Consider the following 230,686-nt stretch of genomic DNA (forward strand, 5'->3'; position numbering starts at 1 on the left):
CCGGAGACAGCCTGCGGCTCGGGCTCACGCGCCAGGAACTGGACCAGATGGCGGCGTTCGAGCCGCCCGCGTCCCCGGCGGAACTGGCTACGGCGGCCAGAACGAGGGCAGCGTTGAACGCCGTGGCATTCCCTGCCCTCCTGTCCGACGGCATCCTGCGCCGCGGCCTGGCCTCCGGCGCCCTGTCCGCGCAGTGGGCGCAGCTCTTCCGCGTGGTGCAGCGGACCCGCGAGGCGGGCATACCCGACGCCGTCGTGGCCGAAGCCGCAACGCGGATACTGGCCGACGGGGGCGGGCCGGCCGAACTCCTCCAGGAATTGGGGCTAACCGGCCGCGACACCCGCAAGGCCCCCGGCAAACCTGCAAAATAATCTGTGACCGATGAGTCCGACAGCCGTATATCTTTTTGTCATGAAAAACATCATTCGCACGCTCATCCTCATGCTGCCCCTGGCCATCGGCGCCTGCGCCACGGTGGACACCGCCGTCCGGCATATCCAGGGAGAATACCATGGTGCCCAAGGGCAATACTACCTGAACAAGGGAGATTACGCCGCCGGCCGGGCGGCCTTCGCCCCCAGGGTGGCCGAAAATCCCGACGACCCTGAGCTGAACTACTTCATGGCCCGCTTCGAACTGGGCGGGGACAAACCCGAAGCGGCGCTGCCCTTCATCCAGAAGGCCGTGAAGCTGACCCCTGACAACGCCGATTACCGCTTCTGGGAGGGCGTGACCTGGTGGGCGCTGATGAAGCCGGACAAGGAAAGGTCCGCCTACGAAAAGGCCCTGTCCATCGACCCGGACCACCTCTCGGCGAACCTCTACCTGGCCCACAACATGCTCGACCGGGGCAAGAACGCCGAAGCCCTGAAGCTCTACGACAAGGTCCTCGCCCTGAACCCGGACGAACCCCAGGCCATGTTCAACAAGGCCGTGGTTCTGGAGCGCCTGAAACGGCCCAAGGAAATGAAGCCGGCCATGCACCGCTACCTGGAAAGCTACCCGGACGCCCCCCTGGCGCGGCAGGGCGTGCGCATGCTGAACAAGGCCGGTGACTTCACGTGGCGCAACCATGTCATCGGGCTGCGCACCATCCCCCTGAAGGCCGTGGAGTTCAGACCGGGCACGTCGACGCTGACCGAAAACGGCGAAGCATCACTCAACAGCATCGGCAAGATGCTGAACGACAAGGCGGACCTGAACGTCCACGTCGTGGCCTACGTCAAGGGCGACACGGCCCTGGCCAGGGAACGGGCTCTGGCCGTCAGGGAATACGTTCACCGCAAGTACCCGAAAGTCGCCCCGGCCCGCCTCGCGCCGAGCTGGTTCGACAAACCCGAGAGCATCAAAACGGACGGCGGGACGCACAGCCTGGCCCAGTCCGTCAACATCTTCACCAAGGTTCAATGACCCCAGGAGGTTTCATCATGAAAAGCATTCTTCGTTTTCTTCTCGCCGGTCTCATCCTTGTGGCCCTCTCTGCCCTTCCGGTCCTGGCGCAGGAAGCCACGGAAGCAGACCCTGAACCGGTCTCCACCTTCAGCAACCCGACGCAATCGAGCATAGCCGAAGGGTTAGCGACTGCCGCTGCAGAGGATTCGGAAGCCGTGGCCGATGAAAAGGCCGCTCTCGAAGCAGCCGAAGCCGAGCTTGACGCTGCGGTCCAGGCTGAAGAACCTGCAGAGACGATCGCTGATTTGGAAGAAGAAGTCGAAATCGCCGAACAAAACTATGCTGCGGCCCTCGCAGAAGCCTTCGGCGTGACCAGCGCCGAAGTTGAGACAATGCGCAACGATCTCGGCATGGGCTGGGGGGACATTGCGCACGAGCTTGGCGTCCATCCCAGCACCATCGGCAAGAGCGTGGCCGGCCAAAACCGCGCCATGTCCAGCTATGGAAACGCCCTTGGCGTAACAGAGCGCAACACCGCCACGGGCAAATCCAGCGACGTCTCTTCCGCTTCATCGAATAAGGGCGGCAAGGCCGGAGAAAGCGGCAGGGGCGGAAGCAACGCCGGCGGCAATGGCAAGGGTGGCGGGAACGGAAAGGGCGGTGGCAATGGCGGCGGTAATGGTGGAGGCAACGGCGGCGGAAACGGCGGCGGAAACGGCGGCGGAAACGGCGGCGGAAACGGCGGCGGAAAGAAGTAGCCTTACCTGAGCAGAAAACCTTCATTGAGGATCGGACAACATCCGGTCCTCTTTTTTTCGCCGTAGCCCGACCGCAGCATCACGTATGTTCGGGTTAACAGTCGGAGCGGCCTGGACCGCCCCGCCGTTCAGAAAAGGCTAAATGCTGATCTTCGCGCCCAGAAGCGCCGCGAACTTGGCGATCCAGTCCGGGTGAGCGGGCCAGGCCGGGGCGGTGACGAGGTTGCCGTCCACGTGGGCCTTGTCCAGGGCGATGTCGGCGTACCGGCCGCCGGCGCAGGTCACGTCCGGGCCGCAGGCCGGGTAGGCCGAGCAGCTCTTGCCCTGCAGCACGCCGGCCGTGACCAGGACCAGGGGGCCGTGACAGATGGCGGCGATGGGCTTGCCGGCCGCGTTGAACTCGCGCACGATCTCAAGGACCCGCGGGTTGAGCCGGATGTATTCCGGGGCGCGCCCGCCGGGCACGACCAGGCCGACGTATTCGGCAGTGTCCACGGCGGCGAAATCCTTGTTCAGCGTGAAGTTGTGGCCGCGCTTCTCGCTGTAGGTCTGATCTCCCTCGAAATCGTGGATGGAGGTGCGCACGAACTCCCCGGCCTTCTTGTCCGGGCAGACGGCTTCCACCGCGTAGCCGAGCATGGTCAGGGCCTGGAACGGCACCATGACCTCGTAGTCCTCAACATAGTCGCCGACCAGCATGAGTATCTTCTTGGACATGACGAAATCTCCTTGAGTTGAGAGTGAAGATGCCGACGCAGAAAACCCGTTCCGGGACGCGTCAGGCCTTGGGACCGTTTTCCTCCGGACCCTTCACCGGTTCGATGTCGACGGGGTCCGGCGTGTGTATGGCGGATCTGAAATTCCTGATGGCCCGCCCCATGTCGGACCCGATGCGGGGCAGGTTCTTGCCCCCGAACACAACCAAGGCGATGACCAGAACGATCAGAAGTTCCTGAACACCTATCCCGAACATGAAGGCCTCCCGGGCGAAACATTGTGATTGGACCCGAACCCCGTTGCGCCGGCATGGAATGGTTGCCGTGACGCGCTGCGGGCCGGTGCTTCCGAACTAGTCGAGGCGCCTGAAAACAGCAAGCGGCCTCCCGCCGTCCGCGACGGGAATCTCGCCGCCCGCAAGGGCGACGAGGACGGCGCTTTTGAGCAGGGCGTAGGCCGAATCCGGGTCCGCAGCGTCGGCCATCGCCCCCTGCACGCTGTCCAGAAAGGAGATTTCCCCGTCGGCATTGCGGTCCGTCACGGCCAGGACCGGCCTCCCCCCCGCCCCGTACACCACGACCTCCAGGGAAACGCCGTATCCCGCGCCCTCCCGTATGGTCACGCCGGTCGGTCCGAGCCACGTCCGCAGTCGCGCCTGGTAGGCGCAGACCCCGTCCGGGCAGACCGGAAGCCCGTCGTCGGCCAGGTTCGAAACCTGCGTGAAAGGCCTGACGAGACCGAACAGGCCCCGTGCGCCGTTGAAGATGAGGACCGGATCCCCGACCCGGCAGAGATTGAAGAGCTTCTCCATGTCCGGGTTGTCCAAGGCGATGCAGCCTTCGGTCCAGTCACGCTCCCGAAACTCACCGAATTGCCTGTAAACCCCTCCGCCGTGGATGGCGATGGCGCAGCCGAGGCCCGTGTCGCAGGGGGTCTGCCGGGAAGCGAGGGCCGCCTTGCGGACCCGCGTGTACCCCGCCGTGGAAACCAGGCCCGAGGCCAGCCCCCGCTGGGCGTCGGCCAGGTTCGGGTAGGACAGGCCGAGGGTGCGGTGGAAGCGCGTCCGACTCTTGTGGTACGTGATGAAGTAGAGCCCCTCCGGGGTGGCCATGTCATGGGCCCGGACCTTGTCCGAAAACGGGTCCACGCCGAAGCTGACCGGAAAGCGGGCCGCCCGCCTCCCCCCCACGTAAAGCGTCAACTCTTTCGTGGCCTTGTCCACGACAACGACGCGCCGCGACGACGATTCTGCCGCCTGCAGTCCGGAAGCGGAAAAAACAAGCAGAAAGAGGAATAGCAATTGACTTCTAAAATTATGGAGGCGTAACATACAGTCCTAAAATGATCCCGACAACACGCAACGCATGGGAGGATGCACGATGTTGACGAAAAAAACGGTTCTCTCGTTGTCCATGACACTGTTTCTCGCCGCGCTTCTGCTCGGGACCACGGGCTGCGCCAGCCTGAGCAAGGAGGACAGGGCCCTGCTGGAGAGCACGCGCCAGTCGGCCGAGGAGGCCAAGGCCGCGGCGGCCAGGGCCGAAGCCGCAAGCCAGAGGCTCGAAGCCCAGGGCGTTCGCCTCGAACAGGCCGCCGCCAGCGCGGAGCAGTCCGCCACCAAGGCCGAGATGGCGGCAGAACGCGCCGAGGCCGCAGCCCTCAAGGCCGAACGCATCTTCGACAAGTCCCTGAAGAAGTAGCTCACTCCTTCCTGGGGCGCGCCACGGCCATAGGCACTCCCGACTTTTCAGCCAAGGCCCTGTCCAGGGCCGCGCGGTCGAGTTCGAGGGGTCCTATGGCCGTCTCGTAATAGAGCACCTCGTCCATGACCTTGGCCAGCTGGTTGCCGAGCCTGCCGTCGAAGTCGTCGAAGACCTGGACCCACAATTTCCCGTCGGCCCACCCGAACTTGACGGGCTCGTAGACGACCAGCACTCTGGCGCCCACGGGCACCAGCGGGTACAGCGCGCCTACGTCCTCGGGGTACATGCGGATGCAGCCGTGGCTGACCCGCCGCCCCACCCCCCACGGCTTGTTGGTGCCGTGGATGGCGTAGAGGTTGCGCGACAGCCGGAAGGCGAAATCCCCCAGGGGGTTGTCAGGCCCCGGCGGAACCTGGGCCGGCAGGTCCGGCTCCTCCCTGCGGATGGACTCCGGCACGACCCAGGTCGGGTTGGCGGTCTTGCTCTTGACCGCGTACTCTCCCAATTCCGTCAGGTACCCTTCCCGGCCGATGCCGATGGGGGCGGTGAAGAAGAAGTCGTGGCCCCCGTTCGAAAAGAAATAGTACAGGCGCATCTCCGCCAGGTTGACGACGATGCCCGTGTCCGGGCGCTCCCGCGGCGGCACGAAGGTCAGGGGCAGGCGCACCAGGCTGCCCTCGCGCGGCACCCACGGGTCGATGCCGGGGTTGGCGGCCACGATCTGGTTGTACCCGAGGCCGAACTCCCGGGCGATGTCCAGGAGCGTGTCATGCTCCCGCGCCTGGACCATGCGCGTCACGCCGTACACGCCCGTGCCGGGCTCCATCATGAAGCTGCGCAGAGCCCACGAGGGGCAGGCCGCAAGCAGGACCCAGACGAGGGCCGATGCGGCGATGAACAGGCAACGCTTTCTTTTCATGTTCCCTCAATCCCCACGAGTACGGCAGCCGAAACCGGGATTCGCGCCGGATATGCCGCGAGCCCGGCGGGCCTGGGGGCGTCCCGGCTGCGGTCCCGGAATTTCCGCTTCGAGCCGACGACGACTCTCTTCCGCCATGTTTTCAATTCCACCCTACCAGACTCGGCCGCCGCTGTCCCGGTCCCGGACCGCCGCCGTTCGCGGCGCCCCTCACCCCCCGAGAATCCGCGACAGCCCCTGCGCCGCGGACTTGTGCACCAGGGCGACGACCTCGTCGCCCGCCGCGAGCACGGTCTCGCCGTGGGGGATGACCAGCTGCCCGCCGCGCAGCACGGCGACCAGGATGCACTCGGCCGGAAAGGCCAGTTCCACGATCCTCTTCCCCGCGGCCGGAGCCTGCGTATGCACGGTCTGTTCGACGATGGAGCAGTCGCCCCTGGAGAGCTTGAGCAGGGTCGTCATGCCGCCCAGGGACATCTCCTCGGCGATGAGCTGGGCCATGAGCCCCGCCTGGTTGACGGCCGCGTCCACGCCCATGGCCGGCGTGAACATCCAGCCGCTCGCCGGGTCCTTGACCCTGGCGATGGTGCGCGGCACGCCGAACTCGAAACGCGCGAGGCTCGTGGCCACGAGGTTCGTGGCGTCCGTGCCGGTCACCGCCGCCAGTACGTCGGCGTCCCGCACGCCCGTGGCCTCGAGCACGGCCGGGTCGGCGCCGCTGCCGGCCACGACGCACCCGGCCGGCAGCGCCTCGTGCAGGGTCCGGAGTTCCCCGGCATGCCTCTCGATGACCCAGACCTGATGCCCCCCGGCCAGCAGCAGCATCGCCAGATGCGTCCCGACCTTTCCCCCGCCCACGATGATCACCTTCTTCATGGTTCACCTCACGTCAGGGCCAGAATGGAGCGCAGCCGCTCAGAGGATTCGCGCAGCACGGCGAGGTAGACGGTGTCGTCGCGCTCGAAAGTCGTCTCGGACGAAGGCAGCAGGACCCTTCCCCGCCTGCCCACGGCCACGACATGCACCTCGCCGAAGACCGTCAGGTACCCCGTCTTCCGTCCTTCGAGGGGGGGCGGGACGGGGAAGCGCACGATCTCGGCCTGGCCGTCGCCAAGGCTCGCCAGGACTTCGGACTCCGCATAGAGGAGCAGGTCGGCGATGCGGTCGGCGGCCCAGTCGAAGGGCGCGACGACCTGCACGCCGAGCCGGCGGTAGAGCTCCGCGTTCTGCGGGTCGTGGAGACCGGCGACCACCCTGGGGACGCGGAAGACAAGGCGGGCCAGCCGCGCGACGACCACGTTCGTCTCGTCGCTGCCTGTCACGGCCGCCAGCCCGTCGGCCTGTTCGATGCCGGCGCGGACCAGAGTGTCCCGGTCGAAGCACCCGCCCGCGACCAGCCTGTCCCGCAGCGACGGTTCGAGCCGCTCCGCCCCGGAGCCGTCGTCCACGAAGGCGAAGTCGTGGCCCCCGCGGCGCAGGGCCAGGGCCAGCCCCGTACCCATCCTTCCGCAACCGACGATGACGTATCTCATGTTACGACTCCCGTAGGCGTGGTTTTCTCCATCCGGCGCAGCACCCATTTCCGAGCCTCGTCGGCCAGCAGGAGGAGCGGCGTCCAGGCGAAGAGGAACGCCCAGTTGAAGAGCGCAAAAGGCCCGGTCCCGACCAGCCTCTGGGCCGGCGGCCAATGGACGATGGCCGCGACGACGACCAGTTCGCTGGCTACGCCGAGCCACAGGAGACGGTTGCCGAAGACCGGGACCCGCAGCGACGACGCCCGCTCCGTGCGCTGGGCGAAGAGGTTGCCGATCTGGGTGGTCACGACGCAGGCCAAGGCCATGGCCGTGGCGGACTCGTACAGCGGGCCCGAGGACGGCAGGTCGAGCCATTGCCCCCAATGCCCATTGGTCCAGTACAGAAAATAGAAGGCGATCATGACCGCCAGGCTCTGCAGCGGCCCCAGGAACAGGTAGGACCGCGCCAGGAGGCCGGGGGTGATGACGTGCTCACCGGGGCTTCTGGGCGGCCGGTCCATGAGGCCGGGCTCGGCCTTTTCCGCGCCCAGGCCCAGGGCCGGCAGCAGGTCCGTGCCCAGGTCCACGGCCAGGATGTGCATGACGTTCAGGGCCAGGGGGATGCGCCCGCCGCTCAGGGCGTAGAGGATGAAGGGCACCGCCTCGGGCGTGTTGCTCGTGAAGATGTACGTCGAGAACTTCTTGATGTTGGCGAAGACGGCGCGGCCCTCCTCGATGGCGCCGACGATGGTCGCGAAATTGTCGTCCGTGAGGATGACATCCGCCGCCTCCTTGGCCACGTCCGTGCCCGAGAGGCCCATGGCGATGCCGATGTCGGCCTTCTTGATGGCCGGGGCGTCGTTGACGCCGTCGCCGGTCACGGCCACCACGTGTCCCGCCCGCTGCAGGGCCGCGACGATGCGCAGCTTGTGCTCCGGGGCGGCGCGGGCGAAGATGACCTCCCCGCTCAGGGCCTCGTCCAGGGCCACCTCGTCCATGGCGTCGAGGTCCGCGCCGCTGACGATGCGCGCCCGCCCGTCACGCCCGTCACGCCCGTCACGGATGATACCAATGCGGCGCGCCACGCTCTCGGCCGTCAGGCCGTAGTCCCCGGTGATCATGACGATGCGGATGCCCGCCCGCCGGCACACGGCCACGGCCTCCTCCACCTCGGGCCTGGGCGGGTCCATCATGGCCACGAGGCCCAAAAAGGTCATGTCCGCCTCGATGTCTTCCGCCGGCAGGCGGCCAAGGCCGGCGCCGACAAGCCCTTCGCCGCGCACGACCCGCCTGGCCACGGCCAGGACCCGCAGGCCCGAGCGGGCGAAGCCGTCGCCCGCGGCCATGATGCGGACGCGGGTTGGCTCGTCCAGGGGCCCCTCTGTCCCACCCGCGAGCATCCGGGTGCAGAGTTCCAGCACCTCCCGCGGCGCGCCCTTGGCATGGACCAGGGTCTCGCCGTCGCCGCTATGCACGGTGCTCATGCGACGGCGCCTGGAGTCGAAGGGCAGCTCGCGCAATCTGGGCGTGGCCCGCTCCTCGGCGGCCAGGTCGACGCCCGCCTTCAGGGCCGCCACCCGCAGGGCCGCCTCCGTCGGATCCCCGATGACCGTCCAGCGTTGGCTGTCCTCGCCGGGCGGCTGCAGCCGGGCGTTGGTGCACAGCCCGGCGGAAAGCAGCAGCGCGTGCAGCCCGCCGCCGCGGGGGGCTGCCACCGCTTCGTCGCCGCACCGAATGCCGCCGTCCGGGGCGTACCCCGTCCCCGTGACGCGCAGGACATCACCCTCGGGGACGCCGGGCAGCCAGATCTCGCGCACCGTCATCTCGTTCTGGGTCAGGGTCCCGGTCTTGTCGGTGCAGATGACCGAGGCGCAGCCCAGGGTCTCCACGGCCGAGAGACGCTTGACCAGGGCGTTGCGGCCGGCCATGCGCTGCACGCCCATGGCCAGGGACAGGGTCACGGTCGGCAGCAGCCCCTCGGGCACGAAGGCGACGATCATGCCCATGCCGAAAACGAGCCCTTCGGCCCAGCCCATGCCGGCCAGCAGGACGGACAGGAGGAAGAACACGCACCCCGAACACACGGCGATGACCGTCACGACCCGCGTGACCCGGCGCATCTCCTTCTGCAGGGGGCAGAGCTCCTCCGCGATGCCCTGGGTGAACCCGGCGATCTTCCCGAACTCGGTGTCCATGCCCGTGGCGAAGACCACGCCCCGGCCCGTGCCCGAGACCACGCTCGTCCCGGCGAAGGCGACGCTTGGGATCTCCAGCCGCGACATTCCCCGGCCGGCGACCTCCACGTGCGTCTTGAGGACGCTCCGGGACTCGCCCGTCAGGGTCGACTGGTCCAGGCGCAGGTCGGCGGACTCCACGAGGCGCGCGTCGGCGCAAACCCGGCAGCCCTCGGCAAGCAGCAGGAGGTCCCCCGGCACAAGGGAGACGGCGTCGACCAGCAGGACCTCGCCGCCACGCACCACGCTCGCCTTCTCGTCCAGCATCCGGCGCATGGCCTCGGTGGCCTTCTCGGCCTTGTACTCCTCCCAGAAGCTGAACGCACCGTTGATGACGTTCACGGCCCAGATGGAGACGGCGAGCTGCGGCATGCGGGCGAAGATGGCCACGAAGCCTGCAATCCAGAGAAGCATGGCCATGAGGTGCGTGAAGTTGGCCAGAAACTTGAGCGGCAGAGACGCGTTGCGGGCCACGGCGATGGTGTTGGGGCCGAAGCGGGCCAGGCGCGCTGCGGCCTCCCGCGTGCTCAGACCGTCGGGACCGCTGCCCAGGGCTCGGCAGACCTCAACGGCCGGCAACGTTTCGAGGGACACCGTCCGATCGGGAACATCGTGCTGACCCATGAAGACCCGCCCATGCCCGCGGGAGGGGGACACGTTCTCTTCCACCCGCACCGGAGGCCTGGGTCCGACATCACCCGCAACCCCGACGATCCGAAACGTGCCTTCTCATACCAGAAAACCGCTCCGAACGTCCAACGAAACGCCCTCGATCCTGCGACATATCAAAACGCGTACAGCGCACCATCCATACCTACGGAGCAGCCTTTACACCCTGCTGTACATTTACTAGCTTTGGTCAATGAGCACTAGGACGGCACAGCCCGGCACGTTCCGGTTCGACACGGGTTCGGATAACGCATGACAAGCTTGCGATCGACAATTCAGGCGGCGGTGTTCTGGATCATGCTGCTGGCCCTCTCCCTCGGCTGGAACTGGCAGCACATCGAGCAGTCGATGACGGGGCTGGCAGAATCCGAGGCCAATGCCGCCTTCCAGAAGGACCTGACCTACAGGCTGTGGGGCGCCATGCAGGGGGGCGTCTATGTCCCGCCTTCGGAGAAGACCCCGCCCAACCCCCACCTGGCGCATGTCCCGGACCGCGATGTCGAGACGACCGCAGGCAAAGGCCTGACCCTGGTCAACCCGGCCTACATGACGCGTCAGGTGCACGAACTGGGAAAGGAAAAATACGGCCTGCGCGGACACATCACCAGCCTCAAGCCCCTGCGCGCCGAGAACGCCCCCGACGAGTGGGAAACCACCGCCCTGCGCGCGTTTGCCGCCGGGAGCGTCAAGGAGACCGCCCGGCAGACTCTCGACGGACAGCCCTTCTTCAGGCTGATGCGCCCTCTCTTCGCCGACCCGCCCTGCCTCAAATGCCACAGCGCCCAGGGCTACGCGCAGGGGGACATCATCGGCGGCATCAGCGTCTCGGTCCCCATGCAGACCTATCTCGGACTCGCAGGGCAGCAGCGGCTGCGCCTGGTCGTCGCACATCTCGTCATCGGCCTGCTCGGACTGGCCGGCCTGGGCGCGAGCCACGTCCATTTCCGCAATTACAAACGGTCGCTGCGGGAGAGCGAGGACAGGTTCGAACAGCTGGCCGAACACAGCCGCTCCGTGACCTGGGAAGTGGACGCCGACGGCCTCTTCACCCATGTCGGCAAGACGGCGTCTTCCGTCCTGGGCTACGCCCCGGAAGAACTCGTCGGGCGCATGCGATTCTTCGACCTCCACCCCGAAGAGGGACGGGAGGCGTTCAAGGCTTCGGCCTTCGACGTCTTCAGGCGCAAGGGGGTCTTCACGAACTTCGAAAACCCGGCGCGCACCAAAGACGGACACGACATCTGGCTGTCCACCAACGGATTCCCCCGGCTCGACGCCGCAGGCAACCTTCTCGGCTACCGCGGCAACGACACCGACATCACCGCCGAAAAACAGGCCCGGACCCAGCTCGCCCAGCGCGAAGCCATGCTCGCCTCGATGCTTGAAAACCTGCCCGTGGACTTCTGGGCCCGCGACCTGGATGGCCGCGGCATCATCCAGAGCAGGCTGAGCAAGGAGCACTGGGGGGATTTCTGCGGCCCGGACGTTGCCGCCCAGCCCATGCACCCGGACAACGCCGGGAAATGGAAGGCCAAGCACGCCCGGCTCTCCGCGGGGGAGACCTTCGAGCAGGAAGAGGAGCTGACCCTGGCCGACGGACGGCGCCGCATCTTCCACTCCATGGGCGCGCCCATCGTCATGCACGGCGAAGTGGCGGGCGTCCTGGGCCTCAATCTGGACATCACGGAGCGCAAGATCATCGAGGCCCAGCTGGGCCGCGAACGCCTCCTCAACGACGCGATCTTCGACAGCATTCCGGGCCTGCTCTACCTCTATGACCAGGACGGGCGGCTGGTACGCTGGAACCGGAAGCACTCCGAGCTGACGGGCTACACGGACCAGGAACTCGCCGCCATGCACGTCATGGACTGGTACCGCGACGACCCCGAGACGCAGGACAGGATCGCCAAAGCCATCGAGCGCGTGCTCGAGGACGGCATCGGCGCCGAGGAAGGCGAGCTTCAGACCAAGGACGGACGCCGGATTCCCTTCTTCTTCACCGCCGTGCGCCTGGAGCTCGAAGGCCGGATCTACTTCACCGGCATCGGCATCGACATGACCGACCGCAAGCGATCCGAGGAGGCCCTGCGCCTGAGCGAGGAGCGTCTGGCCCTGGCCCTGGACGCCGCCAGCGACGGCCTGTGGGACTGGAACCTCGAAACGGGCGAGACGTATTTCAGCCCGCGCTACCTGAACATGCTCGGGTATGCGCCGGGCGATCTCGACCTGAACATCGGCAGTTGGGAACAGCTCCTCCACCCCGACGACCGCGAGGAGGCCAAGCGGATCGAGCTGGACCATGTCGACCGCGGCGAGCCCTTTTCCATTGAATTCCGCCTCCGCAACAAGGCTGGGGGCTGGCAGTGGGTCATGAGCCGCGGCAAGGTCGTGCAGTGGGATGCCGACGGACGCCCGCGGCGCATGGTCGGCACCCATGTGGACATCGACCAGCGCAAGCGCATGGAGAAAGAACTGGTCAAGGCCAAGGAGGCCGCCGAAGCCTCGAACACGGTCAAATCGGAGTTTCTGGCCAACATGAGCCACGAGATCCGCACCCCCTTGAACGGCATCATGGGCATGCTGCAGCTCCTGGAGTCCGGGGCGGGGAACGAGGAGCAGCGCAGGACCTGCGCCCTGGCCCTGCAGGCCACCAGCCGGCTGACGCGCCTGCTGTCCGACATCCTCGACCTGTCGCGGGTGGAGGCGGGCAAGATGCAGATGCGCGTCGAACCCTTCAATCTCCGGGAGGCCCTCGAACACAGCGTCGACCTCTTCAAGCCCATCGCCCTGCAGTCGGGCCTGGAGTTCAGCCACCACCTCGACCCGGCCCTCCCGGAATACGTGGCCGGTGACGCCGTCCGCGTCCAGCAGGTGCTCATGAACCTGATCGGCAACGCCTTCAAGTTCACGACCAAGGGACATGTCACCGTTGAGGCCTCTCCCCTGCCGTCGAAAGACGGCGGCAGCGTCCGGGTCTTCTTCGCGGTTTCGGACTCCGGGCGCGGTATCGACGACGAATCTCTCCGCACCCTTTTCCAGCCCTTCAGCCAGGTCACCAAAGGGTTCACCAGAGACCACCAGGGGGCCGGCCTCGGGCTGGCCATCACCAGGCGGCTGGTGGCGCTCATGGGCGGCGCCATGGCCGTGGAGAGCGAGCCGGGCGTCGGCTCGGTCTTCTCCTTCAGCCTGCCCTTCGCAACCGCCGACGCCCCCCCGGCCGCACCGGAACCGGTCGAGGACAGACGAACGAAGACGCATCCCGCGCGCATCCTCCTGGCCGAGGACGACGAGGTGACGATCTTCGCCACGCGCGCCCTCCTCGCCAAGGCCGGGTACGAGGTCAGCATCGCCCGCACCGGGCAGGAGGCGGTCGCCCTTCTCCGGGAGCAGGACTTCGGGCTCGTGCTCATGGACGTCCAGATGCCCGGCATGGACGGCGTCGAGGCGACGCGGGTCATCCGCAGCGATCCCGGCCTCGGGGCCAAGCGGGACATTCCCATCATCGCCCTGACGGCCTTTGCCATGGACGGGGAGAAGACGGCCTTCCTTGCGGCCGGTATGGACGCGTATGTTTCCAAGCCCGTCGGGATGAAGGAGCTGCTCCGGGCCATCGACGCGGTCCTTTCGGGTCAGGCCGTCCGTTCATGACGGGATCGCCCTCGAACGCAGGCCCCGCGATGAGCGTGATACCCCGAAACCTTCGCGAAGGCTGATCGCCCTCCCCAAACCGCGTTTTCGTCCTTGACCCCCACCGTCCTGCCGCGCCATGTTGATCGTTTCAACGCGGCGCGACAACGGGTCGGCCCCCCGCTCACCCGCCGAAACAGGCCGGAAGCGCCTTTCCCCGCCATGCGTGACGTCGGCCGGGCAACCCTGACCACTCATCCACGGAGTCCACTGCACCATGCTGCCTCTCGTCATCCTCCTCGTCATCGTCCTCACCGCCCTGGTGCTGTTCATCGGCGGCTGGCTGCCCGTGGACGTGGTCGGCCTCATGGTCCTGGCCGCCCTGGCCCTGACCGGCCTCGTCTCCCCGGAGGAGGCCATGGCCGGCTTCAGCAGCCCCGCCGTCATCACCGTCTGGGCCATGTTCATCCTCTCGGCCGGGCTGACCCGCACCGGCGTGGCCTACCGCATCGGCCAGCCCCTCCAGCACTTCGCCCGCGGAGGCGAGGCCGTATTGGTCATCGCCCTCATGACCGCGGCCAGCATCCTCTCGGCCCTCATCAACACCACCACCGTGGCCGCCATCCTCATGCCCGCAACCATGGACCTGGCCCGGCGCAGCGGCCGCCCGCCCGCGCGCCTGCTCATGCCCATGGCCCTGGGGTGCCTGCTCGGCGGGCCGTTCACAGGCATCTCCACGCCGCCGAACATCCTGGCCACCGACGCCCTGCGCGCGGCGGGACACACGCCATTCGCCCTCTTCGATTTCACGCCCATCACCGCCGCCCTGGTCGTGGCCGGCATCGCCTTCACCGTCGTGGTGGGCCTGCGTCTGCTTCCCAAGAGGTCCGGCTCCAGCCGGGACAAGGGCGCCATCGAGTCGTCCTATCAGATCGGAGCGCACGTCTTCTCCATCGAGCTGCCTCCGGCCTCGCCCCTGGTGGGCCGCAGCCTGGCCGAGAGCCGCCTGGGCTCGGCCCTGTACCTGACGGTGGTGGGCCTGCACCGCGCCGGGGAACTGATCCTCGCCCCGCGGGCGCAGGAAACCCTGCAGGCCGGGGACCTGGTCATCGTCCACGGCCAGACGGACCAGGTCAGCCGTTTCCACGGCAGCCGGCACCTGCAGGTCGAGCCGGACGGGCCGCAGACCCGGGAAGTCGCGGGCAGGCTGGAAGTCGCCTCGGGACGCGTCGGCAAGGGGTCGCCCCTCATCGGCCGGACCCTGGCCGAAAGCGGGCTGCGCCGCGACCACCGCGTGCACGTCCTGGCCCTGGGCGCGCCGACCGGGGAATGCCTGGGGGAATTTCGCCGCCATCATTTCCAGGAAGGGGACCGGCTCGTGCTGCAGGGCGAGCATGCGGCCCTGGAGCGCCTCGCCGGTCAGGGCCTCGTCGAGGGCCTGACGCCCGTGACGGAAGCCCCGTCCGGGACGCCCGCGTGCGAGGAACTCAGCCTCTGCTCCGTGAGGGTGCCCGAAGGGTCGGCCCTGGCAGGCCGCAACCTGGTGGAGAGCCGTCTGGGCAACGCCTTCGGGCTGACCGTGGTGGGCCTGGTGCGCGGCGGCGACGTGACGTGCCTGCCGGCCCCGTCGGAAACGGTGCAGGCCGGCGACCTGCTGGTGGTCCAGGGGCTGAAGCGGGACATCGACGTGTTCGAGGGGCTGCAGGACCTGGAGATTTCCGAGCAGTCGTCGCGGCTGGCCGCCGAGCTGGAATCGCAGCAGATCGGCATGGCCGAGGTGCTGCTCTCGCCCCGGACGACCCTGGCCGGGAAGACCCTGAACGACCTGCTCTTCCGGGACCACTACGGCCTGAGCGTCCTGGCCGTCCTGCGCAAGGGACGTCCCGCCCGCGCGGGCTTGCAGGACATGCCCCTGCAATTCGGCGACGCCCTGCTGGTCTACGGCCCGCGCCAGAGCCTTGAGGCCGTGGCCCGCGACGACGACTTCCTGGTCCTGGACCAGGCCGCTGCCCAGGCCCCGCGCCTGAACAAGGCGCCCCTGGCCGCGGCCGTCATGATCGCCGTGCTGGGCAGCGCCATCCTGGGCCTGGTGCCCATCGCCATCGCCGCCCTGACCGGCGTGGCGGTCATGGTCGTCACCGGCTGCCTGAAAATGGAGGAGGCCTACCAGGCCATCGAATGGAAGGTGGTTTTCCTCATCGCCAGCATGCTCCCCCTGGGGGTGGCCATCGAGAACACCGGGGCGGCGCAGATGGGGGCCGAGGCCCTCATCGCCCTGGTCGGGGACATGGGCCCGCGCTGGGTCGTGGCCGCGCTCTTCGGGGTGACGGTGCTGGGCACCCAGGTCATCCCCACGGCGGCGCTGGTGGTGCTCATGGCCCCGGTGGCCCTGGGCGCTGCGGCACGGCTTGGCATCTCGCCGCAGCTTCTGATGATGACCGTGGCCATCGCCGCCTCGTCGAGCTTCGCCAGCCCCCTGTCCCACCCGGCCCACCTGCTGGTCATGGGTCCCGGCGGATACAGGTTCACCGACTACGTCAAGGTCGGGGTGCCGCTGACCGTCATCTCGCTCATCGTGTCGGTCTGGCTGCTGCCCCTGTTCTGGCCGGCCTGAAGCCTGGAAGCCCGTGCGGGTCAACCATGCCCTCATGGCCATGCCCGGGACCGTGCTGACAGACGCCGAAGCTGGCAAGTCCGTCGAAGAACGCGTACATTGGGACATAATCTCTGAGATTCCCGAAACAGGGTAGCCAGAGCCGAGATTCACGCGAAACCGACAGAAGCACCAAGGACCCGCACATGCTGAATTCCCACGAATTTCTGAAGAAAGTTCTGGACTCGGTCTCGGAACACATTGTCATCACGGACTGTTCGGGAGAGATTCTCCTGACCAACAAGGGATGGGACCTTTTCGGCCGTGAAAACCAATGCCGGATCGAAGGCGCATGGGCCGGGGTCAACTATCTCGAAATCTGCGAAAAGGCGGCCCGGATGGGGGACGAGTTCGGGAGCGCCGCTTCCGAGGGCATCCGTCAGGTGATCGCCGGGAACGCGTGCTGCCAACTCGAATACCCGTGCCACAGTCCCGAGGAGAAACGCTGGTTCGTGATGAGCGCCAACTCGTTTCAGCACGAAGGCCAAACATATCTCGTCATCGAGCACCGCAACATCACCCAGCGGAAACTGGCCGAGGAACGGGCCATGGAATTGGCCCGGCTGGACGGCCTGACCGGTCTTTTCAACCGGCGCGCCTTCGACGAGTTCCTGCAGAACGAATGGCGGCGCTGCGCGCGCCTGAATCTGCCCATCACGGCGGCCATGATGGACATCGACCACTTCAAGATCCTCAACGACACGTACGGCCACCAGTACGGGGACGACTGCCTGGCCCGACTCGGCGCCGTCCTCAGGAAATACGCCCGGCGTCCCGGCGACATGTGCGCGAGATACGGCGGAGAGGAGTTCGTCATGGTCTTCGGCAACAGCAATGTGGATCAGACGCTGCCCCTCATGCACGCGCTCATGGATGAGATCCGGGCGCTCGGCATCGCAAACGAAAATGCGCCGACGCGGCAACACGTCACCTTGAGCATGGGGCTCGCCACCATGCGCCCGTCAGGGACCCTGCACCAGCAGGATTTGCTGAAACGGGCCGATGAATTGCTGTACCGGGCAAAGAACAGCGGCCGGGACACCATCGCCGCCGACACGCCATGAAGCGGCTTCGGAACCGGGCGGCCATCTGGCGGGTTGACTTCCGCAACGCCCTGTGTTCAACATTCGCGTTCCGGAGAAAAGACCCTCCGGGAAGATCGTCCGGAAACAGCCCGCGAATGACGGAAGCAGCTCTCTTTCGCACCAGCCTTCCGGACAGGCAGTCCCTGTCGACCCAAGGCTTTGGCCATCCTCGGCCAGAGCCTTTTTTGGTGCCGCCCTGCATTGACATCACGGGGGCGGGTTACTAGATTTCCTGCTTTGCTTGTCATCTGACGAAGAGCGCCGCGTTCGCTCACGGAGCCCCATGCATCCCAAAGACCTCATCGCCCGCATCGAATCCACGGCGCCCCCGCATCTGGCCGCGTCCTGGGACAAGAGCGGGGTGCAGATCGCATCTGCCGCGGCCGAGGTCCGAACCATGTGCGTGGCCCTGGACCCCACGGTGGACACCCTGCGCCGGGCGGTGGACCTGCAGGCCGACTTCCTGCTCTGCCACCATCCCCTGGCCCTCTCGCCCCGGCTGCCGAGCCGCCTGGACGAGTACCACGAGGTCCTGCGGCTGACGCTTGGCTCCTGCATGTGGCTCTACAGCGCGCACACGTCCCTGGACGCCAACCCGGACGGCCCCGTCAACTGGCTCGGACGGGCCCTCGGGCTGCGGGACATGCGCGTCCTGGAGGTCACGCGCCGCGAGACGCCGACGCTCTTCCGCGTGCCGGCCCATCTGGACGCCGAAGCCCTGCAGGGCTTCGAGGACGCCTGCACGCATCGCGATGCGCAAGCTTCGGAATGCGCGCTGTGGCCCGAGGACGCCGCAAGCTTCCGCGCCAGGGTCGCCGGTCTGGGCCCATGCCAGGAGATCTCCCTGACCTCCCCGGCCCGCGAGTTCGGGTTCGGCTGCATCGGCACCCTGCCCCAGGCCCTGACCTGGCTCGATTTTTCGGCCCGCCTGCGCGAGGTGCTGCGGGCCTCGCCGCGCAGCGTCGGCTTCGCCCCGGACTCCGTGACCACCGTGGCCTACTGCCCCGGTTCCGGCGCGGACCTGGCCCCGGCGGCCTTTGCCCGCGGCGCCGACGTCTACCTCACGGGCGACGTGAAGTACCACCAGGCCCAGGCCGTCCAAGACCTGGGTCTGACCCTCGACGTCGGCCATTTTTGCCTTGAGGAAGCCATGATGCGCATCTGGAGCGAAAGCCTGGCCCACGAACTCGACGCCACGGGCGTGCGGGTCGTCTTTCTCCCCGGTCGCGACCCCTTTGCCTGAAGTCTCCCCGGGGACAGCCCGGATTCACGATACGTTTTTTGAGGAGGAGTAACCTTGAGCATTTATATCCAACAGATCGAACAGCTCGTCGTGCTGCAGAAGGTCGACTCGGAGATGATCACCCTGGAGCGCATTCTCGAAGAGGCGCCCAAGCAGCTGCAGAGCCTGCAGGAAAAGAGGCAGTACCTGGAGCAGCAGCAGGCCGTGATCCAGGAGAAGATCGACGTCCTCATGGAGCAGAAGGGCCGCATCGAGGGCGAGATCGAGAACGACGCCCAGAAGGTCAAGAAGAGCAAGAACAAGCTCATGATGGTCGAGAACACCAAGGAATATCACGCCATGATGCGCGAGATGGACACCATGGAGAAGATGAACCGCATGCGCGAGGAGGAGCGTTCCAACCTCCTGGCCGACCTTTCGGACCTCGAAGGCCGCAAGGACGCCCTGCAGAAGGACATCGACGCCCTGTCCGAGACCATCTCCTCCCAGCAGGCCAACCTGGACCAGGAGCTGGCCGAGAAGCGCACCCGCCTGGCCGAACTGGACAAGGACAAGAAGAAGGCCTCCGAGGCCGTGCCCGCGCCCATCCTGACCCGCTACAACTTCATCCGCGACCGCATCCCCAACCCCGTCATCGTTCCCGTCAGCGAGGGCGTGTGCAAGGGCTGCCATGTCGTCATCCCGCCCCAGACCTTCATCGACCTGCAGAAGGGCGAGCAGATCCTGAGCTGCCCCAACTGCCTGCGCATCATCTTCTGGGAGCGCCACTTCTCGGGCAACGAGTGATTTTTACGGAGCCGGACAGGCTGTCGCTGCCGGCCGCAAGGCCGGGGGAGGAAAGTCCGGACACCACAGGGCAGGATGCTGGATAACGTCCAGCGGGGGTGACCCCGGGACAGTGCCACAGAAACAGACCGCCCCGGCCTCACGGCCGGGGTAAGGGTGAAAAGGCGGGGTAAGAGCCCACCAGTTGTCGCGGTGACGCGGCAAGCTAGGTAAACCCCATCCGGTGCAAGACCAAATAGGAAGGTGACCGGCCCGGTCGATATCCTTCGGGTAGGTTGCTGGAGACGGCGGGCAACCGCCGCCCTAGAGGAATGACAGCCGCCCGGCAACGGGAACAGAATCCGGCTTATCGTCCGGCTCCGTAATTTCGATCATGACGAATCCACTCTGGACCATCATCCTGGCCGCGGGCCAGGGCTCGCGCCTGGCCCGCGAAACGGGCGGCGCGCGCAAGCAGTTCCTGCCCCACGAGGGTCGCCCCCTCTACTGGCGCAGCGTCACGACCATGGCCGCCGTCCCCGGACTGGCGGGCGTGGTCGTCGTCTTTCCCGCGCCCGAACTGGACGGGCGCGCCCGCGAGCTGGAGTTCCTCAAGGAAACCGGTCCCGTCGGCGTCCCCGTCCTGGCCGTGGCCGGAGGCGAGCGGCGCCAGGACTCCGTGCGCCTGGGCCTGGCCGCCCTGCCCAAAGACTGCGGACGGGTCCTGGTCCACGACAGCGCCCGGCCGTTCTTCAGCCCTACCCTCGTGCAGGCTCTTCTCGCAGGACTGACCGACGGCATCGACGGCGTCATCCCCGGCCTGCCCGTCACGGACACCGTCAAGCACGTCGAGGCCGGCACGGTCGTCTCCACCCTGCGCCGCGACAGCCTGCGCGCCGTGCAGACCCCGCAGCTCTTCCCCGCCGCCCTGCTGCGCCGGGTCCATGAGCAGGCCCTGGCCGAAAGCTGGGAGGTCACGGACGACGCCAGCATGGTCGAACTGGCCGGCGGCACGGTCCGCGTCGTCCCGGGCGAGACCGCCAACCTCAAGATCACCAACCCGGAGGACCTGCGCGTGCTCGCTTCCCCCGCCCCGGCCCCCGTGCCCTGCACCGGCTTCGGCTACGACGTCCACGCCTACGGCGGCACCCGGCCCATGGTCCTGGGCGGCATGCCCATCGCCGGCGCGCCCCTGGTCAAGGCCCACTCCGACGGCGACGTGCTCCTCCACGCCCTGTGCGACGCCATCCTCGGGTGCCTGGGCCTGGGCGACATCGGCGAACATTTTCCGGACAACGACGAGAAGTTCGACAACATCTCCTCGGCCGTCCTCCTCTCGGAGGTCATGGACAAAGCCCGCCGCATGGGCCTGACCGTGACCCACGTGGACCTGACCGTCATCGCCCAGACCCCGCGTCTGTCCCCCCACAAAGAGGGCATCCGCGCCAACGTGGCCCGGCTCATGGAACTCGCCGACCACCAGGTCAACGTCAAGGCCACCACCGAGGAGCACCTGGGCTTCACGGGCCGCAAGGAAGGCATCAAGGCCGTAGCCGTGGTCACGGCCGCAAGGACCCCGGCATGACCAATTTCAAGACCGGCGGCCCCTGGGTCACCCGCTTCGCGCCCAGCCCCACGGGCGTGCCGCACCTGGGCAACGCGCGCACCGCGGTGCTCAACTTCCTCCTGGCCCGCCAGAGCGGCGGGACCTTCCTCCTGCGCCTGGAGGACACGGACCGCGAGCGCTCCACCTTCGCCCACGAGGCGGCCATCCTGTGGTCCCTGGCTTGGCTGGGCCTGACGCCCGACAGCCCCGTGCGGCACCAGAGCCTGCGCCTGGACCACTACCACCAGGCAGTGGCCAGGCTGGCCGACGACGGCCGGGCCTACCCCTGCTTCTGCTCCGAGGCCGACCTCGAACACGAACGCGCTGAAGCCGCGGCCAAGGGTCTCCCGCCGCGCTACAGCGGACGCTGCGCCGCCCTGTCGCATGCCGAAGGCGCCGACCGCGTCGCGAGCGGCGAATCCCACGTCATGCGCTTCCGCCTCCCGGACCAGGCCGACGTCGCCTTCACGGACCTCATCAAGGGCGACATGCGCGTCCCGTCCGGAGCCTTCGGCGATTTCGTGCTCCTGCGCCAGGACGGCTGGCCCAGCTACAACCTGGCCGTGGTCGTCGACGACATCGACATGGGCGTGACCCTGGTCCTGCGCGGCGAGGACCACCTGACCAACACCGCCCGCCAGATTCTCCTCTACCAGGCCCTGGGCGGCACGCCGCCGAGCTTCGCCCACCACGGCCTGCTGGTGGACACCGAAGGCAAGAAGCTCTCCAAGCGCAGCGGCGCCCTGGGCATCCCCGACTGCGTCCGCGCCGGCCTCGAACCCATGGCCGTGGTCCACTACCTCGCCTCCCTGTCCGGGGCCCTGCCGACCAAAAAGCTTTTCGAGTCCCTGGACGACATGGCCCGGGCCTTCAACCCCTTCGCCCTGGGCCGCGGCAACGCCGTCATGAACCTCGACGAACTGCGGGCCTTGAGCGCCCGCTATTTCCGCGCAGCCGACCCCGAAAGCCACGTCCGAGCCCTGGACGAGGCCATGCCCGCGGGCGACCTGTGGCACGCATTGCCCGACGGGCTGCGCCGCGACCTCGTCCTCGGACTGCGCGACAACGCCGCCACCCTTGATGACCTGCGCGCCCTGCTGCCCCACTTCACCGCCGACGAAATCCGCTACGGCGCTTCGGCCTTCTCGGAACTGACCGCCGGCACGGCCGTCCTCGACGCGCTCCTCGACGCCCTGCCGGCATCGGACCCGCAGACGCGCCTGACCGCAAGCGAAGCCTCGGAACTTCTGAGACAAACCGCCGCCCGAGCCGACGTCAAGGGCCGCGCCCTCTACCACCCCATCCGCCTGGCCCTGACCGGCTCCGACTCCGGCCCGGAACTCTCGGCCCTGCTGACCCTCCTGACCGTTGACAGAATCCGGGAACGCGTCCATGCGGCCCTGAACATGTTTCGCCCAAGAACCAACAAGGAATGAGCATGCAGATCTACAACAGCCTCACCAGGAAAAAGGAAGAATTCGTCCCCCTCAAGCCCGGCCGCGTCTCCATGTACGTCTGCGGCATCACGGCCTACGACTTCTGCCACATCGGCCACGCCCGCTCGGCCGTGGTCTTCGACGTCCTGGTCCGCTACCTGCGCTACATCGGCCTCGACGTGACCTTCGTGCGCAACTTCACCGACATCGACGACAAGATCATCACTCGCGCCAACCGCGAAGGCTCCGACTTCGAGACCATCGCCCGCACCTACATCGACGCCTTCTACGAGGACATGGACCGCCTCGGCATCCTGCGCGCCGACATCGAACCCAAGGCCACCGAACACATCGCCGAGATGATCGCCCTGTGCGAAAACCTCATCGCCAAGGGGCACGCCTACTCCACCGCCGACGGCGACGTCTATTTCCGCGTCCGCTCCTACCAGAGCTACGGCAAGCTCTCGGGCCGCAACATCGAGGACCTCCAGTCCGGCGCGCGCATCGAGCCCGGCGAACAGAAGGAGGACCCTCTCGACTTCGCCCTGTGGAAGGGCGCCAAGCCCGGCGAACCCTCCTGGCCGAGCCCCTGGGGTCCCGGCCGCCCCGGCTGGCACATCGAATGCTCGGCCATGAGCGAACGCTACCTGCCCCTACCCTTCGACATCCACGGCGGCGGCCAGGACCTGGCCTTCCCCCACCACGAGAACGAGCGCGCCCAGACCGAGGCCGCCACGGACAAGCAATTCGTGCGCTACTGGGTGCACAACGGGTTCGTGCAGATCAACTCGGAAAAGATGTCGAAATCCCTGAACAATTTCGTGACCATCCGCGACATCCTGGCCAACTACCTGCCCGAGGTGCTGCGCTTCTTCCTCATCACCAAGCACTACCGCAGCCCCCTGGACTACACCGCCGACGCCCTCGAAGAGTCCGAACGCGCCCTCAAGCGCATCTACCTGACCAAGGCCGCCGCCGAGGCCCACGTGGCCGGGACCAAGTGGACCGCCACCCCCCTGCCGGCCGAGATCGTCGTCGAATCCACGGCCCTCGAAGCCAAGTGGGACGACTCCATGGCCGACGACATGAACACCGCCGCCGCCCTGGGGCACGTCTTCGTGCTCATGAAGACCGTCAACCGCATCCTCGAGGACAAGGCTCTCAAGAAGTCCGAGCAGGGACGCGACCTCGTGCGCCACGCCCTCAAGCTCTTCGAGCGCTGGGGCGAAGTCCTCGGCCTCTTCCTCACGCCAAGCGCCGACTTCCTGGCACAGCTCAAGGCCAGCCGCGTCCGGCGCAGGCAGATCGACACCGCCCTCATCGAAGCGCGCCTCGCCGAACGTCAGGAAGCGCGCGCCGCCAAGGATTTCGCCCGCTCCGACGCCATCCGCGACGAACTCCTCGGCCTCGGCGTGACCATCCAGGACACGGCCCAGGGGGCGCAGTGGGATGTCGAGTAGGAGATGAGGGATGCGGGGCTCTGCCCCGCGCCCCGCAAGGGGCTCGCCCCTTGACCCGTTTATGGGGGGATGATGGGAAGGCCGTGTGAGCGGCCTTTCTTTTTTTGCTCAATTCGCGTTTACTGGAAAAGCTGCTTCAGCCCTTCAAGGCCCTTGTTCAGGCCCGAACCCACGCCCTTGAGAGCGTCACCCACGGCCCTGCTGCCGGACAGGCCGAGGCCTCGCAGGACGGCGTTCGTGTCCGGCGTGATCGTGGGCTCCCGGACGGGGCCGCTGACGCGGACAGGAAAGCTGCGCAAACCGAGCGCACCCTCGTCAAAGGCGCCTTCGCTGCCGTCGAGGTGCAGCGTGAGGCGATAATCCATGTCCATCCGCACCAAGTCCGTCTGCCCGCCGCCGGTGACGCGGAAGCGCGGCGCCAGCAGCAACACGTCGCGGCTCGTCTCCACACCCCGCGTGATGCTCCCGCTGCCGGAAAGCACGGAAAACACCGTCCGCTCAGGCTCCGCGGGCCCTGCCGGCTGGCCTTTCAAGGCACGGATGCCGTCACGCACCCTTTTGGGGATATTCACGCCGTTCAACGACCCGTTCACAACCCTGAAATCGAATCTTCCACCCAGGTTTCGCAGCAACACCTGCTCGGCACTTCCTTTCGTCTCTATGGATGCCGTGCCGCTCGCCGTACCGCTGACGAACTCCCGGCCATGCAGCGCGACGAGCAAAGGTCCGATTTGCAGACCGGACAGGGCATGGTTCCAGGAGTATGCCGGTGTGTCCGCTCTGACATCCAGTGCGCCCGACGCCTTCAGACTCCCGCCGTATGCGCGTGTTTCCACCTCATCCAGAACCAGCAGCCCTCCGGCTGCATGTCCGCGTACCCTGGCGTCGGTGCAGCGGACATTGGCCGCGGTCAGGTCGCCGACGGCCAGAGTGGCGTTGCCGTTCAGGGCACGCAGTTCCCTCAGGGGCAAGCTGATGGCGGCCTTTCCCGACGACGGACCGTCGCTGTCGGCCGAGCGGATGCGATAACGGTCGAAATTCACGGTATCCACGCTCAAGTCGAGGGAAACGAACGGGTCCTTCCGCCCCTGCACGGAAATGCCTCCCCGCATGGTCGAATCGTCCACGGACAGACGCAGATCCGCGACATCGATCCGCTCGTCCGCGGCGGTCCATTCGCATGAGAATTCCACCCGTTCCAGGGCGTTGGGATCAGGAAAAGACGGGAACGGGAGATGCAGACGCGCAAAGGCGTCCTTGGGACTGAACGGGGCCACATCCAGGCTACCCGCGCTCCCGGTGCCCGGCATCTCCCGGGTGGCGAAACGCACGTCCAGGCCCAGCCCCTGCATCCGGCCGTTGTCCAGACGCCCGTCCGTGGAAAAATGGTCGGCTGTCAGCGTTATCGTCTCCGGACTCTGCGGGAGGCCTGCCCCGCTGAGACGAGCGGTCAGATTCAGCTTCTCCACCTCCAGACGGTCCAGTTCAAGGACGGCCTTGGCTGAAAAAACCAGTTCGCCGCTCATATCCCCGATGATCGCGGCGGCCCTGGTGTCCACGTCGAAGGGCTCCCCGAAGGCGAAGTCCGACACGTCCAGATGAACGCCGCTCACGTCGAAATGATTGTCCTTGAGCCGGTCATCCCACACCACGCGCGTGTCGGAAATCCGCAGACCGTCCACAATGAGAGAAGCCAGGGCCGGCACCCGCTTGTCACGCTTCAGGACAGGCTCTTCGCGCCCCGACCCCGCGGGCTCTTCCGGCGTGGCCAGATCCATCCAGTTCCCGCGACCATCCGCGTCGCGGGCAAGAAACACGGAGAGGCCCTCGACATCCAGGGCCACGACCTCAAGACGCGACAGAAGAAGAGGGAGCAGGCGAGCCTTGAGACGCGCGTTCCGCAACGTCAGGAACGGACCATCGAAACCCTGGCCGTTTTGGAGTTGCACTGAATCTATCGATACCGCCAGATACGGAAAAAAGCCCAGTTCGAGGTCGCCGTCGATAACCAGTTCGCGGCCGGTGTTCTCGCGCACGGCGGAGATGATCTGCGGCTTGAAGTCGTTGGGTTCGATCACGAAGAAAAGAACGCCCGCCAGACCGGCAACGCCAAGAACAAGAACGAGCGAAGCACGCATGATCCATTTCCAAGCCATATTCCCACCTGTCCGGGTATGATCGTTTCGCTGCAAATCTTTGCGTTTCAGTCGCTATGAAGCCCCGAACAATGAAACATGTCGGGACACGCTCAGAATGTGAGGGCCAATGTGACGCAGGACTTCCGAGCACTTTTGAAGCGCTTCACGGCAGCATAACGGGAAAACATGTCGGAATAAAGGAAAGATGCCTTGAGAAATGGATCAGCCGGACCGGTGACGGTATGCAAGGCCCCGGAAAACGGAAAAGCCGGCAGGGCCGGCTTTTCCGAGGAGATGCGGGATGCGGGATCAGCCCCAGGTGGAAGACGGGATGCGCGCTCCGGTGGAGGTGATCAGCAGACAGTCGTGACCGGGCAGGGACTCCGTGAGGCGCAGGGCCTCGCGGGGGTGCATGAGGCTCAGGGCCGTGGCCAGGCCGTCTGCTTCCTTGACCGTCGGGGCCTTCACGCTGACGCTGCGCACGTACTGCGGCGAAGCTCCGCTCGACGGGTCGACCAGGTGATGCGATTTCCTCGACGGGTCGAAGAAGACCTCGTAGCCGCCGGACGTGGCCACGGCTCCGGCCTTCATGTCGATGACCGCAGGGTAGTCGCCTTGCTTGTCCGGATCCTCGATGGCCACGCGCCAGGGGCGGGCCAGGCCGTCGGACGCGCCGCCCACCCGGATGTCGCCGCCCGCGTCGATCAGGAAGTTGACCACGCCGGCCATGGTCAGGGCTTCGGCCGCACTGTCGGCGATGTAGCCCTTGGCCACGCCGTCGAGAGTCGCGGACATGCCGGTGGCCTCAAAGCGCAGGTTCGTACCGCTGCTGCGCAGCCGCGAACCGTCCACCAGAGCCAGTGCCTCCTTCATGTCCTTGGCGTCAGGCTTGCCGTGGCTGCGTTCCAGCAGGTTGACCACGGGGGCGATGGTCGCGTCGAACCTCCCGGAGGAACGCCGGTGCAGATCGCCGCTGAAGGCGACGACGTCCAGAAGTTCCCGGGGAGCGCCGTTCAAACGCCCATCGCGGTTCAGGGCGGACAGCGCCGTGGACGAATCGAAACGGCTGAAAATGCCTATCTGGCGCTCGATCTCGGCGAAGGCGCGGCCGATGGCCTCCTCGCCGAGCCCCTGCGACGGGGCGAGCACCGTCATGCTCACGAAGGTTCCCATGAGCATCCGCTGTTCGGACGTTTTGATCACCCCTGACGCGGCGAATGCCGGAAGAACCCGGATGGCGGGAGCCAGTGCCGCGCCGGCCGCGAGAACGCCCAGGGTTTTCAGGAAAGCCCGGCGGTCGTGTATCTGAGTCGCATGCTTCATGTTCGTTGCTCCGATTCTGTGGCGTGGTTAGGCTTGCAGGTCCGCGACGTGGGACTCTTCGGGGTACCTGGCCGGCTCCGTCTCGGGGGCGGCTGAGATCATGTCGGGGTTCAGGCAGCGCAGGATGTCGCGCGGGCACTTCTCGACGCAGACCTCCTCGCAGGAGGGGCCGTACGCCAGACACGCCTTGTGGTCGATGTGGATGCGCTCGTCGACCATGGTGATGCACTGGGCCGGACACTTCTTGATGCACGCTCCGCAACTGATGCAGCCTGCCTCGCAGACGTCCTTCACGGCCTTGCCCTTGTCCTGGGACGAGCAGAAGACCATGACGCGGGAGCGCCTCGGGATGAGTTCCAGAATGGAGTTGGGACACGTGCGCACGCAGGTGCCGCAGCTGGTGCATTTCTCGGGAGAGATGTGGACCAGGTCGCCCTCGATCCACATGGCGTCGAAGGGGCAGGCGCGGACGCAGTCCCCGAAGCCGAGGCAGGAATACTTGCAGGCGTCGGGGCCGTCCTGGACCATCTTGGCCGCGGCGCAGCTCATGATCCCGAAGTACTCGAACTTCTTGGCCACCTTGCCCTCGACCTTCACGCAGCGCCGAAAGGCGACCATGGGGTCCGAGTCGCCGGCGGCCTTGCCGGTGAGTTCGGCCACGCGGGCTGCCACATCGGGGCCTCCTGCGCAGCATTTGTTCGGCGGCATGTCGGGGTCGTTGATGACCGCGGCCGCATACGCCTCACAGCCCGCAAAGCCGCAACCGCCGCAGTTGGCGCCGGGAAGCGCCTCCGTGACGACCTCGATGCGCGGATCCTCCTCGACATAAAGGACTTTGGACGCGATGGCCAAGACTCCGGCGGAAACAAAGCCCAGACTGAACAGGGTAACAACTGACGCTGTGATCATATTCTTCTCCGCTGTTAGGCAATCATGCCTTTGAATGCCATGAACGCCAAAGACATAAGCCCGGCCATGACCAATCCGATCGGAACGCCGCGCATGGAACGCGGGATTCGTGTGACCTCGAAGCGTTCCCGGATTCCGGCCATGAGGATGAGGGCCAGAAGAAAACCGGCTGCAGCGGCCACCGAGTACAGGAGAGACGTCACAAGGTCGTACTCCTTGCGCTGAACAAGAATGGCCACGCCGAGCACCGCGCAGTTCGTGGTGATGAGCGGCAGGAATATGCCCAGGGACTTGTAGAGCGGCGGAACCATTTTCTTCAGGAACATTTCAACGAACTGAACCAGGGCCGCGATGACCAGAATGAAGACGATGGTCTGCAGGTACCCGAGATGAAAGGGTATCAACACATGGGCCTGAATGAGATAGGTGAACAGGGTCGCCATGATGGTCACGAAAATGACCGCAGCGCCCATGCCGAAGGCCACGCCCTTCTCCTTCGAGCACCCGAGGTACGGACAGTTGCCGAGATACTGGGCCAGAACGATGTTGTTGACGAAAATGGCCGAGATGAAAAGCAGAAAGGTTTCCATGCAGTATCTCTCCCTTAGCCTTTAGCGGTTTCGAGCCGTTCCAGCTTCTTCTGGGCGGCAAGCTTGTCCATGGCCTTGCAGGCTCCGCAACCGGAACACCCGGCGTCGAAGTTCGGATCGAGTTCCACGCCCTTGCGCTTGGCCTGCCAGATATTCAGGTAGTTCATGCCCGCCAGGATCAAACCCAGGCACACGAATGCCCCGGGAGCCTGGACCATAAACGTGAAAGGCTCGTAACCCGAACCGAAGAGGGAAACTCCGAACAGCGTACCGGCGCCGAAGCTTTCGCGAATTGCGCCCAGGAAGGTCAGCGAAAAGGTAAAGCCTATGCCCATTCCAAGGCCGTCAGCCAGAGAGGCCATGGGGCCGTTCTTGGCGGCGAAGGCTTCGGCGCGGCCGAGGATGATGCAGTTGACGACGATCAGCGGGACGAAGATGCCCAGCTGCTCATACAGCGGATACGCGAAGGCCTGCATGAGCATCTCCACGGCCACGACAAGGGAGGCGGCGATGGCGATGAAGCAGGCGATGCGGACTTTCTTCGGGATGATGTTTCGCACCAGGGAAATGATCACGTTGGAGAGCGCGAGCACGAAGATGACAGCCGCGCCCATGCCGAGACCGTTATTCGCGGTGTTCGTGACCGCCAGGGTAGGACAAAGACCAAGCACCAGGCGGAACGGCGGAAGCTCCTTCCAGAGTCCCTTGGTGAATTCTTGCATCAAACTGGCCATGTGAAATGCTCCTTGCGAAAGAGTGACCGTCTTACTGCCACGTGGTTTTGATCGTGTCCTTGAGGGCCGTGTACCAACCGGCGGCCTGCTTGACCGCGTCGGCGGAGCCGATGGACGAGAGGGTCGCACCCGAAATCGCGTCGATGTCGCCGCCGTCCTTCTTCAGAACGGCCTTGGCCGGATCCTTGCCCTTGAACTGCTTCGTGAAGGCAGGATCCTGGATGCGCGATCCCAGACCCGGGGTCTCCTTGTGCGTGGTCACGCTGATGCCGAGCAGATTGTCCTTGTCGACATTGAAGCCCACCAGCACGTTCACGTCGCCGCCGTAGCCCTTGCCGGAGGCTTCCATGGCCACGGCCTGCAGCTTGCCGTCCTTGATGGCCGGAAAGACGATGATCGTTTCGCCCTCGCTGCCGGGCTTCGGGAGCGTCTTGCGGTCCGCGATGGGATCGTTGGTGCTGTCCAGGAAGAGCTGCTTCAGGGCCGGACCCTGAACGTTCATGAGCACCTGCTCCTCGATGATGGGGTTGGTCCAGACCTTGAGCCCGGACAAGACAAAACCCGAAAGGCCGGTGATGGCGGAAAGCACAACCACCATGCGTATAATTTCCATCATACCGTGCTACCTCCCGCCGAAGGGCTTGGGTTGGATGAGGTCGAAGAGCGGCGTGCAGAGGTTGGCCAGCAGCACAGCGAAGCACGCGCCGTCAGGGTAGATGCCGTAGGTGCGGATAATGATGACCATGGCACCGCCGAAGAACCCGAAAAGCAGCATGGGCAGACGCCACGCAGGGGAGGAAGAGGGATAGGGCATGAGGAAGAAGGCCGCCAAGAGCGTACTGCCCGACAGGAGATGAAAGACCGGTGACGCGTAGGCCTGCGGGTCGATCAGATTGTAGACGAGCCCGGTGACCAGCACGCCGGCCAGGAAAGACACGGGGATGAACCACCGCACGATCCCCCTGGCCATGAGGTAGAGGCCCGCCACGAGGACCAGCCCTGCCTGGGAAGCGCCGAGGTCGCCGAGGTACTCTCCGAGGAGCAGGCTGACCGGGGTCACGTCCGCGATGGCGTCGAGGCCGAAGTACTTGAGCTCGCTCAGGGGCTCGATGAGGTCCCAGTTGAGCAGCATGCCGTTCAGGTCCATGAAGTCCGGCCAGGAGATGGCCAGAATGCCCCAGCCCACCGCCGGTGCGCAAAGGGGACTGCCGCCGTACCCGCCGAAGACCATGCGGCCCAGTATGACCATGGCGGCGCTGCCTACGACCACCATCCAGGCGGGCGCCGTGGCGGGCAGCAGAAAGGCGAAGAGGAGGCCGTCCACCAGGGCGCTGAAATCATCGGCGGAAGGCTCCTGTCCCATGAGTTTCTGGACGAGTGCTTCCGTAATCACGGCCGTCAGCGCCGCCCAGGCCATGACGGATACGGCCGCGAAGCCGTATTTGTACCCGGCCATGACCGCCACCGGCAGCAGGGCCAGCAGCGTCTGGATCATGTTCGACTGAAGGGTTTTCCCGCAGTGCCAAAGCGGAGCCGAGGTCACGGTAAAGATGTTCTTGGTAATATCCTGGCTTGCCATGTGCTTTTATCCTTCCTTGTTCATGACTGGTCGAAACGATGCGGGAGGCATCAGTCCTGCAATCTGCATGTGGACACCATGTCGTCCTGGGCGGCCAGTTGCCCCTTGGCCAGCAGCAGGTACTGCATGACCGGACGCTGGGCAGGGCAGACGAAGGTGCACATGCCGCATTCCAGGCAGGCGCCCACATGTTGGGACCGCGCGTTCTCGAACATGTTGAACTCCGCGTAGCGGGAGAGCATGCCCGGCTGGATCCGGGCCGGGCAGACCAGGACGCATTCGCCGCAGTTGATGCAAGGGTTGGGCTGAACCGCCGGGTAGAGGTCCACCGGCACGAGGGTGATGGCGGTGCATTCCTCGGGAACCCCGACGCCCAGGTCGAAGATGGTCTCACCGCGCATGGGGCCGCCGAGCGCGATCTTCCATTCCGTACCATACGACAGGCCGACAGCGTCGAGAACCTCCTGGACCCGCATGCCGGTGGGCACGCGGAAGACCTTGTCGCCGACGGTGACGACTGCTTCCGTCAGAGGGAGTTTGGTTTCGGCCACGCGCCCGAAGCGGTACAGGTCGGAAATGGAGATGATGTCGACATTGTCGGGCCGCTCCGCTCCGGTGGCCGCCAGCATGACCAGCGGGTCGATGGTCGCCGGGTAGGCGTCGCTGGCGGTGACCGTCGTGCAGCCGTGCAGGGACAGCTGCTTGCCGGCGGCGACCACGAGCTTCACCGTCCCGGGCTTGATGGCCCTTTCCAGCAGCTGCAGTCCGGCCTTGAGCGTGTCCTGGGCGTCCTTGATGAGCTGCTCGCTGACAAGCACGCCCGGCTCTGGGTTGAGGCCGTTGATGATCAGAGTGCGGGCCGCGTGCAGGCGATCCGTGCGGACGCCGAGTTCCATGAGCTTGCGGCAGAGGTCCTCGCCGGCGAGGGAATCGAGCTCGGCGCAGGGCTCGGGCCGGGCCGGAACCGGCGCCTCCTCCCCTTCCTTGGAGGCGGGGATGGGCCCGATGAGAATGGCGTCGGGCAGGATGTCCTCGACCATGCCGTCGATGCTGGCGTGCTCGAAGCCGACCCCGTAGGCGCTCTTGGTCGGGTTTTCGGCGATGACCTGGCCGCGCCCGACAATCTGCTTCTTCTTGACCACGGGCTTGAGCTTGCCCGGGATGGGGATGCGGACCGAGGTCGGCGTCGGGACGCCCTGGAGACTGTCCTTGATTTCCACCGAGGTGTTCAGGCGTGGTTTCGTCATGTTGGTCTTACCTCGTGTGACAGCGTTTGCAGGATTTTTCGCCGAAGGGTCCTTTCCCGGCCTCTTCGTGACATGCCATGCACTGATCGTGGAACGCATCCATGCGTGGCGGCAACGGGATGGCTTCCGACTCGTAATGACAGGAGTTGCACGAAGGCTGCGGGGTGCCGGTCTTGCCGGGTAGCAGTTCGTGGCACTCGCTGCATCCTTCCAGCTTCTTTTCGTACATGTCGGCGTGACAGCTTTCGCACTTGGTGTGCACGGCGTCGCGCAGGGCGAGGGTGTTGCCGTCGGCCTTGTCGCCGTGACACTGGTTGCATGCGCCGGGTTCGGCCTCGATGCTCGTGTCGTGGTGGCAATCGGTGCATGCGGTCGTGTACTGGTTCACGTGATCGTCGTGGCTCCACTGCAGCTTGCCCATCTCGGCATGGTGGCAGCGGGTACAGGTCTCGGCCGGCAGCTGCGTCTGGTGGTCCGAGGTGAACTTGGCGTCGAACTCGGCCGCATGGCAGGAACCGCAGGGCAGCGGCGTCAGGCTCGGAGTCTCGCTCTCATGATGGCATTTCGCGCAGTTTGCACCACTGCCCTCTACGTATTTCACGTGACGTGAGTGAGTGAAAACTACATCGCCGCCCTTATTGTCCAACCGAAGACGAACAGGCAGCTCTTCCGAAGGGGCTGGCGCGAACTGGCCACCCAGGGCCAGGATTGCCAACATACCACAGACAATGGTGATGGGTACGTAACGTTTTTTCAAGGCAGTGTCCTTGTGCTCCGGTTTGACGCAACTAAAGACCGGATGCTTCCCACAAGCATCCATCTCAGGCAAAATAAAAACAGCTGGACGATTATTACCTATTGAAAAATAGGCCTGTGTGTTGCCCTATTCAATTATCGATTTTTTGTAAACATAAATCTCGAAACATTCTATAACTCAACCGTTTTAATCAGATTTTATCGGCCGCAGGCGTCATACGCGAATACCGCTCCCGGCTGTCGGGTTTGCCGTCCGGCCCGTCGGGGCGCCATCTCGCCGTTCCCGCAACACCTTGGACCCACGACGAAAAAAGGGTCCGGAAGACTGCACCCCCGGACCCTATCTCGCGCCACGTCCTCGACGGTCATTTTGTCCCGTTGAGGTCCTCGCCGATCTCCTGCAGCAGAGTGCGGATGACGGCGAGCCTTTCCCGCTGCCTGCCGTCAAGACGGCGGTCGAGATCTTCGGCCGCGTGGGCCATGGCCTTGACCTGGTTTTCCATGGCCATGGCCGACGTACGACGCGGCAGAGTCGCCAGTTCGGTGACCTTGCCGTCCAGGACGGCATGGCGCGCATCCAGTTCCAGCACCGCGCTGTTGAGCCGTTTCAGGTCCTCGATCTCGCGTCCGAGGCCCTCCACGTTGCGGTGCAGGGCGTAGAAAAAGACGAAGAGGAGCAGAATGGTCCCGACGGCCAGGCCGACGGCCACGCGGTCCTTCCCGAATGCTTCCCTGGTTTTCATGACTCCCTCCCGATACTGTCTCGTCTGCCGCACCCGCTAGCGCAAAAGCGCCCCCGGCTCAACCTCAGTTGATGAGGGCCTGCAGCGGCGCGGGAATGGACCCGCCGCGGCCGACGAACCCGCCCGAGACGGCGTTGCTGCGCACGGGCATGATCTCGGCCTCGCCCAGCAGGCCGCCGAAATGCACCTTGTCGCCGGCCTTCTTCCCGGGCACGGGGATGAGCCGGGCTGCCGTGGTCTTCTTGTTGATCATGCCGATGGCCATCTCGTCGGCGATGATGGCCGAAATGGTCTCGGCCGTGGTGTCGCCGGGCAGGGCGACCATGTCCAGGCCCACGGAGCAGACCGCGGTCATGGCCTCCAGCTTCTCCAGGCAGAGCTGTCCGCCGGCTGCCGCGGCAGCGATGTTCAGGTCCTCGCTGACGGGGATGAACGCGCCGCTCAGGCCGCCCACGCGGGAACTGGCGAAGGCGCCGCCCTTCTTGACCGCGTCGTTGAGCATGGCCAGGGCCGCCGTGGAGCCGGGCACGCCGATGGCGCCCAGCCCCAGGGACTGGAAGATCTCGCCGACGCTGTCGCCGACGTTGGGCGTCGGGGCCAGGGACAGGTCCACGATGCCGAACTCCACGGCCAGGATGCGGGCCACCTCGCGGCCGATGATCTCGCCCACCCGCGTGACCTTGTAGGCCGTGCGCTTGATGACGTCGGCCAGTTCGCCGAGGTGGGCGCCGGGGTTGTCCTGCAGGGCGCGGTCGATGGCCTTCCTGACCACGCCGGGGCCGCTGACGCCGACGTTGATGACCGAACCGGCCTCGCCCACGCCCAGGTAGGCGCCGGCCATGAAGGGCACGTCCTCGGGGATGTTGGCGAAGACCACGAGCTTTGCGCAGCCCAGGCCGTCGCGGTCCTTGGTGCGCTCGGCCGTAGCCTTGATGGTGCGGCCCATGAGCCCCACAGCGTCCATGTTGATGCCGGCGCGGGTCGAGGCCACGTTGATGGAGGAACACATGCGCTCCGTCACGTCCAGGGCCTCGGGGATGGCCTCGATGAGGGCCAGGTCGCCCTTGGCCATGCCCTTCTCGACCAGGGCGCCGAAGCCGCCGATGAAGTCGACCTTCACGTCCCGGGCGGCCTGGTCCAATGTCTTGGCCACCTCGACCATGCCGCGGCTGTCGAAGGGCGCGGCGGCCACGGCGATGGGGCTGACGGAGATGCGCTTGTTGACCACGGGGATGCCGTAGCGGTCGCCGACTTCGTCGCAGACGGCGACAAGATCCTTGGCCAGGGTGGTGATGCGTTTGTATATGGCGTCTGTGAAACGCGGCAGATCGTGGGACGCGCATTCCAGCAGGCTGATGCCAAGCGTCACGGTGCGCACGTCCAGATTCTCGTTCTTGATCATGGACAGGGTGGAGAGGACCTCGCGGTCGTTAAGCATGTCCGGCCTCCTAGACTCGGTGAATCGTTTCGAAAATTTCGCGGTGCTGGACCGACACGTCCAGACCGAAACCGGCGCAGACCTGCTGCATGACCTGGCGCAGTTGCCGGTGCTCGACGCCCCCGGGCATGTCGACCTCGAAGATCATGATCATCTCGTCCACGCCGTCCTCCTGGGTGATGATGGCCCGGAAGTTGACCACGTTGCAGGCCAGGGAGGCGATGGCCGTGGTCACGGCCGAGATGGTGCCTGGCTTGTCCACGCCGCGGGTGGTGATGACGAAGGGCTGGCTCTGGGCCGGGACAGGCGCGGCGGCCTGGGTCATGGGGCGCAGATGGGCGCTCAGCCCCATGTCGCCCAGGGCCTCGTTCAGGGCCGCGCCGATCTTGTCCAGGGGATGCCCTTCGGGGTTGAGCACGATGAATATGGATGCGAACTCCGTCTGCAGGATGGTCTGGCTGACGTCCTCGATGTTGCAGCCGTGCGCAAACAGAATGGTCGATATTTTTGCCAGGATGCCCGGCTTGTCCTTGCCGATGACCGACAATACGAATTTGTTCATGGAACCTCCGATCCTCAGGAAAGTTCCGATCTATGGCCCGCGGCGCGGGCATGCGTCAAGCCTTATCCCCGCCCCGCTCTGGCCAACCGCGGCGACTTGGGCTAGGGCACTGCCACCGAACACAACAATCTTCTGCGAGGTACACATGGCGCACATAGGAACCCCCCTCTCCCTCACGGCCACCAAGGTGCTCCTGCTCGGCTCCGGCGAACTGGGCAAGGAAGTGGTCATCGAACTGCAGCGCCTCGGCGTCGAGGTCATCGCCGTGGACAGGTACGAAAACGCCCCGGCCATGCAGGTCGCCCATCGCTCCCACACGGTGTCCATGCTCGACGGCCAGGCCCTGCGCCGCATCATCGAAAGCGAACGGCCGGACTACATCGTCCCCGAGATCGAGGCCATCGCCACGGACACCCTGCTGGAACTGGAGGCCGAAGGGTTCACGGTCATCCCAACGGCCCGCGCCGCCAAGCTGACCATGAACCGCGAGGGCATCCGACGCCTGGCGGCCGAGGAACTGGGTCTGGCCACCTCGCCCTACCGCTTCGCCGAAACCTACGAGGAATACCTGGCGGCCGTGGAGGCCGTAGGCACGCCGTGCGTGGTCAAGCCCATCATGAGCTCCTCGGGCAAGGGGCAGTCCGTGGTCAAGACTCCGGCCGACGCCGAGAAGTCGTGGAAATACGCCCAGGAAGGCGGCCGCACGGGCAAGGGCAAGGTCATCGTCGAGGGCTTCGTGGACTTCGACTACGAGATCACCCTGCTGACCGTACGCCACGTCGGCGGCACAACCTTCTGCGAGCCCATCGGGCACTACCAGAAGGACGGAGACTACCAGCAGTCCTGGCAGCCCCAGCCCATGAGCCCCGCCGCCCTGGCCGAGGCCCGGCGCATGGCCGAGGCCGTGACGGGCGCCCTGGGCGGCCGCGGCATCTTCGGCGTGGAGCTGTTCATCAAGGGGGACACGGTCTATTTCAGCGAGGTCTCCCCGCGCCCCCACGACACGGGCCTGGTGACCCTCATCTCCCAGGACCTCTCGGAGTTCGCCCTGCACGCCCGGGCCATCCTCGGCCTGCCCGTGCCCGTCATCCGCCAGCACGGCCCCTCGGCCTCCAGCGTCATTTTGGTCGAGGGAACATCGAGCCAGGTCCGCTTCGGCAACCTCGAAGCCGCCCTGACCGAACCGGACACGGACCTGCGCCTCTTCGGCAAGCCCGAGGTCAGCGGCAAACGCCGCATGGGCGTGGTCGTGGCCAGGGCCGAGAGCATCGACAGGGCCGTGGACAAGGCGAAGAAGGCGGCCTCTCTCGTGACTGTCGAACTCTGAGACGCTTCGCGCGGTGGCGGGCTCGGGCCCGTCGCCGCGCCCCTTGTCAACCGCGTCCGCTTGGACTAGAAACCTGCCGTCCAGGCGATATCCGCCTGCCCTCCGGCATGCGTGCGTCACATATCCACCCTGCCCGAACAACCGATCCCCCCGCCTTTCTCTTAAGGAGACAACATGTTGAAAAAATTTGCCTTTGTTTTGTGTTTCATGCTTGCCTGCTCCACCGCCGTCGCCGGGGAAAAGGAGCACCGGGCCCTGGCCGAGGAACTGATCAAGATCACCGAAGGCGATATGGTCATGGAAAAGATGAAAGCCCAGGTGACCATGATCTTCCAGCAGATCACGTCGCAGATGAACATTCAGGAAGCCGACAAGCCGAAACTCGAGAAGTACTCCAAGCGCTTCGACGCCATCCTCAAGGAGGACATGGCCTGGGATAAGGTCAAGACGCAGTACCTGGACCTGTACACGTCCGTCTTCACCGAAGAGGAGACCAAGGGCCTGGTGGATTTCTACAAGTCCGACCTCGGCAAGAAGGTCACGGAGAAGATGCCCGAACTCATGCAGCAGAGTATGACCGTGGCCCGCACCTACATGCAGGGCGTGGTGCCCAAGCTCGAAACCCTGACCGAGGAAATGCGCAAGGAATTCGAACCCCAGGGCGCCCAGGCTCCTGCTCAGGAAGCCCCTGCCGCCAAGTCTGCGCCGGCCGAATCGAAGGAAGGCAAGAAAGAATAAGTCCGGACGTGTGAAAAGAAGAAAGGCTCCATCGGCTTCTGCCGGCGGAGCCTTTTATATTGATGTCAGGCCAGCAGGGCGCGGATTTCCCGCCGGGCGGCCTCCAGATACTTCGGGTACTTCGCCTTGACGGGCTCGGACAGCTCCATGGACCAGTCGCTGATGGTCAGGGGTTCGATGCCGATGACCAACAGCTGCGGCTTGTTGCCGAGCAGCTCCGCCATCCTGAGGGAATCGAGAAGGTCGATGTCGTGCAGGGAGAGGCGCTGTTCGTAGTTCTCCCGCAGGTTGGCCTCGGTGAAGCGGTAGATGGTGCCGGGTTCTCCACCGCCCTTGACGCAGTCGAGCACGAGCACTCGCTCATACTCCTGAAAAACATAAAAAATGTCCTGGGTAAAGGTCGCCCCATCCAGGAAATCGACCTGATCCGGGTTCCATTCATCCTCCTGCGACAGATCCTGAACCGCATGCACGCCCGCCCCCTCGTCGGTCAGCAGCAGATTCCCCACTCCAAGCACCAGTAGTCGTTTCATGCCATACTCCCCGGATCCTGCGCCCTGGCCGCCAGAGACGCGTCAGTGGTTGCGCTTGATTCAAAAAAAAGGGCCGGTCACCCGGCCCTTTCTGGTTCATAAGAAGCTCGTTAGTCAATGTTGATAACGTGTTCTTCACCGGTCTCAGCGTGCAGCACGTGCACGGCACAGCCCAGTCACGGGTCAAAGGCGCGAACGAGGCGCCCGACGTTGACAGGGTTCTTGATGTCCGGAACCGGGACGCCGATGAGGGCTTCCTCGACGGGGCCGCGCTGACCCATGTCGTCGCGCGGGTTGCAGTTCCAGAGGGTGGCGGACACGATCTGGTAGTTGTCGATCTTCTTGTCCTTGATCTTCAGGTAGTGCAGCAGCGAACCGCGAGGAGCCTCGGTGAAGCCGGTGCCTTCGCCTGCGTCCGGAATCTCGGGCTTGGCGTAGGTTTCTTCGCCGGCCTTGATGTCCTTGAGCCATTTCTCAACGGCAACGGCAACCAGCCAGGTCTCCTCGGCGCGGGCCACGTGGCGGCCCATGATGGAGAAGGCCTTGTCGCCCAGGTCGCGGAATTTCTTGGCCTCGATGCCGTAGAGGTCCTTGAGGAGCTTCTGGCCGATGGGGCTGAGCTCGGGGTTTTCCACCCACATGCGCGCCAGGGGGCCCACTTCGCAGGGCTTGTCCTTGTAGCGGGGGGCCTTGACGAAGCTGTAGGCGCCCTTCTTGTCCGGGTTGGGGACGGTCTCGCCGACGCTGTAGTGCAGGCCGCCGGGAGCGGAATAGTCGAAGAAGGAATGACCGACGTATTCCTTGATCAGTTTGGGATCGAACTCCTCGTCCTTGCCGTCGATGAAGACGCCGGGCTTGAGCATGAAGGTCTTGTGCTCGTCGTCCTGCGGGAAGACGCCGAAGGCGATGACGTTCTTGTAGCCGACGCCGGTCGCGAAGAGGTCGGTGTACACGGAGCCCAGGGTGTAGACCAGGGGCAGGTACTCCTCGACCACGAACTTCTGCACTTCCTTGAAGCGGGCGGCGTACTCGGCCAGCTTCTCGACAGTGGGAATCTCGGTCGCGCCGCCGCCGACCATGCCCTGAACGTGTGGCATGCGGCCGCCGAACATGGCCACCATTTCGTGGCAGATGCGGCGGATTTCAAGAGCCTTCAGGTACTGGTTCAGGCCATAGGTGTTGGTGGCTTCGGCCTTGGCCGGGTCCGTGATGCGGTCCGTCAGCAGGTCCGCATTGGCATACCGGGGGACGAAGGGAGAAACATCCGGGCCCTTGACGTAGTCCAGGGCGGCCAGATGATAGAAGTGCAGAATGTGGGACTGCAGGTAGTTGGATCCGAAGATCAGATTGCGCGTGATGCGTCCGTTGACGGGCACCTTCACGCCGAAGGCCTCGTCCTGGGCCATGACCGAAGCGGTGCAGTGGGCCGTCGGGCAGACGCCGCAGATGCGCTGCACGATCTGGGAGGAGTCCCGGGGATCGCGCCCCTTGAGGATCTGCTCGAACCCGCGGAACATGCCGCCGAAGCATTTGGCGTCGACGACCTTGCCGTCCTTGACTTCGACCTCGATCTTGAGGTGACCCTCGACCCTGGTCAACGGGTCGATGGCAATCTTGATTTTCCCGTCAGCGGCGGGATTAGCTGCTTGTGACACGTGCGTCCTCCTTGATTATTCCGCTACATAGAAAGGAGACTTCCCATCCGGGAAATCCGGTTCCACACAGCCGATGCACACGGCATTCTCGACACACCAGTTGATGCCGTTGTTCCAGCGACGCTTGGCGCAGTCGGCATAGGTGGACGGGCCCTTGCAGCCGAGCTCGGCCTTGCAGCCGGGCTTGGTGAACGTCGGGGCGAAGTCCGAGGCATCGTACTTGTCGAGATACGGGCAGGTTTCATGGATGTTGTCGCCGAAGAACAGCATGGGGCGACCGTTGTCATCCAGCTCGGGCAGCGGATGTTCCTTCGGGTTGAGGACATGACTCCAGGCGGCGACCAGGGTGCCGACCATCCAGTCCGGATGGGGCGGGCATCCGGGCACGTTGACCAGCAGTTTGTCGATCTTTTCGGCGGCAAAGAAATCCTTCAGGCTCTTGGCTTCGGTGACATTGCCCGCAGCCGCGGGGATGCCGCCGTACGCGGAGCAGGTGCCGATGCCGACGGTGGCCAGGGACTTGGGCGCAAGGTCCCTGATCAGTTCGGCCATGGTCACTTCGTGGTGATGGCCCTTGGCGTCAAGGGTTTCACCGACGATGCAGTAACGGCCTTCCTTGGCAGTGGGGATGGCACCTTCGACCAGCAGGAAGAAGTTGCCCTTGAACTTTTCGGCGATGGCGTACATGTGCTCAAGGGCCATCTCGCCTTCGCTGGCCATGACGGTGGGATGGAACTCAAGGCTGATGACATCCAGCAGGATCTCCTTGATCCGGGGATGAACGGCGTTGAGCAGGGACACGGAACACCCGGTGCACCCCTGACCCTGTACCCAGATGACCGGGGCTTTCTTCGCCCCTTCGGTCATGGCATGCAGGATGCCCGGATGATAGATCTGGGAAATGCCCAGTCCGGCGACACCTGCGGAGCACAGTTTGACGAACTCACGTCTGCTTAAACTCATACCCTCCTCCTTCAAAAAGGTAATAGCGTGCAGAGACTTCGGCCTTTTTTTCACGAACACTTCAGTATCTTCTAAATATTCAATATGTCAACGCGCTTTGGATCGAAATTCACGATTGCTGCAATCCGCACACCACCAGAGGAAATATTGCGAAAAATAAGATAATATTATCTAAATTTGAACACGAATAATGCTACTTTATAGTTAAACATGCTACACATCGCAAAAACAAACTGGTCAATCAACCATGAAAAGCAGCACTCACGTCTCCACGCCGCCAGGCAAAAGGGGCAGGTGCCCATCCGCACTTGCGTGAGACTTGACGGGATTCCCGCGCAAAAACGCGGTTACGCGCGACCGGACGTGGGGCCGACTCGCTACTTTCTGCGGGGGAAGTGGGCTGTCGTCGAATTGTGCTGCCACAGGAACTGGTGAATATGGTAACCGTCGGAAAAGAACGTCACCGACCCGAGAATCGGCGACGGGGATTCGGACGTGTCGCCGTAGACATAAATGAAGCGGTTGAAACGGTAGAGCTTGCGGTGCAACCCCATCCCCTCGGCGTGCAGGACGAGGTGGCCGCTGCGGGCCCGGTCGTCCTCGATCCAGACCCGGCTGGAGTCGGGAAGGGTGTAGTCGCCGACGTAGTTCTCCTCCACGAACTCTTCCGTGGCCACGCCATGCATGAATCTGGCCTCGGCGCCGTGCTTGAGGGTGTCCTGTCCCGACTCGTTGGCCAGGACCGTCGCATCGGGCCGCTGCGCCACCTGCCCGATGGGCACCGCGGCCTGCTGCGCCGCCTCGGGACTGCTGGGCTCGGACGGAAGGGTTTCCGGCATGGCCGCCGGATCGGGTCTCCTGTCCGTGGCCCCGGGCGCGGCGGCCTTTGCGGCCGCAGGCTGCCGGACCTGCTTGGTCCGGGGAGCAGGCGGCCGGACCGGGGGGTTGGGCGCGTCCATGATCCGGGATTCAACGGGAGGCGCAGGTACATCCCGAGGCGCCGGGGACGGCTCCGAAACCGGTTTTACCGCCGGAGCCACGATATCGAGTTGGAGAGTTCTGCCCTCCTCGCGCACGGCCGTCCGGAGGTCCAGCCGCAGCAGGAGAACCGAGTGCAGGGCAATGGAAAGCAGCGCGCTCAGGACAAAAAACGAGACGCTCCAGCCAGATCGCCCGATCCCGCCCCCCCTCTCCCCCGTTTCAGAACCGCGGGGACAGGCATTCTTGCAGGCAAGAAGGGAAAGCGACAACTCGGGTGCGTTCATGTTGTTCTTTGGCCTGTACGGTGGTAACAAAAAAACCGATCACATCCACCACCAGGGGAAAGCAGTGCGGATTCTTCTCATATCGCTCATCGCGATCCTCTTCCACGCTTCCGCGGCCATTTCAAATACCACCATAAGCATCATCCACAGTTATCACAAGGAGTACGCGTGGGAACAAAGCCTCACGGAGGGACTCCTGCAATCCCTGCCCCGGGACGCGTCCGTCCGCCACTTCTACCTCGACACCAAGCGCACGCCCAAGGAAGAACACCCTGTGCGTGCGGACAATGTGTGGGAGGAAGTCCGCGGCACGGCGTGGAGCCTCGTCATCCTTTGTGACGACAACGCCGCTAAGTACCTAGGACCCCGCCTGAAAAACGGCCCCACGCCCGTCGTGTACCTCGGGATAAACCGCAACCCGCGCGATTACGGTCTCTTTCCCGCCCCGAACATGACGGGGGTCCTCGAACGCCCCCTGCTGAAGCGCTCCCTGCACTCCATGTGCAAACTCGTGAACACCGAGGACACCAAGGTCCTCATCCTCTTCGACTCCGATGCGACATCCGACGCGGTGGTTCACGAGGCCTTCGGAGGCAGATCGCAACTCGATCTCGGCAAGGTGCGGGTCGAACTGAAGCAGTTCTCCCTCGTCGACAAATGGCGGGAAGCCCTCCTGAACGCCAAGGCCGAAGGGTTCGACACGGTCTACATCGGACTTTACCACACCCTGCGCGACAGCGCCGGCAGGCATGTTCCCGAGGACGAGGTCCTGGCCTGGGCCAACGCCAACACCCCCGTTCCGATCTTCGCCTTCTGGGATTTCGCCGTGGGCAGGGGAAAAACCATCGGCGGGCATGTGTTGAGCGCATTCGACCAGGGCGTGGCCGCAGGGGAAATAGCCCGCCGGATACTTTCCGGAACCCCGCCGGGCGTCATTCCACCCCAAACCGCCCAGGCCGGAACATACACGTTCAGCGCATATGAGTTGGACCGTTTCGGGATCGTGTTGCCGGCCGGGATACGCGCACAGGCGGTCATTGTCCCGTGAGCGGGGCCGGCGATCCTCAAAACCGTCCTTGACCGGCCGGGACGCTCTCACTACTGAACGTTCCATGAGCACAGCAGACCAGAAAAAACAGATCATCCTGGAGTACGAGAAGCGGTTCGCCAACAATCTGGCCGCTCGCGTGCTCGACAAGCCCAAGCCGCCCTTGTGGATGATCTTCGTTCCGGTATTCTTCGTCTTCTTCGCGCAAAAAATGAAACAATATTCGAGCGGGTTGGGAGAATTCGTCCAGAACTACACCAAACCTCGCCGCCTCGCACTTGACGCGGTCATGGACGAACAGGAGACTGGCTCGCCCGTCGACACGGCCCGCCTGCTCGAAAGCGCGGGCGCGATCCCGGAGCAATCCCGATCCCTGTTCCAGGACTGGATGCTCGTCCTCACTGATCATTACCGCACGCTCCTCAAAGCCCATGGCGGCACGCCCGAAGCCCTGATCCGGTCGGGGTATCGCAGCAAGACGGACTACCTGCTGCAGTGCAACGTCCTCAACAAGGCCGAAAACGCCTTCGCCGAGTCCCTCATGTCCAGGATCGAAGGCGACGACCAAGACATCCGCAATGTCGTGGAGAAAATGAAGATCGCCGTCACCGACCTTCGCCGCCAGGAAGCCGACGCGATCTTCCGCTAGGCGGGAAAGCCATGCCGGTTGACCCCGCGCAAACCCTCCGGGAACCGAAGGCGGCACCCCGCTCCGGCATGACCGGGAACAGGCGGGTCTGGTGCAGCGCAGCGGTTCCTCAGCGCCTCGCCGGCCCGGAGACGACATCATGCTCTGGATACTGCTCTCCCTCGGGACCGCCCTCTTTTCCGCCTCCGAGGCAGCGCTGACCCGCCACGGGTTCGAGCACGCCTCGCCCTCCTCGGCCGTCGCCGCGCCGCTCATGACCAGCCTGCCTCTGTTCGCCCTGACGCTCCCCTTTCTGGACGCGCCGCGGCTCGAACCCGGCTTCTGGACCGTACTGGCGGCCCTCGTGCCGATCAACGCGCTGGGATTCTACCTGCAAAGCTGGTCCTTCAAGAGCTCGCCCCTGTCCCTGACCGTGCCATTCATGGCCTTCACGCCGGCATTCGTCCTCGCGACCGGCTTCGTCGCGTTGGGTGAAACCCCATCCATGCTTGGCTGCCTCGGCGTTCTGGTCACCGTGGCCGGGGGCTACCTCCTGTACGCGGAGAAGGACGCAGGGATCTGGGCCCCCTTCAAGGCCGTCCTTCAGGAACGCGGGTCCATGCTCATGCTGGCCGCGGCGCTGGTCTGGAGCGTGGCCTCGGTCATGGGCAAACAGCTCATCCTGCTCTCCAGCCCCCTGTACGCGGGATGCATCTTCAGCCTGGCCCACAACCTGGCGCTGCTCGTCTTCCTGGCGATCATCGGACAGCTCAGGCTACGGGAACTGTGGCCCAGGGCGGGACACGCCCTGAGCCTCGGCCTGTGCCTGTACCTGCACATCATCTGCCATTTCGCCGCCGTCTCCATGACCACGGTGGCGTACATGCTGTCCATCAAGCGCCTGAACGGGCTCTTCGCCCTCGGTTTCGAACGCTTCGTCTTTCACCAGCCCCTGCTGCGCCACCGCCTGCACGGCACGGCCTGGATGACCGCCGGGGCCGTGATCATCGCCCTGGCGGGAAGCTGATCCGCGCTGCCTCCGAGGAGGCCCGGCCCCGGCAGGCTCAGAGCATTTCCTCCATCTGCGCGAAGAAGTCGCCTCGTTCGAAAACCGAGCCGTATTCAGTTTCGAGCCTGTCCAGATTACCCAGAAACGCGTCCCAGCCCTCGATCTCACCGAGCTTTTTCCTGTCGGCGAAGATCTTGAAAGTCGTTCCCCGCGGACACTTGGTCATATTGATCTCGAAGCTGCGGCCGGACGCATAGACCGTCCAGTGCGCGGACCAGCTCGTGCGATCCCCTTCGGTTTTCTTGTACTTTTCGAAATAGGCCTCGAATACATCCATGATGCGCTTGTCGTCCATGCTGTCCTCCCCGCTGCCGGGTATTTCCGAATTGTCGCCCCGATGGGCATTCGTACCGAACTCCGCACCCCTTGCCTTTGACCACTCCCCGCAATATTGGTAGGACCAATTTCACGGGAGCACAACCTTGAGTACACCGCAACAGCAAAAAAGAATCTACGAAGAAATTACCCTGCGTCTGCAGGAGCTTGTCGAAGCGGACGACCTGAAACCAGGCGACCGCCTGCCGCCGGAACGCAGTCTGGCTGCGCTTTTCGGCGTCTCGCGCAACTCCATGCGCGAGGCCATCAAGAGTCTGGAGCAAGCGGGGCTGCTCGAAAGCAGGCCGGGAGCCGGGACGTTCATCTCGGCGGCCAGCCAGACGGAACTGGCCAGGCAACTCGGGGAGGCCTTCGCCCGGGAGCGGCACAGACTCGAGGACATTTTCGAGCTTCGCCTGCTGCTGGAGCCGCAAATCGCGCGCCTTGCGGCCCAGCGAGTATCGCCGGGCATCCTCGAACGGCTGGACGGCCTCATGCAGGCCTACGAGGACGCCATGATGCGCGGGGAGGCTGTCCTGGAGATAGATCAGAACCTCCACGACACCATCGCGGCCGCCACGGGCAACCACGCCATCGTCAGGCTCATGGAGCAGATGCACGACATGCTTTCCGAGAGCCGCGACGAAGCGTTGCAGTCGCCGGAGCGCAGCCGCAAGGCCCTTGAGGACCACAGGAAAATCCTGTCGGCGCTGCGCCTTCGCGATGCGGGCGGCGCCTGCGCCGCCATGACGGAACATCTCGAACACACCAAGGAAATCGTATTCACTTCAAAGAAAGGAGCATGAACTCATGAAGGAAATTCGCAAAACCGCCCGCGACCTGATGACGGGCTACTGCCGCGTCTGCCCTGTCTGCAACGGGAAGGCCTGCGCCGGAGAGGTGCCGGGCATGGGCGGCCTGGGCACGGGGTCGGCCTTCATGGCCAATGTGCAGGCCCTCGCGGACTGCACGTTCAACATGCGCCTCGTGCACGACATCACCGAGCCGGACACCAGCACGTCCCTGCTGGGCCTTGAGCTGTCCATGCCAGTGATGGCGGCGCCCATCGGCGGCGTGTCCTTCAACATGGGCGGGAAAAGGTCCGAAGAGGAGTACATCACCGCCATCATCGACGGCTGCAGGCAGGCCGGTATCGTCGGATGCACCGGCGATGGTGTCCCACCCTTCATCCATGAAGCCGGTTTCGCGGCCATCGCGGCCGCGGGCGGACACGGCATTCCCTTCATCAAGCCCTGGGAGGACGCGGAACTCTACGACAAACTCGCCAAGGCCAGGGACACGGGCGCGTCCGTCGTCGGCATGGACATCGACGCCGCCGGCCTCATCACCCTGCGCAAGATGGGACGGCCGGTTTCGCCCAAGCCGGTGGACACCCTGCGCGAGATCATCGCCAGGGCCGGACTCAAGTTCATCGTCAAGGGCGTTATGACTGTGGAGGATGCCCGCCTGGCCGCGGAGGCGGGAGCGGACGCCATCGTCGTCTCCAACCATGGCGGTCGCGTGCTCGACCACACGCCGGGAACGGCGAAGGTGCTGCCCGGCATCGCGAAGGAAATGAAGGGAAAGATCGCCATCATCGCGGACGGAGGAATCCGCAGCGGCGGGGACGTGCTGAAGATGCTGGCCCTCGGGGCCGACGCGGTCATGCTCGGCAGGCCCTTCAGCATCGCGGCCATGGGCGGCCTGACCGAGGGCGTTGCGGCCTACGCCCAGACTCTGCGCACGGAGCTCATGCAGGCCATGGTCATGACCGGCACCAGAGCCGTAAAGCAGTTGCCCGCAAACATCCTCTGGAACGGCCCGCGGGCGTAAGGCGCAAAAAAAGGGCCGGATGGCCGGCCCTTTACCCTCTGTACTTCAGTCCGGTCTCGTACACCGGCAACCCCCGCTCGGGAACCTGCTTGGTCCAGCAGACCGCCACGGGATAGCGGTCGAATTCACCCAGGGTGGATTCCTTGGGGCTGTAGCCCTCCAGGGAGAGCTCAAGCTTGGCCCCCGGCTCGATGGGCGTCCGGGTCTTGAGGCAAAGCCCGCCGTCGCCGTAGTTGATCATGCGGGCGTAATACGTCTTGTGCTGCCCCTCGTAGGTGTAGCGGACGGGCACAAGGCAGTCCTTGCGAATGTGGATACGCTTGTTGGCAATCATGAAGACCTCCTTCTCGTGTCCCGGAACCCAATCCCCGGGAGCCTGACATGTTCCGATGAACTTCTATTAGGCACTAACCCAAACCCGTCCAAGAGGCAAATCGCCAAAATCGAGGTTCAGGAGAAAAAAGTGCTTGCCATTTGAAAGCCCCCTCTATATTAACCGACTTCGCTTTCGGGGAGACCCGAAACCGCGAATACGGCGAGGTAGCTCAGACGGTTAGAGCATGCGGCTCATATCCGCAGTGTCGGGGGTTCAATTCCCTCCCTCGCTACCATTAAAACTAAAGGACTTAAGCAGGTTAGCTTAAGTCCTTTTTTGCTTTCCCGCCAATTGGTCAACCATTGGTCAACCTCTTTTAACCCCGCATAATCCGCCAATCACATCCATTTGGCGCTAAAACTTCTCGGCTTCACTCCAATTCCTCAAAAGCCAAGAGTATCCATCCCCCCTTTCCTAATTAGACAACGGAACGAAGGAAGGTTCGCGGCCATCCTTGAAGACCCTCCCCACAAGTTTAGCCCAGGAGTGACTGCCCCCGCCAGACGCGATAAGTACACATCTCCGCGAAAGGGAAAGTTAGTCCAGATTGCTTGTGGCCACCATTTCCATATAATTGGCTCAGAGTGCTCCGCCCAGTCAAACGGCATCAAAAATGCGTCCGCCGCCTGGCAAGCCAAACGGCATCGATTTATGACCCACCATCGGCGTGCAATTCTGCCCCCCCCAAGAGTGCCTCTAAGCATCCGGCCAAGTCTAGGCGAAATCCGTATCAGCGCCACTGACCAGACGTCCTTTGCCTCAGTCTCCAGCTTTCGTTGTCCTGTCTCAAAGATCTCAAAGTGATGAGTAACGCGGTCGAGGAGCGTCGCCGTCATTTTGGCACCCTCGAAGACCTGCGACCATTCGCCAAATCTCAGGTTGTTGGCGATCATCGCCGACGTCTGCTCACAGAGCTTTGACAACCGATGGAAGAACAGTTGCCCTCAGCGGGGTCAGGAGAACGGCAGATAGCCAAATTCGTCAAAGAAGATCAGGTCGAGGCGGGCGAAGATTTCGACCATGCGTCCGACCTTGCCCGCTGTCTTTTCCTGTTCGAACTCGATGCCACGACCTAGTCATCGGAAAGCCCCGAGGGTCCTACACGGCCTTCGCAGCGCCACATGTGACCAGAATGGCTCACCCCGTGAGGCAAGCCGGTACTGTGTTACACATAATAAGGCAGCCTCACGAACAGCGCCCAAAATGCCAAGCTGATGACTTGCTCAAGGACTACCCCACGATCAACAGAGACGAATATGCGTGAGCCGATGTCGCCTGATTGAGTAAACAGGTAAGAATCGGGAAAGCAATGTCTAACCTATTAGCCCCCCTTGACAGCATCTACGGTTAAACGCCCAAAACGGGTAACACGAATCCATAACATGGTAACAACAACATTCGTTTTGTTTTTTGCTTTTTATGTTTTGTTTCCTAATTGCCCAAAACCCTCCTTCTCCCCCTCAAAACCATCGAATTAGCCTCGCCTCCCCCCTTTTTCCGAGGAATGTTTGATTTTTCGTGCCAGATATGCTACATAGATTTCAGAATGGGAAATCTAACCTTTGTTTACTAAGCCTAGCATCCATTCTTGTTAATAACAAATATCAAAAACACCAAGCCTCTTATGTGAGCATGATAACAATGAATAATAATGATAATCGGAACTATATTGAAGAAGATATCTGCGATGAACTTGTAAAATCTTGGGGCAGTCCCCTAGTCCTTCGTGGAAATGTAGGTCAGTTTTCTGGAGGGCTGTTACACCCAAGAACACTTGCAAATTTGGATTCTTTAGGAAAAGGGCCTGAACATCGGATTAAATATGGCAGAAAAGTAGCATATAAAACTGACGTACTGGCTAAATGGATTAAAGAAAAAATTGTAACTTTTTAAACTCATTATATTAAGATAAATAATAATGAAAATTGATAATAACACGATAAATACAGAAGTAAATGATTTTGAAGATTTTAAGAAAGAAATTTTGTCACTCCAGACAAACACTTTGACATCTTACAATTTGAAAGAATTTTTTAGCATGCCGATCCCCGAAGCCGAATACATCCTGCAACCCATACTGTGCGAACGAAGAAATACACTCATCTACGCGCCACGAGGAGCAGGAAAAACATGGTTTTGCCTAGCCATCGCATGGGCAGCCGCAAGCGGGACATCTCCCTTCGAAAGATGGCCCGCCAAGAAAGCGTGCAAAGTTTTATACATAGATGGCGAGATGGCTGCCGACGATATGCAGCACCGACTCAAGCTGATCACAGCAGGCAAAGCCTCAGATGAAGCGGCAGAGAACTTCCGTTTAATAACACCCGATCTCTGCCCCGGACCGATGCCAAATATAGCGACAACTATAGGACAAGATGCTCTTGCGCCCTTCATTAAAGATAGCGAGGTAATATTTATCGATAATGTTTCCTCTTTGACACTACTCGCCAACGAAAACGACACTGAAAGTTGGGGCAAAGTCCGGGAGTGGATTTTTTACCTGCGCAAGCTCGGGAAGACCGTTGTACTTGTACACCATGCTGGAAAAAACGGACAGCAAAGAGGCACGAGCAGCAGAGAGGATAACCTTGAAATCACGCTCTCGCTGAAACATCCAAAAGGATACCGGATACACCAGGGAGCCCGCTTCGAAGTGCACTTTGAAAAAGCTAGGGGCTTGTTCGGCGACGACGCAAAACCATTTGCGCTCGAAATGGTAAAAAAAGAAACCGAAATCGTCTGGAAATACCGTCCACTCTCACAGGACAAGAAGATCGCGAAGGTTGATCCTAAACACGAAACAATTCTTAGCCTTTCCGGCCAGGGAAAATCGCTCAACGCCATAGCAGAAGCAACCGGCACTCCGCGATCAACGGTCCAGAGGATAATCAAACAAGCAAAGGCAACTGACAACTAACCGTCCAGCAGGGATGTATACATGTTTACAAGGTATACATGTTTACATCCCATTTACTAAGAAAGGATAAAGATACTCGATATGAAAACAGAACCTATGTCGTTTAGGGTAGCCGACGAGACGAGGGACAGATGGGAAGCGTTCAAGACAAATACGGGCAAGACAGCCGAAGAAGCTTTGTCCATGCTGTTGGACACACACAACCAGTCTCAAAGCCAGAACATTACGCTCAAATCCCCGATGCTTTCTAGCGCCAAAAACAACATTCCGGCGGTGACCAAAAACTTACAAACCGCGCTCGATTTAATTGCAACGACGATTTTTCAGGCTGAACAAGGGGCCGCAGAGATTCATCAGCAGGCGCAAATATCGGTCGAAGCTGCTCAAACGAAGATCAACACCCTTGGGAACGACAACATTAACTTGAAAGCGGAAATCAAGGTTACTCATGAAAAAATCTCTGTGCTCGAACGCGATAACCGTGAATTATCCCTCAAGGTCGGCGAGCTTCGGGATCAGGCAGAGACTATTGCCACGCTGAAAACCGCGTGGGCAGCACGTGAAGCAGAAATATTGGAACAGGTTGCAGCCTGGAAATCCGAAGTAGCTTCGGCAAGGGAGGTCGAGAGGCGTTATCAGGAAGTCGACCGTGAACTAGAAGCCACCAAGGTCGCTCTGACTCGAAAGGAGGCCGAACTCACAACTTTGGCCAGCACGCTTGCCAAAACCGAAGAGATGCTCTCCGCAGAAGCATCTTCCCGCGCACGCGTTGAGACAAAAGCAGCCGAGCTAACTGCTGAAGTCCGAGTACTTAACAATCAAATCGTAACCGACGAACGCCGCCTGGCAGAATATCAGGACCTTATATTAAATTTGAAGCAATCCCTAGAAACTGAGAGATCTGCCCGCGTCGTGGCCGAAAAACTTCATGCTTTTGCACAAGCACGGCTTCAAGCCACCACCGACCCCGAAAATAAAACCCATGACATCAAGACAGGAAAAAACAATTCCCTTGACACACCACAGCCTGACCTTAAAATTACTGACACTGCACCTCATACTTCTAAACCAAGTAAGAAATCACATCGAAGACATACTAGCGAATAGCTTACCTATCGGCCAAACCAAGGCGCACCTTATTGTGATATAAAAAACAATTACGTTATATCATTTCTAACAGAATATATACAAAGAGTATTATAACTGCTGGCTTCATAGTCTGCCCATGTCCCACTGTCCCACCCCCTATATATAGGGTGTGGGACAGTGGGACATGGGCAGACAGCCATTCCAAACTCGTATATATAACCACGAAAATTACTCATAAACCTAGATCAAGAAAAGAAATATATCACTGAGGAAATCAGAAGAGGCAATTAAATCATCAATAAATCTAGACCTAAATCAGTAACTCGAAATCAAAAGACAACTTCAAGAGCTAAAACAAGAACCATAAAACAGATACTGTTCCGTATCCTTCGGTATGCTTATAAACTAAATCAAAAGCATCGTGAGCCAAAGGCCTGGTGATGAACTAAAAACGGTCAATCATCACTGCCAACGCCAAGCATCACCTACACCTGGACCAACATTTCACCGACATTTGTTGCGTGGATGAATTTGGCTGGATTGTCTTGTTTATCGGCAAGAACGGCGAAGTGCTCGATACCGCACTTAATCTTTGCTCCTTCCTTGTGGCGCAGATCATCCCACCAGAGGCTCCCCTTTGTCTCGACGACAAAGTAGAGTTTTTCCTTACCATCATCCTCTACGAGAACAGCCCAATCAGGATTGTAGGTGCCGAGTGGCGTTGGGACCTTGAACCAGCCAGGAAGTTTGGCGTAGACTTTTACCGCTTCGTTTCTCTCCAATTCTTGGGCAAAGCCCTTCTCGACGCCACCGGAATCGAACACAACGTGATCGTAAACCGACCTTTGAGATTCAATGGTGTTCTTAAGATAGCCGGTCAGCTCCTCTTTCTCGAAAAGCTCCTGTGCGTAGAAGTACTCGTCTCCGATGCGGTGGTACTTGATTCCATCAACCAGAGCCATGCGTTTTGTTCTGCTTATCGCCTCAGTCGCCAGTTGGATGAACTCTTGAGGATTGCGCTTGAAATCGTTCAGGCGGCGGCTCTCGGTAAGAATTCTAACGATACTTTTACGGGTGAGCTGCGTCTTGTCCTGAAGATCGGTCAGGATATCTGGCAGCTCAATGTCCGTCTCGTTGACTGTCGTAAATCCTGAAGCACTTGTTTCCTCTGCCACGACTCCAGACTTACCGATGGCAAGATTAGCGCTCCTGAACCGTGCTCTCGTTTTGCTGATTGCCGGGCCGGTTTCGATCGCTTTGGCGCAATCCTGGATCAGCTTCTCATTGTCGAAATCAACTCGGTACGTAGTCTTGTGCTTGATCCTGTCCCATAGTTCCTTGAATTCAGGGCTCAGGAAGCGTTCCTTGTTGGGCTTGATTGTAATGCGCTCATCAGCGTTTTTGACTTCCAGGCGACCAGCGAGTTTGCGGAGGATCGCCTTGATTTCCGTCTTCTGCTCTTCAAACTCTTTGGGCAACTCAAGAGTGTTTTCCTTCAACGCCGTTCTGAGGGCGTCCTGAACTTTGCCTTTCTTATCCAGCAAGTCATTTGCCTTCAGGAAATCCCAAATCCTCTCCGACTGCTCAACGCCAAGGGGCTTGGTTTCGCCACTCTCATCTGTCACAGCGATCGTGGCGAACTGGTGCTTCTCAACGATACCGAACCGGATGCCGGTATCGGCTTCGATTTCCTTCTGAAGCGTTTCAGCAAACTGCTCGTAGCTTTCATTAGCGATGACAGTCAGCGTATTTATATCGAATCCACGGAGGCGTTGCCCATCCTGATTGACGCAGAGCCTCAATCCTCGCCCGATGGATTGCCGCCTAGCTAGCTCGGTTCCGATGTCACGAAGAACGCAAATCTGGAACACGTTGGGATTGTCCCAGCCTTCGCGCAGGGCAGAGTGGGAAAAGATGAACTTCAGCTTGGATTCAAAACTGAGAAGCTTTTCCTTCTCGCGCATGATGAGGCTGTATGCGCGTTCAGCGTTGTCTCTGTTTGTCTGGTTGTTATCTTCTGTCTCGGTCCAGGAGCCTTTCCTGTCGATGGAGAAGTATCCATTATGGACCTCGTTGACCTCCACGTCCAGGTCAAGGCCATCGAAGAGGGGCTGGTAGTCATGGTCCTTGGCTAGTTTGCGGTATTCCTCCTCAAACATTGTGGCGTATTTACCCTTCACCCAATTCCCGTCTTCATCGAACTGGCGGTAGTACTCCACGCTGTCTATGAAGAAGAGGCTGAGCACCTTGACGCCAAGCCCTAACGTGGCAAAACGCTTCTCCTTGTCCAGGTGCTCTTTGATGGTGCGGCGGATCATGAGCCGCTTCAAGTCATCCTGGTTCACTCCGCCATGTTCATCGCCTGGGGTCAGGACCTTCTCCCCGTTGGGATACTTCAATTCGATGGACTGGTTATTCTTGCCACAGGTGATGGTGCCAATACGGAAATTCTCATAAATGGCTCGTCCGGTTTCCTGCTCCAGGTCATCCCCATCCTGAACGGTACAAATGCCCGGCTTGACGTTTCCACCTTGCTGGATGTGCGCCTCAATCTTGGCGGATATGGTGCCGTTTCGATTCTCGGTGGATAATAGCTTTACATAGGGCTTGTTGTATCCGCCTTCGACCTCTAGAGCTGCCACTTCGATTTGTTTGACCAACTCCTTGTCATAGGCATCCACCGCGTCCAAGCGATAGACCATGTGGTGCTTGTCTACATGGGTAGCAGAATAGCGGAGCGTGCAAAGAGGATTCATCGCTTCGATGGCTTTCCTGCCTTGTCCAGTTAAGCCTCCGTCAACACTCTGTGGCTCGTCTATGATGATAATAGGGCTGGTCGCACGAACCAAGTCGATAGGCTTTTCGCCGCCGGTCTTCTCGCTCTCCTTGTAGAGATTGTTCACATCTTTCTTGTTGATGGCCCCGACTGTGACCACCATGACCTGAACGTTAGGACTGGTGGCGTAATTTCGCACTTGCCCCATCTTGGACGAGTCGTATTGGAAGTATTCGTATCCCTTGGCTTCAGGGTAGAGGCCTTCGAAATGGTCGCGTGTGATCTGAAGGGTTTTGTAGACACCTTCTTTGATAGCAACGGATGGTACGACAATGACGAACTTGGTGAACCCGTACCTTTTGTTTAGCTCGAAGATGGTCCGCAGGTAGACGTACGTTTTGCCTGTTCCTGTCTCCATCTCAACGGTGAAGTCACCGCTGGTCAGCGCATCAGATGGGCGTAATCCGTTTTTTAGCTGAATCTCTTTTAGATTTTCCTGAAGCTCATCGTCTAGAAGCTGCAAACGGTTGCCAATTCCCAAGTCGGACTCGACCAATCCAAGCTTGAGCTGCCCATATCTGTTTGTCGTTGGAGTTGTCACAGTGAATTCTGTGCGACAGATTTCCTGCCCCCGAAAAAGACTAGCAACTGATTCAATGGCTGAAAGCTGATAGTCCAAGCTGTCTTCAAAGTGGAGCTTCATGATCATTGCTCCCCTTAAAGGCTACGGACGTGCTTGATGCCACTCTGTTCCAGAATGGCGGTAATATTGGTCTTGGCGATATCATTTTCAAACGCGCTGTCTCGGAAAACAACCTGCGTTTCGCTGACTGGATCAAGCTCCTTGTGCCAGTCTATGATACCTTGGGCCAAGTCCTCGATCTGGTCGCGTTCAATCTTTTTGTCGAGACACGCGAACAGAGCACCGAACCCGATGCTGTAGACGGTCTTTCCTGAGACTTTCTTTTCCTGAATGGGAACAGTCAGCTCAACCCCACGTTTGAGGAGGAGTTCATAGAGCACGTCCTGTTCGCTTCTGCCTGGGACAAGGTGCTCGGTATGGCCTATGAGGGTTTGCTCAAGGTCATTTTTGTCTGGGTTCCAGGCAACAATATTACTGCTGTCGAGCTTGAAGACTTTGAATCCAGTATCTGCATCCTTATTTTCTAGCGCATCTGAAATCGAGGAAATGACTCTACGGATCCTCTCCTTAGAAATATCTGCAATCGTGCGAAATCCCGCTTCGTAGGCTTTCTTTGTTTCCTCCCTGGGCTGCTCTTTATCTTTTACAAGATCATATGTTTTTTCAGGCAATTGAACGAGAATGAACTGAAATTGTTCGTCATAATCAACTAGACATTGATAAACAGCGTGTGCAGTCGTCCCTGAGCCAGCAAAAAAATCTAGAATGATGTCACCAGGCTCCATACTTTGCTGAATGATTTCTTGGATCATACCAACAGGCTTTGGGGTTAATTGCTTTGCATCCAACTCTGGAAACAGTTTGCCTAAATTTTTTGTAGCATTATCGGTAGAAAACCTATTCCCCATCCAGATTGACTTTGGAGTACTTCTTCTTTCCCCCTCATCGCCATCAAGGAAGACCTTATATGACACTCTCCATGTGTCACTTCTTGTTTTTCTTGCACAGATGATATCAAGATTTTCAGCAACTTTTTCTTTTTTCCATCTCCAACGACCATCAACATCGTTGCTTTTCACAGGATAGATTTCATTACAATACTGAAGTGAACTTTCCAAGCTTACTTGACCTGTTTTCGGGTCTGAGTAAATTGGGTAATACAAATTTGGTCTTTCCTCCCTTGTATCAGCCCCACCTCTTTTTCTCAGGTCTCGCCATTGGTATTTATTACCGTCACCGTCGTCTTCTCCATACTCTTCAAGTTTATCCTTAGACAATGGCAGGCCGCGCGGATTATATCCATCCATCTTATAAATCAAAACAGACTCATGACAGGTGGCTATCCCTTCACGATCATTTCTTCCTTTCAAATTATTGACCACTGCCACTTCAGATATTCTATTGCTTTGCCCAAAAATCTCATCACAAAGGCATCTCAGGTTTGTCACCTCATTATCGTCAATAGAAATAAAAATGATACCGTCAGGACGAAGCAATCCTTTGGCAACCTTAAGTCGCGGATACATCATATTAAGCCAATTTGTATGAAACCGTCCTGAGCTTTCAGAATTGGTCGAGAATTTGTACCCCTCGTCATTGAGTTGACCAGTATAATTTAAATATGTATTGATAGTTTCTTTAAAACAGTCAGGGTACAAAAAGTCTTTCCCTTTATTATACGGAGGATCTATGTATATTGTTTTAATCTTGCCAGAATAACTCCGCTGAAGTATTTTCAATACCTCTAGGTTATCTCCCTCAATAAACATGTTCTGTGTTGTATCCCATTCCACACTTTCCTCAGGACATGGGCGAAGGGTGCCTGTTGATGGAGCTAGAGCAATCTGGCGAGCTTTTTTCTTCCCAAACCAGTTGAGCCCATATTTTTCTTCACCTTCAGCTACTTCATCTCCCAGAAGCTGCCTCAGCACTTCAAAGTCAATCCCATCTTCCGTAAAGGCTTCAGGGAAAATGTTCTTCAGGGATTTCATATTCTCATCAACTACGTTTAGGCTCATGCCATCTTGCTCAGAAAGTTTTTCCATGGGATAATCCTTAAATCACAGCTTTGATCGCGTCCATGCGATCCTTGATCTGTTTGCTTTTAGTATTCAACTGCACCTGGTCGCCCAAGTTCTTTTCTTTTTTGAGCTTGTTCCGAAGTTCCGTCAATTTCCGCTCCAAACGAGCCAATTCCTTCAGGGCTTCACCACGATCCACGCTTTCTCCCTCAGAAGGAGCCAATGAATACGAGCCGGTATGGACCGCACAATTATAGGCAGTAATGCGCTCAGCAATATCCTGGTAGAACTGGAAGAAATTTTGGAAGGAAAGATTCTTTATTTGGAGGTCGTCTAAGAAGCTGTTTTGCCAAACCTCAGGCGACTCAAGCGGAATCCATCCAGTGTCGAGACAATCCTCAATCACCATCTTATTGCTATCCGCGCGGCTTATCCTCTTCAAGCCCGCATTGAGAGCGATGCTGGAGCCGCAGGAGAAGACAATGACCACAGGATAAGGGATCGCCTTCTGGATGACTTCAGCGATTCGTAAATGACGTTTGTCGGACGAGAGCGTAACTTGGATCAGAGCGACTTCCAAATACTCATGGGGGTCATCCTCAAAACTCTGGATATTAATCGTGGAAGGTTTGAGGGTGTACTTCCATTCGATGGACTCTATGTCTTCCTTGAACGCTTTCTTGTCCGTGGCGGTGAGCTGCCCGTTGTCGTAGAAGTGTTTTTTAAACAGCCTTTTTCCGAGATAGCAGGATTCTGGAACGTCAAGATTGCTGTAGAAATCTTCTATGGTCGCCGGGAAGTCCATCACGCCCTCACAATCAGGTAACTGACCACTTCAAAGTCATCCATCCCCTTGAAGGCATCCTTGGTCAGATTGGTGCCGCCACGAGAGAATAGGCTTTCGACCCCTTTCTCCTCGGACTTGCCGACTATGCCATTTACCGCTTGTTCAAGAAGGTTGCGATAATGACTCATATCGCTGCCAGCCTTGGTCAGGGAGTCCATTCGAGCTATGGCGTCTTGATCAGGCTCAGTGCGCCCCATGGATTGCTTCTTTAGAATATCCAGCACCTTCTTGGCCTGAGTGTGCCCGAATCGAACCTCACCGTTATCGGTGACAAAAGCGAGATAATGAGGAGCTAGGGCGTACTCCTTCTCGTCCATATTCTTGCCTATGTTCTTCAGACAAAAGACCACTCCCGGCTCCAGCCCGTCTTCTTGTTGAAGATCAGCATCCAGGCGCGTCACCGCATACAGTCCAGTAGGTGCTTTCCCTAACAATTCCGTGTGACTTTTCATATACGCAGAGAGGTCCATCTTGAAGTCATTCAGGGTCATGTCAGTGATGGATACGCCGCCGGAAATATCCTCCAGGTCAACCACCGTCTCCTGAAGCTGCTGGAGCTGCTTGCGCCGGTATTCCAGGTCGTTCATACGGGTCACGTTGTCCTGTTCAATGACGTTCTCCTCACCTGTCGCTGAAATGTCGAGAAGAACCATTCGTCCACTGACCCGCGCTTCCAGATTGATATATTCGTCCAGCTCCATGTTGGGCCAATAATTGACGAGCTGAATTTTCTTATTCTTGGAGCCAAGCCGATCTATGCGTCCGAACCTCTGAATAATCCTCACCGGGTTCCAGTGGATGTCATAGTTCACCAGCCAATCGCAGTCCTGAAGGTTCTGTCCTTCTGAGATGCAATCGGTGGCAATCAGCAGATCGATTTCGTCCGTAGCGTCGGCATCGATTTTGTCGCGTTCTTTCGAAACGGGAGAAAAAGCTGAAAGAAGGGCATCGAATTCGCACCGCATAGTTTTCAGGTTGCACTTGTTCGAACCGCCCCCAGTGATGAGGGCTGTATTCAGCTTCAAGCGCTTCTCTGCCCAAGGAGCGATGTGCTCATAGAGATAATTGGCAGTGTCTGCAAACGCGGTGAAGATGATGACCTTCCTGTTTCCCGGATTGATCGGCTTATCCTGTTTGAACTTGATAAGCTCCCTGAGGTTCTTCAGTTTGGCATCTCTCTCCGCAGTGACTTTGCGGGATTCATCAAGAAGGTAGCTCAACTTCGCCCTGTCTTCTTCCAAATCCTGCTTCCAACGAATCTGATCCATGTCCTTGATGAGGACCTTGACCTTTCTACCAATCAAAAAATCTTCGAACTCTGGGGAGTCCACCTCAATGTCCTCAATGCCGACCTCTTCGATCTCCTCGTCATTATGGTTTTCAAGCTTCTGGAGAAGCATCTTTACTTCATTCAAGAGCTTTTCCAATGTCATGCTAAATGAATTGATGGAGCTTTCCATCCGCTTGAGGAGGTTGACGCGCATGAGGTGGATCAAGCTTTGTTCGCGGTCCACCTGACGGAATACTGATTTTCCGTCTTTTACGAGAATGTCGTACTTGCGGTCATATTCACTGCGCTTCTCCATGCGGACATACTTCAGGGGAGAATACGCGCTGAGGTTCAGCTTTCGAATGGTCCGATTGATCTCTTTGAGAGGAGGAAACTCTCCATCAAGGTCAATATCCTCCTTGATGTTCATGGGCTTGAGGCGCTCAGGAAACTCTCCGACCTCGGCGACGTTGTAGTACTTCTGTATGTGCTTGCGAGACCGCGCAATGGTCAGCATGTCGAGGAGTTTGAAATAATCGAAGTTGAGCGCATCAAGCAGTCCCTCAGTGGTCCGATCCTTCTCATCCAGCTTGAGCCACTGGTTGAACCGTGTCTGGGCCTTACGAAGCGTCTCCTCAATGCTTGCTATACCATGTTCTTTGTAAGCAAGGTCCAACCCCTCAGTAATAAACGCCACCTGATTCTTGAGGTCGTTCATCCTGTTGTTTACCGGAGTAGCGGAAAGCATGAGCACTTTCGTCTTCACACCTGAACGGATGATCTCATCCATAAGGCGGGAATATCTGGTCAGCCCCTTGTCGGACTTGGTGACGTTCCTGAAGTTATGGGATTCGTCGATGACTACGAGGTCATAGTTACCCCAATTCAACGTTGCCAGGTTGATCTCCCCAGATTTACCCGTAAGCCGGGTGAGGTCTGTGTGGTTCAGGACATCATAGTTGAAGCGATCCTTAGCGAGAAGGTTCCGCTTGTCGTTGATCGTGTAAATGGACCAGTTCTCACGGAGCTTTTTCGGGCAGAGAACGAGCACCCGGTCATTTCTCAACTCATAGTATTTTATGACAGCCAGAGCCTCGAAAGTCTTACCTAATCCCACACTGTCGGCTATGATACAACCGTTGTACTTTTCAAGCTTATCAATTGCGCCGAGAACCCCGTCACGCTGGAATTTATACAGCTTGTTCCAGACAACGGTATCCTTGAAGCCCGTCTTGATTTTGATAATGTTCTCTTCGTCAATGTCTTCAAGTAGGTCCTGGAATGTGTGAAATAACGTGAGGAAATAAATGAATTCTGGAGCGTTATCTTGAGAGAGGGTTTCAAGCTGTTTGAGCAACAAATCCTTAGCATCGAAAGTCACACTTTTATTTTTCCAAAGACTGTCAAACCATTCGAGAAGAGCCTTCGTGCTTTCGTTGTCAGAAAGAGCCATATTCATGTGGTGCCTGTCAGACTCCACATAGCCAAGGCCCTCATTTGTAAAAGAAGAGCTTCCCTGAATAGCGATAGCCCTTTCGGCTCCACTAGCATGAAACATATTCTGGCTGATGGTACGAGCATTCTTTGCAGCCCTTACCTGTACTTTATTTTTCAACCATCCAGCACACTGAGCTGCAATCAGTTTTTGAAGAAGTTGGTTTTTCAAGCGTGTCTCATATGGCACCCCTGAAAGCGAAGAAAGGCAACCCTCGGAATTTATGGAGTCATCAGAAAGAATGATCCGTATCGAGGATTGTTGCTCAAGCTCTTTCCGCAAGCTCTGAAATGCATACAAAGAAAAAGAATCAGTTGATACAGCCAACTCTCCATCTTTATAAAGGCCTTCTCGGAGCCGATCCCCGACCTTTCCGTGTTTTTTATTATCTATCAACATAGTCAAAAAAATATCAAAAATCTCGTACCATGCATAACAAATGACCCTTCGATGAAAACGGAACAAGGTGAACGTGTGATTGCGCGTAACAAACTCGGCATATTTAGGGAGCCTTCCAGAAATGCAAAGAACCAAGCATCAAGCTTAACCGCATGTCAAGACAAAGAAATGTAAGACAAAATTGAATCGCTCTGGGTTGGGTCTAAGCGATTTCCTCCACGCCTCCGCCACAGACCTGTAAAGCCTCTTCGATGCGGATTTTCGGCAGTTCCAGCATTGTTTAACGTGGAGACCTTAGACTAGGCTAGGACGATCAACCGCACACTCGTCGTGCCTAGCGGCATTTCCACATAGGTCACCAAAAATATAATCATGGTGACCTTTGGCCCGGAACGGCCAGAAGCTCACTCGTCGTACCTAGCGGCATTTCCACATAGGTCACCAAAAATATAATCATGGTGACCTTTGGCCCGGAACGGCCAGAAGCTCACTCGTCGTACCTAGCGGCATTTCCACATAGGTCACCAAAAATATAATCATGGTGACCTTTGGCCCGGAACGGCCAGAGGCTCACTCGTCGTGCCCAACGGCATTTCCACATAGGTCACCAAAAATATAATCATGGTGACCTTTGGCCCGGAACGGCCAGAGGCACACCCGGCGTGCCCAACGGCATTTCCACATAGGTCACCAAAAATATAATCATGGTGACCTTTGGCCCGGAACGGCCAGAAGCTCACTCGTCGTGCCTAGCGGCATTTCCACATAGGTCACCAAAAATATAATCATGGTGACCTTTGGCCCGGAACGGCCAGAAGCTCACTCGTCGTACCTAGCGGCATTTCCACATAGGTCACCAAAAATATAATCATGGTGACCTTTGGCCCGGAACGGCCAGAGGCACACCCGGCGTGCCCAACGGCATATCCATATAGGTCACCAAAAATATAATCATGGTGACCTTTGGCCCGGAACGGCCAGAGGCTCACTCGTCGTGCCCAACGGCATTTCCACATAGGTCACCAAAAATATAATCATGGTGACCTTTGGCCCGGAACGGCCAGAAGCTCACTCGCCGTGCCCAACGGCATTTCCACATAGGTCACCAAAAATATAATCATGGTGACCTTTGGCCCGGAACGGCCAGAGGCTTACTCGTCGTGCCTAGCGGCATTTCCACATAGGTCACCAAAAATATAATCATGGTGACCTTTGGCCCGGAACGGCCAGAAGCTCACTCGTCGTACCTAGTGTTGCGTCCGCGAAATGCGTAAATAATCATGAATTCAAAAAGTATCTGAAATGCCGAGACAAAATTATTAAATCTGTATCAACTTAAAACGCGGTCGCAACACTAGCGGCATTTCCACATAGGTCACCAAAAATATAATCATGGTGACCTTTGGCCCGGAACGGCACAGCACACCCGGCGTGCCCAACGGCATATCCATATAGGTCACCAAAAATATAATCATGGTGACCTTTGGCCCGGAACGATCGGCCACAAAGAGGAGAAAACAGTTTGTGATAGAAAAACGTGAGCGAAAAACAAACAAAGAAAATAAATAGTAATAAAATTGAAAAAAAACAAATCCCACGATTAAGATATAAATGAGGTAATCAAATGAACGAAAATAAATTTGCACTACGAATCAAGAGCGAGACTTATTCAAAAATAAAGATGTTATCTAAACAAAAATATACGAGTATCAACTACATTATAAATACCGCTATCGAAGAGTATTGTGATCGTAACGACGAAAAGATGATATCAAACGACGAAAGAAGCACAGCTAAGTGTCAACGGGTTATTCACCAAACATTTAAAAACGATATCAACAAAAAAATGGAAAAAAGAAAGAATTAGTCATCTGCTGTGAGTGCGGGAAACACTTCAACTTATTTATAAGAAAATACAATAACTTCAAACTTTTATATATAAATGAGAAATAAACAATATCGTTTCCAAAACATACAGGAGAAAAAGTAATATCATATATAATAGCAGGCACTAAATGAGCACTAAAGAACAAGAACAAATTTTCATATTAGAACAATATCTTTCAAAAGCAAGCTTCCTACCAGAATCGAAAACTAAAAGGCTTTTGATCGACTACGAATACATTGGTAATGAACTTGGATTTGAATTTGATGTAATAAAAAATAGAAAAATTAAATTATTAATTGACGAAGCGTCGAAAATAATACCTTTAAAGCCGATCCAAAACATTAACATTCAAAACATTACGGTAAATCAATTCTACAATATATGCGAAGACATAGTTCGCAAAGAGAAATTGAATGAAAAATTAATATTAACTGTATACAAAAAATTAATACGTTTTTTTAATTTTGACAGCTCAACTGACGCTTCTTTAATTTTTTCAAAAGATGATGAAAAATACATTGTCGATGTCATCAATGCCTTATCTTCAAATACACAAAAAACAAAAATTAAATATATATCAGCCGCGAAAAAATTAAAAACTTACTATGACGGAGCTATATACTCATTAAGAAATCTACCTTCAGACTTTTCTGAAGCCATAAAAATTGTGCATGAGCAAAGCGGCCTATCAGTCTCGCAAGCTGAATATAAAGCAGGAATAAAAAGAAATAGCGCAAGACACATTATAACTGGTAAACATACGCCTTCATCAAAACAAATCAGCAACATTATAAAACTTGAAGAGGCATACTGTATTCCAAAATATAGCCTTGTATGCAAACTAAAAGTTAACAATAATTGGCGTAAAATCGACCAAACACTGATACCAGAAGAATTTAGGACAAAAACAAATTTGTGGAGCAAACTACTATCAAATCTAACAATAGACTTCAATACAACGACAGATGAAAAAAGATTCGAAATCTGTGAATGGATTTACAACAACATCGTTGTTTCGAACACCGAATACTCAAAGAGGCTAAGAGCAAAGCTAAAGCAAAAATACAAATTTGACGAACTAGAAAACACCCCCGCCCTAAAACAAGAGTTGGATAAACTCGTTAGCCACAAAGAATCTACCCTGCCAGACTTTACACTAAAAAAATTTGGCACATGGGTAACGGCCACATCAGAAAAAAATATTGACTGCATACTATATTTCTTAGGGTATTTAAAAAACGTAAGCAACTTGACATGCAACCTCACAACACAAGACTATTCTATATTATTAATTTTATCTGACACACTTGTATATAACTATATAAAATGGCAGATTGATCGCCGCGGCATGTTTAGTTTTGGAGATTACTCCATATTAGATTTAATAATATCACTATGCAATCAAGATACTGGCTACCTTTACCAACAAAAAAATATCAAAATTACATCTCAAAAAATATTAGACATACTACAACTTGACTACTCTAATAATTCAGAAAATGAAATAATGAATGCATGGAAAAGCTTATGTTCCAATCAAAAAAACTTTTGTATTAAATTTAGAAATGAAATTGACAAGCTTTACAAAAAAAATCAAGTCGATAGCGAAGGACACTTAGTTTTATCACGAGATAGTTTCGAACCAATTAACTCAATATTAGACATGGAAAAACCATGGACAGAGTATTATAAACTACTCAAAGTTGCCAGAGAAAATTACTCTTTATCTAAAACGCAGCCAAAGCTCAACTTTTCTTTTTTAAGCTCTTATTTAACAGCAATCTTTATTACACAAACAGGCTTGCGCTCTAAAAATATCAGGTTACTAAAATTTACAGACGGACTCGATAAGACAAAATCTCAATTATTTTTTTTAGACAATAAGTACTACATCGATATCCCATGGCCCGAAGTTAAAAACAAAAGAAAAGTATTGAGAGAAATAATCGACACTCACAATCTCTACGAAGACATCAATATTTACCTTTTTTTAAAAAAACAAATATTCGGCTCAAACTCAAATAATAACTTTATTGTCACAATAAAAAACAATATCTTTTCAGAAGATAGCTTTCATAATAACTTTGTTGAGTTCACTAAAGTGTACTTGGCTTACAACAAATACAAAAATCAACATATGATTGAAAACTTACATCCACACTCACCTCACGCAATAAGACACATAATTGCCACACATGTTCTTAAACAAACAAAATCGTTTGCGGAAGCGGCCTTGGCCATTCACGATTCCGAAACTACGACCCGAAAGCACTATGCGCGTTTTTTGCCTAAAGATGAATGCCAATCGTTCAAAACACTCAGCCAAAATGTTTTTGCATGAAAATTATTTTAAAATAAAAAATGAGTTATAAGGAGTGAACAATGGCGACACTAAATAAATGGCGAGCACTTAATATTAACGGGAAACTTTTTTTAACCGCCATCTATGTAAAGGGACATCCAAATATTTTAACTGGCCCAATCTTAACGAGCCAAGTTGTATTAGGCGACCTTGTTCAAGGTGGAACAGTCCAAACGATATCAGGCACAACTTACAAACTCGAAGAACCCCTCCCTCAAGACGAGGATTGCGAATTTGCCAGGGGCTTGCTCGTAGAGCGGGTTAGCCGCAATTTCAACAAGCAGGGAAAAGTGCTTACACTCGACGAGCTTGAAGCTCTGTTTAAAATTATCGACAAAATCCTTGCAAGCACATGAAAAATCAGAAGTGCCTGAAGAAGTGGCCCTGGAAATTTGTACAAGCCTTTAGGTTGGAACTCCGCTAGTCCCGACCCCGTCAAACGCAAATGATTAGGGAGCAGAGAATGACGAAGAAGACGAGACGGAAGCAGTCAGCACAGTTCAAGACCAAGGTGGTCTTGACCGCGATGGCTGGCAACAAGACCCTTGCCGAGCTGGCGCAGCGGCTTGAGGTGCAATGACACTTCCGAAGAACTCTTGGTCTCGGTAGCCGAACGCCTGGCTTTTGAGCGCCTTGATCTTGCTGTTGGCTCCTTCCATGGACCCGGCGGATATGGGTGTTCAGGCAGACCGAACGCATGGCACAAGAAGCTCGTGGACATGGCGGGGCATCCTCTTGGTTTTCATTAGCGTGAAAACTTGATGAAACCCATGTATTTTCGTTTTGTCAAAAGTGCGCTCTTGCTGGATAAACCAAAATTTTACACAATAACGTTCGTTATTCGATTATTACAGACATGTAATAATCTCTATTATTTAATTTTAACCCGGCCTTAGCATGATCAAACGCCCAAAAAGATTCGATATTTGACTCTTTTGCCTCATTAATTAATTCACCATAAACACTACTAATACAGTAATGAAAAAAATTATAAACTTTATGAATCGACTCTTGCAAAAAACTTATCGTATCTCTTTTCATAGAAAAAAATCCTTCTATACCTAAAGCCCTTGTATAGCATCCATCTTTAAAATCATAAATTAATATATCTGCATATGCAAATTTTTGACTATTTAATGGCGTTTTTCCAGAGCCTATAAAAACGCGCTGCCTCACTGGGTAAAAAAGCTGATTATGCGTTAGATCATGCCTAAGCAGAAACAACTCATTTAACTCATCTAAGTACTGCTTAAATGTAGTGTCTTCTTTAAATTTTTTAACTCTTACTAAATCAGAAAACAATACCTTTGGTTTTTTTACTTTCCTATGCAACCTATAATCATCGATGTAATGCAAAATTTTACTTAACCCATCAAGACTGGTCGCCAATGCCTTAACACAATCAGTCACACACCACCCGACCTTATCCCCTAGCAGTCCTGTATATATTATTTCTTTATCATTGATTTCATCTTTTTTTTCTTTTATAATTTGATGAAATAGATATACAATTTCTTTAACACAACTCTCTGCATGATAGATCTCTGATCGCACAAGTTCAAACAAATATCTAACATGTTGCTGAACACAGTATAAATCTTTAACCTTATCATAGCGTTGAAGAATTTTTTCATATCTATCTTTATTGAGACGCAATCCTAAATTTTCTGTTTCAACTATACTTTGAATAATATCCAACGAAATAAGATCATCTATTATTACATCAGAACTCCTTTGAATCAACAGATACTCTATGTTACTACATACTTGAATACAACCATCTAATTTTTTATACAAATTCGAGTTATTTATTACAACGCTATAATCATTCAATTCATCATCAAACTCTAGCAATAATTTATCATTATATTTTGAAAGCAATTTATTTATATAAAATTTCCCTTTGTTTGTAGTCTTAGAACTATTCCCCAGACTATCCGAGACAGATATAGATCTACTACTTATTTCGAAAATTAATCCTTTTTTGGTTATGTATTTTCTCATATTACAAATTCGTCTAACAGATTTTTGGAGTTGCCCGTACTAAACCGGACACTCTGCGGTTGCTGAAAGGCGGATGAATTCTCTTGGCGAAAGCATCCGCAACCCCATGTGAGGGGCAAACTCGTTGTAATCTTCGAACCATGTAGCCAGCATCTTCATCACGCTGACAGCGTCCGGGCATTCGCTGACGCGGATGTAATCCTTTTTGAAAGTTTTGACGAAACTCTCGGCCATGCCATTGCTTTCAGGGCTCCTGACAGGCGTGAAGCGTCTTACCAGTCCAAGCCAAGAAGCAAATCCACCGTTTACCGTGCGGTGTAGCAGGAACCGTTGTCCGAAAGCCACTCCACGGGATGGAGCGTTTCCGCTTGGTCAAATCGACGATCTACGCTTTCCAGCATCAGGTCCCGAACCATCGATCCGGAGATGCCTCCTGTCGTGGTTACATGACCAATGATTTCCCGGTCGCATGAATCCAGCGGGAAGGTCACGCGGACAACCTCGATGTTGTCGCAAGGAATCTCGAATCCGTCAGACCAACGGCAGCACTGAGCCACATTGACGACTTCTACGGTTGGATAGTCGTTAGCACTCTGTCTGGACATACCTCTTGCACCACCTCTTACGGTTGGCAGGGTATCCGGTCAAATTGGGGGCTACTCCACCTTTCTCTTGAGGCAGTGGCAAGCATGGCAATAATTGTTTGGAATACAATCAGAAGCTGCACAAGCTTTATTGCCTTGATTTCTAAGACAAAAAGAGGCAACCTAGCTGCCTATCAGCCATCCTCAAATATGTTTCCCCATGGAGGGAGTCTCAATCCGCATCTGAAACAAAAGTCTAGCCCAAAACGGCTATAATAAACGATGCGGAACATTTACAAAGCTCTGATTAAAAATCGTCAGCATAAACCCATGTTTCAGACATGACCCAAAATTAAAATCTTTATCTTAACTCGTTAACCTGATCAACTATATGGAAACACAAGCATTTTTTGAAAAAATTCAAGATAGAATAATTGAAGAAATTCTTAACGCGAAATCATCTATACATATTGCAGTAGCGTGGTTTACAGACAATGATATATTTGATGCTATATACAAAAAAGCAAAAGAAGGAGTCCGTGTCGAATTAATGATTGCAAATGATTCTATTAATCGTAACAGTGGAATACAATATCATTTAATTTCTGATATTGGCGGCCTATTCTTGATGGTTGGTGATATTAAAAAAAACGAATCTTTGATGCATAACAAGTTTTGCGTCATCGATAATAAGAATATCATAACCGGATCATATAATTGGAGCAAAAAAGCACAAAAAAATAGCGAAAATATCACTATAGTCAGTGACGCTGATGAATTAGCATCTCAATTCATAAAAGAATTTAATAAATTAGTTGAAAAATATTCGATTCATTCTGTTGGCGATGTAGACATTTTAACCATTATTAAACGTTTAAATATATTAAAAGAAATGATAGAGATAAAAGATAAAGATGATATTGATTCGCAAATATCAAAATTTATAAATATAATAAATAAGCTTCAATACAACAACAATCTTTATGAAATAGTAAACTTTATAAAAAATGGAAATTACGATATTGCTTTAAATAAAATAGATACATTTATAGATTTATACACTAGCATAACAATTTATAATGATCCAGAAATATCAGAATTAAATCTAGAATTAAAATCTTTAGAAATTCAAGTAGGCGTTCTTGAAGAAGAAAAGGTGGAAATTGAAAAATTACTTCATACTTACAATCATCGTCATAATATTGAAGTTGGAGAAATAATTAGGCAAATATTATTGTTGCGGCGTGAATTGCTTAAAAAACAAGCGTTTAATGATAAAGAAAAAGAACAGAAATACGAAGAAGCAAAGCAAGACTATGAAAATTTTGAACAAGACTACAATGATTCAAAAGAAATGAATATTTGCGACGTCACAGAGGCTGAAAAATTAGAAATCAAAGCAATTTTTCGTGCGTGCTGCAAAATTTGTCATCCAGACGTGGTTTCAGAAGAATTTAAACAGGACGCGAATGCAATTTTCATCAAACTAAAAAATTCATACGATAAAAATGACATATCTTCGCTAAAAAGTCTTTATGAAAATTTGAAAAGCGGAAAATTCACGCTAAGCAGTTCACAAAAAATTAAAATCAATCAACTTCTAAATAGGGTTGTAATATTGCGAGGAAAGGTTAAAGAATTATCTGTAATTATATATAATTTGATGTCAAGCGAAGCATACAGAACTATTATTTCTATTGAAAATTGGGATGACCATTTTAAAGATTTAAAAATTCAATTATTCGAAGAATTAAATCGTTTAAAAAACTATAAAATTGAAAAATGATATGCAAATAGTTTCACTTAATTACAACAATTTAGTACAATCGCTTTCAAAGCGATTTGATATTACATATAAATTATTATACGAAAATATTGAAGACTGGCATGATCGAGCCATTACATTAAAAAAAAATAAAGAGTGGGTTTCTTTTTTTCACTTATGCACTATGTGGGTAAAATATTATCCGAAAGACCCTGAGGCATGGAATTATCTTGGAAACGCACAATTAAAATTCAACAATACAGAAGATGCAATAAAATCATACAACAATTCAGTGAACCTGGATAGTAATTATTATAAGGCGTGGCATAATTTAGGTCTTGCATTCACGAAAATCAACGACAAAAATGCTGCAATTGACGCATACAAAAAAGCGCTATCTGTCAATCCGACTTTGCTACGAACAAATTTTTTTTTGGGGAATTTGTATTTTGACATAGAAGACTACATAAACGCGATCTATTATTACAATATTACACTACAAATTAAACCAAATCACCTTACTGCTTTAAGAAATTTAGGAAAATTGTTTTACAAAACACAACATTATGACGAATGTCGGTCTACCTTTTTAAAGTTTTTAAGTATAAAAGATGATTACTCTGAAGCAAAGATTTTTATTGCATTTTCATATTTCTTAGAAAATAATTATACTGAAGCTGTTAAATATTTACTGTCTGTAAACAATTCAAATCATAAAGATTTTATTTACTGGAATACTCTTGGAAATTCATATTTTGTTTTAAAAAAATACGATGAAGCGATTGAAGCTTATTCGCACGCTGTTAATATAAATAATGCAGATTTTTATACCTGGTACCGACTTGGAATATCGCTTTTAAATATTAATTACTACGACGACGCAATTGAAGCTTATAAGATAGCTTTGAATATTAATCCTGACAATATCAATACATTGAAGAGGCTTGGAGATTTATACTACGATCTGAAAAAGTACGAAGACGCTGCTGATAGTTATCGCAATATTGTTCGGATCAATCCTAAAGATTATAAATCGTGGCATGATCTAGGAACCGCATACGACCGTCTTAATCTTTTGGAAGATGGAATTGAAGCATACAACCAAGCTTTGACAATCAATCCTGTATATTTTGATAGTCTACATGAATTAGGAGAATCTTTTCGGATTCTTAAGCGCTATGATGAGGCAATTGAAGCCTACAAGATGGCTTTGAGCATCACTCCTGAACATATTAAAATATTGAAGAGCCTTGGGGATTTATACTACGACCTGGAAAAATACGAAGACGCTGTCGATATTTATCGCAATATTGTCCGTATCACTCCTAGAGATTACAAAGCGTGGCATGATTTAGGAACTGCATACGATCGCCTTAATTTGCTGGAAGATGGAATTGAAGCATACAACCAAGCTTTGGCAATCAATCCTGAATATTTTGATAGTCTATATGAATTAGGAGAATCTTTCCGGATACTTAAGCGCTACGACGAGGCAATTGAAATCTATAAGATGGCTTTGAGCATTACTCCAGAACATACAAAAATATTGAATATCCTTGGAGATTTATACATAGATCTGGAAAAGTTCGAAGATGCGATAGATATTTATCGAAATATTGTTCAACTAGATCATAGCGATCATATAGCTTGGTACATTCTAGGAGTTTTATCTGATCATTTTAATCTTTTTGAAGATGGCATTGAAGCATATAGACAAGCTTTAAAAATCAACCCTGAAGATTTCGATAGTCTATATGAATTAGGAGAATCTTTTCGCAGTCTTGAGCGATACGACGAGGCAATCGATGCTTTCAAAATGGCTTTGCGTATCAAACCTGAGGATATAAAAACATTAAAAATTCTTGGTAAATTATACTATGAAGAAAAAAATTACGAAGCCGCAGTCGATATTTATAATTGTATTGTCCTGATTACTCCTGATGACTTTAAATCATGGCATAATCTTGGAAACTCATATTACAGCCTCAATCATTTCGAAGATGGAATTGAAGCATATCGACAAGCATTAAGCATCAACCCTGACGACTCAACTGTATTGCGCTTTCTAGGTCATTGTTACTATAATTTAAATAGATTTAATGAATCAGTTTTTTCGTATAAAAATGCCTTAAAAGTAAGTGAAGATTTTTATTGTTGGCGATTTTTAGGTCACTCATATACTAATCTTGAACAATATCAGGAAGCAGTATATGCTTTTAGTCAAGCCATTAAAATGAAGCCTGATGATATCACTTGGCATGACTTAGGCACGGCTTACGATCGTCTTGGCCAATTAAATGAAGGCATTGAGGCTTATAAAACATCCTTAGAGTACAACCCACACAATTTAAATAGCTTGAGTGAATTAGGTCATTCATTGCTAATACTTGAACGCTATCACGAGGCAATTGAGATTTATAAAAAAGCTCTATTAATAGATCCACTGAATTCTGACTTTATGGAAAAGATCGGGGAAGCGTATTATAATATTGAGACATACGGATAATCGCCCAATGTATTGGCGTGTAAAATATTTGTGTAAACGGTCAGTTGTCGATAATCGACCACACAAGGAGACGAAATGATCGCAAGCAAGCCACTTCCAGTCGACCTGATCGACGCCCTCCTGGCGGATTACAAGAAGCCCGAAGACCTCATCGGCGAGGCAGGCCTTCTCAAGCAACTGACCAAGACCCTCGTCGAGCGAGCCCTCAATGCCGAAATGACCGACCATCTCGGCCTTTCAAAAGCATGCACCCGTCGCAAACCCAACCGGCAATACCCGGAACGGCAAGAGTCGCAAAACCCTCAAGCGATTTCGGCGAACTCCCCATCGAAGTTCCCCGTGACCGTATGGGCACCTTCGAGCCCCAGCTTATTGGCAAGCATCAGACCCGTTGGACGGGCTTCCGACCTGCCGGGAAACTTCGGTCTCTTTTATTTGATGGCACTTACTTGGGGAGGTTTACAGCTGCACTTTTGAAGCGCGTCAAGATGCTCGACGAGGTGGACGAACAGGTCGGCACGACCATCTTTCATTATTTGGGTGACGTCGCCCCCCCCAGGTCTCGATTTCCCCTGCATGGTCAATATGCGGCGTCACGAAGCAGGTTTGCCACCGCTTCTGCCCGCTACTTCAGCTATAAGTGGCTTCTTATTCACGGCAAGCGAACAGAACAATCTAAGGACAAGCGTATCATCATCCGGGAGGAATCGATTGCCTGGCTTGGTGACGCACATCTACAAAAGCAGGTTTCTGAGTTGTTCGGTGAAGGGAAAAGAATTCCCCAAGAGTCCCTTGGATCAAGACAAATTGGGGCCGAATGGGCACCAAGCGACTAGTTCTGAAAGTATACGATCACTTTGGGTCTCGATGTCCCGATACGATTGCTATGACCTTTTCGATGGAACTTGTTGCTTCCGCGCACATCGCGACATCTCGAAAAGTTGCGGTGCGCCTAAGTCGATCGCCAAATCATAGACGGTGTCAACAGAAATCGAATACCGCGTCGCGACCTGGAAATCTGCGTTAACAGCACCTCAGTCCCGTTCATGCACACCACAGAGACTTAAATCTTCACGGACGTCCATACCACGAGCACATAGAGAACAAAAATCTTGTAATCGAAGCCCGTAAGGGTGGACGTGACTCAAACTTACGACCCTTTTCGCTACAGACAAATGATACTTCTTTAGAATCTAAAATATCACACATAGATTTGTATAGTCTCGTGTGGCTTGTTGTAATTTAAAAAAAATATTTTTAACAACGACTTACGGCAAGCTCTGGCTAAGGAGTTTTCATTTTATGGAGTGGTATTGGTTCGCTTCTTTGGACGATATGCAACAATGTTTACGGTGCCCTTGCCTTTGAACTTCGTCATTTCGAAGATATCTATTTTCGAAATTAGCTCTGTAATTTTTGTGAATCCGTAAGTTCGAGGGTCGAAATCGGGCTTAAGTCTTTTCAATAAAGCTCCCACCGGGGCAACATTTGCCCAATCTTCGCCGTCATCGTCTTTGTACTGGAGCCAGCCGGTTAAAAACGCATCAATGATGTCTTGGGGAATTTCTTCTACATTTGCGGCAGGTTCTGTGGCAGCCTGATCTTTATCTAAACCAGATATTATTGATTCACCAAGATTTTCAGAAAAAACAAAATCATCACAAGAGTTTCTAAACGAAACAGGTGTTTGTCTTTCTCCGACACCAAAAACGTAAACTTCTGATTCACGCAACCGTGACGCTAATTTTGTGAAATCGCTGTCTGACGAAATAAGAGCAAAAGCGTCGTATTTATCGGTGTACAACAAATCCATTGCGTCAATGATTAACGACGAATCTGTCGAGTTCTTGCCTATTGTGTATGCGAATTGCTGTATTGGCTGAATGGCTAGTTCGTTTAGCACTGTTTTCCAATTTTTAAGATATTCGCTAGACCAGTCTCCGTAAGCTCTTTTTGTGATGATGTGACCATGCTTAGATATTTCGTCAAGAATAAACTTGATCTTGGAGTGCTGCGTATTGTCCGCATCAATGAGAACAGCAATTTTTTTCTGATCATCTAAATCTTTCATATACAACTCTTTGACTAAAAATACTGTATTAATATTTTATTTTACTTATCCTTAATAATTTTTGTGTTTGTTTCAGAATCTGTAAGCAATTGCAATGTTATATTATGATTATGAATTATATTTGTTTCGTCAAATTTTTTAAAAAAAATAATTCTTATAAAAAATCCTAATAGCTCTGTAAGAATTATAATTGTTACACCTAATGCGATAAAAATCAAAATAGCTTCATTTATTGATTCAAATTTAGGCGTCATTGCTTCTTTAGCAACATCAACTACAGACATCGTTTCAAATTTTTTAATATCATTTTCAGTTTCTCCGTAAACATACCAACCGAAAAATGCTGCCAGTAATACTATTGCCATGACTTTTGCTACTAAATCTTTTTTCACAATTTTTCCTTTCATGTAACGATTTCTAATAATCAAACAATTGCCTAAGCGATCACGGGTGAATTCACTATTACCACGGGAGTCAACATGGCCGGCTTTTCGTTAACTCAAGTGTCGCCAACTTCTTATTGTCTTCGAGCAAAAAATATTCCGAACTTTCGCTACAATAAAAGTTTCGTGCACAGCAAGTCCTTATTTTGTCATACATTATCCAACCAAGGGCAGTCAAAGCCCAAGTCCACGAGGCCAACAAAAAAAAAGACACCCGCTACCGGATGGCTCCTTCTTGATTCGTCAGACACGGCGCGCAAACCCACAACCGAAACCACGAAAAGAAACAAGGGTCAGCCTTTCGACTAAAACCCTTCTGCCCTAATATTGGGGCCACCGGAATTCAAACGCACGATCTCCAGCGCTGGAGGTTCCGTAAATGAATTGACAAATCGTCCAGATGTTATGCAAGGTCACAATTATTTTCCTCATCAATTTAATTCATTTTTTTTAGTATGTTGAAAATGAGGACAAAAATGGCAAAATGCATTAGATGTGGAAGAAGTGCTGGTTTCTTTTCAAAATATTGCGACGAATGTATTGATAAAATGCAAGAAGAAAAAAGAAATTCCGAATTGCGTGAAGGCATTGCAAATAAAAGAAAAAAATCAGACTATCATTTTGTCGATACGAGAAAAGAATACAATGAAAAAATTTCTGAAATAAAAAAAAGAATTGTTAACGATATATACGAAAAAATCGACAAGAATGGAAATGTTATATTTTACAAAAATTATTTCGTCAATATTGATTTTAGTATCGAAGAAGTTTGCACTGGAGAAAAATTCGATTGTAATTTTTTGGTAAATATGGGATTAGATGGATGGGAAATATCTGCGACATTTCCAAAAACAAAAGGATACGTATTTAAAAACAAATCATTCGGCTCTACTGTAGGTGAAACATGGGGCGCTGGATTGGGCGGTATTGTTGAAGGAATGTATGTGGTTCTGAAAAAAAATATCAAATCACGGAGTGAAATAGACGATAATTTTTTAGAAAAATATGTCGATGATAATTTAGATACATTAACTTCAAGCGAAGAAAAAATAGAATTACAAAGGTTGTGGTCTTTTAATTCAAATAAATACGCAGAATAGATTATGGTAAAATTTAATATGAGGGTATCTGGAAGACAAGGATCACCGAGCCAAAGCCAAGCCGTTTACAACAACCGCAGCGTGTCCGGTTTAATAGGGCAACTCGAGTTTGATAGTGACGAAATGAGACAATCACACCTTCGCGGACAGGAATACGTCCACAAACGATAGCTCCTGTGCGTGACTGGGTTCAATCTCGGTCTGCTGATGCGGAAGCTGATAGGTTTCGGGACCCCAAAGGGGTATTTTTACCTCGATTCAGTGAAGATTTGTATTGTTGCTTTGGGACGAATGGTCTTCTCGATGATTTTTGTCGAGATGAAGAGCGATAGCGGCGAAGAATTCGTCGGAGCGCAGATTACCGTGGAACGGTGTTGATCATAAATAAATCAACGGACTGTTAAGGCTTTAGAAGTGGCTCAGTTCGTTTGAACACGTTTGCTCGTTTCTTAAGTGGAATCTCCGCTCTTCTTACACTGCCATTCTCACTGGCGACATTCGTTCGGTGTAAGCCTCGTCAGGCGTTTTCTTGCCCAACCGTGAATGCGGCCGCTTTTGATTGTACCAATCCATGTATTCCATAATCGACTTCCGGGCATCGCTCACCGTATCGTAGGCGTGCAGATATGCCCGTTCGTACTTCACCGACTTCCAAAGCCGCTCAACGAAAACGTTGTCACGCCAGGCTCCTCGGCCATCCATACTCAGCTTGCAGCCCCTGTCCTTGACAGCCGTTACAAACTCGATCGCCGTAAACTGACTGCCCTGATCCGTGTTCACGATTTCCGGAGTACCATGGCGGCGAAAGGCTTCCTGAAGCACATCGACCGCATGGCAAGCCTCCAGGGTGATCGCTATCTTTGACGCCAGGACCTTTCGGCTGGCCCAATCCACGACTGCGGTCAGATACACGAAACCCTTGGCCATCGGGATGTAGGTCGTATCCAGAGCCCAAACCTGATTGCTTCTTTCAATGAGCAGTCCTCGTAGCAGATAGGGATATACCTTGTGCCCAGGATGCTTCTTGCTGGTGCCGGGCTTCCGGTACAGCGCAGCAATCCCCATGCGTGCCATCAACGAGCCGACATGCTTACGCCCAACAGCGATGCCTGAGCGATTCAGTTGATCTCGAAGCATTCGGGCACCCATGAACGGATGCTCAAGATGCAGCTCGTCAATGCGGTGCATGAGCGCCAAGTCGACGGCGCTAACCGGCCGAGGCTGATAGTACACGGTACCGCGACTTATCCCGACCAGTTCGGCCTGCCGCTTGATTGAAACCTCGTGCTCGCGGTCGATCATCGCTTTGCGCTCAGCAATCCCACCTTGCTGAGTGCGCTTTCTAAAAAATCATTCTCCAGCGTCAGTTGGCCGATCTTGGCATGCAAGGCCTTCAAATCCACCGCCGGTTCACTATCGGCCGGTTTACCGAAGACGGCGGCGGCCCGTTCGCTGAGTTGCCGCTTCCATTCGGTAATCTGGTTCGGGTGCACCTCAAAACGCTGCGCCAACTCGGCAAGAGTCTTGTCCCCGGCCATCGCCGCTAACGCTACCTTGGCCTTGAATTCTGCTGAATGCTTCCGTCTCGTCCGCTTAGTCATTCTCTGCTCCCTGATCAATTTCGTTTGAAGGTGTCCGGGCTAGCAGAGATGCCACCTAAAGGCTTGTACAAATTTCTGGGGCCACTTCTCTTTTAAAACCCCAGACTCTTACTCTCTAATGGCGGGGTCGATGGGACTCGAACCCACGGTCTCCGGTGTGACAAGACGATGAATGCTGCTTTATCCCGTTTTATTTCAGCTATTTACGCAGCATCTCTATAGCGCAAACCTTGGTGTCTTATTTGATGGAATGGGCCCGCTCCGGAGTCAAAAAAAAGAGCTCTGCTTCAAGAAATGACGAATGCACACTTCTCAACCGTATTGAGCAAAATCCCACAACCTGAGGGGTTAAACTTGAAGAAAACAAGTTGCTAAGTGAAAAATGACACATTGAAGATGAAGGCGGGGGCGCAGAAGCATTCAGTTTATCATCATATTTATCGACAATATTTTAATTACTATCCTATCATTTTACGCAAAGGTTAAGATACAATGCAGCAACCCATAATCGCAAAAGGCGTAAATGCATCAGTAGAGTTACACATTAACTTTATACGTATCTTACGAACCGAGTTCTTCAAGAATATACTGCGGACATCTCAACGAACACTCAATTATGAGGACATACATTTAACAGAAATTGCCAACGTAAATTTTAAAAGCGCAAATGCTATTAGAAACGGCTACATTCACTTCATCCGCCACGGGACAAGTGATCGGCAAATTTCGGTGATGGAAGCCGCCAACTGCTCCACCGCCGTGGTATTTATGTGTACGAGACAGAATAGTTTTTTGGCGATTAAGAGTGAAATAGAGAGTCGCCTCAAAGAAATGCCAGATCGATCTTCATCCTCTTCGACTGATTCAGAATTATCGATTTGTTCAGCTTTGACTAAGGCATTCCCTCACAATCTCTCCATCTATGCAGAATACACTAAAACGAAAAACTGGAAGGCGATTTGCGATCTAAACGGCGTACCTTTTGCAAATTTTGGAACGAGAAAAGAACTTATATTTCTATCAGATTATTTAGAGGCAGATGAAGCAGTTATAGCCATTACTTCCGGCCTGATGAAGCAAACTAGGAATTCTAATTTTTCCGATGCTGGTCTGAATACATGGCTTGTAGTTTTGACAACAGATCGATTCATGTTTCTTGACGCTGCACTCCTGAGCAAATCTATTGATATACAGTCTATCAGGCATGAGTGGGTACAGGCGGTTTCATTTTCCCAAGGGCTGCTTCTCGGAAATATTTCAATCGACCTTGGGAGCCGAGTTGTGGAAATCGCCAACTGTCCCAAGTCAACAGTTGCGTCTATCGGGGTACTGGCAAATAAGTGGCAAAAGGAACTTAAGGAACGCGCTGAAAAGTCTTCTAAACTTAAAACGTCAAATCAGATTTCACCACTTGAAAGCATAGAGCGACTAGCGAAGCTGCACTCTGAGGGCATGATTACCAAAGATGAGTTCCAAGCCGCAAAAGCAAAACTGCTATCATCACTTTGACGATGGTTTTGCTACTGGAACTGCATGCTGGATTCTGTAAAGGCTTAAATAGCCAACGACTGCCCGCAAATTAGACATGTGAATAATTTAAAAAAACACATAGCAACCCAAACAACTCGACTTAACTTTGTGTATTTATGAGAGATTGCATTGCTTCTACGGAGCAATGCTTAATAGCGTAATCCCGGTTAGTCTGGCATCTCTCGCAATTCTGAATCCTTTCATTAGGATCATAGGTATTCTTTTGACCACAAAAACAAGTCCATTGGTTTCCAATTATGGACGCAAAGGTAACTGCTTTACCATGAGTTTGTTTGCGGAGCATGTTAAAAAGTGGTCCATTCACAGGTGATTCGCCAGCAGCATTTGGAGCAATAATTTCCTGCGCCACAGCAGTCTGAACGCTCGACTTATTGGTCGAACCGAATGCCTGAGCTACCGGGCCACAAGCTACGCGGGTGTTTTCTTCAATCGCAAACAGCACGTCGATAGCTTCTCCAGATGCGATTGTCATCAGGCCCCATAAATTGAATATTAAACCGGACCCGGCCATCAGCCAAGCGTAATCACCGCCACGACCAAACCCGATGATAACCACAATGATCCCACAAGCCACCGTAAGCCATCCCACTATACGCAACATATAGGCTACTGTGCTCAACACAGGAAATCGCTTGTTCATGCTCTATGCCCCCCCCTATGCTCCGTCAAAACGGAGAATCGTCCTTTTCTGTGATCTGCCTCCTCCGTCGCGTGGACTCGTTTGCCACCGTCCAGCCATCGGTATCGGCCAACGCCCACTGATCGAAATCCTCAGGCAAGTGACCTTTTTGTGCAACTTCATGTGCCACAGTCCAGCCCCTGCTATCGGCTAGTGACCACTGATCGAAGTTCTCCGGCAAATTGCCATGCTCAGCCGCCTCATGGGCCACCGTCCAACCATCGTTATCGGCCAGCGACCACCGATCGAAGTTCGTAAGCGCTCAGACATCCGCATCTTTCACGGGTGTATCTGATATGCGATAGGGACAGGGAGGAGTTCTATTTCTTGCGCGGCTTGGGCTTGGGGAGGCTTGGGAGAAGGGATCTGTCCACGTGCTGCGGCATGAGCGCCTTTATGACTGCCGTGGACTGCGCTGCGGGAAAGCGTTCGAAGAGGAATTTCAGGTAAGCTTGGGGCTCGATCTCGTTGGCCTTGGCGGTTTCCACCAGGGAAAAGAGCATGGCGCTGGCGTCTGCACCCTTGGGGACGCCGGCAAAGAGCCAGTTCTTCCGGCCCAGGGCCACGGGGCGGATGGCGTTCTCGGCCGCGTTGTTGTCGGGCGTGAGCAATCCGCAGTCCACGTAGCGCACGGCCCGGCTCCACTGGTTGCGGGCGTAGGTCATGGCCTGCCCGAGCAGGCTCTTGGGCGGGACGTGGTCGATACGCTCATCAAGGATGGCCCGTATCGCGTCGAGGATGGGAACGGCCTGCTCCCTGCGGTTGGCGACCTTTTCCTCCGGCTCCAGCTCTTTGATATTGTGCTCGACCTTGTAGAGCAGGCCGATGAGATCCAGGATTTCCTTGGCTGTCCCGTGCATGATCTTCTTCGAGGTCGCCTTCTGGACGTCGACGAACTTACGACGGATGTGGGCCATGCAGCCGACGTGGATGATGTCGTCCGACTCGCCGAGAGCCTGGTATCCGGAGTAGCCGTCGGTCTGGATGTAGCCCTTGTAATCGCCCAGATATTCCTTGGGGACGGAGCCCGACCTGGTCGGGTCGTAGCGATAGACCACGGTCGGCCGCTTGGGGTTTCCGCCACGGAAGAGCCACAGGTATGACGTGGACGTATCGGATCGTCCCGGTTCCTTGAGGACTTGCAGGGTGGTTTCGTCCATGTTGATGACCGGCCCGGAGCGGATCTCCGCCCGGAACAGTGCTCCGAATGGCTCCAGCGCCTTGGCCACGGCCATGGCCCATCCGGACATGGAATGGCGCGGGATGTCCACGCCCAGGCGGGCAAACTGCTTGGTCTGGCGGTAGAACGGCATGGCATCGACGAACTTGGCGGTAATGACCTGCGCCAGGAGGTTCGGCGTAGCGATGCCCTTGGGGATAATCTGCGGCGGCATGGGCGCGATACGCACCACCGGCATGCCCTCCTCGCCGTCACAGGCCGGGCAGGCATACTTGGGCCTGATATGGCGCTCCACCTGCATGACGGCCGGGACGTAGTCGAGCTTCTCGGAGACCTCTTCGCCGATGCGCTTCAGGCAGGCCCCGCAGGCGCAGACTTTCTGGTCCTCGGGCAAATCGTGAGTGATCTCGATGCGCGGCAGACTGTCCGGCAGGGGCTTACGTCCCCGCTTGGCCCTGGTGTGGGCCGGGACTTCGACGACGGGCACTTCCGCGGGCTTGGGCTTCACCTCGGCGATCCTGGCCAAAGGCAGAGGCAGGATGCCCTGGAAGAGGTCCTTGGATTTTTCGGACTTGGGAGCATACAGCGCGGCCTGCAACAGGGCCACGCGGTCCTGAAGATGGCGGTTTTGCTGGTAGTAATCCCAGACCAAATGCTTGAGTTGCCCGACGTCATCGGGAAGATTTTCGATGTCTCCCATGTAAGCGCACTTAGCAATAATATATTGAAATAGCAAGGATTTTATTGCTACAGAACCGATTTGTAATGCAGCCTTTGATGCGCTCCTTGCGGCGTGAGGGTGAGTCCATCAAGGAGCCAGCCGAGCTGTTGAGGGGTGATGTTCATGACCTCAGACACTCGCTCGGGCCAACAGAATCGATGCTTCTCCAGACGCTTGTGCCAGAGGCAGAAGCCGTTGCGATCCCAGTGCAGCACCTTGATGGCGTCGCGCCTGCGGTTGCAGAAGACGAAGAGGTGCCCAGAGAAAGGGTCCAGATCAAGGATGCCCTGGACCGTCATGCTCAGCCTGTCGATACCGGCCCGCATGTCCGTGGTGCCGGGAGCAAGATAGACCTTGGCCGCAGGCATCCTCAGCATCGGGGTTCCAGGACGGACAGAAGTCTGGTCAGCATAGCTTCGTCGAAGTCGGCAGGAATATCCAGGGCGTAACAGTTGCCGACAAGCAGTCCGATGGACGGAGCCTTCAGGGCCAGGGTGAACGGGAGAGGGACGATTGCGGGCGGCAAGGCAGGCACATCCACTGATGCCGAACGCGATTTGCGCAGCCAGTACCGGAATGAGCTGAAATTCAGGCCGTGCGCCGTGCAATACGCAGTCTTGCCCATGCCGCTTTGCCGCCACTGTTCAACATGAGCGAGCCATCGGGCAGCACGGTTCTGGCGGATGCGAGATTTCATGAGGACCTCCTTGGATTGAAGGTCCTTTATCTCATGGCTTGAAATTATTGGAAGATGGGCTCTAATGAGCGCTTACCGAAGTTCTCCGGCAAGTGACCTTTTTGGGCAACTTCATGTGCCACAGTCCAGCCCCTGCTATCGGCTAGTGACCACTGATCGAAGTTCTCCGGCAAATTGCCATGCTCAGCCGCCTCATGGGCCACCGTCCAACCATCATTATCGGCCAGCGACCACCGATCGAAGTTCTCCGGCAAGTGACCTTCTTTGGCAGCCACATGGGCCACCGTCCACCGCTTGCTATAATCTCTGCACTTCACTAAGTAGTCCGGGTCAAAAGGAGAAATATCCATACAACTATCCGATACTACTTCGGTCCAAACAAGTCCCCACTGGTCAAAGCTTGGTGGCAAAGCTCCTCTTTTCACCACTTCATGGGCCACGGTCCAGCCATCGTTATCGGCCAAGGACCATTGATCGAAATCCACAGGCAAGTGCCCATTCTTGGCCGCTTCATGAGCCACAGTCCAACCATTGCCAAAGACTCGACTCCAACCATCGAGATTTTTGAATAAGTGACCGTATTCTGCCGTCAGTTCAGCCAACGAATTGTTATTGGTTGCCATCTTCCAATCTTTAAATCCGGCTGGGAGAATGCCATTCCTGGCCGCCACATGGGCCACAGTCCATCCATTGTCATCGGCTAAACCCAACCGGTAATCCTCTAATAGGAGCCTTTGCGTGGCCATCTTGTGAACGACCGTCCAAGTTTCCAACGCAACAAGCTCTCGATAGTCGAAGCCTGATGGTAAATAACCAATCCGAGTTGCCAAGTAGATTACAGTCCTGCCTGCATTATCAGTCAAGGACCACTGATTGAAGTTCCCCGACAAGTGCCCATTTAAGGCCGCTTCATGGGCCACCGTCCAACCATCGTTATCAGCCAGGGCCCATTGATCAAAATCATCAGGCAAGACCCCATTCTTAGCCGCTTCATGGGCCACCCTCCAACCATCGTTATCGGCCAGCGACCATTGATCGAAATCATCAGGCAAGACCCCATTCTTGGCCGCTTCATGGGCCACAGTCCAGCCATGGTCATCGGCCAGGGACCATTGATCGAAATCCTCTGGTAAGTGACCGCATCCAGCAGCTACATGAGCAACTGTCCAATCATTTTCGGTGAATACAATTAAGCTCCAACTTTCAAAACATCCCGGAAGGAGGTCATGCAATAACACTTCATTCCACGAGTCGCGCCTGGCATCGACCCCGGCCACAGTCCAGCCCGACTTGTCGACAAGATCCCACCGATCAAACTTCTCCGGCAACTTGCCATGTTCAGCAGCTTCATGGGCCACCGTCCAACCATCGTTATCGGCCAGGGACCATTGATCGAAATCCTCTGGCAAGTGACCTTTTTTGGCAGCCTCATGGGCTACTGTCCAACCTCTGCTATCGACCAGCGCCCACTGATCAAAGTTCTCCGGAAACTTGCCTTGTTCAGCAGCCTCATGGGCCACCGTCCAACCTCTGCTATCGGCCAGGGACCATTGAACGAAATCCTCTGGCAAGTGACCTTTTTTGGCAGCCTCATGGGCTACTGTCCAACCTCTGCTATCGACCAGCGCCCACTGATCAAAGTTCTCCGGAAACTTGCCTTGTTCAGCAACCTCATGGGCCACCGTCCAACCTCTGCTATCGGCCAGGGACCATTGATCGAAATCCTCTGGCAAGTGACCTTTTTTGGCAGCCTCATGGGCTACTGTCCAACCTCTGCTATCGACCAGCGCCCACTGATCAAAGTTCTCCGGAAACTTGCCTTGTTCAGCAGCCTCATGGGCCACCGTCCAACCTCTGCAATCGGCCAGGGACCATTGATCGAAATCCTCTGGCAAGTGACCTTTTTTGGCAGCCTCATGGGCTACTGTCCAACCTCTGCTATCGACCAGCGCCCACTGATCGAAATCTACAGGTAAGCTCTTTTGCCTGGCCGCCTCATGGGCCACCGTCCAGCCATCGTTATCGGCCAGCGACCATTGATCGAAATCCACAGGTAAGTGCTTATACATTGCCGCAGCATGAGCTACAGCCCAGCCATCACTAGTTGCAATATCCCATTTCTTAAATCGTTCTGGCAGACAGCCACATTCTGCTGCATGATGCGCGATACTAAGACCAGAGTTGCATATTGACGCCCAACTTTCAAAATTCTCAGGTAACCCGCCTGATGCAATAGATGAAAGAAAATCTGGAAAATTAAGAGCCATAGACAACACCAAAATATTAAAAATTAGCGATACATATCAATTAATCTTATATTAGTCGATCCTCAAAATATAACAATAAATTGAAATTTAATCGAAAATAACGCTTTTTGTATAACCAGTAATGCAGTGAAAAATGCATTTTTCTGGTCGAAATCACTCCGAGGTCATCAACGATGCAGCCTCAAAAATCGGACCGCCAGCGCAGCTTCCTTTGCCCGGATCTGCTTGATCAACTCGCCCCTCGAAACCACCTTCTCGGATTGGCCAAGGTCATTCCGTGGCAGGAGTTTGAGGACAACTTCCGGCCACTTTATGCTGCTTCCGGTCGCCCCGGAAAACCTGTCCGGTTGATGGTCAGTCTCCTCATTCTCAAGCAGCTTGAAAACTTTAGTAATGAGCGCGTTGTCGCGGCATGGGTCCAGAACCCGTATTTCCAAACCTTCTGCGGTCAGCAGCGATTCACCTGGAAGTTGCCCTGCGACCCTTCAGAGCTGACCTATTTCCGCCGCCGCGTCGGAGAAGACGGAGTTCGCAAGATCTTCGAGGTTTCCGTGGCCCTTCATGGCGACAAGGCCAAAGAAACCGAAGTCGTCGTGGACTCGACCGTGTAGGAAAAGAACATCACCTTTCCCACGATGCCAAGCTCCTGACCAAAATCGTGATGCGGTGCCACACCATGGTCAGGCTGGAAGACGTTAAACTCCGGCGCAGCTACCAGCGCGAAATCAAATCGCTCCTGCGGACCATCCGCTTCAAATCCAAAGGTCGCAGACAGGGCGAATCTCTGCGAGCTGCCAGGCGTTTGCGGACCATCACCGGCATCCTGGTCCGCGAACTGAAACACAAGCTTTCCCCGGAAGCGTTGAGCATTCATCAGTAGGCCTTGGATCTTTACGATCGTGTGCAGCGCCAACAGCGATCCGACACAGGCAAGATCTACAGCCTCCACGAATCCGGAGTGTCCTGCATCAGCAAAGGTAAGGCCCACAAGAAATACGAGTTCGGTGCCAAAGCATCCGTGACGTGACCAAGACCAGTAGCATCATCGTCGGTGCCCTGTCCTTCCAGGACAATCCTTTCGACGGCCACACGCTGCCTACGGTTCTGTCTCAAGTCGAAAGCCTCGTGGGTCAACGACCGACCATGGCGATCTGCGACCGAGGATACCGTGGCAAGCGCAGGCTCGGCATGATCATCATCGAAATCCCTGAGTCAGGCACATGGACAAAAACAGCTTCTGACAAACGTCAAGCCAGAGAACAGTTCCGTCGGCGTGCGGCCATTGAGCCATTCATCGGCCACCTCAAAAACGACCACAGGATGCTGCACAATTACCTCAAAGGGCAGATCGGCGACACGGTGAACCTGTTCATGGCCTGTGCTGCGTTCAATTTCCGGAAGTTCATCCGGATTCTGTGTTTTTTGTGCCTCAAATTCCTTGGGCACATACTTCGACCCAATGCTCAGCCCGGCAGGCTTGTGCCTGACGTGGGGTTTTAACAGTTTTTCAGGATCGACGAATTCAATAAATTATCTATTAGAATTTTCATCCCTAACAGACCATCCATATTTGTCTTTAATTTTCCAATTGTTAAAAGACGCAGGAAGCGATCCTCGACGTGCAGCCTCATGCGCCACTGTCCACCCGTCACTCCTAGCAATATCCCATTGGTCGAACTCCACCGGAAGACATTTATGCTTTGCCGCTTCATGCGCTACTGTCCAACCCTTATCGTTGGCTAATTTCCATTGGCAAAATGTTGGGGGTAAGTAGCCTTGCTTGGCTGCCTCATGAGCAACAGTCCAGCCAACTTTATCTGAAAGTGCATATTGTTCAAAACAATCCGGAAGCTTCCCATTCGCTGCAACTTCATGTGCCACGGTCCAACCGCGGGAATCAGCGAGACTCCAACGATTGAAATCACGGGGCAAGTGGTCATATTGGGCCGCTTCATGAGCCACAGTCCAACCATCTCTATCAGCAATCTCCCATTGATCGAAACCTGCCGGCAAACAACCTCGGCGAGCCGCAGCATGCGCTATCGTCCAACCCTTATCGTTGGCTAATTTCCATTGTGTAAAATTTGGCGGTAAGTTGCCGTGCTTTGCTGCTTCATGACCAACTGTCCAGCCGCAACCTATACTTCTGTCCACTTGACCCCAATCACACCAGCGAAACCAATCCGAGTTATTAGAATACTTCTGATGACGTTGATTTGCTCTTTCACTCATGAGAATACTGTTACTAGCAAGATCCCATTGCTCAAAATCTGCTGGCAAGTAAGCTTTTTGTGCCGCTACATGCGCCACAGTCCAGCCATATTTGTCGGCAAGGTTATATTGTGTAAAATGGCTCGGGAGGTAGCCATTCATGACCGCCTCATGCGCTACAGTCCAACCATCGATATCAGCAAGATCGTATTTATCGAAACAATCCGGCAGGTTGCAATTCATGGCGGACTCATGTGCCACGGTCCAGCCATCGACAAATGTTAAATCCCAATGATCGAAGTTTACAGGCAAATGACCATGCTTTGCCGCCACATGTGCCACGCTGAGTCCATGGTTATCCACGAGTTCCCACTGATCAAAATCTTGTGGCAGGTTACCATGTTTTGCTGCTTCATGTGCTTCAGTCCAACCTTCAAGTTCAGGAAGATCCCATTGATTAAATCCTGGCGGCAAGAATCCGATACGGGTCGCTATAAATGCAACAGTCCGGCCATGTCTGTCAGTTAGATCCCAGTTGTTGAAACCCTGTGGTATGTGACCATATTGCGCAGCTTCATGAGCAACCGTCCACTCAAAATAATCAAAATCCCACTGGTCAAAATTATCAGGGAGAAGCCCTTTTTTTGCAGCCTCGAATACTATTGTATAACTGCCACACCATGCGTCCCCCCATTGAGGGAAGCTCGCTGGAAGGTGCCCATATTGTGCAGCAATCTCAATAACTGTGTTCCCTTGATTATCTTTAATACCCCATTTATCAAAATCATTAGGCAAAAAACCATGCAATGCTGCTTCATGAGCCACAGACCAACCACGATTATCAGTTAATAACCACCCATCAAATTTTTCAGGCAAGCTGCTACGGCTTGCTGCGACATGAGCTACAGTCCATCCTTGCTTGTTCGACATGTCCCACTGACTGAATTCAGTCGGCATCAATCCGGTATTAGCAGCTTCGAATGCCACAATCCAGTCATCCTTATCCGCTAATTGCCAGTTATCAAATCCGTGAGGAAGAAGCCCTCGGCTGGCTGCTTCGTGGGCCACGGTCCAGCCACTTGGCAAAGCCAAATTCCAATGGTCAAAATTGGAGGGGAGATGTCCGCCAGCCGCTGCCTCGTGTGCGACTGTCCAACCGTCACTGGTCGCTATATCCCATCGGTTGAAATACTCAGGCAAATGTCCATACCATGCAGCACAATGAGCTACTGTCCAGCCATGACAGTCTGACAGTTCCCATTGATCAAAATTAACAGATAAATGGCCATTTTTGGCAGCAATATGGGCTACGGTCTGTCCGGTTTCATCCGCCAACCACCAGCGATTGAAATCGGCTAGCAGAGTCCCTTCCTTAGCCCTCTGAAACGATTTCGTGATGTCCATCGTATCCATCCCAACTTGGGTTTTCCCTTCTTTTCTTGGCATTTCAATGGCATCCATTTCTGAAATTTCCAGCGAGCGAACAGATACGGCGAAGATTGGAGGTGGACAGCCGATGCCCACAATTAATTTCAGCCAAACATATTAAATATACCGCTAATTCGCACCACCAGCAACCACTTCTGTAATTTTCCGTCCTCGCAAATTAGCGACTGCATCTCTTTTATGATCTGGCATCAAATGTGCGTATCGCAATGTCATCTCGATTGTCTTGTGCCCCATTAGCTCCTTAAGCGTAAGAAGTGGGACTCCCTGCATGGCAAGCCGACTTCCGAAAGTATGCCTACAACTATGGAAAGTTAACCTCTGACGTTCATCTTTATACCCATCGTTGTATCCTAATGCTTTAACTATTTTCATAAATACATCCGGTATATCCTTCATTTCTCCGCCATGAATTGGACCCGGAAAAACTAGACCAGGAATCGATTTATCGCTCTTCTTAACATAAGGAGTAGCGTCAGCATTTTGTTTCCTCCGCCTGAGCATATTTTCGAGTTCACCACTTGCAATATATGCCTCTCGCGTCTCACCATTTTTTCCATCAACATGTATTATACCATTTTCGAAATCTACACATTCCCATAATAGTCTTGCAATCTCACTAAAGCGCATCCCTGTAAGAAATGACAAGAGTGTCATATCATACACATCAGGATGCCTATATTCTAACATTGAGAGCAAAATATCGACCTGATCATCACTAAAAAATCGGCGACGAGCATTATCGACTTTTGGAAACTTAACATGGCGAGTTGGATTTTCTCCTGAATACATCCCCCGTTTGATACAAAAATTATATAATACTCGGACGCATTGCAAAACATGCGTAATCGTTGCCGGTTCGTGACTTTTTTCCAAGCACTTGATTTTTAGCATTTCTATGTCTGCCACACTGACATCAGAAAGACGCTTATCCCCCAAGTAAGGCAGGACATGTAGAACCATTCTGGTTTGATCGTGTACCCAATCCTTTTTGTCCACCTTGGCGCTAGCAAGATAAACATCAAACGCGTCACTCATCGTCAAATTTCTGCTTTTGGCTTCAGCCAACTCAGCCTCTAAGGTCTGCTGTGCCTGCTGTGCCATTTCTCGCATTTCCTTTAACGTGCGGGGCTTTCGCCCGAGCCGTTGGTTTTCTTGAAGCTGAGAAAGAACCGCATAAGCTCGCTTTTCGTTTATCTTATGCAACACTTCTTTAACGCCCCCGTTGCCGTCGGGGACTATTTCTGACCACCGCTTGTCGGACCAACCGATTGTCTCTTGCCTCATCTTGCCTTCTAGCTTGTAAAAAATAGCGATATACTTCGCTGCCTCAACCCCGTCTTTGCGGGTAGGGTGAAGCCGGAACCGCACACCGGGATACTTCTTGGACTTAACCCATTCAGTCATAGCCCCCCCATTTAGGAAAACTGGTCAACTATTGGTCAACCTTTTTCGATGAAAACAAGGTATTTTCCGTGATACGCAGTGAAAGTTAATTACTCATAACATTCTGAAATGTCAATGATAACTGACTTGTTATGATCTTGCGTGAAAGATATATGGAGGGAGTTCAATTCCCTCCCTCGCTACCAAAATCACTAAAGGATTTAAGCAAGTTAGCTTAGATCCTTTTTTCTTTTTATCTCATTTATCCCCCACCTGTCCCCCAGCCCGCCTTAGCTCTGCACTCCCCCCAAAAAACGACCACCGAGAGCGCCTCAAATTACCGGCACGAAGAACCCCAAAATCCAACGTAAGTTCGCTACGAAAAGATTTGCCGCAGGCATCTGCAACAATTTGGCAGATGCTGGCGCCTCCATTCGACGATCAGCCCCTGACACGCCGCCCCCCCCCTTCCACCAACTCGGCAAGCATAACCTCGCCCTTCCGCGCAGAGGTGCGGGGCAGCAAACCATGAACTAGCTGAATTTCCACCGAGCTTGCCTCTACGTCAATCCTCTTCTCCTTGATCAATTCAGCTTGGTGCCGGGACTCTCAGAGTCCTGCCCATAAGACTTGAAACAATTATCCTGCCTTACCCTTCAAAGCGACATCCCGAAAAAAACTCATTTTGAATCTTTTCCAGAAACTCGTCTGAATTTCCAAAACATCACACCTGGCCAAAACAAATATCTAAATTCCGGATATTTAGATATTTTTGGTCTGAAGAAACTTTCCAATAATTTTCCAGACTCTCCTTACGCAAAAACTGCTCAGTATAATCCACGAAGGCAACGCAAACACGTCACCATGGAGGAAAACATGAACGGATTCGAGGAGTTGTACAACACACTTCCGCCAATCTTTGCAACGTAATGGATGAATTAGCGGGTTGAACATGAAAGCGCCGTCGATACCCAGCCTGTTTGACCAACGCACTTACACATGGCTGTATATTAAGGCCCAGTTCAACAGCATATTCAACTTGAATCTCAAACTCTTTGAGCTAAATTTTTTCAAAAGGAACAGATCGGCCTGCTGATGTTAAGGCTCTAAGCCCCCGGAAACCTGAGAAATTCAGTTTTCTATGCGTAGTTTTCGGAATTTTTTTGAACAAACTATTTGAACAAGTGTGCCGGCTACAGTCGGGATAAAGCCTTAATCAATTCTATATTCTCCGCGTTAGCACCATGATGATCGTCAATTTTCAATCAGACAATGACACGAGCAGGGGCGGCGCACGTTGGCAAGGAAGATGGCGGCAGCGCAACGAGTAACCTCATGGGGCGCGTGGGGAGGTTTACAGTAGTCTTTGATCGGGGTTAGTTAAGTTTCTGCCAAAGCGAAGACGGGGACGCGAGCCAGCTGTTCCCTCGTCGGCAGGACGCGAGATTCAAGCAGAAAAGAGTCGAAGGCAGCCCCCCCTGCCCCCAGGACCCTTCGTCCGGTCGCGCCGGGTTTCATGCGCGTCTCGGGATTGCCCTGTTTTTCGCATGCCGGGGAATCGTGTAAGAAATTTCGTCCACAACCATCCTTCATGGTCTTTCAGGACCTAAACGGTGCGCATGTCACTCTCGCCATCAAGCTTTGAAGACCCCTTGGACCTGTTGATGGGCGCTCCCATCGGCATCTTCACATCCTCGCCCGAAGGCCGCTACCTGTCCGTGAATCCGGCCATGGCCCGGATTTTCGGCTACGAATCGCCCCAGGCATTGATAGATGCTTCCTCGGAGACTGAATCGGACATGCCTGTCGACACTGGCGGGGGAGGCACTTTCCCTGGGCTTCTGGACATCCAGGACGAAATTTTCGACCGGGAAACCCGTCACCTCCGCCGGGACGGCTCCGAGGTCTGGGTGTCCACCAGTGCGCGGGCCGTGCGCGACGGCTCCGGAAAAACGTCGCATTTTTTGGGGTTCGTCACCGAGATCACGCCCCGCAAGCAGGTCGAGGCGGCCCTGGCCCATGAACGGAACCTGTACCGCGATCTCGTCGCCTCGCAGCCCGCCGGAGTGTACCGGTTGCGCGTCCTGGCCCTAAAGCCCTGGGGCCCGGAAAAGTGGGTCGAAAAGTTGGAAACCAACTACACTCTTGAAATGGTCAGCGACCGGTTCTGCGAGATCCTGGGCGCGACCCGTGCAGAGTGTGAAGCCAGCGCGACCATCGCCCTCGATCGCATGCATCCCGAGGACAGGGCGGATTTCGTGGCCAGGAACGTGCTCGCCGTGGACTCACTGTCGCGCTTCACCTGGGAGGGGCGGATCGTCCATGCCGACGGCGACCGCTGGGTCCACTTCGAATCCGTGCCCAGAGCCCTGGACAACGGGGATGTGCTGTGGACCGGCATTCTGCTCGACATCTCGGGGTTCAAGCAGGCCGAGCGGGCATCGGGCCAGAGAGCCCGGGAGTTGGCCGCCCTGCACGAACTGAGCATGGTCGTCGGCTCCTCGCTGTCCCTGGACCAGATCGTGGCGGCCTCGGTGCGCGTGGTCCGGGAGACCACGGGCTCCGACATGGTCTATCTGTTCCTCAGGCAGGGAGAGCGTCTTGTGCTTCAGGCCGTGTGTCCGCAGGATTCGGAAATGCTGCTGCATGACGTTCATGAGCACCGGGTCGGGGAGTGTTTGTGCGGGCTGGCGGTGCTGGACGGCGAGCCGCTGTACTCCAGCGACATTCTCAGCGATGCCCGCTGCACCAGGCAGGAATGCAAGGAGGCCGGCATCCTGTCCTTCGCGGCGCTGCCGCTTCGCGACGGCAGGGACGTCATCGGCGGCATGGGGCTGGCTTCCCGAACAGCCAGGGATTTCCGCCCCCAATCCGAATTTCTGGAGACCCAGGCCCATCAGGTGTCCATCGCCCTGGTCAACGCCCGCCTCTATGAACAGGCCAACCAGGAACTGGACAGCCGCATCCAGGCCGAAAAGACATTGCGGGAGCGCGAGGAATTCATCCGCACCGTGCTGGACAACCTGCCCGTGGGCGTGGCCGTGAACACGGTCGCGCCGGACGTCAGGTTCGAGTACATGAACGAGCTCTTCCCCAGGTTTTACGGAACCACCAGGGAAGCCATGACAGCCCCCGAAGGGTTCTGGGAGGCCGCGTATCCCGAACCGGAATTCCGGGGCAAGATCCACGGAATGGTCATGGCCGACTGCGCCAGCGGGAGTTCCGAACGCATGTGCTGGGCCGACGTGCCCATCACCCGACAGGACGGGACCCGCTTCGTCACCGCCCGCAACATCCCGCTGCCGGGCACGAACCTGATGATTTCGACGGTCTGGGACGTGACCGAACGCAAAATGGCCGAGGAGGAATTGCGCAAAAGCAACGAACTGCTCTCGCTCTTCATCCGCAACTCCCCCATCTACGCCTTCATCAAGGAGGTGACCCCGGAAGAAAGCCGGGTTCTGGCAGCCAGCGAGAACTATCAGGACATGGTCGGCATTCCCGGGTCGCGCATGGTCGGAAAGACCATGGCGGACCTCTTCCCGGCCGATTTCGCGGCCAAGATCAGCGCCGACGACTGGGACGTGGTCTCCCGTGGCGAGATCCTGCGCGTGGACGAGGACCTGCGCGGCCGCCACTACACAACCATCAAGTTTCCCGTCCAGCTTGGCGAGAAAAAACTCCTGGCCGGGTACACCATCGACATCACCGAGCGCAAACAGGCGGAGCAGGCCATGGCCAGGGCCAAGGAGGCGGCCGAATCAGCCAGCCAGGCCAAGAATGAATTCCTGGCCAACATGAGCCACGAGCTGCGCACCCCATTAAACGGCGTCATGGCCATGATGCAACTCCTGGAGATGACGTCTTTGGATGGCGAGCAGACGGAGTACGTGCACCTGGCCAGAAAATCGTCCGAGCGGCTGACCCGGCTGCTGAGTGATCTGCTGGACATTTCGCGCATCGAGGCCGGCAAGGTCGAGATTCGTGAGGAGACGTTCGCGGTCCAGGAACTGCTCCAGTCCGTATCCGAACTCTTCAGCACCAGCGCGCAGAGCAAGGGCGTGTCCCTGGAGCTGTCGACGGATTCCTCCGTGCCGCCCCGGCTCAAGGGCGACGAGGCCCGGCTCAGGCAGGTGCTCTTCAACCTGGTGGGGAACGCCCTGAAATTCACGGACCAGGGCTTCGTGCGCGTGGAGCTGACGGCCCTTCCTCCTCGGGGGCGGGAGCATTGCCGCATCCTGTTTTCCGTCGTGGACACTGGCATCGGCATCCCCTCGGATAAACATCAGGATCTGTTCACTCCCTTCTTCCAGGTGGAAGGCGCCTACAATCGCAGGTACCAGGGCGCAGGGCTGGGCCTGGCCATAGTCAGGCGGCTGGTCGAGCTCATGGGCGGGCACATCATTCTGGACAGCGTGTTCGGAGAGGGGACGGCGGCCCACGTTGTGTTGCCGCTGGGCCTGCCCGAGAGCGGGGTGGACATCCGGACGAGCGCCGAGGATTCAGAATTTATCCCCGCCATGCGCGTGTTGCTGGCCGAGGACGAGCCGATCAACGCCCTGGCCGCGAGCAGGATGATCGAGCGGGACGGCCATGAGGTGATGGTGGCCGAGAACGGGCGCCAGGTCCTTGCTCTGCTCGAAGAACGCGAGTTCGACTACATCCTGATGGACATCCAGATGCCGGTCATGGACGGCGAGGAGACGGCGAGGGCGATCCGGTCCTCCGGCAAGGCCTATGCGGGCATCCCCATCATCGCCCTGACCGCCTACTCCATGAGCGGCGACCGCGAGAAATTCCTGGCGGCCGGGATGAACGACTACCTGTCCAAACCGTTCAGGATCGAGGAGTTGCGCAGGACCGTCAGACGTTGCGCAGGCATCGTGGGCCGAGGGACCGGCTAAGTCACCGCTCGGGCAGAGGGGGGAAGCGAATTTCTGGTTTCATCTGAAGTTATCGGTAGCTTTCAGAAGACCATGCCCGACCGTGATGCGACACGGTCGGCAAGGCATGGGCTCAGGACGTCAGGCGCACCTCGTACACCCTGTCCCACAGCTTTCCCGTGACGAAGACCCTGCCCGAAGCCCTGTCCACGGCGATGCCGTTCAGCACCGCCTCGGGCGAGACGCGCTTGTGGACCTCGAACATGCCGGAGAAGTTGAGCCAGGACACGACGCGGCCTGACGCGGGGTCGATCCGGGCGATGAGGTCCGTGGTGAAGACGTTGGCCCACAGCAGGCCGTCCACGTACTCGAGCTCGTTCAGCATGGACACGGCGCCGGCCGCGTCCCTGACTTCGGTGCGGCCGACTTCCAGCCCGGTCGTGGGGTCCAGGCGGCGCAGAGCGCTGCTGCCGTCGCTCAGCAGGAGGTGCCTGCCGTCATGCGTCAGGCCCCAACCCTCCCCGGCGTAGGAAAAGGAGCCGGCGTCCCCGAACGTGCGCAGGTCGTGCACGAACGCGATCCCCGACGTCCAGGTCAGCTGGATCAGACGCTCGCCCCACAGGGCCAGGCCCTCGCCGAAGTGCTCCGCCGGGAGGTCCTTGCGGCGCACGACCCTGCCGGTTTCGAGCTCGACCTGCCGCAGGGAGGACGTGCCCCAGCCCCCGGTGCTCTCGTACAGGAAGCCTTCGTGGTACAGCAGGCCCTGCGTGAAGGCCTTGGGGTCGTGGGGGAAGGAGTTGACGATTTCGAAGCCCTGCGCCGGGGCGCCGAAGGCTCCCGCCGGCAGCCCCGGCAGGGCTGAAACCGCCACGGCAGCCGCCAGGCCCAGGAAGCGCCGGCGGCTCAGTCCCCCTCCGCCCCGCCGCGGCGCGGGCCTAATGCATGCCACGCTTTACGAACTCCACACGATCGAGGAACCGGCGGGAGATGAAGTCCGCATCGTCGTTGTGCACAACCACATGCGGAGTGATGACGGACAGCACGTCCTGGGCCACATCCCTGGAAATGGCCGCGGCGCTCATTTTTCCCATGCCCTGAGTGCCCCCCTGGGCCGCTCTGCGGGCCTTACAACTAGTCGGCGAGGAACAATCAGGGCGACCAAACATAAATTCTCCAATAATGACGTCGTATTTCAACTCGTTATACACAATCATCCCTCATCACCATCAAAATTCGCGACTTCGGTTTTCCGGTCTTATTCTCGTCGCTCTGACGTGTGCGTGGCAGGTCAGTTTGACTTGGCCGATTTGCCGAGACATGTCCTTACGACACGACAGTCCCCTATTACCCTCATGCCTGCGGCAAGCTCCTCTTGAAAGTCAACACCGACGGCATTTTTGACACCTGGCACCCCATGCCCGCGCGAAACGGTCAAGAGCGCAAAATCCGATAAAAGACCTGCGATTGAGAACCCTGAAAACTATTACAGAAAAAAGATTATTGAAAAACAACCGGATTTGTGAAATAAACAAAAAAAATTATTGAAGAAATAAACTTGAGACTCGTAATCCGGCAGGTACTTGTGCATCATGGACACTCATCATAAACCCACTTCACGCAAAAACACCAAAATTTCATTCCGTACCGATGAAATCACTTTCGCAAAACTCAAAGCAGCTTGCCTGATTGAAAACAAGACAATTTCTTCTCTGATCGAAGACGTCCTCACCGAACACATTCTCTGTCAGGAAGCGCCCATGACATCTCCTGACGAGAAACGGCTCAGCCATAGAAAGCAGTGTTCCATTTCCGCAGTCATTTTTTTCAAAAACAATGGATCTGCTTTTTTCCATAATGGAACGATCGTGAACATGTCGTCATCGGCAATACAGGTACTTTTGAAAAGCGCACACCCCGAACATGAATTTGACGGCGGATTTGAAATTCTGTTTTCGCTTCCTAATCACGACCATCCGATGCTGCTCCCGTGCCGCTTTGTCAGGGCAAGCCACCTTCATGGGGAAACCCTGGTTGTCGCCCATTACGAATGCACGACCCCTGTCGAGAAAAATATTGTCAGACATTTTTTAACCACCGGCAATCTGGCGCATGATTATACCTCAAAAAAGAAGCTCCGGTAACTTCTGCTTTCTGACTGCATAAAGGACATATACGATGGAAACGAAAAGTCTATTGAAAAGAAGGGTATTGCGGGATGACGTTGCCGAATACCTCATGGAATCGATTTTACGCGGAGACCTCAACCCTGGTGACAAGATAATCGAGTCCAAACTCGCTCGTGAACTTTCCATCAGCCAGGGCGCAGTCCGCGAGGCCATCCGGGACCTTATCGCGCAGGGCGTGCTGGAAACCGAACCTTACAAGGGAACCCGTATCAGGACGCTCAGCAAGGAACAGCTCAACGACTACTACGACGTGCGCACCGAAATCGAGGCCCTCGCCGTACGCTGGAGCGTGATCAAGCACCGCTCAAGATATCTGGACCTAGACTATCTCAAGAGTTGCGTCGACAACATGGCCGCCTGCGTCGACATGAATGACACGAAGAACATGCGCAAGAACGACATGGCTTTTCATCTCGCCATCGTCCAGGGCGCACACAGCGAGTCTCTGGCCAAGGCGTGGCACTCCCTCGGCAACTACTACTGGACCTATATCGCGGTCTATTACGATCATGCCGCGTCCCTGCTCAATGCGCAGGTCGACAAGCACCGCATGATGTATGAGGCCATCGCTGGCGCCGACATCAACGCTTATGCCCAGTGCGTACGCGGCCATTACTTCGACGCCAACACTCTCTTCCCGGAGAAAGTTTCAGTCTGAACAATCTACAGTTCAACAGGCCGACCACGTCTTCACGTGGTCGCATTGAGGCATGAACCGCAACAGCGTCAACGGTTCATGCCTTTTTCTTTTCGTTCCTCGGCAGTGCCAACGCTCTGCGGTAGAGTTTGACGACAAAAAAAGGCCGCCCGGTGGCAGGCGGCCTTGGTGTAGCAGTGACGTATCGAGCGGTTACAGAATTCGAGGCTGAATGAAGATCAGGAGTTCGGCCTTATTTTTTGTATCATACGTATTCTTGAACAGCCAACCCAGTCCGGGAACATCTCCCAAGCCGGGGATCTGATTCACACCGTCTGATTCCGTGGTCTTGAGCACGCCGCCGATGACGATAGTCTCGCGGTCGTTGACCATCATCTTCGTCTTGGTCGACTTGGTGTCGATGTCGCGGCCGTCGCTCTTGGGGCTGTCGTCACTGATGTCCAGATCGAGGATGAGCTTGTTGTCGGGCGTGATCTGCGGCAGAACCGAGATTTTAAGCACCGCTTCCTCATATTCTGTAGTTGTACCGCCACTCTCGGATTCCGTAGCGGTGGCCAGCTTCGTACCTTGTTGAATCTCTGCACGGTTGTTGTTTAGTGTCAGTATGCGCGGCGAAGAAATCGTCTTGACCAAATTCTTTGTTTCGCCGAGTTGTAAAGAGGCATCAAGAGTCATGAGATCCTCTCCAAAAAGCTTCCCTATACTACCACCCAGCGTAATTCCGTTGACGGTGTTGATCGCATTGAGCGCTGTAATTTCGCCACTACCGCTCCATTGGTTGCTTGTACCAAAGTCCGTATCGTAAGTTGACCCCCACTTGACGCCCAAACTGCGCTGGAATTCGTCGGTGGCATACACAAGGCGGGCTTCGATCATGACCTGGCGCTCAGCCCGATCCAACTTCTTGATAAAGCTGTCGATCCTGTCCAGAGTCTCCTCGGTGTCGGTCACGATCAGGATGTTGGTGCGCGGGTCGGAGGAAGCGGTGCCGCGGTTCGGCGTCAGCAGGGATTTGACCTTGCCCTCGAATTCGGCGGCGGTGTTGTAATTGATCTGGATGTACTCGGTCTTCAGCGGCGCCAGGTTACGCATGCTCTCCTGGGCCTGGATGGCCGCCTCGCGGGCCTTCTGCAACTGGGCGCGCTCGGCCTCGAGCTTCGTGGCCGAGGCGATGCGCATGATGTTGCCCTTGATGACCATGCCCAGATTCTTCTGCAGGAGCACGAGGTCAAGAGCCTGATCCCAGGGGATGTCCACGAGCTTCAGGGAGATGTTCCCGGAGATGTCGTCGTCAAGGATGAGGTTGTAGCCGCTGATCTCGGAGATGAGACGCAGGACCTGTTCGACGGAAGCGTTCTGCAGGTCGATGGAAATTTTTTCGCCCGTGTAGTTTTCCTTCATGCCCGGGAAGAGCGTGTTCAGTTCCTGAATCTCGCTCTCCTTGTACACCGGTTCATCGGCGGCAGCCTTGTCGGCGGCTGCCATGGAGGCGGATTGGGACGACTTGCCCGTCTTGACCAAAACATGCGTCTCGTCGCCTTTGCGCAGGACGGAAAGGGCCGGGTTCTCCGCACCGGCAAAGACGAGGTAGGCGTTGCCGTCCTGGTCGTTGTAGGCGGTTACGGTCTCGATCTTGGTGCCTAGCTTGCTCACGTCGTATTTCTTGAGCAGGGACGGCTGGAATTGCGCCTTGCGGAAGGTCAGCCTGAACGCGTCGGCCTGCTCGGGAACGACCTCGAAGGGGAGGCTCGAATAGGTCACGACCTGCAGCGAGTCGCTTTTAGGCTTGAAATTGAGCGAGCTGATGACGTTCTTCGGCAGTTCCGGTGCCGGGATGTCGTCGGAGACGAGCATCAACCGTCCAAGGCTGTCGGACTGGCGGGAGAGAAGGAACTTGCTCTTGGAGTTCAGGAAGACGTTCAGAGCCTTGACCTGTCCGCCTTCCATCTCCTTTTCGAGCCGGCTGACCAGAGCCGTCTCGTTGAGGGGGAGAACGAAATCCGTGACACCGGGTGTGAAGAGGATCTTTACGTTCCTGTCTCCGTCGAAGTCGGCGTAGAGCTGCGTTCCCGCGTCCAGGGGGACGTCGATCATGGTCTTGCCGAGGGATTCCGACAGCACGGCTTCACGTCCGGCTGTGATCTGCGGGGCGTCCACAGAACCGGCGTCAGTGGTGGCAGGCTTGGAGTGTGTTGCGCATGAAGTCAGCACAACGATACAACTTAAAAGTAAGAATCCAGATATCGCTCTGAAAATCTTCATAGCACTCTACTCCTTCTCTTGCCGCAATCTTAAATTAATTGTTCTCTTTTTCGCTTCACCGAATACGTCGATGACATCCTCTTCAACTACGAGCAATTCGTTTCCGATGGACGTCACGACACCGTCATAGAGCCCGATGGTCATCCCGGGGCGGATCAGATAGCTCTTGCCATCGGGAAGTTCGACCATGGCCAGGGAAACCCCGGCGCCCTTGTTCAGGATGCCGATTAGCTTCAGACTGTGAACGTCGACCGTCTCCAGGGGAGTTGTCGCCTTTTTTTCGAGTTTTGCCTTCTTGGCCGCCTGCATCGCTTCGTATTCGCGAATCTTGATGAATGAGACGAAAGGATCGATTTTCCCGGCCCCGCTGTAAGGTGGATACGGGAACGTGATCCAGTCGGGGAACTCCCCTTCGGGCTGACCGGGTTGGGGTGCCTGGGCGCTGGCCGAGACACAGAGGAAGAGGACCAGGGTGGGAAGTAGAAGAAGTGCTTTCATGGCTGCGTCACTTTTTTGCTTGTTTTGCGGCTTCACGCGCCTTGATTTCCGCCTCGGTCAGGGCCCTGTAGACCTGCAACGTCAGGCTGGTGTTCAGGTATTTCTCCGTCGGGGAAAAGTCGGAGACCGGGCTGAAGGTGACGTTCTGGATGCTGACGAGGCGATCCAGCCTGGACAGCCGGTCGAAATAGGTCACCAGACGATGGAAGGTGCCGCTGATCTGCAGCTGGATGCTTCTGGTGGCGTAGAACTCATGAATCTGCTCGGCTCCGGGCTGGAACAGGATGAATTCCACGTTTTCATCACGCCCGAGCTGCTCGAAGGAGGACAGGAGCATTTCCAGCGCCCTGGCGTCTTCGGGCAGCAGCGTCTTGGCGTAGTACAGCTCCTTCTTCCGCAATTCCAGGCTGCGACGCAATTCGGGCAGGTTCGCGACCTGGGCCCTGAACATGGCGATGTCCTTGTCCAGTTTCTCGATTTCCTGCTTGGCCTTGGCGATCTGGATGAGCTTGTCGTCCAGGATGAAGTACCAGTACCCGCCGTAGACGGCCAGCGTCAGGACCAGAAATATCAGGAACTTCTGCAGGGCGGACAACGCACCTAATTTTTTGGAAACTGCGGATTTATCCATTTGTCGTTCCATTCGTATTTGTGTTTTCGAAATACTCCTGGGCCATCACGGAGCACTCGAAGGCCACCAGCCCGAGCCCGTCCACGGCCCGGCGGGATGTCCTGCGAGTATCCACCACCTTGATATATTTCGACAACCTGAGCCGTTCCACGTAGCTGGCGAAAACCTGGTTGTCCAGGGCGACTCCGCTCAGCGCGATATTGCCGTTGGCGTTGATCGTGAACGTCTCGAACCACATCTTGTCCTTGGGCATGTTCACGACGACCTCGTCGATGTATTTGACGGGCAGCCCCTGGCGCAGACGGATGTCCTTGATGACCTTGATGCGGGTCTCTATATCCTTGAGCTCCTGGATGACGCTGTTGACGATGGCGACCTCTTTTTCAAGAAGCGCCCGTGTCTGCTGCTTTGCGGCGACAGATGATTGCAGCGTGCTCAGTTCCGAGGAAAAATAATAATCGACTCCGTAGACTGACCCAAGCATCAACATAATGGCCAAGACGAAAAAGACTGCGCCTTTTTCGACATTTGTCGACTTCGATCGTTTTTGCTGAGGGAGTAAATTGATTTTTATCATAATAGGTTTCCAGGATTAAATTGCTCGCAGGGCAAGACCGAAAGGGACAACCATCTGTGGCCCTATCTCGTCAAGGTACTCTTTCTGGAACGTATTGTTGTCTACATGAATTTTGCGGAACGGATTATGATAGTGCACTTCAAGATTCAATTCTTTCTGAAAAACGTCGCGAAGGCCTCCAAGCAATGCCCCTCCTCCGGACAAGTAAAGAGACTCAGCAGGAGTTACGTTACTCGATGAAGAATGATAAAAACCGATGAGGCGCCTCAGTTCATCACACCAGTTCTTGAAGATCTTGTTCACGGCATCGGAGATGGACCGAAGATCCTTATCCCCGAGATCTTCCTTTCCGCTGAGTTTGATGCGTTCCGCGTCCAGGCGCTTGATGTTCAGGATGGATGCGAGAGACTCCGTGACCGCCCTGCCGCCAAAGGAAACCTCGCGCAAAAAGGATGGCTGACCGTTGTGATAGATGCAAAATACGCTCTGCGCGCCGCCGATATCGAGGAGATAGACGGGCTTCTCCTGAAACTCCGGGTAATTGTGCTCGAAACTGTTGCACAGGGCGAAGGAGTCCACGTCGATCACCGAAAGGGAAAGCCCTGATTGCGAGATGACGTCGCTCAGGTTCTGAACCACCTTCTTCTTGCTCGCAACGAGCAGAACGTCGTAGCTCTTATCTTTCTGGCCCGGGCCGAGGACCTGATAATCCAGGAAGACGTCATTGATGTCGAAAGGAATGTACTGACGGGCGTCCTTCATGACCGTATCGCCGATGGCCTTCGCAGATTCGGCCTCGAAAACGACCCGCTTCACGATGACCGCATGACCCGCCATGGACGATACGACCACCTGCTCCTTGAGCTGAAGCTCTGACCAAAGCCCGTTGATCTTCTTCGCCGTGGCCGAACTGCTATCCAGATCACCCGGCTGCCAAGGACAGCGGGCCATGCTTTCCAGGACCATGTCGCCTTTACCCGGCCGAATCTTCACCATCTTCAGCCATTCACTTCCAAGATCCAATCCGACGCCGGCGTTTTTCTTTGAAAAAAAACCTAGATTTTTCACAGCGTTACGTCCTCGGTGATTATTTTCGCGACCCAAGACCCTGCATTTATTCGTTGATACTTTTCTAACTAACACAAAACGCGTCGTCAAAGCAAGAAATAATGAGTAGAAAAACAATGCGCAGCCTAAAGAACTTTTCGCATGCTGATGCAGACGCTTTTGCCTAAATCCTGACTCTTTTTGTCAGTACACGTACTGACTCTACCCAAATAAGCACACAACGCCATCATCGTTACGTCATGCTGACATCGATTCACACCTCTTTTACGCTCCGTGTCCCTCCGAAAAAAGATCACGCAATGAATCCATGGCCGATAATCAGCCTCGCTCATCCCCGTGCGCTACTGTAGTGTCGTCAAGACAGCGTTCCCCGTAGCCGCTCCGCGGCGACGAAAAAAAACCCGCTCCGGTAAGGAGCGGGCTTGCGGTAATATAACGGCTCTGTCCGAAGAATCATGCGGCTGGAATGATCCGTACGTATCGGATGCATCGCGCAGCATCGATCTGCAGCAGATTGCCGTGCGGCCAGGCGCGTGACGTTCTAGACCCGTTCCAGATTGGCCAGCAGGATCTGTCCGAATTCCACGCATCCGACCTGACGTGCGTCCGTCATCTGCGAGGCTAGGTCCACGGTCACGCGGCCTTCAGCGATGGCCAACTCCACGGCCTTGCGGATTCGGCCTGCAGCTTCGTGCCAGCCGACGTGATCGAGCATGAGCGCGCCCGACAGGATGAGGCTTCCCGGGTTCGCGAGGTCCTTGCCCTCGATGGTCGGGGCCGTGCCGTGGGTGGGCTCGAAGAACGCCAGATCGGAACTCATGTTCACCCCGGGCGCCAGGCCCAGGCCGCCGACCTGAGCGGCCAGGGCGTCGGAGAGGTAGTCGCCGTTCAAGTTCGGCGTGGCGATGACATCGTAATTCTCGGGGCGGATGAGCACCTCCTGGAACATGGCGTCGGCGATCCTGTCCTTGAGCACCAGGGCACCGGGAGGGCAGCAGTCCTGGCCTTCCTGGATGACGCGGCCGGCGAACTCCTCGGCGGCCAGTTCATAGCCCCAGTTGCGGAAGGCGCCCTCTGTGAACTTCATGATGTTGCCCTTGTGGGCCATGGTCACGCTGCGGCGCTTCTGATCCAGGGCGAACTGGATGGCCCGCCGGATGAGGCGCTTGGAGCCCTTGGCCGTCATGGGCTTGATGCCGATGCCGCTCTCGGCGTCGACGTTCGCGCCCATCTCGTCCCGGAGGAAGGCGATGAGCCGCCGGGCCTCGGCGCTGCCCGCCTGCCACTCGATACCGGCGTAGACATCCTCGGTGTTCTCGCGGAACACGACCATGTCCACCCGCTCGGGGTGCTTGACCGGGCTTTCGATGCCCTTGAAATACTGGATGGGACGGATGCAGGCGAAGAGGTCGAGAGTCTGCCTGAGCGTCACGTTCAGGCTGCGAAACCCCTTGCCGACCGGGGTCTCCAGGGGCCCTTTCATGGCCAGGTCGGCACCCTTGAGAGCCTCGAGCGTCGACTCGGGCAGGTAGGAACCCGTTTCGGCAAAGGCCTTCTTGCCCGCCAGCAGCTCCACCCACTCAAAGCCCCGTCCGTCGCCGTAGGCAACCTCCACCGCCCTGTCCAGAACCGGGCGACCGGCGGCCCACACTTCCTTTCCTATCCCGTCGCCCTCGATGAAATATACCCTGCGCTTCATATCTTCTCCTCTCACGAATGAATAAAACCCCTCGCGGGGTTTTTTCGGATAGTAAAAGATTATTGATCGCGCAACTGACAAAAAGGGGCCTCAGCTGAAGCAGACCTCCACCATCAGCGGCCCGTACTGCGTCTCGAACGGGATGGCCAGGACGGCGCTCGTGGAAACGTGGCGGATGATGTGGCCGGAACCGGTGATGACGGAAGGGATGGCGCCTTCGAAAATCATGCCCATGCCCACAAGGCCCTTGCGGGCCTGTCCGGAGATCATGTTGGTCAGTTCCCCGACGGCGTCGGTCACCGCATCGTTGATCTCGGTCTGCTCCTCATAGATCATCGCGCTGACGATCCCCAGTGCAGTTGCGGCCGTGAACGTCAGCGACATCGTCCCCCTGCTTTTGCCCTTGGGGTTGGAGAAGCCGATGACGCCCGTAATGTCGCCCTTGGCGCTTGCATCCTGCTTGACGAAGGGAGTGCCGGCCTTGGCCTCGGTCATGGCCATGGTCTGCAGCACCGATGTCGTTGCGTCCACGAACTGCGCGATGATGCCTTTTATCGTATCATTCATATTGATGCACCTTTCTCATTTTCCTGAATTGATGGAAAAGCTGCGATCCGTCACTGCGATTTGACCATGAGGTGAAAGAGCGCCTGTACATATCTCCCCGAAACCACGTCCGCCAGCGCGAAGTGCGGCAGGGCCCCCCGTGCCATGGTGCCGGCGAAAGCGAGCCACAATTCGAGAGAAAGGGCTTCCAGGGCGGGTGCGAGGACCGTTTCCCAGAGTCTGCCGGCCTTCTCCTCGTTCATGCTGAAGGAGCGGCATTGCAGGGGGCGGGAGGAAAAGAGGATGCACGACCCGTTCTCCAGCAGCGGACACCTGGCGTCTGCGTCGGACAGGCAGAACTCCTCGGCGCTGACCTGGCTCGCCGCCAGGCGTTCCCGCCGAGCCGTCTCCACGGCCCGGGCGATGACCTCCAATCGCTTTTCGCTGCTCAGCACCACGTTCATCCTCTGCGTGACGTACACGGCCTCGACCATGCTCAGCCGAATGGGCGTGCTGCAACATCTGGCGTGGTCCCGGCCGCACATTTCCAGAGGCCTGCCCGCCTCGTCGTCGACCCGGGACTGCAGCGCCTCGTAGTCGCGGAAGAACGGGCTGAGGTCCACGGCCTTGTGCATTTCCAGCGACGGCTCCCGCACGGTCAGCTTGGGGCTTTGCCGCCCGTATTTGCGGATGGTCCACCACTGCGAGAAGTTCGCCGGCTTGGAGCGCAGGGAGCGCAGCTTGAACCAGGCCAGCCGGTGCCCCAGGCCCCTGCGCAACAGGTAGGCGTTGAGCACGGTTCCGGTGCGCCCGATGCCGTGCCGGCAGTGGATGAGCACCTTCTTGCCCAGATAGATAGCCTCGTCGAGCCAGGCCAGGGCCTTTTCCAGCTCCGCCAATTCCGGGGCCTCCTCGTCGGCCAGAGGCATGTGGTAGACCTCGAACCCTGCCGCGCACTCGATGTCGTGCAGGTCGCAGAACTCGCCGCAGAGGTTGAGAATGGCCCCGACCCCGGCCTCGCGCAGGTAGTCGAGCTGCTCGTAGCTCATGGGCGCGGCACCCACGGCCAACTGGTCCGTGACCCAGGTCGCCCTGTAGGCCTCACTCATGGGCTGCCTCCGGGAAAAAGTTCTGCATGAAGGAAGCCGCTTCCCGCTTGGCCTGCGGCACATCCGCGAGCCGGATGTCCATGAGCCGCGTCACGGCGAGGACGAGGCCCAATGCGCGCAGGGCCGTCGCCGTCTCCTCCATGCCCAGCCGGGCCAGGGAAGCGTCGAGCATGTCCCCCCGGATGACCGTCTCGTAGCCGAACCGTTCCAGGACATCGCGCACGAAGATCAGCCGGTATGCGCGCTGGTTCAGGGCCGCCCCGCCGCCCTTGAACCGGAACTTGACGTAATTCGCACCGGGCGTGCCGCCGCACAGCGAGTCGACGATGGAAAAGTGGTACCCGAAACGGATGTTCAGGTGCATGTATTCCCCGGCGATGATGGCGTAGCTGGCGAGAATTCTGGAATCCATGCGGAAGATGCCCGAACTGACCCGGTCGAGCTCCTCCCAGTCCACGTGCAGCTGGCTGCTGTCCCAGGTCACCCGCCCGTCGGCCAGCCCGGCCCACATGGCGCGCAAGGGGGCGCTGTCCACAAGTTCGACGCCTACCGGCCCCTTGCTCCCGGCCTGCGGCGAAAGCCCCCCTCCCAGGTCCAGGACGTACATGACCAGGGGCAGCTCCGTGACCAGCCTGCGCGACCGGCCCAAACCCCGGCCTCCCCGGCCGACCAGGGAGAACATCTCGGCCACGCTCTTCTCGTGGCAGAAACGCACCACGTCGTGCAGGGACCGGCACCCCTCGGGCGTGAAATTGTCCGCCTCGGGGTCGATCAGGCCGAGATGCACGGTCACGGCGGCCAGGTCTTCGTTCCCGGCACGGATCCTGGCGTGCATTCTCTCGACGTCGGGACTCAAGGCCATGACGCCCGGCAGACAGTCGGCAAAGATCTTTCCCGCGCCGCCGTCCACGGTCACCACCTCCCCCTCGCCCAGCACGCCGGGTCCGCACCCCACCACGACGGGCACGCCCCGCTCCCGCGCCACGGAAGCCAGGTGGCTGGCCCGGCTTCCGCTGCCGGCCACGATGCCGGCGATGCGGTCCAGGAACTGCGAAAGGGCCGGCCGCAGCGACGCCGTCACGACCACGGAACCCTGCGGGATGGACCGGAAATCCGCGCCGGAGGCCACATGGAAGACGGGCCCGCAAGCCGCTCCCGGGGAGGCGCAGTCCAGGTCCGAAACGAGCAGCCGGGCGGCCTTGGCCTCTTCGGAGGAAAATGCCTCGCGGTCCTCGTCCTGCTGGAGGCGCCTCGACTGCAGGATGATCAGCCCGTCAGGCCCCAGGGCCCACTCCACGTCCTGGGGCTCGCCGAAAACGTTCTCCAGACGCATGCACCACCCACCAAGCTCCCGCAGCACGCTGTCGTCGACCATCGGCGCGCTCTCGCAGGCGCAGCCCATGAGGATGTCGGGCTCGGGGTCCCGCGTCAGGTAATGCTTGCCGGGCGTGGCGGAACCGTCGACCAGATTGGCGGCCAGGCCGCCGACGACATAAACGCCCACGGCTTTCCCGCCCACCGCGGCGCAGGCCGGGTCGCGGGTGTAGACCACGCCCGCGGCCCGGGCGCGGACCATGGGCAGGACGAGCACCGCCATGGCCGTGTCGAAATCCGTCAGCCCGTGCCGGATGCGGTAGGCCACGGCGCGAGGGCAGTATTTCCCGGCCAGGACCCGCTTGTACGCGCCCAGGACATCGCCGGGGGCCACGTCCAGTTCGCTGGCATACTGCCCGGCGAAGGATATCTCCCCGTCCTCGGCCACGGCGCTCGACCTCACGGCCAGCCGCACGCCCTCCAGACCGCTGCGCCTGAGCGCGTCCGTCATCTCCGCGGCGACATCCGCAGGAACTTCGGCGGCGAGAATCAGCTCCTGCAGTTCCCCGGTCGCGCGCACGATGGCGTCATGGTTGGAGAGGGACACGTCCCGAAAACGGAGTTCGACCTCCTCTACCAGGGCATTGTCCCGCAGGTACCTGGCAAAGGCCGACGCCGTGACCACGAACCCCGGAGGGGTCGGAACGCCATGGCGGCGCGCGAAGGACAGGTTGGCCGCCTTGCCTCCGGTCTGGCCGGGATTTTCCCAGGCCTGGTCGAGGCCCAGGACATAGGGGGGATCGGCGGCGGGGGACGGTTGCGTCACCAGTCTCGATATCTCCGCGGAAATCCGTTCCAGGTTCCCGGGGAGGATTTCGTAGGCCTGCGGGTTCATGAGGCCGAGGCAATCCGCCATCTCGCTCACGCGCCGGGTCAGCTGCGCGAGCAGGAACCTGATCCGGGCCATGTCGGCCGGGTCGTGACCGTAGAGATGGGCGTCAAGGTCGGCGATGAGGTCCAGCGCCTTGGAGTCGCTGCGCAGCAACTCCTTGAAGTGCCCGTACTTCTCCCGGATATGGCGGTTGGGCGCCAGCAGGCGGGTGAACCAGTGGCGCAGCAGACGTGACGCGATCATGCAGCCTCTCCCGCCTCAGCCCTGGGACCCGCTTTTCAGGACTTCCGCGACCTTGGATTCCAGTTCTTCCTTGTCGATGGGCTTGACGCAGTATTCGCTGGCCCCGAGCTTGAGGGATTCGCGCGCCGTTTCCAGAGTGGGGTACCCCGTCAGCATGATGACCCGGATGCCGGGGTCGTGCCTCTTCAACTCGGCCAGGACCTCCACGCCCGTCATCTTCTTCAGCTTGATGTCGAGGATGGCCAGGGCGGTCCCGCCCTTGGCCACGTGCCGGATGGCCTCTTCCTCTTCGGTGAAGGCCGTGACCTGATGGCCCTGGCGTTCCAGGATCCTCTTCACCAGCACTCCCGCATCGGAAACGTCATCCAGGACTATGATCGAAGCCATGCATTTCTCCTTGCTCACGCTCGGTCCGCTGAAACGCGGGGCCGCGCGTGTTCGATCGGTTCAGACGTGAAGACCGGCCCCTCAGGGAAAGGTGCAGTGGTCCAGGGGGATGTCCACCGTGAAAATCGTCCCCGGTCCGCTGGTCGCCCCCGCGGGCAGCGGCGGCAGGTCGAAGTCCTCCGGCAGGGGGCTGTCCACCCGGATGTCCCCCATGTGGTCCTTGACGATGCCGAAGGACACGGAAAGCCCGAGTCCCGTCCCCTTGCCCACGGACTTGGTGGTGAAGAAGGGGTCGAATATCTTCTTGGCCGTCGTCTCGTCGATGCCCGAACCGCTGTCGGCCACCTCCAGCGTGACGATGCCCTTGGGCGTCTTGAGCTTGGTTCTGACCACGATGACGCCGCCCGACTCGGGCATGGCGTCCTTGGCGTTGGTAAGCAGGTTGATCCAGATCTGCTTGAGCTTCTCCGGATCGCCGTAAATGATGGGAAAGCTGTCGTCGAGACGGGTCACGATGTCCACATGATCCAGGGCGAAGGAATGCCGGACCAGGGAAATGGCCTCCATGACGGAGTTGTTGAAGCACATCTCGCGCTTCTCGGATTCGCCCTGGCGGGAAAAGCCCAGGAGGTCGGCCACGATCTTGCGGCAGACCTTGGTCTGCTTCTCGATGATGGCCAGGTCCTGGCTGAGCTGGCTGTCGGCCGGCGCGTCCTCCTTGAGAAGCTGGGCGTAGCCGAGGATGATCCCCAGCGGCGTGTTGATCTCGTGGGCCACTCCCCCGGCCAGCTTGCCGATGGATTCCATCTTCTGGGCCTGGATCAGCTGCTGCTCGTACTCCTTGATGTCCGTGACGTCCCTGTCCATGCGCAACAGGCCCACGATACGGCCGGACTCGTCCTGGACCGGAATCTGGACCACATGGAACCACTTGACCCCGCCCGGCGCCTCCACCTTCTCCTGCCGGTCCACGCGGCCGCCCGTGAGCAGCACCTCGCGGCCTTCGAGGTTGCGGCGCTCTGCCTCGTCTTCGGGGAAGAGGTGGAAGTCGTTCAGACCCTGGATTTCCTCCACGTTCCTGCCCACGCTCTGGGCGAAGGCCCGGTTGCAGGTCTGGTAGATCATGCGCGTGTCAACCAGGGAGATGAGGTCCGGGTTCATGTCCAGCACCGTGGACAGGAGCCGCTGCTGGTTGGTCAGGGTCTGCTCGGCCTGGCGCAGCCCGCGGATGTGGTCGCGCAGGGTGAAGGCCATGAAGTCGAGGGACTCGGCCAGGTCCTGGATCTCGTCGCCGACGCTCTGCAGGAAGACCGGGCAGTCCCGGCAGCTGGCCGGTTTGGGTCCGAGCTTGCAGGCGTGACCGGCGCACTTGGTGTCGGGCACCAGCCAGCACCTGCGCACCCGGTCGTGGTGGGCCGGGCAGCTCTTTTCGTTGCAGTGCATGATCTCCCAGCAGAAATGCTCGCCGGGCAGAACGGAAAGACTGTCGAGGCTCCCGCCCACAAGCTCCTCGGCGTGGGCGCGCAACCGCGCCAGCCGCCGCGTCACCGTTCGGGCGAAAAGGCTGCCGAGGGCCATGGCGGCCAGGAGGACGCCGCCGAACATGGTGGCCAGCGCGGAGATGAACTGCTTGGTGGTGGCGCTCAGGCGCGACTTGGACAGCCCGAGGCGGACGGTGCCGATGCGCTCGCCCGAAACGAGGATGGGCGCGGCAAAATCGTAGATGAAGATCTCGCCGGTATCGATGAGCTGCACCCTCACCTTTTCGTCCGTCGCCACGACATTCGCCGCGATGAGCTCCACAGGGAAGCCCTTGATGAAGGAATGCGTGACGACCCGGTCGTCCGCGTTCATGACGAAGGCGTAGACCATGTCCCCGGTCTCCCCGACCATGTTGCGCAGGGTCAGGTAGTCCTGCGCCAGAAGGGGGTTCACGGCCCTGGCCGCCAGGCTCTCGGCCAGGGCGGCGCCGCGCAGCTTGTTCTCCGCCACCAGGGCCGAGGACGTCATGCTCGCCACGACCGGCAGCAGGAAAACGGCCATGCCGAGGACGATTGCGATGATGCCCAGGTTCAGCTTGGTCTCGAATTTCAGGCGGGAGATGCGCCCCTTCATCGTATATCCTCGCCGAGATTCAGGCGCGTGATCAGTTCGCGAATGGGCCCGTAGTCATCGTCCCTGGCCGGGATGATGTCGACCATGCCGGCAGCCGAGAGAATCTTCGCGTGATCGTGGTCTCTGATCTGCAACCCCAGAAGAGCCTTGGATATCTTGTCCCTGGCGGCCGGATCGAACCCCTTGCGCGCGGAATAGACCCACCCCGGATAGGGACGGCTTTCGGCCAGGACGCGAATCTGATCCAGGTCGATCTTGTCCCGCACCACGTCCAGGGTGCCCTTGCGGATCGTGCCGACATCATAGGCCCCGGCGTACACGGCCAGCACGACCGCTTCCTGGCGCCCGCCGGAACCCGTGGCGAAGGCGACCTCCTGGAAATCCTCGCGGGTGATGCCGTGGTCGTAGAAAAGTCCCATGGGGTAGAGATAGCCGCCGGCGGAATTAGGGTCCACGGCGATGAGCCTCTTGCCCCTGCAGTCCTCCAGGCGGTTGATGGCCGGGTTGTCCGCCCGCACGATGACCTGGCCCTGAAAGTCCGCGCCGGTGTCGGCTTCGACGATGCGGGCGAAGGCCTCCGAGCCCAGGCGGGCCAGGGAGATGTAGACGAAGGGGTTGGTGAAGGAGATGTCGATCTCGCCCCGCTCGACCATCTTGATATGCTCGGCGAAGGTGTTGGGGAATATCTGGCGCAGGGAAAGCCCGGTCTTGTGGCGCAGATATTCCAGCAGCCTGCGGTGGCGCTCGAAGGAGACGGAATGGGAGTACTGGGGCAGGTAGGCGTACGTGATGGCTTCCGTCGTCCCGGGGGGGGCGACGCTCTCCACTCTCGACATGTCCACCCTGACCACGGGCTCGTCCTCCGAACACGCGGGCAGGCAGGCAAGGAGAAGAAAAAGGAGAAAACGCACGATCATGGACACTCCTGCACAGGTAACCAAGGCTGCGACCGCAACCTTACTTCAAAGGCGCACGGCGAACAACCACAAGGTTTGCGCTCCACGCCCCACAGCAAATTCGGCGGATTCTCCGCAGTGCCTGCGCAGAGGCAATCGCGTCGAATACGAAACTTGTGCTGTTCATCAGCCCTGGGAGCTTGATGCATGCACACCGAAATTGTATCGTTATCCGGCAAACCTGAACCTGAACCCCGGAAACAGCCATGCATGCGCATTCGGTCAGAAGACTCGCACAGATCGATTTCAACATCCCAGGCATCAAGAACGTCGGGATGGAACTCATGAAGCTCCTGAACGCCGTGGACCCCGACATGGACGCCATCGCCCGCACCATCGAACTCGACCCCGCCCTCTACGGCTCCGTTCTGGCCTGCGCGAACTCCCCCCTCTTCTGCGGCATCTCGGAGATCATCGACCTGCGCGTGGCCATCAACCGGCTGGGCCTGAAGGAAATCCGGCGCATCGTCTTCCACGTGGTTCTGGAGTCCGCCTTCCGCTCAGACAACGCCGACATCAACAAGCTCCTGAGAAACATCTGGGCCCAGAATCTGGCCGTTTCCCTGACCATGCAGCGGCTCATCCCGGAATGCCCGCAGGTCGCGGCCCTGCCCATCGATATGGTGACGCTCATCTACCCCCTGGGGCTCATGCACGTCATCGGCATCCCCGTGCTCATCATCAACAGGTACACGACCTTCGCCAGATTCATCCGCGAAGACATGACCCGCCCCCTCCCCGAGATATATGAGCGGGAGAGGGAGCTGTTCGACGGCTTCGACCACTTCGAGCTCGGCGCGGAACTGGTCAAGCGCTGGGCATTCCCGGACTTCGTCCCGGAGGTGATCGCCACCTACAACCTGCCCGACCCGGCCCTGGACAAGGATGCGCGCATCCTGCACTCCCTGCTGCGGCATGCCCGCCACCTGGCGCAGGAATGGGGATATGCGGCCCTGCCCAGCGCCCCGGAGGGGTACTGGCTCCAAGGCAACGTCTTCGACCTCGGCCACGTAGACCTGCAGAAGCTCGCCGAGGACGTCAAAGACCAGATGGGCAGGATCGTGCAGATGTTTTCCTGATCGCGGATTGTAGATGCAAAAGGCCGCCGCGTCCGATGAGGATGCGACGGCCTTCGTTTTTCCCAGCGCTGGGAGGAAGTCTAGAACCGGTAGGTCAGGCTCAGGCCGGCCATGTGGGCATGGGCGTCCTCACGGGTCAGGTCCACGATGCCATCTTCCGGTCGGGCCTCGTAATCGCGGTCCTTCATCCACAGGTAGCCGTAGGACACGTCCACGGTCCAGGCGTCCTGAAAGGTCCAGCCCGCGCCCAGGGTCACGATCTGGCGGTCGGTGCAGGGCACGGCGAAGTCCTCGTAATCGTCGTTGACCGGGGACTGGTCATAGACGTAGCCGGCGCGCAGGTCCAGGTCGTCCGTCAGGGCGTACTCGGCGCCGAACTGGAAACGCCAGGTGTTGCTCCAGTTCTTGGTGGCCCGGGCCTCGTCCAGGAAGCCGAACAGCGGGTCGTCGTACTCGATGACCAGGGTCTTGTAGGCGCTCCACTTGGTCCAGACGGCGTCGAACTCCAGGCTCAGCCTGTCCACGGGCTTGACCATCACGCCCAGGGTCACGGACTCGGGAATGGGCTCCGTGCCGGACACGCCCGTGTCCTTGAGGCCGACGGCCGACGGCGGGACGAGACCCTTGCGGGTGAAATCCACGTCCCCGTCCACGCTCAGCTGGATCTCGCTGCGCCAGAGCACGCCGAGAGCCAGCCAGTCAAAAGGACGGTAGCGTGCCGAGAGGTTCATGCCGTAGCCCCAGCCGTCGGCGGAGATCTCCTGCAGGATGTCCGTGTCCCGCGTTGCGGGGTTGCGGACGCGGGTGGGGTCGATGGTCGTGTTGTAGCCGAAGTCCAGGTAGGTCATGTCCACGCCCACGGCCAGGGAGAAGGCTTCGGAGAACTTCATGGCCAGGTTGGGGGTGAAGCTCACGGACTTGATGGCCGCGTAGGAGCAACTGTAGCGTCCGGCCCATGTGTCGGCGTCGTCGTAGTCCGTGCCCAGGCCCACGCGCGAGAACATGCCCATGCCGAACCAGTAGTTGTCCGAGAGCTGCCTGGTGTAATACATGGTCGGCAGGGGCCAGACGTGGTCCGCGAAGTCCATGCTTTCAAGGCCTTCCTGATGGACGTCCATGGTCGCCGATGGGGCCACGGCCGTGAAGCCGAGCTGGAACTGGTCACCCGGCAGGTCCGTGATGGCCGCCGGGTTGTAGGCCACGGCCGACGGGTCGGCGTCCCTGGCCACCATCGCCCCGCCCAGGGCGTTGCCCCTGGCGCTCCATTCATAGATTCCGTATCCCGCCGCCCATGCCTGCAAAGGCATGAGCGCCAACGCCAAGCCCACGATCCATCTGCGCATCTCTTCTCTCCCTCTTGTGATTTTCCCGGCCGAAGTTGACAGGGCCCGGGGACTGTAGCAGGCAAAGATAAAACGTCAATGAACCGTATCGCAAAAATTATTCATATTTCATGAATACCCCCCAATCCCGTACATTCCCGGTGAATCCATGAACCGCTCCGACCTCGTCGCGTTCTATGCACCCCGTCTCGAAAGCATGCCGGAACCGGCCCTGGTCATGGACCAGGGCGGCGACGTGCTCTACGCCAACCGCGCCCTGCGGGAAATGGGCAACACTCCGGCCGGCGCACTCGCGCCCGGGGACCTAGCGGAAGAGCTCAGGGCCCTGGTCCGCGACTGGGGGCTTCAAACGCCCGGCGACGGTCTGCCGCCTGTGCGGGAATTCCGGCTGCGCATGGTCCTCCCCGACGGGGCGGGCACGCGGCACGTGAACTGGAAGTGCGCGGCCGTGCCCGCGGCCGACGGCATTGCCGCGGTGGCATGGGGTACCTTCAAATCCACGGGCCCGGGCCGGGAGATGGGCTTCACCGTCCTGCCCAGCGGCATCATCCAGGCAGCAAGCCCCGCCCTGTGCGCCGTCTGCGGCTATTCGCGGGACGAACTGATGGGCCGCCCGGCGCGGCAGTTCTACTACACCGCCGCCTCCCGCCGCCGCATCGTCAACCAGCTGAACGAACGCAGCGAGGTGGAGAACGGCGCCGTGACCCTGCGCCGCAAGGACGGCTCGCCCCTGACCCTGTGGTACAGCGCCGAAGCCATCCGGGACGAGGAAGGACGCATCCGGGCCTACAGCGGCTATTTCCAGGAGCGGCCCTTCCCCTTCTCGTCCAAGCTGGCCAGCGAGTTCACGCGCATCGTCGACGCCCTGCCCGACCTGGCCTGGGTCTGCGGCCGGGACCTGCGCATCGTGGCCGCCAACCAGGCATATCTGCAGGCCTACGGCCGAGCCCGCCACGACGTCATCGACCGGACGGAATACGACTTCCTGGAGCCGCGCCAGGCCCGCTTCCCCATTGAGGCGGCCATCAAGGTCTTCGAGGAGAAGCAGGAGCTCCTCCACCCGGCCGTGCCCCACCTTACGGACCCGAAGGTCTGGTACAGGGTCATCCGCCGGCCCATCTTCGACGACGACCGCCAGGAGGTCATCGGGCTGCTGGGCATCGCCCAGGACATCTCGGCCAAGGTGCTGCAAGAGAACGCCTTCATGGAGCAGCTGCGCGGCGGCGAGGGGGACGTGGTCGTGGTCACCGACGACCAGGGGCGCATCCTGCGCCGCTCGTCCCAGACCCTGAACCCCTCGATCTTCGGGCGGCCCGAGACCTTCGACGCCTACACCCTGGACATGCGGCCCGTGCTGGACCTCCTGCACGCCGAGGACCTGCCCAAGGTCCGCCAGGCCATGCACACCGCCCTGCGTAAACATCGCGAACAGCATCTGGAATGCCGCATCCGCAACCAGGCCGGCGAGTACTCGACGGTTCTGGCCCGCCTCGTCTACAACGACGCATGTTACGGCGAGCCGCGCATGTACGCCGTGGTCCGGGACATCTCCGGCCAGATGGGCCTGCGCACGGCCCCGATGGTCATCGAGCGCCTGCGGCAGGCCTCGGGCGCGCGCACGGACCGGGAACTGGCGTCCTTCCTGAACGTCTCGGCCGCTGCCATCTCCAACGCCCGCAAGAGCGGACGCATCCCGCCGGACTGGCTCATCGACACCGGGCTGCGCACGGGCCGGTCCATCGACTGGCTTGTCTGCGGGACGCCGGCCCGTCCCTGCTGAAGCCGAAAATCCCGCGGCCCTGACCGCACCGGAGCTGTTGTGCTCGGAGAGGGAGATGGATAGTATTGCGCCCTCAACTCTGAACCAGGGAGCGCAACCCCATGAAGCGACTGACGATATTCTGTTTCCTGCTGATTGCCGCAGCCGGCTGCGCGACGCGGCAGGCCCCTTCCACCGCCGCCCAGGACGAATGGCTGGCCCTGAACAGGACCTACATCGAACTCCACGCCCGGGGCGACTTCGATCAGGCTTTGGCCGTAGCCCAGCGCGAGATCGATCTGGCTCAGGGCTTCACGCCCCGCGACAACGCCGACATGGCCACGTCCCTCAACAACCTGGGCGTGGCCTACGCCGCCCTGGGCCGCTACGAAGAAGCCGAGTCCCCGCTGCGCCGGTCTCTGGCCATGCGCGAGAAGGTCCTCGGCCCCGAGCACCCCGAAGTGGCCACCACCCTGGGCAACCTCGGCGAGCTCCTGGTGGCCAGGGACCGGGCCGCCGAGGCCGAAGAGGTCTTCATCCGGGCCCTGAACATCCGCGAGAAGCGGTTCGGCTCCGAGGACAAGGACCTGGCCGAACTCCTGAACAATCTCGGCGAACTCTATTTCCGCAAGAACCTCCTGGGCGAAGCCGAAACCATGCTCCGCAGAGCCCTGACCATCAGGGAGCGCCTCCTCGGGCCCGACGACCCGCAGGTTGCGCGAACCCTCGACAACCTGGCCGGCGTCGAGCTGGCCCGCAGGCGGACCGACCAGGCAAGGCTTCTTCTGGAGCGCTCCCTGGCCATCAAGGAAAGGGCGCTGGGGCCCGGACACCCCTGGCTGGTCAACACCCTGACCAGCCTCGCGGAGGTGCTCGTAGCCCAGAGCGACGCGGCGGGCGCCGAAGCACCGGCACGGCGGGCGGTCGACATCGCCGCCAAGGCATACGGCCCGGACAACGTGCGCACGGCCGTGCCGCTGACCACCCTCGGCAACGTCCTGCGCGCCCAGGACCGCCTGAACGAGGCGCAGGAGGTCTACGAACGCGCCCTGAGCCTTCGTGAAGCCTCCCTGCCGCATGATCACATCGACATCGCCATATCCCTTGGCAACCTGGCCTCCCTGGAGTATGCGCGGGGACGCTTCGCAGAGGCCGACGCCCTGTACGACCGGGCCCTGGGCATCAGCGAAGCGAGCCTCGGCCCGCAGCACCCCGACGTGGCCCAGCTCCTTTTCAACCTCGGCGTGGTCAACCGCCGCCTCGGCAACCTGCAGCGCGCCGAGGGAGCCCTCCTGCGCGCCCTGGAAGTGCGGCAGGCCCTCTTCGGCCCCGAGGACCTTTCCGTGGCCCTGACCCTGGAAAGCCTGGCCATGACCATGACCGACGCGGGCCGGGAGGACGAGGCGGCCAAGTACTCCCAGCGGGCCCAGGCCATACGCTCCAGGTTGCCCTGAGCTTCCGCAGAACGAGCCGAACCCGCGGGCCTGCGCCCGTCATCCGGTGTTAGACGTCACGCTTTTTTTTCGTTAGGTTTTTGCGTCGGACAAGCGACAGCGGGCAGCCCCGCTGAGCGCGATAACGCTACACTTCAAAGAGAGGGGCAGGTCAAACCTCAATGTTCGCGATCATAGGCCTTGTGGTTGTCATGGGATGCGTTGCGGGCGGCTACATCATGGCCCACGGAAATTTCAGCGTTCTGTGGCAGCCCGCGGAATTCGTCATCATTCTCGGTGCTGCCATCGGCACCTTCCTCATCGCGTCGCCCATAAAGGTCATCAAGCTCACGATGAAGGGCTTCGCCAGCGCCTTCAAGGCCAAATCCCCGGGCAAGGACGAATACCTCCAGCTGCTGCGCGCCCTCTACGACCTGCTGACCCTGGCCAAGCACGAGGGCATCATCGCCCTTGAAAGCCACGCCAACAAGCCCAAGGAAAGCAGCATCTTCACGCCCTACCCCTTTGTCGTCAAAAACCACCACGTCCTCGACTTCATCTGCGACAACGTGAAGACCTACGCCATGGCCGGCATGGAGCCCCATGAATTCGAGTCCATCATGGACATCGACATGGATACGCACCACGAGGAGGAGCTGATCGCCGCCGGTTCCATCAGCAAGCTCGCCGACTCCATGCCCGCCCTGGGCATCGTGGCCTGCGTCCTGGGCGTTGTCATCACCATGGGCGCTTTGAACGAACCGCCGGAGGTCCTGGGTGCGCACATCGGCGCGGCCCTCGTCGGCACGTTCTTCGGCATCCTCATGGCCTACGGCTTCGTCGCACCCTTCGCCACCAACGTCGAACACCAGGTCCGCGACCAGCACACGCTCCTCAACGTGGCCAAGACCGCCATCATGTCCTTCGCCCTCGGGTGGGCGCCGGCCCTGGCCCTGGAGGCCGCCCGCCGGGCCGTGCCCAGTTCGGCCCGCCCCACTTTTGAAGAGCTCGAAAGCGCAGTGCGCAAGAAGTAGCCATGGCCGAGAAAAAAGCGGTCATCATCAAGAAGGTCAAGAAAGGCGGACACGGCGGACACCACGGGGGCGCCTGGAAGATCGCCTACGCCGACCTGGTCACGGCCCTGATGGCCTTCTTCCTGCTCATGTGGCTTTTGAACAACGTCAGTGAGGAGAAGAAGGAACAGCTGTCCATCTATTTCAAGGAGTTCTCCGTCTTCGACGGCCCGCCGCCGTCCATGACCATGGGCGCCGGCGGCAAGAGTTCGAGCGACACCGAACGCCTGGTCCCCATCATGATGGAAGGGACCGTGGGCATGTACAGCGAGGGCAAGTCCCAGGAGGAGATCCTCAAGGAGGCCATGGCCAAGGCCATCGAGAAGAAACTGAAGGACTACAAGGACGAGCTCATCGTCGACACCTTCGACAACGGCGTGCGCATCCAGATGCTCTACGGCGAGGGCAACCCCTTCTTCGAGTCGGCCAGTTCCCAGCTGACGGACGACGCGCGCAAGGTGCTCAAGGTCATCGCCGAGACCGTGCGCGACATGCCAAACCAGGTCGCTGTCGAAGGACATACCGACGCCGTGCCCCTGGGCGGCCCGAATTCGCGCTACACCAACTGGGAGCTTTCCACGGACCGCGCGTCCTCCGCCAGACTCATTCTGCAGGAGTTCGGCATAGAGCCCAAGCGCATGGTCCGCGTGGCCGGCTATGCGGCCACGCAGCCGCTGATCCTTGATAACCCCGAGGACCCTCGCAACCGGCGCGTCAGCATCCTTCTCTTCAACGATCCGACGCAGACCCCCGCCGACGTGCAGAACTCCAGCGACCGGGCGCCCGACCCCATGAGGCGGAACCCTCTGCCCCAGGCGCCTGCCAACGAAGGCAGGCAGCTCTTCAAGGTGTCGCCGCTGCAGGACAACACCACGGAAGGTCTGGTTCAGCCCAGGAAATGACCGCAGACCCCGCACCCCGACAAAACTGAAAGCCCCCGGCAGCGATATCGCTGCCGGGGGCTTCTCATTTCAATGGACTGGAATCCGATCAGGCCGCGCCGAGCCCGAAAACTCCGCGGCGCGGAGAGGCGGGACGGGGCTGCGGAGCTGTCCGGCCGGACGCCTCGGGACGATCCGCCGACTGGCGGCGGCCCGAAGCTGCCGGGCGATCGGCCCTGGCTCCGGCGTCGCGCCCGGCAGGTGCCGGCCGGGAGGATCTGCCGGCAGGCGCACCCTGCCGCGCAGATGGAGACGGGTTGCGACGCGGAGCGCGCGGCGGCCTGGGCTCCTCGAAGGAGGAGTCGCTGCCCGCGGCGGAACGGTCGTAGGCGAATCCGTCCAGCTGCACCCGCGGCAACCGTTCGCCCAGGATGCGCTCGATGGCCCGAATCTGGACCTCGTCCTCGGGCGCGACCAGCGTCATGGCCTGGCCGCTTCTGTCGGCGCGGCCGGTCCGCCCGATGCGGTGGGTATAGTTCTCGGCCGTGTCGGGCACGTCGAAGTTGACCACGTGCGTCACGCGGGTGCAGTCGATGCCGCGGGCCGCGATGTCCGTGGCGACCATGATGCGGTAGCGGCCGGCGCGGAAGCCGTCCAGGGCCTCCTGGCGACGGTTCTGGGACAGGTTGCCCTGCAGCGAGGTGGCCGCCATGCCCTTCTGGTCCAGCTTGCGTGCCAGGCTCTTGGCGCGGTGCTTGGTCCGGGTGAAGACGAGCACGCAGTCGTAGTTCTCCGCACCGAGATAGGCTTCGAGCAGGGCCATCTTCTGGGCGGGCTGGACGGGGTAGACGCTGTGGCGGATCTTTTCCGGCGGGGCCGTGTTGGCCACCTGCACCACGGCGGGCTGCACCAGGATCTGGTCGGCGATCTTGCGGATCTCAGGGGGCATGGTGGCGGAAAACAGCAGATTCTGGCGCTTGGCCGGCAGCTTGGCCATGATGCGGCGCAGATCGGGCAGGAAACCCATGTCGAACATGCGGTCGGCTTCGTCCAACACCAGAGCGTCCACGTGGGACAGGTCGATGAGGCCGCGGTTCAGCAGGTCGAGCAGGCGCCCCGGGCAGGCCACCAGGATGCTGGACTGGGAGGCGGCCTTGATCTGGGGCGTCTCGCCCACCCCGCCGAAGACCGCGGCGCTGCGGATGCCCGTCTGCTTGCCGAGGACGATGAACGTCTCGTGAATCTGCAGAGCCAGTTCGCGGGTCGGGGCCAGGACGAGAACGCGCACCGGCCCGCGCTGCGGAACCGAAGCCTCGATCATGCGCTGCAGCAGAGGCAGGGCGAAGGCCGCCGTCTTGCCGGTGCCGGTCTGGGCCAGGCCGAGGACATCCTTGCCGTCGAGGACCGGGGGGATGGCCTGAACCTGAATGGGGGTGGGGGAAACGTAGCCGCAGTCACGAATGCCGACGTGCAGACGCCGGTCGAGGGAAAAAGAGGAAAAATCCACAAAAAATCCTGTGGTTGGAGGAAAATCGACGACTGGCGTGATGAGCAATCGAAGGCCGGGCGTACCGGATGGACGGAATAATCTCCAAGACGAGACGATGACGGGCCGCAGGCGGAAATGATCCGCAGGGCTTCAAGGCGCAAGTCTGCACACGCGAGAGATGTGACCCATAAGCGCACCGGAGGCGAATTGCAAAGAAAATCGCGGCCGGAGAAGAAAAAAAGGCTGCACCGTAACCGATGCAGCCTGATCATTCGTGGTGGGCCAACAAGGAATCGAACCTTGAACCTGCTGATTAAGAGTCAGATGCTCTACCAATTGAGCTATTGGCCCGCGCAAACGGAAGGCCTAAGTAGACAGGAGGGGCAGGATTGTCAAACGAAAAAACGCATCCACCCCAATAAATTTCCTCCGGCCCGCATCCGGCCGGGCGCCGTCGAGTCTGGGCGATTCGACTTCGGCGCTGCGGGTCGATTCCCGGCTACGCGCGCCCCAGCTTGGCCAGCAGGGTGGTCAGCGGAATGTTCTGCTGCAGCGGGTTGCCGGCGATGGCCGTAATGTTGGCGGAGACGGCCGGGTCGTCCTTGCCGAAATCCGGATTGACGCTCAAAATTTCGAGGATGTAGTCGCTCGCCCGCTTGGACGTGTGCTTCTGCTTGATCATTTTCCGGTCCCCGTACGCCGTGTGATGGCAGATGGCGGCGTTGTACAGGGCCGTCGACCAGAACTCGACGTCCATCTTGGCGCCGCGCTTCTCCTCGCGCACGGCCAGGAGAGAATAGATGCCGCACGCACCGTCCGGGTCCCCCAGCTTGTTCATCCGGAAGTAGGCGACTTCGCTCAGGAGCGTCTTGTCCACGTTTCCGTTGCGCAGCAGCAGCGTGGAATACTCCTTGGACATGTCGACGGACTCGTTGTCCACGCATTTGTTCGCGATCTCAAAAATGACGCCCGACGTGCGGTCCTCGGAAGTGATCCTGCGCGCCGCGCTGATGGACTTGGAGAAGTACTCCCTCGCCTCCTCCTCATTGTTCTGCGCAAGGCACAGTTCCCCGATCTTGATGAAATTCGTGTAGTCGAGGGTGTTGATCTGCGCGAACTTCTTGAGCCAGAAAATCTCGCCCCGGGTCCTTTTGGTCGCCGCGCAAAGCTTGGCCAGGCTGGCGTAGGCCTGGAAGCTCAACTGCTCGTCCCTGAAGCCGAGCATGTAGTAGCGCCCGGCATTCCTGTATTCGCCCAGCGCCAGTTGGACGTCACCGCAGTACAGCAGGGATTGGTGGGTATGCTCGTATTCGGCCTCGATTTTCCGGCAGATGGCCTGCGCCCTGGCAAGTTCACCCTTCTCCAGGCACTCGCGGCCGACCTCGACCAGCCGCTCCAGAACCGTCGGCTCGGCGAACACGGAGACGATTCTGGTCTTGAGATCCTTGGGCATGAACGGCTTGACCAGCACGGCCCTGGCCCCGCGGGCGTAGAGCAGGCTGATGAGCCCCTGGTACGCCTTGTCGACGATGGCCACGACCTTGAGGCGCTCACGGTACTGGTCGTAGAGGGTGTCGAGCAGGTGGAAATAGGACGGGCTGTTTTCGTTGTTGAAGTCCATGATCAGCAGCAGTTCCCTGGCCTCCGCCAGGAAGCTCAGGAAATTCTTCTGGACTTTGGGCTCCCTGAAATCATCCGAGGCAACCTGGACCAGGGGAGTCAATCCGAGTTCCGTCGTGATGCCGGTAATGGACTTGCGGATACCCATCTCGCGGCAGAGGATGCATATCCTGCCGTTGTTTCCAAAGAATGTCGCCAGTGTGAAATGGTGCTCCGATGCCATGCAGCCCTCAGAATCGTTTTTTCCTGTGAAACATATTTTCCCCCTCAAGCCAAGCGCAACGAGATCATCCACAACTTCAGACAGATGTCGACGCGATGAGCACGAAACACGCCGCAGGCCGGGCCACCGGCCCGATCGCCCCGCAGATACCGGCCGTGGCCGGCTGCCACGGTGGACACCCGGGCGGTTACCGTCTAGACAATGATCCTGAACGACGTCATGCTTTCGGCCCATGCTTCATGGACATGGGCCATCATCAACCCGATTCGCCCCATACGGAACATACCCAAGAACATTTTCAGGATACCCACATGTCATTCGACCATCTCGGCTTGCGCCCCGAACTGCTCAAGGCCGTCGCCAAAAAGGGCTACGAGGCCCCCACAGAAATCCAGGCCAGGGCCATTCCCGTCATCCTCGGCGGCCGCGACATCCTGGCCCGGGCCCAGACCGGCACCGGCAAGACCGACGCCTTCGCCCTGCCCATCGTCGAAGTGCTGAGCGGCAGCCACGGCAACGGCCACCACCCCCGCGCCCTGGTCCTCACTCCCACCCGCGAACTGGCCCTGCAGGTCGGCGAGAGCATCAAGGCCTACGCCCGGAAGGTCGGCCTGCGCTGCACCGTGGCCTTCGGCGGCGTGCGCATCGAACCGCAGATCGAACGCCTGCAGCGCGGCATCGACATCCTCGTGGCCACGCCGGGCCGCCTGCTGGATCTGGCGGAACAGGGCTTCCTCAACCTGGCGCTCATCGAGTTCCTGGTCTTCGACGAAGCCGACCGCATGCTCGACCTGGGCTTTTCCCGCGAGATCGGCCAGATTCTCGAACTCCTGCCCGAAGACCGCCGGACCATGCTCTTCTCGGCCACCTACTCGCCGCAGATCAGGGCCCTGGCCGCGCGCATGCTGAAGAACCCGGAGAACGTGGAGATCACCCCCGAGGTCATCACGGCCGAGGCCGTGACCCAGAAAATCCATTTCGTGGAGCGCGACAACAAGCTCCCTCTCCTCCTTCACCTCATCGACAGGCAGAAGGAGAACCGCATCCTGGTCTTCGCCCGCACCCGCACCTGGGCCAACCGCCTGACCGACAAGATCGCGGCCCACGGCGTGAACGTCGCGGCCCTGCACGGCAGCAAGAGCCAGTCCCTGCGCAAGCGCACCCTGGAGGAGTTCAAGGCCGGCGAGATCCACGTCCTCGTGGCCACTGACGTGGCGTCCCGCGGCCTGGACATTTCGAACCTCCCGCTGGTGGTCAACTACGACATGCCCGGTTTCCCCGAGGAGTACATCCACCGCATCGGCCGCACGGGCCGGGCCGGGCACAGCGGCGTGGCCGTGTCCCTGGTCTGCCCCGAGGAGCACGACCTACTGGCGGCCATCGAGAAGGCCCTGGGCCGCAAGATCCCGGTGGAGGCGGTCAAGGGGTACACCCAGGACAGCGACATTCCCGACGGCGTGCTCTACCGCCCCGGCAACCCGGTCAGCGAGAAGAAGGCCACCAAGGCCATCAAGGCCCTGGTGGCCGACAGGAAGGGCGCGAAGCTGCCGGTCCGCGGCAAAGGGCCCAAGCCCGCAGGGGACGGCTCCACCCGCAAGAGGTCCGATTCCGGCAAGTCCGGGAAACCCGGCGACACCGCCGGGGGCAAGGTCCGCAGCCCCAAGGCCGGACGCAGCGACGAACGCGGCGGCAAGCCCAGGGCCGGCGGCACAGGCGGTAAACCCGCCCGTCCCGCTTCCCGTCCGGCAAAACCGGCTAAACCAGGCCGCGGCAGGGCGGGGCGCTGACCTGTCCCCCGACACCGCCGCACGCGCTCCGCTGCCGGCCCCCCGCCACGGCCGGCAGCACCCCCGCAACCAGGAGGAACCGACATGAGTCGCCCCAGAATCTTCGTCACCCGCCGCATACCCGAGGCCGGACTGACCCGGCTCCGCGCCAGCTTCGACGTCGTCGTCAACCTCGATGACCGGCCCCTGACCACGGAGGAGCTGCACCGCGGCATCGCCGACGCCGACGCCGTCATCGGCCTCCTGACCGACAGGATCGACGCCGCCTTCTTCGACGCCGCGCCGAACCTCAAGGGCTACGCCAACTACGCCGTGGGCTACGACAACATCGACGTGGCCGAGGCCACGCGCCGCGGCATCCCCGTGTCCAACACCCCCGACGTGCTGACCATGGCCACGGCCGAGCTGGCCTGGGCCCTGCTCTTCGCCGTGGCCCGCCGCGTGGTCGAGACCGACGCCGTCATGCGCTCGGGCGCCTGGACCGGCTGGGGCCCGCTGCAGTTCATCGGCGCCGACGTCAGCGGCCGGACCCTGGGCATCGTAGGCGCGGGGCGCATCGGCACGGCCATGGCCCGCATGTCCGCGGGCTTTGGCATGCGCGTCCTCTACACCAGCTCGTCGAGCCGCAACGAGGAGTTGGAGCGCGACCTCGGCGCCCGCCGGGTGGACTTCGACGAACTCCTGCGCGAGTCAGACTTCATCTCCATCCACACTCCCCTGCGCCCGTCCACGCGGCACCTCTTCAACGCCGACGCCTTCCGCCGGATGAAGAACACGGCCATCCTCATCAACACCGGCCGCGGTCCCGTGATCAAGGAGGACGACCTCGTGGCCGCCCTGCGCTCCGGGGAAATCGGCGGCGCGGGCCTCGACGTCTACGAGATGGAGCCTCGCATGGCCGAGGGGCTCAAGGACTGCCCCAACACCGTTCTGCTGCCCCACATCGGCTCGGCCACGCACTCGACCCGCGACAACATGGCCCTGCTGGCGGCCGAGAACATCGAGGCCATGCTCGCCGGGACGAAGCCGCCGACCATCCTGAACCCCGAAGTCCTGAAGTGACGCAGGCCAAGGAGAATACCGCCATGAACGATCCCCTTCTCCACGCCGAGCGGATCTTCCGCGCCGGCCTCGACCGCGTAGACCCCCTGAAGATGATGCAGCGCGTCCTGTCCCTGGATGGGGACACCCTGCGCGTCACCACGGAATCGCAGTCCTTCGAGTACGACCTCGCCCGCTACCGGCGCATCCTCGTTCTCGGCGCGGGCAAGGCCTCGGCGCGCATGGCTCTGGGGCTCGAAAAGCTTCTGGGCGAGCGCATCGCCGACGGCATAGTGGCCGTGAAGGAAGGCCACCTCGAACTCCTGGACCGCATCCGGCTCGTGGAGGCCTCCCATCCCGTGCCCGACGAGCGCAGCGCCGCCGCGGCCGAGGCCGTCCTGGATCTGGCTCGCACGGCCGAACCCGGCGACCTCGTCTTCGTCCTCGTCTCGGGCGGGGGCTCGGCCATTCTCGCCGCCCCCTGGAGCGAAAACGGCCGCAGCCTGACCCTGGAGGACAAGCAGGCCGTGACCAAGTCCCTGCTGGCCTGCGGCGCGACCATCCAGGAGATCAACTGCGTGCGCAAGAAGCTCTCGAACATCAAGGGCGGACGCCTGGCCCGGGCCCTGGCGCGGGCCGAGTTCCTGAGCCTTATCCTGTCCGACGTCATCGGCGACGACCTGGACGCCATCGCCAGCGGCCTGACCGTGCCCGACGGGACCACCTGCGTCGAGGCAAACGGCATCATCGAACGCTACGGCCTGGCCGGCAAACTCCCGCCCGCAGCCGAATCCCTGCTGCGCGACGTCGCACTGGGCGTTATCGCGGACACGCCCAAGGCCGACGACCCGGCCTTCGCCAATTCGCGCACGGTGCTCATCGGCACCAACCATCAGGCCCTGCTGGCCGCCCGCGACAAGGCCCGGGAACTGGGCTACAACACCCTGCTCCTGACCTCGCACCTGACCGGCGAAGCCCGCGAGATGGCTCACCTCTTCCTCGGCATCGCCAAGGACATCACGGCCCACGGCCTGCCCGTGGAGCGCCCAGCCTGCGTCATCGCCGGCGGCGAGACCACCGTCACCCTGCGCGGCGGCGGCAAGGGCGGCCGCAACCAGGAGATGGCCCTGGCCTACCTGGCGGCCTACGCCCGCTCGCCCAAGGACGCAGGGGCGGCTGTCTTCCTGGCCGCCTCCACCGACGGCAGCGACGGCCCCACCGACGCCACCGGCGCCTTCGCCTCCCCGGCCATCCTGGAACACGGCCGCGATCTGGGCCTGGAACCGGCCCGCTTCCTGGCCGAAAACGACGCCTACCACTACTTCGAACAGCTGGGGCAGCTGCTGAAGACCGGGCCGACGAATACGAATGTGTGTGATATCAAGGTGCTGCTGGTGCCTTAGGGGAATGGACGAGATGGACTTCATGGACCAGATGGACTGACACGGACAAAAGGCACAACGCCCTCATGGTCCGTGTTCGTCCATAAAGTCCATCTCGTCCATTCAGTCCACCCAGCCCCCTCCCCCATCGGGTAGGAGGCGGGGTCACCCCCGCCGTCCTCCCACACCACCGTACGTACGGTTCCGTATACGGCGGTTCATGCAACACATTGAAGTTTCCGGTAATGATCCAGCAGCGACACGAGTCCTAGTTTGTCGAAGTACTTCTTGGGATAGGCCTCGTTCATGTGCGAGGCCCCCGAGTTCCACCATGGTCCGCGACCGTTCATGGCGGATTTCAGTGCGCGGTCCTTGTTCATGCCCCTTTGCATCAGATTTCTGGCCCGGGTGTAGACCCGCTTCCACTGACGCCAAAGAATCAAACGCAGACGACGCCGTACCCACCCGTCAAGTTCCTCGAACACGTTCTTCACTTCAGCCAGCTTGAAGTAGTTCACCCAACCCCGCAGTTTCAGCGAGAGGATGTCGATCACCGCTTGCAGGGATCGACCGCGTCCCTTGCGGCATTCTTCGCGTACCGAGGCTTTCAACCGGGCAACGACCGCAGGGGCCACTTTCAGCCGAGGCTGTTTGTGAAACGTCATGCTATAACCCAGGAACTTGCGGTTCCAGGGGCGGTCCACCGCGCTCTTGGCGGCGTTCACCTGGAGCTTCAGCCGGGTTTGCAGATACCGGCTGACCGAGGCCATGACGCGCTCCCCCGAGCGGTGAGTGCGCACATAGATGTTGCAGTCATCCGCGTACCGGCAGAACGCATGACCTCGGTGTTCGAGTTCCTTGTCCAGATCGTCCAGCAGGATGTTCGACAACAGCGGAGAGAGCGGCCCTCCTTGCGGAGTACCCTCTGACCGCTGACTGCACAGTCCGCCCTTCATCAGCCCCGCTTGCAGGAATCGGCGGATGAGGCCGAGCACCCGCTTGTCCCCGATCTTGCGCCCCACGCGTGCCATCAGCACGTCATGGTTCACGCGGTCGAAGAACTTCTCCAGATCCATATCCACCACGAATCGTTTGCCGGCGGCGACATGCTCCCGTGCCTTCTGCACGGCCTGATGCGCGCTTCTACCGGGACGGAACCCGTAGCTTGAATCGGAGAAGCCGGGATTGAAGATCGGCGTGAGCACCTGATGCAGCGCCTGCTGGATCAGACGGTCCATGGCTGTGGGGATACCCAGTTCCCGAGTTCCGCCGCCGGGCTTGGGGATCTCCACCCCCAGAACCGGTTGCGGTTCGTAGCTCCCGTCCAGAAGTGACTTCTCGATATGAGGACCGTAGTACCCCCAAACGTCCTCGACACGCATGCCGTCGACGCCGGGGACACCCTTGTTGCTGCGCACACGCTTTGCCGCGGCGCGCATGTTCTCGCGCTCGACCACCGCTTCCATCACGTCCATAGCCTTCGGCCAGGAGTGCCCCGTCCTTCCCGTGACCACATCCGCACCACAGGCCTGCTCTCGGGGATTCCGTCCCCTACCCTCGGTCATGGCGGCAGAATGTCTCTGCCCTTCTGCGTTACTGCTGGTCATCGAAATTCCGGCTCCTGTCCCATGTTACATGTTCGGTCCTTCAGTCCGGTCGAGGGACCTACTATGACCTCTGCTGACTTCTGGGCGCTCATCCCCGCGCCTCTCGACGCGGGTAGCACATGGCAAACGCCCAGATCTCCCCGGGTAATGCACACCCACCTTCCCCCTTATGCCCGCCGCATGTACGTCCGCGCCTTCCGTACAGGTATCGGACTTTGAAGATAATGGCCTTCTTATCCAGCGCGGCCGCCTCATATGCGGTTTCTGTTCGTCGAGCCAGGATTTTGCCTGCGGCTTCCTTCAGATTCCACCTCGCGGTGGACACCCTTGCCGTCCGGCTAACGCTTCCCCCTGTCGGGTGCGTAGAGGACTTTCACCTCCAAGTGGGTGCGCCCTGCCGGGCGCACCACAAAAAAAGGCAGGCCCCCTCGGACCTGCCCTTCTTCTTTCCAGCGCTCTCCCGCCGTCATCCGCCCAGATAGGCGTGGATGACGCGCTCGTCGTTCAGGAGTTCCTCGCCCGTGCCCTGCAGCACGATGCTGCCGGTTTCGAGCACGTAGGCGTAGTGCGCCACCTTCAGAGCGGCGAAGGCGTTCTGTTCAACCAGAAGGACCGTCTTGCCCTGGGCGTTGATGACCTTGATGATCTCGAAGACGTCCTTGACCAGGAGCGGCGCCAGGCCCAGGGACGGCTCGTCGAGCATGACCACGTCGGGCGAGCTCATGAGCGCCCGGGCCACGGCCAGCATCTGCTGTTCACCGCCCGAGAGGGTGCCGCCCTTCTGGTTCTGGCGCTCGCGCATGCGCGGGAAGAGGTCGAAGACCCACTCCTTGTCCTTCTCAATACCATCCTTATCGCTGCGGCTGTAGGCGCCCAGGTACAGGTTCTCGGTCACCGAGAGGTGCGGGAAGATGCGCCGCCCTTCCGGGGACATGACGATGCCGCTCTTGACGATCTCCACCGGGTCGAGCGTCGTGATGTCTCGGTCGTTGTAGGTGATTCTGCCCTTCTTGTTCTTGATGAGGCCCGAGATGGCCCGCAGGGTGCTGCTCTTGCCCGCGCCGTTGGCGCCGATGAGGGTCACGACCTTGCCCTTGGGCGCCTCCAGGGAGATGCCCTTCAGGGCGTGGATGCCCCCGTAATATACATGCAGGTCGCTGATCTTAAGCATATTTCACGTACTCCTCACCCAGATAGGCCTCGATGACCTTGGGGTTGGACTGGATGGCTTCGGGCCCGCCCTCGGCGATGGTCACGCCGTAGTCGAGGACCCACATGTGCTCGCACACGCCCATGACCACCTTCATGTCGTGCTCGATGAGCAGAATCGTCAGGTTGAAGCGGGTGCGGATGGTGCGGATGAAATCCATCAGTTCCAGGGACTCCTGGGGGTTCATGCCCGCGGCGGGCTCGTCCAGCAGCAGGAAGCGCGGCTTCGTGGCCAGGGCGCGGGCGATCTCCAGGCGGCGCTGGGCGCCGTAGGGCAGGCTGTTGGCCTTCTCCTGGGCGATGCCGGCCAGGCCCACGACGTCGAGCAGTTCCATGGACCGGTCGCGGATCTCGCGCTCCTCGCGCAGGGACATGGGCGTCATGAGCACCGACTGGATCCACCCCGTGCGCTGGCGCACGAAGCTGCCGATCATGACGTTCTCGATGGCCGTTTCGTTGCCGAAGAGACGGATGTTCTGGAAGGTGCGCGCGATGCCCGCGCGGCAGACCTGATGCGGCGACATGCCGGTCAGTTCGCGGCCCTCGAAGAAGACCTGCCCTTCGGTGGGCTTGTAGAAGCCCGTGACCATGTTGAAGCAGGTTGTCTTGCCCGCGCCGTTGGGGCCGATGAGGCCCGTGATGCTGCCCTGGGGGATGCTCGCGCTGAATTCCGAGACGGCGACCAGGCCGCCGAAACGCATGGTCAGCCCTTTGGTTTCGAGAATCATGCTCATGCCTTGCCTCCCTTCATGAACCGGGCCACGGTGCCCCAGTGGATTTCACGCATGCCCATGATCCCTTCGCGGCGGAAGAGGATGACGAGGATGAGCACCAGGGAGAAGACGACCATGCGCATGCCGGGAATGCCGGGCAGGGTCCAGTCGCCGATGGTCACGGGGTTCTCCACGAAGCGCAGCCACTCCAGCATGACGGTGATGCCCGTGCCGGCCAGGATGGAACCGGTGATGGAACCCAGGCCACCGGTGACGACGATCATGAGCACGTTGAAGGTCAGGGTGAAGAGGAACATCTTGGGATCGATGGTGGTCAGGAGGCTGGCCAGCAATGCCCCGCCCACCCCGGCGAAGAACGCGCCGATGGTGAAGGACAGGAGCTTGATGCGGAAGACGTCGATGCCCATGGCCTTGGCCGCGGTCTCGTCGTCGCGGATGGCCTTGAAGACGTTGCCCGTGTTGCTGTTCAGGATGCGGATCACGAAGTAGAGTGTCAGCAGGCACCATCCGTAGTTCCACCAAAGGTTGGCGTGGTCAGGGATGCCCTTGAAACCCAGCGCGCCGTTGGTCACGCGGGGGATGTTGTTGGCGATGACGCGCACGATCTCGGCGAAGCCCAGGGTGGCTATGCCCAGGTAGTCGTCGCCCAGGCGCAGGAGCGGCGCGCCGATGACCAGCCCGAAGAGGGCCGCCACGGCCCCGCCGGCGATCACCGCGACCAGGAACGGCGCGTGGGAGTTCTGCACCCAGGGCAGGGCCTCCTGCAGGATGAAGAGCGTCTCCTTCTGCTCCGGCGTCATGATGAGGATGGAACAGACATAGGCGCCGATGGCCATGAAGCCGGCGTGCCCGAGGCTGAACATGCCCGTGAAGCCGTAGATGAGGTTCAGGGACAGGGCCAGGATGATGTTCACGGCGATGAGGTTCAGGATCTGGATCTTGTAGCCGTCGAGGCTGCCTTCGGCCCACCACAGGAAAAGTCCCAGACAGCCGACCAGGACGAGGTTGAGCAGTATTGTCGTAGAGCGGTTCATCAGACCTTGTCCTCCGTCTTGACGCCCAGCAGGCCGGTCGGTTTGACCAGCAGGATGGCGATCAGCAGGACAAAGGCGAAGGCGTCGCGGTATCCTGCCAGATCAGGGAAAAATGCCACGGTCATGATTTCGATGAAACCCAGGGCCAGGCCGCCGATTACGGCACCCTGGATGGAGCCGATGCCCCCGAAAACGGCCGCGATGAAGGCCTTGAAGCCGGGGATGGCGCCCATGATGGGCTGCAGCTGCGGGTACCGCAGGGCCCACATGATGCCGCTGGCCGCGGCCAGGGCCGAGCCGATGCCGAACGTCAGGGCGATGACCTTGTTCACGGACACGCCCATGAGGTAGCTCGTCTCGATGTCCTTGCTGATGGCGCGCATGCCCAGACCCGCCTTGGTGTGGTACACGATGTAGACCAGGGCCAGCATGAGGAAGAGCGAGAGCAGCGGCACGAAGAGGGTCAGGGGCAGGACGCGCACGTCGCCCCAGATCATGGGGTTCTCCAGCCAGGCCGGACGGTAGACCTGCCGGGGGATGGCCTGGAAAAAGACGATGGCCACGTTCTGCAGAAAAAAGGAGACGCCGATGGCGCTGATCAGGGCCGAGATGCGGGGCGCGTCGCGCAGCGGACGGTAGGCGATGCGGTCCACCAGGATGCCGATCCCCGCGACCAGGATGATGGATGCGACCATGGCCACAGGCCAGGGCAGATGGAAAAGCGTGATGCCCCAGAACACGAGATAGGCACCGAGCATGAAGATCTCGCTGTGGGCGAAGTTGATCAGCCGCAGGATGCCGTAGACCATGGTGTAGCCGATGGCGATGAGCGCATACAGACTGCCGAGGGTCAGGCTGTTCAGGAAATGCTGGATGAATGTTGCCAGGTTCATGGAAGGTCCTTTTCTGATGGGCGGCAGGGGCCCAGGCCCCTGCCGCCGCCGCGCCCGGGGCGCGAAATCAGAGGATTAGAGTTCGGGAGTGATGCTGCCGACGTAGGTCTTCTTGCCATCCTTGATCATGACCAGACCGACGGGCTTTTCGGCGTCGTGGGTCTCGTTGATGGTGGTGGTGCCCGTCACGCCGACGAAGCCCTTGGTGGCGGCCAGGGCGTCGCGGATGGCCTGGGGCTCGGCGGAGCCGGCGCGCTTGATGGCGTCCATGATGATCATGTAGGCGTCATAGCCCAGGGCGGCGTTGACGTTGGGGTCCTTGCCGGGGTTGGCGGCGGCCCAGTCGGCCGTGAACTTCTTGGCCACGGGGTTCATGTCGGGCATGGACGGATCGTAGGGGAAGGTCGTGTGCATGAAACCTTCCACGGCGTCGCCGCCGATGGCGGTGATTTCGGGGTTGTCCATGGCGTCGCCGCCCATGATCTTGAACTTGGAGCCCAGTTCCTTGGCCTGCTTCATGATGATGGCGCCTTCGGCGAAGTAGGAGGGGATGAACAGGACGTCAGGTTCCTTGGACATGATTTCCTGCAACTGGGCGGTGAAATCCTGGTCGCCGGACTGGTAGTTCAGGGTGGCCACGATCTCGCCGCCCATCTTGTTGAAAGACTTCTTGAAGAAGTTGGCCAGACCCACGGAGTAGTCGTTGGCCACGTCGATCAGCAGGGCGGCCTTCTTGGCGCCCAGGTCCTTGAAGGCGTAGGTGGCTGCGCCGGCGCCCTGGAAGGGGTCGATGAAGCACACGCGGAAGATGTACTTCTTGCCCTGGGTGACCAGCGGGTTGGTGCAGCTGGTGCCGACCTGGGGGATGCCGGCCTTTTCAGACACTTCACCGCCGGCCATGGCCAGAGAGGAGCCGTAGGTACCGATGATGGCCTGGACTTTTTCCTTTTCGATCAGGCGCTTGACCGCGTTGGCGGACTCGACCTTGTCGGACTTGTTGTCAACGACGAACAGTTCGACCTTCTTGCCCATGACCTCGCCCATTTCCTTGTGGGCCATCTGCACGCCTTCCAGTTCCAGCTGGCCGCCGAAGGCGTTCTGGCCGGTCAGGGGAAGAAACACGCCGATGCGGACGGTGTCGTCGGCAGCCACGGACATGCCGGCGAAGCCGCAGACCATGGCCAGAACCAGAGACAGGACTACAAGTCTTTTCATCTCAAACTCCTCCAGTGAATGTTGAAATCCGACATGCCTCGCAGGGCGGTACCGGCGCCTCTGCGGCGACGGACACAGCGAGTCTGCCATGGGAACGGAAGCACAACGCCCCGGCCCCTTTTCTCCCCATCCGGACGAACCCCGCGGGGTTCCTGCACAGCAATAATCCTTTTCCTACCAGGACACCACTGCGGAAATCTTCTTGGCCAGCTCCACGAGGTAGCCGGCGAAACGCTTCTCGAACTCCTCCATGGAATATCGGTCCGTGGAGGAGTCGAAGCTGACCCCGCCCACCACCTTGCCCGTGCGCAGGCTGTACAGGGGGGCGCCGATGGCGATGAGCCCGGGCACGAACTCCTCCCGGTTGCGCGTGTAGCCGCGTTCGGCGGATTCGCGCAGGTCGGCCAGCAGGGCCTCGCGCGACGTCACCGTCTTGTCGGTCTTGGGCGTGAACTCCAGCCGGCCCGCGAGGGCGGCGAGTTCATCCTGGTCCATGAAGGCCATGGCCGCCTTGCCCGCAGCCAGATAGTAGGGCTCCGAGCCGTAGCTGAAGGAGCGGAAGGCCTTGGTGTCCTGGGACTCGCGGCGGTAGATGAGGTAGATGGCGTCGCCGGACAGGATGCCCACGTCGATGTGCACGCCGTGTCGCTCGTGGGCGGCGTCGACCTGGGTCTTGACGGCGCGCTCCAGCTCGCTCTTTTCGAGCATGGCGTGGGCCAGGGCCAGCATGCGAACGCCCAGGCGGTAGAGGCCCGTGCGGTCGTCGCGCTTCAGGAAGCCGAGCTCGCAGAACGTGTTGACGTATCTGTAGATGGAAGTCTTGTTGATGCCGGTGCGGCGGGAAATCTGGGACAGGGTGTAACCGACGTCGTCATCGCCGAAAATATCGAGGATCCAGAGGCCCTTGGCCAATGTTTCGGAACTGTTGTCCTTGCCTGCCATGGATTTCCCGTTTGACGCCGCAAATTCGCTGAAAGAAGGACCCAGCTGGATAACGGACGACTCGTTCCGCTGAGCGAACTCATAATTTGTATCGCGAAACGGGTAGTAAAAAAAAAGGTCGATTGTCAATATGAACTCACGACCGTTGATGGGGCTGGATATCCGACGGCTTCTCAAGGCGGCAAGACGGCATGGAATGAAAGCACGGTTTTTGCGACGCTACGTTCGCATCGCGCTGACCGCACCCGCCTCAACCCGCGCCCTCTCGGCCAGGGCGCGGGCCGAATCGGTATCCGCCCTTTCCCTGCGTGATCTTGCCTCGGCCAGGTCCGCCTCGGTTCTGGCCCTGTTGGCCTCGATCAGGCCTACGCGGGCGTCGCGGCCGAAGTGCAGGACACCCTGAAACAGCGTGATGGCCGCCGCGCTTCCGCCGGCGACCACCGCGGCGGTGATCAGAATGCCAACCTGGGTCGGCTGGATCGACCCGTCGGACGCGGGAAACAGACGGGACAGCACATCGAAGTCGACGTGCCGGCACGTGTACCAAGCGACCAGAAAGGCGACGGGACTCTTGAGGCCCTCTATCCGCTCGGAAGCCTTGCGAAACCAGTGGTATTCGAACACGAGCGCCAGGGCGCGCTCCAGGAGCAAGGCCAGGGCGACGAGCAGCGCCAGTGCGCCGCTGACGTCAAGCAGTCGCGCATAGGCCGCGTCGGGTGCGGACAGCATGTACACCTCCGTTCGCTTCACGTATCCGGCTTAACCCGGTCCTGTCCGGCACGAACATGCCGGACGTCAAGACGCCTCACATGACCACGCCGTAGAGTTCCGTGAACGCCTCCCGTGCATAGCAGCGTGTTGAAAAATACCATCCGACGCCAGAGCCCAAAATTGACATGCCCGTCATCCTGGCCGTAATCGGTTTTGAGAATGCCATGTAATCATCAGAATAATTTCTCTAAGAGGTTTGGTCATGTCAGAACTCATATGTTATTGTTTTAGCTACACAACAGATGATATCGAACAGAATGTTCTTCAAAACGGGAAATCTACCATTCTTGAACGCATTATGAATAAAAAAAAGAATGGTGGGTGCCATTGTGCTGAAAAGAACCCGAAAGGCCACTGATGTCTTTCAGACGTTCGCCAGTTGGTGGACAAAATTTTAAACAAGACAAGCATTATACCAAGTTTTAACAAATAATTTTTTGATACATGAGACTGTTTATGTATTGAAAAATCCTCGAAAATATAGGAGGTTGCCATGAACAAGGAGCTGCTATGGGACTTGGCAACCAAGGTGATGATCAGAGTCAGGTGTTTGTCATGTGTGCGGATTTACCGCGCTCGCCTGGACACGTTTTTTATGACCGCTTGCAGTCGGTCTTGATCAAGGGCGGCTTTGACCGCTTTGTCGAGAAGCTTTGTGAACCGTATTATGCGTCCGGTCCTGGCAGGAAATCCATTCCTCCAGGTCGATATTTCAGGATGCACTTGGTTGGCTATTTCGAAGGTATTGAGAGCGAGCGCGGGCTTGAGTGGCGATGTTCCGACTCTTTGTCGCTGCGAAAGTTTTTGCGACTCTCCCTGACCCAGAGGGTACCGGATCACTCCAGCCTGAGCAGAATCCGGCAGCGTCTGCCCCTGGAAGTCCATCAGGAAGTATTCGGATGGGTGTTGCAGGCACTGACCAAGTCCGGCTTGGTAGTCGGCGAACGCCTCGGCATCGACGCCTCGACCATGGAAGCCAACGCGGCCATGCGTTCGATCGTGCGCCGGGATACGGGCGAAACGTACCAGCAAATGCTTGAGCGCATTGCCAAGGACAGCGGAATCAAGACGCCGACCCGTGAAGAGTTGGCCCGCATGGATCGCAAGCGCAAGGGAAAGAAGCTTTCGAACAAGGACTGGAAATCGGAGAGCGATGAGGACGCGCGGATCACCAAAATGAAGGACGGGCGCACCCACCTCGCCTACAAGCCTGAGCACGCCGTGGACTTGGACACAGGAGCGATTGTCTCCGCCGACATCCACAAGGCCGACCAGGGGGACACGACAACGATCGGCAAGACGCTGGAATCAGCCCGGAAGAATCTCTCCGACGTTGGCTGCACGCCGATAACCACGGCCCCCACAGAGGTCATTGCAGACAAGGGCTACCATTCTCGGGAAGTAGTGAAAGAACTGGATGGCGGAGTCTGGAAGACAAGGATCGCCGAGCCGAAGGCGAACGGGCTGTTCAACTGGAGAGGTGACCATGAGGCGCGACGTGCCATTTACAACAACCGCGCTCGGCTGAAGTCATCCAAAGGGCACGAGTTGGCAAAGCGAAGAACGGAGTTGGTCGAGCGAAGTTTCCAGCATGTGCTCGATCGTGGAGGAATGCGGCGAACGCATCTTCGCGGGCAGGAAAACGTCCACAAACGATACCTGCTGTGCGTGGCCGGATTCAATCTCGGCCTGCTGATGCGCAAGTTGATAGGTTTCGGGACCCCGAAGGGGTATTTTTACCTCGATTCTGCGCAAATTTTCATTTTTGCTTGGGGACGGATGGTCGTTTCCATGATTTTTGTCGAACTGAAGAGCGAAACCGGCGAAAAATTCGTCGGAGCACAGATTTCCGTCGAACGGTGTTGATCATTAATAAAGCAACGGGCTGATAGGCGTCGGAAGCGTAGCCGAAGCCGTGGTCGCCCCATCTCTCGCCCCAGGTGTTGCGGACGACGAAACCCTCGCGGTCGTAGCCGACGAGGGCCACAGCATGCCCGCCGCGCGCCGTGTCGGCCCGATAGGCTTCGAGCCTCCCCTTGTTCTCCGTGGCCCGGTACCACGTTTCGTCAACGTTCAGACGGGTCAGGATGGGCCCGTTGAAGGCGATCCACTCCCTCCACATGCGCGGGTCCGTACCCAGGGAAAAATAGCAGGATATCTTGAAACGTGCGGCCAGGGCGTAGAAGGAGTTGGGACGGCCCTGAAAGAGGGACGCCTCGCCGAACGGCAGAACGGACTCGGGCACCGCGCCGAACTTGCGGACGATGTCCAGGGCCGTCTTGATGCTGGTCCCGGCGATCTCGATGAACGTGGTCGGGAAGGACGTGTACTCGTCGACCTCTTTGGCAGCCATCCAGAGATACCGGGCTGAAAGCCTCTCGAAATCGGGCAGCAGGCCCGCCTTGACGAAATGCCATCTGAGCACGGAATTGGCCGCCGCCCACCCGACGCAGGACCCCGTCTCGCCCTGATCGTCCACCCCCCACCACAGCGGTTCACGCAGGTCCCTGGATTCGGGCAGGGGCTGCTCCATGTCCGTCAGGTCCGCTCCCGCGGCGTCCTCGAAAGTCCAATCCGATGACGTGTTCCGGGATGGTATGCAGTTGAGTATGCGCGTTCTGAATTCAGCCACGGCTCCCTCCTTCGTATCATTTTCTTATTAAGAATAAGAAGTTGAGCGCGGAAAGTGAATCCGAGAACTCTTGTATATTGAAATTGCGGACACTACATATTTTACATGATTTCCAGCAGCAGGAGAGTTGTGTCCGTGCGGGATGCACACGCAGGGCTAACACGGCCACGACACTCGTCCGCCGGGATTGCGAACCGAAAGAGAGTGACTACCAAGACGCGTACGAGCGGAAACGAGCCGTACGGGCCGGCCCTCGACCGGGAGGAAGGGAAAGTCGGGCGACCCGGCCGGGAGAACGGCGGCGAAGCGCTCCTGGATTTACGTGCCCGACCCTGATAGCTAGACACAGCAGACGGCGAACACTTACTCCCCGCAGGAGAAACCATGGACCTTCAGTACTGGCATTGGCTTGTTTTCGGCATGATTCTCATCATTGCCGAGCTCTTCATCCCCAGCTTCACCATCTTCTGGTTCGGCCTGGGTGCCTTGGCGGTCGGGGGACTCCTGTGGGTCGTCCCGGCCATGGGGCTGACGGCTCAACTTCTGCTCTGGGCGCTGTTCTCGGCCCTGCTGACGGCCTTCTGGTTCCTCTTCATGAAGCCGCGCATGCAGGACAAGACCCGCGCCGGCATGTCCCGGGAGGCCCTGCTGGGCGAGACCGGCCAGGTCATCCGGGAGCCCGACGGCGAACGGCGGGGCCTCGTCCGCTTTTCCAAGCCCCTCCTCGGTTCTGACGAATGGTCCTTCATCTGCGACGAGCCCGTGCGCGTCGGCGACCGAGTCCAGATCCGCGACGTCTCGGGGAACACCCTCATCGTCGCCACGAAAAACAAGTAAGCCAAGGAGACTCCCCATGCTGACCCCAGGCCTCACCGTTGTCCTTTTTCTGCTCGTGCTCGTCATCGTGACCATCGCCATGGGCGTGCGCCTCGTGCCCCAGGGCTACAAGTTCGTGGTCCAGCGCCTGGGCAAGTACCACTCCACCCTGGGCCCGGGCCTGAACATCATCATCCCCTACATGGACACCGTGGCCTTCAAGGTGACCACCAAGGACATCGTCCTGGACATCCCGTCCCAGGACGTCATCACCCGCGACAACGCCGTCATCATCACCAACGCCGTGGCCTACATCAACATCGTCTCGCCCGAGAAGGCCGTCTACGGCGTCGAGGACTACCGCATCGCCATCCAGACCCTGGTCCAGACATCGCTCAGGTCCATCGTGGGCGAGATGGATCTGGACGACGCCCTGGCCTCGCGCGACATGATCAAGTCCAAACTCAAGGAGGCCATCTCCGACGACATCTCCGACTGGGGCATCATGCTCAAGACCGTGGAGATCCAGGACATCAACCCGTCTCAGACCATGCAGCGGGCCATGGAGGAACAGGCCTCGGCCGAGCGCGCCCGCCGCGCCACCGTGACAAGGGCCGAGGGCGAGAAGACCGCCGCCATCCTGCAGGCCGACGGCCGCCTGGAAGCCTCCAAGCGCGACGCCCAGGCCAAGGTCGTCCTGGCCGAGGCCGACCGCGCGGCCATCGAGAAGGTGGCCGAGGCGGCCAAGCAGGGCGAGCTGCCTCTGGTCTTCCTGCTGGGCCAGCGCTACGTGGACTCCATGCGCAAGATGGCCGAGACGGACAACGCCAAGGTCGTGATCCTGCCCGCCGACCTGCCCGCCGCCGTGCGCGGCATCATGGGGACGCTGGGCAAATAGCCGCCTGCCCTCCTCTTCCGACCTGAAAAGGCGCGACCGGTTCCCCCGGCCGCGCCTTTTGTTGTTGTCGCCATGAGAGGCCAAAATTAGACTTGGACAAAGATCAAATTGTCCAGCTCGTGACAGCCGGCCTCACAATGCCATCATGCGCGCAAACACGCTCCGAAGCCCGACCACGTTCTCATCCGACACCCCGGCCTCATCCGCCAGGACAGGCCATTGCTCCACCGCTGCCCGGACCTCCTCGTACATGACGGCCATGTCCCTGTCCCTGAGCCCCTCGCCCCGGCCCACGGCCAACAACGCGGACCTGCCCGGCGTCTTGCCCTGCCCCTGCACGGTCATGGAGTGTTCGCCGCCCGGGCCGGGGGCAAAGGTCAGGTCATAGGCGGGAGCCAGCCGCCAGTCTCCGGCCTCATTCAGGCAGAAGGAAACGTTCTTGACGTGATCGTCCCGGTTGTGGGTCAGGACGTTGAAAACCATGCGCCGAAAAGCCTGACGGAGATCCTGGTGGTTTTTGGTCAGGATGCGCACGACCTTGAGAAAATCTGCGTAATCACAGCTGGGTACGCGGAAGTTGGAATGGATCAGGTTGCCCAAGGTGTGCGTGTGCACGCGCCGGTTATCCTGACGGTCAAAGCGCCGCACGCCGAAAAAGCGTTCCCTCCCGGCCTCGAAAAGGCGCGTTTCCGGCATGACGAGCCCTGCGGCGGTAGCCATGCGGGCATAGGCGAACTCAATGGTACCGGCGTCCCGGTCATCCTGCCGGACCGGAAATTTGATGATCCAGGGCGAAAATCCCTCGGGCAGTTCCCCGTGCCCCGAGATCAGCCGGTCACCCTGCACGCCGACCAAGACCTTGGGCCGTGCTCCGCCCGGGCTTCCTCCGGCCCGTTGCAGCAGGGGCAGAGCACTTTGCACATCCCCGTCCAGAACCTGGACCGCTTCCCGTGCCAGGCGACCCAGGTCGAAGCTCTCGTTCAGGTCATCCTCGCGCGGCATGGCCGGTTCATAGACCAGCGCGCCCATGGTTTCCGAGCCCAGGTAGGCCAGGCGCTCCAGAATGCCGACCGCGTGGGGATCGCGACCGGTACGGCGGAAGGCGCGGTCCATGAGCAGAAGCCCCCAGCCATCGGGCAGGGAATCATCGAACAGGCCGAATAAAGGGCCGAAGGCGCGGTCCGTGTGTTCGTGCAGACCGGGCACGGGCGGCAGCTTGAACGGCGAAAGCCATAGGGGCGCGCGCAGAAACTCTGGATCATACTCGAAGAACACGCTGCCCCGGCTTTCGGCCAACTGGCCCACCGGACGCCTTTCGTCGGGCGTGTACTGCAAAAGAACCCGCAGTTTGTTCATAAGCGCCCCCGCTTGGGAGCCTTTTTCTGCGAGGCTTCCAACTCCTGGATGGATGCGGCGGGGGCAGGGACGAACAGGGAGGTCAGTTCCTCCAGCCGGTCCAGGGTGAAGGCCAGTTTCAGCAGATTTTCCAGGGAAATATGCCCGGTGCGCTCGAACCGCTTCACGGACGCCTCGCTCACGCCGGACCGTTCGGCCAGGGTGGCGCGTTTCCAGTTTCGGCGCAGCCGAAGAGCTTTGATCCGTTCGGCCAGTTGGCGGGCAACGTCTTCGGGAGTGTGCAGGGCAAAAACATTCATAAGATAGAATAAGATCCTTTAATGATATTTTTTGCAATTAATAGATCTTATTTTGCCTTTTGTCCATTCACGTCAGAGCCCTCCGCAGAGAGTGACAACGCACCCTCCCCGCGCTATGCGAAATTCCGTTCGGGACGACGTCCCACTGCAACCTTCAACCCCGGAGTCTGGATGTTCAGCGCATCAACGGATTTTGTCGGCACGCTCCGCAGGGGCGACGCCCGGTGATCTGACCGGGTCCGTGGCCCCTGCCCCGTCCTCAACCCGCGCATCACGAGGAGGAGCATCATGGGCTACACCAACGCCACGGAAGTCTTGCCGAAAACCGTTCTGGAGGCAGTGCAGAAGTATGTCGACGGCCAGTGCGTGTACATCCCGCGCCGGGATGACCGCAGGAAGGCCTGGGGGGAGCGCACGCAGACGCGCGCGAACATCAAAGCCAGAAACCGCGAGATTCATGCCCGGCACGGCCGGGGCATGGGGGTGCGGGAGCTGGCCGAAGAGTTCTTTCTCTCGCCCAAGACCATCGCCAGGATTCTTCGCGCACGAACCGCCGGAAGGTGAACACAGCGCCACGGGCCAGCCCCGTGGCGCTTTTTCGTTTCACAACCGTTCCGGGGCGCGACGGACGCGCAGCAATCGTGTACTCCGCGATCAAACACATACGGAGACACGACCATGACCTTTGACTCGACCACACTGTTTTCCCGCCAATTCCAGCTTGAGACCATGATGGGGCCCAACTGCCTGCGCATCCTGGACGAACTGCTCGCCCGCGCCGATCTGCCGCCCGAGGCCCGCGTGCTGGACCTGGGCTGCGGCATGGGCCTGACCTCCATGGCCCTGGCCAGGGGGTACGGCTACACCGTGACCGCCGCCGACCTGTGGATCCCGGCCGAGGACAACGCCCGGCGCTTCGCCGAAGCGGGCCTCTCGGACCGCGTCACTGCCGTGCACTGCGAGGCCCGCGCCCTGCCCTTCGAGCCGGAGTCCTTCGACGCCGTGGTCTCCATCGACGCCTGGCACTACTTCGCCGCGGACTCGGCCTTCCTGGGCACGCACCTGCTTCCGCTGCTCAGACCCGGTGGACTGCTCGCGGTCGGCGTCCCCGGCCTGCGCCACGCCTTCGACGCCGTGCCGGCCGACCTGCGCCCCTACTGGGTGGACGGCATGAACTTCTGCACCCTGCAGTGGTGGCGGGAGCTGTGCCTGCAATGCACGGGCCTGACCCTGCGCGACGCCTTCCACATGAACTGCCATGACCGGGCCTGGGCCGAATGGCTGGAGAGCGACAACGAGCACGCCAAGACCGACGTGGTCATGATGGAGATGGAAGGGGGCCGCTACTTCGCCACCCACGGCCTGATCGGCGAAAAGCGCAGCTGGTGAGGCCCGGCATGACCCTGGAGCGTCTTGGTTTCGATCACTGGTTCGCGGCCCGGACCCGAGACATGGACGGCCGCTCCCCGGCCAGGGTCTGCGCCGTGGACCGCGGATCGTATCGCGTGTGGAACGAATCGGGCGAGGTGGAGGCGGAGCTGTGCGGAAAGCTCTCCTACCTGACCGACCGGGCGGAGGACCTGCCCTGCGTGGGTGACTGGGTGTCGGCACAGTATTACGACAACGGCCGGGCGGCCTTCATCCATGAGGTCCTGCCGCGCAGGACCTTCCTGCGGCGCAGGGCCGCGGGAGAGAGCGGCGCGGAGCAGATGATCGCGGCCAACGTCGACACGGCCTTCATCATCCAGGCCTGCCATTTCGACTTCAACCCCAACCGGCTGGAACGTTACCTGGTCATGGCCGCGGACGGCCGGGTCCAGCCCGTCGTCCTCCTGACCAAGACGGACCTCCTCGGCCCGGGGGAACTGGAGCGCATGCGCGCCCTCGTGGCCGCAGTGACCACGGCCCGGGTCATGGAGGTCAGCAGCGTGACCGGCGCCGGGTACGACGAACTTCGGACGGCCCTGGAGCCGGGAAAAACCCACTGTCTGCTCGGCTCCTCGGGAGTGGGCAAGACGACGATCGTCAACCGTCTGCTGGGGCTGGACGCCTTCGCGACCCGCGCCGTCAGCGGCACGGGCGAGGGCACCCACACCACCACCCGCCGCCGGCTCATCCTGCTGGAGTCAGGCGCCATGCTCATCGACACGCCCGGCATGCGCGAACTGGGCGTCCTCGGCGGCGGAGGCAACGTCGACGCGGGCTTCGGGGAGTTGGCCGTTCTGGCCGCGGCCTGCCGCTTCGCCGACTGCACGCACCAACGCGAACCCGGCTGCGCCGTGCGGGCCGCCATGGAGCGCGGCGAACTGCCGGCGGAGCGCTTCGCCAATTACACGAAGCTCAAGAAGGAGTCGGACCACGCCGCCATGTCCGCCCTGGACCGACGACGGAAGGACAAGGCCTTCGGCCGCCTGGTCAGGTCGGTCCAAAAACGGCCCAAGGGCTGAACAGTCCCGGCCTCACCCGCAGCCCGCATGCAGCCCCCTTGAGCGCAGCACGCACCCGAGAAACAGCAAGGGCCCGCTTTCCATCGAAAACGGGCCCTTGATTTTTTCCGCGCAGCCGGCTCCGGCATCACCGGGAGCGGTTCATTTCCCAGGCATCTTCAGATGTTCCAGGACCTTCTGGTGCGCCTGCTTCGACTTCTCCGTCTCCAGGGATGGGATCTCGTCGCGGTCCACGTAGCGGATGGCCGCGCAGGGGCACATCTCCACGCAGGCCGGGCCCATGCCGACCTGGCGACGCTGGGCGCACATGTCGCACTTGGCGACCATGACCCCGCGGTCCGTCTCGAACATGGCGCTGTGGGGGCAGGCCAGGATGCAGTTCTTGGTCTGGCAGCCGCGGCAGAGCATGGGTTGCAGGATGACGGCCCCGTCCTTGTCCTTCTTCAGGGCGCCGCGCGGACAGGCATTGGCGCACTTGGGATTTTCGCAGTGCAGGCAATAGAGGGGCACCATGACCCCGTCCACGGTGCGCGTCATGTGGATGCGCGAGGTGTCGTGGGTGAAGCGGCACACGTATTCGCAGGTCTCGCAGCCGATGCACAGGCTGTAGTCGATGTAGAGGGTCTTGCCGCAGCTCATGCCTGCCTCCCGAATCCGGCCTCGTTGGCCACGAGGTCGTTGTAGTCGTAGGCGTCCAGGCGGTCCTGGGCCTTGAGGTCCAGCCAGTTGGCCAGGGACCGGGCCGCGCGCAGGCCGCTGTAGACCGCCTTGCCGATCTTGCTCGGCCCGCTCAGGGCGTCGCCGGCCACGAAGACGTTCTCGATGGCCGTCATGTGCAGCCAGCGCACCTCGCCCTTGCGCACGTTCTCCAGGCCCAGCTCCTTGGCGAAGGGCGGCGTGGCCACCTCGCCGATGGCCGCCACCACCAGGTCCACGGGCAGGACGATGGTTTCCGGCCCGTCCTTGCCGGGCCGCGAAATCTCGAGGCCCTCGACCCTGCCCTCCCCCAGGACCCGCACGGGGGTGCTGCGCTCCAGCCATTCCACGCCCATGGCCTTCAACTGCTCGATCTCGAAGGAACCGCACGGGGCTTCGCGGCTGGTGCGGCGGTAGATGTGGTAGACCTTGGCCGCGCCGAGGTGGATGGCGCTGTGGGCCACGTCGATGGCCGAGTGGCCGGCGCCGATGACGGCCACGGCCTTGCCCTGCACGTCGGGCAGCTTGACGTTGGGCGCGCTGTATTTGACGGCGCGGATGGGGAAAAGGAACTCAAGGCCCGAAAACACGCCGGGCAGGTTCTCGCCGGGGATGCCCAGCTTGCGGGAGCGCCAGGAACCCGTGCAGATCATGATGGCGTCGTGCTTCTTGACCATGTCCCCGAAGCCCAGAATCTCGCGGCAGAAATGGTCGCCCTCCTCGTCGTGCAGGGGGCCGCTACAGCAGATCTTGGTGTGGGTGTGGAAGATGACGCCGCCCTGCCGCTCCAGCCTGCGCGCTCCGAGGTCGATGCGCTCCTTGGGGATGCGGTAGCCGGGGATGCCGAAGAGCATGAGGCCGCCGGGCTTGGGCAGCTTGTCGTAGACCTCCACCTGATAGCCCAGGCAGGACAGGTAGCCCGTGGCGGCCAGGCCCGAAGGGCCGGCGCCGATGATGCCGACGCTGCGACCGTTGGGCATGGCCGGCTCCGAGCACAGAAAATTGAAGTTGATGGGGTCCATGAAGTCGCTCCCTTTGGCTGGATGCACGTATGCTCAACGTCTGTGCCGGGGCCGGTACTTTGTCAAGAAAGAGCAATCGTTCACAAGGGTTCGGTCCGCGGCGCGAGGACAACACGTGTTTTTTGACATGGGTCAAAGCCGGGGGCGAGGCACCTGCGTAAAGCTCTTTTCAACGGGGACGACATGGCCGTCCCGGCGCAGGGAAAATCGCTTTTTTGACATGGGTCAAAGCGCCCGGCGCGGGTAGCCCGTAAACCCCTTTCTCAACGGAAACGACAACACCATCCCAACCATGGAGGTTACTCCTCATGTTTTGCAACCAGTGTGAACAGACTGCCAAAGGAACCGGCTGCACCAAGGTCGGCGTGTGCGGCAAGCAGCCCGAAGTGGCCGCTCTCCAGGATCTTCTCATCTACGCCCTGCAGGGGCTGTCCGAAGTGGCCGTGCAGGCCCGCGCCAAGGGCGTGTCCGACGCCGGCCTGAACCGTTTCGTCAACGAAGGCGTCTTCTCGACCCTGACCAACGTCGATTTCGACCCGGCCCGCTTCGAAGTCCTGATCAGGGACGCCGTGGCCCGTCGCGAGGCCCTCAAGGCCAAGGCCGGCGTCAATGTCGCCACCCCGGCCGCCACCTTCGCCCCGGCCGCGACCCTCGAAGGACTTGTCGCCCAGGGCGAACAGCACAATATCTCCGAAGCCCTGGAAGCCCACGAGGACCTTCGCTCCCTGAAGCAGATCCTGATCTACGGCCTCAAGGGCGTCGCCGCCTACGCCGACCACGCCGCCATCCTGGGCCGCGAGGACGAGAGCGTCTATGAATTCGTGCAGCGCGCCCTGGCCAAGAGCCTGGACAAGCTGGGCCTGGAAGAGCTCATCGGCCTGTGCATGGAGTGCGGCCAGATCAACCTTAAGGCCATGGAACTCCTGGACGGCGGCAACACCGGCACCTACGGCCACCCGGTCCCCACGGAAGTCCCCCTGGGCGCAAAGAAGGGCAAGGCCATCCTCGTCTCCGGCCATGACCTGAAGGATCTGGGTCTGCTCCTGGAGCAGACCGCCGGCAAGGGCATCAACATCTACACCCACGGCGAGATGCTGCCCTGCCACGGCTACCCGGAACTGAAGAAGCACCCCCACTTCCACGGCCACTACGGCACGGCCTGGCAGAACCAGCAGAAGGAATTCGCCGAGTTCCCCGGCGCCATCCTCATGACCACCAACTGCATCCAGAAGCCGGTCGAGTCCTACAAGGGCAACATCTTCACCACCGGCCTGGTCGGCTGGCCCGGCGTGACCCACGTCGGCAAGGACTTCTCCCAGGTCATCAATAAGGCCCTTGAAATGCCCGGCTTCGCGGCCGACGAGGACAAGGGCAGCGTCCTGACCGGGTTCGCGCGCAACGCGGTCCTGGGCGTGGCCGACAAGGTCATCGCCGCGGTCAAGGGCGGCGACATCCGCCACTTCTTCCTGGTGGCCGGCTGCGACGGCGCCAAGCCCGGCCGCAACTACTACACGGAGTTCGTGGAGAAGGTTCCGAGCGACTGCGTGGTCCTGACCCTGGCCTGCGGCAAGTTCCGCTTCTTCGACAAGAAGCTCGGCGACATCGGCGGCATCCCGCGCCTGCTGGACGTCGGCCAGTGCAACGACGCCTACTCGGCCATCCAGATCGCGGTGGCCCTGGCCGGTGCCTTCAACTGCGGCGTGAACGACCTGCCCCTGTCCATGGTCCTGTCCTGGTACGAGCAGAAGGCCGTGGCCATCCTGCTGACGCTGCTTTCCCTCGGCATCAAGGGCATCCGCCTCGGGCCCAGCCTGCCGGCCTTCATCACCCCGAACGTCCTGAACGTGCTGGTCGAAAACTTCGACATCAAGCCCATCACCACCCCGGACGAAGACCTGAAAGCCATCCTCGGCTAGCCCCAACCGGCCAGCCATCCTCCACAAGGCCCCGCCCCGCGCGGGGCCTTTTTCGTGCGCTCTGCAAACAGGGTCGCCGTCAGCCGTCTGATTCCGCACTCCCCGGTTGACAGCGCGCATGGTTCATGGCCACAGAATCGGGAAGCGTCTCAACGCAACCCGGACACAGCATGGACGAACGCACCAATCCCCTGAACCGCCTCAATGACTCCCTGACAGCCGCGCTGTGGCGAGCCCGCCCCGGGCACGGACCCGTCCCCTGGATCGCGGTCCGCCTGCTCCGCACCCTGTTTCTGGCGGCCAAAGGCTTCGAGGCCAGACAGGGCCCCCTGCACGCATCGGCCCTGACCTTCTATTCTCTGCTGTCCCTGGTTCCCCTGGCGGCCATGGCCTTCGGCGTGGCCAAGGGCTTCGGCTTCGAGCAGATGCTCGAGCGCGAACTGCTCAGGCATTTCGCCGCGCAGCAGGAAGTGGTCCTGCAGGTCATCGGCTTCGCCCGCAACATGCTCGACAACACCAAGGGCGGCCTCATCGCCGGCGTGGGCGTGGCCGTGCTGTTCTGGTCCGTGATCAAGGTGCTGGGGCGCATTGAGGAGAGCTTCAACCTCATCTGGGGTGTCGCCCCGCGCCCCCTGATGCGCAAGCTGAGCGACTATCTGACGGTCATGATCATCGGCCCGGTCCTGCTCATCATGTCGGGCAGCGTCACGGTCTTCATCGCCTCGCAGGTCTCGGCCCTGTCCTCGCAGGTCGGACTCGAAAACGTGGTCGACCCGGCCGTGTCCCTGGGTCTGGCCCTGGCCCCGTACATACTGCTGTGGGTCCTGTTCGCCCTGGTGTACCTGATCATGCCCAACACCAGGGTGCGCCTCGGCAGCGCCGTGCTCGGCGCGGTCCTGACGGGCTCTGCCTACCAACTCCTGCAGATCGCCTATGTCCGGTTCCAGATCGGGGTGAGCAGCTACAACGCCATCTACGGCAGCTTCGCGGCCCTGCCCCTGTTCCTGGTCTGGCTGCAGCTGAGCTGGATCATCGTCATCTTCGGTGCGGAAATCGTACACGCATTCCCCGATTCGGACTTTCCCGAGGCCGAAGCCGGCTGCGCGTCCCGCAGCATCTCGCAGACGCGGGTGCTGGCCCTGGCCATATGCCACGAGGTTGTGAGCCGCTTTCACCGCGGCGAAGCCCCCCTGAACGAGGAGGGACTGGCCGCCGCGCTGGACACTTCCGTGGCCGAAGTGCACGAAATGGCCGACATGCTCGACCAGGCGGGAATCCTCCGCCGAACGGCCGACGAAGAAACGCCGGCGTTGCAACCGGCCCGCGACAGTTCCGTCATCACGGTTCAGGATGTTCTCACGGCCGTGGACAACGCCCACGCACGCAAATTCTTCCCGGACCGCCACCCGAAAATGGCGGCCATGGCCGACTGCCTGCGCAGGCTCGGCTCGTCCTCAGATGGAATGCCGACCACGACACTGTTGCGCGACGTGCCGCTCGAAAACTCCGAAGCGCCGGATGATGGGACATCGGGCGTCGAAAATTAATCATTTTTGTGCAAAATAATCCAGAATGCCAGAGACAATTACGAATAAAGTCACAAAAAAGTAAATTTTAACCTATTGCCAACAGCCTGTCGCCGTGAAGTTTTCCGGAATATTCTCGTGACTCGAAGCGACCGCTAAAAAGACAATTTTTTTCTCGTTTATATCCGGCATGTTGTCAGCGAGGGCAGCCTGAAACCCATCTGTTCGGGTGGTGCGGCATCCTTGTTGCTCATGTCGCGTCATGAGCACGTCCACCTGTTCCACCGAACTGCGGGTTCTGCTGGCCATCAGCAAGGTCATCGACCAGGCCCTGGATCTGGAGAGCGCCCTGGAGTCCATCCTCAAGATCCTCTCGGACACCATGAGCATGCGACGGGCCACGGTCACCCTCTACGACCCCCAATCCGGACGCCTGGCCATCTCCACGTCCTACGGCCTGTCCGACCAGGAAAAGCGACGCGGCGTGTACCGCATGGACGAGGGCATCACCGGGACCATCTTCCGCACGGCCAGGCCCTACGTGGTGCCCGACATCTCCATGGAACCGCTCTTCCTGGACAAGACCGGCACCAGGCGCATCAGCCGCGAGCGCATCTCCTTCGTCGGTGTGCCGATCCTCCTGCACGGCAGCCCCATCGGCGTCCTCAACGTGGACCGGGTCTTCACGGGCCAGGAGCAACTCGACGCCGACACGGAGTTTTTGAGCGTGGTGGCCACCCTCATCTCACAATTCCTGAGTCTGAACGAAAAAGTAAAAAACAGGGAGGCAGCCCTCAAGCAGGAGAACACTTCCCTCAAATACCAGATCGCCAAGGAGAACCACGGCCCCTACATCGTGGGCAAGAGCCAGGCCATGCTGGAGGTCGAGCAGTACGTGGGCAAGGTCGCCACGACCAAGGCCACGGTGCTGCTGCTCGGAGAGTCGGGCACCGGCAAGACACTCATCGGCCGCATCATCCACGAACTGTCCGACCGCAAGACCCATCCTTTCATCAAGGTCAACTGCGCGGCCATCCCGGAAAATCTTCTGGAGGCCGAACTCTTCGGATACGAAAAGGGCGCCTTCACCGGCGCCAACAGCGCCAAGCCTGGCCGTTTCGAGGACGCCCACCTGGGCACAATCTTTCTGGACGAGATCGGGGAGCTGACCTTGACCCTGCAGGCCAAACTCCTTCGCGTCCTGCAGGAGCGGGAGTTCGAACGCATCGGCAGCAACCGCACGCGCAAGGTCGACGTGCGCATCATCAGCGCCACCAACCGCGAACTGGACCTCCTGGTCTCCCAGGGCCTCTTCCGCGAGGACCTCTACTACCGACTGAACGTCTTCCCGGTGCGCGTGCCTGCCCTGCGCGAACGAAAGGAGGACATCCCCCGCCTGCTGAACCACTTCCAGAAGGAACTGGAGCGCGAGTACGGGCGCAGTCTGACCCTGACCGCCGAGGCCCTGAACCTTCTCCTGGGCTACGACTGGCCCGGGAATGTTCGCGAACTCGAAAATCTCGTGGAACGCCTCGTCATCCTGACCGACGACAAACCGGTGGAAGCCGAGTTCATCCGCGGCTTCCTGAACCCGGAAACACAACGGCCCCATGCCGCACGCAGCGTCCAGGAGCAGCCGGCCCCACCGGCGGAGCAGTGCCAGCCGTTGCGGGAAACGGAGCGCAAGGAGGTGGTGGCGGCCCTCAAGCGCAACGCCTGGATCCAGTACAAGGCCGCGCGCGAACTGAACCTCACCCCCCGCCAGATGGGCTACCGCGTCCGGAAGTTCAACCTGGAGGAACTCATCGCCAAAGGGCGCGTGGAATCCCGCAGACAGCAGCCGTGACCCCAGGGCCCGGCCGGACGTCGTGCACCGATCTCCCTCCTCCGGCCGGGCTTCCTTCTTCACTTTCCCCCCACATCCGTGCTATGGACAGCGCAGGCGCGCAACGTCCGGTCGACGGCCCGCAAGCAACGCCTCGCAAAGGTTCGCGACTTGCCTCTTGACGAGCGCCTCCGAAAAGCACAAGGGGAGATACCGAAAATTGCCCGCACCAGTCAGAGTTTCATTTCAGGGAGCACAGCGAATGTTCATGCGATTCAAAGCGTTCGGCCTTGCGGCCGGACTTTTTCTTTTTGTTCTGACCAACCAGGCCCTGGCCCAGTCCGCTTCGTTCGGATTTGAGAATGTCGAAGCCCTGGCCAGGGAGCTTGCGGCCAAGCCCTTCGAGGACAACCAGGGCCAGGTCCCCCAGATACTGCGCGACATCTCCTACGACCAGTGGCGCGACATCCGTTTCGACCCCGAAAAGAGCCTGTGGCGCGACGAGAAGTTGCCCTTCGAACTGCAGTTCTTTCACCCCGGGCTGTTCTACGACCGCACCGTAGCCATCAACATCATCGACAAGGACGCCCCCTCGCGCCTGGACTTCGACACAACGGCCTTCAACTACGGCAGCAACGACTTCGCGGGCCAGATTCCCGCGGACATGGGCTATGCGGGATTTCGCATCCATTCGGCCATCAACACCAAGAAGTACCTCGACGAATTCCTGGTCTTCCTGGGCGCCAGCTACCTGCGCGCCGTGGGCAAGGGGCACCACTACGGGCTTTCGGCCCGCGGCCTGGCCGTGGACACGGCCGAAGCCACGGGCGAGGAGTTCCCCTTCTTCAAGGAGTTCTGGATCGTGAAGCCGGGCAAGAAGGACAAGAGCATCGTCATCTACGCCCTGCTCGACTCGCGCCGCGTCACGGGCGCCTTCCGCTTCGACGCGACGCCCGGCGCCGAGACCGTCATGGACGTCCAATCGGCCATCTTCCTGAGGGAGCCCGTGGCCAGGCTCGGCATCGCCCCCCTGACCAGCATGTTCATCTTCGGCGAGAACTCGAATCCGCGCGTCAGCGACGACTTCCGTCCCGAAGTCCACGACTCCGACGGCCTCATGGCCAGGTTCGAGAACGAGGAATGGCTCTGGCGCCCCCTGCAGAACCCCAAGACCCTGGCGGTCAACGTCTTCAACGCACCCAACATCCGCGGCATGGGCCTCATGCAGCGCGACACGGACTTCGACAACTACCTCGACCTCGAAGCCAGATACGAGGCCCGGCCCAGCGCCTGGGTCGAGCCCAAGGGCGACTGGGGCCCGGGACAGCTGCATCTGGTGCAGATCCCGTCCCCCGAGGAAATCCACGACAACATCGTCTCCTTCTGGGCACCAGATGCCAGGCCCGAACCGGGCAAGTCCCTGCGCTTCGACTACAGGACCCGCTGGACGTCGCCGCAACGCGTGACGTCGCCCGAGGGGCAGGTCATCTTCACGCGCACGGCCAAAGGCAAGGGCGAAAGGTCCCGGCTCTTCGTCCTCGAATTCGCGGGCGGCAAGCTCGACGACCTGCCCGACGACGCCGCCCTGGACGCCAACGTCTGGATCGGCGAGGGCGGAAAGCTTCTGGAAAAACGCGTGTACAAGAATCAGGTCACGGGCCACTGGCGTCTGGCCTTCGAGATCGAGCCGGACGCCTCGTCGGGCCTTTCCCTGGTCCTGTCGGACAAGCGCCCTTTCATCGAGATGCGCGCCACCCTGCAACATGGCATGGCTCCGCTGACGGAGACATGGTCCTACGCCATCAAGCTGTGATGAAGAAAGAAACGGCTGACCCATCAGGCCAGATCGGCCTTCAGGACATGTTCCGCCCCCCGGTCGAGACCCCGGCCATGCTCCTGGAGGCCCGCATGGAGGCCGCCGGCCGCCGCATGGCCGTCTATCTGAGGCACCTGCCCCTGCCGGAAAGGACGCGGCACGAACTGGCCCTGGCGGCCCTGACGGAACTGGCCAAGGATCCGGGCGACAACCCGGCCCAGGCGGAAGCAAGGGGCATGAGGATTCTGCGCGGCTTGCTGGCCGAGCAGACGCCTGCGTTGCATGTCGTTCCGAGCCCCGGAGTCCGAAGAAGACACATGAAGCCCGAGGAGATGGACCGCCGCCCGTGGGTGCGGGTCTACCTGAGCTTCATGCGGCCGCTGTGGATCATGACGGCAGGCTTCTTCAACACGGCGCTGATCGACTTCCTGCTCTATGCGCTGCTCCTGGCCGGGCTGCGGATCATGGACTTGCAGCTGCCCTGACCCGCAACGCCCGACATTCCCGCAGTCGCGCCCGCGTGCGCGGCAGCGGACGACTCCTCGAAGGAGAGACATGAAACGCGAATTTCTGAACGAACCGTGGCGCAAGATCGCCGCGCGCCGCAGGCTCCTGCTCCTGATCCTCGTCCTCGCTCCGGCCCTGACCGCAGCCTACGTCATGGGCGGCCTTCTGCCGCACAAGGGGCGGACGCTCCTGGAAGCGTCCATCATCGCCGTCTACTGCGTGCTCTTCATCTGGATATCTCTGGGCTTCTGGACAGCCCTGGCAGGTTTCTGGACCCTGCTGAAGAGGGATGACCGCTTTGCCGTGAGCCGGTCGCGCGGGGAACTCGATGCACCCATCCGGCAGAACGTCAGGACCGCCATCCTCTTTCCCGTCTGCAACGAGGACCCCGAGCGGATCATGGCCGGCATCCAGGCCGTGTGGCGCTCCCTGGCCCGCCTAGGCGCCGCGGACCGTTTCGACATCCACATCCTGAGCGACTCCAACGACCCCGAACGCTGGGTTCAGGAAGAGGCCGCCTGGAACCGCCTCTGCAACGACCTCTCGGCCCACGGACACATCTTCTACCGGCGCCGGCGCATCAACCTCAAGCGCAAGAGCGGCAACGTGGCCGACTTCTGCCGCCGCTACGGCGACCACTACACCTACATGATCGTCTTCGACGCGGACTCGGTCATGTCCGGCGAGACGCTCATCCGCATGGTGCGCATCATGGAACGCAGGCGCAACGTCGGTATCCTGCAGACAGCCCCGGCCTGCACGGGCCGCGAGACCTTCATCGCCCGCGCCCAGCAGTTCGCCAACAGGGCCTACGGGCCCATGTACGCGGCGGGCCTGCACCACTGGTTCCTTGGCGACGCGCAGTTCTGGGGCCACAACGCCATCATCCGGGTCAAGCCGTTCATGAAGCACTGCGCCCTGACGCGCCTGCCCGGCAAGCCGCCCCTGGGCGGAGACATCATGTCCCACGACTTCGTGGAGTCGGCCCTCATGCGCCGCGCCGGCTATTCGGTCTGGCTGGCGTACGATCTCGAGGGCAGCTACGAGGAAGTGCCGCCGAACCTCCTGAACGAACTCAAGCGCGACCGCCGCTGGTGCCAGGGCAACCTCCAGCACCTGCGCCTGGTCTTCACCCGCGGCATTTTCCCCGGGCACCGGGCCCTGTTCCTGAACGGCGTCATGGCGTACGGCTCGGCGCTGCTGTGGTTCCTGTTCCTGGCCCTTGCCACGGCCGAAGCCGTGTCCGAGGCTCTCGTCCAGCCCGATTACTTCACTCCAACCAAATCCCTCTTCCCTGTCTGGCCGGTCTGGGACCCGATCCCGGCCCTGAGCCTTCTGGCCGGAACGGCCGTGGTGCTGTTCCTGCCCAAGGTCTGCGCCCTGCTCCTGGCCCTGATCAAAGGACGCCGCAAACAGTTCGGCGGCTTTTTCGCCCTGTGCGGCAGCATCCTGACGGAGGTCGTTCTCTCGACCCTCCTGGCACCCGTGCGCATGCTCTTCCACAGCAAGTACGTCTTCCTGACCCTCATGGGCATGGGCATCGGCTGGGGCACGCAGCAGCGGGACGACGAGGGCACGAGTTTCTGGGACGCCCTGCGCTTCCATGGCGGCGGCACGCTCCTGGCCCTGGTCTGGGGAGCGGCCCTGTTCCAGATCAACCGCGTCTTCTTCTGGTGGAGTTCACCCCTGGTCATTTCGCTGCTGCTGTCCATCCCGGTGTCCATGATCACCAGCCGGGCCGAGGTCGGCAGATTCCTGCGCCGCCTGCGCATCTTCGTCACCCCCGAGGAGGTGCGCCTGCCGCGAGAATACGAGGATATCGAAGCCTACCTGCAGACCACGTCCAACGACCGCGGCGGCTTCGGCATTCCCTCCGAGCAGGGCTTCGTACGCGCCGCCGTCGTCCCGGCCGTCAACACGCTGCACCGCAGCCTGCTGCGCGGCCCACGGTCCCTGGCCCCGGAGATCGCCAAGCGCCGGGACGCCCTGCTGGACCGCGTCCTGCAGCACGGCCCTGCAGCCCTCAACAAGAAAGAGCGCAAAGAGCTTCTCTACGACGGCGAACGCATGGAACGGCTGCACCACGCGATTTGGGAACTCCCGGCGGAGACTCTGGAAAAGCTGTGGAGCGTGCGACTGACTTGACGAAACGCCCGCCCGACACGGGAGGATGGGCGCCTGATTTCACCAAAGGTCCCGGAGGTCGCAGATAACCTTCGGGACCTTTTTTTAGCTGCAATCCCTCATCATCCTTTCACTCTTTTTTCCGGATGTATTCCGGCGCACGTCGAAGATGGCTCGCCGCGCTGCGCTCACGATGACGGGGCGCTTGTGTCGATGCTCTCGGATCGACGTTCAACGACGTCGGTGGGCATCCCAATGATAGCCTCGACGCTCAACCCGAAAGCCAAAAAAAAAGCCCCGGGATAACCCGGGGCTTCGCGAGGGGAGATTCCCCTGAATATCCTAGTTGGCGCTGGCCTTGAACTCGTCGCGACGGTTCTTGGACCAGGCGGCCTCGTTGGAGCCCTGCACGGCGGGGTATTCTTCGCCGTAGCTGATGATGGACATCTTGGAGGAGTCCACACCCATCAGGACCAGGAACTCGTAGGCGGCGCGAGCTCTGCGTTCGCCCAGGGCCAGGTTGTATTCGTTGGTGCCGCGCTCGTCGCAGTGACCTTCGATCAGCAGGTTCAGGCCGGGAGTGGACTTCAGCAGTTCAGCCTTGTCCGTCAGGATCTGACGGGATTCCTGGCTCAGCTCGTTGGAATCGAAAGCGAAATAGATCCGATCCGCAGCGATCTTCTCGATGGCCTGACGCTGCAGTTCGGCCAGGCGCTGGGCCTCGAGCTGCTCGGCGGTCAGACCGCCCTGTCCGTAGGAACCGTCACCGGAACCGGCAGCGGTCGCACCGGCAGGAGTGGAGGCCACTTTCTTGGAGCAGCCGCCGGCCATGGCCAGGCAAAACACCAACACGATCAAACCAAAAACACCTAACTTCTTCATAACTTCCTCCATTAACGAAAAAAAACCAAGCCTTAGCCACTATAATTTCCCCCAGGCCGGAGAGCTCGCCTCACCAGGCCCGGTTGGAATCAAGATAGGTTCGTCCCCGTGCTTCGTCGTCAGATAGATCTGCTTGGGACCCGATCTGCTGGACGAAAAGGCGATGAAATAGCCGTCCGGGGACCACGTCGGATCTTCATCACTCCCCCCGCCAAATGTCAACTGCCGTTCCTGTCCGGAGATCAGATCTGCCAGAAATAATTTATGAACTCCGTTGACCATGTGGGCGAAGACGACCTGCGTGCCGTCCGGGCTGATGCTCGGACCGGTGTTGTATTTCCCGGTCATGGAGATGCGCTTGACCTCTCCGCTGCCGAGATTCTTGAGGAAAACATGAGGATTGCCCAATCTGTTGGAAACAAAGACCATTTTCTGCCCGGAGCGGTCGAAGTCCGGACTTACGTCGATACCCCAGTTCTGTTCCAGTGGCCTTCCGACGCTGTAGTCGGGCTTGAGCTCGTAAATCTCGGGGTTTCCGCTCATGTCCAGGCTGATGGCCACGGAACCGGATTTGGTGAAGGCGGGCGCGATGAGGGTATTGCCCGGCAGTCTCTTCTTCTCGAGCGATCTGCTCTGACGGTCCCAGACGCACAGGTTGTGGTACTGCTTGTCCAGGAAGACGAACACGAGCTTCTGGCCGTCATGGGACCACGAGGGGCTGACGCAGATGCCGTCGAGATTGGTGACCTTCTGCAGGTTCAGGCCCTGGGCCGTGCACATGTAGATCTGCTTGCGGTTGCCTTCCTTCTTGACGAAGGCGATGTTGGACCGGAAGAAATCACCCTGGCCGGTCAGAGCCTCCATGAGGTCAGCACAGAAGCGGGCCGCCACTTCGGGCACCTGCTGGTTCGTGCTCACGCTGTAGCCCTTGCCGACGATCAGGCGGCCCGTGTAGACCTCGTAGGCCCGCAGCTCGACCTCGCCCACCCCTCCGGGACGCGGCGTCCAGGCCGCGGTGACCAGCACGTCGGCGCGGGAGAGCTGGAACTTCTTGAAGTCGATGCTCGGTGTCACATACCCGCCGGGATTGGGTCCGCCGACGATGTCCCTGCCGCCGAGCATGTTGAAGAAAGGCAGAAAGGCGCAGTTGGCGTGAATGCGCTGTTGCAGTTCGAGGGGAGCGTTGCCCGGGATGGCCCCGAGAGGACCGACGCTGTCCTTGGACAGCGGGTCGGCCACGAACAGGTTCACCCTCGACTGGCCCGGACCGTAGATGTCGATGCTCATCACGTCCGCGCCCCAGACCGGAGCCGCGGCGACGCACAGGAGCATCACAAGCAAAGAGAGTTTTCTGATCAAGACCGTCTCCTACCCGTTTTCCGTATTGTAAAAAGTTATCCTGAACGTTGTCGGCAGCGTTTCGGGAAGCTCCGGCAGTTTCCTGGTGTCTTCGATGGCCCGCATGACGGAGGCGTCGAAGTCCGAGCGCCCTGAACCGTTGACCATGCGCGAGCCGAGGATCTCGCCGCCCTTGCTGACCCGCAGCTCCACGGTCGTGGCCAGGACCACGTTTGACAGGCGGGGGAATCTCCAGTTCTGGCGGATGACCTTGATGACCTGGGAGGCATAGAAATCCTCCAGGCTGCCCGTGGATTCGCCCTCGCCCTCGCCGTCCTCGGCTGTACCGTCGCCGCTGGTGCCCCGTCCGGAGACTTCGCGTCCCAAGTCGGCCAGGGCGTCGGCCAGGGCGTCCTTGGAGCCGCCCTTGGCAGACCCCTTGGCCGCGCCCTCGGCGCCGGGACGGGTCTGCTTCGCGGTCTTGGACACGTCTCCCAGGGCCTCGGCCAGGATATCCTCCTTGCTGGGCGCCTTCTTGGACTTGTCGTCCTTGACGTCCTTCTTGGGTTCTTCCTTTTTGGCCTCGTCCTTCTTGGGCTCTTCCTTCTTCGGAGCCTCCTTTTTCGGCTCCTCTTTCTTGGGCTCTTCCTTCTTGGGCTCCTCGGGCTTGGCCTCGGCCACCGTGGCGTTCACCGTCGGCACCGGCTTGGCCGTTTCCGACGGGACGGCCTTTTTCTCGGGCTTCTTGGGCTCCTCGGGAGCCTTGGCCACCGGGGCCTCTTTCGGGGCCGCCTTCTGCGGCGCAGACTCGGGAGTCACGGCCTGCCTGGGAGCGCTCTTTGCGCCGGGCTTGCCCTTGTGCGGCGGCCCGACGAGATTCACCTCATACATCCGCTTGTTGAGGTTGAGTTTGATATGGGAATCGGTGGAAACGTAGACTCCTCCGATGAACACTGCAAGGTGCAGGGCGATAGAGAAGACCCAACTCAGATGACGCAGGGAATACGACACGGCAACGCCTTGAGCTTAGAGCTTCTCTTCTTCAGGTTCCGCAACGACGCCGAGTTTCTGCACGCCGGCGGCCCTGACCTCGGCCATGACCTTGACGACCACGCCGTAGGCCACATCCTTGTCCGCCTGGAGGTACAGCAGTTTACCCTTCAGCGTTTCCATCCTTTTGAGATGGTTGCCTAAATCCTCGATTTTGACCTCGTACTTGTCCAGCTTGATGGTCCCGTCCTTGAGGACATGCAGCACCACGGTGTCGCTGTCCTCGGGCAGGGTTTCCACCGCCTTGGTTTCGGGGAGGTCGACCTCCACTCCCTGGGTCAGCATGGGCGCCGTCACCATGAAGATGATGAGCAACACCAGCATGACGTCCACGAAGGGGGTGACGTTGATCTCGGCAAGGAACCCCTTGCCGGAGTTTAACTGCATGCCCATGGCCTATTCTCCCCGCTTGTTCATCCAGGGCAGTTCGAGCTGGGCTCGATTGAGGAATTCGCTGGCGAAGCATTCCATCTCGGACTGCACCGTGTTGATCATGCCCAGAAAGGTGTTGTAGGCGATGGTCGCCGGGATGGCGACGCCCAGGCCGATGGCCGTGGCCACGAGGGCTTCGGAGATGCCGGGCGCCACGGCGGCCAGAGCCGCGGTCTTCATCTGTCCGATGGAATGAAAGGAGTTCATGATGCCCCAGACCGTGCCGAAGAGGCCGATGAAGGGGGCGGAGTTGGCGCAGGTCGCCAGGAAGGCCAGGGACCGGGACATGTCGCCGAGGCTCTCGGTGACACCCTGTTCGAGCACGCGCCGCAGGTTGTCGCCGGCAACGCGGAACTTGAGGTTGGGATGGATGACGGATTGTTCCAGACGGCGGAATTCCTGCAATCCCTTCTTTGCGATGGGATACAGGGCCGAGTTGCCCTGTTCGCGCAGGGTCTGCACGCCGTCGGCCAGGTTCGTGGCGTTCTGGAACAGGGCGCGCTCCTGCAGAGCCTTGCGCCGACCGAGATTGATCTGGATTATCTTGAAGAAAATGATCGACCAGCTGATGAGCGACATGAGGGCCAAAAGGGCCATGACACTCTGCACCACGACCGTCGCGTTGGCAATCATTTCCCAGAAGCTGAACTGCGGCATGCCGCCGAGTTGCGTCGCAGCACCCAACTGCTGCATTGAATCGAGGGGCTGCGTCATGTTTATCGTGTCAACAACGCCTGTCTGCGCTACTGCATCCATAAATTTCACCTTTTTTAACTACGAAAGTTTTCGACGAAATAACAAATTTTGATTCACTACTGCGAAAGGCAACGGGACACAAGAGCCCAGGCATGGTCATCCGCGGCGCGATATTCATCTTCCGACATGCCGCACCCCAGGGCGATCCGGCGGCGCAGCTCCGCCCCGACGAGGTCGCGGGGATCGTGGGCGTCGTTGTTGAGCACGAACCGGGCCCCGCAGGCGCGGGCCAGTGCCAGGACGTGGCCGTTGGCGTACCCGTGCCCGGCCCTGGTGGTGATTTCGAGGAGCACGCCTTTCTGCGCCGCCAGGCGGACCTCCTCGGGAGTGATCAGCCCGGGGTGGGCCAGCACGTCGACCCCGGCCTCGATGGCTGCGAGATTGGTGCCCCGCTCCACGGGCTCGACGATGGTCTCGCCGTGAGCGACCACGAGCTGCGCCCCGAGGGCCCTGGCGCGCTCGACCTCCTGGGCCATGAGGGCCGCGGGCACGTGCGTCAGCTCCACGCCGGGGACGATGGCGATGTCCATGTACACGGAATACTCCCGCGCCATGGCGGCCAGGCGCGGCACGATAAGGTCCATGTTCGACGCGTCGGCGTGGTCGGTGATGGCCACGGCGCGGTACCCCGCCACCTTGGCGCGCCGCGCCAGTTCAGCCGGAACGAGGACCCCGTCGCTGAAGGTCGTGTGCGTGTGCAGGTCGATCACGGTCGGGTCACATCTTGTACTTGATGTCGTCGAGGCTGTATTTGGAGAGGATGTCCGTCCACTTCTCGCTGTCCTCGCCCTTGACCACCTCCTGGAACACGCCCTTCTGCAGGGTCTTGTTCAGGGCGATGACCTCCTCGGACACCCGAATGGGCACCTCGGCCCGCAAGGCCAGGGCGATGGAGTCCGACGGGCGGCAGTCCACGCGCCTCTCGCCGCCTTCGGAGCGCAGCACCAGTTCGGCGTAGTACGTGCCCTCGTGGATCGACACGATCTCGACGGCCTCCAGCCGGGCGGCCAGCTTCTCCAGGATGTTCAGGATCAGGTCGTGGGTCATGGGCCGGGGCACGGGCACCTTGTTCAGGGCCATGGAAATGGACATGGCCTCCATGGCTCCGATCCAGATGGGGAAAATGATGTCCTCCGACGTGTCCTTGAGAATGAGGATCGGCATCTGCGAATCCTCGTCCAGGGCCAATCCGAATACCGTCATTTCTACCACGGTTCACCTCGGGTCTCCCCCGTGAGGGAGTGTTTCTTCGCGGCCAGGATGCGCACGCGAATCATTTTGCCCGTCAGCTCGGGCAAGGGCGAAGGAAAATTGACGATGCGCCCTCCGCCGTCCCGGCCCCTCCAGAAAAGGGCCTCGCCGTCCTGCATCCTGCTCTTGCCCTCCACCAGGACGTCGACCTCGGCGCCCACGAGGGACTCGAGCTCCTCGGCGGTGATGCGGTTCTGCAGGTCCTGCAGCACGGACAGCCGGCGGGCCTTCTCTTCCTCTGGCACCTTGAAGTCCATCTTCTCGGCCCGCACCCCGGGCCGGTCGGAATACTTGAAGGAAAAACTCGACTCGTAGCGGACCTGGCGCATGAGTTCCAGGGTGTCCTCGAAATCCCGCTGCGTCTCGCCCGGAAACCCGACGATGATGTCCGTGGTCAGGGCGATGTGCGGGCATGCCGCGCGCAGGTCCCGAACTATGTCCAGGTAGCGCTGCCGCGTGTACTTGCGGCCCATGGCTTTGAGGACGGCGTCGGAGCCGGACTGCACGGGCAGGTGCAGCTGGGGGCTCAGGTTCGGCAGTTCGCCGAAGGCCGCCACAACTTCGGGCGCGATGTCTTTTGGATGCGAGGTCGTGAACTTGAGCCGCACCAGGCCCGGAATGGCCGAGATGCGGCGCAGCAGCGAGGCGAAGGTGGTGCCGTCGCCGTGCTTGTCCTGGCCGTAGCTGTTCACGTTCTGCCCCAGCAGGGTCAGCTCCCGCGCGCCGCGCCGCACCAGGGACTCGCACTCGGCCACGATGGCGTCGGACGAACGCGACTTCTGGCGACCGCGGGTGAAGGGCACGATGCAGTAGGCGCAGAAATTGTCGCAGCCCTGCATGATGTTGACGAAAGCCTGGGCCCCGACCCTGCCCTCTTCGGGCTGTTCGCGCTCGGGGTAGTGGTCGAGGAAGTCCAGCAGGCTTACGCGCAGGGCCGGGTCCTCGACGAGTCGCTCCAGGGCCTGCGGCACCATGGCCGTGCCGTCGGTGCCGAAAACCAGGCGGACGAATGGGAAGCGGTTCCAGAACTCCTCGCCGATCTGCTGGGCCACGCAGCCGCCCACGCCCACGAAGACCGAGGGGTCGCGATCGGCGTAGCCCTTGAGGCGGCCAAGCAGGGAATAGACCTTCTGTTCGGGCTTCTCCCGCACGCTGCAGGTGGTGACCAGGAAGACCTGGGCGTCATCCTCCGCGGAGTCGGTCCATCCCCGTGAAACCAGGGCCTGGGACAGCCAGTCGGAGTCGGCCACGTTCATCTGGCACCCGAACGTCAAAATGTGAAACCTCACGAAACCTCTTCTCCTCTTCGGATCATGCGTTGCGCATTGCTATGAACGATTTTTTTGCCCAGTCAACTCATTTCATGGGCTCCGCCGGTCGACTGCGTCTGCTCGGCTATCCAGCGCAGGAAAGGCCCGTGACCGCGATCGAGGTTCAGGGCCACGATACACGGAATTTCATAAGGATGCATCCCGAGAACGCAAGCCTCCAGGCTCTCGTAGAGGTCCGCCCTTGTCTTGGCGAGAAACGCCGTCTCGACCTCGGACTGCACGGACCCGTCCCACCAGTACATGGACTCGATGGCCGGCAGGATGTTGACGCAGGCCGCCAGACGACGGTCCACCAGGGCGCGGCCGATGCGGCGCGCCGTTTCCGCGTCAGGGGCCGTCATGTAAACCAGGATTTCGCTCATCTCGCGCCTCCGTGCAAAAAACTTGAGGTTGCGGAAAAAAACTGTCAGGCACGTTCACTCGGGGTCCGACACCCGCACGAGGTATCCGCCATGACGAAACCGAACATCCCCGCCAGGGCCGAGGCCGTACGGGAACGGCTGGCCCGCCGCTACCCGGTCCCCAGGACCGAGCTGCACTGGTCGTCGCCGTGGGAACTGCTGGCCGCCACGGTGCTTTCCGCCCAGTGCACCGACGCGCGGGTCAACCAGGTCACTCCGCAACTCTTTGCCACGTGGCCGGACGTGGAGCAAATGGCAAATGCCGATGTGGGGGAAATCGAGGTCGTCATCCGTTCGACGGGCTTCTTCCGCAACAAGGCCAAGAACCTGCGCGCCGCCGCGGCCAGGATCGTCGACGCCTACGGCGGCCAGGTCCCCCGGACCATGGAGGACATGCTGACCCTGCCCGGCGTGGCGCGCAAGACGGCCAACGTCGTCCTGTCCAACGCCTTCGGCGTCCAGGCCGGCATCGCCGTGGACACCCACGTCAAACGCATCTCCTTCCGCCTGGGCCTGACCCGCGAGACCGTGCCGGACAGGATCGAGCGCGACCTGATGAAGCTTTTCCCCCAGGACGACTGGGGCGCCGTGAACCACTACCTGGTCCTCTTCGGCCGGGAGGTCTGCACGGCCCGCAAGCCGGCCTGTCCGGAATGCGAACTCGAGGACCTGTGTCCCAAGGCGGGCCTGGCCACCAAAACCGCAACGAAACGAAAACCGAAATGAAACCTGGAACATTCACCATACACCACACCGACGGCGCGTCCCGGGCCGGAGAACTGCACACGGCCCACGGCGTCATCCCCACCCCAATCTTCATGCCCGTGGGCACCCAGGGGACCGTCAAGGCAGTCTGCCCCGAGGACCTGAAAAACCTCGGCGCGCGCATCATCCTCGGCAACACCTACCACCTGTGCATGCGCCCCGGCGACGAGATGATCGCCCGGCGTGGCGGCCTGCACAAGTTCATGAACTGGGACCGCCCCATCCTCACGGACTCCGGCGGCTTCCAGGTCTTCAGCCTCTCGGGCCTGCGCAAGCTGACCGAGGACGGCGTGGCCTTCTCCTCGCACCTCGACGGGTCCAAGCACTTCTTTTCGCCCGAAAAGGCCATCTCCATCCAGCGCAACCTCGGCTCGGACATCATGATGGTCCTCGACGAATGCGTGCCCTACGGCGCGGACTACGACTACACCAAAAAATCCCTCGGGCTGACCACCCGTTGGGCGGAGCGCTGCCGAAAGGCCTATCCCCAGGGCAGCGGCGACCAGCTCCTCTTCGGCATCGGTCAGGGCGGATTCTTCCGGGACCTGCGCGAGGAAAGCATCCGCCAGCTTATCGACATCCCCTTCGACGGCTACGCCCTGGGCGGCCTTAGCGTGGGCGAATCCAAGCCCGAGATGATGGACATCCTCTACCACAGCACGCCCCTGCTGCCCGCGGACAAGCCGCGCTACCTCATGGGCGTGGGCACTCCGCTGGACATCATCCGCGGCATCGACGCCGGCATAGACATGTTCGACTGCGTGCTGCCAACGCGCAACGCCCGCAACGGGACGCTGTTCACGTCCCTGGGCAAGGTCAACATCAAGCGCGCCGAGTACACCGAGGACGACGGCCCCCTGGACCCCGAGTGCTCCTGCTACACCTGTCGCAACTTCAGCCGCGCCTACCTGCGCCACCTCTACCAGGCCCAGGAGATCCTGTCCTACCGCCTGAACACCATCCACAACCTCGCCTACTTCCTGCAGGTCGTGACCGGCGCCCGCAAGGCCATCGCGGAGGGAACGTTCCAGGCGTACAAGGCGCGGTTCGAAAACATCTACGACACCTGAGGAGGCGCGCATGCTCAAGGACATCGTCACCGCCAGCCGCAGCTACCGCCGTTTCGACAACGGCGTCGCCATCCCCATGCGGACCCTCGAAGAACTGGTCGAACTGGCCAGGCTCTGCCCCTCCGCCGCCAACAGGCAGCCCCTGCGCTTCATCCTGTGCACGGCTCCGGCCGACAACGAGGCCGTCTTCGGCTGCCTGAAATGGGCGGCCTACCTCAAGGACTGGGACGGCCCCGCACCGTCCGAGCGACCGACCGCCTACATCATCGTGGTCAACACGGCCAAGGACTGGGACATGGCCAGGATCGACCTCGGCATCATGGCCCAGACCATGCTGCTTGGAGCGGTGGAAAATGGCTTAGGAGGATGCATGCTCGGGGCCATCGACCGCGACCGGCTGCGCGCGCACCTCGGGCTGGCGCCGGAACTGGAGATCAGCCTGGTCCTGGCGCTGGGCAAGCCCGTGGAGGACGTGCAGGTCGTGGATGTGCCCGCGGACGGGTCAATTCGATACTGGAGGGACGAAGCGGGTGTGCACTACGTGCCGAAACGCAAGGTGGAGGATCTCATCCTGGATAGGCGGTAACGGAGCGACCCGGAGTCCGGACAGGCCCGAAACCGCGTCGACGCGGCTCAGGACCGGCGGGAGATCAGATCGGAAAGCCGGTGGGAGTCAAGCGCGCCCATGAGCACATTGTTCGCCTCGACCCATATGTGCTGCAGGAGAACCTCCGAAGAGTCCACGCCCTCTCCAGCCGCCGCGCTTTCAAGGAGCTGATCCGCGGCGGAGCTGTCCTCCAGCACCCTGACCACATCCCCGACCGTGATCTCCTGGGCGGATTTGGCCAGCTTGTGTCCGCCGAACGGGCCACGCTTGCTGCGCACGAGGCCGCTGCGCCGCAAACCCGAAATCAACTTCTCAATGTATTTCTGGGAAATATTCTGCCGCCTGGCAATGTCCGTCGTGTTCACCCAGCCGGCGGCCTCATGAACGGCGATATCCATGAGCAGGCGAGTCCCGTAGCGGCTCTTCGTGGTCAAACGCATCCTATCCTCCAAGATTACTCGAACCGGCCTTCAGGCAGCGCCGGCGGACATTCCACAGTGTCTGGCCCCCTCGCGATTGAGTCGCGAACCAGAGCGCAAGGTTATGCCCGCCCGTGCACCGGGGCAGGACGCTCCTGACCGTCAGCCGCAGGGACGAGCCTTTGCGCCGAAGACCGGAACGAGAGTGGAAGCGGTACGCCGCAATCTGCGCGGCGTACCGCTATCGTCCTATTCCTGAGGCAGGAGGTGCTCGGGCACCTCGATCATCTTGATCAGCAGGGGCTTCAGGAAGCTCCAGCGGATGCCGATTTCGAACTCCTCTTCCAGATCGCGGATGGCGTCCCAGCAGTTGTGGCACGGTGCGATGACGAACTTCGCACCCGTGGCCAGAATCTGCTCGCGCTTCATCTTCAGGGCCGCGTTGCGCTGCTTGCGGTAACGCCCGATGCCGTTGAAGCCGCCTCCGCCGCCGCAGCAGTAATTATGCTCCTTGTTGGGAGCCATCTCGCGGAAGTCCTCGGCTATGTGCTTCATGATGATCCGGCCGCAATCCCGCAGGCCGGCGTTGCGCACGTAGTTGCAGGAATCCTGTAGCGTGACAGGCTCCTTGATCTTCTTTGTCGGATCGATCTTGAGCTTTCCGGTCTCCAGTGCCTCGGCCACCCATTCCACGTAGTGGATGCACTCCACGGGCGGCTGGCCGTCGGGGCGTCCGGCCCAGTACGGGCCTTCGATGACCGTAGCTCGGTAGGCGTGGCCGCACTCGGTGGCGACCATGCGCTTGGGACGCAGGCGCTCCATGGCCTCATAGACCGTCTCGACCTGCATCTTGCAGGCTTCCCAGTCACCGGCGAACATGGACAGGCTGGTCATTTCCCAGCCGGACGACGGCATGGTCCAGTTCTCGCCCGCAACATGGAAGAGGATGGCCGCCTCGACGATGTCTTCGGGGTAGTGCTTCGCCTCGCGGGCATTGATCATGTAGACGATGTCGGCGTCTTCCTTGTCGATGGGAATCTCAAGGCACGGCCACTCTTCGAGGGCCTCGTCGACCATCCATTCGCAGGTGTCCACGAACTCCTCTACGGTGACGTCCATCTGGGCGCGGAACAGGCGGTGCATGCCCGAGCCGATCTTCAGTTCCCATGGCACGAAGCCCTGGGAGTGCAGCAGACCGCGCAGGTAGCTGAACATGACGCCCATGTCGATGCCGTAGGGGCAGAAGGAGCCGCAACGGTTGCAACAGGTGCACTTGGACCAGGCCGTGTCCATGCACATGCGCATGAACTCGTTGGACACGTTGCCCTTCTGCTTGACGATCTCACCAAGGGTGGACTGGATCTTGTAAGACGGCACCTGCTTGGGGTCGCGCTCGTTGACGCTGTACAGGAAGCAGCTGTCGGCGCACAATCCGCAGTGGGCGCAGATGTCGAGCCAGGTCTTGGTTCTGGATTTCATGGTCTTCTGGATGGTCGCCCAAAGCTTTTCGGCGTCCACGTCCAGCTGTTCCATTTCCGCGTAATATTGTCTGCCGTTGCTGTCGCCCAAGAGGGCGTCGAGATCCTCTCTGGAGGCAACGGGCTTCTTATTGCAAAGTTTTCCTTCGGGCATTTTGTATTCCTCTTGGCTTACCAGTCAAAATTGGACTTCATTCCGCCGCGCTTGATCCCGAAATCCATGCCGAGCTGGATGCGCGTGCAGAAAAAGAGCGCGATATGGGCCAGCTTGGTGAAGGGAGCGGTCAGTAGCACGATCACGCCGCACAGGATATGCAGGTTGATCCAGACCGAATAGTTGGCGGTATGGTACGAGGCCATGATGCCGGAGAACAGCAAGGTCAGGGTCAGGACCAGCAGCATGACGTCCTTGAAATCGGTCAGGATGCGCACCTCGGGCAGCAGGAAGCGACGCACGGCGATGCCGATGCCGCCCATGAGCGCCGCGATAGCCAGCACGTCGGCCAGGATCTGCGGCATGGACGGCCAACCGATGCCAAGGCCGTTTCTGATCATCACGGCATGCCCTTCCAGGAAGATGGGCACGATGACCAGACCGAAGTGAAAGGCGAAGAACATGAGGGTAAAGATGGGCTTGGCGCGCCAGCTGTGGGTGCCGAAGGGCAGCAGCCAGCGGTACACCGAGCGCACGGCGCCCTTGATGCCATAGTTCATGTGCGGCTTGTAGGCCACGCGGTCCAGCCGCCAGTCCAGCCCCTTGAAGTAGAGCACCACGCGGGCGGTCAGGCCGACAAAGAATACCGCAAAGGAAATCCAGAGCAGCGGACCAGTCAATATCTCATACATACGAATACTCCTTCATTGGTCGAAACGGACCGAGCCTATTCCTCTTCCTTGTCAGCGAACCTGTCTTCGTCCCGTTCGGTCACGAACAGCCAGAAGGCCACGAACGCCACCAGACCAACGCCCATGCCGACATAGGCCATGCCCTTGGTCCAGAACATGAAGTCATGATATGTCATGAATTCCATTGTACGCCTCCTTTAGTGCGCTTCCTTGAAGTCGGGGTGTTCGTGCAGGATCGGCAGCTTGTTCAGGCAGAACCGCAGGACCGTGATTTCCAGGGTGACGATGAACACGGTAATCATGATCTCCTCCCAGGACGGGATGTAGCGGACTTCAGCCGGCAGCTGCCAGTTGAAGGCCACCAGGGAGATGTTCAGGCGGTTCAGAACGATGCCCAGGACCGTGACGATGGAGGCCCAGAAGGCCAGCTTCTGATTCTTTTCGCGGGCGGCCACGGCGTACATGAGGCAGGGCACGAGGACGAAGCCGATGACCTCGACCAGGAACCAGGCGCCCCAGCCGGTGGCCAGGAGATGCCAGTTGTCGTCCATGGCCACGCCGATCCACTTCAGGTTGAAGTAGCAGAAAAGGACCACGGCCGCGGCCTTGGCGAAGCCCAGAGTCACGCCGGGGGCTTCCTCGATGTGGGTTTCGTCCATCTTGTGGTGCAGGAACTTGTGGGACAGGCCGCCCTCGAAGATGACCATGGACAGGCCGGCCGGGATGCTCGAAACGAAGAAGAACAGGGCCAGGTACGGGGAGTACCACAGCGGATGCAGCTTGGAGGGGGCGATCAGGTACAACCCGCCCAGGGAGGACTGATGCAGGGTCGAGAGGATGACGCCGAAGATGGTCAGCAACAGGGTCAGGCTGTGGGCGTAATGCCGCAGCTTCTTCCACTTGAGGGTCTCCCACACGGCCGGGGAGAACTCGATGGCCAGGACCGTCAGGTACAGGGCGACGCACAGACCTACCTCGAAGAGGAAGGAGGTGGGGCCGGGGTAGATGGTCAGGGGATACGGCAGCCGGTAGTAGCGGCCCAAGTCGTACAGCAGGGCGAAGACGACGAAGGCGTAGCCCAGGAATGCCGTGGTGATGGCCGGGCGGACCGCCGAATGGTATTTCTTCATGCCGAAAAGGTACACCGCCGCGGAGGTCGTGTAGCCGCCGGCGGCGAGAGCGACGCCGCAGAGCAGATCGAAGCCGATCCAGATGCCCCAGGGGTTGTCGTCGGACAGGTTGGTGACGGAGCCGATGCCCATCGTGAAGCGCTTGACGGTCAGCACCAGGCCTATGGCCAGGATGACGGCGGTGATGATGTTCGCCGGCGTCCAGAATGACTTGTTCGGTGTGGTGTGGTCAGACATCGCCACTACTCCTTATTGCTCGCCCGCGTCGGCGGCTTCGGCTTTCTTGCGAGCCTCTTCCGCTTCCTTGAGCGCTTTTTTCACTTCCTTGTCGATGGCCGACAACTTGTCCTTTTCCGCCTTGTCCATGGCCGTCTTGAGCTTCTTGGCCGCCTCGGCCTGGGCTTCGGCCACGGCCTCTGCCACGGCGTGGTGCTGCTCTTCCTCGGCGATCTTCTCCTTGCGCTTGGTCAGCGCATAGGCGCCCGTCAGGAACATCGGCCACAGGCCGACGATGGCCGGGACCACGCCCAGGGGGCCGGAGGTGAACTGAGGGGCGGGCGTGATGCCCAGATCCTCGCGCATGCCGATCTGCGTGAAGGGCGCGCCGGAGATGTAGAGCCAGCTCGTGCCGCCCATCTCGTTCTCGCCGTAGATGTGGTCGATGTACATGTCGGGATGCTTGCGGATGCGCTCGCGGGCGATGGCCAGCAGATCCTCGCGGCGGCCGAAGACCAGGGCGCCCTTGGGGCAGTCCTCGACGCAGCCGGGGAGCTTGCCCTCCTCGATACGCGGCTGGCACATGGTGCACTTGCGCACCCGGGGGGTGATCGGGTCGTGGTATTCGTACGTCGGGATTTCGAAGGGGCAGGCCACCATGCAGTAGCGGCAGCCCACGCACTTGTGAGCGTCGTAGCTCACGGCTCCGGTCTTGTCCTTCTTGAAGGCGCCGACGAAGCAGGCCGACGCGCAGGCCGGCTCGAGACAGTGGTTGCACTGCTGCTTGCGGTACACCGGCTTGTCGCCGACCATGTACTTGTTGACCACGGTAAAGGTGTCGTGGTGCGTACGACGCCTCTTGTCCATGACTGTCAGATCGTCGAAGGGCACGGGCTGGGCCGGCAGTTCGTTGACCTTATTGCACGCGGCTTCGCACTTTCTGCAGCCGATGCACTTGGTGCTGTCGAAGAGCACCCCAAAGCTTTCGGGATATCCCTTGAAATGATGAGTTCCACCGGCACTGGCCGAAGACGCCGCCAAACAGGCCCCTGCGCCAGCCAGCATGCCAATGAATTTTCTGCGTTTCATAATAGCTCCTCGTTATTAAGACCTTGCAGGCAGGTTACTTTTTAGCGGCATGACATTCTGTGCAGGCGGTTGCGGCCGGCTTCTCGATTCCCATTTCCTTGTGACAGCCGATGCACTGCTGGTGATAGGCGGTCTTCAGGTCGGGCTTGGCCTCAGTCAGGGGGCCGGCACCCTTGCCGTGACAGCTCACGCACTTGGGCGGGTTGGCCGAAGCGGGGCTGTTGTGATGGCAACCGGAGCAGACGGCGTTGGGGCTGGAGTGGAAGTACGCAGCCATGGCGTCGTCCTTCATGCCTTCCATGATCTTCTGCACGATCTTGCGGTGCGGGAACTTGCTGGCCTGGTATTCGTTGGCCAGAACGCCGATCTCGATGGTTTCGGGAATCTCGTCGACCTTGACAACAGTGTCGGCCTTGGCGCGGGACTCGAAGATCATGGCCGCGGTGTTGACCTTGCCGGTCTTGTCCTGGAGCAGGTCGGGGCCGGCGGTGATGCTGACATGGCACTTGGTACAGCTGGCCTCGGTCTTCTGGCCGGTGCGGCCCATGAAGGTGTGACAGCCGGCGCACTGCTTCTTGTCCTGGGTCTTGGCGTGGCAGCCCACGCAGCTGGCCTTGGCGGTCACGCTGTGCATGGCCTGATCGGTGGTGATGAAGGCGCCCTCTTCCTTGCCCAGAGAGGTATGGCACTCGGAACAGGCCACCAAGCCCTTGGTTGAGGCGTTATGATGGCAGACCGAGCAGTTTTCGTTCTTCTCTTCGTGCTTCTTGTGGTTGAAGGGCACGGCGTTGATGAGAGCCGGCTCAGCAGCGGGCTTGGCGGGCTTGGCCATGAGAAGGGCGAAGTCGGTCTGACCGGCCTCGAGCCTGGGCGCGTCGGCAACCTTCTTGAAAGTGGCGCGGACGGAAGCGTCATGGCAGCCGGCGCATTCCACGGGACCACTGGGCTGCTTGGCCTTGGCGATCTCCATGTGGCAGGACATGCACTTCTCGTGGGACTGTTCCTTGTTTTCGGCGAAGGAAAGATTGCGCTTCTCCGGCTTGTCCTGAGCGTGGCACTTGGAGCAGTTGTCCTTCTGGCCCGCGGGAGCCGGGACCATCTTCGAGGACTGGTGCCTGTAATGCAGGGACTTGTCGAAAGTCGGAAGCGTGCGGGAAGTTTCCGCAGGTCCGGCGTGGCAGGTCCCGCACTGTCCGCTCTCGGGCCCGCTCTTCTTGCCGGCCTTGGACGTGTCCGTGTGACACTTGATGCAGTTGTCGTGGTAAACGGCCTTGATTGCGGCAGCAGTCGTGTCTTCTTCGCGCTTGAACTTGGCTGTGACCGTGTTTCCGGTCACCTTGTGGCAGGATTCGCACTTCCCTTCGACGGCCTTGGTGTGCTTGTCGTGCTCGAACCGGACCACTGGATACTCGAGCTTTCCGAACTTCTTGAGCGTGTCGATGGTGACGAGATCAGCGCCCAATCGCTTCGTTTCGACCAGTTCCTGCTTTCCCCCAAGAGCGTTCAGACCGAATCCAGCCACAGCCATGCTTACGCACAGGATTCCGATCCATCGCAGCATTGGTCTTCCCTTCTCCATGTGAAAATTCCTTTGTTGAAATCCACCCCGGAAAATCCCGGAAACCTCCCTCGCCCGGAGGCTTCGCCCCCCAGCACCATCCTCTGTACCGGAAAAAACATGGTTCCGCAGGCCCGAATCGACATCCCGAGGACAGATCGGCTCCAACCAGACCAAATCGGTATGATTTTTTCCGACCACAGAGGTATAGAATAAGGGCGGACGCGTCAAGACTTCATTATTTTTTTCACAATCAGCTCGCTGAGTTTACGCAGGTCGGGCGCTCCGTCACGCCGCAGACGCCGTCTCGACTTGAAGGCCGCTCCCCCGTAAAGCGCAGGCGAAAAAAAACCGGCCAAAAGCCGGTCAGGGGAGAACTTTTCGGGATGCCGGCAGGACTCAGCGTCCTGCCGGCCGTCAGAGGCATTCGGGCTTTTCACCCGCCACGTCGTCGGCCGGGGCGGAGGGCAGGACCCGAGGGGGTTCGGCCGTGACATCGATCTGCCGCGGCGCCACGACCTTGCCCTGGCTGTCGATCATGGTCCGCTCGTCGAGGATGGCGATGCCAAGGCGGTCCATGACCTCGCGCTTGTAGTCGTATTCCATGTTCTTCTTGCGCAGCTTGTAGTTGAGCACCATGCGCACGACACCGAAGATGGTGCCCGCCGCGAGGACGCAACCCAGGCCGATGAGCAGGAACTTGGAGGCTGCCTCGCCGAAGCGGGCCAGGAAATCCATGATCGCGCCCATGTTGTAGACCACGCCGATGAGGGCCCCGAGCAGCAGAAGCGTGAGCAGGAAAGGCAGCTGGAAGCAGAAGTTGGCCGTCTTGGCCACCTTGGCCGCAAAGCCCTCGAGGCCGTCCTCCTTGAAGATGGCCTGGCCGCGCTGTCCGTAGAGGAAGGAGTTGAAGGCCACGACGACGATCCCGGTCAGAAAGGTCAGGGCCACGGGCGCGGCGAAGGACACCAGGAAATAGGCCTTCCAGGGGAAGGGGATGTCGACGGGCTTGCCGGTGACGGCCACCTCGTCGATGCCCAGCTGATAGACCCAGCAGACAAGGAAGATGAGCACCTCGACCACCACGAGCAACTGGATGAAGCGCTTGAAAAGGTCCTTGATCTCGTAATCGTCGAAGAGCGAGGCGACTCCTTTTCTTTTCCCCCCGCTTTTGTTCTTCTGATTCTCCTGCATCGTATCTCCGTGTCGCCCTGGCCTTGGCCTGCGGCGACATAACGTCTGAAATCGGGAAGTTCCGTCACGGCCGGGCCGGGCGTCAGTGTCATGTCCGTCGACGTCGCGGGCGACCGCTGTCCGGGCGTGGTCTGCCGGACTGTCCTGAGGGTTGAGTTCCGCCCTGCTTCGGATTAGGCATGTGAGCTTCGTTCACGAATCCCAACTACAGCCTCAGCGGGTATTTCCATGAGCCATTTTGACATCATTGTCATCGGGGCGGGACCGGGCGGTTATGCCGCAGCTCTTCTCGCCAGTCAAAGAGGAAAAACGGTCGCCCTCATAGAAAAAGAGCACCTCGGCGGCACGTGCCTGAACTGGGGCTGCATCCCCACCAAGCTCTACCTCGGCGCCACCGCGCCCCTTGAGGGGCTGCATGCCCAATCAAGGCTGCGCCTGTGCAGCGGGTCCATCGAAATTGATATGCCCGCTCTGAAAAAACGCAAGGGCGCCTTCGTCTCTGCCACCCACAAGGCCATGTCCTCCCGCCTCGAAAAAGACGGCGTGACTCTCATCCGGGGAGCGGCCGAGCTGACGGGGACCACGACCCTGCGTGTCGCCGGCGAATCGATGCACGAGCTGTCCTTCTCCTGGCTCATCATCGCCACGGGCTCCTCATCGAACTGGTTCCCGGGCCTTGAGCCGGACCATGAGCGCATCCTCGACTCCACGGATCTGCTGGATCTCGAGGAGGTGCCCGAGAGTCTGGCCGTCATCGGCGCCGGGGCCATCGGCCTGGAAATGGCCGACTTCTGGAACCGCCTGGGGACGCGCATCGACCTCGTCGAGGCTGCGCCGCGCATCGCCCCGGCCGAGGACGAGGAGATCGCCCAGGCCCTGCACGGGATGCTCAAGCGCAGGAAGTGGAACATCTTCACGGGCAAACGCGTGGCCGGGATCGTCAACGAAGGGGACGCGGTGCTGACCCGGCTGGAGGACGGCACGGAGATCCGCACCGCCAAGGCCCTCGTGGCCGTGGGCCGCAAGCCCAACACGGCCGGGCTCGGGCTAGGGAAAGCCGGAATCTCCACGCGCGGAGCGGGCTGGGTCGCCACCGATGATTGCCTTCTGGCCGCGCCGAACATCTACGCCGTAGGCGACGTCAACGGCCGCACCCTCCTGGCCCACGCCGCCGAGCACCAGGGACATTACGCCGTGCGTCACGCCCTTGGCGAGTCGACCGCGCCCTACGAACCGGGGCCCATACCGGGCTGCATCTACGGTTCCATCGAGGTCATGCGTGCCGGCGCCACCGCCGCCGAACTGGCGGCCGCAGGCAAGCCCGTCCAGATCTCACGCGCCAACCTCGGGGCCAACCCCATCTCCCAGGCCCACGGACAGGCCCAGGGCCTGGTCAAGGCCGTGTGGTCCGACGGCGTGCTGCGGGGCCTGAGCGCCGTGGGGCACGGAGCCTCGCACCTGGTCACCCTGGCCGAGATCATTGTCCGCGACGGCTGGACCCGCGCCACGGCCCACGAGCACATCTTCGCCCACCCGACCCTGGACGAGAGCCTGCGAGACGCCCTGACCGCCCCCCTGGAGGACAAGTGAGCCAGGGCCCGTTCCGCGCCCGCAGGCCCCTGGTCCTGGCCTCGGCCTCGCCCCGCCGACAGGCCCTGCTGGCCGGGCAGGGGCTGCATTTCGAGGTCGTCCCCAGCGCCGTGAAGGAGCCCGCGCCCGAACCCGTCGAAACCCCGTCCGACTACGCGGCCCGCATGGCCCGCATCAAGGGCGCCGACATCGCCGCCCGCCACCCCGACAAGGTCGTACTCTCGGCCGACACCATCGTGGTCCGGGGAACCGACATCCTCGGCAAGCCGCAGGACCGCCGCGAGGCCGTCGACATGCTTTGGTCCCTGTCCGGCGGCTGGCACGAGGTCATCACGGGTTTCTGCGTCCTGTGCGACCGCGACGCCCTGACCGTCTGCCGCACCGTGACGACCAGGGTGCACATGGCCGACAACTCCCCGGAAATGCTCGCGGCCTACGTGGCCACGGGCGAACCCATGGACAAGGCCGGCGCATACGGCATCCAGGGCATCGGCGCCTTCCTCGTGGACGAGGTGCAGGGATCCTACACCAACGTGGTCGGCCTGCCCCTGCGCTCTGTGCTGAACATCCTCCTGGAAATCGGAGCCGTCGGAGTGGCAGATGCCTGAAACCAAACCCGAACCGCTCTCCTCCCGGCTGGCAGCCCAGCTGGCCACCCTCGGTCCGGCCGGGCGCATGCCCAAGGCCCCGGGCACGTGGGGCTCCCTGGCGGCCGCCGCCGCGGCCCCCTTCCTGTTCCTGCCCCTGCCTCTCTGGGCGCGGCTTGCGGTCCTGGCCGTTCTCTTTCCCGTCGGAGCCTGGTGTGCCGGGCGGACCGAAAAATTCCTGGGCCGCAAGGACCCGTCCTGCGTGGTGGTGGATGAACTGTGGGGGCAGTGGATCGCCCTGCTCCCCCTGGGCGCCGCCGAGCCGCTGTGGATGGTCCCGGCCTTCCTGCTCTTCCGCCTCTTCGACATCGCCAAGCCCTGGCCCGTGCGGGCCTCGGAGCGCTGGCTGCCCGGAGGCTGGGGCATCATGATCGACGACGGGTTCGCCGGCCTGTACGCGCTGCTCGTCCTGCTGGTCTGCCGCGCCCTGTTCTAGGCCATGACGCCCACGCTCCCGCCTCTGCCCCCGCTGCCCATTGACGCAGTCCTGACCGAGCTGTCTCAAGCCCTGCGCACGGACACGGCCTGCGTGGTTCACGCCCCGCCGGGCAGCGGCAAGACCACGCGCATCCCCCTGGCCCTCATGGACGCCCCCTGGGCCGCCGGGCGCAAGATCCTCATGCTCGAACCCAGGCGCCTGGCCGCGCGCGCCGCTGCGCGGCACATGGCGGGCCTGCTGGGGGAGAAGGCCGGGGAGCGCGTCGGCTACCGCACGCGCCTGGACATCCGGGTCTCGGCCGCCACGCGCGTGGAGGTCGTGACCGAGGGCATCCTGACGCGCATGCTGCAGCACGACCCCGAACTCACGGGCTACGCCTGCGTCATCTTCGACGAATTTCACGAAAGAAGCCTCCAGGCCGACCTGGGCCTGGCCCTGTGCCTGGAAGTCCGCGCCGCCCTGCGGCCCGACCTGCGCCTGGCCGTCATGTCAGCCACCCTCGACGTGGAGGCCGTGGCTGCCCTCCTGGCCCCATGCCGCATCCTGTCCTGCCCTGGACAGGCCCACGCGGTTGAGACCCGCTACCTGCGCCTGCCCGAACGCTTCGTCGAGGAGCGCATGGCCCGCGCCATCTCCCTGGCCCTGGCCACGGAAACGGGAAGCATTCTGGCCTTCCTGCCCGGAGCCCGCGAAATCCGCCGCACGGAGGAACTCCTCGGCACGCCCTCGCCCGGCGTGGAGATCCACCCGCTCCTGGGCGCCCTGACCGCCTCCGATCAGGACAGGGCCATCGCCCCGCCCCCGCCGGGCATCCGCAAGGTCGTGCTGGCCACGGCCATCGCCGAAACATCCCTGACCATCGAGGGAGTGCGCGTCGTCATCGACAGCGGCCTGGCCCGCCTGCCCCGCTTCGACCCCAGAAGCGGCATGACGGTCCTGGTCACCGAGCCCGCCTCCCTGGCCACCGTGGCCCAACGGCAGGGCCGCGCCGGCCGCACGGGGCCGGGCGTGTGCCTGCGCCTCTGGGACCCGGCCGACGAGGTCAGCCGCAAACCCTTCCCCGCCCCGGAAATGCTGGAGGCCGACCTCACCCCCCTGGCCCTCGACCTGGCCCTGTGGGGCGCGGCCTCCCCCGCGGACCTCGCGTGGCTGACCCCGCCGCCGGCCGGAAATTTCCTGAGCGCCAGACGCCTCCTGCGGGAACTCGGCGCCCTCGACGACGCCGGGCGCATCACAACCCACGGCCGCGATATGGCCGCCCTGCCCCTGCACCCGCGCCTGGCGCACATGGTCCTCGCAGCCAAACGCATTGGCCAAGGCCCCACCGCGGCCCACCTGGCCGCCATCCTGGGCGAACCGGGCCGCATCATGCGCTCATCCCCGGACCTGCGCGAAGCCGTGCGGCCGCGGGTACTCTCCGACACGCTGCGTGCCTCCATGGAGCAGATCGCACGGCTCGCCTCCGTCAAACCCGGGCCCGTCGACCCCGAAGCCGTCGGCCTCCTGACTTCCCTGGCCTACCCGGACCGCATCGCGCGCCGCCAGGAGGACGGGTCCTACCGTTTGACGAGCGGCCGTAAGGCCGTCTGGCCGGGACCGAGCACCCTGTCGGGCCACGAATTCCTGGCCGTGGCGCAACTGGACGGCAGCGCCGACAACGCCCGGATCTGGCAGGCTGCCCCGCTCTCTTGGCAGGAACTGCACAAACATTTCGGAAATCTCATGCGCTTCGAGGACGAGGTGCGCTTCGACCCGCTCCTCGACCGCGTAATCAGCCGTCGAAAGCTGATGCTCGACGCGCTCTGCCTGCGGGATGAACCTCTGGCCGCCGACCAGGATGCCGTGACCGGAGCCCTCCTGGCCGGACTCAAGGACGTCTCGCGCCTACCCTGGGATGACCAGTGCCGCGCCCTGCGCGACCGCGTTCGCTTTCTGCGCGGCCTCGACGAGACAACCTGGCCCGACATGTCCGACGCTGCCCTCCGGGCTTCCCTGGCCGACTGGCTCAGCCCCTTCGCCGCCGGCGCGCGCTCCACGGCGGACCTCGCCAAAGTGCCGCTCCTGGAGGCCCTGAAAAACCTCATCGGATGGGAAAAACTCAAACTCCTGGACCGCCTGGCCCCGGAACACCTCGACGTCCCCTCGGGCGCCCGGCGCCGCGTCGACTACTCGCCGGAATCCGGCCCCGTCCTGCCTGTCAAACTCCAGGAAATGTTCGGCTGCGCCGACACCCCCACCCTGGCAGGCGGCCAATACCCCCTCGTCCTGCACCTGCTCTCCCCCGCCGGCCGCCCCCTGCAGGTCACCCGCGACCTGCCCTCCTTCTGGAAGAACGGCTACCCCCTCGTGCGCGCCGAAATGCGCGGCCGCTACCCCAAACACCCCTGGCCCGAAGACCCCGCCACAGCCATGCCCACGGCCAAGACCAAAAAAGCCATGACGCCGAGATAAGAATGCCTCCGGCGGGCAGGGGACTCGTCCCCTGCACCCCATTCATGTTTTCGCTCCTCACACCCTTCCGCTACGCGTCAAGCGGTCCGTCGCGGGCCGGGCAAAACGCCTCCTAAACTCCGGGAACGACGGATCACGGCGCCCCGATGGCCGCTTCCACGACCTCCAGAACATCCTCAGGCTTGAACGGCTTGCTCAGCGTGGCCACGGCTTTCCTGATGGCCCGGTGGATGCCCGGCAGCCCGCTGATGACTACCACGGGGATGTCCTTGAATTGCGGCATCCCGGAAAACCGCTGATGAAATTTCGGCCCCCACTCCTCGGGCATCTCCAGATCCAGCGTGATCAGATCCGGCTTGACCTGCCTGAGGATTTCCATGGCCTCCTCGCCACTGGTGGCGCCATAGGCGGCATAGCCCCTTTCGCGGAAGATAGAGACGAGGTACTCGACGATGTCGAGGTTGTCGTCCACCGACAGAATCGTCTTTGTCGCTCCCTGGCGGCCCGGATTTGCGGCGGTTTGAAGGGCCCCGCTCCGGAGAAAGACCCTGCTCGGGATTGTCTTGCGTCGCTTCTGATGCTCAGGCTGCGAATCCTGCGGGATTTTGAGTTGGGCCAGCTTGGCCGCCTCCTTGCGGGCCATGCAGTTCTGACCGTCCTCCAGGATATCCTGCACGGTCACCGAATCCAGCTTTTCGAACATGGCCTGGTCCGCGGCCACCCAGATGGCTCTGGTCAGACAGTGCACGGAACGCGGACACGCCAGCCTGTTGTTTCCGCATGGCAAGTCGGCAGACTCGCCCTCCAGAGCGCGCACGACGTCTCCGACGGTTATGCGCTCCGGCGGCAGCGCCAGAACGTGCCCGCCGACCCTCCCTCGCATGCTCTTGACGATGCCCGCCCGCTGCAACTCTCCGACCAGTCTTTCCAGATACTTGAGCGATATGTCCTGCCTGAGGGAAACCTCTGACATGGATACAGGGCCGCTCCCCCCATGCTGCGCGATATCAAGCACCAGGCGCATTCCGTAACGTCCCTTGGTCGTCAGACGCATCCAATCACCCTCCTCGACGATAAACACGGGAGTCCATGCTTTGAAATCCATTCATTTTCCGTCGAGATATGCCACGACGGTATGGCATAAATCAATCCACTATTTGAAAGAATTCAAATCCACACATTGTAAGTATGGTTTTAATTCATAACTATACTTTCAATGTATAATTAAATAATTCACTAAAAATTGCTTGCATAACCGAAAAACAACGGTAATATGGATATAAGTTTCGCCAATACGATCGTCGTCACTATAGATTTCGACACACAACCCATGCTTACGACCGACGCGAACTGGCAGACCGCATCCGCGGCAACAACTTTTCTCATCGGAAATCAATTAAATCCCGCAACTACATGCGGGAAACGGGAGGACGACATGCATTCACCAGCTTTATGGGATTGGGAGCCGGGTAAACGTGTAATTCTCGCCTCCACGGACCTGCCCGAAGGCGCGATGTGGATGGAGGAGGCCCATGCCTCCCCGGACGGGCAAAGGCTCGCGGCGCTGGCCAGGCTGGAGGACGGCACGTTCACGGCCTTCGTCAACGGCTCGCTCTGGGAGAACACCTTCGAAAAAGCCTGGCTGCCGCGGTTCAGCCCGGACGGCCGATTCACGACCGTGGTCCAGCAGGACGGAGAATGGACTCTCGCCGTCGACGACGTGCCCTGGGAGGAGCGTTTCGACTACCTCTGGGGAACGCAGTTCTCCAAAGACGGGTCAGTCATCGCCGCCTGCATCCAGTCCGGAGGTGAATACGGCATGTGCATCGACGGCACGCCCTGGGAAAACCTCTTCGAGAACCTCAACCAGAGCCTGCTCTCCGCCGACGGATCCTCATCGACAGCCGTGGTGCAGCTCAACTCCCTCAAGCCCGCCGACCTGGACGCATTCCAGGCCGGAGTCTTCGGCGTCGCCGTCGACGGACAGGCCTGGGACAGAAAGTTTCTGAACGCCTGGACCCCGACCTTCGACGCTTCGGGCAGGCGCGTTGCAGCCCAGGTCCGTACCAGCCTCTACGAGTACACCATCGCCGTTGACGGCACCCCCTGGCCCGACATGTACGCCTGCGTCTGGGAGCCGAGCTTCAACCCCTCCACCGGCAGCGTCGTCGCGCCGGTGCGCATCTCCGGGTTGTGGGGCATGGCCCAGGAAGGCAAGACCCTTTGGGAACCCGTCTTTTTCCAATGCTGGCAGCAGGCCTTCAGCCGCAACGGCCAGATCCTGGCGGCCATCGTCGCGCCGGTCTTCGGTGAATTCACCGTGGCCGTGAACGGCAAGCCTTGGAACGCGAGGTTCCCCGTGGTCACAGATCTGGCGTTGGCGGACGACGGCGGGCTCGTGGCGGCCCTGGGTTCGGACAACAACCGGAACTGGCGCGTCATGGTCGACGGGAAGGTCTGGGATGGGACCTGGGACATGGCCTGGAAACCCGTACTGAGCCCCAAGGGCGGCAACGTGGCCGTGAAGGTGGAGAGAGGCGGACGCCAGACCGTGGTCGTCAACGGACGCCCCCTGGACCAGGACTTCGAACGGGTCTTCGATCCGGTCTTCAGCCCGGACGGAACCAAGCTGCTCGTCAAGGCCATGAACATGGGCGCCTACATCCGGGTCGTGACCCCGGTGGCCTGAGCCCAAAGGAGAATACACGCATGAACACCATCTATGAATTCGTGACCGGCCCCCTGGCCTGGCTGGCCTGGGCGGCCTTCATCGTGGGATCCGCCTGGCGGCTCGTCGGCATGTACAGGCTGGCCAAGACCAAGGACGCTTCCTCCATCGCCTTCATGAGCTGGAAATACTCCTTGCGTTCCATCGCCCACTGGATCACACCCTTCGCTACCCTGGGCTGGCGCAGAAACCCGGCCCTGACCGTGGCGACCTTTCTCTTTCATCTGCTGCTCTTCGCCGTGCCAATCTTCCTCACGGCCCATGTGATGCTGTGGGACCAGTTCTTCGGCATCTCCTTCCCGGCCATTCCAGACCCCATCGGCGACTACCTGACCATAGTCGTCATCGCCCTGTGCGTCTTCTTCGCCGTCAGAAGACTGCAGGACCCCAACGTGCGCTACATCACGAAAACCGCCGACTGGGTCGCCCTGGCCATAGTCTTTGCGCCATTCGTGACCGGTTTTCTGGCATTCCGCCAGATCCTCGACTACGACACCATGATCATCCTGCACATCCTCGCCGGGGAACTGATGCTCGTGGCCATTCCCTGGACGCGCCTGTCGCACATGGTCTTCGCCGTGTTCACGAGGTCGTACATGGGTTCGGAATTCGGCGGCGTTCGTCACGCCCGCGACTGGTAACATCCCAAGGAGGATCACAACATGGGTATTCACGACAGACTCATTGAGGATGTGGGCCTGCGGCGCGGGGTTTCCAGGCTCACTCCCGAAAAAATCCAGAAGACGGTCAACGCCGTCCTGAAGAACGAGACGGGCGCCCGCCTCAAAGTCTATTCCGAGACATGCATGCGTTGCGGCATGTGCGCCACGGCCTGCCACTTCGCGCAGTCCCATCCGGACGACCCAAGCTATACCCCGGCGGGCAAGGTCCGCCAGACCCTGGACGTCCTGCTCGAGAAGGACGGCAAGGTGGAGCCGGACTTCATCTACGGCCTAGCGCAGCTGGCCTACTCGGAATGCAACCTCTGCCGGCGCTGCGTGCATTACTGTCCCATCGGCATCGACACGGGCTATATCATGTCCGTCATGCGCCGCATCTGCCACAAGCTCGGCGTGACCCCCCAGTACATTCAGGACACGGCTCACAGCCATTCGGCGACGTACAACCAGATGTGGGTCAAGGACGACGAGTGGACCGACACCCTGCAGTGGCAGGAGGAGGAAGCGCGCGAGGAATTCCCGGATCTGCGCATCCCCTTGGACAAGGAGGGTGCGGACATCTATTATTCGGTCATCGCCCCGGAACCTAAGTTCCGCACCCAGCTCATCTACCAGGCCGCGGCCATCATGCACGCGGCGGGTGTGGACTGGACCATGCCGGCCGAACCCGGCTGGGACAACTCGGACATGTGCATGTTCACGGGAGACTTCGAGATGATGGGCCGCCTCAAGCGCAGGCATTTCGAGAGCGCCCAGAAGCTCAAGGTCAAACGCATCGTCATGGGCGAATGCGGGCACGCCTTCCGCTCCATCTACGACGTCGGCAACCGCTGGGACGGCTGGCTGTGGCATCCGGTCCCCGTCGTCCACTCCATCGAGTTCTTCTGGGAACTCATGCGCGACGGCAAGATCAAGCTGGCCAAGAAATACCCCGGCCCGGTGACCGTGCATGACCCCTGCAACGTGGTCCGCGGACGGGGCCTGCACGAAAAGCTTCGCGAACTCGTCCGGTTCCTCGTCGACGGCGACATCGTCGAGACGGCTTCCCACGGCGAGCACAACCTCTGCTGCGCCGCAGGCGGCGGCGTCATCAACTGCGGTCCGCCCTTCAAGAACCAGCGGGTCGCCGCATGCAAGGCCAAGGCGGACGAACTCAAGGCCACCGGCGTCGGCACCATCGTGGCGCCCTGCCACAACTGCCACGGCGGTCTGGAGGACACTGTGCATGCCTACCATCTCGACATGCAGATCAAATTCCTCGGCGACATCATCTACGAATGCATGGAAAAGCCAGAGGCTTAGAGGAGAGAGAACGATGAGAACCTTTCTTCCCATTCTGACCACGGCGGTATTCCTGGTCTGTGCCCAACTGGCATTTTCCCAGGAGGACATGAAGACCATCGCCCCCGACGCCTTCGGCAGCCTGACCAGGCCGGCCGCGGCCTTTATCCACGACCAGCACAACGAGAAGGCCGGGGTGGAGGACTGCGCGGCCTGCCATCACGGCGGCGCCGACGGCGTCAAGGACACGAGTTCATCGACCGAGGGCACGCCGTGCGCAGACTGTCATGCGGTGCAGCCGGCCAAGGGATCGACGGACCTTAACAGGGCCTACCACAGGCAATGCATCGGCTGTCACGAGGCGCAGGGCAAGGGCCCCCTGGCCTGCGGCCAGTGCCACGTCAGATAGCGTACCATGCGGGCGGCTCGCGCCGTAGAGCCGCCCGCAAGCCGGAACTCCCCGGCTGCCGCCGCCCCGAGAGGATGTCATGAACACCCCATGGGCCTTCATCAAGAAAAGCCTGAGCCTGAAGCTCATCCTCACCGCCGGCCTGTCCCTGGTTTCGAGCGTGGCGGCCATGTCGTACTTCGCCATCAGCCATCAGGAGTCCATCCTCATGCGCTACGCCGTGGAAGAGGTCGACCGTCTGGGCACTACCATCAAGCTCGGCACGCATTACGCCATGATGCTGAACTCGCGCGACGACCTCAATCAGATCATCACCAACGTCGGGCGACAGGAAGGGATCGAGGCCCTGCGCATCTACGACGGCATCGGCACGATCAAGTTTTCCAACAAGCCCAACGAGCTTGAAACCAGGACGGACATTTCGCACGAGTCCTGCCAGGCCTGCCACAAGCACCTGCGCCCCCCGGAAGAGGTCCCCCTTGATGCGCGGACCCGCATCTTCCAGGGGGAAAACGGCCAGAGGATGCTCGGCATCATCACTCCTGTCCTGAACGAGCCCGGCTGCGAGGGCAGCTGCCATTTCCACCCATCGAGCGACCGGGTACTGGGCGCCATCGACGTGGTCCTGTCCCTCGAATCTACGGACAAGGAAACCCTGGCCTTCAGAAACCGCAGCATCGCCTTCACCGTCATCGTCCTGACCCTCACCGGACTGGCCATTTTCATGTTCATGAGACGATTCGTGCTGCGGCCCATCCGCAAGCTCATCGCCGGCGCCCAGCACATCGCCGACGGCGGCAACTGCACGCGCATCGAGATCGACCAGCCCGACGAGATGGGCACTCTCGTGCAGACCATCGAACGCATGGGCAAGAGCATCAGCCAGAAGCAGTCAGAATTGAACAGGCAGCGCGACGAGTACCTGACCCTCTTTTCCCTGGTGCCGTGCATCATCACGGTCCAGGACCGCAATTTCCGACTGCTGCGCTACAACCAGGAGTTCAGGGACAAGTTTCGCCCGACCCCGGGCGATACCTGCTACCACGCCTACAAGGGCAGGATGGAGAAATGCCTCCAATGCCCCGTGGAGAACACCTTCAAGACGGGGAAGTCCTACACCAGCGAGGAGTCGGGCTACGACGCCAACGGCGAAATCCGCCACTGGCTGGTGACCAGCTCGCCCATCAAGAACGCCCAGGGCGAAATCGTGGCGGCCATGGAGATGTGCCTGGACATCACGAGCCGCAAACAACTCGAAGCGGACCTTGAGAAAAGCGAGCGGAAATACCAGGCCATCTTCCGCAACATCCCCAACCCGGTTTTCGTACTGCAGGAGAGCGATCTTGTCATTCTCGACTGCAACGAGTCCGTCAAACCCGTATACGGGTTCGAAAAGGACGAGATCGTCGGACGGAATTTCCTGACTCTCTTCACCGAGGACGACCGTGAATCCTTCCGGCAGAAGCTCACGGCCAAAAGCATGCATGACCGGGTCATCCACATGGCCAAGGACGGACGCCGCCTCTTCGTCACCGTACGCGTTTCACCGTCCGAATTCAGCGGGCAGAAGGTGCTGCTCGTGACCACGAGCGACATGACCAAGCGCCTGGAAACGGAGCAGCAGCTCATCCAGGCCTCCAAAATGGCCACCCTGGGCGAGATGGCCACCGGCATGGCGCACGAACTGAACCAGCCTCTTTCCGTCATCAAGACCGGCGCGAGTTTCATCCGCCGCAAGATCGAACGCGGCGACGAAGTGGCCAGGGACATCCTGGCCACCCTGACCTCGGAAATCGAAAGCCATGTGGACCGGGCGTCCAAGATCATCAACCACCTGCGCGAGTTCGGCCGCAAGCCCGACATGAAGCTCGAGCCCGTGGACGTGACCGAAATCCTGAAACGCGCCCTGGACATTTTCATCCAGCAGTTGAAGCTGCGCGAAATTGAAGTGGTCCAGTCCTTCGATCCGGACCTCCCGCAGGTGCTGGCCGACTCCAGCCGGCTTGAACAGGTCTTCATCAACATGCTCATCAACGCCCGCGACGCCATCGAAGAAAAATGGGCCCCCGCCGCAACCTCCGGCCGCGACGACGGCGGACGGCCGACCGACCCCAAGCTCATCACGCTCAAGACGTACAGCCGGGACGGAAGCGTCGTGGCCGAGATCGTCGACACAGGCTGCGGCATTCCCCCCGGGGTTCGGCAGAAGATCTTCGAACCGTTCTTCACCACCAAGCGGGTCGGCAAGGGCACGGGCCTGGGTCTGTCCATCAGTTACGGAATCATCAAGGACTGCGGCGGTTCCATCACCGTGGAGTCCGAACGCGGCAAGGGCACCCGCTTCATCATCTCGCTGCCCGTTCCCGCACCGCAAGCAGAGGGCATCTTATGAACAGAAGAATGTCGCTGCTGATCATCGACGACGAGGATGGCATCCGCAAAGTTCTCGGCATATCCCTGTCCGACGCGGGCTGGAACGTGCGGGCTGCGTCGAGCGCGGAGGAAGCCCTGGCCCTGTTCCGACAGGAATCTTTCCCCATCGTCCTCACGGACATCAAGATGCCCGGCATGGACGGTCTCCAGTTGCTCAAGGCCTTGAAGGAGGTCCAGCCCGAAACCGAGGTGGTCCTCATGACGGGGCACGGCGACCTGAGCCTGGCCATCCAGGGCATCAAGCTCGATGCCGCGGATTTCGTGACCAAGCCCATCGATGACGACGTCCTGGAAATCGCCCTGGCGCGGGCCAGGGAGCGCTGGACCATGCGCCGGGCCATCCGGGAGCACACGGAGCATCTCGAGGAACTCGTCGAGCAAAAGACCCGCGACCTCCTGGCCGCGGAGCGGCTGGCGACCATAGGCCAGACCGTGGCCGGGCTCTCGCACTCCATCAAGAACATGGCCAGCGGACTCGAAGGGAGCCTCTTTCTGCTCAGGCAGGGGCTCGACTCCGACCACCGGGAATATCTTGAGCAGGGCTGGGAGATGCTCGAAGCCAACGTGCGCAAGCTCAAGAACCTCTCCCTGGACATGATCCGCTTCGCCAAAGTCGAGGAACTCGATCTCCGGCCGACGGACCCCGCCCTGCCCGCCAGGCAGGTCGTCGAACTGCTGGGTGCCACCGCTTGCGGGCGCGGAATCGAACTGCGCCTCGACACGCCGGAGGGCCTTGCCCCCGCCATGCTCGATGGCGGGGCCGTGCACCGCTGCCTCATGGATCTGGTGGGCAATGCGCTCGACGCCTGCACCGCCGCGGGCTTCGGCCCCGACAAGCCCGGCGGCCGCGTCCGGGTCTGGATCGACGCCAACCCCGACTCCATATCCTACCACGTTGCGGACAACGGCTGCGGAATACCGGATAGCTCGCTGCCCCGTCTGTTTACGCCATTTTTCAGCACAAAGGGCGAAAAGGGATCCGGATTGGGCCTCATGGCCGTAAAAAAAACGGTGCAGGCCCACGGCGGAACCATCAATATACGTCGGAATAGCGAGTTCGAAACTGAATTCATAATAACCATACCATGCAAGTGTGAAAATAAAAATGCATAGTATGGTTTTATTTTCAGCATTTTTTTCATACACAGTATTGACCTGATAATTGTAAAACTATATGAAATTTCTAAAATAGTGCATCGAAATAAAACAATGTAAAAAACAATACTCCGCAAACATGAATAAAGTCATACTGAAACAGTCGGGAGAACTTCAGGATCACAGAAGGCATATCGTGGCCGACGCCCTTGCGGTTCTCGGAGCCAGACTGGAACTGGAAGACGGTTTTTCGCTGCGGGGGTTCCTGCGGATGCTCCACCGCTATCCCGACCTGCAACGACTTTCAGATTTCCTGCCGGGCCTGACGTCGAAGGCATGGCCCGACCCGGAGCGGTGTTCCGGCTCGGGGCTTGAGCGCCTGGAGTTCTCAAGGGTGGTGGAGATCATCGGAGCCCCGGAACCGCCAAAGCTCGAAGTGTACCATATCCTGCGGGGATGCATGGCGGGCGGCAGCGACGAAGAAATTCGCGGATGGCAGGTGGAAAGTCTCCTGGATGTCCCCATCCGGCTGGGCACTCTCAGGCACGTCGTCTTCGGCGACATCGTGCAGACTTTCCGCTTCGAGACAGTATGCACACTTTTCGATTTTATCGACGGCGTCATTTGGCAACTCGCGTTTCATGGCGCACCTCAGGAATGTGCGCTAAGGAGGTAGTTATGTTCGAGAAGATTCTATTTGCGACCTCGGCTTCCGCGACCTGCGACGATGCGGCCCGCGTGGCATTCGAATTGTCGCGCAAGAACAAGTCCCGTCTCAACGTCTTCCATGTGTTCGGGCTTCCGACACGCGGATTCGGGCTGACCTTCAAGGATGTCCGGACCGGAGAGGAGACCGAGGTCGATGAAAACCTCGTCAGCCTCGTCAAGGAGGAGATGGCCGAATACTACGAAAAGCTGGCCAAGGACCATCCTTCCTGCGTCTTCGAGACAACCACCGGCGTCCCGCATACGGAGATTCTGCGCAAGGCCCGCAAGGAAGACGCCAGCCTCATCATCATGGGCGCCCATACCCGACCCGAGGACGTCGGCGCCATGCGGCACCGCGTCATCGCCGGCAGCACCATGCAGAAGGTGGCCAAGAGCGCGCGCTGCCCGGTGCTCGTCGTCAGCCGTCCGTGCGTGACCTGCTGGTCGTACTTCGCCAACATCGTGGTCGCCACGGACTTCAGCAAGCCCGCGAACTACGCCTTCCAGTTCGCCCGCAACGTGGCCAAGGAGATCGGCTGCCGGCTGCACATCTTCCACTGCGTGGACCTGGGCGGCGAGGCCGAGGCCGGACAGGCCTACATCGAACAGCAGCTGGCCGAGGCCCAGGACAAGGTTCAGGAAAAGTACATCGCCAACATGGGCGACTTCGACAACTACCTCGTCGCCCTGCGCGAAGGCGTGCCCCACGTCGAAGTTCTGAAGTACGCTCGCGAGAACAAGGCCGACCTCATCGTCATGGCCCACCACACCCGCGACGTCGACCCGGAGCAGGCGCTGCTGGGCAGCACCATCGAACAGGTCATCCTGCGCTCGGCGTGCCCGGTCCTGAGCGTGAACCATCCCGACAAGGTGGACGTTTCCCCATACGGACCGCCCAGGGCGCACGAGTAACCTGGCATGGCCGCCGAAACGCCCCGTCGGCCGCTGGTTCTGGTCGTGGATGACGAGATGCATCTGCGGCTGTTCATCAAGGCCGTCTTCGAATCCGCCGGATTCTCCGTGGGCACGGCCAGAAACGGCAGGGAGGGGCTCGCCTGGATCCGGGCCAACCGGCCCGACCTCGTGAGCCTTGACCTCATGATGCCTGAGCAGGGAGGGATCAGACTGTTGCAGGAACTGCGCGGCGATCCCGATCTGGCCGGGACCAGGGTCATGATCGTTTCCGCCATCGACGACGCGACCTTCGCCCACGCCATGGCGCTCGTGCGGACGAGCGCCGGCGAGGGGGGCGCCTCGGCCGACGGCTATGTCGAAAAACCGCCGACAGCCGAGTCCATCCTGCGCGAGGCAAGGCGAATCCTGAACGAAACGCCCGACGGACCGTCGGGCGATATCTAGAATGAAGTGGAGGTTCCTCATGCCCAAGAAAATCATGGTCGTCGATGACGACCCCGTCATCGTCGAGTACCTGGTCTCCATCTTTCAGGACCGCGGCTACGAGACCTGCTCCGCCGAAGGCGGGGAAAGCGCCATGGAAGTCCTCGAACGCGAAAGACCGGATCTCCTGACCCTCGACCTGGAGATGCCCGAGGAATGGGGTCCGCGCTTCTACCGCAAGTTCAGCCAGCGGCCCGAATTCAAGGACCTGCCGGTGGTGGTCATCAGCGGCCTCTCGGGAATCCACCTGGCCATCCGCAAGGCCGTCGCCACGGTCAACAAACCGTTCAACCCCGAACAGGTCATCGAGATCGTAGAAAATACCATCGGGACCCCCTAGAGCGAATTGCCTTTTCTCGGAGGCTGTTCGATAATTGCGTTTTGCGCATCCATGCCCGGCATGGATGCGCACCCTGCCAGGGCGCTGCGGTTCGGCCGCCACCGAAAGGAATGTCGCGGCCGACGCTTGCCGGGCGGAATGTTCCCGGCAGGGAAGCGTTGCGCCGCCGTCAGGCAGGCGTCGTGGCGGAACTCCGCCGGGCGTCCGGAAACCGGCGTCCGGGCGAGTCGCGAAATTGGACCTTACCGGGATACTGACCGATGCAGAAACGATTGCTGCTTGTTGACGACGAACCCGGCATCCGCAAGGTCGTCGGCATAGCCCTCATGGACTTCGGCTATGCAGTGCTGGAAGCCGCCAACGGTGACGAAGGCCTGGAAATCTTCCGCCGCGAGAAGCCGCCCGTGGTCATCACCGACATCCGCATGCCGGGCATGGACGGTCTGGACCTGCTGCGCGCCATCAAGGCCGAAACGCCGGAGACCGAGGTCATCCTCGTCACCGGGCACGGCGACATGGACGTGGCCATCGAAGGCCTGCGGCACGACGCCTGCGACTTCATCTCCAAACCCGTGGGCCCCGAGGTCCTCGAAATCTCCCTGAAACGCGCCGAGGAAAAGATAGTCCTGCGCGAGCGCATGCGGGAGTACACCGAAAACCTCGAAACCCTTGTCCGCGACCAGGCGGACAAGCTCGTCGAAATCGAGCGCCGCAACATCGCTCAGCAAGCCGTGGACGGAATGTCGCAACTCCTCGGGGGGCTGTCCGGTGAGGTCGAAGGCGACCTGGGACTGCTCAACGCCCTGCCGTGCATGGTTTCCATCCAAGACAGGAGACAGCGCATCGTCTCGGCCAACGCCGCATACCTCGAGCGCATGGAGGCGAGCGTCGGCGACCCCGGCTATTCCATCTACACCACCCATGCCCGGGGCGGGCAGGACAGCCCCGTGGCCCGGACACTGCGCCTGGGCCGGGGCCTGCGCAGCCAGGAAGGCGTCTTCGGGCCCGACGAGACCCTGTGTTCCGTGACCGTCCATACCGCTCCCATCCGCGGCGCCTCGGGCGAGATCGACCTCGTGCTCGAACTCATCGTCGAGGCCAGCGAAATCCAGCGCCTGCAGGACGAACTTCGCGCGTCCCGGCACCGCTTCCAGCAGCTCTTCGACGACGCACCCTGCTACATCACAGTCCTGGACCGCAGCCTGCGCGTGCAGGCCGCCAACCGCCGCTTCCGCCAGGAATTCGCCTTCGAGCCCGAGGGGTTCTGCTACCGGGCCTATTGCGACAACGCCCGTCCCTGCTTCGGCTGCCCGACCCTCAAGACCTTCGAGGACGGCCAGTCCCACCGCGCGGAACTGACCGTCAGGGGCAAGAGCGGCGACCCCGTGAACGTCGTGGTCTGGACCGCGCCCATCCGCAACGCCGCAGGCGAGATCGAGGCCGTCATGGAGATGGCCACAGACATCACAGAATTCGTGCGCATGCAGGACCACCTTGCCTCCCTGGGCATGCTCATCGCCTCCCTCTCCCACGGCATCAAAGGGCTCCTCACGGCCTTGGACGCGGGCGTGTACAAGGTCAATTCCGGATTCCAGAGCGGCGACCAGGAAAAGGTCCAGGCCGGCTGGAGCAAGGTTACGGAACTCGTGGGCCGCATCCGGACCATGGTCCTGGACATCCTCTTCTACGCCAAGAAACGCGAACTACAGCTGAGGGAGATTGCGGCCCTTAAACTGGCGGACCACGTCGTCGAAACCGTCCGCCCCAAGGCCGAGGAGGCCGGCGTCGAGTTCAGGACGGACATCTCGGACAATCTCGGAAACTTCAGCATAGACGAGGTCGTCCTGTCCGCCGCTGTGGTCAACATCCTCGAAAATGCCGTCGACGCCTGCCGGGAACTGAAAGAAACACGAAACTGCTTCGTGGAGTTCCGCGCCCGGCCCGACGCAAGCGGCGTGTTCTTCGAGATCGAGGACAACGGTGCCGGCATGTCCGAGGAAACTCTTTCGCGCCTCTTCACGGTCTTCTTCTCCACCAAGGGCTCCCGCGGGACCGGGCTCGGCCTATTCATCGCCAAGAAGGCCGTGGACCAGCACGGCGGACGCATCGGCGCGGTCTCGGAACTCGGCCAGGGCAGCGTCTTCCGCATCTGGATTCCACGCTGATCCGGGCGGTTTCGGTACAACTTCGCAAGAATGCCTCCGGCGGGCAGGGGGCAAGCCCCCTGCACCCCATTCACCTCTTTCTTTCCTTACACCCTTCCGCCCCGCCTCAAGCGGTCCGTCGCGGGCCGGGCAAGGGCTGTCGGCTGTTTGACCGAGCCAGGCATCGTTTGCTTCCCGGCCGTCAAACGGTCAACGCCCCGCCCTCTGCCCGAAGCTCAAGGCCGGGAAGCATTACGAGGCCCGCGAGGAAGTTCCGACAGCCCTTGCCCGGCCTGCGACGGATCGCGCCTCCGCACCAAGCCTCCCCAAAACGCAAAATCCCCGCCAAAGCGGGGATTTTGCGAACGCACGGAACAAAACAAACCGACGTTCTACCTCTTCCGTAACTGCCTCTTGTCCCCGATGCGCATGGTGATCTTCTCCTTGTCCAGGTACTCCAGGACCGGGATGGCGAACTTGCGGGTCAGTTCCGTCAGGTCTCGGAAATCCTGCGGGCCCATCTCCTGGTTGGATTCGAAGAAGCCCCGCACGCGGGCGACGATGTCGTCCATGGCCGTCTTTGCGTAGTAGAACTCCTCGCTGACCTTGATGAGCACGCCCTCCTCCATGAGCAGGCGGTACATCTGGGCCACGTCCTTGGCGGCCAGGCCGTTATCTTCCAGGAAGGCCTTGGTGGTCGGCGGCATGAGGCCTGCCTGGGTGTAAGCCGACTCCATCAGCGCACGCAGGCCCGACTGGTCCGAGGCCAGGGAGACCACGTGGCCCGGCAGGCGCAGGGTGTCGCCCTCCAGGACCACCTGGCCGGACTTGACCAGCCGCTCCACGAGGAAGTGGACCAGCTTGGGGTGCATGGCCCGGCCAAAGCCCGAAAGGAGCTCGGCCCTGGACAGGCCCTGACGCATGGGTTCGCGTTTGTGGTACTCGCCGAGGTAGGCCAGGCACTCCGCGCCCAGGGTTTCGAGGACGTCGGCGCCGACATAGCGCTTGTCCTCGCGGTCGAACTGGAAGGCGAGCTGCCGGCCGCCCAGGAGCTGCAGGGTCTTGTCCAGGAGCTTTGACTCCATGTCCGTCATGATGCGCAGCTCCGGCACGGTCAGGCCCGTTCGGCCGGCCAGGCGCAGCTGGGCCAGGAGGAGTTCCTCGCCGCCCATGGCGCCCAGGGAGTTCAAGGTCTCAAGCTCGCGGGAGTGGCGTTTGACCTTACGGCCCAAGGGGTTGACGATGCGCCCGCCGGCCACGGTCTGCAAAGGGGAAAAGGAGCGCACGATGCAGCGGTCCCCGAACACGCCGGGCAGGGGCGTGGGGAAACGCACCTGGCAGACGGCCGTCTCGCCGGGCTCCAGCTTGTCGCGGTCGAGGAAGAAGAGACGCGCCAGTACCTCGCGCGAGCCGTGATGAAAATGGACCTCGGTGCGGTGCTTGAGGGGGTTGGGCGACGACGACAGGCAGGTCATCTCCACGTCCCAAACCGCCGACGGGAAGAGGGTCTGGGGATGGGCCAGGACCTCGCCGCGCTCCAGGTCCGCCACCTCCAGGCCGTAGAGGTTCACGGCCGTGCGCTCGCCGGCCCGGGCCGTGTCCGTGGTCACGCCGTGGACCTGCAGGCCGCGCACCTTGGAGCGGTGGCCCGAGGGCACGATCTCGATCTCCTCGCCCAGGCGCAGGACGCCGGAAATGGACGTGCCCGTGATGATCGTGCCGTGACCCTTCATGGTGAAGACGCGGTCCACGGGCAGGCGGAAGAGGTCCGAGCGGCGGTCCGGGGAAAACGTCGTGGCCAGTTCCAGGATGGCGGCACGCAACTCGGGCAGGCCCGCGCCGGTGTGGGCCGAGACGGGCATTATGGGCGCGTCCTCCAGGAAGGTGCCCTGCAGGTAGATCCCGACCTCCTCGCGCACCAGTTCGAGCCAATCCTCCTCGACCATGTCCGTCTTGGTCAGGGCCACGAGCCCGGCCCGGATGCCCAGCAGCGAACAGATCTCCAGATGCTCGCGGGTCTGGGGCATGATGCCCTCGTCGGCGGCGATGACCAGCAGCACGAAGTCGATGCCCGCCGCGCCGGCCACCATGTTCTTCACGAACCGCTCATGCCCCGGCACGTCGATGACGCCCAGGCGGATGTCCGGGGTCAGGTCCAGATAGGCGAAGCCCAGCTCGATGGTGATGCCGCGCTTCTGCTCCTCGGCCAGCCGGTCGCAGTTGATGCCGGTCAGGGCCTTGATGAGGCTCGTCTTGCCGTGGTCGATGTGCCCGGCCGTTCCCATGATGACAGGCATGCCGTCCTCCTAGCTGCGGTAGAATGCTGAGTAGGCCAGAACCGTCGCGTACAGGTCCGCCTTGGAGCTGATCTCGAAGGGGCTGTGCATGGACAGCACGCCGGGGCCGAAATCGATGATCTCCATGCCGTAGACCGCCAGGTCCTTGGCCACGGTGCCCCCGCCGCCCTCGTCGACCTTGCCCATCTCGGCCATCTGCCAGGGGATGTCCTCGGCCGCGAGCAGGGCCCGGAACCAGGCCACGTACTCGCAGTCGGCCTCGCTGGCCCCGTACTTGCCGCCGTGGCCCGTGAACTTGGAGAAGACCGGGCCATGGCCCAGGAGGGAGGCGTTGAATTTGTCGTGCACGTCCTGGTAGTCCGGGTCCAGGGGGCAGTGCACGTCGGCCGACACGGCCTTGGTCCGGCCCAGGACGTGGCGCAGACGGGTCTGCGGCTCCCAGGCGTCGAGGACGTCCTCCAGGGCGTGCTCCATGAAGCGCGACTTGGCGCCGGTCGCGCCGTCGGAGCCGATCTCCTCCTTGTCGAAGAGGAGCAGGACCTGGGTGTGCTCCCCGACCGGAGCGTCCAGGAAGGCCTTGACCGCCGTAAACACGCACAGCCGGTCGTCCTGGCCGTAGCCGCCCAGCATCGACCGGTCCAGGCCGACGTAACGCGCCCGGCCTGCGGGCACGACCTGCAGTTCGGCGCTGAAGAGGTCCTCCTCACGAATGGCATAGCGCTCGTGGAGGAGTTCGAGGACCTTCTGCCTGACCTTGGCCTCCTCGCCGGCCGTGGCCGGTTCGTGGCCGAAGGCCAGGTTCAGCTTTTCGCCGACGAAAGCCTTCTCCACGGTCTCCTCGCGCTGCTTGCGCGCCAGGTGCGGCAACAAATCCAGAACCGTGAACACTGGGTCGGACTCGTCCTCGCCGATGCAGACCGGGACGACGCGGCCGTCCATGGCCACCACGGTGCCGTGCAGGGCCAGGGGCCTGGCCAGCCACTGGTATTTCTTGATGCCCCCGTAATAGTGGGTCTTCATCAGGGCCACCTGACACTCCTCGTGCAGCGGGTGCTGCTTGAGGTCCAGATGCGGCGTGTCGGCGTGGGCGGTGATGAGCCGCAGGCCCTGCGACAGGGGAGCGCTGCCCCGGCGGGCCAGGAGCACGGCCTTGGAACGGAAGGGGATCATGGCCAGGCCGTCCGACAGCCCTGCGGAAAAGCCCGCGGCCGCGCCCTGCTCCAGAACCCAGGCGATGGTCTCCCGCTCGGTCTTGCACCGCGTCAGGAATTCGAGAAACTCGTCGGCCAGCGCGTCCATCCGCGCCCTGTCGCCGTCTGCACCGTAGCGCTCCCAGCAGCTCTTCGCCGCGTACTTCAAGACCTCATCCATCGCGTTCTCCTCGAAAATCCACCCAACCGAAAAAAAGGGAGCGGAATCGCTTCCCGCTCCCCCCGAATCCGATAACCGTCAGGCCTCAGCCCATCTTCTCGAAGTATTCCTTTTCCGCACCGCACTTGGGGCAGACCCAGCCTTCGGGCAGGTCTTCGAAAGCAGTCCCCGCCGGAATGTTGTTGTCGGGGTCGCCTTCCGCCGGGTCGTACACGTAGCCGCACGGACATTCCCATCGTTCCATGGCCATGGTTGCCTCCATCGGAGTTGAAGTGAACGGGTGGAAATCCTTGAGGACCTAGCTCTTCTTCTTCAAGGCCTTGGCCAGGACGTCGCCCAGGGAGCCCATGTCCCCGCCGGCCTGGGGCTTGTAGCCCTTCCAGTCGGAGACCTCCTCCTTCTTGCCGGTTCCCAGGCTGATCTTGCGGTCGCGCAGGTTCACGCTCTCGATGCTGACCACGACCTTGTCGCCGGGAACGAGCTTGTCGAACTTCGCCTCGCCCTCGGCCTTGGCCATGACGGACTGGGGCAGGAGCCCGGTCACGCCCGGTTCCAGATTGACGAAGAGCCCGAACTGCTGGCGCTTCTCGACGGTGCCCTCGAAGGTCTGGCCCACGGGGTACTTGTCGGCCACGGTCAGCCAGGGGTCGCCCTCGGCGTCGCGCATGCTGAGCGAAATGCGCTGCTTCTCGACGTCGACCTGCTTGATCACGGCCGCGACCATGTCGCCGACCTGGACCATGTCGCCGGGCTTGTGCACGCGCTTGGCATAGCTCATCTCGCTGACGTGGACCAGGCCCTCGATGCCGGGCGCGATCTCGACGAAGGCGCCGAACTCCATGAGCTTGACGACCTTGCCCGTGACCTTGTCGCCGTCCTTGAAGCGCTCGGCCACGGTCTTCCACGGGTCGTCCTGGGCCTGCTTGATGGACAGGGACAGGCGCGTCTCGCCGGGCTTCTTGCCGGCACTGGTGCCGAGGTACTTGACCCGCACGCGGTCGCCCACGGACAGGGCCTCCTCGGGGCTCTGGATGCGCGCCCAGGAGATTTCGGAGATGTGCACCAGGCCTTCCACGCCAGGCACCAGCTCGACGAAGGCGCCGAAGGCCGCCAGGCGGGTGACGGTGCCCTCGACCACGTCGCCGGGCTTGACGCCGTCGAAGAACTCGGCGCTGGCCTGCTGCTGCTCGGCTTCGAGCAGGGCGCGGCGGGAGACGACGATGTTGCGTCCGCCCTCGGTCAGCTTGGTGATGCGGAACTGCAGGGTCTGCCCGACGTAGTCCTCGGGGTTGGCCACGTAGCGCGAGTCGATCTGCGACACGGGGCAGAAGGCACGGCGCTTCATGATCTCGACGTGGAAGCCGCCCTTGATCTGCTCCCTGACCTTGCCCTCGACCGGAACCCCTCCGTCATAGGCGTCCTGAAGCATGTTCAGCCCGCCGGCGCCGGTCAGAGCCTTGGACAGGCGCACGCTGTCGTCGGTCAGGCCCACCACGTAGAGCTCCAGCGTGTCGCCTTCGGCCACGGTCAGTTCGCCGGCGTCGTTCAGCAGTTCCTCACGGTCCACGATGCCGTCCACGGACGCGCCGCAGTCGACGAACACCGACTTCTGACCGATGGAGATGACCGTTCCGGAAACCTTGTCCCCTGCCTTGAGGGCCGCCTTGCGCTGGGATTCGTAGGAGGCGAACAGCTCGGCAAAATCTTCGCTCATGTTTGATTACCTTACTTCAACGTCTTGCGTCATTCAAAACGGGTAATGGAGTTGATGGACACCTGGTCGGCGGGTGCGTGTTCGTGGTCGCCCTGGGGTTTGACCCGGACTTTCTCAATTTTCTTGACCACATCCATCCCGTCAATGACCTGACCGAAAACGCAGTAGCCGAACTCTTCCTCGCCCTGATGGTCAAGGTCCGGGTTGTCGACCGTATTGATGAAAAACTGGGCGCAGGCGCTGTGCGGGTCCGCGGTGCGGGCCATGGCCACGGTGCCTTCGAGATTCTTGAGGCCGTTCGTGGCCTCGTTGACGATGGGCGCCTTGACCGGCTTTTCGCGCATCATGTTGTCGAGGCCGCCGCCCTGGATCATGAATCCCTTGACGACCCTGTGGAACAGGGTGCCGACGTAGAAATCCTCATCCACATAACTCAGAAAATTGGCCACCGTCTGCGGGGCCTTGTCCGCGAAGAGCTCGACCAGGAACTCCCCCTTGGTCGTGTCCACCAGGACCACCGGATTGCTCATTCCTTCCTCCAGAAAATTGTCTCAACAAAAACGGAGCATAAAAATATACGGCTCCGGGCCGTTTGGCAAACCCTTTGCCGCTGTCCCCGAACGCCGCGTAGCGCCCGCAAAAGCCGCATGGTGCCGGATCGGCAGCAACCCGCCGGAACCTTGGGGGCAAAGTGCGGACCTGCCCTTCAGTCGTGAAGGATCATTGCGTCTTTCCCTTGCGATACCCGCTCTTGAAATCGCCGGCCGCGTTCTCGACGCTCTTGACCGTTTTCCCGGTCCATTCTCCCATGGTCGAGCAGCCAGTGCCCAGGAAGGCAATCAGGCACGCCGCGACAATCCAGCATCTCCACATGAATAACCTCCTGTCCCATGCGCCGGCCGTGTCCGAAGCGCGGCCCTTCATTTTTCCTCCGGCTGGCAGCGTCTGTCGCACAACCCGCCCACCTTCCATCCGTCGAAGGAGGCATGGTCCTCCCGCGGCTCAACGTGGATGGTGATCTGTGCCCCGGGCAGGGCGGCGCGGATGCGTTCTTCCACGCCGCAGCAGAGGTCGTGGGAATGCTGCACCGTCATGGAACCCGGAACGAGCAGATGGAAATCGACAAATCGCACCGCACCGGCCCTGCGCGTCCGCAGGGCGTGATATTGCGTCCCTTCCCCCACCACCTGCCCGATGGCCCCGACGATGGCATCGACTTCGCGGGGCGGAAGGCCTTCGTCCATGAGGCCGGACACGGAGCGGCGCACGAGGGAAATGCCGGTCCAGACGATGTTGACGGCCATGATAAAGCCCAGCACCGGGTCCAAGATCTGCCACGATGGGGGCGCGAAGAGCATGACGCTCAGGGCGGCCACCAGCCCGGCCGAAGTCCAGACGTCCGTCAGGAGGTGCTTCGCGTCGGCCTCCAGCACGATGTTGTCGTACTCCCTGGCGGCGCGGAGCATGACCCTGGCGGCGATGAAATTCACGGCCCCCGCAGCGGTGGCCACGAGGATGCCCGTCCCGAGAGCCTCCAGAGGCTGGGGGTCGAGGAACCGCTGCACCGAGGCGTAGGCGATGCCCACCGCTGCGACGCAGATCAGCGCGCCCTCCATGCCGCTCGAAAGGTATTCGGCCTTGCCGTGTCCGTAGGCATGGCAGTCGTCGGCGGGCCTGTGGGCCGCGATGATGGCCAAAAGCGCGATGACGCCGGCCGTCAGGTTGACCACGGACTCCACGGCGTCGGAGAAGAGACCCACGGAACCCGTCAGGAAAAAGGCCCCGAACTTCAGGGCCATGGTCAGGAGCGAAGCGCCGATGGAAAGGTAGGCGTACCTGCGGGCGTGGATCTGCACGGCGGGCCTCGACTAGATCTCCGGCGCCCCGGCCGGGATCAGGCACAAAAAGGTCAACGGCGCCGAACCCGCGTTGCGGATCTGGTGCTCCTCCTCGCCGGGCACGAAAACCGCGTCGCCAGGCCCCACCGGCACCCATTCGCCCGCTCTGAAGACCTCGCCCTGGCCGGCGTGGAAGAAGATTTCGTGTTCCCAGGCATGGGTGTGGCGCGGCGTGTGGCCGCCGGGAGCGAGATCGAAGCGGCGCATGCAGAAATTGGCCGCGCCGTCGCTGTGGCCGATGATCACCCGCCCGGTGACACCGCTGGCCGGACCAAAATTGAAGTGGACCGGCTCGGGGGCCGTGGTGGATATGACTTTCATGGTCGTTGCCGTCCTTTTCTAAAAAAATGTTCGTGTTCAGTAATTCCAGACGTCGAAGAAATTGAAGCCGATGAGCACGTGCACATCCCTGCGGGCCGACAGGAACACGCTCCCGCGCACCGGGCTGAAGGAGAACATGCCGTTGTCGAGCATCCAGAAATCGTCCGGGGTGTCCTGGACGATGGCGAAGGAATGCCGCCGTCCGGCGAATTCCACCGAGACCACGCCCAGGGCGTCGTCAGGAAAACCCGCGTCGCGCAGCCGGTGCATGATGGCGATGGACTGATCCAGGCTGATGCCCCGGCCCTTGTCCAGGGTCACGGAGGAAGGACGCCACAGGTCCCCCAGCTCGTGCTTGATCTCAAGCAGCGTACGGCGGTGGATGCGACGCATGAGGGCCAGGTCCACAGTGCCTTTCAAGGCCTTGACCGGGCGGTCGTTCTCGAAAGTCATGGACTCCATCTGCGTCTTCTGCCATGTGCAGACGTCATCGTACAGGGGGCTGTTGCGCACGCGGTCATTGCGCACAAAGGAGCGCTTCCCGGGCCGCAACGCATAGAGCCAGCCGCGAACCGTCGAAAGGGCGTATCCGGACCAATATTGCAAGACATGCATGACGTTCTCCTGACTGTCGGTGAACGCCTCTTATTCAGGATTGGGCCTTCCTTTGTCAATTTGCTCCGCCGTCGCAGGCGCCGCCCCCCTCGTTGACAAACAGCCCCGGCCCCCATATTGATTGGGTATTCAATTTAAGACGTTACGACGAGTTCGCTCCTCGGGGCCGCTCACGGCACCGGGAATTTGTCGCCAGCACCATCAGGAGAACGGGAACACACCATGGCCAACGGACCGACAAAGAAGGAACTGCTGCTCAAGGCCGCCAAGGAACTTTTCAGCGAACACGGGTACTCGGAAACGACCTTCAAGAAGATTTCCGACCGCGCCGGCGTGGCCTTGGGGCTGCTCACGCACCATTTCGGCAACAAGGAGAAGCTCTTCCTGACGGCCGGGCTCGACGTGCTGCACGAACTCATCCTGACCATCAAGACCAACCTCCAGGGCGTGCCCAACGGCCTCGAAGCCGTACGCATCTTCGCCAACACCTACTTCGACTTCGCCCGCAACCCCCGACAGGACTTCATGGTCCTCGTCCGCTGCTCCCCCTTCAGCGACCTCAAGACCACCGAGGACAAGGAATTCATGATCCGCACCTTCTCGGAGCTCTACGACGTACTGCGGGACTGCGTGGAACTCGGCGTCAAGGACGGCACCATCCGTCCCGTGGATCCGCAGCGCGCCTCGGTGGTGGTCTTCTGCAACCTCGTCGGCGGCATCCGCCACGGACTGCTCACGCCCTACGGTGACGAGAACCTCTTCGACGACATCGTCGAATTCGTGATCTACGGCCTCAAGGCCCGTTGAAAGTCACCCGGCGGACATTTTTTCCTTTGGCCTTTTGATTGACGGACGTATATGGTGGAGCATCCTCCCGTCTGCGGGAGGATCGTCTCATGCGTTCCATCCAGGAGGCACCCATGCCGGAAAAACGAAAATCATCACGAACCGCATGTTTCGAAAGTTGTCTTGTGCGGCCATATGCCGGCGACTCCGCCTCATGCCCGTCCCTGATTCTGAACTACAGCCAGAACGGCCTCAAGATCGAAACCGAATACCCTTTGCGCAACGATGAGCACATCAAGATCTGCGACCTCGACGATGCCGTCGACGAGATGATCGCCGGAATGGGCCACCGCGTCGGCAAGGTGCGCTGGTGCACTGCCGGCCCTGCTCTCCCCGCCGGCCTCTACGAGGCCGGCATCACGCTGATCGGCGGGGTCTCCGGGAATGTCAGCCGGCGCAACCCGGCGAAATAGCTCCACGACTGCGGCCATCCGTCCTCCCTTCCCCCCCCGCAGCGCCGGGCCGGAAAACAAGTGCTTGAACTGGAGCGTGGACGAGGCTAGGATGCGTGACTGTTTCGGCGGACGACGCAGCTTTTTTTTCTTACCGGAAGGACACCCGGACGCCGCCCTCGCCAAACCTCAACGCCCCGCAAGGACGTATGACCAGAAAGAGACGAAACACCCACCGCAGGCAGTCCAACATCTTTCGAAAGAATTCCTCCAAGTCGTCCCGCGCCGCACTGCCGTTTCTCGCCTTCCTGGGCCTCCTGATCATCGGCGGCGCCGTCGCCTTCAATTTCCTGGCCCCCGAGGAAATCCAGTCGAGCGTCGACTACAGCGCCATGGGCGTAGCCGCCCGGCATGACGTCCAGCCTTCGGAAAACGTCGAGGCGCAGCCCACCGACCCCCGCGAACTCCCGGTGGCGGAGGCCCCGCGCGAGCCCGAAATCACCCGCATGACCGGCATCATCAAGAACGGCGACACGCCGTCGTCCCTTCTCGAAGGCTGCATGGCCCTGCCGGAGATCTACAACCTGTGCAACGAGAGCAAGAGCATCTACCCCCTGAACAACCTCAAGGCCGGGCAGCCCTGGACCATGATCTACTCGGGGGACGCCCTCGTCGGACTGGAGTACGAGATCGACGCCGAGGAGCGTCTCGTCGTCTCCATGACGGACGGCGGGTACGAATTCCGTCGTGAGGCCATCCCTTACGAAATCGAGACCAAGACCGTCTCCGGGGTCATCGAGAGCAGCTTTTTCGGCGCCATCGGCCAGGCCGGCGAGAACGACGAACTCGGCATTCGGCTGGCGAACGTCTTCGCCTACGACGTGGATTTCACCCGCGACCTGCGCCAGGGCGACAGTTTCAAGGCCATCGTCCAGAAACGGTACAGGGAAGGGAGCTTCGTCGGCTACGGCCCCCTGGCCGCGGCCAGCTTCACCAACCAGGGCCAGACCTACTACGCGTACAGCTACACCGACAAGAGCGGGAACACCGCCTACTACGACCAGAACGGCCGCCCGCTGCGCAAGGCATTCCTGAAGTCGCCGCTGCCCTTCACCCGCATCTCCTCGGGTTACACCATGAGCCGCATGCATCCCATCCTGAAGTACCGCCGGCCGCACCAGGGCGTCGACTATGCCGCGCCCACGGGCACGCCCATCAGCACCGTGGCCGACGGCATCGTCGCCCAGGCCGGGTCCAACAGCTCCCAGGGCAAGTTCGTGCGCGTCATCCACAGCAACGGCTACGAGACCATCTACAACCACATGAGCAAATTTGCCCAGGTCTCGAAAAAGGGAGCCCGGGTGAAGCAGGGACAGGTCATCGGCTATGTCGGCAGCACGGGCTACTCCACGGGGCCGCATCTGGATTTCCGCATGCGGCAGAACGGCAAGCTCGTAAACCCCCTGAAACTCAAGGTCATGCCCGCCGACCCCATCGCCAAGAAGGAGATGCCGAATTTCAAGGCCGCCATCGCGGCCTGGAAATCGCAGCTCGAAGAACCGGTCCAGGCGGCCTCCCTGGAGCAGCCGACGACCACCGTTCAGTAACCCAGGCAGCCTCCGACCCGGCGCTCCGCCTAGTCCGGCGCGCCCGGCACCACCCGGGCCAGGCAGACCTCCCGGCCGTGCTCCTCGCCCGACATGGCCACTCTCACCCCCCCTTGCCCGTCCGCCTCGTGACGGATCACGACGCCGTCCCCGGCCATGACCTCGCGGGCGTGCCGGATGCGGACAAAACGCGCGCAGCGTCCGCCGATGCCGAACAGTTCGAGATGATCGGCGACCCAATCCACGTAACGCAGATTGTTCATGTGCCCGAGGGCGTCGATATCGCTGACGCGGACGACCCTGCTCTCTGACGGCCCGGTTTCCGCGGGCGCTTCCAGCTCGGGCAGCGGCTCGCCGAACGCCGGGGCGGGCAGCAGCTCCCAGGGCAGCGAGAAGAAGGACTCGGCCTTGCGCGGGCGGCGGCTCTCCAGGTCCAAGCCGAACCACGCGCTCGTGCCCAGGGCGACCACCCGCCCCTCGCCGTCCAGAATGCGGAAGTCGCGATGGCACAGCAGGCGCTCGGCGTGGGTCGGCCAGGTCTGGACCCGCAGCGTCTCGCCCAGGACGGGAAAACGCAGGACCTGCATGGCCTGTTCGCGCAGGACCCAGGCGATGCCCAAACGCCCCAGCCTCGTCATGCCGAAGCCGAGACGTTCGGCGTGGCGCCCCGCGCTTTCCTGGGCGAAGCGGCACAGGGAGGTGATGGTGCACTCGCCCGCGGGGCCGGTATGGTACAGCTGGACGGTCTTGTCCTGTTCAAAGAGAAAGCTGTCGGAAGTTGTCATGGCATGTCCTTGCAACATTTTTTGTCCAGCGCAGGTAGCCCGTTTTTCCGGCGGCGGCAAGAAGCGGCAGGCTTCTTCATCTACGATGGCCATGGTCAGACCGACGCTCTCGGTTGCATGAAAAGGCGAATGCGACTACATGATTAAGGAGAACACACAGCAGGCAACGCCCCATGATCCGCGCCACGCTGCGGCAACCCTCCAGGAGCGACACATTGTCCCACGCGCCCAGCAACCAGACGATCCTGATCGTCGACGATGAGCCCATCAACATCAAGGCGCTCCAGCTCGTCCTCGGGGACGAACACAACCTCGTCTTCGCCACGACCGGGGAGATGGCCCTGGAGATGGCCGCCAACGACCCGCAGCCCGACCTCATCCTCATGGACATCGTCATGCCCGGCCTGGACGGTTTCGAGGTCTGCGAACGGCTCAAGAACAACGCCCGGACGCGGGACATTCCCGTGGTCTTCCTCACGGCCAGATGGGAGACGAGCGAGGAAGCCAGGGGGCTGGAGCTCGGGGCCGTGGACTACATCCGCAAGCCTTTCAGCCCTCCCATCATCAAGGCCCGCATCCGCAACCATCTCGAACTGAAAAAGACCCGGGACCTTCTCGAAAACCTGTCCACCCTCGACGGCCTGACCAACATCCCCAACCGGCGCCGCTTCGACGAGATATTCGCCCACGAGTGGAACAGGGCTGTCCGCAACAAGGCCCCCCTTTCCCTGCTCTTCATCGACATCGACCACTTCAAGAACTACAATGACTGCTACGGCCACCTGGCCGGGGACGACTGCCTCAAGGCCGTGGCCAGGGTCCTGCAATCCTCTCTGGGGCGCGCCGCCGACTTTCTGGCCCGCTTCGGGGGGGAAGAGTTCATCATCCTGCTTCCAGACACGCGGGAAAACGGCTGCCGCTACCTGGCCGAGGCCATCCGCAGCGCCGTTGAAAAGCTGGACATCGAGCACAAGGCTTCGCCCGTGGCCGACCACATCACCGTGTCCATCGGCGCGGTGACATGCGTCGACGTCACGGACTGCGACCGCGACCGTCTGCTCGAACACGCCGACAGGCTGCTCTACCAGGCCAAGCACGAGGGCCGGAACAGGGTCTCGTCGCAGACCGTGACAAACCAGTCATGAACCAACGGGGACCGCGAGCGCCCCGAACCGCACGGAGGACAGGATGGAACTTTCAGGAAAGCGTTTCGTCATTCTGGTCGACACTCAGTTCAACGATCACGAATTCTGGTATCCGTATTTCCGCCTGAAGGAGGCGGGCGCCGCAGTGACCGTCGTAGCTTCCTCGGCGGGCAAGACCTACGAGGGCAAGTACGGCACCCCGGCCAAGGCGGACAAGACACCGGCCGAGATCAGCGTCGCGGACTATGCGGGCATCATCATTCCCGGCGGCTACGCCCCCGACCACATGCGCCGCGACCAGAACATGGTCAGCCTGGTGCGCGCCTTCGACCAGCAGGGCAAGATCGTGGCGGCCATCTGCCATGCCGGTTGGATGCTCGTCTCGGCAGGCGTCCTCAAGGGCCGCACCGTGACCTCGTTCTTCGCCATCAAGGACGACCTGGTCAACGCCGGGGCCACGTGGCGCGACAATGAAGTCGTCACCGACCGCAACATGATCACGAGCCGCACGCCAGAAGACCTGCCCGCCTTCATGCGGACCATCATCGCCGCCTGCAAGGGCTGATCGTCGAATAGGCTCCCCGGTCGTCCGACAACGAAAAAAGCCATGGCCCGCACCTGCTGCGGCCATGGCTTTTCTTTTTCACGACCCGGGAAATCGTGTCAGCGGACCAGATCGCGATGCAGGATGAGGCGGGAAATTTCCTGAAACAGCTCCTGCTCCCTCACGACGCCAATGATCCTGCCGTCGCGCTCCACGGCCACGCGACGTCGGTTTTCCTCGCACAGCAGGAACGCCACGTGCATGAGGTTCGCCTCGCAGTTCACGACCGGAGACCTCGGGTTCATGATGTCGCGCACCTTCATGGATTCCAGTGCACGCGCTCTCGTGTTGAAAAAACCCGTCCAGAACATGGGCGAGAACTTCGTGCACGGCAGCAGGGAACCGTCCTCGGCCAGGAGGTGAGCCGGAATCATGGCCTGGATGAGGTTGCGCATGGTCAGTACTCCCACCAGCTCATCCCTGTCGAAAACGAGCACCGCGCGGTGCCCGGATTCCATGACGAGCCCCGAAGAGACGAAGTTCTCGAAGGACTTGCCGAGGGCCTCGATGCCCTCCCGGACCGTGCACGATGCCTGCACGCACGTATACCGCTCAATGGGGATCATGACCTCCGTGACCTTCCGTTCCCTGGGCGGGCCGCTTTTCGGGGCGGTCACGGCGTCATGGATGCGTCCCACGAGAACGTCCAGGTCGCACGGCTTGCAGAGGAAGTCGAAGGCGCCTGCCTCCAGGGCTCTGCGCGCCCCCTCCTCCTCGCCGTGCCCTGTGAAGATGATCACCCTGGTTCCTGGCTTCATGGCCAGAATGCGCGGCAGGGCCTCATCCCCGCTCAGGCCGGGCATGCGGATGTCGAGGAGGACGACGTCCGGGGACATGGTCTGCAGCAGATCCAGCACCTGGTCCCCGTTCTCGGCCGGAGTCACGAAGAATCCCTTGAGTTCCAGAATCTTTCCGATTGTCGCCCGAAAACGGGCTTCGTCGTCTGCGACGACGACATGCGGCCTACTCACTTCGCGCCTCCCGCCGTGTGGCTCCCGGCTTCAACGCGCCGGGGACAGTTTCCATATTTCATAAGCCGTCCTGACCCGTTCCATGAGATGCGACATGTCCACGGGCTTGACCAGGAAATCGAACGCGCCCCTGGTCAGGCACGCCGCCGCGTCGTCCGCCGAAGCGTGCCCCGTGAGGATGATGACCTGCACGGCCGGGTGATGATCCCTGATCTTTCCGAGCACTTCCTGTCCGTTCATGCCCGGCATCTTCAGGTCCAGGACGACGACCTGACACATCCTCTGACGCAGCAGATCGACCGCATCCTGACCCGTGGTGCAGAGTTCGACGTCGAACCCGCAGCGTCGGAGCACTTTTGCCGCGGTCTGCAGATAGCTTTCCTCGTCGTCCACAAGCAGGACCCGCAACGAATCGTCCGCCACGTTCACCTCGACGTTGATCTGATTCACCTGAATGCGCTCACGGGGCCTGCGACGGCACCCTGGGCAGAAGAACAAAAAACGTCGACCCCTGTCCCTTGACGCTTTCGAAGTCCAGAACACCCTTCATGCTCGTGACGATGCCGTGGCATACGGACAGACCCAGACCCGTGCCGCTGCCTGCGGGCTTGGTGGTGAAAAAGGGCGTAAAGATGAGGGACTGCTGTTCATGGCCGATGCCGACACCGTTGTCCGCGATGGCGATGCGCACCTTGTCCTCGCCCTCCGGCGCACACGACAGGACGATCTCGCCCGGTCTCGCCCCGCCGGTCTCGCCGATTGCGTAGATGGCGTTGTTGAGGAGGTTGAGCAGCACCTGCTGCAGGCGGCCCGGGTCCACGTGCACGATGAGCCGGGACGGGGATATGTTCAGCTTGAGCGCGATATTGTTGAGCTGAAGCTTCTTCTGGACCATGGTCAGCACTTCGGGGACGAACCTGGCCAGATCGATGTTCTGCTCTTCGGTATTGCCGGCCCGACCAAAACTCAGGATCGAATGCGTGATGCGCGCGCACCTGTCGACCTGCTGCTTGATCTGCCCCACGCTGGCCATGATCTCGTCGACGTCCTTGAGCGCGTCCCGGTCATCCCCGGCGCGGGTCCTGAACTCCTGCAGGAGCATGTCTATGTATGCCTGTTCGCTCTTCATGATCTGCAGGGGGTTGTTGATCTCATGGGCGAACCCCGCGGCCATCTCCCCCAGTTCGGCAAGCCGGCCGGCACGGTAGAGCTGCTCACGCAGCTTCTCCCTCTCCTCGTCGCGCATCAGGAGCATCTTCTCCACGTACGCGGTCAGGTACAGCGAGGACAAAAAAACCACGATGCCGCCGAACAGGACGGACAGCCCCACGAAAAGCACGGCTGAACGGGTGGCCCCGAAAAGCGTGGGCGCCAACTCGCGCGTGACCACCACCCATCCGCCGTTGCGCATGACGCCGCTGGCATAGGACACGCCCGAGTCCTGATCCAGGAAGGCGGACCCGACGCGCTCCGGGAACACCGGGCCTGCCAGATCCCTGTCCCGGGTCAGGATTTGCCCTCCGCTGCCGGCCATGATGTCCCCGTCCCTACCGACGAGAAGGACGTCCACGCCGCTCACGCGGGAGGCCATGAGCATGCGGGTCAGGACTTCCGGGGCCACGGACACCCGCAGGACCGTGGCCCCGCCGCCAGATTCCAGGCGCCGCGCCAGCACGAAATGGGGCAGGCCCATCTGTCCCGCCATGACCCCGCTGACGCTGCTCCCGTTTTCGAGGGACTCCTCGAGCCAGCGCCCGGGCAGGATGTGCCCGCCTTTGTAGACCCTCGGCCCGGCGTAGGCCAGGACCTCTCCCTCCTGGTCCACCAAGGCGACGTCGACCACTTCCCCGCGCTTGTCGTGAAGAGAGTCCAGCACGTTCCGGAGGGAAGCGTCGCCCGGACCGACCTGCCCCTGCACAAGGGTCAGGTCGCCGAGAAAATCGTCGAGGTAGCGGTCCAGGATGGTTACGTACTGCGTGGTCAGGAGGGAGAGCCTGCTGAGCGTGCTCTGCTGGACATGACTCCAGAAAAGGTAGCCCCCCGTGCCCAGGGCGAGGACCACGGGAACGAAAGGGGCTACGAGCAACGCGACGAAAAAATTGCGTTTTATGGTTTGGCGTGTGTACTGGCGCATATGCACCCGTCAGCGGAGGCCGCTTTCCTCGAAGGCCCTGTAGGCCGTCTCCACGACGATCTTCAGCGACACGGGCTTGAGCAGGTACGCATAGGCGCCGTATGCCATGCCGCGCATGCCCAACTCTTCGCCGCCGTGTCCGGAGAGCAGGATGACCTGCGTCCTGGGCCAGCCGAGCTTGATCTCGCGCAGGGTTTCGATGCCGTCCATGCCGGGCATCATGACATCGAGGACGACGACGTCGAAACGCTCTTTCTGGAGAAGCCGCAAGGCTTCCTGGCCGCCGCCGACGCCCGTGACCTCGAACCCTCTGCGTTCGAGGCGTTTGACCAGGGTTTCCATGAAATCCAGCTCGTCATCGACCACCAACACTCTCGGCCCGGCATGCACGGGCACGATCTGTACGCCGTTTTTTTCAGTCATGGTGTTTCACCGGCAGGAGAATTGTGAATTCGGTTCCCGTTCCGACCTTGCTTTCGAAGCGGATGCTGCCTCCGAGCTTGTTGATGATGGAGTAGCTGATGGACAGGCCAAGGCCCGTGCCCTCGCCGACCTTCTTGGTGGTGAAGAACGGGTCGAAAATCCGCCCCTGCACCTCCTTGTCCATGCCCGGACCGTCGTCGCGGATGCCGATCCTGACCATCCTCGACTCCGCATCCACACCCGTGGACACGGTGATGTGTCCATTGCGCCCGATGGCGTCGATGGCGTTGTTGAGCAGGTTGAGCAGGACCTGCTGTATCTGCGAAGCGTCTGACTGAATGCTTGGAAGATCCGGCGACAGTTGCCAGATCATCTCGATGTCCCTGAACTTGATCTCGTTGTCGAGGAAGGTCAGGGTCTGCCTGATGACGTCGTTGACGGAGATGTCGTTGCAGACCGGCTCCATGCGCCGCGCGAAGCCGAGCATCCTGTGCACGACGTTGCCAGCGCGCTCCACGTGCTGCTCGATCTTGGCCACGGCGTCCTCGAACTCCTTGAAGTTGGGACTGGCCTGCACGTCCTCCTCCTCCAACAGATCGCGCATCCACCCCGCCTTCTCCCGGATGACGGCCAGGGGGTTGTTGACCTCGTGGGCCACACCGGCCGCCAGCTTGCCAAGGGCGGCCATCTTGCTGGACTGGATGAGTTCCTCGTTGAGCTGCGCCTGCTGCCGGTCGCTGCGTTCCTGCTGTGCGACGATCATGCGCGTGATCAGCAGGGTCCCGATGATGATGACGGCGACCCCGCCGCCCATGAGGCCCCAGGTCGCGGCCTGCGTCCTGAAAAGCGGTCTGAGCTCACCGTGCTGGTCCTCCTCGATGACCAGCAACCAGTCCTTCTGTTCGAGCCAGATGCCGCCCACGAAAATCTTCTTGTTGTTGATCTCGTGTTCCATGACCTTGGCGCCGGAAAACGAAGACCTGAGGAACGGGGCGTATATCTCCATGACCTTGTTGCCGAAGCGCGGGCGGGTCTGAAGCTCGCCGGCGCGGTTGACCAGGTATGCGTCGCCGAGGTCGCCGACCTGCAGCCAGCGCACCAGGGAATCGAAGATGTCCGAATCGATGGTCGCCCGCAGAATCCAGACCTTGCCCTTCTCCTGCTTGGTAACGGCGATGATCATGTGCGGAAAGCCCCGAAATCCCTTGAACACGTCCGAGACGTAAACCTTGCGCACCATGACCTCGTTGAACCACGTCTCGTTCCTGTAGTTGGCCTGCGACAGGTTGTAGGGTCCGGAATAGCTGACGTGCACCCCGTCCTCGTTGATCAGCCCGAGATCGATGAAGGTCTTGGAGCTCATCTGCATGGTGTTCAGGATGCTCTCCAGCATGTCGGGCGAGGACAGGGCCTCGACGGAATGGGAGTTGGCGATGGTGCGCAGCTGGGCGACCTGCTCGCGCAGAAAGAGGTCGATGCCCTGCCGCTTGTTCTCTGCGAGGGTGGCGAGATTCGCCTGGACCTTGGAGTGATAGGTTTCGGCGAACATGGAATACATGGTCACGCCCAGCACGATGAGCGGGATGAGGGAAAAGCCCAGGGCCGTTACGGCTATCTTCGTTCCAAGATCCTTGAGCCCGAAAGCTGGCATACATTACACCCCGTCTTGGTGTTTCGCCGCACGGACGGCATCGGGAAGCGGCGCCGCCTGAAAGCTCTTGGCACCTTGCGTGCGGCGTTCGCGCCGTGGCAAGGACTCGCTCATGTTTTTCCCACCTGCGCTTTGGCAAACCGCAACGCGAGCAGCCTGTCGTAAAGCATGTCGATGCGTTCGAGCAATTCGTCGACGGAACAGGGTTTGAGCAGAAAATCGTTGGCACCCCCACGCATGGCGTCAAGGGCGATGTCGGTATGGGCGTGTCCCGACAGGATGATCACCCCGAAGTCGTCTCCCTTGAGGCGGCGCATTTCCCGCAGGACCTCCACGCCGTCCAACCCGGGCATCCTGATGTCCAGGATGACTATGTCCACCGGATTGGCGGCGAACCAGTCCAGGCCGTCCCGGCCCGAATGAGCCGTGGCCACGTCAAGCTTCCTGCGGCGCAGAAACTTGGTGATCGTGGCCAGGAACTGTTCCTCGTCGTCCACGAACAGGAGCTTGCAGTCTTCAAGGGAACTCATGTCTCCTCCGGAGGTTCAGACGGTTACCGGGCACGCTATGTCGCCAGGACGAACCTGGGCGTTATTTGCGACATATAGTGTGACATGGCCCTTCTCGCAAGAAACGACTGTCCCGTATCCGACATCCCCGCGCAGAGGGTGGCTGAAACGAAAGGTGGCTCCCTGCGGGATGTCGCACGGACTTCCCATGTCGGCCGTGACCTCCGCGCGTCCGTCGACGGTCTTCATCCGGAACACCTCGCCGCACCCGTGCGCCACCAGTTCGCCGTGCCATTTTCTCCCGAGCAGGAAATTCCAGCATCCCACGAGTATTCCCAGCGCGCCGAGACAGGCGGCCAGGAGGCGCGGTTCGACGGCGATCCAGCGTGTGACCATGGACGGGGATGCCGCCCGGCGATCCTCGGCTCCGGCAAAGACCCGCACGCTGAAGACCAGGGCGGGATTCTGCTTCTCGCCGAACCTGTCGCGCACCCTGATCTCGTAATTGCCCGGAACGGCGCGCATATCCGCATCCAGATACCCGCGCCACATGCCGCCACCGAACATGAACCCCGTGAAGACGCCTTCCGCGACGAGACGCAGGGCTCCGTCCGCGGGGGCGCCCTCGATGACGAAATCCTCTATGCGGTCGGTCTTGGGGGGCATGGGGCCGCTCAGAAGGTACCGTTCGCCGGGAATGAGGCGTATCTGGCCGGAGCTGCCGAGGAAGCCCCCGCGCAGGCCGTCGAAGAGGCACAGCAGGGCCAGGGTCAGCAGGACCATGGCCACGCGGCCGCTCAGGCGCTGCATGCGCCAGACCCGCTCGGCCACTATCATGCCGCGTCCCCGCAGGGAACGAAGCTGCGCCGCAGCCAACGCTTGCCGGCCCAGCCCAGGGCGAAAATCGGCACGAGCAGCGAGCCGAAAACCTGGAGGAAGACGAGGGTGAACTCCTCGGGGTTGCCCGAGGCCAGGTACATGGCCACGCTCAGGGCCGCGAGGACGAGGGCGTTGACCGAAAGGACCAGTATCTTGTGCAGCATGAAAAATCTGTATTCGCTCATGGCGCGCTCCTGAAGGGGCGGGTGCGCGGGGCGGCCGGGAGGGGGATCGGCCGCCCCGCGCACTCGCGAGGCGTTACTTCTTGAAGATGTCCGTCTTGCTGATGTTCATGAAACGCAGGGCCTTGCCCTTTTCCTTCCAGTAGATGCGCACTTCGTCACCGGCTTCCCAAGTGTACTCGGGCATGCCGAAGTACTCCTCGGGAACGCTGAAGGTCACGAGCATCTTCTGGCGTCCGGAGTAGATGGTGATGGTCTTCTTGTCCTGGTCGACCAGGGGGAACTTCTTGGCCGCGTTCTTGTCCTTGTCGAAGACCAGGGGGTGGTCCTTGGCGATGTCCTTCTGCACGTCTACAATGGTGATGGGCAGCTCTTCAAGGGCCTGGGTGTTGGGGTTGAAGATCTTGATGTACTTCTTCTCCACGTCGAGCTTCATGCGCAGCCCGATCTTGGGATCCGCGCCGCGGTCGATCGGTTCCGTAGGCAGCGTGTACGTGTGCGGCGGAAGGATCGAATAGTCGGGGTTCGAGGGCTCCATGTTCTTGTCCTCGATGACGGTCACGGTTGCCTTTTCCTTGTCGAAGGCGATGACCCGGCCCTGGTCGACCTTGCCGTATTCTTCGCAGCCCAGCGCTCCGAAGGCCAGCATGGCGATGGAGAGCAGGATGAGTGTGCGTTTGATATTCATGAGTGTTCTCCTTGTCGGTTCGCGCTGTGCTAACGGTTCTTCTTCATGGCAAGTTCGCGCTTGGCGCCGGCGACCATCCTCATGAAGATGTAGATGGACATGCTGGCCACGAGTCCGAGGACCAGCGTGGTCGAGGCGTTGTCCAGCAGGGTCCCGTAGCCGGGCAACCAGGGCTTGATGAGCTTCAGGAAGATGGAGACTGCGCAGCCCACGACGGCCAGGCCGAAGGCGATGCGGATGCCGTAGCCCTTGATGTACTTGGTGGCCACCGCGCCGACCTGGGCGCCCATGGCGGCGCCGACCAGCATGATCATCGCGGCGACAAGCTCGGTGCGGCCCTTCCAGGTGTAGGTGGCTGCGCCGTAGAGGCCGGAGATGGCCACTTCGAAGAGGTCGGTGCCGACGGCGACGTGGGTCGGGCAGCCGATGAGGTAGATCAGGGCGGGCATGCGGATCAGGCCGCCGCCGATGCCCAGGATGCCGGCCAGCCAGCCGGTCAGGAAGCTGACGATGATGGGCAGCCAGGCGGAGCAGTAGATGCCGGCTTCCTTCAGGTGAACCATGGGCGGGATGTGGATCTTGTGCAGCTTGGAGGCGAAGTCGATGCCCTGGACGCTGTCGTCGAGGACCTCGCCCTTGGCGGCCGCGGCGCGCTCCAGCTTCTTGCGCTTGCCGACGTCGTGGAAGACCATCCAGGCGATGCCGGCCAGCAGGGCCATGTAGATCCAGCGCACGACCTTCTCGACGCTGCCGATGCGCTCCAGCCACATGACCATCTGGGCCCCGATCTCGAAGCCCACGACTGTGCCGACGAGCATGATGAGGCCCAGCTTGTAGTCGACGTTGCCGAACTTGCCGTGGCGCATGGTGGAGATGAGGGACTTGCCTGCCATGTGCGCGATGTCCGTGCCGATGGCAAACGCCATGGGGAAGCCCAGGATGTTCAGGCCGGGGGTGACCATCCAGGCGCCGCCCATGCCGAAGAACCCGCCGATGATGCCGACGCCCACGCCGAGAATGATCAGGCCGGGCCAGAAAATTTTAACGCCCGCGATGGGCATGAGTACGTATAGCCATTCCATGGTTCATGTCTCCTTGTTCGTGAGTGGGGTTTAGTGGCCGGGAAGGTCTTTGGACTTCAGGTCGATGCCGATCCTCGACATGATGAGGTCTGCAATCACGCCGAAGACGACGCCCGTGACGGGAATGAGAACGATCGTCAGGAGCATGAACTGCAGATGACTCTCGTTGTACAGATTGGCCCACCACGCCAACACGCCCGTCAGCTTGCGCGTGTCGGCCACGATCACGATGGGAGCCTCGTTGCCTCCGCCTGCGGCCAGGGCGAAGCCCGGACACAGCACGATCATTGCCATGAGTGACCACCACAGCCTGCTCAATTTCGCTTTCATTGTTACCTCCAGAATGTTTTCAACCCCACTCCGCCCGTCTGCCCGGGCGGCTTTGCCTCTTTCCGACTTCGCCCCTTGGGGCGACTTCTTGTTCGGGACCAGCGCCAGTCACGCACTGTCATCCCCTGTGAGGCAAGGAGTGTGCCACTACACTTCGCGCATCAATTTTCTATTACATTCCAGATTATTAAAAAAAGATATTGCGCAATATTTCGCGTCATGTTAAAAAATGCACAAAACATTTCGCATCTCCAGCGACAGGCCAGGAGCTCGCATGCGCTACTCGTACCCGCCGATACTCAACCCGGTCCTCAATCTCGAACGCCCGCTCAAAGAGTGGAGCATCACCAGACTCCTGCTGCTGGTGGGAACTCCGCTCATGGCCGCGGTCATGCTCGCCATGACCGTGTCCACCTACCGCATCACGACCCACTATCTCAGCCGCGCGTATGCGCGGAACGCCCACACGAGGGCCCTGGCACTAGCCCACACCATCGAGAACCTGCTCCTGGATGCCCGCTTCGAGCTCGAGCATATCGCGGGCATGGACCCGACCCCGGACTCGATCCAGCGGTACATGGCGAGCAAGCCCGAGGCCAAGAGGAGGCAGTACGCCGAAATCGCGTTCCACGCCGTGGAAACGAAGCAGAACTTCCTGCTGTTGAACACGGGGGAGCAGATCTGGAGGGTTCCGGACGACAAGGCTTCGGAAATCAAGTTCGGGACGATACACAAGAGGGAGCGCGGGGGGAGGGCCGTCCACGACTACGTGCAGATCGACCAGCCGGTACAGGTCTACTACACTTCCGTGCCCGTGGCCGGCACGCCCCAGAACATCGAGTTGTCGGTGATCCGGCTGAGCACCCCGGTATATGACTCGGCCAGAACCTTCCTCGGCTACCTGACCCTGTCCCTGGACATCGTCGAGATGCAGCGGATCATGACCCTCTTCTCCTCGAACCAGTCACCGCTCTACATTTTCCCTCAGGAAAAGGAGCGAGTCAGCAGCTTCTTTTTCGATCTTTCAGGCTGGCTCATCAGCGAAACCGGCCCCCTTGGGCCCGGGCGCGGGCACATTTCCGTCGACGCCATCCGCACAGGGCTGCAGGGCGACGTCGGCCGTCCCGGCTTCGCGAGCGCGTTCCGTCCGAGCCCCCAATACGAGAAGTACTGGGCCGTCGTCTCGGCGGTGCAGTCGGGACGGGACGGGGAGGCCGACTTCTCGAACTTTTTGAACGACCCGGCAAATCCCGAGCGGGACCATTTCCTGTACTACGTCCCCATCCGCTTCCAGGAGGAGGAGCAGCAGAACCCCGCCATCGTCGGGGGCCTCGGCTGCATCGACAGCAGCTTCATGCTCAAGTCCTCGCGTTACGAGATAGCCCTGGCCCTGTCCGTGGCCTGGATGGCGGCCCTCGTGCTCACGGTGGCCGCCTTTTTCTACGTCAACCGACGCATCAGCAGGCCCCTCAAGGCACTGACCGCCGCGACGGAAAAGCTGGCCCTGGGAGAAGATTCCTCCATCCTCGGCCTTTCGCCGCTGCCCAAGGAGCTGCGCCATCTCCAGAACGCGATGAATGTGCTTGTCCTGCAGCTGCACGCCGCGCGCGAGGAGACCAAGGTCAGGCAGATCCAGGCGCTGGAGGAGTTGCAACGGCAGCCCGTGTGCCTCGATTCCCTTGGGGAGGCCGGGCGTTACATCGACAAATCGTTCGAAAACGGGGCGCCATTCGGCATCGTCGGCGCCAGCCAGGCCGTCCGCAACCTGAACGCCATGATTCAGAAGGCCGCCCAGGTCATGGCCGACGTGCTTGTCATCGGCGAAACCGGCACCGGGAAGGAACTGACGGCCGAAGCGATCCACCGGGCCAGCACCAGGGCTTCGCGGCCTTTCATTTCGATCAATTGCGGGGCGCTGGATGAGAATCTGCTCATGGACGCCCTGTTCGGCCACGTCAAAGGGGCCTTCTCGGAGGCCAAGGGCGACCGCAAGGGCGCCTTCCTCGCCGCATCGGGCGGCACCCTGCATCTGGACGAAATCGGCAACGCCTCGCCCAAGGTCCAGCAGGCGCTGCTGCGCGCCCTGGCCGCGCGGACCATCAGACCCCTGGGCAGCGACCAGGACCAGCCCTTCGACGCCAGGGTCATCGCAGCCACCAACGTTGACCTGCTCGAATGCTCGCGAAACGGTTCCTTCCGGGAGGACCTCTACTACAGGCTGGCCGTCATCACCATCACCACCCCGCCGTTGCGCGACCGAAAGGAGGACATCCCGTCCCTGGTTCGCCACTTCCTCAAAGCCCAGTCCGCGGGTGGAACCCCGCCCGAACTGAGCAGAGGGGCCCTCGACAAGCTCATGAATCACGACTGGCCGGGAAACATCCGCGAGCTCAGGAATTCCATCACGCGCGCCCTGACCTTTGCCGAGGGCGATATCCTGCTGGCGGAGCACATCGTGCTGGGCCAGCCCGGCACGCAGATGGCTACGGACATGGCCGGCCAGCAGGATGTCCAGATTCAGCGGCCGGCTGCCGAAACCTCAACCGTAACGCAGGCCGCCGCAGAAGACACGAAAGCAGCGCAACAGACCTCCTCGCCCCCTGTCGCGCAAACGCGCAACAACGCACGCGTCATGTCCGCGGTGCAGGAACTCAACGCCCGGCAACGGAAGGCGTGGCCGACGATCCTGAAAAACGGTGGCACGAACCGTGCACAGTACCAGGATGCGGTCGGCGAGGAGATTTCCATCCGCACCGCGCAATACGACCTGCAGGAACTGGTTTCCCGGGGCCTGCTGAGAAAGACCGGCAAGGGACCGTCCTCACGGTACGTCCTGACCGGCAGAGAACAATAACGGCAGCCCGCGAGGATGTGTCATGGGATTGCGCAATTTCCTGGATTCTCTGATCCGACGCAAGAAAGAGCAGCCCGAGAGCGAGGCGCTGCTGCGCTCCTTTCGCCTGCAGTACATGCATTTCAAGGACCTGCTCCTGTCCAACGCGGAATTGGGGACGATCATGGCCGAGATCGACGAGAAGCTCAGAGGTTCGAACCTGTTCAGCATGAGCGAGATCCGCGCCCTGGCCACCAGGAGCGTCTTCCACACCATGCGCATGGTCACGGCCCTGAACGCCATCTCCGGCAACCGCTACGCCGTGCTTCCCGAGATGGTCGAACACATCAATTCACGAATCACCGGCATCCTCGACAGCAAACCACAACCAGCCATCCGTGATTATACCTTCACCATGGACGCCGTGGACAAGGACCTCGTCGATGTCGTCGGCGGCAAATGCGCAAACCTCGGCGAAATGCGCAATCGCGCAAGCATCCCGACCCCGCCTGGTTTCGCCATCACCACGGCCGCGTACGAGGCCTTCCTCAACAGCAAGGGGCTGCGCGACGAAATCCTCAAGCTGCTGCGCGAGGCCCGCCCCGACGCCCCGGCTTCGGTCGTGTCCGTATCCGAGGCCATCTACAGGACCATCGACGGCGTGGCCGTGCCCGACGACGTCATGCAAGCCCTTCTCCAGGCCTGGGACTCGACCTTCGACGACCCCGCCGGGACCCGCGCGGCCCTTCGCTCCAGCGCCATCAGCGAGGACGGCATCCTGTCCTTCTCCGGGCAGTACCGGACCATCCTCGGCGTCAGGCGGGACAGCCTCGAAAGCGCCTTCCGCGAAGTGCTGGCCAGCCTCTTCTCCCCCCGGGCCATCACCTACCGCATCCACCACGGCGTATCCTTCGAGCAGTGCGCCATGGGCATGGCCTGCATCCGCATGGTCGACGCCGCGGCCAGCGGCATCGTCTTCTCGCGCCACCCCGTGAATCCGCTGTCCGACGAGATGGTCCTCAATGCCGTCTGGGGCCTCGGTGCCTACGCCGTGGACGGCATCATCGAGCCGGACACCTGGCAGATCAAACCCGGCGATCCCCCGAGCATCACGCTTCGCAACATCGCCGACAAGCCCGTGCGACTCGTGTCCGACGCCTCGGGCAAGCACGAGGAAAGCGTGCCCGACCATCTGCGCCGCGCGCCCTGCCTCGAACCGCGCCACGTCTTCGAGCTTGCGGACATCGCCGCCCGCCTCGAAGCCCACTACCACCATCCCCAGGACATCGAGTGGGCCCTGGACGCCGACGGCCGGATCCTGATCCTGCAGAGCAGGCCCATGCGGCTGGCGCACGCCCACCACGGGGGCCTCGCCACCCAGGCCATCGAGGGCGCGCAGCTCATCCTCGAGGGCGCGGAGATCGCCTGCTCCGGCATCGGCACCGGCCCTGCCGTCCTGGCAGAGGGGCTTACCGATCTGGCGGACTTCCCCGAAGGCGGCATTCTCGTCGCGCCCCACTCCCTGCCCAACTACGTTCTGGTCATGAACAGGGCCCAGGCCATCGTGACCGAGGCGGGCAGCATCACGGGGCACATGGCGTCCCTGGCCCGCGAATTCAACGTGCCGACGCTGCTCAATGCCAAGGGCGCCGTCAGCCTGATCGCCGCAGGCGGACGAATCACGGTGGACGCCATCACCGGCCGCGTCTACGCCGGGGAGGTGCCCGAGCTCATGGCCTTCAAGTCCTCGCGCAGCGTCCGTGTCGCCGACACGCCCGTGCACGCCGTCCTGCGCCAGGTCGCGGATCAGATCATCCCCCTGCACCTGCTGGACCCCAAGTCCCCGGTCTTCAAGCCCGACTCCTGCACCACCCTGCACGACGTCATGCGTTTCGTGCATGAACTCTGCTACACCGAGATGTTCCGCATCAGCGACCGGGCTTCGGACGCAGGGTCCGTGTCCTGCCAGCTCAAGGCCAAGCTGCCCATCGACCTGCATCTCATCGACCTCGGCGGAGGGCTGAAGGATGTCGACGGCCCGTATGTCTACCCCGACCAGATCACTTCCGAACCCCTGGCCGCACTGCTGTCCGGCATGCTCCGTCCGGACGTGCACGTCCGCGGGCCGCGGCCCGTCGACGTCGGAGGATTCCTTTCGGTCATGAGCCAGCACATGCTCGAACCCCCGACTGTCCAGGCCCAGCGCTTCGGCGAGCGAAGCTACGGCATCATATCCGACAAGTACCTGAACTTCAGTTCCCGCGTCGGCTACCATTACAGCGTCGTGGACGCCTATTGCGGCGAGACCGTGTCCAAGAACTACATCACGTTCCAGTTCAAGGGCGGGGCGGCCGACGAGATCAGGAGAGAACGCAGGGTGAGATGCATCGCGCTCATTCTGGACAGGCTCGGGTTTGCCACGGAGGTCCGCGGCGACATGACCCAGGCCAAGTTCCAGAAATACTCGCTCACGGAAACGGCGGAACGCCTGGACCAACTCGGAAGGCTGCTCATCGTCACCCGGCAGATGGACATGCTCATGACCAGCGAAAACGCGGTGAAGGTCATGGCCGACAATTTCATGTCGGGAGTGTACCACTGATTTACCGTCTGCCCGGACAGTTGCGGGCCGGTGCCGTATCGTGTCACAGAAACTCCAGGACGATCGGGCCCGGTTCCTCCGGCCATGAATGCGGTCCTGCATCGCGGAGCGTCACATGAACCTCATCCAGCGCATCAGAAGCATCTTTTCCCCGCCTCCGCCTCCCGAAACGAGCCAGGACAACGGACAGGAGGACATGTTCCGGGCCAGGTACCAGGCCTTCCGGCGCCTGCTCTCGGCCAACAACGGGGCTCTGGACTTCATGACCGAGCTCGAGGAGGCGGCCATGGGCCGCCGTCACTTCGGCATGCATTTCGTGCGCTCGCGGGTGACAGGCGCGACGACCAAGGTCTTCAACATCGTCGAAAACCTGCTCTATCTCGCCCCCGGCAAGTACCTGGCCCTGCGCGACACCCTGCGCGACATCCAGGAGCGGATCCAGGAAAGCCTGGCGACCGGTCAGGCCGTCCGCCGTCGCGAATTGATCCTGGACCTCGATGACATCACGGCCGGCGACGTCGGCGATGTCGGGGGAAAGATGGCCAACCTGGGGGAGCTCAGGAACACCCTGCACATCTCCGTCCCCCGCGGTTTCGCCGTCACCGCCCACGCCTACGAGTCGTTCATGCAGCACACTGGGCTCTGGGAGGAGATCAACTGCCTCGTCCTCGGCCACCCCATGGCCGCGCATTTCAGCGCCTGCCCCCTGCCGGATGCGGACGTCGATGACGACGAGGCGACAAACCAACCGATCGCGCTGCTGGAACTGTGCGCGAAGATCCGCGGCATGATCCTCGCGGCCGAGGTTCCCGCGGAGCTGCAGGAAGCCATTCTCGCGGCCTACGACCGGCTGTGCGAGCAGGAGGGGCGGCAGGTGCACGTGGCCCTGCGCTCCAGCGCCCTGGGCGAGGACAGCGCCGGCGCCTCCTTCGCCGGGCAGCACAAGTCCATGCTGAACCTCGACCGAGAGAGCCTCATCGACGGCTACAAGGAAATCGTGGCCAGCAAATATTCCGCCCATGCCATGACCTACCGCTACATGCTCGGCATCCGGGACGACGACGTGCTGATGTGCGTGGGGTGCCTGAGCATGGTCACCTCGCGGTCCGGCGGCGTGACCTACACGACGAACCCCCTGAACGCCGCGGACGAACGGATGCGCATCACCTCCGCCTGGGGCGTGGCCAAGGGCGTGGTCGACGGAACGGCCACCACCGACGAGTTTGTGCTCGAGAAGGGACCCGAGCCCCGAATCGTCGAGAGGACAGTGCCCCGCAAGGAGTCGGCCCTGATCTGTTCGCCCACCGAAGGGGTGTGCCGGGTCTCGCTGGACCCGGAGCACTGCGAAATGCCGTCCCTGGCCGACGCTCAGGTCATCGATCTGGCGGCCATGTCCATGCGTATCGAAGAACATTACGGGCAGCCGCAGGACATCGAGTGGGCCTGCACCCCGGAAGGCGGTCTCGTGCTGCTGCAGACGCGGCCCCTGGAAGTCCGGGCGCCCGAAGCCTCGCCGGTCCTGCTGTCCGACGTTTCCCCGCTGGTCCACGGCGGACGCACGGCCAGCCCCGGCGCAGCCTTCGGCGTGGTGCACATCGTGCGCAAGGACGTGGACATCCTCGTGCTGCCGGACAACGCCATCCTTGTCTGCGTCGAAGCCGCACCGAAATGGGCCGCGGTCCTGAACAGGTGCCAGGGCATCATCACCGAGCAGGGCAGCGTGGCCGGGCATCTGGCCAACGTGGCCAGGGAATTCCGCGTGCCGGCGCTGTTCGGCGTGCCGTCGGCCACGTCCCTTCTGACCCCCGGCCAGGAGATCACCCTCGACGCCGACAACGCCGCAATCTACCCCGGCCGCCAGGACGACCTGCTCGTGCGCAAGCCCGAGCGGCCCAACATGATGGCCGGCAGCCCCGTTTTCCAGACCCTCGAGCGCGTCATCCGGCACATCACCCCCCTGAACCTCCTGGACCCGGACGCCCTGGACTTCACGGCGGTCAACTGCAGAACCTTGCACGACATCACCAGATTCTGCCACGAAAAGTCCGTGCAGGAGATGTTCAGCTTCGGCCGCGACCACGACTTCTCCCCCAGGTCGAGCAAGCAGCTCAAGACCGTGATCCCCATGCAGTGGTGGATCATCAACCTGGAGGACGGCTTCGTGAAGGAAACCCCGGGCAAGATGGTGCCCTTGGACAACATCGCCTCCGTGCCCATGCTGGCCCTGTGGCGCGGCATCGTGGCCTTCCCCTGGGAGGGGCCTCCCGGCCTCGACGGCAAGGGCTTCATGTCCGTCCTGTTCCAGTCCGCCACCAACGCCAACCTCGAACCGGCCAGGGCGTCGCACTTCGCGGACAAGAACTATTTCATGATCTCGAAACATTTCTGCAACCTGCAGTCGAGGTTCGGCTACCACTTCACGTCCGTCGAAGCCCTGGCCGGACCAAGACCGCGCGAGAACTACATCCGTTTCCAGTTCAAGGGAGGCGCGGCGGACCAGCAGCGGAGGGTTCGGCGGGCCCGGTTCGTGGGAGAGGTTCTTGACGAGTTCGGCTTTCAGACCCGCGTGCGGGAGGACGCTCTCTTCGCCCGTCTGGACGACTGCGACCAGGCGTTCGTCGAGGACCACCTCGAAATCCTCGGCCACATCCTCATCCACACCCGGCAGCTTGACATGATCATGAACCGCGAGGAAGTGGTCCAGTTCTACAAACAACGCATCCTGCACCAGCTTCACGCACTGATGGATGCAAAAAAACGGGATTCCGTCCCGACAACAGGACAGACATGAGCGACAGATCTCAGGAAAACTCACCGAGCCACGCGGTGCTGCGAGGCGTCATCGTCGGCGGCTCCATCGGGATGATCGCCAGCTGGTTCGGATACGAACCGGTCAAGGCCTTCTTCATGGGCATCATCTGCGGCATCTTCGCGGCCTTTACCAGGATCATGGCGGACAGGCTGCGCAAGAAATAATCCTTGACTTCTTCAGCAGCGGGACTACTAATCGAAATCAAGAACCAACGCATGCGTACTGAACAGGTTCTTGAATCCATGGCGATGTCTTCAAGGAAACTGACGACAACATCTCTAAAGCAGAGGCGTGTTGCAAGGAAACCTGGAAAAAATCCTCGAAACACAGGTGTGTAGGCAGTCAACACAATCAGGGAACATCTTTCCGAATCGAAAATCGAGGCGCGTTGGTTGGAAACCGTGAACCAGTAATGTGGTCATGGCGCGTTGGAAGGAAACCCCGAAGTGAACCAGGAAACAGACTGTTGAGGCGTTTATTCCGGTAAATCCGTACAGGAGTACTCGTGGCGCCGGCCCCAATCCGGCGCGAAACGGTTCACAAGCATCACATCGCATCTGGTTTAACGACATTCCGGTTGATCAGGGGCGGAAGAAATCTTCCGCCCCTCTCTTTTTCCCAGCAGGCGCGCGTGATGCATGCACTCCTGCATTCTGCCCGCCCGCTTCGGACAGCATCGACCCTCGGCCCCTCCGTCCCGGTTTTTCTTTTTTCAGGAAGGGTCAATCGGCTTGCATAAGAGAAGCTTTTCGGTATAGACATCCAAGTGCAAACATGAACCAATTCCAATTCAGGACACGCCATGTACTGTAAAAAATGCAGATTTCACTCCTTTGACCATGTCGCGGCCTGCCCCAAGTGCGGAGCGGACTGGGAAGAAACCCGCAAGGCCCTCTACCTGAGCTGGATCACCGCCAGCGGCGTCAACTGGGTTGCCCCGATCTCCGCCCAGGCAGCCCCTGCGGCTTCCGCGGTCAAACCTGAAACGGTCATGGACGTCTCCGGCGGCGAGGACGAACTCTCCCACCTGATTGCCCCGGCCCAGATTCCTCCGTCCTCCAAGGATGCCGACATCGACGTTTCGCTCTTTCCTGAACTGGACTTTTCCACCGAGGGACCTGAGGCCAAGCCGTCGGCCCCGGCCGCAGCAAAACCCACGACCAAGGCGGACGACGACCTCTTCCTCGACTCCATGCCCGTGGAGGACATGCCCGAGCTGGACTTCAGCGCGTCCTTCGATGCGCCGGCAGAGCCCACGCCGCCCATCTCAAAGCCCAAGCGCGAGGACCTCTTCATTCCCGAGCTCGAGGAAATGCTCGCGCCCCTGACGGAAGAGCCGCGGCAGAACCCGGCTCCGGCCAAGAAATCCCCCATGGCCGAAGAAACGGAGATTCTGCTCGATTTCGGCGACGACTCCTCCAGGGGCAACACGAAAGAAGACATTCCCTTCCTCACCCTGGAAGACACGATCAAGCCTTCGTAATATCGGGCTCACCCGAAGGACCCCACGAAGCCGAGAACCAGGGCGCTCACCGAGGCCCTGGTTTCTTCGTGCGTGACCAGCAGGTGCCCGCTGGTAAGAGTTTCGCGCATGTGCAGAAGATGAAGTTCACGTCGCACGCTTGACACCCGCGAAAGGATGTCCCAGGCGTTGTCCGGGTGAACGGCCCGGTCCCGGGCGCCGTGCAGGACCAGGATCGGCGCCGTGACGCGCCCCAGCCCCCGCCGCACCTTGCCGGCCGCGACTTTGAACGAGTGCAGGGGCCGGACGAAGTGCGTGCCTTCGTACCCCTGCCAAGGCGCGATGCGCCTGGACTCCGGCCTGGGTGCGGAGGCCGACAGCCGAGGGCGGCAGAAGCGCAGCAGCCCGCTGCAAAACAGCAGCGGGTCCGGCGAGAAATAGGGAAAGAGCCGACACAGGAAGACAGGTGCGGCGATGGTCGAGACGCCCGCCAGATCATGCCGCTGCGCCAGGGCCAGGGCGAGGGTCCCGCCCATGGAGAACCCGGCCACGAATACCCGTAGGCACCGCGCCCGCAGGGCCGAAAGCGCCCTCTCGGCCCCGGCCAGCCAATCCTCGAAACGGCTGCGCTCGAAGGCCTCGGGGTCGCCGTCGTGCCCGGGCAGGGACGGGACTTCGACCTCGTACCCCGCTGCGCGCAGATCGGACGCCAGATAGCTCATTTCAAAGGGCCGCCCGGCATAGCCGTGCAGCAGGAGACAGCCGGTCTGCAGATCGTTCATGACGGACCCCGCAACGGTGAAGAGTGCGATACGAATCAGCAATTGCGCCAGTTGCATGAGGAAAAAAAGTCTTGACTTTTGTCACCCATTCGAAAAAGAAAACGAGTTTCCGGTGATTCGCGAACAGCCGCCGTTTCCACCGGGCAAAGGCGCGGCAGCATTTCAGGTCAAAATTATGGAGGAGCCTCATGGCAGTAGATTTCAGTAATGCCGTCAAGACCGACGAAGGCGTTCAGGTCAACGGCGTTGTCATGCAACAGATTGTGGAACAGTGCGAAGGCTGCGAGCGGATCAAGGAATTCGAGGGCGGCAAGTACTGCGGCAGCTACCCCCAGCCCGCCGTCAAGTGGAAGCTGGGCAGCTGCAACTTCGCGACACACACCAAGTCCGCGCCCGCCAAGGGCAAGGCCAAGGTCAACCCCCTCAAGGCTTCCAAGCGCGCTGCCAAAGGCCGCTAGGTCCAGCACCAGAGTTCACGCACAAGGCAGGATCATCCTGCCTTTTTTTTCCTCAAAATTCCGGGCAATGCTCCCGGAGACCAGCAAGGAGCACAGCCATGCTCAAGGCCACTCTCGACATCATCGACCGCAGCGCCGACGAGCTCGTCCGGCTCCAGACCGCGCTGGTGGCCATCCCCGCCCTTGGCCCCACAAACGGCGGCCAAGGGGAGGCGGCCAAGGCCGAATGGCTTTCCGGATACCTGTCCGCTTTCGAAGGCGTCACGGTGGAGCGCATCGACGCCCCGGACGCCAGGGTCGAGAGCGGCGTCAGGCCGAGCCTCGCGGTCCGGCGCCCCGGCAGAAGCCCGCGCACCCTGTGGCTCATCGCCCACACCGACGTGGTCCCCACCGGCGACCTGTCCCTGTGGCAGTCGGACCCCTTCGTCCTGCGCCGGGAAGGCGATCTCATCTACGGGCGCGGCGTCGAGGACAACCATCAGGGCCTGGTCAGCGCCCTGCTCTTGCTGCGCGCCCTGGAACAGACCGGGGCCGCAACGGACCTTTCCCTGGGCATCCTGCTGGCCGCCGACGAGGAGACGGGCAACGCCCTGGGCATCGAGCACATCCTGCGCGAGCGGCCGGATGTCTTCTCCGCGGACGATCTCGTCGTCATCCCGGATTTCGGGACAAAGGACGGCTCGGCCATCGAGGTGGCCGAGAAGAGCGTCCTGTGGCTCAAGTTCACGGTCCTGGGCCGACAGTGCCACGCCTCCACCCCGGCCGAAGGCGTCAACTCACTGGTCGGGGCCTCGGCCCTGATCCTGGCCCTGGGGCGTCTGACCGACGTCTTCGGACGTACGGACGCCCTTTTCGACCCGCCGACCTCGACCTTCGCGCCGACGAAGAAGGACGCCAACGTCCCCAACGTCAACACCATCCCCGGCCAGGACGTCTTCTACCTCGATTGCCGCGTGCTGCCCGACTACCCTCTGGACGACGTCGAACAGGAAATCCGGCGCATCAGCGACGCGGTCGAGGCCGAACACGGCGTACGCATCGCCTTCGAACGCGTGGTGCGAGAACAGGCCGCTCCCGGCACCCCGGCCGACTGCGAGGCCGTCACCCGCCTGGCCAAAGCTCTGCGCGACGAACGCGGCATCGAGCCGCGCGTCATCGGCATCGGCGGCGGCACCGTGGCCGCGGCCTTCCGCAAGCGCGGCCTGCCCGCGGTCTGCTGGTCCACGCTGCTGAACACCGCCCACCAGCCCAACGAACACTCCTCCATCGCCAACACCATCGCTGACGCGCGGGTCTTCGCCCGCCTGCTCCTGGACAGCGAGGAATGAGATGAGCATCCCCACCGTGCCCGAAACCTTCGACATTATCGTCGTCGGCGCCGGCCATGCCGGTTGCGAGGCGGCCATGGCCGCGGCGCACATGGGCATGCAGACGCTGCTTCTGACCATCAACGCCGACCGCATCGGCCACCTGTCCTGCAATCCGGCCATCGGCGGCCTGGCCAAGGGCCACATGGTCAAGGAGATCGACGCCCTGGGTGGCATGATGGGCAAGTGGGCCGACCAGGCCGGCATCCAGTTCCGCATCCTGAACACCCGCAAGGGACCGGCCGTGCGCTCCAGCCGCGCCCAGATCGACCGCGCCGAATACCTGAAGGTCGTGCAGCGCGACATCTTCACCTGCCCGAACCTTTTCGTGCGCCAGGAAACGGCGGCCTCCCTGACCGCCCAGAACGGCCGCATAACGGGCGTGGTCACCACCCTGGGCGAGACCATCCCCTGCCGGGCCGCCCTCCTGACCACGGGCACCTTCCTGCAGGGGCTCATTCACGTCGGCCTCAAGAATTTCAGCGGCGGCCGCTACGGTGACCCCGCCAGCCAGGGCCTCTCGCCGCGCCTGAAGGAGCTCGGCCTGGAACTCGGCAGGCTCAAGACCGGCACCGTGCCGCGCCTGCTCAAATCCTCCGTCGACTACTCGGTCATGGAGGAGCAGCCCGGCGACAACCCGCCCCGCCCCTTCAGCTTCGACTCGCCGGGCATCGCCCTGCCCCAGCTGCCGTGCTTCGTGACCTGGACCACCGAGCGCACCCACGAGATCATACGTTCCGGCTTCGACCGCTCGCCCATGTTCACCGGCGTCATCAAGGGCACGGGGGCGCGCTACTGCCCGTCCATCGAGGACAAGATCGCCCGCTTCCCCGACAAGGACCGGCACCAGATCTTCGTCGAGCCCGAAGGCCTGACGAGCTTCGAAGTCTACCCCAACGGCATCCCCACGAGCCTGCCCCTGGACGTGCAGAAGGCCCTGGTGGCGTCCATCCCCGGCCTGGAGAAGGCCCAGATCATCCGCCCCGGCTACGCCATCGAGTACGATTTCGCACCCCCGACCCAACTGCGCCCCACCCTGGAAACCAAGGCCGTGCGCGGCCTCTACCTGGCCGGCCAGATCAACGGCACCTCGGGCTACGAAGAGGCCGCGGGCCAGGGCCTGTGGGCCGCCATCAACGCGGTCCGGGCCCTGCGCGGCGAGCCGGAGTTCATCCTGACCCGCAGCCAAGCCTACATCGCCGTCCTCGTGGACGACCTGGTCACCAAGGGCACGCAGGAACCCTACCGCATGTTCACCTCCCGCGCCGAACATCGCCTGCTCCTGCGCGAGGACAACGCCGACGGGCGCCTGACGCCCCTGGGCCGGGAAATCGGCCTGGTGGACGACAGCCGCTGGAAGCGCTTCGCGACCAAGCAGGCGGCCCTGCAGGAAATCATGGCGGGCCTCGAATCCATCCGCGTGCGCCCCGACGCCGCCACCAAAGACGCGGTCGAGGCCATGGGCGGAACCATCCCCCAGAAGGCCGTCAGCCTGAAGGAACTGCTGCGCCAGCCTGAACTGTCCATCGGCAGCCTTGCGCCCCTGTGGCCGGAGCTGGCGAACTTCGACGCGGAGGCGCTGGAAGAGGCCGAGATCCAGGCCAAGTACGAAGGATACCTGCAGCGACAGCAGGACCTGGTCGACCGCTTCGAAAAAATGGAGCGCACCGCCCTGCCCGAAGACATGGTCTACACCGGCATTCCTGGTCTGTCGCGCGAAGTGGTGGAAAAACTGACCCGCATCCAACCCCGCACCCTGGGCCAGGCCGGGCGCATCTCGGGCATCACGCCTGCGGCTTTGTCCTGTCTGGAGATTCAGCTCAAGAAGATGGGGAAGATCTAGAAGAGTGCCTCCGGCGGGCAGGGGATGATCCCCTGCACCCCATCGGGCGGGGCGTGTCGGGGGCTGTCCGGAGGTTCGGTGCAGGATGATCGGACGGGGGAAGAGTGCCTCCGGCGGGCAGGGGATGATCCCCTGCACCCCAGTTTGAAGGCAGCGTGCTACTCTCCGGTTTCAGATGCGCAGTGGGCGAAGGACGGGACGTGGAAGCCGTCGACCAGTTCCTGGGCCAGGGCTTCGAGCCGCTCCACGAAGGCATCGTCGAGAACCCTCTCCAAGGTCTCGTCCGAAGGCATGACCTCTTCCTCCGGCCCCCGCACCTTGAGCAGGATGACCCGCCCGTTGCTCATGACCTCGTATCCCACCACTTTGGCCATGCCCCGGCCGTGCAGGTCCCGGACATGCGCCGTGATGATCTCGTAAAGTTCCACGCCCGTGTCCGGCCTGGTCACGATGGAAAAAACGCGTTCCGCCATATAAATCTCCTTGGGCCCTAGCTTTCACGTTTGCCCCGCCTTGTAAACCGCCCTCAGCGCACTTCACAACCGGTTCGAAGACCGGTAGAATGCCTTTTTTGAACATCTTCCCCGGAACCGTATCATGAAACACCTCGTCGCCTCGCGCATGGAGCGCTGCATCGGCTGCCACTCCTGCTCCCTGGCCTGCGCCCGGCTGGTGCACAAGTGCCTGTCCTGGGAGAACGCGGGCATCCGCATCCTCTCCTCGGGCGGGCTGTCCACGGGCTTCACGGCCAAGCTCTGCCTCGTCTGCGACCCGGCGCCCTGCGCCGCGGCCTGCCCCACGGGCAGCCTCAAACAGCGGAAGGGGGGCGGCGTCACGCAGAACAAGAAGCTCTGCATCCAGTGCGGCAAGTGCGCCGCCGCCTGCCCCGTGGACGCCATCGCCCAGGACCGCCAGGGCAACCCCTACGTCTGCATCCACTGCGGCAGCTGCGTGGAGTTCTGCCCCCACGATTGCCTGGAAATGCGGGAGGCCGAAGGATGATCACCGAAAATTTCAGAATCCTCGAAGTGAACCTGTCCACGGGGCGTTCGGCCATCAAGAACGTGCCCGGTGTGGAAACGGTCCTCGGTGGGTCGGGTCTGGCGGCGAAACTGCACATGGAATACTCCCGGCCCGGCCTGGCCTGGGACGACCCGTCCCAGCCCCTCGTCTTCGCCATCGGGCCCCTGACGGGCTTCTTCCCGCTGATGAGCAAAACCGTCTGCGCCTTCACCTCGCCCCTGCACGGCCAGTACGCCGAGTCCCACGCCGGGGCCCGCTCGGCCCTGGCCCTGCGCTTCGCGGGCATCGACGCCCTGGTCATCATCGGCAAGGCCGAGCGGCCGACCGTCCTGCACCTCGGCGCCAACGTCATCGAGTTCATGGAGGCCGGCTACCTGTGGGGCAAGGACGCCCTGACCACGGGCAAGCTCCTGCGCCGCATCCTCAAAGGCTCGGGCCACCGCACCATCATGCGCATCGGGCCGGCCGGCGAGAACAAGTCGGCCATGGCCTGCATCAACGTCGACACCTACCGCCACTTCGGACGCCTGGGCGGGGGCGGCGTCATGGGCGCCAAGAACCTCAAGGCCATCGCCGTGGAGGGCAACGGCTCCTGCGACCTGCCCCAGGGCAAGGAATACTCGGCCCTGTTCGCCGACATCTTCCGCAAGCTGACCGACACGGACATGATGCGCAAGTACCACAACCTCGGCACGGCCTCGAACCTCGAAGCCCTGAACGAACTCAAGGCACTGCCCTGGCGCAACCTCCAGGCCACCTCGGATCCGGGCATCGACGGCATCACGGGCGAACGCTTCGCCGACGACACCCTGCTCCGCAACGCCGCCTGCTCGGGCTGCCCCGTAGGCTGCATCCACATCGGCTTCGTGCGCGAAAAGTTCCACAAGGACAACCAGTACCTCTACCGCCAGGTGGGCTACGACTACGAACCCATCTTCGCCACGGGCTCCATGCTCGGCCTGACCAACGCCCCGGATGTGCTGACGGTCATGGACGAGGTGGAGAAGGCGGGCCTCGACGTAATGAGCGGCGGCGTGGCCTTGGCCTGGGCCACGGAGGCTCTGGAGAAGGGCGTGGTCACGCGGGAGCAGACCGGGGTCGACCTGCGCTTCGGCGACGCCCAGGGCTACATGCGGGCCGTACACATGCTCGGCGGCGCCGTGAACGACTTCTGGCGCACCCTGGCCGGGGGGACCATGGCCGCGGCCGCGCGCTACGGCGGCGAGGACTTCGCCTGCGTCCTGGGCCAGGAGATGGCCGGATACGCCACGGGCGAGGTCTTCTACGTGGCCCAGGGCCTGGGCCTGCGCCACTCCCATCTGGACACCGGCGCCTACACCTACGACCAGTCCAAGGCCCCCAAGGACGTGGACAAGGCCCTGACCTTCCTGCTGGAGGACGAACGCGAGCGCGTCATCCTGACCTCCATGGTGGCCTGCCTCTTCGCCCGCAAGGTCTACGACCCCGAGACCCTGCGCCAATGCCTGACGGTCCTCGGCGGCCAGGCCCTGGCCGACGGGCTGGACGAGGCCGCCGCCCGCATCCAGAAACTGCGCTGGCAGGCCCGCGCCTCCGGCGGCTACGATCCCATGAACGTTCGCATCCCCAAGCGTTTCCTGGAGGTCGAAACCTGGAAGGGCCGCACCGACCCGCAGTACCTGGAAGAACTCCGCCTGGCCTACGCCGGGGCCATCCGGGAGATGTGCGGCCCGGAAAACTGATTTTTGCGACCTGAAACGAACCAGGGCCGGGTTGAAGAATTCCTTCGACCCGGCCCCTCTGTTTCAGGCATCGAGCGACACTTCCGCCACCCTGCGATACTCCGGACCCGACGGGAGCAGGACGCTCTGCCAGAGCACGACGCTGTCCACACCAAACGCGGGCCAGTCCCGCGTCAGCGCCTTGGCGAGGCCCGGCCAATCGTCCCCCCTGACAGCCTCCCTGACCCGGGCCACGGTGACGTGGGCGGCGAAGGGCCGGGTTTCGGCGGCAAAGCCCACACGGGACAGTTCAACG

General features: G+C 60.3%; 199 protein-coding genes, 2 tRNA genes, 1 other RNA gene and 5 pseudogenes (2 of these 207 running past the window's edge). 91 read left to right on the top strand and 116 right to left on the bottom strand.

The window, feature by feature from the left end; translation table 11 throughout:
* The 3 genes in view from ACZ5AC_RS09180 to ACZ5AC_RS09190 are tightly spaced (at most 40 nt apart) and all read left to right on the top strand, a layout consistent with a single transcriptional unit that may run on beyond the window.
* Positions 1-371: the 3' portion of a hypothetical protein gene (locus tag ACZ5AC_RS09180; protein ID WP_464247322.1), read on the top strand. 352 nt of this gene lie to the left of the window's left edge; only the last 371 of its 723 coding nucleotides appear in the window; its start codon lies beyond the left edge, outside the window; it ends in the stop codon at positions 369-371.
* Positions 372-411: 40 nt separating this feature from the next.
* Complete coding sequence (locus ACZ5AC_RS09185; RefSeq protein ID WP_464247323.1) at positions 412-1,410, top strand: tetratricopeptide repeat protein; 999 nt, start codon at positions 412-414, stop codon at positions 1,408-1,410.
* Positions 1,411-1,427: 17 nt separating this feature from the next.
* Complete coding sequence (locus tag ACZ5AC_RS09190; RefSeq protein ID WP_464247324.1) at positions 1,428-2,150, top strand: hypothetical protein; 723 nt, start codon at positions 1,428-1,430, stop codon at positions 2,148-2,150.
* A 138-nt stretch (positions 2,151-2,288) separates the two neighbouring features.
* Here ACZ5AC_RS09190 and ACZ5AC_RS09195 read toward each other — a convergent pair whose 3' ends face one another.
* The 3 genes from ACZ5AC_RS09195 to ACZ5AC_RS09205 form a co-directional block, all read right to left on the bottom strand.
* Positions 2,289-2,867 carry a DJ-1/PfpI family protein gene (locus ACZ5AC_RS09195; protein WP_028575971.1) on the bottom strand — a complete coding sequence of 193 codons (579 nt, stop codon included), beginning with the start codon at positions 2,865-2,867 and terminating at the stop codon, positions 2,289-2,291.
* 61 nt (positions 2,868-2,928) lie between these two features.
* Positions 2,929-3,123, bottom strand: a complete 195-nt coding sequence (locus ACZ5AC_RS09200; RefSeq protein WP_464247325.1) for a twin-arginine translocase TatA/TatE family subunit — start codon at positions 3,121-3,123, stop codon at positions 2,929-2,931.
* A gap of 96 nt (positions 3,124-3,219) precedes the next feature.
* On the bottom strand, positions 3,220-4,089 hold the full coding sequence (locus ACZ5AC_RS09205; RefSeq protein ID WP_464247326.1) for a L,D-transpeptidase family protein: 870 nt from the start codon (positions 4,087-4,089) through the stop codon (positions 3,220-3,222).
* A 157-nt stretch (positions 4,090-4,246) separates the two neighbouring features.
* Here ACZ5AC_RS09205 and ACZ5AC_RS09210 point away from each other — a divergent pair, with 157 nt between their 5' ends.
* Positions 4,247-4,567 carry a hypothetical protein gene (locus ACZ5AC_RS09210; RefSeq protein WP_464247327.1) on the top strand — a complete coding sequence of 107 codons (321 nt, stop codon included), beginning with the start codon at positions 4,247-4,249 and terminating at the stop codon, positions 4,565-4,567.
* Between the two features lies 1 nt (position 4,568).
* Here the strand turns inward: ACZ5AC_RS09210 and ACZ5AC_RS09215 are convergent, their stop codons facing one another.
* The 4 genes from ACZ5AC_RS09215 to ACZ5AC_RS09230 form a co-directional block, all read right to left on the bottom strand.
* Entirely contained in the window at positions 4,569-5,489 is a 921-nt protein-coding gene (locus ACZ5AC_RS09215; protein WP_464247328.1) for a L,D-transpeptidase family protein, read from the bottom strand.
* 210 nt (positions 5,490-5,699) lie between these two features.
* A complete protein-coding gene (locus ACZ5AC_RS09220) occupies positions 5,700-6,365 on the bottom strand; it encodes a potassium channel family protein (RefSeq protein ID WP_464247329.1) in 666 nt (221 codons plus the stop codon).
* Between the two features lie 8 nt (positions 6,366-6,373).
* Positions 6,374-7,021, bottom strand: a complete 648-nt coding sequence (locus tag ACZ5AC_RS09225; protein WP_464247330.1) for a potassium channel family protein — start codon at positions 7,019-7,021, stop codon at positions 6,374-6,376.
* Complete coding sequence (locus ACZ5AC_RS09230) at positions 7,018-9,861, bottom strand: cation-translocating P-type ATPase (protein ID WP_464247331.1); 2,844 nt, start codon at positions 9,859-9,861, stop codon at positions 7,018-7,020. The genes ACZ5AC_RS09225 and ACZ5AC_RS09230 overlap by 4 nt, the downstream gene beginning before the upstream one ends.
* A gap of 297 nt (positions 9,862-10,158) precedes the next feature.
* On the opposite strand from ACZ5AC_RS09230, the gene ACZ5AC_RS09235 reads away from it, so the two are divergent.
* The 9 genes from ACZ5AC_RS09235 to cysS all read left to right on the top strand — a co-directional run bounded on the left by ACZ5AC_RS09235 (position 10,159) and on the right by cysS (position 23,781).
* Positions 10,159-13,554: a PAS domain S-box protein gene (locus tag ACZ5AC_RS09235; protein WP_464247332.1), complete on the top strand. Its 3,396-nt coding sequence runs from the start codon at positions 10,159-10,161 to the stop codon at positions 13,552-13,554.
* 256 nt (positions 13,555-13,810) lie between these two features.
* A complete protein-coding gene (locus ACZ5AC_RS09240) occupies positions 13,811-16,147 on the top strand; it encodes an SLC13 family permease (protein ID WP_464247333.1) in 2,337 nt (778 codons plus the stop codon).
* 185 nt (positions 16,148-16,332) lie between these two features.
* The gene (locus ACZ5AC_RS09245) at positions 16,333-17,250 is read left to right on the top strand and encodes a sensor domain-containing diguanylate cyclase (RefSeq protein ID WP_464247334.1); all 918 of its coding nucleotides are present in this window, start codon (positions 16,333-16,335) and stop codon (positions 17,248-17,250) included.
* A gap of 304 nt (positions 17,251-17,554) precedes the next feature.
* A complete protein-coding gene (locus ACZ5AC_RS09250) occupies positions 17,555-18,514 on the top strand; it encodes a Nif3-like dinuclear metal center hexameric protein (protein ID WP_464247335.1) in 960 nt (319 codons plus the stop codon).
* 54 nt (positions 18,515-18,568) lie between these two features.
* Entirely contained in the window at positions 18,569-19,300 is a 732-nt protein-coding gene (locus ACZ5AC_RS09255; RefSeq protein ID WP_464247336.1) for a zinc ribbon domain-containing protein, read from the top strand.
* Positions 19,301-19,307: 7 nt separating this feature from the next.
* Positions 19,308-19,665, top strand: an RNA gene (gene rnpB, locus ACZ5AC_RS09260) — RNase P RNA component class A.
* Positions 19,666-19,673: 8 nt separating this feature from the next.
* Complete coding sequence (gene ispD / locus ACZ5AC_RS09265) at positions 19,674-20,864, top strand: 2-C-methyl-D-erythritol 4-phosphate cytidylyltransferase (protein WP_464247337.1); 1,191 nt, start codon at positions 19,674-19,676, stop codon at positions 20,862-20,864.
* Positions 20,861-22,321 carry a glutamate--tRNA ligase gene (gene gltX / locus ACZ5AC_RS09270; protein ID WP_464247338.1) on the top strand — a complete coding sequence of 487 codons (1,461 nt, stop codon included), beginning with the start codon at positions 20,861-20,863 and terminating at the stop codon, positions 22,319-22,321. Before ispD ends, gltX begins: the two co-directional genes overlap by 4 nt.
* A gap of 2 nt (positions 22,322-22,323) precedes the next feature.
* On the top strand, positions 22,324-23,781 hold the full coding sequence (gene cysS / locus ACZ5AC_RS09275) for a cysteine--tRNA ligase (protein ID WP_464247339.1): 1,458 nt from the start codon (positions 22,324-22,326) through the stop codon (positions 23,779-23,781).
* A gap of 119 nt (positions 23,782-23,900) precedes the next feature.
* Here the strand turns inward: cysS and ACZ5AC_RS09280 are convergent, their stop codons facing one another.
* The 12 genes from ACZ5AC_RS09280 to ACZ5AC_RS09335 form a co-directional block, all read right to left on the bottom strand.
* Entirely contained in the window at positions 23,901-25,937 is a 2,037-nt protein-coding gene (locus tag ACZ5AC_RS09280) for an AsmA family protein (protein WP_464247340.1), read from the bottom strand.
* Between the two features lie 291 nt (positions 25,938-26,228).
* Positions 26,229-27,242: an FAD:protein FMN transferase gene (locus ACZ5AC_RS09285; RefSeq protein ID WP_464247341.1), complete on the bottom strand. Its 1,014-nt coding sequence runs from the start codon at positions 27,240-27,242 to the stop codon at positions 26,229-26,231.
* 27 nt (positions 27,243-27,269) lie between these two features.
* Positions 27,270-28,151 (bottom strand): RnfABCDGE type electron transport complex subunit B, encoded by an 882-nt coding sequence (gene rnfB, locus ACZ5AC_RS09290; RefSeq protein ID WP_464247342.1) that lies wholly within the window; start codon positions 28,149-28,151, stop codon positions 27,270-27,272.
* A 14-nt stretch (positions 28,152-28,165) separates the two neighbouring features.
* Positions 28,166-28,741, bottom strand: coding sequence for an electron transport complex protein RnfA (locus tag ACZ5AC_RS09295; protein ID WP_464247343.1), 576 nt, complete (start codon positions 28,739-28,741; stop codon positions 28,166-28,168).
* Positions 28,742-28,755: 14 nt separating this feature from the next.
* Entirely contained in the window at positions 28,756-29,475 is a 720-nt protein-coding gene (rsxE, locus tag ACZ5AC_RS09300; RefSeq protein WP_464247344.1) for an electron transport complex subunit RsxE, read from the bottom strand.
* 31 nt (positions 29,476-29,506) lie between these two features.
* A complete protein-coding gene (gene rnfG, locus ACZ5AC_RS09305) occupies positions 29,507-30,091 on the bottom strand; it encodes an RnfABCDGE type electron transport complex subunit G (RefSeq protein ID WP_464247345.1) in 585 nt (194 codons plus the stop codon).
* Between the two features lie 6 nt (positions 30,092-30,097).
* The gene (locus ACZ5AC_RS09310; protein ID WP_464247346.1) at positions 30,098-31,054 is read right to left on the bottom strand and encodes an RnfABCDGE type electron transport complex subunit D; all 957 of its coding nucleotides are present in this window, start codon (positions 31,052-31,054) and stop codon (positions 30,098-30,100) included.
* A gap of 50 nt (positions 31,055-31,104) precedes the next feature.
* On the bottom strand, positions 31,105-32,301 hold the full coding sequence (locus ACZ5AC_RS09315; RefSeq protein ID WP_464247347.1) for a 4Fe-4S dicluster domain-containing protein: 1,197 nt from the start codon (positions 32,299-32,301) through the stop codon (positions 31,105-31,107).
* A 7-nt stretch (positions 32,302-32,308) separates the two neighbouring features.
* The gene (locus ACZ5AC_RS09320; protein WP_464250609.1) at positions 32,309-33,121 is read right to left on the bottom strand and encodes a cytochrome c3 family protein; all 813 of its coding nucleotides are present in this window, start codon (positions 33,119-33,121) and stop codon (positions 32,309-32,311) included.
* A 301-nt stretch (positions 33,122-33,422) separates the two neighbouring features.
* A complete protein-coding gene (locus tag ACZ5AC_RS09325) occupies positions 33,423-33,800 on the bottom strand; it encodes a hypothetical protein (RefSeq protein ID WP_464247348.1) in 378 nt (125 codons plus the stop codon).
* A gap of 64 nt (positions 33,801-33,864) precedes the next feature.
* Entirely contained in the window at positions 33,865-35,238 is a 1,374-nt protein-coding gene (locus ACZ5AC_RS09330; RefSeq protein WP_464247349.1) for a DUF711 family protein, read from the bottom strand.
* Between the two features lie 10 nt (positions 35,239-35,248).
* Positions 35,249-35,800: a glycine cleavage system transcriptional repressor gene (locus tag ACZ5AC_RS09335; protein ID WP_464247350.1), complete on the bottom strand. Its 552-nt coding sequence runs from the start codon at positions 35,798-35,800 to the stop codon at positions 35,249-35,251.
* A 145-nt stretch (positions 35,801-35,945) separates the two neighbouring features.
* On the opposite strand from ACZ5AC_RS09335, the gene purT reads away from it, so the two are divergent.
* Together purT and ACZ5AC_RS09345 are read left to right on the top strand one after the other, a co-directional pair.
* Positions 35,946-37,127, top strand: a complete 1,182-nt coding sequence (gene purT, locus ACZ5AC_RS09340) for a formate-dependent phosphoribosylglycinamide formyltransferase (protein ID WP_464247351.1) — start codon at positions 35,946-35,948, stop codon at positions 37,125-37,127.
* A 174-nt stretch (positions 37,128-37,301) separates the two neighbouring features.
* Positions 37,302-37,865, top strand: coding sequence for a DUF2059 domain-containing protein (locus ACZ5AC_RS09345; RefSeq protein WP_464247352.1), 564 nt, complete (start codon positions 37,302-37,304; stop codon positions 37,863-37,865).
* A gap of 65 nt (positions 37,866-37,930) precedes the next feature.
* Here the strand turns inward: ACZ5AC_RS09345 and hysD are convergent, their stop codons facing one another.
* The 4 genes from hysD to ACZ5AC_RS09365 all read right to left on the bottom strand — a co-directional run bounded on the left by hysD (position 37,931) and on the right by ACZ5AC_RS09365 (position 41,975).
* A complete protein-coding gene (gene hysD, locus ACZ5AC_RS09350) occupies positions 37,931-38,398 on the bottom strand; it encodes a NiFeSe hydrogenase maturation protease (RefSeq protein WP_464247353.1) in 468 nt (155 codons plus the stop codon).
* A gap of 110 nt (positions 38,399-38,508) precedes the next feature.
* Positions 38,509-40,053, bottom strand: coding sequence for a NiFeSe hydrogenase large subunit HysA (hysA, locus tag ACZ5AC_RS09355; protein WP_464247354.1), 1,545 nt, complete (start codon positions 40,051-40,053; stop codon positions 38,509-38,511).
* Positions 40,054-40,068: 15 nt separating this feature from the next.
* Positions 40,069-41,016 carry a NiFeSe hydrogenase small subunit gene (gene hysB, locus ACZ5AC_RS09360; protein WP_464247355.1) on the bottom strand — a complete coding sequence of 316 codons (948 nt, stop codon included), beginning with the start codon at positions 41,014-41,016 and terminating at the stop codon, positions 40,069-40,071.
* 377 nt (positions 41,017-41,393) lie between these two features.
* Positions 41,394-41,975, bottom strand: coding sequence for a hypothetical protein (locus ACZ5AC_RS09365; RefSeq protein ID WP_464247356.1), 582 nt, complete (start codon positions 41,973-41,975; stop codon positions 41,394-41,396).
* Between the two features lie 370 nt (positions 41,976-42,345).
* On the opposite strand from ACZ5AC_RS09365, the gene ACZ5AC_RS09370 reads away from it, so the two are divergent.
* The 3 genes from ACZ5AC_RS09370 (at position 42,346) to ACZ5AC_RS09380 (ending at position 44,984) form a co-directional block, all read left to right on the top strand.
* Complete coding sequence (locus ACZ5AC_RS09370) at positions 42,346-43,329, top strand: ABC transporter substrate-binding protein (protein ID WP_464247357.1); 984 nt, start codon at positions 42,346-42,348, stop codon at positions 43,327-43,329.
* A gap of 64 nt (positions 43,330-43,393) precedes the next feature.
* Positions 43,394-43,978, top strand: a complete 585-nt coding sequence (locus ACZ5AC_RS09375) for an NF038143 family protein (RefSeq protein ID WP_464247358.1) — start codon at positions 43,394-43,396, stop codon at positions 43,976-43,978.
* 139 nt (positions 43,979-44,117) lie between these two features.
* The gene (locus ACZ5AC_RS09380) at positions 44,118-44,984 is read left to right on the top strand and encodes a DMT family transporter (RefSeq protein ID WP_464247359.1); all 867 of its coding nucleotides are present in this window, start codon (positions 44,118-44,120) and stop codon (positions 44,982-44,984) included.
* Positions 44,985-45,021: 37 nt separating this feature from the next.
* Here the strand turns inward: ACZ5AC_RS09380 and ACZ5AC_RS09385 are convergent, their stop codons facing one another.
* Positions 45,022-45,321 (bottom strand): hypothetical protein, encoded by a 300-nt coding sequence (locus ACZ5AC_RS09385; RefSeq protein ID WP_464247360.1) that lies wholly within the window; start codon positions 45,319-45,321, stop codon positions 45,022-45,024.
* A gap of 127 nt (positions 45,322-45,448) precedes the next feature.
* On the opposite strand from ACZ5AC_RS09385, the gene ACZ5AC_RS09390 reads away from it, so the two are divergent.
* Together ACZ5AC_RS09390 and ACZ5AC_RS09395 are read left to right on the top strand one after the other, a co-directional pair.
* Positions 45,449-46,147: a FadR/GntR family transcriptional regulator gene (locus tag ACZ5AC_RS09390; RefSeq protein WP_464247361.1), complete on the top strand. Its 699-nt coding sequence runs from the start codon at positions 45,449-45,451 to the stop codon at positions 46,145-46,147.
* A 4-nt stretch (positions 46,148-46,151) separates the two neighbouring features.
* Positions 46,152-47,174: an alpha-hydroxy-acid oxidizing protein gene (locus ACZ5AC_RS09395; protein ID WP_464247362.1), complete on the top strand. Its 1,023-nt coding sequence runs from the start codon at positions 46,152-46,154 to the stop codon at positions 47,172-47,174.
* Positions 47,175-47,205: 31 nt separating this feature from the next.
* Here the strand turns inward: ACZ5AC_RS09395 and ACZ5AC_RS09400 are convergent, their stop codons facing one another.
* Entirely contained in the window at positions 47,206-47,508 is a 303-nt protein-coding gene (locus tag ACZ5AC_RS09400) for a PilZ domain-containing protein (protein ID WP_464247363.1), read from the bottom strand.
* Positions 47,509-47,708: 200 nt separating this feature from the next.
* Here ACZ5AC_RS09400 and ACZ5AC_RS09405 point away from each other — a divergent pair.
* A tRNA-Met gene (locus ACZ5AC_RS09405) sits at positions 47,709-47,785 on the top strand.
* 148 nt (positions 47,786-47,933) lie between these two features.
* On the opposite strand, the gene ACZ5AC_RS09410 is transcribed toward ACZ5AC_RS09405, so the two are convergent.
* Positions 47,934-48,443, bottom strand: a complete 510-nt coding sequence (locus tag ACZ5AC_RS09410) for an ATP-binding protein (RefSeq protein WP_464247364.1) — start codon at positions 48,441-48,443, stop codon at positions 47,934-47,936.
* A gap of 33 nt (positions 48,444-48,476) precedes the next feature.
* On the opposite strand from ACZ5AC_RS09410, the gene ACZ5AC_RS09415 reads away from it, so the two are divergent.
* From ACZ5AC_RS09415 to ACZ5AC_RS09430, 4 genes are all read left to right on the top strand, one after another.
* Positions 48,477-48,626, top strand: coding sequence for a hypothetical protein (locus tag ACZ5AC_RS09415; RefSeq protein WP_464247365.1), 150 nt, complete (start codon positions 48,477-48,479; stop codon positions 48,624-48,626).
* A 565-nt stretch (positions 48,627-49,191) separates the two neighbouring features.
* A complete protein-coding gene (locus tag ACZ5AC_RS09420) occupies positions 49,192-49,443 on the top strand; it encodes a hypothetical protein (protein ID WP_464247366.1) in 252 nt (83 codons plus the stop codon).
* Positions 49,444-49,468: 25 nt separating this feature from the next.
* On the top strand, positions 49,469-50,467 hold the full coding sequence (locus ACZ5AC_RS09425; protein WP_464247367.1) for an AAA family ATPase: 999 nt from the start codon (positions 49,469-49,471) through the stop codon (positions 50,465-50,467).
* 81 nt (positions 50,468-50,548) lie between these two features.
* Positions 50,549-51,574, top strand: coding sequence for a hypothetical protein (locus tag ACZ5AC_RS09430; RefSeq protein WP_464247368.1), 1,026 nt, complete (start codon positions 50,549-50,551; stop codon positions 51,572-51,574).
* Between the two features lie 467 nt (positions 51,575-52,041).
* Here the strand turns inward: ACZ5AC_RS09430 and ACZ5AC_RS09435 are convergent, their stop codons facing one another.
* The 4 genes from ACZ5AC_RS09435 to ACZ5AC_RS09450 are packed head-to-tail and all read right to left on the bottom strand — an operon-like array spanning position 52,042 to position 60,779.
* Positions 52,042-55,041, bottom strand: coding sequence for a type III restriction-modification system endonuclease (locus tag ACZ5AC_RS09435; RefSeq protein WP_464247369.1), 3,000 nt, complete (start codon positions 55,039-55,041; stop codon positions 52,042-52,044).
* 8 nt (positions 55,042-55,049) lie between these two features.
* Positions 55,050-57,020, bottom strand: a complete 1,971-nt coding sequence (locus ACZ5AC_RS09440; protein ID WP_464247370.1) for a site-specific DNA-methyltransferase — start codon at positions 57,018-57,020, stop codon at positions 55,050-55,052.
* Between the two features lie 10 nt (positions 57,021-57,030).
* The gene (locus ACZ5AC_RS09445; RefSeq protein WP_464247371.1) at positions 57,031-57,801 is read right to left on the bottom strand and encodes a DUF4391 domain-containing protein; all 771 of its coding nucleotides are present in this window, start codon (positions 57,799-57,801) and stop codon (positions 57,031-57,033) included.
* Positions 57,801-60,779, bottom strand: coding sequence for a helicase-related protein (locus tag ACZ5AC_RS09450; protein ID WP_464247372.1), 2,979 nt, complete (start codon positions 60,777-60,779; stop codon positions 57,801-57,803). Before ACZ5AC_RS09450 ends, ACZ5AC_RS09445 begins: the two co-directional genes overlap by 1 nt.
* Positions 60,780-63,022: 2,243 nt before the next feature.
* Here ACZ5AC_RS09450 and ACZ5AC_RS09455 point away from each other — a divergent pair.
* The 3 genes and pseudogenes from ACZ5AC_RS09455 to ACZ5AC_RS09465 all read left to right on the top strand — a co-directional run.
* Positions 63,023-65,236: a hypothetical protein gene (locus ACZ5AC_RS09455; protein ID WP_464247373.1), complete on the top strand. Its 2,214-nt coding sequence runs from the start codon at positions 63,023-63,025 to the stop codon at positions 65,234-65,236.
* 41 nt (positions 65,237-65,277) lie between these two features.
* The gene (locus tag ACZ5AC_RS09460; RefSeq protein ID WP_464247374.1) at positions 65,278-65,613 is read left to right on the top strand and encodes a hypothetical protein; all 336 of its coding nucleotides are present in this window, start codon (positions 65,278-65,280) and stop codon (positions 65,611-65,613) included.
* 107 nt (positions 65,614-65,720) lie between these two features.
* A pseudogene (locus ACZ5AC_RS09465) lies at positions 65,721-65,831 on the top strand (transposase); the annotation flags it as partial.
* A 22-nt stretch (positions 65,832-65,853) separates the two neighbouring features.
* Here the strand turns inward: ACZ5AC_RS09465 and ACZ5AC_RS09470 are convergent.
* From ACZ5AC_RS09470 to ACZ5AC_RS09480, 3 genes and pseudogenes are all read right to left on the bottom strand, one after another.
* Positions 65,854-65,931, bottom strand: a pseudogene (locus tag ACZ5AC_RS09470) (transposase); the annotation flags it as partial.
* Positions 65,932-66,094: 163 nt separating this feature from the next.
* The gene (locus tag ACZ5AC_RS09475) at positions 66,095-67,261 is read right to left on the bottom strand and encodes a hypothetical protein (RefSeq protein WP_464247375.1); all 1,167 of its coding nucleotides are present in this window, start codon (positions 67,259-67,261) and stop codon (positions 66,095-66,097) included.
* Between the two features lie 39 nt (positions 67,262-67,300).
* Positions 67,301-67,803 (bottom strand): annotated as a pseudogene (locus tag ACZ5AC_RS09480) (integrase core domain-containing protein); the annotation flags it as partial.
* A 433-nt stretch (positions 67,804-68,236) separates the two neighbouring features.
* On the opposite strand from ACZ5AC_RS09480, the gene ACZ5AC_RS09485 reads away from it, so the two are divergent.
* From ACZ5AC_RS09485 to ACZ5AC_RS09500, 4 genes and pseudogenes are all read left to right on the top strand, one after another.
* Positions 68,237-69,631, top strand: a complete 1,395-nt coding sequence (locus tag ACZ5AC_RS09485) for a phospholipase D-like domain-containing protein (RefSeq protein ID WP_464247376.1) — start codon at positions 68,237-68,239, stop codon at positions 69,629-69,631.
* Position 69,632: 1 nt separating this feature from the next.
* Positions 69,633-72,116, top strand: a complete 2,484-nt coding sequence (locus ACZ5AC_RS09490) for a tetratricopeptide repeat protein (RefSeq protein WP_464247377.1) — start codon at positions 69,633-69,635, stop codon at positions 72,114-72,116.
* 75 nt (positions 72,117-72,191) lie between these two features.
* A pseudogene (locus ACZ5AC_RS09495) lies at positions 72,192-72,520 on the top strand (transposase); the annotation flags it as partial.
* An 84-nt stretch (positions 72,521-72,604) separates the two neighbouring features.
* Positions 72,605-72,952 carry a hypothetical protein gene (locus ACZ5AC_RS09500; protein ID WP_464250641.1) on the top strand — a complete coding sequence of 116 codons (348 nt, stop codon included), beginning with the start codon at positions 72,605-72,607 and terminating at the stop codon, positions 72,950-72,952.
* Positions 72,953-73,416: 464 nt separating this feature from the next.
* Here ACZ5AC_RS09500 and ACZ5AC_RS09505 read toward each other — a convergent pair whose 3' ends face one another.
* Positions 73,417-74,187 (bottom strand): NYN domain-containing protein, encoded by a 771-nt coding sequence (locus tag ACZ5AC_RS09505; RefSeq protein ID WP_464247378.1) that lies wholly within the window; start codon positions 74,185-74,187, stop codon positions 73,417-73,419.
* A 41-nt stretch (positions 74,188-74,228) separates the two neighbouring features.
* Positions 74,229-74,579: a hypothetical protein gene (locus tag ACZ5AC_RS09510; protein WP_464247379.1), complete on the bottom strand. Its 351-nt coding sequence runs from the start codon at positions 74,577-74,579 to the stop codon at positions 74,229-74,231.
* Between the two features lie 527 nt (positions 74,580-75,106).
* Here ACZ5AC_RS09510 and ACZ5AC_RS09515 point away from each other — a divergent pair.
* Entirely contained in the window at positions 75,107-75,730 is a 624-nt protein-coding gene (locus tag ACZ5AC_RS09515) for a hypothetical protein (RefSeq protein ID WP_464247380.1), read from the top strand.
* Positions 75,731-76,201: 471 nt separating this feature from the next.
* On the opposite strand, the gene ACZ5AC_RS09520 is transcribed toward ACZ5AC_RS09515, so the two are convergent.
* A protein-coding gene (locus ACZ5AC_RS09520; RefSeq protein ID WP_464247381.1) for an IS3 family transposase occupies positions 76,202-77,331 on the bottom strand; the annotation gives its coding sequence in 2 pieces (ribosomal slippage) (positions 76,202-77,082 and positions 77,082-77,331; 1,131 coding nt in all).
* Between the two features lie 492 nt (positions 77,332-77,823).
* Between ACZ5AC_RS09520 and ACZ5AC_RS09525 the strand changes: the two genes are divergently transcribed.
* Positions 77,824-78,840 carry a PH domain-containing protein gene (locus ACZ5AC_RS09525; RefSeq protein WP_464247382.1) on the top strand — a complete coding sequence of 339 codons (1,017 nt, stop codon included), beginning with the start codon at positions 77,824-77,826 and terminating at the stop codon, positions 78,838-78,840.
* Positions 78,841-78,961: 121 nt separating this feature from the next.
* Here the strand turns inward: ACZ5AC_RS09525 and ACZ5AC_RS09530 are convergent, their stop codons facing one another.
* The 5 genes from ACZ5AC_RS09530 to ACZ5AC_RS09550 all read right to left on the bottom strand — a co-directional run bounded on the left by ACZ5AC_RS09530 (position 78,962) and on the right by ACZ5AC_RS09550 (position 84,426).
* On the bottom strand, positions 78,962-79,522 hold the full coding sequence (locus tag ACZ5AC_RS09530) for a hypothetical protein (RefSeq protein WP_464247383.1): 561 nt from the start codon (positions 79,520-79,522) through the stop codon (positions 78,962-78,964).
* A gap of 359 nt (positions 79,523-79,881) precedes the next feature.
* Positions 79,882-81,441, bottom strand: coding sequence for an IS66 family transposase (gene tnpC / locus ACZ5AC_RS09535; protein ID WP_464247384.1), 1,560 nt, complete (start codon positions 81,439-81,441; stop codon positions 79,882-79,884).
* A 47-nt stretch (positions 81,442-81,488) separates the two neighbouring features.
* Positions 81,489-81,839 carry an IS66 family insertion sequence element accessory protein TnpB gene (gene tnpB / locus ACZ5AC_RS09540; RefSeq protein ID WP_464247385.1) on the bottom strand — a complete coding sequence of 117 codons (351 nt, stop codon included), beginning with the start codon at positions 81,837-81,839 and terminating at the stop codon, positions 81,489-81,491.
* The gene (gene tnpA, locus ACZ5AC_RS09545; RefSeq protein WP_464247386.1) at positions 81,833-82,159 is read right to left on the bottom strand and encodes an IS66 family insertion sequence element accessory protein TnpA; all 327 of its coding nucleotides are present in this window, start codon (positions 82,157-82,159) and stop codon (positions 81,833-81,835) included. The genes tnpB and tnpA overlap by 7 nt, the downstream gene beginning before the upstream one ends.
* A 44-nt stretch (positions 82,160-82,203) precedes the next feature.
* Positions 82,204-84,426 (bottom strand): ankyrin repeat domain-containing protein, encoded by a 2,223-nt coding sequence (locus ACZ5AC_RS09550; RefSeq protein WP_464247387.1) that lies wholly within the window; start codon positions 84,424-84,426, stop codon positions 82,204-82,206.
* Positions 84,427-84,599: 173 nt separating this feature from the next.
* Here ACZ5AC_RS09550 and ACZ5AC_RS09555 point away from each other — a divergent pair.
* Positions 84,600-85,926 (top strand): annotated as a pseudogene (locus tag ACZ5AC_RS09555) (IS5 family transposase).
* A 30-nt stretch (positions 85,927-85,956) separates the two neighbouring features.
* Here ACZ5AC_RS09555 and ACZ5AC_RS09560 read toward each other — a convergent pair.
* Both ACZ5AC_RS09560 and ACZ5AC_RS09565 read right to left on the bottom strand, forming a co-directional pair.
* Positions 85,957-88,161 carry a hypothetical protein gene (locus ACZ5AC_RS09560; RefSeq protein WP_464247388.1) on the bottom strand — a complete coding sequence of 735 codons (2,205 nt, stop codon included), beginning with the start codon at positions 88,159-88,161 and terminating at the stop codon, positions 85,957-85,959.
* A gap of 33 nt (positions 88,162-88,194) precedes the next feature.
* Positions 88,195-89,490: a tyrosine-type recombinase/integrase gene (locus ACZ5AC_RS09565; RefSeq protein WP_464247389.1), complete on the bottom strand. Its 1,296-nt coding sequence runs from the start codon at positions 89,488-89,490 to the stop codon at positions 88,195-88,197.
* Between the two features lie 1,643 nt (positions 89,491-91,133).
* On the opposite strand from ACZ5AC_RS09565, the gene ACZ5AC_RS09570 reads away from it, so the two are divergent.
* Positions 91,134-94,373, top strand: coding sequence for a PAS domain S-box protein (locus ACZ5AC_RS09570; protein ID WP_464247390.1), 3,240 nt, complete (start codon positions 91,134-91,136; stop codon positions 94,371-94,373).
* A gap of 112 nt (positions 94,374-94,485) precedes the next feature.
* Here the strand turns inward: ACZ5AC_RS09570 and ACZ5AC_RS09575 are convergent, their stop codons facing one another.
* The gene (locus tag ACZ5AC_RS09575; RefSeq protein ID WP_464247391.1) at positions 94,486-95,301 is read right to left on the bottom strand and encodes a glutaminyl-peptide cyclotransferase; all 816 of its coding nucleotides are present in this window, start codon (positions 95,299-95,301) and stop codon (positions 94,486-94,488) included.
* Positions 95,288-95,443: a hypothetical protein gene (locus ACZ5AC_RS09580; protein ID WP_464247392.1), complete on the bottom strand. Its 156-nt coding sequence runs from the start codon at positions 95,441-95,443 to the stop codon at positions 95,288-95,290. Before ACZ5AC_RS09580 ends, ACZ5AC_RS09575 begins: the two co-directional genes overlap by 14 nt.
* A 498-nt stretch (positions 95,444-95,941) precedes the next feature.
* Here ACZ5AC_RS09580 and ACZ5AC_RS09585 point away from each other — a divergent pair, with 498 nt between their 5' ends.
* Together ACZ5AC_RS09585 and ACZ5AC_RS09590 are read left to right on the top strand one after the other, a co-directional pair.
* Positions 95,942-96,493, top strand: coding sequence for a hypothetical protein (locus ACZ5AC_RS09585; protein WP_464247393.1), 552 nt, complete (start codon positions 95,942-95,944; stop codon positions 96,491-96,493).
* A gap of 34 nt (positions 96,494-96,527) precedes the next feature.
* The gene (locus tag ACZ5AC_RS09590) at positions 96,528-97,196 is read left to right on the top strand and encodes a GntR family transcriptional regulator (protein WP_464247394.1); all 669 of its coding nucleotides are present in this window, start codon (positions 96,528-96,530) and stop codon (positions 97,194-97,196) included.
* 192 nt (positions 97,197-97,388) lie between these two features.
* Here the strand turns inward: ACZ5AC_RS09590 and ACZ5AC_RS09595 are convergent, their stop codons facing one another.
* From ACZ5AC_RS09595 to ACZ5AC_RS09650, 12 genes are all read right to left on the bottom strand, one after another.
* On the bottom strand, positions 97,389-99,317 hold the full coding sequence (locus ACZ5AC_RS09595; RefSeq protein WP_464247395.1) for a type IV pilus secretin PilQ: 1,929 nt from the start codon (positions 99,315-99,317) through the stop codon (positions 97,389-97,391).
* 147 nt (positions 99,318-99,464) lie between these two features.
* Positions 99,465-99,956, bottom strand: coding sequence for a pilus assembly protein PilP (locus ACZ5AC_RS09600; protein ID WP_464247396.1), 492 nt, complete (start codon positions 99,954-99,956; stop codon positions 99,465-99,467).
* A gap of 7 nt (positions 99,957-99,963) precedes the next feature.
* A complete protein-coding gene (locus tag ACZ5AC_RS09605) occupies positions 99,964-100,587 on the bottom strand; it encodes a type IV pilus inner membrane component PilO (RefSeq protein ID WP_464247397.1) in 624 nt (207 codons plus the stop codon).
* On the bottom strand, positions 100,580-101,071 hold the full coding sequence (locus tag ACZ5AC_RS09610) for a PilN domain-containing protein (protein ID WP_464247398.1): 492 nt from the start codon (positions 101,069-101,071) through the stop codon (positions 100,580-100,582). The genes ACZ5AC_RS09605 and ACZ5AC_RS09610 overlap by 8 nt, the downstream gene beginning before the upstream one ends.
* Before the next feature lie 108 nt (positions 101,072-101,179).
* On the bottom strand, positions 101,180-102,232 hold the full coding sequence (pilM, locus tag ACZ5AC_RS09615) for a type IV pilus assembly protein PilM (RefSeq protein WP_464247399.1): 1,053 nt from the start codon (positions 102,230-102,232) through the stop codon (positions 101,180-101,182).
* Positions 102,233-102,773: 541 nt separating this feature from the next.
* Positions 102,774-103,931, bottom strand: coding sequence for an NADP-dependent isocitrate dehydrogenase (icd, locus tag ACZ5AC_RS09620; protein ID WP_464247400.1), 1,158 nt, complete (start codon positions 103,929-103,931; stop codon positions 102,774-102,776).
* 90 nt (positions 103,932-104,021) lie between these two features.
* A complete protein-coding gene (locus tag ACZ5AC_RS09625; RefSeq protein WP_464247401.1) occupies positions 104,022-104,498 on the bottom strand; it encodes a chemotaxis protein CheX in 477 nt (158 codons plus the stop codon).
* A gap of 50 nt (positions 104,499-104,548) precedes the next feature.
* Positions 104,549-105,586: a protein-tyrosine phosphatase family protein gene (locus tag ACZ5AC_RS09630; protein WP_464247402.1), complete on the bottom strand. Its 1,038-nt coding sequence runs from the start codon at positions 105,584-105,586 to the stop codon at positions 104,549-104,551.
* Positions 105,579-108,035 (bottom strand): PEP/pyruvate-binding domain-containing protein, encoded by a 2,457-nt coding sequence (locus ACZ5AC_RS09635; protein ID WP_464247403.1) that lies wholly within the window; start codon positions 108,033-108,035, stop codon positions 105,579-105,581. Before ACZ5AC_RS09635 ends, ACZ5AC_RS09630 begins: the two co-directional genes overlap by 8 nt.
* A 15-nt stretch (positions 108,036-108,050) precedes the next feature.
* The gene (locus tag ACZ5AC_RS09640) at positions 108,051-108,422 is read right to left on the bottom strand and encodes a response regulator (protein ID WP_464247404.1); all 372 of its coding nucleotides are present in this window, start codon (positions 108,420-108,422) and stop codon (positions 108,051-108,053) included.
* Positions 108,423-108,503: 81 nt separating this feature from the next.
* Complete coding sequence (locus ACZ5AC_RS09645; protein WP_464247405.1) at positions 108,504-110,537, bottom strand: ATP-binding protein; 2,034 nt, start codon at positions 110,535-110,537, stop codon at positions 108,504-108,506.
* Positions 110,534-111,454 carry a phosphate/phosphite/phosphonate ABC transporter substrate-binding protein gene (locus ACZ5AC_RS09650; protein WP_464247406.1) on the bottom strand — a complete coding sequence of 307 codons (921 nt, stop codon included), beginning with the start codon at positions 111,452-111,454 and terminating at the stop codon, positions 110,534-110,536. Before ACZ5AC_RS09650 ends, ACZ5AC_RS09645 begins: the two co-directional genes overlap by 4 nt.
* Before the next feature lie 245 nt (positions 111,455-111,699).
* Between ACZ5AC_RS09650 and ACZ5AC_RS09655 the strand changes: the two genes are divergently transcribed.
* Positions 111,700-112,572, top strand: a complete 873-nt coding sequence (locus ACZ5AC_RS09655) for an HDOD domain-containing protein (protein ID WP_464247407.1) — start codon at positions 111,700-111,702, stop codon at positions 112,570-112,572.
* An 80-nt stretch (positions 112,573-112,652) separates the two neighbouring features.
* Here the strand turns inward: ACZ5AC_RS09655 and ACZ5AC_RS09660 are convergent, their stop codons facing one another.
* Positions 112,653-113,915: an OmpP1/FadL family transporter gene (locus tag ACZ5AC_RS09660; protein ID WP_464247408.1), complete on the bottom strand. Its 1,263-nt coding sequence runs from the start codon at positions 113,913-113,915 to the stop codon at positions 112,653-112,655.
* 148 nt (positions 113,916-114,063) lie between these two features.
* Here ACZ5AC_RS09660 and ACZ5AC_RS09665 point away from each other — a divergent pair, with 148 nt between their 5' ends.
* The 4 genes from ACZ5AC_RS09665 (at position 114,064) to ACZ5AC_RS09680 (ending at position 119,082) form a co-directional block, all read left to right on the top strand.
* Positions 114,064-115,695 (top strand): PAS domain S-box protein, encoded by a 1,632-nt coding sequence (locus tag ACZ5AC_RS09665; RefSeq protein WP_464247409.1) that lies wholly within the window; start codon positions 114,064-114,066, stop codon positions 115,693-115,695.
* 101 nt (positions 115,696-115,796) lie between these two features.
* Positions 115,797-117,128 (top strand): tetratricopeptide repeat protein, encoded by a 1,332-nt coding sequence (locus tag ACZ5AC_RS09670; RefSeq protein WP_464247410.1) that lies wholly within the window; start codon positions 115,797-115,799, stop codon positions 117,126-117,128.
* 161 nt (positions 117,129-117,289) lie between these two features.
* A complete protein-coding gene (gene motA / locus ACZ5AC_RS09675) occupies positions 117,290-118,141 on the top strand; it encodes a flagellar motor stator protein MotA (RefSeq protein ID WP_464247411.1) in 852 nt (283 codons plus the stop codon).
* Positions 118,142-118,143: 2 nt separating this feature from the next.
* Positions 118,144-119,082 (top strand): flagellar motor protein MotB, encoded by a 939-nt coding sequence (locus ACZ5AC_RS09680; protein WP_464247412.1) that lies wholly within the window; start codon positions 118,144-118,146, stop codon positions 119,080-119,082.
* An 88-nt stretch (positions 119,083-119,170) separates the two neighbouring features.
* Here ACZ5AC_RS09680 and ACZ5AC_RS09685 read toward each other — a convergent pair whose 3' ends face one another.
* The 3 genes from ACZ5AC_RS09685 to ACZ5AC_RS09695 form a co-directional block, all read right to left on the bottom strand.
* On the bottom strand, positions 119,171-120,568 hold the full coding sequence (locus ACZ5AC_RS09685) for a DEAD/DEAH box helicase (protein ID WP_464247413.1): 1,398 nt from the start codon (positions 120,566-120,568) through the stop codon (positions 119,171-119,173).
* A 257-nt stretch (positions 120,569-120,825) separates the two neighbouring features.
* Positions 120,826-120,901: transfer RNA gene (locus ACZ5AC_RS09690), tRNA-Lys, on the bottom strand.
* Positions 120,902-121,049: 148 nt separating this feature from the next.
* Positions 121,050-122,393, bottom strand: coding sequence for a hypothetical protein (locus ACZ5AC_RS09695; protein ID WP_464247414.1), 1,344 nt, complete (start codon positions 122,391-122,393; stop codon positions 121,050-121,052).
* Between the two features lie 311 nt (positions 122,394-122,704).
* Here ACZ5AC_RS09695 and ACZ5AC_RS09700 point away from each other — a divergent pair, with 311 nt between their 5' ends.
* From ACZ5AC_RS09700 to ACZ5AC_RS09710, 3 genes are all read left to right on the top strand, one after another.
* Positions 122,705-124,180: a DEAD/DEAH box helicase gene (locus ACZ5AC_RS09700; protein ID WP_464247415.1), complete on the top strand. Its 1,476-nt coding sequence runs from the start codon at positions 122,705-122,707 to the stop codon at positions 124,178-124,180.
* 84 nt (positions 124,181-124,264) lie between these two features.
* Positions 124,265-125,242, top strand: a complete 978-nt coding sequence (locus ACZ5AC_RS09705; protein WP_464247416.1) for a 2-hydroxyacid dehydrogenase — start codon at positions 124,265-124,267, stop codon at positions 125,240-125,242.
* A 23-nt stretch (positions 125,243-125,265) separates the two neighbouring features.
* On the top strand, positions 125,266-126,624 hold the full coding sequence (locus tag ACZ5AC_RS09710) for a glycerate kinase type-2 family protein (RefSeq protein WP_464247417.1): 1,359 nt from the start codon (positions 125,266-125,268) through the stop codon (positions 126,622-126,624).
* A 197-nt stretch (positions 126,625-126,821) separates the two neighbouring features.
* Here the strand turns inward: ACZ5AC_RS09710 and ltrA are convergent, their stop codons facing one another.
* The 8 genes from ltrA to ACZ5AC_RS09750 form a co-directional block, all read right to left on the bottom strand.
* Positions 126,822-128,078, bottom strand: coding sequence for a group II intron reverse transcriptase/maturase (gene ltrA, locus ACZ5AC_RS09715; protein ID WP_464247418.1), 1,257 nt, complete (start codon positions 128,076-128,078; stop codon positions 126,822-126,824).
* Positions 128,079-128,676: 598 nt separating this feature from the next.
* A complete protein-coding gene (locus ACZ5AC_RS09720; RefSeq protein WP_459826460.1) occupies positions 128,677-129,381 on the bottom strand; it encodes an ABC transporter ATP-binding protein in 705 nt (234 codons plus the stop codon).
* Entirely contained in the window at positions 129,374-130,153 is a 780-nt protein-coding gene (locus tag ACZ5AC_RS09725) for an ABC transporter ATP-binding protein (RefSeq protein WP_464247419.1), read from the bottom strand. The genes ACZ5AC_RS09720 and ACZ5AC_RS09725 overlap by 8 nt, the downstream gene beginning before the upstream one ends.
* Entirely contained in the window at positions 130,150-131,187 is a 1,038-nt protein-coding gene (locus tag ACZ5AC_RS09730) for a branched-chain amino acid ABC transporter permease (protein WP_464247420.1), read from the bottom strand. Before ACZ5AC_RS09730 ends, ACZ5AC_RS09725 begins: the two co-directional genes overlap by 4 nt.
* A complete protein-coding gene (locus ACZ5AC_RS09735; RefSeq protein ID WP_464247421.1) occupies positions 131,187-132,080 on the bottom strand; it encodes a branched-chain amino acid ABC transporter permease in 894 nt (297 codons plus the stop codon). Before ACZ5AC_RS09735 ends, ACZ5AC_RS09730 begins: the two co-directional genes overlap by 1 nt.
* A 75-nt stretch (positions 132,081-132,155) precedes the next feature.
* Positions 132,156-133,295, bottom strand: a complete 1,140-nt coding sequence (locus ACZ5AC_RS09740) for an ABC transporter substrate-binding protein (protein ID WP_464247422.1) — start codon at positions 133,293-133,295, stop codon at positions 132,156-132,158.
* A gap of 174 nt (positions 133,296-133,469) precedes the next feature.
* Positions 133,470-134,237: an IclR family transcriptional regulator gene (locus ACZ5AC_RS09745; protein WP_464247423.1), complete on the bottom strand. Its 768-nt coding sequence runs from the start codon at positions 134,235-134,237 to the stop codon at positions 133,470-133,472.
* Between the two features lie 219 nt (positions 134,238-134,456).
* Positions 134,457-134,966, bottom strand: a complete 510-nt coding sequence (locus ACZ5AC_RS09750) for a hypothetical protein (protein ID WP_464247424.1) — start codon at positions 134,964-134,966, stop codon at positions 134,457-134,459.
* A gap of 552 nt (positions 134,967-135,518) precedes the next feature.
* Between ACZ5AC_RS09750 and ACZ5AC_RS09755 the strand changes: the two genes are divergently transcribed.
* A complete protein-coding gene (locus tag ACZ5AC_RS09755) occupies positions 135,519-136,874 on the top strand; it encodes a transposase (RefSeq protein WP_464247425.1) in 1,356 nt (451 codons plus the stop codon).
* Here the strand turns inward: ACZ5AC_RS09755 and ACZ5AC_RS09760 are convergent.
* Positions 136,768-137,640, bottom strand: coding sequence for a C1 family peptidase (locus tag ACZ5AC_RS09760; RefSeq protein WP_464247426.1), 873 nt, complete (start codon positions 137,638-137,640; stop codon positions 136,768-136,770). The genes ACZ5AC_RS09755 and ACZ5AC_RS09760 overlap by 107 nt on opposite strands.
* 384 nt (positions 137,641-138,024) lie before the next feature.
* Here ACZ5AC_RS09760 and ACZ5AC_RS09765 point away from each other — a divergent pair, with 384 nt between their 5' ends.
* Positions 138,025-138,477, top strand: a complete 453-nt coding sequence (locus ACZ5AC_RS09765; RefSeq protein ID WP_464247427.1) for an NfeD family protein — start codon at positions 138,025-138,027, stop codon at positions 138,475-138,477.
* A 16-nt stretch (positions 138,478-138,493) separates the two neighbouring features.
* Positions 138,494-139,354, top strand: a complete 861-nt coding sequence (locus ACZ5AC_RS09770; RefSeq protein WP_464247428.1) for an SPFH domain-containing protein — start codon at positions 138,494-138,496, stop codon at positions 139,352-139,354.
* Positions 139,355-139,486: 132 nt separating this feature from the next.
* Here ACZ5AC_RS09770 and ACZ5AC_RS09775 read toward each other — a convergent pair whose 3' ends face one another.
* Both ACZ5AC_RS09775 and ACZ5AC_RS09780 read right to left on the bottom strand, forming a co-directional pair.
* Positions 139,487-140,710, bottom strand: coding sequence for a type II toxin-antitoxin system HipA family toxin (locus ACZ5AC_RS09775; protein WP_464247429.1), 1,224 nt, complete (start codon positions 140,708-140,710; stop codon positions 139,487-139,489).
* A complete protein-coding gene (locus tag ACZ5AC_RS09780; RefSeq protein WP_464247430.1) occupies positions 140,707-141,009 on the bottom strand; it encodes a helix-turn-helix domain-containing protein in 303 nt (100 codons plus the stop codon). The genes ACZ5AC_RS09775 and ACZ5AC_RS09780 overlap by 4 nt, the downstream gene beginning before the upstream one ends.
* A gap of 288 nt (positions 141,010-141,297) precedes the next feature.
* On the opposite strand from ACZ5AC_RS09780, the gene ACZ5AC_RS09785 reads away from it, so the two are divergent.
* The 3 genes from ACZ5AC_RS09785 to rsgA all read left to right on the top strand — a co-directional run bounded on the left by ACZ5AC_RS09785 (position 141,298) and on the right by rsgA (position 143,456).
* Positions 141,298-141,573: a CD3324 family protein gene (locus tag ACZ5AC_RS09785; protein WP_464247431.1), complete on the top strand. Its 276-nt coding sequence runs from the start codon at positions 141,298-141,300 to the stop codon at positions 141,571-141,573.
* A 114-nt stretch (positions 141,574-141,687) separates the two neighbouring features.
* Positions 141,688-142,398: an SAM-dependent methyltransferase gene (locus ACZ5AC_RS09790; RefSeq protein WP_464247432.1), complete on the top strand. Its 711-nt coding sequence runs from the start codon at positions 141,688-141,690 to the stop codon at positions 142,396-142,398.
* Positions 142,399-142,406: 8 nt separating this feature from the next.
* Complete coding sequence (gene rsgA, locus ACZ5AC_RS09795) at positions 142,407-143,456, top strand: ribosome small subunit-dependent GTPase A (protein WP_464247433.1); 1,050 nt, start codon at positions 142,407-142,409, stop codon at positions 143,454-143,456.
* Between the two features lie 141 nt (positions 143,457-143,597).
* Here rsgA and ACZ5AC_RS09800 read toward each other — a convergent pair whose 3' ends face one another.
* Both ACZ5AC_RS09800 and ACZ5AC_RS09805 read right to left on the bottom strand, forming a co-directional pair.
* On the bottom strand, positions 143,598-144,095 hold the full coding sequence (locus ACZ5AC_RS09800) for a 4Fe-4S dicluster domain-containing protein (protein WP_028575900.1): 498 nt from the start codon (positions 144,093-144,095) through the stop codon (positions 143,598-143,600).
* Positions 144,092-145,174, bottom strand: coding sequence for an FAD-dependent oxidoreductase (locus tag ACZ5AC_RS09805; protein ID WP_464247434.1), 1,083 nt, complete (start codon positions 145,172-145,174; stop codon positions 144,092-144,094). The genes ACZ5AC_RS09800 and ACZ5AC_RS09805 overlap by 4 nt, the downstream gene beginning before the upstream one ends.
* Positions 145,175-145,482: 308 nt before the next feature.
* Here ACZ5AC_RS09805 and hcp point away from each other — a divergent pair, with 308 nt between their 5' ends.
* The 6 genes from hcp to mdoH all read left to right on the top strand — a co-directional run bounded on the left by hcp (position 145,483) and on the right by mdoH (position 154,909).
* Entirely contained in the window at positions 145,483-147,090 is a 1,608-nt protein-coding gene (hcp, locus tag ACZ5AC_RS09810; RefSeq protein WP_464247435.1) for a hydroxylamine reductase, read from the top strand.
* Positions 147,091-147,260: 170 nt separating this feature from the next.
* Positions 147,261-148,637, top strand: a complete 1,377-nt coding sequence (locus ACZ5AC_RS09815; protein WP_464247436.1) for a YihY/virulence factor BrkB family protein — start codon at positions 147,261-147,263, stop codon at positions 148,635-148,637.
* Between the two features lie 241 nt (positions 148,638-148,878).
* Positions 148,879-150,462: a nif-specific transcriptional activator NifA gene (nifA, locus tag ACZ5AC_RS09820; RefSeq protein WP_464247437.1), complete on the top strand. Its 1,584-nt coding sequence runs from the start codon at positions 148,879-148,881 to the stop codon at positions 150,460-150,462.
* A 247-nt stretch (positions 150,463-150,709) separates the two neighbouring features.
* Positions 150,710-152,254, top strand: coding sequence for an OpgD/OpgG family glucan biosynthesis protein (locus tag ACZ5AC_RS09825; RefSeq protein WP_464247438.1), 1,545 nt, complete (start codon positions 150,710-150,712; stop codon positions 152,252-152,254).
* The gene (locus tag ACZ5AC_RS09830; RefSeq protein ID WP_464247439.1) at positions 152,254-152,742 is read left to right on the top strand and encodes a hypothetical protein; all 489 of its coding nucleotides are present in this window, start codon (positions 152,254-152,256) and stop codon (positions 152,740-152,742) included. Before ACZ5AC_RS09825 ends, ACZ5AC_RS09830 begins: the two co-directional genes overlap by 1 nt.
* 70 nt (positions 152,743-152,812) lie before the next feature.
* Positions 152,813-154,909: a glucans biosynthesis glucosyltransferase MdoH gene (mdoH, locus tag ACZ5AC_RS09835; protein WP_464247440.1), complete on the top strand. Its 2,097-nt coding sequence runs from the start codon at positions 152,813-152,815 to the stop codon at positions 154,907-154,909.
* Positions 154,910-155,230: 321 nt separating this feature from the next.
* Here mdoH and pal read toward each other — a convergent pair whose 3' ends face one another.
* From pal to cutA, 9 genes are all read right to left on the bottom strand, one after another.
* Complete coding sequence (pal, locus tag ACZ5AC_RS09840) at positions 155,231-155,770, bottom strand: peptidoglycan-associated lipoprotein Pal (RefSeq protein ID WP_464247441.1); 540 nt, start codon at positions 155,768-155,770, stop codon at positions 155,231-155,233.
* A 39-nt stretch (positions 155,771-155,809) separates the two neighbouring features.
* Positions 155,810-157,129: a hypothetical protein gene (locus ACZ5AC_RS09845; protein ID WP_464247442.1), complete on the bottom strand. Its 1,320-nt coding sequence runs from the start codon at positions 157,127-157,129 to the stop codon at positions 155,810-155,812.
* Between the two features lie 9 nt (positions 157,130-157,138).
* Positions 157,139-158,119, bottom strand: a complete 981-nt coding sequence (gene tolA, locus ACZ5AC_RS09850; RefSeq protein ID WP_464247443.1) for a cell envelope integrity protein TolA — start codon at positions 158,117-158,119, stop codon at positions 157,139-157,141.
* A gap of 15 nt (positions 158,120-158,134) precedes the next feature.
* The gene (locus tag ACZ5AC_RS09855) at positions 158,135-158,551 is read right to left on the bottom strand and encodes an ExbD/TolR family protein (RefSeq protein WP_464247444.1); all 417 of its coding nucleotides are present in this window, start codon (positions 158,549-158,551) and stop codon (positions 158,135-158,137) included.
* Between the two features lie 3 nt (positions 158,552-158,554).
* On the bottom strand, positions 158,555-159,304 hold the full coding sequence (locus ACZ5AC_RS09860) for a MotA/TolQ/ExbB proton channel family protein (protein ID WP_464247445.1): 750 nt from the start codon (positions 159,302-159,304) through the stop codon (positions 158,555-158,557).
* Positions 159,305-159,402: 98 nt separating this feature from the next.
* Positions 159,403-160,056, bottom strand: a complete 654-nt coding sequence (locus ACZ5AC_RS09865; protein ID WP_464247446.1) for a histidinol phosphate phosphatase domain-containing protein — start codon at positions 160,054-160,056, stop codon at positions 159,403-159,405.
* A gap of 7 nt (positions 160,057-160,063) precedes the next feature.
* Complete coding sequence (locus tag ACZ5AC_RS09870) at positions 160,064-160,558, bottom strand: bifunctional nuclease family protein (RefSeq protein WP_464247447.1); 495 nt, start codon at positions 160,556-160,558, stop codon at positions 160,064-160,066.
* Positions 160,552-161,886, bottom strand: a complete 1,335-nt coding sequence (gene miaB / locus ACZ5AC_RS09875; RefSeq protein WP_464247448.1) for a tRNA (N6-isopentenyl adenosine(37)-C2)-methylthiotransferase MiaB — start codon at positions 161,884-161,886, stop codon at positions 160,552-160,554. The genes ACZ5AC_RS09870 and miaB overlap by 7 nt, the downstream gene beginning before the upstream one ends.
* A gap of 62 nt (positions 161,887-161,948) precedes the next feature.
* Positions 161,949-162,290, bottom strand: coding sequence for a divalent-cation tolerance protein CutA (gene cutA, locus ACZ5AC_RS09880; protein ID WP_464247449.1), 342 nt, complete (start codon positions 162,288-162,290; stop codon positions 161,949-161,951).
* Between the two features lie 90 nt (positions 162,291-162,380).
* Here cutA and nth point away from each other — a divergent pair, with 90 nt between their 5' ends.
* Genes nth through ACZ5AC_RS09895 form a run of 3 tightly spaced genes read left to right on the top strand, consistent with a single transcriptional unit; the run spans position 162,381 to position 164,750 of the window.
* On the top strand, positions 162,381-163,055 hold the full coding sequence (nth, locus tag ACZ5AC_RS09885; protein ID WP_464247450.1) for an endonuclease III: 675 nt from the start codon (positions 162,381-162,383) through the stop codon (positions 163,053-163,055).
* Positions 163,052-164,164, top strand: a complete 1,113-nt coding sequence (tgt, locus tag ACZ5AC_RS09890) for a tRNA guanosine(34) transglycosylase Tgt (protein ID WP_464247451.1) — start codon at positions 163,052-163,054, stop codon at positions 164,162-164,164. Before nth ends, tgt begins: the two co-directional genes overlap by 4 nt.
* A 10-nt stretch (positions 164,165-164,174) precedes the next feature.
* A complete protein-coding gene (locus tag ACZ5AC_RS09895; protein WP_464247452.1) occupies positions 164,175-164,750 on the top strand; it encodes a nitroreductase family protein in 576 nt (191 codons plus the stop codon).
* A 47-nt stretch (positions 164,751-164,797) separates the two neighbouring features.
* Here the strand turns inward: ACZ5AC_RS09895 and ACZ5AC_RS09900 are convergent, their stop codons facing one another.
* The 8 genes from ACZ5AC_RS09900 to ACZ5AC_RS09935 form a co-directional block, all read right to left on the bottom strand.
* Positions 164,798-165,211, bottom strand: a complete 414-nt coding sequence (locus ACZ5AC_RS09900) for an RrF2 family transcriptional regulator (RefSeq protein WP_464247453.1) — start codon at positions 165,209-165,211, stop codon at positions 164,798-164,800.
* Positions 165,212-165,439: 228 nt separating this feature from the next.
* Positions 165,440-166,822: a sulfate respiration complex iron-sulfur protein HmcF gene (gene hmcF / locus ACZ5AC_RS09905; RefSeq protein WP_464247454.1), complete on the bottom strand. Its 1,383-nt coding sequence runs from the start codon at positions 166,820-166,822 to the stop codon at positions 165,440-165,442.
* Between the two features lie 17 nt (positions 166,823-166,839).
* Entirely contained in the window at positions 166,840-167,514 is a 675-nt protein-coding gene (hmcE, locus tag ACZ5AC_RS09910; RefSeq protein WP_464247455.1) for a sulfate respiration complex protein HmcE, read from the bottom strand.
* Positions 167,515-167,549: 35 nt separating this feature from the next.
* Positions 167,550-167,699, bottom strand: a complete 150-nt coding sequence (gene hmcD, locus ACZ5AC_RS09915; RefSeq protein ID WP_464247456.1) for a sulfate respiration complex protein HmcD — start codon at positions 167,697-167,699, stop codon at positions 167,550-167,552.
* A 12-nt stretch (positions 167,700-167,711) separates the two neighbouring features.
* Positions 167,712-168,881: a sulfate respiration complex protein HmcC gene (hmcC, locus tag ACZ5AC_RS09920; protein ID WP_464247457.1), complete on the bottom strand. Its 1,170-nt coding sequence runs from the start codon at positions 168,879-168,881 to the stop codon at positions 167,712-167,714.
* Between the two features lie 12 nt (positions 168,882-168,893).
* Positions 168,894-169,949: a sulfate respiration complex iron-sulfur protein HmcB gene (gene hmcB, locus ACZ5AC_RS09925; protein ID WP_464247458.1), complete on the bottom strand. Its 1,056-nt coding sequence runs from the start codon at positions 169,947-169,949 to the stop codon at positions 168,894-168,896.
* A gap of 34 nt (positions 169,950-169,983) precedes the next feature.
* The gene (gene hmcA, locus ACZ5AC_RS09930; protein WP_464247459.1) at positions 169,984-171,510 is read right to left on the bottom strand and encodes a sulfate respiration complex hexadecaheme cytochrome HmcA; all 1,527 of its coding nucleotides are present in this window, start codon (positions 171,508-171,510) and stop codon (positions 169,984-169,986) included.
* Between the two features lie 414 nt (positions 171,511-171,924).
* A complete protein-coding gene (locus ACZ5AC_RS09935) occupies positions 171,925-172,701 on the bottom strand; it encodes a hypothetical protein (RefSeq protein WP_464247460.1) in 777 nt (258 codons plus the stop codon).
* A gap of 228 nt (positions 172,702-172,929) precedes the next feature.
* Between ACZ5AC_RS09935 and ACZ5AC_RS09940 the strand changes: the two genes are divergently transcribed.
* The 4 genes from ACZ5AC_RS09940 to hrpB are packed head-to-tail and all read left to right on the top strand — an operon-like array spanning position 172,930 to position 177,828.
* Positions 172,930-174,291, top strand: a complete 1,362-nt coding sequence (locus ACZ5AC_RS09940; RefSeq protein WP_464247461.1) for a dihydrolipoyl dehydrogenase family protein — start codon at positions 172,930-172,932, stop codon at positions 174,289-174,291.
* Complete coding sequence (locus ACZ5AC_RS09945) at positions 174,288-174,899, top strand: Maf family protein (RefSeq protein WP_464247462.1); 612 nt, start codon at positions 174,288-174,290, stop codon at positions 174,897-174,899. The genes ACZ5AC_RS09940 and ACZ5AC_RS09945 overlap by 4 nt, the downstream gene beginning before the upstream one ends.
* Positions 174,892-175,374, top strand: a complete 483-nt coding sequence (locus ACZ5AC_RS09950) for a phosphatidylglycerophosphatase A family protein (protein WP_464247463.1) — start codon at positions 174,892-174,894, stop codon at positions 175,372-175,374. The genes ACZ5AC_RS09945 and ACZ5AC_RS09950 overlap by 8 nt, the downstream gene beginning before the upstream one ends.
* Positions 175,375-175,377: 3 nt before the next feature.
* On the top strand, positions 175,378-177,828 hold the full coding sequence (gene hrpB, locus ACZ5AC_RS09955) for an ATP-dependent helicase HrpB (RefSeq protein WP_464247464.1): 2,451 nt from the start codon (positions 175,378-175,380) through the stop codon (positions 177,826-177,828).
* Positions 177,829-177,961: 133 nt separating this feature from the next.
* Here the strand turns inward: hrpB and ACZ5AC_RS09960 are convergent, their stop codons facing one another.
* Positions 177,962-178,933 (bottom strand): Rrf2 family transcriptional regulator, encoded by a 972-nt coding sequence (locus ACZ5AC_RS09960; RefSeq protein WP_464247465.1) that lies wholly within the window; start codon positions 178,931-178,933, stop codon positions 177,962-177,964.
* 330 nt (positions 178,934-179,263) lie between these two features.
* Here ACZ5AC_RS09960 and tmcD point away from each other — a divergent pair, with 330 nt between their 5' ends.
* From tmcD to ACZ5AC_RS10015, 11 genes are all read left to right on the top strand, one after another.
* On the top strand, positions 179,264-180,517 hold the full coding sequence (tmcD, locus tag ACZ5AC_RS09965; RefSeq protein ID WP_464247466.1) for an electron transfer complex subunit TmcD: 1,254 nt from the start codon (positions 179,264-179,266) through the stop codon (positions 180,515-180,517).
* 20 nt (positions 180,518-180,537) lie between these two features.
* Complete coding sequence (gene tmcC / locus ACZ5AC_RS09970) at positions 180,538-181,197, top strand: TmcC family electron transfer complex membrane anchor subunit (protein ID WP_464247467.1); 660 nt, start codon at positions 180,538-180,540, stop codon at positions 181,195-181,197.
* Positions 181,198-181,218: 21 nt separating this feature from the next.
* Positions 181,219-182,538, top strand: coding sequence for an electron transfer complex ferredoxin TmcB (tmcB, locus tag ACZ5AC_RS09975; protein WP_464247468.1), 1,320 nt, complete (start codon positions 181,219-181,221; stop codon positions 182,536-182,538).
* Between the two features lie 13 nt (positions 182,539-182,551).
* Positions 182,552-182,926 carry an acidic tetraheme cytochrome c3 TmcA gene (tmcA, locus tag ACZ5AC_RS09980; RefSeq protein ID WP_464247469.1) on the top strand — a complete coding sequence of 125 codons (375 nt, stop codon included), beginning with the start codon at positions 182,552-182,554 and terminating at the stop codon, positions 182,924-182,926.
* A gap of 79 nt (positions 182,927-183,005) precedes the next feature.
* On the top strand, positions 183,006-185,318 hold the full coding sequence (locus ACZ5AC_RS09985; protein ID WP_464247470.1) for a PAS domain S-box protein: 2,313 nt from the start codon (positions 183,006-183,008) through the stop codon (positions 185,316-185,318).
* Positions 185,315-186,472 carry a response regulator gene (locus ACZ5AC_RS09990; protein WP_464247471.1) on the top strand — a complete coding sequence of 386 codons (1,158 nt, stop codon included), beginning with the start codon at positions 185,315-185,317 and terminating at the stop codon, positions 186,470-186,472. Before ACZ5AC_RS09985 ends, ACZ5AC_RS09990 begins: the two co-directional genes overlap by 4 nt.
* 178 nt (positions 186,473-186,650) lie before the next feature.
* A complete protein-coding gene (locus ACZ5AC_RS09995) occupies positions 186,651-187,130 on the top strand; it encodes a hypothetical protein (RefSeq protein WP_464247472.1) in 480 nt (159 codons plus the stop codon).
* A 2-nt stretch (positions 187,131-187,132) separates the two neighbouring features.
* The gene (locus ACZ5AC_RS10000; RefSeq protein WP_464247473.1) at positions 187,133-188,074 is read left to right on the top strand and encodes a universal stress protein; all 942 of its coding nucleotides are present in this window, start codon (positions 187,133-187,135) and stop codon (positions 188,072-188,074) included.
* Between the two features lie 6 nt (positions 188,075-188,080).
* Complete coding sequence (locus tag ACZ5AC_RS10005; RefSeq protein ID WP_464247474.1) at positions 188,081-188,521, top strand: response regulator; 441 nt, start codon at positions 188,081-188,083, stop codon at positions 188,519-188,521.
* A 19-nt stretch (positions 188,522-188,540) separates the two neighbouring features.
* Positions 188,541-188,900 (top strand): DVU0259 family response regulator domain-containing protein, encoded by a 360-nt coding sequence (gene divK, locus ACZ5AC_RS10010; protein WP_464247475.1) that lies wholly within the window; start codon positions 188,541-188,543, stop codon positions 188,898-188,900.
* Positions 188,901-189,160: 260 nt separating this feature from the next.
* Complete coding sequence (locus ACZ5AC_RS10015; RefSeq protein ID WP_464247476.1) at positions 189,161-191,065, top strand: hybrid sensor histidine kinase/response regulator; 1,905 nt, start codon at positions 189,161-189,163, stop codon at positions 191,063-191,065.
* Between the two features lie 371 nt (positions 191,066-191,436).
* Here ACZ5AC_RS10015 and selB read toward each other — a convergent pair whose 3' ends face one another.
* The 9 genes from selB to ACZ5AC_RS10060 form a co-directional block, all read right to left on the bottom strand.
* Positions 191,437-193,341 (bottom strand): selenocysteine-specific translation elongation factor, encoded by a 1,905-nt coding sequence (selB, locus tag ACZ5AC_RS10020; protein WP_464247477.1) that lies wholly within the window; start codon positions 193,339-193,341, stop codon positions 191,437-191,439.
* 9 nt (positions 193,342-193,350) lie between these two features.
* A complete protein-coding gene (locus tag ACZ5AC_RS10025) occupies positions 193,351-194,712 on the bottom strand; it encodes an aminopeptidase (RefSeq protein WP_464247478.1) in 1,362 nt (453 codons plus the stop codon).
* Between the two features lie 85 nt (positions 194,713-194,797).
* Positions 194,798-194,956: a rubredoxin gene (locus ACZ5AC_RS10030; RefSeq protein ID WP_464250610.1), complete on the bottom strand. Its 159-nt coding sequence runs from the start codon at positions 194,954-194,956 to the stop codon at positions 194,798-194,800.
* A 54-nt stretch (positions 194,957-195,010) separates the two neighbouring features.
* Positions 195,011-196,426 (bottom strand): 30S ribosomal protein S1, encoded by a 1,416-nt coding sequence (locus ACZ5AC_RS10035; protein ID WP_464247479.1) that lies wholly within the window; start codon positions 196,424-196,426, stop codon positions 195,011-195,013.
* A gap of 29 nt (positions 196,427-196,455) precedes the next feature.
* Positions 196,456-196,956: a peptidylprolyl isomerase gene (locus tag ACZ5AC_RS10040; RefSeq protein WP_464247480.1), complete on the bottom strand. Its 501-nt coding sequence runs from the start codon at positions 196,954-196,956 to the stop codon at positions 196,456-196,458.
* Positions 196,957-197,146: 190 nt separating this feature from the next.
* Complete coding sequence (locus tag ACZ5AC_RS10045) at positions 197,147-197,299, bottom strand: hypothetical protein (protein WP_464247481.1); 153 nt, start codon at positions 197,297-197,299, stop codon at positions 197,147-197,149.
* 47 nt (positions 197,300-197,346) lie between these two features.
* Positions 197,347-198,282 carry a cation diffusion facilitator family transporter gene (locus tag ACZ5AC_RS10050; RefSeq protein ID WP_464247482.1) on the bottom strand — a complete coding sequence of 312 codons (936 nt, stop codon included), beginning with the start codon at positions 198,280-198,282 and terminating at the stop codon, positions 197,347-197,349.
* A 12-nt stretch (positions 198,283-198,294) separates the two neighbouring features.
* Positions 198,295-198,645, bottom strand: coding sequence for a cupin domain-containing protein (locus ACZ5AC_RS10055; protein ID WP_464247483.1), 351 nt, complete (start codon positions 198,643-198,645; stop codon positions 198,295-198,297).
* 36 nt (positions 198,646-198,681) lie between these two features.
* Positions 198,682-199,260, bottom strand: a complete 579-nt coding sequence (locus ACZ5AC_RS10060) for a hypothetical protein (RefSeq protein WP_464247484.1) — start codon at positions 199,258-199,260, stop codon at positions 198,682-198,684.
* Between the two features lie 222 nt (positions 199,261-199,482).
* Here ACZ5AC_RS10060 and ACZ5AC_RS10065 point away from each other — a divergent pair, with 222 nt between their 5' ends.
* From ACZ5AC_RS10065 to ACZ5AC_RS10075, 3 genes are all read left to right on the top strand, one after another.
* Positions 199,483-200,067: a TetR/AcrR family transcriptional regulator gene (locus ACZ5AC_RS10065; protein WP_464247485.1), complete on the top strand. Its 585-nt coding sequence runs from the start codon at positions 199,483-199,485 to the stop codon at positions 200,065-200,067.
* A gap of 89 nt (positions 200,068-200,156) precedes the next feature.
* Positions 200,157-200,519, top strand: coding sequence for a hypothetical protein (locus ACZ5AC_RS10070; protein ID WP_464247486.1), 363 nt, complete (start codon positions 200,157-200,159; stop codon positions 200,517-200,519).
* Positions 200,520-200,707: 188 nt separating this feature from the next.
* Entirely contained in the window at positions 200,708-202,105 is a 1,398-nt protein-coding gene (locus ACZ5AC_RS10075) for a peptidoglycan DD-metalloendopeptidase family protein (RefSeq protein WP_464247487.1), read from the top strand.
* Between the two features lie 29 nt (positions 202,106-202,134).
* Here the strand turns inward: ACZ5AC_RS10075 and ACZ5AC_RS10080 are convergent, their stop codons facing one another.
* Entirely contained in the window at positions 202,135-202,890 is a 756-nt protein-coding gene (locus ACZ5AC_RS10080) for an acyl-[acyl-carrier-protein] thioesterase (RefSeq protein ID WP_464247488.1), read from the bottom strand.
* Between the two features lie 215 nt (positions 202,891-203,105).
* Between ACZ5AC_RS10080 and ACZ5AC_RS10085 the strand changes: the two genes are divergently transcribed.
* Complete coding sequence (locus tag ACZ5AC_RS10085) at positions 203,106-204,035, top strand: diguanylate cyclase (RefSeq protein WP_464247489.1); 930 nt, start codon at positions 203,106-203,108, stop codon at positions 204,033-204,035.
* 43 nt (positions 204,036-204,078) lie between these two features.
* The gene (locus ACZ5AC_RS10090) at positions 204,079-204,600 is read left to right on the top strand and encodes a type 1 glutamine amidotransferase domain-containing protein (RefSeq protein WP_464247490.1); all 522 of its coding nucleotides are present in this window, start codon (positions 204,079-204,081) and stop codon (positions 204,598-204,600) included.
* A gap of 98 nt (positions 204,601-204,698) precedes the next feature.
* Here the strand turns inward: ACZ5AC_RS10090 and ACZ5AC_RS10095 are convergent, their stop codons facing one another.
* The 11 genes from ACZ5AC_RS10095 to ACZ5AC_RS10145 form a co-directional block, all read right to left on the bottom strand.
* On the bottom strand, positions 204,699-205,610 hold the full coding sequence (locus tag ACZ5AC_RS10095) for a CBS domain-containing protein (RefSeq protein ID WP_464247491.1): 912 nt from the start codon (positions 205,608-205,610) through the stop codon (positions 204,699-204,701).
* Positions 205,611-205,640: 30 nt separating this feature from the next.
* A complete protein-coding gene (locus ACZ5AC_RS10100) occupies positions 205,641-206,060 on the bottom strand; it encodes a response regulator (RefSeq protein WP_464247492.1) in 420 nt (139 codons plus the stop codon).
* Between the two features lie 10 nt (positions 206,061-206,070).
* Positions 206,071-207,744 (bottom strand): sensor histidine kinase, encoded by a 1,674-nt coding sequence (locus ACZ5AC_RS10105; protein WP_464247493.1) that lies wholly within the window; start codon positions 207,742-207,744, stop codon positions 206,071-206,073.
* A gap of 9 nt (positions 207,745-207,753) precedes the next feature.
* On the bottom strand, positions 207,754-208,167 hold the full coding sequence (locus ACZ5AC_RS10110; protein WP_464247494.1) for a response regulator: 414 nt from the start codon (positions 208,165-208,167) through the stop codon (positions 207,754-207,756).
* On the bottom strand, positions 208,160-209,818 hold the full coding sequence (locus ACZ5AC_RS10115) for a sensor histidine kinase (RefSeq protein WP_464247495.1): 1,659 nt from the start codon (positions 209,816-209,818) through the stop codon (positions 208,160-208,162). The genes ACZ5AC_RS10110 and ACZ5AC_RS10115 overlap by 8 nt, the downstream gene beginning before the upstream one ends.
* A gap of 110 nt (positions 209,819-209,928) precedes the next feature.
* Positions 209,929-210,348 (bottom strand): response regulator, encoded by a 420-nt coding sequence (locus ACZ5AC_RS10120; protein WP_464247496.1) that lies wholly within the window; start codon positions 210,346-210,348, stop codon positions 209,929-209,931.
* 15 nt (positions 210,349-210,363) lie between these two features.
* Complete coding sequence (locus ACZ5AC_RS10125; RefSeq protein WP_464247497.1) at positions 210,364-211,164, bottom strand: hypothetical protein; 801 nt, start codon at positions 211,162-211,164, stop codon at positions 210,364-210,366.
* Positions 211,161-211,391, bottom strand: a complete 231-nt coding sequence (locus tag ACZ5AC_RS10130) for a hypothetical protein (RefSeq protein ID WP_464247498.1) — start codon at positions 211,389-211,391, stop codon at positions 211,161-211,163. The genes ACZ5AC_RS10125 and ACZ5AC_RS10130 overlap by 4 nt, the downstream gene beginning before the upstream one ends.
* 73 nt (positions 211,392-211,464) lie before the next feature.
* A complete protein-coding gene (locus ACZ5AC_RS10135) occupies positions 211,465-212,076 on the bottom strand; it encodes a DUF4881 domain-containing protein (RefSeq protein ID WP_464247499.1) in 612 nt (203 codons plus the stop codon).
* A gap of 29 nt (positions 212,077-212,105) precedes the next feature.
* Positions 212,106-213,158: a sulfite exporter TauE/SafE family protein gene (locus ACZ5AC_RS10140; protein ID WP_464247500.1), complete on the bottom strand. Its 1,053-nt coding sequence runs from the start codon at positions 213,156-213,158 to the stop codon at positions 212,106-212,108.
* A 30-nt stretch (positions 213,159-213,188) separates the two neighbouring features.
* Positions 213,189-213,488 carry a DVU0150 family protein gene (locus tag ACZ5AC_RS10145; protein ID WP_464247501.1) on the bottom strand — a complete coding sequence of 100 codons (300 nt, stop codon included), beginning with the start codon at positions 213,486-213,488 and terminating at the stop codon, positions 213,189-213,191.
* Positions 213,489-213,762: 274 nt separating this feature from the next.
* Here ACZ5AC_RS10145 and ACZ5AC_RS10150 point away from each other — a divergent pair, with 274 nt between their 5' ends.
* From ACZ5AC_RS10150 to ACZ5AC_RS10170, 5 genes are all read left to right on the top strand, one after another.
* Complete coding sequence (locus tag ACZ5AC_RS10150; protein WP_464247502.1) at positions 213,763-216,342, top strand: sigma 54-interacting transcriptional regulator; 2,580 nt, start codon at positions 213,763-213,765, stop codon at positions 216,340-216,342.
* A 22-nt stretch (positions 216,343-216,364) separates the two neighbouring features.
* Entirely contained in the window at positions 216,365-218,923 is a 2,559-nt protein-coding gene (locus ACZ5AC_RS10155; RefSeq protein WP_464247503.1) for a PEP/pyruvate-binding domain-containing protein, read from the top strand.
* A gap of 115 nt (positions 218,924-219,038) precedes the next feature.
* On the top strand, positions 219,039-221,714 hold the full coding sequence (locus tag ACZ5AC_RS10160) for a PEP/pyruvate-binding domain-containing protein (RefSeq protein ID WP_464247504.1): 2,676 nt from the start codon (positions 219,039-219,041) through the stop codon (positions 221,712-221,714).
* On the top strand, positions 221,711-221,899 hold the full coding sequence (locus tag ACZ5AC_RS10165; protein WP_464247505.1) for a hypothetical protein: 189 nt from the start codon (positions 221,711-221,713) through the stop codon (positions 221,897-221,899). Before ACZ5AC_RS10160 ends, ACZ5AC_RS10165 begins: the two co-directional genes overlap by 4 nt.
* Before the next feature lie 638 nt (positions 221,900-222,537).
* Complete coding sequence (locus ACZ5AC_RS10170; RefSeq protein ID WP_464247506.1) at positions 222,538-223,218, top strand: hypothetical protein; 681 nt, start codon at positions 222,538-222,540, stop codon at positions 223,216-223,218.
* A gap of 8 nt (positions 223,219-223,226) precedes the next feature.
* Here ACZ5AC_RS10170 and ACZ5AC_RS10175 read toward each other — a convergent pair whose 3' ends face one another.
* The gene (locus ACZ5AC_RS10175; protein ID WP_464247507.1) at positions 223,227-223,979 is read right to left on the bottom strand and encodes an alpha/beta hydrolase; all 753 of its coding nucleotides are present in this window, start codon (positions 223,977-223,979) and stop codon (positions 223,227-223,229) included.
* Between the two features lie 188 nt (positions 223,980-224,167).
* On the opposite strand from ACZ5AC_RS10175, the gene ACZ5AC_RS10180 reads away from it, so the two are divergent.
* The 3 genes from ACZ5AC_RS10180 to mnmG all read left to right on the top strand — a co-directional run bounded on the left by ACZ5AC_RS10180 (position 224,168) and on the right by mnmG (position 227,647).
* The gene (locus ACZ5AC_RS10180; RefSeq protein ID WP_464247508.1) at positions 224,168-224,437 is read left to right on the top strand and encodes a PxxKW family cysteine-rich protein; all 270 of its coding nucleotides are present in this window, start codon (positions 224,168-224,170) and stop codon (positions 224,435-224,437) included.
* 98 nt (positions 224,438-224,535) lie between these two features.
* Positions 224,536-225,765, top strand: coding sequence for a M20 family metallo-hydrolase (locus tag ACZ5AC_RS10185; RefSeq protein WP_464247509.1), 1,230 nt, complete (start codon positions 224,536-224,538; stop codon positions 225,763-225,765).
* Between the two features lies 1 nt (position 225,766).
* Entirely contained in the window at positions 225,767-227,647 is a 1,881-nt protein-coding gene (gene mnmG / locus ACZ5AC_RS10190; RefSeq protein WP_464247510.1) for a tRNA uridine-5-carboxymethylaminomethyl(34) synthesis enzyme MnmG, read from the top strand.
* 158 nt (positions 227,648-227,805) lie between these two features.
* Here mnmG and ACZ5AC_RS10195 read toward each other — a convergent pair whose 3' ends face one another.
* On the bottom strand, positions 227,806-228,120 hold the full coding sequence (locus ACZ5AC_RS10195) for a hypothetical protein (protein ID WP_464247511.1): 315 nt from the start codon (positions 228,118-228,120) through the stop codon (positions 227,806-227,808).
* A 124-nt stretch (positions 228,121-228,244) separates the two neighbouring features.
* Between ACZ5AC_RS10195 and ACZ5AC_RS10200 the strand changes: the two genes are divergently transcribed.
* Together ACZ5AC_RS10200 and ACZ5AC_RS10205 are read left to right on the top strand one after the other, a co-directional pair.
* Positions 228,245-228,649, top strand: a complete 405-nt coding sequence (locus ACZ5AC_RS10200) for a 4Fe-4S binding protein (RefSeq protein ID WP_464247512.1) — start codon at positions 228,245-228,247, stop codon at positions 228,647-228,649.
* Positions 228,646-230,391, top strand: a complete 1,746-nt coding sequence (locus ACZ5AC_RS10205; protein WP_464247513.1) for an aldehyde ferredoxin oxidoreductase N-terminal domain-containing protein — start codon at positions 228,646-228,648, stop codon at positions 230,389-230,391. The genes ACZ5AC_RS10200 and ACZ5AC_RS10205 overlap by 4 nt, the downstream gene beginning before the upstream one ends.
* Before the next feature lie 63 nt (positions 230,392-230,454).
* On the opposite strand, the gene thpR is transcribed toward ACZ5AC_RS10205, so the two are convergent.
* Positions 230,455-230,686, bottom strand: partial view of an RNA 2',3'-cyclic phosphodiesterase gene (gene thpR, locus ACZ5AC_RS10210; protein ID WP_464247514.1) — the final stretch only. The gene runs 323 nt beyond the window's last position; the window shows 232 of its 555 coding nt (coding positions 324-555); its start codon lies off the right edge, out of view — the gene reads right to left on this strand; the stop codon is at positions 230,455-230,457.

Source organism: Desulfomicrobium aestuarii, from assembly GCF_055385525.1.

Coding starts and splice junctions, on each gene's coding strand:
- ACZ5AC_RS10160 (WP_464247504.1), top strand. CDS start 219,039: ATGAACCTCATCCAGCGCATCAGAAGCATCTTTTCCCCGCCTCCGCCT.
- ACZ5AC_RS09195 (WP_028575971.1), bottom strand. CDS start 2,867: ATGTCCAAGAAGATACTCATGCTGGTCGGCGACTATGTTGAGGACTAC.
- ACZ5AC_RS09680 (WP_464247412.1), top strand. CDS start 118,144: ATGGCCGAGAAAAAAGCGGTCATCATCAAGAAGGTCAAGAAAGGCGGA.
- ACZ5AC_RS09525 (WP_464247382.1), top strand. CDS start 77,824: ATGCAGCAACCCATAATCGCAAAAGGCGTAAATGCATCAGTAGAGTTA.
- ACZ5AC_RS09960 (WP_464247465.1), bottom strand. CDS start 178,933: ATGGATTTCAAAGCATGGACTCCCGTGTTTATCGTCGAGGAGGGTGAT.
- ACZ5AC_RS09250 (WP_464247335.1), top strand. CDS start 17,555: ATGCATCCCAAAGACCTCATCGCCCGCATCGAATCCACGGCGCCCCCG.
- ACZ5AC_RS10140 (WP_464247500.1), bottom strand. CDS start 213,158: ATGGAATGGCTATACGTACTCATGCCCATCGCGGGCGTTAAAATTTTC.
- ACZ5AC_RS09900 (WP_464247453.1), bottom strand. CDS start 165,211: ATGCGTTTGACCACGAAGAGCCGCTACGGGACTCGCCTGCTCATGGAT.
- ACZ5AC_RS09440 (WP_464247370.1), bottom strand. CDS start 57,020: ATGGAAAAACTTTCTGAGCAAGATGGCATGAGCCTAAACGTAGTTGAT.
- ACZ5AC_RS10055 (WP_464247483.1), bottom strand. CDS start 198,645: ATGAAAGTCATATCCACCACGGCCCCCGAGCCGGTCCACTTCAATTTT.
- ACZ5AC_RS09670 (WP_464247410.1), top strand. CDS start 115,797: ATGAAGCGACTGACGATATTCTGTTTCCTGCTGATTGCCGCAGCCGGC.
- ACZ5AC_RS09385 (WP_464247360.1), bottom strand. CDS start 45,321: ATGGACGACAAGCGCATCATGGATGTATTCGAGGCCTATTTCGAAAAG.
- ACZ5AC_RS09630 (WP_464247402.1), bottom strand. CDS start 105,586: ATGAGTGAGGCCTACAGGGCGACCTGGGTCACGGACCAGTTGGCCGTG.
- ACZ5AC_RS09200 (WP_464247325.1), bottom strand. CDS start 3,123: ATGTTCGGGATAGGTGTTCAGGAACTTCTGATCGTTCTGGTCATCGCC.
- ACZ5AC_RS09755 (WP_464247425.1), top strand. CDS start 135,519: ATGGGACTTGGCAACCAAGGTGATGATCAGAGTCAGGTGTTTGTCATG.
- ACZ5AC_RS10080 (WP_464247488.1), bottom strand. CDS start 202,890: ATGACAACTTCCGACAGCTTTCTCTTTGAACAGGACAAGACCGTCCAG.
- ACZ5AC_RS09580 (WP_464247392.1), bottom strand. CDS start 95,443: ATGGGAAAAATGAGCGCCGCGGCCATTTCCAGGGATGTGGCCCAGGAC.
- ACZ5AC_RS09600 (WP_464247396.1), bottom strand. CDS start 99,956: ATGAAAGCACTTCTTCTACTTCCCACCCTGGTCCTCTTCCTCTGTGTC.
- tmcD (WP_464247466.1), top strand. CDS start 179,264: ATGCATTCACCAGCTTTATGGGATTGGGAGCCGGGTAAACGTGTAATT.
- ACZ5AC_RS09330 (WP_464247349.1), bottom strand. CDS start 35,238: ATGCTTAACGACCGCGAGGTCCTCTCCACCCTGTCCATGATCAAGAAC.
- ACZ5AC_RS09400 (WP_464247363.1), bottom strand. CDS start 47,508: ATGATTGCCAACAAGCGTATCCACATTCGCAAGGACTGCCTTGTGCCC.
- tmcC (WP_464247467.1), top strand. CDS start 180,538: ATGAACACCATCTATGAATTCGTGACCGGCCCCCTGGCCTGGCTGGCC.
- mdoH (WP_464247440.1), top strand. CDS start 152,813: ATGAAACGCGAATTTCTGAACGAACCGTGGCGCAAGATCGCCGCGCGC.
- ACZ5AC_RS09365 (WP_464247356.1), bottom strand. CDS start 41,975: ATGGACGCGCCCAACCCCCCGGTCCGGCCGCCTGCTCCCCGGACCAAG.
- ltrA (WP_464247418.1), bottom strand. CDS start 128,078: ATGGACGTGATGGAAGCGGTGGTCGAGCGCGAGAACATGCGCGCCGCG.
- ACZ5AC_RS10060 (WP_464247484.1), bottom strand. CDS start 199,260: ATGCATGTCTTGCAATATTGGTCCGGATACGCCCTTTCGACGGTTCGC.
- hysD (WP_464247353.1), bottom strand. CDS start 38,398: ATGAAACGACTACTGGTGCTTGGAGTGGGGAATCTGCTGCTGACCGAC.
- ACZ5AC_RS09710 (WP_464247417.1), top strand. CDS start 125,266: ATGAACGATCCCCTTCTCCACGCCGAGCGGATCTTCCGCGCCGGCCTC.
- ACZ5AC_RS09990 (WP_464247471.1), top strand. CDS start 185,315: ATGAACAGAAGAATGTCGCTGCTGATCATCGACGACGAGGATGGCATC.
- ACZ5AC_RS09635 (WP_464247403.1), bottom strand. CDS start 108,035: ATGATCGCGTCACGTCTGCTGCGCCACTGGTTCACCCGCCTGCTGGCG.
- ACZ5AC_RS10150 (WP_464247502.1), top strand. CDS start 213,763: ATGCGCTACTCGTACCCGCCGATACTCAACCCGGTCCTCAATCTCGAA.
- ACZ5AC_RS09415 (WP_464247365.1), top strand. CDS start 48,477: ATGGAAGAACAGTTGCCCTCAGCGGGGTCAGGAGAACGGCAGATAGCC.
- rnfB (WP_464247342.1), bottom strand. CDS start 28,151: ATGATCACAGCGTCAGTTGTTACCCTGTTCAGTCTGGGCTTTGTTTCC.
- ACZ5AC_RS10205 (WP_464247513.1), top strand. CDS start 228,646: ATGATCACCGAAAATTTCAGAATCCTCGAAGTGAACCTGTCCACGGGG.
- ACZ5AC_RS10045 (WP_464247481.1), bottom strand. CDS start 197,299: ATGTGGAGATGCTGGATTGTCGCGGCGTGCCTGATTGCCTTCCTGGGC.
- ACZ5AC_RS09435 (WP_464247369.1), bottom strand. CDS start 55,041: ATGATCATGAAGCTCCACTTTGAAGACAGCTTGGACTATCAGCTTTCA.
- ACZ5AC_RS09585 (WP_464247393.1), top strand. CDS start 95,942: ATGGACACTCATCATAAACCCACTTCACGCAAAAACACCAAAATTTCA.
- motA (WP_464247411.1), top strand. CDS start 117,290: ATGTTCGCGATCATAGGCCTTGTGGTTGTCATGGGATGCGTTGCGGGC.
- purT (WP_464247351.1), top strand. CDS start 35,946: ATGGCGCACATAGGAACCCCCCTCTCCCTCACGGCCACCAAGGTGCTC.
- ACZ5AC_RS09720 (WP_459826460.1), bottom strand. CDS start 129,381: ATGCTTAAGATCAGCGACCTGCATGTATATTACGGGGGCATCCACGCC.
- ACZ5AC_RS10040 (WP_464247480.1), bottom strand. CDS start 196,956: ATGAGCAATCCGGTGGTCCTGGTGGACACGACCAAGGGGGAGTTCCTG.
- ACZ5AC_RS09320 (WP_464250609.1), bottom strand. CDS start 33,121: ATGGATGCTTGTGGGAAGCATCCGGTCTTTAGTTGCGTCAAACCGGAG.
- ACZ5AC_RS09375 (WP_464247358.1), top strand. CDS start 43,394: ATGAGCACAGCAGACCAGAAAAAACAGATCATCCTGGAGTACGAGAAG.
- divK (WP_464247475.1), top strand. CDS start 188,541: ATGCCCAAGAAAATCATGGTCGTCGATGACGACCCCGTCATCGTCGAG.
- ACZ5AC_RS09565 (WP_464247389.1), bottom strand. CDS start 89,490: ATGACTGAATGGGTTAAGTCCAAGAAGTATCCCGGTGTGCGGTTCCGG.
- ACZ5AC_RS10185 (WP_464247509.1), top strand. CDS start 224,536: ATGCTCAAGGCCACTCTCGACATCATCGACCGCAGCGCCGACGAGCTC.
- ACZ5AC_RS10025 (WP_464247478.1), bottom strand. CDS start 194,712: ATGGATGAGGTCTTGAAGTACGCGGCGAAGAGCTGCTGGGAGCGCTAC.
- ACZ5AC_RS09610 (WP_464247398.1), bottom strand. CDS start 101,071: ATGCTTGGGTCAGTCTACGGAGTCGATTATTATTTTTCCTCGGAACTG.
- ACZ5AC_RS10015 (WP_464247476.1), top strand. CDS start 189,161: ATGCAGAAACGATTGCTGCTTGTTGACGACGAACCCGGCATCCGCAAG.
- ACZ5AC_RS10065 (WP_464247485.1), top strand. CDS start 199,483: ATGGCCAACGGACCGACAAAGAAGGAACTGCTGCTCAAGGCCGCCAAG.
- ACZ5AC_RS09785 (WP_464247431.1), top strand. CDS start 141,298: ATGGGCTACACCAACGCCACGGAAGTCTTGCCGAAAACCGTTCTGGAG.
- ACZ5AC_RS09650 (WP_464247406.1), bottom strand. CDS start 111,454: ATGATCGTGCGTTTTCTCCTTTTTCTTCTCCTTGCCTGCCTGCCCGCG.
- ACZ5AC_RS09740 (WP_464247422.1), bottom strand. CDS start 133,295: ATGAAAAGACTTGTAGTCCTGTCTCTGGTTCTGGCCATGGTCTGCGGC.
- ACZ5AC_RS09570 (WP_464247390.1), top strand. CDS start 91,134: ATGGGCGCTCCCATCGGCATCTTCACATCCTCGCCCGAAGGCCGCTAC.
- icd (WP_464247400.1), bottom strand. CDS start 103,931: ATGAAGCGCAGGGTATATTTCATCGAGGGCGACGGGATAGGAAAGGAA.
- hmcB (WP_464247458.1), bottom strand. CDS start 169,949: ATGAAACGCAGAAAATTCATTGGCATGCTGGCTGGCGCAGGGGCCTGT.
- ACZ5AC_RS09805 (WP_464247434.1), bottom strand. CDS start 145,174: ATGGACCCCATCAACTTCAATTTTCTGTGCTCGGAGCCGGCCATGCCC.
- ACZ5AC_RS09285 (WP_464247341.1), bottom strand. CDS start 27,242: ATGAAGCATGCGACTCAGATACACGACCGCCGGGCTTTCCTGAAAACC.
- tmcB (WP_464247468.1), top strand. CDS start 181,219: ATGGGTATTCACGACAGACTCATTGAGGATGTGGGCCTGCGGCGCGGG.
- ACZ5AC_RS09800 (WP_028575900.1), bottom strand. CDS start 144,095: ATGAGCTGCGGCAAGACCCTCTACATCGACTACAGCCTGTGCATCGGC.
- ACZ5AC_RS09445 (WP_464247371.1), bottom strand. CDS start 57,801: ATGGACTTCCCGGCGACCATAGAAGATTTCTACAGCAATCTTGACGTT.
- ACZ5AC_RS09860 (WP_464247445.1), bottom strand. CDS start 159,304: ATGACGCAGCCCCTCGATTCAATGCAGCAGTTGGGTGCTGCGACGCAA.
- ACZ5AC_RS10130 (WP_464247498.1), bottom strand. CDS start 211,391: ATGAGCGAATACAGATTTTTCATGCTGCACAAGATACTGGTCCTTTCG.
- ACZ5AC_RS09770 (WP_464247428.1), top strand. CDS start 138,494: ATGCTGACCCCAGGCCTCACCGTTGTCCTTTTTCTGCTCGTGCTCGTC.
- ACZ5AC_RS10125 (WP_464247497.1), bottom strand. CDS start 211,164: ATGATAGTGGCCGAGCGGGTCTGGCGCATGCAGCGCCTGAGCGGCCGC.
- ACZ5AC_RS09315 (WP_464247347.1), bottom strand. CDS start 32,301: ATGACGAAACCACGCCTGAACACCTCGGTGGAAATCAAGGACAGTCTC.
- ACZ5AC_RS09210 (WP_464247327.1), top strand. CDS start 4,247: ATGTTGACGAAAAAAACGGTTCTCTCGTTGTCCATGACACTGTTTCTC.
- ACZ5AC_RS09310 (WP_464247346.1), bottom strand. CDS start 31,054: ATGGCAAGCCAGGATATTACCAAGAACATCTTTACCGTGACCTCGGCT.
- cutA (WP_464247449.1), bottom strand. CDS start 162,290: ATGAGCGAAATCCTGGTTTACATGACGGCCCCTGACGCGGAAACGGCG.
- ACZ5AC_RS10030 (WP_464250610.1), bottom strand. CDS start 194,956: ATGGAACGATGGGAATGTCCGTGCGGCTACGTGTACGACCCGGCGGAA.
- ACZ5AC_RS09745 (WP_464247423.1), bottom strand. CDS start 134,237: ATGGCAGGCAAGGACAACAGTTCCGAAACATTGGCCAAGGGCCTCTGG.
- hmcE (WP_464247455.1), bottom strand. CDS start 167,514: ATGTATGAGATATTGACTGGTCCGCTGCTCTGGATTTCCTTTGCGGTA.
- ACZ5AC_RS10175 (WP_464247507.1), bottom strand. CDS start 223,979: ATGAACGATCTGCAGACCGGCTGTCTCCTGCTGCACGGCTATGCCGGG.
- hmcD (WP_464247456.1), bottom strand. CDS start 167,699: ATGGAATTCATGACATATCATGACTTCATGTTCTGGACCAAGGGCATG.
- ACZ5AC_RS09230 (WP_464247331.1), bottom strand. CDS start 9,861: ATGGGTCAGCACGATGTTCCCGATCGGACGGTGTCCCTCGAAACGTTG.
- ACZ5AC_RS10195 (WP_464247511.1), bottom strand. CDS start 228,120: ATGGCGGAACGCGTTTTTTCCATCGTGACCAGGCCGGACACGGGCGTG.
- ACZ5AC_RS09460 (WP_464247374.1), top strand. CDS start 65,278: ATGGCGACACTAAATAAATGGCGAGCACTTAATATTAACGGGAAACTT.
- ACZ5AC_RS09780 (WP_464247430.1), bottom strand. CDS start 141,009: ATGAATGTTTTTGCCCTGCACACTCCCGAAGACGTTGCCCGCCAACTG.
- ACZ5AC_RS09855 (WP_464247444.1), bottom strand. CDS start 158,551: ATGGGCATGCAGTTAAACTCCGGCAAGGGGTTCCTTGCCGAGATCAAC.
- ACZ5AC_RS09775 (WP_464247429.1), bottom strand. CDS start 140,710: ATGAACAAACTGCGGGTTCTTTTGCAGTACACGCCCGACGAAAGGCGT.
- ACZ5AC_RS09935 (WP_464247460.1), bottom strand. CDS start 172,701: ATGCAGGAGAATCAGAAGAACAAAAGCGGGGGGAAAAGAAAAGGAGTC.
- ACZ5AC_RS09325 (WP_464247348.1), bottom strand. CDS start 33,800: ATGAAAACCAGGGAAGCATTCGGGAAGGACCGCGTGGCCGTCGGCCTG.
- ACZ5AC_RS09735 (WP_464247421.1), bottom strand. CDS start 132,080: ATGAACCTGGCAACATTCATCCAGCATTTCCTGAACAGCCTGACCCTC.
- ACZ5AC_RS09725 (WP_464247419.1), bottom strand. CDS start 130,153: ATGAGCATGATTCTCGAAACCAAAGGGCTGACCATGCGTTTCGGCGGC.
- ACZ5AC_RS09705 (WP_464247416.1), top strand. CDS start 124,265: ATGAGTCGCCCCAGAATCTTCGTCACCCGCCGCATACCCGAGGCCGGA.
- ACZ5AC_RS09825 (WP_464247438.1), top strand. CDS start 150,710: ATGCGATTCAAAGCGTTCGGCCTTGCGGCCGGACTTTTTCTTTTTGTT.
- ACZ5AC_RS09830 (WP_464247439.1), top strand. CDS start 152,254: ATGAAGAAAGAAACGGCTGACCCATCAGGCCAGATCGGCCTTCAGGAC.
- hmcC (WP_464247457.1), bottom strand. CDS start 168,881: ATGTCTGACCACACCACACCGAACAAGTCATTCTGGACGCCGGCGAAC.
- ACZ5AC_RS10115 (WP_464247495.1), bottom strand. CDS start 209,818: ATGCCAGCTTTCGGGCTCAAGGATCTTGGAACGAAGATAGCCGTAACG.
- cysS (WP_464247339.1), top strand. CDS start 22,324: ATGCAGATCTACAACAGCCTCACCAGGAAAAAGGAAGAATTCGTCCCC.
- ACZ5AC_RS09345 (WP_464247352.1), top strand. CDS start 37,302: ATGTTGAAAAAATTTGCCTTTGTTTTGTGTTTCATGCTTGCCTGCTCC.
- ACZ5AC_RS10005 (WP_464247474.1), top strand. CDS start 188,081: ATGGCCGCCGAAACGCCCCGTCGGCCGCTGGTTCTGGTCGTGGATGAC.
- ACZ5AC_RS09750 (WP_464247424.1), bottom strand. CDS start 134,966: ATGCTGTCCGCACCCGACGCGGCCTATGCGCGACTGCTTGACGTCAGC.
- ACZ5AC_RS10170 (WP_464247506.1), top strand. CDS start 222,538: ATGTACTGTAAAAAATGCAGATTTCACTCCTTTGACCATGTCGCGGCC.
- ACZ5AC_RS10090 (WP_464247490.1), top strand. CDS start 204,079: ATGGAACTTTCAGGAAAGCGTTTCGTCATTCTGGTCGACACTCAGTTC.
- ACZ5AC_RS09490 (WP_464247377.1), top strand. CDS start 69,633: ATGCAAATAGTTTCACTTAATTACAACAATTTAGTACAATCGCTTTCA.
- ACZ5AC_RS09985 (WP_464247470.1), top strand. CDS start 183,006: ATGAACACCCCATGGGCCTTCATCAAGAAAAGCCTGAGCCTGAAGCTC.
- ACZ5AC_RS09665 (WP_464247409.1), top strand. CDS start 114,064: ATGAACCGCTCCGACCTCGTCGCGTTCTATGCACCCCGTCTCGAAAGC.
- ACZ5AC_RS09335 (WP_464247350.1), bottom strand. CDS start 35,800: ATGAACAAATTCGTATTGTCGGTCATCGGCAAGGACAAGCCGGGCATC.
- ACZ5AC_RS10155 (WP_464247503.1), top strand. CDS start 216,365: ATGGGATTGCGCAATTTCCTGGATTCTCTGATCCGACGCAAGAAAGAG.
- ACZ5AC_RS09695 (WP_464247414.1), bottom strand. CDS start 122,393: ATGGCATCGGAGCACCATTTCACACTGGCGACATTCTTTGGAAACAAC.
- ACZ5AC_RS09380 (WP_464247359.1), top strand. CDS start 44,118: ATGCTCTGGATACTGCTCTCCCTCGGGACCGCCCTCTTTTCCGCCTCC.
- tmcA (WP_464247469.1), top strand. CDS start 182,552: ATGAGAACCTTTCTTCCCATTCTGACCACGGCGGTATTCCTGGTCTGT.
- ACZ5AC_RS09515 (WP_464247380.1), top strand. CDS start 75,107: ATGGCAAAATGCATTAGATGTGGAAGAAGTGCTGGTTTCTTTTCAAAA.
- ACZ5AC_RS09410 (WP_464247364.1), bottom strand. CDS start 48,443: ATGATCGCCAACAACCTGAGATTTGGCGAATGGTCGCAGGTCTTCGAG.
- nth (WP_464247450.1), top strand. CDS start 162,381: ATGACGAAACCGAACATCCCCGCCAGGGCCGAGGCCGTACGGGAACGG.
- ACZ5AC_RS09215 (WP_464247328.1), bottom strand. CDS start 5,489: ATGAAAAGAAAGCGTTGCCTGTTCATCGCCGCATCGGCCCTCGTCTGG.
- ACZ5AC_RS09950 (WP_464247463.1), top strand. CDS start 174,892: ATGCCTGAAACCAAACCCGAACCGCTCTCCTCCCGGCTGGCAGCCCAG.
- ACZ5AC_RS10135 (WP_464247499.1), bottom strand. CDS start 212,076: ATGAATATCAAACGCACACTCATCCTGCTCTCCATCGCCATGCTGGCC.
- hrpB (WP_464247464.1), top strand. CDS start 175,378: ATGACGCCCACGCTCCCGCCTCTGCCCCCGCTGCCCATTGACGCAGTC.
- hcp (WP_464247435.1), top strand. CDS start 145,483: ATGTTTTGCAACCAGTGTGAACAGACTGCCAAAGGAACCGGCTGCACC.
- ACZ5AC_RS09420 (WP_464247366.1), top strand. CDS start 49,192: ATGAATAATAATGATAATCGGAACTATATTGAAGAAGATATCTGCGAT.
- ACZ5AC_RS09590 (WP_464247394.1), top strand. CDS start 96,528: ATGGAAACGAAAAGTCTATTGAAAAGAAGGGTATTGCGGGATGACGTT.
- ACZ5AC_RS10200 (WP_464247512.1), top strand. CDS start 228,245: ATGAAACACCTCGTCGCCTCGCGCATGGAGCGCTGCATCGGCTGCCAC.
- ACZ5AC_RS09240 (WP_464247333.1), top strand. CDS start 13,811: ATGCTGCCTCTCGTCATCCTCCTCGTCATCGTCCTCACCGCCCTGGTG.
- hmcF (WP_464247454.1), bottom strand. CDS start 166,822: ATGCCCGAAGGAAAACTTTGCAATAAGAAGCCCGTTGCCTCCAGAGAG.
- ACZ5AC_RS09245 (WP_464247334.1), top strand. CDS start 16,333: ATGCTGAATTCCCACGAATTTCTGAAGAAAGTTCTGGACTCGGTCTCG.
- rsgA (WP_464247433.1), top strand. CDS start 142,407: ATGACCCTGGAGCGTCTTGGTTTCGATCACTGGTTCGCGGCCCGGACC.
- ACZ5AC_RS09235 (WP_464247332.1), top strand. CDS start 10,159: ATGACAAGCTTGCGATCGACAATTCAGGCGGCGGTGTTCTGGATCATG.
- ACZ5AC_RS09500 (WP_464250641.1), top strand. CDS start 72,605: ATGCTCGACGAGGTGGACGAACAGGTCGGCACGACCATCTTTCATTAT.
- ACZ5AC_RS10165 (WP_464247505.1), top strand. CDS start 221,711: ATGAGCGACAGATCTCAGGAAAACTCACCGAGCCACGCGGTGCTGCGA.
- ACZ5AC_RS10075 (WP_464247487.1), top strand. CDS start 200,708: ATGACCAGAAAGAGACGAAACACCCACCGCAGGCAGTCCAACATCTTT.
- ACZ5AC_RS09225 (WP_464247330.1), bottom strand. CDS start 7,021: ATGAGATACGTCATCGTCGGTTGCGGAAGGATGGGTACGGGGCTGGCC.
- ACZ5AC_RS10070 (WP_464247486.1), top strand. CDS start 200,157: ATGCGTTCCATCCAGGAGGCACCCATGCCGGAAAAACGAAAATCATCA.
- ACZ5AC_RS10000 (WP_464247473.1), top strand. CDS start 187,133: ATGTTCGAGAAGATTCTATTTGCGACCTCGGCTTCCGCGACCTGCGAC.
- ACZ5AC_RS09280 (WP_464247340.1), bottom strand. CDS start 25,937: ATGGCTTGGAAATGGATCATGCGTGCTTCGCTCGTTCTTGTTCTTGGC.
- mnmG (WP_464247510.1), top strand. CDS start 225,767: ATGAGCATCCCCACCGTGCCCGAAACCTTCGACATTATCGTCGTCGGC.
- gltX (WP_464247338.1), top strand. CDS start 20,861: ATGACCAATTTCAAGACCGGCGGCCCCTGGGTCACCCGCTTCGCGCCC.
- ACZ5AC_RS09940 (WP_464247461.1), top strand. CDS start 172,930: ATGAGCCATTTTGACATCATTGTCATCGGGGCGGGACCGGGCGGTTAT.
- hmcA (WP_464247459.1), bottom strand. CDS start 171,510: ATGCTGCGATGGATCGGAATCCTGTGCGTAAGCATGGCTGTGGCTGGA.
- tnpB (WP_464247385.1), bottom strand. CDS start 81,839: ATGCTGAGGATGCCTGCGGCCAAGGTCTATCTTGCTCCCGGCACCACG.
- ACZ5AC_RS09700 (WP_464247415.1), top strand. CDS start 122,705: ATGTCATTCGACCATCTCGGCTTGCGCCCCGAACTGCTCAAGGCCGTC.
- ACZ5AC_RS09455 (WP_464247373.1), top strand. CDS start 63,023: ATGAGCACTAAAGAACAAGAACAAATTTTCATATTAGAACAATATCTT.
- tnpA (WP_464247386.1), bottom strand. CDS start 82,159: ATGAAATCTCGCATCCGCCAGAACCGTGCTGCCCGATGGCTCGCTCAT.
- ACZ5AC_RS09645 (WP_464247405.1), bottom strand. CDS start 110,537: ATGAAGGGGCGCATCTCCCGCCTGAAATTCGAGACCAAGCTGAACCTG.
- ACZ5AC_RS09485 (WP_464247376.1), top strand. CDS start 68,237: ATGGAAACACAAGCATTTTTTGAAAAAATTCAAGATAGAATAATTGAA.
- ACZ5AC_RS09185 (WP_464247323.1), top strand. CDS start 412: ATGAAAAACATCATTCGCACGCTCATCCTCATGCTGCCCCTGGCCATC.
- ACZ5AC_RS09475 (WP_464247375.1), bottom strand. CDS start 67,261: ATGAGAAAATACATAACCAAAAAAGGATTAATTTTCGAAATAAGTAGT.
- ACZ5AC_RS09530 (WP_464247383.1), bottom strand. CDS start 79,522: ATGAACAAGCGATTTCCTGTGTTGAGCACAGTAGCCTATATGTTGCGT.
- ACZ5AC_RS09220 (WP_464247329.1), bottom strand. CDS start 6,365: ATGAAGAAGGTGATCATCGTGGGCGGGGGAAAGGTCGGGACGCATCTG.
- tnpC (WP_464247384.1), bottom strand. CDS start 81,441: ATGGGAGACATCGAAAATCTTCCCGATGACGTCGGGCAACTCAAGCAT.
- ACZ5AC_RS09655 (WP_464247407.1), top strand. CDS start 111,700: ATGCATGCGCATTCGGTCAGAAGACTCGCACAGATCGATTTCAACATC.
- nifA (WP_464247437.1), top strand. CDS start 148,879: ATGAGCACGTCCACCTGTTCCACCGAACTGCGGGTTCTGCTGGCCATC.
- ACZ5AC_RS09790 (WP_464247432.1), top strand. CDS start 141,688: ATGACCTTTGACTCGACCACACTGTTTTCCCGCCAATTCCAGCTTGAG.
- selB (WP_464247477.1), bottom strand. CDS start 193,341: ATGCCTGTCATCATGGGAACGGCCGGGCACATCGACCACGGCAAGACG.
- ACZ5AC_RS09425 (WP_464247367.1), top strand. CDS start 49,469: ATGAAAATTGATAATAACACGATAAATACAGAAGTAAATGATTTTGAA.
- rnfG (WP_464247345.1), bottom strand. CDS start 30,091: ATGATGGAAATTATACGCATGGTGGTTGTGCTTTCCGCCATCACCGGC.
- ACZ5AC_RS10180 (WP_464247508.1), top strand. CDS start 224,168: ATGGCAGTAGATTTCAGTAATGCCGTCAAGACCGACGAAGGCGTTCAG.
- ispD (WP_464247337.1), top strand. CDS start 19,674: ATGACGAATCCACTCTGGACCATCATCCTGGCCGCGGGCCAGGGCTCG.
- ACZ5AC_RS09190 (WP_464247324.1), top strand. CDS start 1,428: ATGAAAAGCATTCTTCGTTTTCTTCTCGCCGGTCTCATCCTTGTGGCC.
- ACZ5AC_RS09605 (WP_464247397.1), bottom strand. CDS start 100,587: ATGGATAAATCCGCAGTTTCCAAAAAATTAGGTGCGTTGTCCGCCCTG.
- ACZ5AC_RS09730 (WP_464247420.1), bottom strand. CDS start 131,187: ATGAACCGCTCTACGACAATACTGCTCAACCTCGTCCTGGTCGGCTGT.
- hysB (WP_464247355.1), bottom strand. CDS start 41,016: ATGAGTTTAAGCAGACGTGAGTTCGTCAAACTGTGCTCCGCAGGTGTC.
- ACZ5AC_RS09430 (WP_464247368.1), top strand. CDS start 50,549: ATGAAAACAGAACCTATGTCGTTTAGGGTAGCCGACGAGACGAGGGAC.
- ACZ5AC_RS09895 (WP_464247452.1), top strand. CDS start 164,175: ATGCTCAAGGACATCGTCACCGCCAGCCGCAGCTACCGCCGTTTCGAC.
- ACZ5AC_RS10105 (WP_464247493.1), bottom strand. CDS start 207,744: ATGCGCCAGTACACACGCCAAACCATAAAACGCAATTTTTTCGTCGCG.
- tgt (WP_464247451.1), top strand. CDS start 163,052: ATGAAACCTGGAACATTCACCATACACCACACCGACGGCGCGTCCCGG.
- rsxE (WP_464247344.1), bottom strand. CDS start 29,475: ATGGCCAGTTTGATGCAAGAATTCACCAAGGGACTCTGGAAGGAGCTT.
- pal (WP_464247441.1), bottom strand. CDS start 155,770: ATGAAGAAGTTAGGTGTTTTTGGTTTGATCGTGTTGGTGTTTTGCCTG.
- ACZ5AC_RS09625 (WP_464247401.1), bottom strand. CDS start 104,498: ATGAATGATACGATAAAAGGCATCATCGCGCAGTTCGTGGACGCAACG.
- ACZ5AC_RS09640 (WP_464247404.1), bottom strand. CDS start 108,422: ATGGCTTCGATCATAGTCCTGGATGACGTTTCCGATGCGGGAGTGCTG.
- ACZ5AC_RS10035 (WP_464247479.1), bottom strand. CDS start 196,426: ATGAGCGAAGATTTTGCCGAGCTGTTCGCCTCCTACGAATCCCAGCGC.
- ACZ5AC_RS09765 (WP_464247427.1), top strand. CDS start 138,025: ATGGACCTTCAGTACTGGCATTGGCTTGTTTTCGGCATGATTCTCATC.
- ACZ5AC_RS09505 (WP_464247378.1), bottom strand. CDS start 74,187: ATGAAAGATTTAGATGATCAGAAAAAAATTGCTGTTCTCATTGATGCG.
- ACZ5AC_RS09660 (WP_464247408.1), bottom strand. CDS start 113,915: ATGCGCAGATGGATCGTGGGCTTGGCGTTGGCGCTCATGCCTTTGCAG.
- ACZ5AC_RS10145 (WP_464247501.1), bottom strand. CDS start 213,488: ATGAAAGCGAAATTGAGCAGGCTGTGGTGGTCACTCATGGCAATGATC.
- ACZ5AC_RS09815 (WP_464247436.1), top strand. CDS start 147,261: ATGGACGAACGCACCAATCCCCTGAACCGCCTCAATGACTCCCTGACA.
- ACZ5AC_RS10120 (WP_464247496.1), bottom strand. CDS start 210,348: ATGAGTTCCCTTGAAGACTGCAAGCTCCTGTTCGTGGACGACGAGGAA.
- ACZ5AC_RS09295 (WP_464247343.1), bottom strand. CDS start 28,741: ATGGAAACCTTTCTGCTTTTCATCTCGGCCATTTTCGTCAACAACATC.
- ACZ5AC_RS09550 (WP_464247387.1), bottom strand. CDS start 84,426: ATGGCTCTTAATTTTCCAGATTTTCTTTCATCTATTGCATCAGGCGGG.
- ACZ5AC_RS09395 (WP_464247362.1), top strand. CDS start 46,152: ATGAAGGAAATTCGCAAAACCGCCCGCGACCTGATGACGGGCTACTGC.
- ACZ5AC_RS10110 (WP_464247494.1), bottom strand. CDS start 208,167: ATGACTGAAAAAAACGGCGTACAGATCGTGCCCGTGCATGCCGGGCCG.